154 protein-coding genes, 5 tRNA genes and 1 pseudogene are annotated in these 169,326 nt (G+C 59.4%); 51 read left to right on the top strand and 109 right to left on the bottom strand.

Annotated features, from left to right (window positions below; all coding sequences use genetic code 11):
* Positions 1-209: 209 nt before the first annotated feature.
* The 21 genes from ACTQXM_RS01725 to ACTQXM_RS01625 all read left to right on the top strand — a co-directional run bounded on the left by ACTQXM_RS01725 (position 210) and on the right by ACTQXM_RS01625 (position 17,952).
* Positions 210-285 (top strand) — tRNA-Ile (locus ACTQXM_RS01725).
* A gap of 291 nt (positions 286-576) precedes the next feature.
* Positions 577-649 (top strand) — tRNA-Ala (locus tag ACTQXM_RS01720).
* A 75-nt stretch (positions 650-724) separates the two neighbouring features.
* Complete coding sequence (locus tag ACTQXM_RS01715) at positions 725-2,758, top strand: ABC-F family ATP-binding cassette domain-containing protein (RefSeq protein WP_441537365.1); 2,034 nt, start codon at positions 725-727, stop codon at positions 2,756-2,758.
* Positions 2,745-3,041, top strand: a complete 297-nt coding sequence (locus ACTQXM_RS01710; protein WP_441537366.1) for a hypothetical protein — start codon at positions 2,745-2,747, stop codon at positions 3,039-3,041. The genes ACTQXM_RS01715 and ACTQXM_RS01710 overlap by 14 nt, the downstream gene beginning before the upstream one ends.
* Positions 3,042-3,050: 9 nt before the next feature.
* Positions 3,051-3,725, top strand: coding sequence for a site-2 protease family protein (locus tag ACTQXM_RS01705; protein WP_441537367.1), 675 nt, complete (start codon positions 3,051-3,053; stop codon positions 3,723-3,725).
* An 84-nt stretch (positions 3,726-3,809) separates the two neighbouring features.
* A complete protein-coding gene (locus ACTQXM_RS01700; RefSeq protein ID WP_441537368.1) occupies positions 3,810-4,619 on the top strand; it encodes a segregation and condensation protein A in 810 nt (269 codons plus the stop codon).
* An 11-nt stretch (positions 4,620-4,630) separates the two neighbouring features.
* Entirely contained in the window at positions 4,631-5,359 is a 729-nt protein-coding gene (gene scpB, locus ACTQXM_RS01695; protein WP_441055625.1) for an SMC-Scp complex subunit ScpB, read from the top strand.
* A complete protein-coding gene (locus tag ACTQXM_RS01690) occupies positions 5,346-6,311 on the top strand; it encodes a pseudouridine synthase (RefSeq protein WP_441537369.1) in 966 nt (321 codons plus the stop codon). Before scpB ends, ACTQXM_RS01690 begins: the two co-directional genes overlap by 14 nt.
* Before the next feature lie 66 nt (positions 6,312-6,377).
* Entirely contained in the window at positions 6,378-7,064 is a 687-nt protein-coding gene (gene cmk / locus ACTQXM_RS01685; protein WP_441537370.1) for a (d)CMP kinase, read from the top strand.
* A 3-nt stretch (positions 7,065-7,067) separates the two neighbouring features.
* Positions 7,068-7,796: a lysophospholipid acyltransferase family protein gene (locus ACTQXM_RS01680; protein WP_441537371.1), complete on the top strand. Its 729-nt coding sequence runs from the start codon at positions 7,068-7,070 to the stop codon at positions 7,794-7,796.
* Positions 7,797-7,798: 2 nt separating this feature from the next.
* Positions 7,799-8,698, top strand: coding sequence for a 4-hydroxy-3-methylbut-2-enyl diphosphate reductase (locus ACTQXM_RS01675; protein ID WP_441537372.1), 900 nt, complete (start codon positions 7,799-7,801; stop codon positions 8,696-8,698).
* A gap of 2 nt (positions 8,699-8,700) precedes the next feature.
* Positions 8,701-10,143: a DUF512 domain-containing protein gene (locus tag ACTQXM_RS01670; RefSeq protein WP_441537373.1), complete on the top strand. Its 1,443-nt coding sequence runs from the start codon at positions 8,701-8,703 to the stop codon at positions 10,141-10,143.
* A 10-nt stretch (positions 10,144-10,153) separates the two neighbouring features.
* The gene (gene der / locus ACTQXM_RS01665) at positions 10,154-11,488 is read left to right on the top strand and encodes a ribosome biogenesis GTPase Der (RefSeq protein WP_441537374.1); all 1,335 of its coding nucleotides are present in this window, start codon (positions 10,154-10,156) and stop codon (positions 11,486-11,488) included.
* Positions 11,481-12,164, top strand: a complete 684-nt coding sequence (plsY, locus tag ACTQXM_RS01660; RefSeq protein WP_427748049.1) for a glycerol-3-phosphate 1-O-acyltransferase PlsY — start codon at positions 11,481-11,483, stop codon at positions 12,162-12,164. Before der ends, plsY begins: the two co-directional genes overlap by 8 nt.
* A gap of 9 nt (positions 12,165-12,173) precedes the next feature.
* A complete protein-coding gene (locus tag ACTQXM_RS01655; protein ID WP_441537375.1) occupies positions 12,174-13,181 on the top strand; it encodes an NAD(P)H-dependent glycerol-3-phosphate dehydrogenase in 1,008 nt (335 codons plus the stop codon).
* An 18-nt stretch (positions 13,182-13,199) separates the two neighbouring features.
* Positions 13,200-13,871 (top strand): ribulose-phosphate 3-epimerase, encoded by a 672-nt coding sequence (rpe, locus tag ACTQXM_RS01650; protein ID WP_441048417.1) that lies wholly within the window; start codon positions 13,200-13,202, stop codon positions 13,869-13,871.
* 6 nt (positions 13,872-13,877) lie between these two features.
* On the top strand, positions 13,878-15,056 hold the full coding sequence (locus ACTQXM_RS01645; RefSeq protein ID WP_441537376.1) for a cysteine desulfurase family protein: 1,179 nt from the start codon (positions 13,878-13,880) through the stop codon (positions 15,054-15,056).
* Positions 15,053-15,862, top strand: coding sequence for a Nif3-like dinuclear metal center hexameric protein (locus tag ACTQXM_RS01640; protein ID WP_441537377.1), 810 nt, complete (start codon positions 15,053-15,055; stop codon positions 15,860-15,862). The genes ACTQXM_RS01645 and ACTQXM_RS01640 overlap by 4 nt, the downstream gene beginning before the upstream one ends.
* On the top strand, positions 15,859-16,578 hold the full coding sequence (locus ACTQXM_RS01635; RefSeq protein ID WP_441537378.1) for a zinc ribbon domain-containing protein: 720 nt from the start codon (positions 15,859-15,861) through the stop codon (positions 16,576-16,578). Before ACTQXM_RS01640 ends, ACTQXM_RS01635 begins: the two co-directional genes overlap by 4 nt.
* 2 nt (positions 16,579-16,580) lie before the next feature.
* Positions 16,581-17,795 (top strand): bifunctional phosphopantothenoylcysteine decarboxylase/phosphopantothenate--cysteine ligase CoaBC, encoded by a 1,215-nt coding sequence (gene coaBC / locus ACTQXM_RS01630; protein ID WP_441537379.1) that lies wholly within the window; start codon positions 16,581-16,583, stop codon positions 17,793-17,795.
* An 80-nt stretch (positions 17,796-17,875) separates the two neighbouring features.
* A tRNA-Pro gene (locus tag ACTQXM_RS01625) sits at positions 17,876-17,952 on the top strand.
* A gap of 862 nt (positions 17,953-18,814) precedes the next feature.
* Here ACTQXM_RS01625 and ACTQXM_RS01620 read toward each other — a convergent pair.
* From ACTQXM_RS01620 to ACTQXM_RS01610, 3 genes are all read right to left on the bottom strand, one after another.
* A complete protein-coding gene (locus ACTQXM_RS01620; RefSeq protein WP_441537380.1) occupies positions 18,815-20,836 on the bottom strand; it encodes a gamma-glutamylcyclotransferase family protein in 2,022 nt (673 codons plus the stop codon).
* Between the two features lie 349 nt (positions 20,837-21,185).
* Positions 21,186-22,151: a helix-turn-helix domain-containing protein gene (locus ACTQXM_RS01615; RefSeq protein ID WP_441537381.1), complete on the bottom strand. Its 966-nt coding sequence runs from the start codon at positions 22,149-22,151 to the stop codon at positions 21,186-21,188.
* A 685-nt stretch (positions 22,152-22,836) separates the two neighbouring features.
* Positions 22,837-23,628: a 7beta-hydroxysteroid dehydrogenase gene (locus ACTQXM_RS01610; RefSeq protein WP_154516391.1), complete on the bottom strand. Its 792-nt coding sequence runs from the start codon at positions 23,626-23,628 to the stop codon at positions 22,837-22,839.
* Between the two features lie 664 nt (positions 23,629-24,292).
* Here ACTQXM_RS01610 and ACTQXM_RS01605 point away from each other — a divergent pair.
* The 6 genes from ACTQXM_RS01605 (at position 24,293) to ACTQXM_RS01580 (ending at position 29,153) form a co-directional block, all read left to right on the top strand.
* A complete protein-coding gene (locus ACTQXM_RS01605; protein ID WP_427726787.1) occupies positions 24,293-24,997 on the top strand; it encodes a CDP-alcohol phosphatidyltransferase family protein in 705 nt (234 codons plus the stop codon).
* A gap of 66 nt (positions 24,998-25,063) precedes the next feature.
* Entirely contained in the window at positions 25,064-25,498 is a 435-nt protein-coding gene (locus tag ACTQXM_RS01600; RefSeq protein WP_195838557.1) for an FHA domain-containing protein, read from the top strand.
* 3 nt (positions 25,499-25,501) lie between these two features.
* Positions 25,502-26,386, top strand: coding sequence for a transcriptional regulator FtsR (ftsR, locus tag ACTQXM_RS01595; RefSeq protein ID WP_154516382.1), 885 nt, complete (start codon positions 25,502-25,504; stop codon positions 26,384-26,386).
* A gap of 38 nt (positions 26,387-26,424) precedes the next feature.
* Positions 26,425-26,955 carry an adenine phosphoribosyltransferase gene (locus ACTQXM_RS01590; protein WP_195838556.1) on the top strand — a complete coding sequence of 177 codons (531 nt, stop codon included), beginning with the start codon at positions 26,425-26,427 and terminating at the stop codon, positions 26,953-26,955.
* Positions 26,956-27,014: 59 nt separating this feature from the next.
* Positions 27,015-28,109 (top strand): coiled-coil domain-containing protein, encoded by a 1,095-nt coding sequence (locus ACTQXM_RS01585; RefSeq protein ID WP_441547586.1) that lies wholly within the window; start codon positions 27,015-27,017, stop codon positions 28,107-28,109.
* 177 nt (positions 28,110-28,286) lie between these two features.
* On the top strand, positions 28,287-29,153 hold the full coding sequence (locus ACTQXM_RS01580; protein ID WP_441069232.1) for a DegV family protein: 867 nt from the start codon (positions 28,287-28,289) through the stop codon (positions 29,151-29,153).
* Between the two features lie 73 nt (positions 29,154-29,226).
* On the opposite strand, the gene ACTQXM_RS01575 is transcribed toward ACTQXM_RS01580, so the two are convergent.
* Together ACTQXM_RS01575 and ACTQXM_RS01570 are read right to left on the bottom strand one after the other, a co-directional pair.
* Positions 29,227-29,838 carry a DUF1836 domain-containing protein gene (locus ACTQXM_RS01575; protein ID WP_427726793.1) on the bottom strand — a complete coding sequence of 204 codons (612 nt, stop codon included), beginning with the start codon at positions 29,836-29,838 and terminating at the stop codon, positions 29,227-29,229.
* A gap of 153 nt (positions 29,839-29,991) precedes the next feature.
* Positions 29,992-30,930: an NAD(P)/FAD-dependent oxidoreductase gene (locus tag ACTQXM_RS01570; protein ID WP_441537382.1), complete on the bottom strand. Its 939-nt coding sequence runs from the start codon at positions 30,928-30,930 to the stop codon at positions 29,992-29,994.
* 186 nt (positions 30,931-31,116) lie between these two features.
* On the opposite strand from ACTQXM_RS01570, the gene ACTQXM_RS01565 reads away from it, so the two are divergent.
* A complete protein-coding gene (locus tag ACTQXM_RS01565; RefSeq protein WP_441537383.1) occupies positions 31,117-32,349 on the top strand; it encodes an MGDG synthase family glycosyltransferase in 1,233 nt (410 codons plus the stop codon).
* A gap of 451 nt (positions 32,350-32,800) precedes the next feature.
* On the opposite strand, the gene dut is transcribed toward ACTQXM_RS01565, so the two are convergent.
* The 3 genes from dut to ACTQXM_RS01550 are packed head-to-tail and all read right to left on the bottom strand — an operon-like array spanning position 32,801 to position 34,193.
* Positions 32,801-33,244 (bottom strand): dUTP diphosphatase, encoded by a 444-nt coding sequence (gene dut / locus ACTQXM_RS01560; protein WP_154516364.1) that lies wholly within the window; start codon positions 33,242-33,244, stop codon positions 32,801-32,803.
* 4 nt (positions 33,245-33,248) lie between these two features.
* Positions 33,249-33,692, bottom strand: coding sequence for a transcriptional regulator NrdR (gene nrdR / locus ACTQXM_RS01555; RefSeq protein WP_427717459.1), 444 nt, complete (start codon positions 33,690-33,692; stop codon positions 33,249-33,251).
* Positions 33,693-33,743: 51 nt separating this feature from the next.
* On the bottom strand, positions 33,744-34,193 hold the full coding sequence (locus tag ACTQXM_RS01550) for a LysM peptidoglycan-binding domain-containing protein (RefSeq protein ID WP_441537384.1): 450 nt from the start codon (positions 34,191-34,193) through the stop codon (positions 33,744-33,746).
* 163 nt (positions 34,194-34,356) lie between these two features.
* Here ACTQXM_RS01550 and lexA point away from each other — a divergent pair, with 163 nt between their 5' ends.
* Positions 34,357-35,001 (top strand): transcriptional repressor LexA, encoded by a 645-nt coding sequence (gene lexA, locus ACTQXM_RS01545; RefSeq protein ID WP_427717464.1) that lies wholly within the window; start codon positions 34,357-34,359, stop codon positions 34,999-35,001.
* Entirely contained in the window at positions 35,001-35,705 is a 705-nt protein-coding gene (locus tag ACTQXM_RS01540) for a heparan-alpha-glucosaminide N-acetyltransferase (RefSeq protein WP_441537385.1), read from the top strand. The genes lexA and ACTQXM_RS01540 overlap by 1 nt, the downstream gene beginning before the upstream one ends.
* Here ACTQXM_RS01540 and hflX read toward each other — a convergent pair.
* From hflX to pyrR, 42 genes are all read right to left on the bottom strand, one after another.
* Positions 35,690-36,979 carry a GTPase HflX gene (gene hflX, locus ACTQXM_RS01535; protein WP_427748031.1) on the bottom strand — a complete coding sequence of 430 codons (1,290 nt, stop codon included), beginning with the start codon at positions 36,977-36,979 and terminating at the stop codon, positions 35,690-35,692. The genes ACTQXM_RS01540 and hflX overlap by 16 nt on opposite strands.
* Complete coding sequence (gene miaA / locus ACTQXM_RS01530) at positions 36,979-37,917, bottom strand: tRNA (adenosine(37)-N6)-dimethylallyltransferase MiaA (protein ID WP_441537386.1); 939 nt, start codon at positions 37,915-37,917, stop codon at positions 36,979-36,981. Before miaA ends, hflX begins: the two co-directional genes overlap by 1 nt.
* Positions 37,917-39,287 (bottom strand): tRNA (N6-isopentenyl adenosine(37)-C2)-methylthiotransferase MiaB, encoded by a 1,371-nt coding sequence (miaB, locus tag ACTQXM_RS01525; protein ID WP_441067716.1) that lies wholly within the window; start codon positions 39,285-39,287, stop codon positions 37,917-37,919. The genes miaA and miaB overlap by 1 nt, the downstream gene beginning before the upstream one ends.
* Before the next feature lie 64 nt (positions 39,288-39,351).
* Positions 39,352-39,669, bottom strand: a complete 318-nt coding sequence (locus ACTQXM_RS01520; protein ID WP_118079896.1) for a stage V sporulation protein S — start codon at positions 39,667-39,669, stop codon at positions 39,352-39,354.
* Positions 39,670-39,743: 74 nt separating this feature from the next.
* Positions 39,744-40,829: an ATP-binding protein gene (locus ACTQXM_RS01515; RefSeq protein WP_441535806.1), complete on the bottom strand. Its 1,086-nt coding sequence runs from the start codon at positions 40,827-40,829 to the stop codon at positions 39,744-39,746.
* Between the two features lies 1 nt (position 40,830).
* Positions 40,831-42,384 carry a ribonuclease Y gene (rny, locus tag ACTQXM_RS01510; protein WP_154516337.1) on the bottom strand — a complete coding sequence of 518 codons (1,554 nt, stop codon included), beginning with the start codon at positions 42,382-42,384 and terminating at the stop codon, positions 40,831-40,833.
* Between the two features lie 257 nt (positions 42,385-42,641).
* A complete protein-coding gene (locus ACTQXM_RS01505) occupies positions 42,642-43,334 on the bottom strand; it encodes a regulatory protein RecX (RefSeq protein WP_427793484.1) in 693 nt (230 codons plus the stop codon).
* An 11-nt stretch (positions 43,335-43,345) separates the two neighbouring features.
* Positions 43,346-44,494, bottom strand: coding sequence for a recombinase RecA (gene recA / locus ACTQXM_RS01500; protein WP_154516331.1), 1,149 nt, complete (start codon positions 44,492-44,494; stop codon positions 43,346-43,348).
* Positions 44,495-44,751: 257 nt separating this feature from the next.
* A complete protein-coding gene (locus tag ACTQXM_RS01495; RefSeq protein WP_441547585.1) occupies positions 44,752-45,282 on the bottom strand; it encodes a CinA family protein in 531 nt (176 codons plus the stop codon).
* A 12-nt stretch (positions 45,283-45,294) separates the two neighbouring features.
* On the bottom strand, positions 45,295-45,843 hold the full coding sequence (gene pgsA / locus ACTQXM_RS01490; RefSeq protein ID WP_427793554.1) for a CDP-diacylglycerol--glycerol-3-phosphate 3-phosphatidyltransferase: 549 nt from the start codon (positions 45,841-45,843) through the stop codon (positions 45,295-45,297).
* 99 nt (positions 45,844-45,942) lie between these two features.
* Positions 45,943-47,292, bottom strand: coding sequence for a 30S ribosomal protein S12 methylthiotransferase RimO (rimO, locus tag ACTQXM_RS01485; RefSeq protein WP_441537389.1), 1,350 nt, complete (start codon positions 47,290-47,292; stop codon positions 45,943-45,945).
* Positions 47,293-47,318: 26 nt separating this feature from the next.
* Positions 47,319-47,816, bottom strand: a complete 498-nt coding sequence (locus ACTQXM_RS01480; RefSeq protein ID WP_118079877.1) for a YajQ family cyclic di-GMP-binding protein — start codon at positions 47,814-47,816, stop codon at positions 47,319-47,321.
* 26 nt (positions 47,817-47,842) lie between these two features.
* The gene (locus ACTQXM_RS01475; RefSeq protein ID WP_441537390.1) at positions 47,843-49,333 is read right to left on the bottom strand and encodes a RodZ domain-containing protein; all 1,491 of its coding nucleotides are present in this window, start codon (positions 49,331-49,333) and stop codon (positions 47,843-47,845) included.
* A complete protein-coding gene (locus ACTQXM_RS01470; protein ID WP_441537391.1) occupies positions 49,333-52,113 on the bottom strand; it encodes a DNA translocase FtsK 4TM domain-containing protein in 2,781 nt (926 codons plus the stop codon). The genes ACTQXM_RS01475 and ACTQXM_RS01470 overlap by 1 nt, the downstream gene beginning before the upstream one ends.
* 1 nt (position 52,114) lies before the next feature.
* Positions 52,115-53,785, bottom strand: coding sequence for a ribonuclease J (locus tag ACTQXM_RS01465; protein WP_117654800.1), 1,671 nt, complete (start codon positions 53,783-53,785; stop codon positions 52,115-52,117).
* Between the two features lie 652 nt (positions 53,786-54,437).
* Positions 54,438-56,684 (bottom strand): polyribonucleotide nucleotidyltransferase, encoded by a 2,247-nt coding sequence (locus ACTQXM_RS01460; protein WP_427794772.1) that lies wholly within the window; start codon positions 56,682-56,684, stop codon positions 54,438-54,440.
* 151 nt (positions 56,685-56,835) lie between these two features.
* Complete coding sequence (gene rpsO / locus ACTQXM_RS01455) at positions 56,836-57,114, bottom strand: 30S ribosomal protein S15 (protein WP_154516313.1); 279 nt, start codon at positions 57,112-57,114, stop codon at positions 56,836-56,838.
* A gap of 138 nt (positions 57,115-57,252) precedes the next feature.
* Positions 57,253-58,002 (bottom strand): DNA repair protein RecO, encoded by a 750-nt coding sequence (gene recO, locus ACTQXM_RS01450; RefSeq protein ID WP_154516310.1) that lies wholly within the window; start codon positions 58,000-58,002, stop codon positions 57,253-57,255.
* 15 nt (positions 58,003-58,017) lie between these two features.
* Positions 58,018-59,091, bottom strand: coding sequence for a GTPase Era (gene era, locus ACTQXM_RS01445; protein ID WP_441048393.1), 1,074 nt, complete (start codon positions 59,089-59,091; stop codon positions 58,018-58,020).
* Between the two features lie 12 nt (positions 59,092-59,103).
* On the bottom strand, positions 59,104-59,481 hold the full coding sequence (locus ACTQXM_RS01440; protein WP_427726826.1) for a diacylglycerol kinase family protein: 378 nt from the start codon (positions 59,479-59,481) through the stop codon (positions 59,104-59,106).
* Between the two features lie 9 nt (positions 59,482-59,490).
* Positions 59,491-60,000, bottom strand: a complete 510-nt coding sequence (ybeY, locus tag ACTQXM_RS01435) for an rRNA maturation RNase YbeY (protein ID WP_441537022.1) — start codon at positions 59,998-60,000, stop codon at positions 59,491-59,493.
* A complete protein-coding gene (locus ACTQXM_RS01430) occupies positions 59,997-60,983 on the bottom strand; it encodes a PhoH family protein (protein WP_441537021.1) in 987 nt (328 codons plus the stop codon). The genes ybeY and ACTQXM_RS01430 overlap by 4 nt, the downstream gene beginning before the upstream one ends.
* Positions 60,964-62,256 (bottom strand): MiaB/RimO family radical SAM methylthiotransferase, encoded by a 1,293-nt coding sequence (locus ACTQXM_RS01425; protein WP_441537020.1) that lies wholly within the window; start codon positions 62,254-62,256, stop codon positions 60,964-60,966. The genes ACTQXM_RS01430 and ACTQXM_RS01425 overlap by 20 nt, the downstream gene beginning before the upstream one ends.
* Positions 62,257-62,265: 9 nt before the next feature.
* Complete coding sequence (gene dnaJ, locus ACTQXM_RS01420) at positions 62,266-63,414, bottom strand: molecular chaperone DnaJ (RefSeq protein WP_441041560.1); 1,149 nt, start codon at positions 63,412-63,414, stop codon at positions 62,266-62,268.
* An 81-nt stretch (positions 63,415-63,495) separates the two neighbouring features.
* Positions 63,496-64,599: a DnaJ domain-containing protein gene (locus ACTQXM_RS01415; RefSeq protein ID WP_441048389.1), complete on the bottom strand. Its 1,104-nt coding sequence runs from the start codon at positions 64,597-64,599 to the stop codon at positions 63,496-63,498.
* 58 nt (positions 64,600-64,657) lie between these two features.
* Positions 64,658-65,890, bottom strand: coding sequence for a radical SAM family heme chaperone HemW (gene hemW, locus ACTQXM_RS01410; RefSeq protein ID WP_441537019.1), 1,233 nt, complete (start codon positions 65,888-65,890; stop codon positions 64,658-64,660).
* Between the two features lie 2 nt (positions 65,891-65,892).
* Positions 65,893-66,936: a tRNA dihydrouridine synthase DusB gene (gene dusB / locus ACTQXM_RS01405; RefSeq protein WP_441537018.1), complete on the bottom strand. Its 1,044-nt coding sequence runs from the start codon at positions 66,934-66,936 to the stop codon at positions 65,893-65,895.
* 4 nt (positions 66,937-66,940) lie between these two features.
* Positions 66,941-68,752 carry a translation elongation factor 4 gene (lepA, locus tag ACTQXM_RS01400; protein WP_441537017.1) on the bottom strand — a complete coding sequence of 604 codons (1,812 nt, stop codon included), beginning with the start codon at positions 68,750-68,752 and terminating at the stop codon, positions 66,941-66,943.
* Positions 68,753-68,848: 96 nt separating this feature from the next.
* Entirely contained in the window at positions 68,849-69,115 is a 267-nt protein-coding gene (rpsT, locus tag ACTQXM_RS01395; RefSeq protein WP_022094714.1) for a 30S ribosomal protein S20, read from the bottom strand.
* Positions 69,116-69,248: 133 nt separating this feature from the next.
* Entirely contained in the window at positions 69,249-70,211 is a 963-nt protein-coding gene (gene holA / locus ACTQXM_RS01390; protein WP_441537016.1) for a DNA polymerase III subunit delta, read from the bottom strand.
* A 78-nt stretch (positions 70,212-70,289) separates the two neighbouring features.
* On the bottom strand, positions 70,290-71,987 hold the full coding sequence (locus ACTQXM_RS01385; protein WP_441537015.1) for a DNA internalization-related competence protein ComEC/Rec2: 1,698 nt from the start codon (positions 71,985-71,987) through the stop codon (positions 70,290-70,292).
* Positions 71,988-72,589: 602 nt separating this feature from the next.
* Complete coding sequence (locus ACTQXM_RS01380; RefSeq protein WP_441015498.1) at positions 72,590-73,300, bottom strand: helix-hairpin-helix domain-containing protein; 711 nt, start codon at positions 73,298-73,300, stop codon at positions 72,590-72,592.
* Positions 73,301-73,514: 214 nt separating this feature from the next.
* Positions 73,515-74,759, bottom strand: a complete 1,245-nt coding sequence (gene thiI / locus ACTQXM_RS01375) for a tRNA uracil 4-sulfurtransferase ThiI (protein WP_427794782.1) — start codon at positions 74,757-74,759, stop codon at positions 73,515-73,517.
* Positions 74,760-75,041, bottom strand: coding sequence for a DNA-directed RNA polymerase subunit omega (locus tag ACTQXM_RS01370; RefSeq protein ID WP_370450597.1), 282 nt, complete (start codon positions 75,039-75,041; stop codon positions 74,760-74,762).
* A gap of 5 nt (positions 75,042-75,046) precedes the next feature.
* Positions 75,047-75,616 carry a guanylate kinase gene (gene gmk / locus ACTQXM_RS01365; protein WP_370450596.1) on the bottom strand — a complete coding sequence of 190 codons (570 nt, stop codon included), beginning with the start codon at positions 75,614-75,616 and terminating at the stop codon, positions 75,047-75,049.
* Positions 75,617-75,925, bottom strand: coding sequence for an integration host factor, actinobacterial type (gene mihF, locus ACTQXM_RS01360; RefSeq protein WP_006236130.1), 309 nt, complete (start codon positions 75,923-75,925; stop codon positions 75,617-75,619).
* Positions 75,926-76,165: 240 nt separating this feature from the next.
* Positions 76,166-76,882 carry an orotidine-5'-phosphate decarboxylase gene (pyrF, locus tag ACTQXM_RS01355; RefSeq protein WP_441537014.1) on the bottom strand — a complete coding sequence of 239 codons (717 nt, stop codon included), beginning with the start codon at positions 76,880-76,882 and terminating at the stop codon, positions 76,166-76,168.
* Complete coding sequence (locus ACTQXM_RS01350; RefSeq protein WP_441537027.1) at positions 76,876-77,784, bottom strand: dihydroorotate dehydrogenase; 909 nt, start codon at positions 77,782-77,784, stop codon at positions 76,876-76,878. Before ACTQXM_RS01350 ends, pyrF begins: the two co-directional genes overlap by 7 nt.
* A gap of 14 nt (positions 77,785-77,798) precedes the next feature.
* Positions 77,799-78,566, bottom strand: coding sequence for a dihydroorotate dehydrogenase electron transfer subunit (locus ACTQXM_RS01345; protein ID WP_154516544.1), 768 nt, complete (start codon positions 78,564-78,566; stop codon positions 77,799-77,801).
* 116 nt (positions 78,567-78,682) lie between these two features.
* Positions 78,683-79,972, bottom strand: coding sequence for a dihydroorotase (locus ACTQXM_RS01340; RefSeq protein ID WP_427717534.1), 1,290 nt, complete (start codon positions 79,970-79,972; stop codon positions 78,683-78,685).
* Entirely contained in the window at positions 79,956-80,900 is a 945-nt protein-coding gene (locus ACTQXM_RS01335; protein ID WP_035138537.1) for an aspartate carbamoyltransferase catalytic subunit, read from the bottom strand. Before ACTQXM_RS01335 ends, ACTQXM_RS01340 begins: the two co-directional genes overlap by 17 nt.
* Before the next feature lie 4 nt (positions 80,901-80,904).
* Positions 80,905-81,489: a bifunctional pyr operon transcriptional regulator/uracil phosphoribosyltransferase PyrR gene (pyrR, locus tag ACTQXM_RS01330; RefSeq protein WP_138374176.1), complete on the bottom strand. Its 585-nt coding sequence runs from the start codon at positions 81,487-81,489 to the stop codon at positions 80,905-80,907.
* Positions 81,490-81,939: 450 nt separating this feature from the next.
* Between pyrR and rpmB the strand changes: the two genes are divergently transcribed.
* Positions 81,940-82,128: a 50S ribosomal protein L28 gene (rpmB, locus tag ACTQXM_RS01325; RefSeq protein WP_022094725.1), complete on the top strand. Its 189-nt coding sequence runs from the start codon at positions 81,940-81,942 to the stop codon at positions 82,126-82,128.
* A 229-nt stretch (positions 82,129-82,357) separates the two neighbouring features.
* Here the strand turns inward: rpmB and ACTQXM_RS01320 are convergent, their stop codons facing one another.
* On the bottom strand, positions 82,358-82,801 hold the full coding sequence (locus ACTQXM_RS01320; RefSeq protein WP_441537013.1) for a hypothetical protein: 444 nt from the start codon (positions 82,799-82,801) through the stop codon (positions 82,358-82,360).
* Positions 82,802-83,034: 233 nt separating this feature from the next.
* On the opposite strand from ACTQXM_RS01320, the gene adhE reads away from it, so the two are divergent.
* Both adhE and ACTQXM_RS01310 read left to right on the top strand, forming a co-directional pair.
* Positions 83,035-85,683, top strand: coding sequence for a bifunctional acetaldehyde-CoA/alcohol dehydrogenase (adhE, locus tag ACTQXM_RS01315; protein WP_441537012.1), 2,649 nt, complete (start codon positions 83,035-83,037; stop codon positions 85,681-85,683).
* A gap of 87 nt (positions 85,684-85,770) precedes the next feature.
* Positions 85,771-86,535, top strand: coding sequence for an aminoglycoside phosphotransferase family protein (locus ACTQXM_RS01310; RefSeq protein WP_154516259.1), 765 nt, complete (start codon positions 85,771-85,773; stop codon positions 86,533-86,535).
* A 173-nt stretch (positions 86,536-86,708) separates the two neighbouring features.
* Here ACTQXM_RS01310 and ACTQXM_RS01305 read toward each other — a convergent pair whose 3' ends face one another.
* The 26 genes from ACTQXM_RS01305 to rpsP form a co-directional block, all read right to left on the bottom strand.
* Entirely contained in the window at positions 86,709-88,418 is a 1,710-nt protein-coding gene (locus ACTQXM_RS01305) for a proline--tRNA ligase (RefSeq protein ID WP_441547587.1), read from the bottom strand.
* Positions 88,419-88,430: 12 nt separating this feature from the next.
* Positions 88,431-89,495 (bottom strand): flavodoxin-dependent (E)-4-hydroxy-3-methylbut-2-enyl-diphosphate synthase, encoded by a 1,065-nt coding sequence (gene ispG / locus ACTQXM_RS01300; protein WP_441547584.1) that lies wholly within the window; start codon positions 89,493-89,495, stop codon positions 88,431-88,433.
* A gap of 31 nt (positions 89,496-89,526) precedes the next feature.
* Positions 89,527-90,888 (bottom strand): M50 family metallopeptidase, encoded by a 1,362-nt coding sequence (locus ACTQXM_RS01295; RefSeq protein WP_441031074.1) that lies wholly within the window; start codon positions 90,886-90,888, stop codon positions 89,527-89,529.
* Positions 90,889-90,913: 25 nt separating this feature from the next.
* Entirely contained in the window at positions 90,914-92,101 is a 1,188-nt protein-coding gene (gene dxr / locus ACTQXM_RS01290; protein WP_441537009.1) for a 1-deoxy-D-xylulose-5-phosphate reductoisomerase, read from the bottom strand.
* A complete protein-coding gene (locus tag ACTQXM_RS01285; RefSeq protein WP_441537008.1) occupies positions 92,101-93,000 on the bottom strand; it encodes a phosphatidate cytidylyltransferase in 900 nt (299 codons plus the stop codon). The genes dxr and ACTQXM_RS01285 overlap by 1 nt, the downstream gene beginning before the upstream one ends.
* Positions 93,001-93,002: 2 nt before the next feature.
* Positions 93,003-93,797: an isoprenyl transferase gene (locus ACTQXM_RS01280; RefSeq protein WP_441537007.1), complete on the bottom strand. Its 795-nt coding sequence runs from the start codon at positions 93,795-93,797 to the stop codon at positions 93,003-93,005.
* A gap of 1 nt (position 93,798) precedes the next feature.
* A complete protein-coding gene (gene frr / locus ACTQXM_RS01275; RefSeq protein ID WP_006236112.1) occupies positions 93,799-94,335 on the bottom strand; it encodes a ribosome recycling factor in 537 nt (178 codons plus the stop codon).
* A gap of 2 nt (positions 94,336-94,337) precedes the next feature.
* Positions 94,338-95,060 (bottom strand): UMP kinase, encoded by a 723-nt coding sequence (gene pyrH / locus ACTQXM_RS01270; RefSeq protein ID WP_427717558.1) that lies wholly within the window; start codon positions 95,058-95,060, stop codon positions 94,338-94,340.
* 117 nt (positions 95,061-95,177) lie between these two features.
* On the bottom strand, positions 95,178-96,047 hold the full coding sequence (tsf, locus tag ACTQXM_RS01265; protein WP_409064982.1) for a translation elongation factor Ts: 870 nt from the start codon (positions 96,045-96,047) through the stop codon (positions 95,178-95,180).
* 45 nt (positions 96,048-96,092) lie between these two features.
* Complete coding sequence (gene rpsB / locus ACTQXM_RS01260) at positions 96,093-96,821, bottom strand: 30S ribosomal protein S2 (RefSeq protein WP_055285135.1); 729 nt, start codon at positions 96,819-96,821, stop codon at positions 96,093-96,095.
* Between the two features lie 230 nt (positions 96,822-97,051).
* Positions 97,052-97,960, bottom strand: a complete 909-nt coding sequence (locus ACTQXM_RS01255; RefSeq protein ID WP_441537026.1) for a tyrosine recombinase — start codon at positions 97,958-97,960, stop codon at positions 97,052-97,054.
* Between the two features lie 8 nt (positions 97,961-97,968).
* The gene (gene trmFO / locus ACTQXM_RS01250; protein ID WP_441537006.1) at positions 97,969-99,306 is read right to left on the bottom strand and encodes a methylenetetrahydrofolate--tRNA-(uracil(54)-C(5))-methyltransferase (FADH(2)-oxidizing) TrmFO; all 1,338 of its coding nucleotides are present in this window, start codon (positions 99,304-99,306) and stop codon (positions 97,969-97,971) included.
* Between the two features lie 14 nt (positions 99,307-99,320).
* Positions 99,321-100,253, bottom strand: a complete 933-nt coding sequence (locus tag ACTQXM_RS01245) for a DNA-processing protein DprA (RefSeq protein WP_441041584.1) — start codon at positions 100,251-100,253, stop codon at positions 99,321-99,323.
* On the bottom strand, positions 100,253-101,776 hold the full coding sequence (locus tag ACTQXM_RS01240; RefSeq protein WP_441537005.1) for a YifB family Mg chelatase-like AAA ATPase: 1,524 nt from the start codon (positions 101,774-101,776) through the stop codon (positions 100,253-100,255). Before ACTQXM_RS01240 ends, ACTQXM_RS01245 begins: the two co-directional genes overlap by 1 nt.
* Positions 101,776-102,261: a YraN family protein gene (locus ACTQXM_RS01235; protein ID WP_441537004.1), complete on the bottom strand. Its 486-nt coding sequence runs from the start codon at positions 102,259-102,261 to the stop codon at positions 101,776-101,778. Before ACTQXM_RS01235 ends, ACTQXM_RS01240 begins: the two co-directional genes overlap by 1 nt.
* Before the next feature lie 188 nt (positions 102,262-102,449).
* Positions 102,450-103,238: a ribonuclease HII gene (locus ACTQXM_RS01230; RefSeq protein ID WP_441537003.1), complete on the bottom strand. Its 789-nt coding sequence runs from the start codon at positions 103,236-103,238 to the stop codon at positions 102,450-102,452.
* Between the two features lie 93 nt (positions 103,239-103,331).
* Positions 103,332-103,673, bottom strand: coding sequence for a 50S ribosomal protein L19 (gene rplS / locus ACTQXM_RS01225; RefSeq protein WP_117583231.1), 342 nt, complete (start codon positions 103,671-103,673; stop codon positions 103,332-103,334).
* A gap of 209 nt (positions 103,674-103,882) precedes the next feature.
* Positions 103,883-106,633, bottom strand: a complete 2,751-nt coding sequence (gene ppdK / locus ACTQXM_RS01220; protein WP_441537002.1) for a pyruvate, phosphate dikinase — start codon at positions 106,631-106,633, stop codon at positions 103,883-103,885.
* A gap of 341 nt (positions 106,634-106,974) precedes the next feature.
* A complete protein-coding gene (locus ACTQXM_RS01215) occupies positions 106,975-107,850 on the bottom strand; it encodes a pyruvate, water dikinase regulatory protein (RefSeq protein WP_154516238.1) in 876 nt (291 codons plus the stop codon).
* 34 nt (positions 107,851-107,884) lie between these two features.
* Positions 107,885-109,981: a glycine--tRNA ligase subunit beta gene (glyS, locus tag ACTQXM_RS01210; RefSeq protein ID WP_441537001.1), complete on the bottom strand. Its 2,097-nt coding sequence runs from the start codon at positions 109,979-109,981 to the stop codon at positions 107,885-107,887.
* Between the two features lie 3 nt (positions 109,982-109,984).
* Positions 109,985-110,896, bottom strand: a complete 912-nt coding sequence (locus ACTQXM_RS01205) for a glycine--tRNA ligase subunit alpha (protein WP_441015527.1) — start codon at positions 110,894-110,896, stop codon at positions 109,985-109,987.
* 59 nt (positions 110,897-110,955) lie between these two features.
* On the bottom strand, positions 110,956-111,519 hold the full coding sequence (gene lepB, locus ACTQXM_RS01200) for a signal peptidase I (RefSeq protein ID WP_441537000.1): 564 nt from the start codon (positions 111,517-111,519) through the stop codon (positions 110,956-110,958).
* A gap of 2 nt (positions 111,520-111,521) precedes the next feature.
* Positions 111,522-112,280 (bottom strand): tRNA (guanosine(37)-N1)-methyltransferase TrmD, encoded by a 759-nt coding sequence (gene trmD, locus ACTQXM_RS01195; protein ID WP_441536999.1) that lies wholly within the window; start codon positions 112,278-112,280, stop codon positions 111,522-111,524.
* Positions 112,281-112,290: 10 nt separating this feature from the next.
* On the bottom strand, positions 112,291-112,782 hold the full coding sequence (gene rimM, locus ACTQXM_RS01190) for a ribosome maturation factor RimM (RefSeq protein ID WP_441537025.1): 492 nt from the start codon (positions 112,780-112,782) through the stop codon (positions 112,291-112,293).
* A gap of 34 nt (positions 112,783-112,816) precedes the next feature.
* The gene (locus ACTQXM_RS01185) at positions 112,817-113,062 is read right to left on the bottom strand and encodes a KH domain-containing protein (protein ID WP_441537024.1); all 246 of its coding nucleotides are present in this window, start codon (positions 113,060-113,062) and stop codon (positions 112,817-112,819) included.
* Positions 113,063-113,104: 42 nt separating this feature from the next.
* Positions 113,105-113,455, bottom strand: a complete 351-nt coding sequence (gene rpsP, locus ACTQXM_RS01180) for a 30S ribosomal protein S16 (RefSeq protein WP_154516223.1) — start codon at positions 113,453-113,455, stop codon at positions 113,105-113,107.
* Between the two features lie 201 nt (positions 113,456-113,656).
* On the opposite strand from rpsP, the gene dinB reads away from it, so the two are divergent.
* Positions 113,657-114,913 (top strand): DNA polymerase IV, encoded by a 1,257-nt coding sequence (dinB, locus tag ACTQXM_RS01175; protein WP_441536998.1) that lies wholly within the window; start codon positions 113,657-113,659, stop codon positions 114,911-114,913.
* Positions 114,914-115,165: 252 nt separating this feature from the next.
* On the opposite strand, the gene ACTQXM_RS01170 is transcribed toward dinB, so the two are convergent.
* The 20 genes from ACTQXM_RS01170 to ACTQXM_RS01075 form a co-directional block, all read right to left on the bottom strand.
* Positions 115,166-115,915 carry a transposase gene (locus ACTQXM_RS01170; protein ID WP_441536997.1) on the bottom strand — a complete coding sequence of 250 codons (750 nt, stop codon included), beginning with the start codon at positions 115,913-115,915 and terminating at the stop codon, positions 115,166-115,168.
* A gap of 230 nt (positions 115,916-116,145) precedes the next feature.
* Complete coding sequence (gene rsfS / locus ACTQXM_RS01165) at positions 116,146-116,601, bottom strand: ribosome silencing factor (protein WP_441041596.1); 456 nt, start codon at positions 116,599-116,601, stop codon at positions 116,146-116,148.
* Positions 116,602-116,628: 27 nt separating this feature from the next.
* Complete coding sequence (gene yqeK, locus ACTQXM_RS01160) at positions 116,629-117,162, bottom strand: bis(5'-nucleosyl)-tetraphosphatase (symmetrical) YqeK (protein WP_427718844.1); 534 nt, start codon at positions 117,160-117,162, stop codon at positions 116,629-116,631.
* A gap of 87 nt (positions 117,163-117,249) precedes the next feature.
* Entirely contained in the window at positions 117,250-117,927 is a 678-nt protein-coding gene (gene nadD, locus ACTQXM_RS01155; protein ID WP_154516208.1) for a nicotinate-nucleotide adenylyltransferase, read from the bottom strand.
* A gap of 3 nt (positions 117,928-117,930) precedes the next feature.
* Positions 117,931-119,397 carry a GTPase ObgE gene (gene obgE / locus ACTQXM_RS01150; protein WP_441536996.1) on the bottom strand — a complete coding sequence of 489 codons (1,467 nt, stop codon included), beginning with the start codon at positions 119,395-119,397 and terminating at the stop codon, positions 117,931-117,933.
* Positions 119,398-119,482: 85 nt separating this feature from the next.
* The gene (gene rpmA / locus ACTQXM_RS01145; RefSeq protein WP_154516202.1) at positions 119,483-119,740 is read right to left on the bottom strand and encodes a 50S ribosomal protein L27; all 258 of its coding nucleotides are present in this window, start codon (positions 119,738-119,740) and stop codon (positions 119,483-119,485) included.
* A 33-nt stretch (positions 119,741-119,773) separates the two neighbouring features.
* A complete protein-coding gene (gene rplU, locus ACTQXM_RS01140) occupies positions 119,774-120,148 on the bottom strand; it encodes a 50S ribosomal protein L21 (protein WP_035138585.1) in 375 nt (124 codons plus the stop codon).
* 67 nt (positions 120,149-120,215) lie between these two features.
* A complete protein-coding gene (locus ACTQXM_RS01135; protein WP_441048365.1) occupies positions 120,216-121,028 on the bottom strand; it encodes a TIGR03936 family radical SAM-associated protein in 813 nt (270 codons plus the stop codon).
* Positions 121,025-122,902, bottom strand: a complete 1,878-nt coding sequence (locus ACTQXM_RS01130; RefSeq protein ID WP_441536995.1) for a TIGR03960 family B12-binding radical SAM protein — start codon at positions 122,900-122,902, stop codon at positions 121,025-121,027. The genes ACTQXM_RS01135 and ACTQXM_RS01130 overlap by 4 nt, the downstream gene beginning before the upstream one ends.
* 9 nt (positions 122,903-122,911) lie before the next feature.
* Positions 122,912-123,841 (bottom strand): YcjF family protein, encoded by a 930-nt coding sequence (locus ACTQXM_RS01125; protein ID WP_441536994.1) that lies wholly within the window; start codon positions 123,839-123,841, stop codon positions 122,912-122,914.
* Positions 123,842-123,859: 18 nt separating this feature from the next.
* Positions 123,860-125,086: an FtsW/RodA/SpoVE family cell cycle protein gene (locus tag ACTQXM_RS01120; protein WP_154516190.1), complete on the bottom strand. Its 1,227-nt coding sequence runs from the start codon at positions 125,084-125,086 to the stop codon at positions 123,860-123,862.
* 9 nt (positions 125,087-125,095) lie between these two features.
* Positions 125,096-127,165, bottom strand: coding sequence for a penicillin-binding protein 2 (gene mrdA / locus ACTQXM_RS01115; RefSeq protein ID WP_154516187.1), 2,070 nt, complete (start codon positions 127,163-127,165; stop codon positions 125,096-125,098).
* A gap of 13 nt (positions 127,166-127,178) precedes the next feature.
* Complete coding sequence (locus tag ACTQXM_RS01110) at positions 127,179-127,745, bottom strand: hypothetical protein (RefSeq protein ID WP_154516184.1); 567 nt, start codon at positions 127,743-127,745, stop codon at positions 127,179-127,181.
* 12 nt (positions 127,746-127,757) lie between these two features.
* Positions 127,758-128,699: a rod shape-determining protein MreC gene (gene mreC, locus ACTQXM_RS01105; RefSeq protein WP_441536993.1), complete on the bottom strand. Its 942-nt coding sequence runs from the start codon at positions 128,697-128,699 to the stop codon at positions 127,758-127,760.
* A 78-nt stretch (positions 128,700-128,777) separates the two neighbouring features.
* Positions 128,778-129,809 carry a rod shape-determining protein gene (locus ACTQXM_RS01100; protein ID WP_006236061.1) on the bottom strand — a complete coding sequence of 344 codons (1,032 nt, stop codon included), beginning with the start codon at positions 129,807-129,809 and terminating at the stop codon, positions 128,778-128,780.
* Between the two features lie 127 nt (positions 129,810-129,936).
* Positions 129,937-131,241: a tetratricopeptide repeat protein gene (locus ACTQXM_RS01095; protein WP_441536992.1), complete on the bottom strand. Its 1,305-nt coding sequence runs from the start codon at positions 131,239-131,241 to the stop codon at positions 129,937-129,939.
* 12 nt (positions 131,242-131,253) lie between these two features.
* The gene (locus ACTQXM_RS01090; protein WP_154516178.1) at positions 131,254-131,796 is read right to left on the bottom strand and encodes a peptidylprolyl isomerase; all 543 of its coding nucleotides are present in this window, start codon (positions 131,794-131,796) and stop codon (positions 131,254-131,256) included.
* Positions 131,797-131,901: 105 nt separating this feature from the next.
* The gene (locus tag ACTQXM_RS01085; RefSeq protein ID WP_441536991.1) at positions 131,902-133,056 is read right to left on the bottom strand and encodes a zinc ribbon domain-containing protein; all 1,155 of its coding nucleotides are present in this window, start codon (positions 133,054-133,056) and stop codon (positions 131,902-131,904) included.
* A 215-nt stretch (positions 133,057-133,271) separates the two neighbouring features.
* Entirely contained in the window at positions 133,272-135,992 is a 2,721-nt protein-coding gene (locus ACTQXM_RS01080) for an HAD-IC family P-type ATPase (RefSeq protein ID WP_441536990.1), read from the bottom strand.
* Positions 135,993-136,068: 76 nt separating this feature from the next.
* Positions 136,069-136,145: transfer RNA gene (locus tag ACTQXM_RS01075), tRNA-Arg, on the bottom strand.
* A gap of 203 nt (positions 136,146-136,348) precedes the next feature.
* Here ACTQXM_RS01075 and aroF point away from each other — a divergent pair.
* From aroF to ACTQXM_RS01025, 10 genes are all read left to right on the top strand, one after another.
* Positions 136,349-137,371 (top strand): 3-deoxy-7-phosphoheptulonate synthase, encoded by a 1,023-nt coding sequence (gene aroF, locus ACTQXM_RS01070; protein ID WP_441536989.1) that lies wholly within the window; start codon positions 136,349-136,351, stop codon positions 137,369-137,371.
* Positions 137,372-137,374: 3 nt separating this feature from the next.
* Positions 137,375-138,289 carry a prephenate dehydrogenase gene (locus tag ACTQXM_RS01065; RefSeq protein ID WP_441536988.1) on the top strand — a complete coding sequence of 305 codons (915 nt, stop codon included), beginning with the start codon at positions 137,375-137,377 and terminating at the stop codon, positions 138,287-138,289.
* Between the two features lie 36 nt (positions 138,290-138,325).
* Positions 138,326-139,432: a 3-dehydroquinate synthase gene (aroB, locus tag ACTQXM_RS01060; RefSeq protein ID WP_441536987.1), complete on the top strand. Its 1,107-nt coding sequence runs from the start codon at positions 138,326-138,328 to the stop codon at positions 139,430-139,432.
* Positions 139,426-140,745 carry a 3-phosphoshikimate 1-carboxyvinyltransferase gene (gene aroA, locus ACTQXM_RS01055; RefSeq protein WP_441536986.1) on the top strand — a complete coding sequence of 440 codons (1,320 nt, stop codon included), beginning with the start codon at positions 139,426-139,428 and terminating at the stop codon, positions 140,743-140,745. Before aroB ends, aroA begins: the two co-directional genes overlap by 7 nt.
* A 1-nt stretch (position 140,746) precedes the next feature.
* The gene (gene aroC / locus ACTQXM_RS01050; protein ID WP_441536985.1) at positions 140,747-141,844 is read left to right on the top strand and encodes a chorismate synthase; all 1,098 of its coding nucleotides are present in this window, start codon (positions 140,747-140,749) and stop codon (positions 141,842-141,844) included.
* Between the two features lie 169 nt (positions 141,845-142,013).
* Positions 142,014-143,159: a prephenate dehydratase gene (gene pheA, locus ACTQXM_RS01045; RefSeq protein WP_441536984.1), complete on the top strand. Its 1,146-nt coding sequence runs from the start codon at positions 142,014-142,016 to the stop codon at positions 143,157-143,159.
* A complete protein-coding gene (locus tag ACTQXM_RS01040) occupies positions 143,160-144,398 on the top strand; it encodes a shikimate kinase (RefSeq protein WP_441536983.1) in 1,239 nt (412 codons plus the stop codon).
* Positions 144,399-144,498: 100 nt separating this feature from the next.
* Positions 144,499-144,936 (top strand): type II 3-dehydroquinate dehydratase, encoded by a 438-nt coding sequence (gene aroQ / locus ACTQXM_RS01035; RefSeq protein WP_055309849.1) that lies wholly within the window; start codon positions 144,499-144,501, stop codon positions 144,934-144,936.
* Between the two features lie 129 nt (positions 144,937-145,065).
* Positions 145,066-145,515, top strand: coding sequence for a DUF4869 domain-containing protein (locus ACTQXM_RS01030; protein ID WP_427748113.1), 450 nt, complete (start codon positions 145,066-145,068; stop codon positions 145,513-145,515).
* Positions 145,515-146,516, top strand: a complete 1,002-nt coding sequence (locus ACTQXM_RS01025; protein WP_441536982.1) for a hypothetical protein — start codon at positions 145,515-145,517, stop codon at positions 146,514-146,516. Before ACTQXM_RS01030 ends, ACTQXM_RS01025 begins: the two co-directional genes overlap by 1 nt.
* 311 nt (positions 146,517-146,827) lie before the next feature.
* Here ACTQXM_RS01025 and ACTQXM_RS01020 read toward each other — a convergent pair.
* From ACTQXM_RS01020 to ACTQXM_RS01010, 3 genes are all read right to left on the bottom strand, one after another.
* A tRNA-Arg gene (locus tag ACTQXM_RS01020) sits at positions 146,828-146,904 on the bottom strand.
* A gap of 52 nt (positions 146,905-146,956) precedes the next feature.
* The gene (locus tag ACTQXM_RS01015; RefSeq protein ID WP_441536981.1) at positions 146,957-147,724 is read right to left on the bottom strand and encodes an ABC transporter ATP-binding protein; all 768 of its coding nucleotides are present in this window, start codon (positions 147,722-147,724) and stop codon (positions 146,957-146,959) included.
* Between the two features lie 11 nt (positions 147,725-147,735).
* Positions 147,736-148,581, bottom strand: a complete 846-nt coding sequence (locus tag ACTQXM_RS01010) for an ABC transporter permease (RefSeq protein ID WP_441536980.1) — start codon at positions 148,579-148,581, stop codon at positions 147,736-147,738.
* A gap of 160 nt (positions 148,582-148,741) precedes the next feature.
* Between ACTQXM_RS01010 and ACTQXM_RS01005 the strand changes: the two genes are divergently transcribed.
* From ACTQXM_RS01005 to ACTQXM_RS00995, 3 genes are read left to right on the top strand one after another with little or no spacing between them, the layout of a single operon-like run.
* Complete coding sequence (locus tag ACTQXM_RS01005; RefSeq protein ID WP_441536979.1) at positions 148,742-149,713, top strand: glycosyltransferase family 2 protein; 972 nt, start codon at positions 148,742-148,744, stop codon at positions 149,711-149,713.
* 6 nt (positions 149,714-149,719) lie between these two features.
* Positions 149,720-150,688 (top strand): glycosyltransferase family 2 protein, encoded by a 969-nt coding sequence (locus ACTQXM_RS01000; RefSeq protein ID WP_441041625.1) that lies wholly within the window; start codon positions 149,720-149,722, stop codon positions 150,686-150,688.
* Complete coding sequence (locus tag ACTQXM_RS00995) at positions 150,672-153,083, top strand: YfhO family protein (RefSeq protein ID WP_441536978.1); 2,412 nt, start codon at positions 150,672-150,674, stop codon at positions 153,081-153,083. Before ACTQXM_RS01000 ends, ACTQXM_RS00995 begins: the two co-directional genes overlap by 17 nt.
* A gap of 37 nt (positions 153,084-153,120) precedes the next feature.
* Here the strand turns inward: ACTQXM_RS00995 and ACTQXM_RS00990 are convergent, their stop codons facing one another.
* The 4 genes from ACTQXM_RS00990 to rfbA form a co-directional block, all read right to left on the bottom strand.
* A complete protein-coding gene (locus tag ACTQXM_RS00990) occupies positions 153,121-154,575 on the bottom strand; it encodes a sugar nucleotide-binding protein (RefSeq protein ID WP_441536977.1) in 1,455 nt (484 codons plus the stop codon).
* 114 nt (positions 154,576-154,689) lie between these two features.
* The gene (rfbB, locus tag ACTQXM_RS00985) at positions 154,690-155,712 is read right to left on the bottom strand and encodes a dTDP-glucose 4,6-dehydratase (RefSeq protein WP_441536976.1); all 1,023 of its coding nucleotides are present in this window, start codon (positions 155,710-155,712) and stop codon (positions 154,690-154,692) included.
* A gap of 36 nt (positions 155,713-155,748) precedes the next feature.
* Entirely contained in the window at positions 155,749-156,288 is a 540-nt protein-coding gene (locus ACTQXM_RS00980) for a serine acetyltransferase (RefSeq protein WP_441536975.1), read from the bottom strand.
* Between the two features lie 13 nt (positions 156,289-156,301).
* Positions 156,302-157,198, bottom strand: a complete 897-nt coding sequence (gene rfbA, locus ACTQXM_RS00975) for a glucose-1-phosphate thymidylyltransferase RfbA (protein WP_441537023.1) — start codon at positions 157,196-157,198, stop codon at positions 156,302-156,304.
* Between the two features lie 201 nt (positions 157,199-157,399).
* Here rfbA and ACTQXM_RS00970 point away from each other — a divergent pair, with 201 nt between their 5' ends.
* Both ACTQXM_RS00970 and ACTQXM_RS00965 read left to right on the top strand, forming a co-directional pair.
* Positions 157,400-159,826: a glycosyltransferase family 2 protein gene (locus ACTQXM_RS00970; RefSeq protein ID WP_441536974.1), complete on the top strand. Its 2,427-nt coding sequence runs from the start codon at positions 157,400-157,402 to the stop codon at positions 159,824-159,826.
* A gap of 775 nt (positions 159,827-160,601) precedes the next feature.
* Positions 160,602-161,280, top strand: a pseudogene (locus ACTQXM_RS00965) (IS256 family transposase); the annotation flags it as partial.
* Between the two features lie 511 nt (positions 161,281-161,791).
* Here ACTQXM_RS00965 and ACTQXM_RS00960 read toward each other — a convergent pair.
* The 5 genes from ACTQXM_RS00960 to ACTQXM_RS00940 all read right to left on the bottom strand — a co-directional run bounded on the left by ACTQXM_RS00960 (position 161,792) and on the right by ACTQXM_RS00940 (position 166,261).
* Positions 161,792-163,849: a DUF2142 domain-containing protein gene (locus ACTQXM_RS00960; RefSeq protein WP_441536973.1), complete on the bottom strand. Its 2,058-nt coding sequence runs from the start codon at positions 163,847-163,849 to the stop codon at positions 161,792-161,794.
* A 141-nt stretch (positions 163,850-163,990) separates the two neighbouring features.
* Positions 163,991-164,278: a DUF2304 domain-containing protein gene (locus tag ACTQXM_RS00955; RefSeq protein WP_373118413.1), complete on the bottom strand. Its 288-nt coding sequence runs from the start codon at positions 164,276-164,278 to the stop codon at positions 163,991-163,993.
* An 86-nt stretch (positions 164,279-164,364) separates the two neighbouring features.
* A complete protein-coding gene (locus tag ACTQXM_RS00950) occupies positions 164,365-164,685 on the bottom strand; it encodes a DUF2304 domain-containing protein (RefSeq protein ID WP_117770621.1) in 321 nt (106 codons plus the stop codon).
* Between the two features lie 7 nt (positions 164,686-164,692).
* Positions 164,693-165,400, bottom strand: coding sequence for a glycosyltransferase family 2 protein (locus ACTQXM_RS00945; RefSeq protein WP_117770622.1), 708 nt, complete (start codon positions 165,398-165,400; stop codon positions 164,693-164,695).
* Between the two features lie 24 nt (positions 165,401-165,424).
* Positions 165,425-166,261 (bottom strand): glycosyltransferase family 2 protein, encoded by an 837-nt coding sequence (locus ACTQXM_RS00940; protein WP_349111022.1) that lies wholly within the window; start codon positions 166,259-166,261, stop codon positions 165,425-165,427.
* An 86-nt stretch (positions 166,262-166,347) separates the two neighbouring features.
* Between ACTQXM_RS00940 and ACTQXM_RS00935 the strand changes: the two genes are divergently transcribed.
* Positions 166,348-167,574 (top strand): lipopolysaccharide biosynthesis protein, encoded by a 1,227-nt coding sequence (locus ACTQXM_RS00935; protein WP_441536972.1) that lies wholly within the window; start codon positions 166,348-166,350, stop codon positions 167,572-167,574.
* Positions 167,575-167,864: 290 nt separating this feature from the next.
* Positions 167,865-168,854 carry a glycosyltransferase family 8 protein gene (locus ACTQXM_RS00930; RefSeq protein WP_161160851.1) on the top strand — a complete coding sequence of 330 codons (990 nt, stop codon included), beginning with the start codon at positions 167,865-167,867 and terminating at the stop codon, positions 168,852-168,854.
* Positions 168,855-169,326: the final 472 nt, after the last annotated feature.

Genomic DNA, 169,326 nt, shown 5'->3' with positions numbered 1-169,326 from the left:
CCTCGTCTCCACCCGAGCATTGAATGAGGCTCCAACGCAAGTTGGGGCCTTTTTTCATATAGGCACACAAGGTCAAAGGCGGCACCATGATCCTCCTGGTCGACAAGATCGTGCGTTGAACGGGTGCCGCGTGCATGGTAGTATTTCACGTCGTAGTTCAAAACGTTGGAAGTTGTTCTTCAACCCTAACCGCGACAGCTACTTTATAAGGGCTCTTGGCGCAACGGTTAGCGCAGGGGACTCATAATCCCTGGGTTCTGGGTTCGAATCCCGGAGGGCCCACCACTATCTACCAGCGGTTTCTCTGATATTCAGTTAATCAGGGGAACCGCTTTCGTTTTAGCTTTCCCTTCTAGAATCCTCGTGTTTCTTCTGGCTATCCGCAACTATCCGCAACAGCCAAATGTATAAACACTGGCCGGTTTCTGCTCGATGACAACATTACCTGCCCGCAATTCAGTTTGTTTGTCCACCTCCATGCATCCGGGCCGGCTGCCCTCGACGCTGCCGCCGAAAGATTTTTCCGAAATTGTCCTTGCATCGGCGGGGGAGTTCCCGTATAGTATTTCTTCGCACGGGGGCGTAGCTCAGCTGGGAGAGCGCTTGACTGGCAGTCAAGAGGTCAGGGGTTCGATCCCCCTCGTCTCCACCCGAGCATTGAATGAGGCTCCAACGCAAGTTGGGGCCTTTTTTCATATAGGCACACAAGGTCAAAGGCGGCACCATGATCCTCCTGGTCGACAAGATCGAAAAAAGCTTCGGCGCGCGCGTCCTCTTTAGCGGCGCGTCCTTTCAGATCAACCCCGGCGAACGCTTTGCGCTCGTGGGACCCAACGGCGCCGGCAAAACCACCATGCTCAAAATCATCATGGGTATCGACAGCCCCGACGCCGGCCAGGTCCAGTACTCCAAGGACTGTCAGGTGGGCTACCTCGAGCAGGAAACCAACCTGGAGCACAAGGATACGACCATCCTCGCCGAGGTCATGGCCGCCGCCAAGGAAATCCGCCGCATGGGTGAGCGCGCCAACGAGCTGCAGGCCCAGATCACCGAGCTCTCTGAGCAGGGCAAGGACGTCGACGCGCTCCTTAACGAGTACGGCCAGGTCCAGGACCGCTTTGAGCACTTGGGCGGCTACGAGCTCGAAAGCAATGCCCGTAAGATCCTGTCCGGTCTGGGCTTTAAGGTCACCGACTTTGAGCGCCCGTGTTCCGAGTTCTCGGGCGGCTGGCAGATGCGCATCGCGCTGGCCAAGCTCTTCCTGCGTCATCCCGACCTGCTGCTTCTGGACGAGCCCACCAACCACCTGGACCTCGAAAGCGTCCAGTGGTTGCGCGGCTTTATCGCCAACTACGACGGCGCCGTGCTCATCGTCAGCCACGACCGCGCCTTTATGGACGCCTGCGTCGACCACGTCGCCGCGCTCGAGAACCGCCGCGTGACCACCTACACCGGCAATTACAGCAGCTACCTCAAGCAGCGCGAGGACAACCTGGAGCAGATGCGCGCCAAGCGTGCCGCCCAGGAGCGCGACATCGCCCACATGCAGGTCTTCGTCGACAAGTTCCGCTACAAGCCCACCAAGGCCGCCCAGGCGCAGGAGCGCATCCGCAAGATCGAGCAGATCAAAAAGGAGCTCGTCATCCTGCCCGAGGGCCACAAGCACATCGACTTTAAGTTCCCCGACCCGCCGCGCTCGGGCGACATGGTCGTGGGCCTGGAGGGCGTGTCCAAGTCCTACGGCAACAAGCACATCTATAGCGATATCGACCTCAAGCTCTATCGCGGCGAGCACGTGGCGCTCGTCGGCCCCAACGGCGCCGGCAAGTCCACCCTCATGAAGATCATCGCCGGCCTGGAGCCGCCCACTACCGGCACGCGCGACCTCGGTACCAACGTGGGCGTGGCCTATTACGCCCAGCACGCGCTCGAAGGCATGACCGAGTCCAACACCGTCCTGCAAGAAATCGACACCGTTACGCCCAAGTGGACCGTGCCGCAGCAGCGCAGCCTGCTGGGCGCCTTCCTGTTTAGCGACAACGATTCTATCGAAAAGCAGGTCCGCGTTCTTTCCGGCGGCGAAAAGGCGCGTCTGGCCCTGGCTAAGATGCTCGTGGCCCCCGAGGCACTTCTGTGCCTGGACGAGCCCACCAACCACTTGGACATCGACTCGGTGGACATGCTCGAGAACGCCCTGCAAAACTTCCCCGGCACCATTGTTCTGATCAGTCACGACGAGCACCTGGTGCGAGCCGTGGCCAACCGCGTAATCGATATCCGCGATGGCAAGGTCACGGTCTATGACGGCGACTACGACTACTACCTCTACAAGCGCGAGGACCTCGCAGCCCGCGCCGCCGCCGAGGCGGCAGGGGAGAGCACGCCTTCCGCGACCAAGCCCACCAAAGCCAGCGCCGCCCAGGCCGATACCCCCGCAGCAGCGCCTAAGCCGGCCGAGGGCAAAAAGACCAAGGAGCAAAAGCGTGCCGAGGCCCAGGCCCGCGCCGCGCTCAACAAAAAGCTCAAGGGCGTGCGCAACCAGCTCAAGAAGATCGAGGCCGAGCTGGACAAAAAGCGCGCCCGCTATGACGAGCTTATGGAATTGATGGCGAGCGAAGAGCTTTATGCCGATCAGGATAAGTTCAACGCCGCGCTGGGGGAATATAACGGGCTTAAGCAAGAGCTGCCCAAGCTCGAGGACGAATGGCTGGAGCTTTCCACCCAAATCGAAGAGGAGACCGCGCGTGAACTCTCGTAAGGCCGCTGCCGTGGCGATGAGCATCATCGCCATCGCGTGCCGCATCTGCGGCATCTTTATGAGCGTGATGACCGTGCTGCTGTGCTTTAGCGGCCTTACCGCCAAGCTGCAGATTGTGGGCTTTGTCGTTGAGCTTTCGCGCGCGCTGCCGAGCGCCATCGCCGGCTACGGCGTCATCACATCGCCCTTTGGCGGTGTGTTCCGCCTGGATTACGCCATCGTGGCCGTCATCCTGTTTGTGGCCGACTACCTGCTCACGCGCGCCTCGCGCCGCGTCCGCTAGGGGAGTGCCATGTCCAGTAGCTACCTCATGAACCTGCTCGCGAGCGCCGTCGCCGTCATCGTGGGCATCGTGATCCACGAGAGCGCGCACGCCGCCGCGGCCTGGGCGCTCGGCGACAAAACGGCCCGTTCGCGCGGCCGCGTCTCGCTCAACCCGCTCAACCATATCGACCCGTTTGGCACCATCATCCTACCGCTGCTCATGCTCGCCGCCGGCGGCCCGGTGTTCGCCTTCGCCAAGCCCGTGCCGGTCTACCTCAAGCACCCCAAGCGCGACGAGGTCTTGGTGAGCGCGGCAGGCCCCGCATCGAACATCGCACTGGCGTGCCTTGCGGCCGCCATCATGCACGCAGCATACGGCAACCTCTACACCAGTATGTCCTTTGCCGTAGCGTCCCAAATCATGAACTTCGGCGCCACCTTTATCGTGGTCAACCTGTCGCTTGCGTTCTTTAACCTCATCCCGATTCCGCCGCTTGACGGCTCGTCTATCATCGTGCCGTTTCTCAAAGGCAAGGCGCTCACCAATTACTACCAACTGCAGCAATACGCCATGCCGATTCTTATCATCGTGCTGTATCTGCTGCCCATGTGGACCGGCATCGATGTGATCGGCCGCTATTTCGACGTTACCGTGTATCCGCTCGCTGGGCAGCTGCTTAACTTCGCAATCGCCGGCATCTAAGGTAAACTTACAGGTCGACCGTGCAAAACGGTCGCAACATGCACCCAAACCGCGCCGCGAAGGCGCCGTCAAAGGAGGTCGAAGATGTCGTATCGCGTGTCGACGCAGGTCTACAGCGGACCGTTCGACCTGCTGCTGCAGCTGGTAACCCGCCAAAAAGTTGATATCGGCGCCATCTCTATCAGCGAGGTGGCCGAGCAGTACCTGGCCGAGGTCGAGCGTATTGAGGCGCTGGACCTGGACGTGGCGAGCGACTTTTTGCTGGTTGCGGCAACCCTTTTGGACATCAAGGCCGCCTCGCTGGTGCCCCAGGAGGCCCCGCACAAAGCCGACGACGATGACGAGATTGACGAAGACCTCGAAGAGCTCAGCGCACTCGACGGCGACGCCCTGCGCGAGGTCCTGATCCAGCGCCTGATCGCCTACAAGCAGTTTAAGGGCGCGGCGGCGGCCCTTGGCGCGCGCATGCAGGCCGAAAGCCGCATGCATCCGCGTGTGGCCGGCCCCGATCCCGAGTTTTTGGGCCTTATGCCCGACTACCTGGCCGGCATTACCCTGCGCGGCCTCGCCGTCATCTGCGCCGACCTGGACGGCAAGCGCCAGACCTTCCTGCTGGAGGCCGAGCACGTGGCTCCGCATCGCGTGCCGCTCGACCTGACGGTGGCCTCGGTCGACCGCTTTACCATGGCACACCAAACTTGCACCTTCCGCGAGCTGCTGGACGGCGACGCCACCACCGAGCAGCTCGTCGTCACCTTCCTGGCCATGCTGGAGCTCGCCAAGCGAGGCTCGCTCACCCTGAGCCAGGACGAGATCTTTGGAACCATCCGCATCAACCGCGTCGAGGGCGCCGAGGCCTACGTGCCCGGCGAGGGCCCCGAGCTCACCGAATAGGAGCGGCAACTATGTCAACCCTTTCTACGCTAGAGGCAAACAGCCTCAAGGGCGCCCTCGAGGCGCTGTTGCTGGTTTCGAGCGATCCCGTCAGTGCGCCCGCGCTGGCAGATGCGCTGGATATCGCCCCGGGCGAGTGTGCGTCACTTTTGGCCGAGCTCAAAGTTGAGTACGAGGAGGCCAATCGCGGCTTTCAGCTGCGCGAGGTCGCCGGCGGCTGGCGCCTGTTTACGCATCCTGCCTACCACGATGTGGTCGAGTCCTATGTGCTGAGCTGGGATACGCAAAAGCTGTCGCAGGCGGCACTCGAGACTCTTGCTGTGATCGCCTACCACCAGCCCGTTACGCGCGAGGTGGTCAAGGGCATCCGCGGCGTCAACTCCGACGGCGTCATCGCGTCGCTCGTTGACAAGGGTCTGGTGCGCGAGCTCGGTCGCGACCCCCAGCGCGGTCAGGCCATCATTTACGGCACGACCAACGCCTTTTTGGAGAAGTTCGGTCTGCGGTCCACCCGCGACCTTCCCGATCTGGAGCAGTTTGCCCCCGACGAGCAGTCGCGCCAATTTATCCGCGAGCGCCTGAGCGGCCGCAGCATTCAGTCTACGCTCGAGGAGCAGGTCGAGGACCTAGACGAAGAGCGCGAGCTGCTGGATACCGATGTTGAGGATGTCGAGGCAGTCGGTGGCGAGGAAACACTTGCCACCGACGATGCTGCGGAGGATACGCATGACGAGGACTAACGAGGCAGGGGAGACGCGTACCGCTGGCGCCACGGGCGCGCCCGCGATCGACCCCCAGCCCGTCTACCCGCACACCATGCGCCTGCAGCGCTTTTTGGCGCGCGCGGGCGTGGCGAGCCGCCGCGGCTCGGAGGACCTGATGACCGCCGGCCGCGTGACTGTCAACGGCCAGGTCGCGACCGAACTGGGCACCAAGGTCGATGTGGACCGCGACCATATCGAGGTTGACGGCATGCCCGTCAAGCTCAACCAGGGCGCCGTGTACCTGATGCTCTACAAGCCGACCGGCTATCTCACCACCATGAGCGATCCGCAGGAGCGCCCCTGCGTGGCCGACCTTGTCCCGCGCGACCGTTTTCCGGGGCTCTTCCCGGTGGGCCGCCTGGACCGCGACACCACGGGCCTTTTGCTCTTTACCACCGACGGTGACCTGTCGCAGGACCTGCTGCACCCCAGCAAGCACGTCTACAAGACCTATCAGGCGCTCGTGGACGGCCACCTGACCGATCGCGACTTGGAACCGCTGCGCCGCGGCATCGAGCTCGACGACGGCCTGTGCCAGCCGGCGATCTGCCGCGTCATTACCGCGCGCGAGGCCGAGGCGGTGGCTCCGCAGGGTGTGAAGCCCGGCACAACCGCCGTGGAGGTCATCATCCGCGAGGGGCGCAAGAACCAGGTCAAGCGCATGCTGAGCAAGATCCACCACCCGGTGATCCGCCTGCACCGCTGCAACTTTGCCGGCCTGGAGCTCAAGGACGTAGCCAAGGGCTCGTGGCGCGAGCTCACCGACCGCGAGGTGCAGATCCTCAAGGCCGGCGGCATCCCGCCCAAGCAGGCCAGCTCCAAGCGCGGCGCTGCGCCGGCGACCAACACCGCGACCCGCACGCGCCATCACGGCAGCCACGGCTCCGCGCCCAAGCGCAACACCTACCGCGAGCGCTACACGGGCTAGCCAGTCCGCCAAGCCGCAGCGCCCGCGTCCCATACCAGCACGTCAACCACCGAAAGGAAGCATTGCATGATCGTCGCCATCGACGGCCCCGCCGGTTCCGGCAAGTCCACCATCGCCAAGGAGATCGCCCGCCAGCTGGGCTTTAACAAGCTCGACACGGGCGCCATGTATCGCGCCGTCACCTTCGCCGCGCTCGACCGCGGCATCGATCTGGACGACGAGGCGGCCATCGACGCCCTCGCCGAACAGATCGAGATCCGCTTTACCAACGGCACCGGCGAGGACACGCGCCTGACCATCGACGGCGCGGACGCCTCGGCTGCCATTCGCACCCCGCAGGTCGACGCTACCGTGTCCAAGGTCTCGGCCTACCCGGGCGTACGCGCGGCCATGCTCATCCATCAGCGTCGCGCCGCCGAGGACCGCGATATCGTGGCCGAGGGTCGCGACATCGGCACCGTCGTGTTCCCCAACGCGCAGGTCAAGGTCTTTCTGACCGCCGACCCGCGCGAGCGCGCCCGTCGCCGCGTGCTGCAGCGCCACCAAAACGACGCCCAGCCGCTCACCGAAGAGCAGCTCGAGGCCGAGGTCGACGAGACGCTCGACGCCCTCAAGCAGCGCGACAAGCTCGACAGCAGCCGTGAGGTCGCGCCGCTCGTGCCCGCCGAGGACGCGGTGCACGTCGACTCCACCGCACATACCATCGACGAGGTCGTCTCGATAATCGAGGACCTCATCAACCAAAGGAGGTAGCTCATGCGCCTGTTTAAGCAGACGCCCGAGGATTACTACAACGCGCCTTATGCCGAGTTCCCCGTGCTCATCCGCGGCACCGTCTTCGTGGTCATGGCAATCCTGTGGGTCTTCTCCAAGCTCATGTGGCGCTGGAAGGTAGAGGACAGCGACCTGCTGTTTGAGCGCCAGGAAGGCCGCGGCAGCGTGGTCATCTGCAACCACACCTCGATGGCCGAGCTCCTGGCTGTAGAGACGGCGCTGTTTTTTGGCGGCCGCCGCATTCGCCCCATTTTTAAGTCCGAGTTTGCCAAGAGCAGGATCGTGCGCTGGACCTTTAGCCGCGTGGGCGGCATTCCCGTCGAGCGCGGCACCGCCGACATGAAGTGCCTGCGTGCCGCCCAGCATGCGCTGCAGCGCGGCGAGGACGTCCTGATCTTCCCCGAGGGCACGCGCATCCGCTCGCGCGAGATTAAGCCCGAGGTCCACGGCGGCTTTGCGCTCATTGCCCAGATGGGCAAGGCACCCGTCAACCCGCTTGCCATCTGCGGCTGGTCCGATATCACGCCTGCGGGCAAAAAGCTCATGCGCCCCAAAAAGTGCTGGATCCGTGCCGGCAAGGCCATCTCGCTATCCGATGCACCGGCCGAGCTCAAGCGCAAGGAGCGCCTGGCATGGTTTGAGTCCGAGGCCATGAGCCGCGTCTACGCCATGCGCGACGACCTGTGCGCCGAGCACCCTGGCAGGTTCTAGCCATGGGCGAGGAAGTCATGAATACCGCCGCGACCGCGTCCGACCAGGCCGCCGCCCCCACCATCGAAATCGCAGCGCATGCCGGCACCTGCTACGGCGTGCAGCGTGCACTCGATATGGCACTGGCCGCCGCGCCGCAGGCAGGGGAGAGCGCTCAGGTCCACACCCTGGGCCCGCTCATCCATAACCCCATCGTGGTGCGCGAGCTCGCCGAGGCAGGCGTTGGTCTGGCAGACACCCTGGACGACGCCGCATCGGGCACCGTGGTTATTCGCGCCCACGGCGTGGTGCCGCAGGTCATCGACGCCGCTCGCGAGCGCGGCCTTACCGTGGTCGATGCCACCTGCCCCTACGTGAAGAAGGTTCATTTGGCGGCTGAGCGCCTGGTGCGCGAGGGCTATTGTGTGATTGTCGTGGGCGAGCCGGGCCACCCCGAGGTTGAGGGCATCCTGGGCCACGCCGGCGATGACGCGCAGGTCGTGAGTTGCGCCGCCGATGCAGACGCGCTGCCGCTCAAGGGCAAGGTGGGCCTGGTTGTGCAGACCACCCAAACCGCGCAGAACCTGGCCGAGGTAGTGGCCTCCATCACCCCGCGCGTGCAGGAGCTGCGTGTGATCAACACCATCTGCGCTGCCACGAGCGAGCGCCAGCAGGCGGCCGCTGCACTTGCCAACCGCTGTGATTGCATGGTCGTCGTGGGCGGCAAAAATTCGGGCAATACGCGCCGCCTGGCACAGATTTGTGCCAATGTCTGCGAGCACACCCATCACATCGAGGAAGCCTCCGAGCTTGAGGCCGCATGGTTTGCCAACGCGCGCCGCATCGGCATCACCGCCGGAGCCTCAACTCCGCAAGAACACATCGAACGCGCCGTTGCGCGCATCAAGGAGCTTTGTCGCTAATCATGGACCAGACCGTACCCGCATACGCCGCCGAGGTGGCCGATTACGGGCGCAGCCGCGACCCCGAGCCGGGTGAGGGTGCGCTCGTAAAGAACGTGCGTCCGGAATCGCCCGCATGGGATGTGGGTATCGAGCCGGGCATGCGCGTGCTCACGGTCAACGGCGAGCAGCTGACCGACATGATCGTGTGGCTCTGGGAGGCCGACGAGGACACCGTCGACCTAGAGGTTCTCGACCCGCGCGACAACACCGTCACCCCCGTTGAACTCGACCGTTTTCCCGGCGAGGACTGGGGCTTGGAGTTCGATGGCCCTATCTTTGACGGCATGCGTACCTGTGTGAACGCCTGCGTGTTCTGCTTTATGACCATGCTGCCCAAGGGCGGCCGCTCCACGCTCTACATTCGTGACGATGATTACCGCTTGAGCTTTTTACAGGGCAACTTTGTCACGCTCACGAACCTTTCCGACGAGGACGTGCAAAACGTCATCGACCGCAACATGAGCCCCATGAACGTGTCGGTCCATGCCGTGAGCCCCGATGTCCGCCGCCGCATGATGGGCCGCAACGCCCAGCGCGGCATGGACGTGCTCGAGGCCATCATGGCCGCCGGCATCGAGATCCACGCGCAGATTGTGCTGTGTCCCGGCATGAACGACGGCGAGGAGCTGCAAAAGACCCTACGCTTTTGCGAGGAGCACGAACAGATCACGAGCCTGGGCATTGTGCCACTGGGCTTTACCAAGCACCAGAGGCGCTTTACCTGGTCATACAGCGACAAACCTGAGCTCGCGCGCGAAACCATTGCCATGATCCGTCCCTTCCAGGATCGTGCCTACAAGCGCTTTGGCCGCCACACCTTCCAGATGAGCGACGAGTTCTATCTGGACGCCGGCATCGAGCCACCCCAGGCCGATTTTTACGACGGCTACCCGCAGTATTACGACGGCATCGGTATGATCCGCTCGTATCTGGACGAGACCGACGACGTGCTTGCCGCCGACGCCGAGCGTCTGGCCCGCGTCCGCGAGGCAATCGCCGGGCGCAACCAGCGCCTCCTGTGCCTCTCCGGCGCCAGCGCGCGCGACACCGTGGCGCGCTTTGTGGAGTCGCCACGGGGCCTTGCCGGCACCGTCACCGCTATCGAAAACCGTTACTTTGGCGGCAACGTGGACGTGACCGGCCTCATCGTCGCCTGCGACATTCTGGAGCAGCTGCCGCAGGACCTCTCGGGGGTTATGCTCTTTGTGCCTAAGGTCATGTTCAACGCTGACGGCATGACGCTTGACGAGTATCATCGTGACGATTTACTCGCAAGCCTTGAAGCTCGCGGCGCCGAGGTTCATGTGGTGTCGACCATGCCGCATGAGCTGCTCGATACCCTGGAGCATATCCTTGGCATTGTGCTCGCAGGCTCTACTAATTCCGCTGACCCTACCCATTAAAGGAGTGCAGATGAAACCTATCGTCGCCGTCGTCGGACGCCCCAACGTGGGCAAGTCCACGCTCGTTAACCGCCTGGCCCAGACCTCGGACGCCATCGTCCATGAGTCCCGCGGCGTAACGCGCGACCGCTCCTACCACACGGCCGATTGGAACGGCCGCGAGTTCACCATCGTCGACACGGGTGGCATCGAGCCGCTCAAGAGCGATGACGTCTTTGCCACGTCCATCCGCGACCAGGCCCTCGCCGCCGCCGAGGAAGCCGCCGTCATTCTGTTTGTGGTCGACGGTCGCACCGGCGTCACCGAGGAGGATGAGTCGGTCGCCCGCATGCTCAAGCGCTGCGACAAGCCGGTCTTTCTGCTGGTGAACAAGCTCGACAACCCCGATCGCGAAAACGACAGCATCTGGGAGTTTTATTCGCTCGGCATCGGCGAGCCAACGCCACTCTCGGCCCTGCACGGCCACGGCACGGGCGACCTGCTCGACGACATCGTTGCCCTGTTGCCCGAGGAGGAGGACGAGTTCGCCGACGAGTTCCCCGACGCGCTGAACGTCGCCATCATCGGCCGCCCCAATGCCGGTAAGTCCTCATTGTTCAACCGCATCCTGGGTGCCGACCGCTCTATCGTGTCCAACATCGCCGGCACCACGCGCGACGCCATCGACACCGTCGTTGAGCGCAACGGCAAGCACTACCGCATGGTCGACACCGCGGGTATTCGCAAGAAGAGCACCGTGTACGAGAACATCGAGTACTACTCCATGGTCCGCGGCCTGCGCGCCATCGACCGTGCTGACGTGGCACTGCTCGTCGTCGACGCCTCCGTGGGCGTTACCGAGCAGGACCAGAAGGTCATGGGCTTGGCCATCGAACGCGGCTGCGCCATCGTCGTACTGCTCAACAAGTGGGACCTGCTCGACGACGACCGCAAGCGCGAGGCCTGCATGGAGACCGTCGACCGCCGTCTGGGCGTCATGGCTCCCTGGGCCCAGTACCTGCGCATCTCGGCCCTGACCGGCCGTAGCGTCGAGAAGATCTGGGCGATGATCGACGCCGCCGAGAAGACGCGCTCGCAAAAGATCACCACCTCGCGCCTCAACACCTTCCTCACCGACCTGCGCGAGTTTGGCCACACCGTAGTGGACGGCAAGCGCCGCCTGCGCATGCACTACGTGACCCAGACGGGCGTCAACCCGCCGACGTTTACGTTCTTCGTCAACCACAGCGACCTGGTCAACGACACCTACCAGCGCTACGTGGAGAACCGTATGCGCTCGACCTTCGATTTTTCCGGCACGCCCATTCGACTCTTCTTTAGGAAGAAGGAGCAAAAGGATGCATAATCCGATTCTGCTGACCGCCATCTGCGCCGTGGTCTCGTTCTTTATCGGAGCGATTCCGTTTGGCCTGATCCTGGGCCGCGTGTTCAACCACACGGATATTCGCAAAGCGGGCTCCGGCAACATCGGCACCACCAACGCCCTGCGCGTAGCCGGCCCCAAGGTCGCCGCGCTCACGCTGCTGCTCGACTGCTTGAAGGGCGCCATCTGCGTCCTTATCGCGCGTCCGCTCATCGCGAGCGTGGGCTATGGCTTCCCGGTGAGCATCATGGCTCCCGGTGCCGCCGGCGACTGGATGCTCGGCGTCATTTGTCTGGCAGCGGTGTGGGGCCACATCTTCTCGCCCTACCTCAACTTCCGTGGCGGCAAGGGCATTGCCGTGGGGCTGGGCGTCATACTCGCCTGGTACTGGCCCATCGGACTTTCGCTGCTGGGCATGTTTATCGTGGCCGTCGCCATCACCAAGTATGTGTCGGTGGGCTCGCTTGCCGCGGCCATCGGTCTTCCCATCGCCGCCTGCGCGGTCTTTCCGTACAGCAGCCTGGGCCTCAAGTTTTGCATGGCGATGATCGGCATCACCGTGGTGTGGGCCCATCGCGCGAACATCAAAAAGCTCATGACGGGTAAGGAATCCAAGCTCTCGTTTACCAAGCGCGTCACCGAGCCCGACGATAAGTAGGAGAGAGTCATGAATGTTGCGCTGATTGGCTCCGGCTCCTGGGGAACCGCCGTCGCCGGCCTTGCCGCCGCACGAGCCGAGCGCGTGACCATGTGGGCCCATAGCGAGCAGACGGCCGCCGGCATTAACGGCGAGCACCGCAACCCGCGCTATCTGGTGGACTACGTGCTGCCGGAAAACGTTGTCGCCACCACGGACCTGGCCCAGGCGCTCGACGGTGCCGATGCGATCGTCTTTGCCGTGCCCTCCATGCACCTGCGCGACGTGTGCCATCGGGCGGCGCCCTTTATCGCCGCCGACACCCCGGTGCTCTGCCTCACCAAGGGCATCGAGCCCGAGTCCGGCATGCTCATGAGCGAAGTCATCGCCAGCGAGATCGGCAACGAGGCGCGTGTGGCGGCGCTCTCGGGCCCCAACCATGCCGAGGAGATATGCCGCGGCGGACTTTCCGCCGCCGTCATCGCCAGCAAAGACTCGCAGGTAGGGGAGACCTTTAAGGACCTGCTCCTATCCACGGCCTTCCGCATCTACCTGTCGCAGGACATGACCGGCGTCGAGGTTTGCGGCGCCATGAAAAACGTCATCGCCATCGTGTGCGGCATCTCCGCCGGTACCGGCGCGGGCGACAACACGCTCGCCCTTATCATGACGCGCGGCCTGGCCGAGATCAGCCGTCTGGTACACGCCCGCGGCGGCCAGGCCATGACCTGTATGGGTCTTGCCGGCATGGGTGACCTTATTGCCACCTGCACCTCCGAGCATTCGCGCAACCGCACCTTCGGCTACGAGTTTGCCCGCGGCGTATCGCTCAACGAGTACCAGGAGCGCACGCATATGGTGGTCGAGGGCGCCGTCGCCGCCCGCAGCGTGAGCGAGCTCGCCCGTTCGCTGGGCGTAGACATTCCGCTCACCTTTGCCGTGGAGCAAACGCTCTACAACGGTGTTACTTTGGATAGGGCGCTCGAGATCCTTACCGACCGCGTCCCCTCTCAAGAGTTCTACGGACTCACCGACTAGCGCAGAAAGGCTACTACCATGGGTTCCATTAAAATCGCTCCGTCCGTCCTTTCGGCTGACATGGCCAACCTCAAGGGCGAGCTCGACAAGATCGCCGGCGCCGACTATGTGCACTTCGACGTCATGGACGGACACTTTACCGGCAATCTCACCTTTGGCGTCGATATCCTCAAGGCCGTCAAGCGCTCCACCAAGGTGCCGGTCGATGCGCACCTGATGGTGTCGAACCCCGACGAGACGGTCGATTGGTATGCCGATGCCGGCGCCGATATGATCACCGTGCACTATGAGGCCTCCACGCACCTGCACCGCACGCTCACGCATCTGCAGCAGCGCGGCGTCAAGGCCGGCGTGGTGCTCAACCCCGCCACGCCCGTCTGCGTGCTCGAGAGCATCATCGAGGTCGTCGACATGGTGCTGCTCATGAGCGTGAACCCCGGCTTTGGCGGCCAGAGCTTTATCCCGGGCACGCTGCATAAGCTCCACGAGCTCAAGGCCATGTGCGAGCGCCACGGTGTGTCGCCCATGATCGAGGTCGACGGCGGCATCTCTTCCAAAAACATTGCCGAGGTCGTCAAGGCCGGTGCCGATGTCCTGGTGGCCGGCTCCGCCGTATTTAAGTCCGAAGATCCCGCCGCCGAGGTTGCGCTGCTGCAGAAGCTGGGCAACGAGGCCGCACAGGAGGCATAAACCCTTATGACCGCAGGTCAAAACCGCATACCCGTGAATCTTGACTATGCCGCCTCGACGCCCATGCGCGCCGAGGCGCTCCTTGCGCAGCGCGAGTACGACGAAAGCGAGCTTGCAGGCGTCAACCCCAACTCGCTGCACTCGCTCGGCCGCAAGGCTGCCGCACGTCTGGAGGTTGCACGCCGCGAGATCGCCCGCAGCTTTGGCGCGCGCGTTCGCCCGTCCGAGATTGTCCTAACCAACGGCGGTACCGAGGCCAACCAGCTGGCACTCCTCGGACTTGCCGAGGGTGCTCGTCAGCGCGATCGTAAGCGCGAGCGCGTGATCGTGTCTGCGATCGAGCACGATTCGATCCTGGACAACCTATCGCTGCTGCGAGCCGCGGGCTTTACCGTCGACCTGGTGCAGCCCTGCCGTGCGGGCTACATCGAGCCTGCCGCGCTGAGCGACTTGTTGGGCGACGGCGTCGCGCTCGTGAGCATCATGGCCGCCAACAACGAGACCGGTGTGGTACAGCCTATCCGCGAGCTTGCCGCGGCTGCGCACACCGCGGGTGCCCTGTTCCACACCGATGCCATCCAGGGCTATCTGCATATTCCGCTCGATGTCAACGAGCTGGGCGTCGATGCCATGACCGTTGCAGCACACAAGATTGGCGGCCCCGTAGCCTCCGGCGCGTTATACCTAAAAAGCCGCACGCCGCTGCGCCCCCGCATCTTTGGCGGAGGACAGGAAGCCGGACGTCGTGCCGGCACGCAGGACCTGCGCACGCAGCTGGCCTTTGCGGCTGCCGCCTCGTCTCTGGCGCCCCATGTGGCTCAGGAGCGCGAGAAGCTGCAAGCCCTTTCCGACAAGCTCTACGCCACGCTTACGGCCCATCCGCGCATTCACGCCACCATGGGCGACTACACGCAGGCCGACCGTCTGCCCGGCATGGTATCGATCTATATTGACGGCATGGACTCCGAGGAGCTCATCATCAAGCTTGACGCCGCCGGTTTTGAGGTGTCGGCCGGATCGGCTTGCTCGAGCGGCAGCATGGACCCGAGCCACGTGCTCAGCGCCATGGGCATTGGTCGCGAGCAGGCGCTGGGCGCACTGCGCATCTCCTTCGATGACCGCGTGAATCCGAGCGATCTGGACGACTTTGCCCAGACGCTGCTCTCGATCGTAGGTGCCGCATGATCGTCGCCGAGCTCGAGCGCGCCCTGCTGGCACGCTATCCCAAGACGAACGCCGAGCCCTGGGACCACGTAGGCTTATCCGTTGGCGACCCCGACGACGAGATCCGCGGCGTTGCCTGCGCGCTTGACGCTACCAGGGACAACGTGCAGCGCGCCTTGGAAGCCGGAGCCAACGTGTTGCTCACGCATCATCCCGTCTACATCAAGGCGCCCGAGTCGTTTTGCCCGCCCAGCGCAACGCGCCCCCAATGCAGCGCGGCGCTCTACGAGGCGGCCCGCTGCGGGGTGAGCATTATCTCGCTCCACACCAACCTGGACCGCTCGCACGAGGTACGCATCTGCCTAAGTAAGCTGTTGGACGCCGTGCCCGATAGCTCGCTGGAGCACGTGGACGACCCCGAGTCGACCGGCCTGGGCGCGCTTGCAACACTCAACGACCCGTACACGCTGCGCGATCTTGCCGCCCGTGCTGCCACGGCCTTTGGCAGCGACCCACGCGTATGGGGCGATGCCGAGCGCCCGTGCCGCACCGTCGCCATTCTGGGCGGCTCCCTCGGCGACTTTGGCGAGCTTGCCATCGCCGCCGGTGCGGATGTCATCGTGACGGGCGAGGCGGGCTATCACGTGGCGCAAGATCTTGCCTTGCGCGGGCTGAGCGTGATCTTGCTCGGCCACGACCGCTCCGAGGAGCCGTTCGTGGATATCTTGATGAACTCTGCGGTTGACGCCGGGGTCGACCCCCGTCATGCGATTAAAATACTGAACCCTTGCCAATGGTGGACTGTGACAAAAGGAGAGAACTTATGAGCGCCGGCGCTACGCTACTCAAGCTGCAACAGATCGATTTGGAGCTCGCCCGCAACAAGAGCGAACTTGCCAATATGCCGGAGCTCAAGGAGCTCGCCTCAAAGCGCAAAACCTATGTAAAGCTTAAGTCCGAAATGACCAAGCTCTATGCTCAGCGCAAGGACCTCGACATTGAGCTGGACGATCTCAACACCACCGAGATCCAGACCAACAACGCCATCGAGGCCGCCAAGAAACGCCACGTCGACGGCTCTGACTACCGCGAGGTCCAGGATCTGGAAAACGAGCTCGCCACCCTGGCCAAGCGCCTGGACAAGATTGAGCACACCCGCAAGGATGTCGTTGTCGCCCACAAGGAGGCGCTCGACCGCGAGGCTCGCGCGCAGGCCATCATCGCCAAATTCGAGGAGGGCGTAAAGGCCGACACCAAGGCCGCCCGTGCCAAGGCCGCCGACCTGCAGGCCCAGATTGATGCCGCCAACAAGGAGCGCACCGCGCTTGCCGCCACGCTGCCGACCGACGTGCTCACCGACTACGAGCGTCTACTCAAGCAGTTCCGTGGCCTGGCCGTCGAGACCATCAAGGGCAACATCCCCACGGTCTGCCACACCGCGCTGCAGGCGTCGTCCATGAGCGACCTCAACCACGACGGTAGTGAGATCACGCACTGCCCGTACTGCCACCGCCTGCTCGTGCTCTCCAACAAGGAAGCCTAACAATGACGACGGCACCCGACAATTCAATGCAACTTGAGGGAAAAACGATCCTGCTGGGCATTACCGGCGGGATCGCCGCCTATAAGTCGTGCAATATCGTGCGCCTGCTGCAAAAGCGCGGCGCACGCGTCAAGGTCGTTATGAGCGAGCATGCCACGGAGTTTGTGGGCCCGCTCACTTTTCGCGCGCTCACGGGCGAGCCGGTCGCCGTGGGTCTGTTCGACGACCCCTCCGACCCCATCCACCATATCTCGCTGGCGCAGGAGCCCGACTTGGTGGTCGTGGCGCCCGCGACGGCCAATATCATCGCCAAGATGGCCAACGGCATCGCCGATGACCTCATCTCCACCACGCTGCTTGCCACGCCGCGTCCTATCGTGGTCGCGCCGGCCATGAACAATGGCATGTGGAAGGCGCCGGCCACGCAGGCCAACATGACCACGCTGCGCGAGCGCGGTGTCCACGTTGTGGGTCCGGGTAGCGGCTACCTTGCCTGCGGCGATGTGGACACGGGACGCATGAGCGAGCCCGAGGACATCGTCGAGGCCGTCTGCAAGCTGCTCGACCCCGCTCCTCAGGACCTTGTGGGCAAGCGCATCGTAATCACCGCCGGCCCCACGCACGAGCCGATCGACCCCGTACGCTTCATTGGCAACCGGTCATCGGGCAAGATGGGCATCGCCCTGGCGGGGGAGGCCGCGCGCCGCGGTGCCACCGTCACGCTCTTGCTGGGACCGACATCGCTCGACGTTCCCCGCGGTGTAGCGTGCGTGCGCGTACAAACCGCAGCGGAAATGCTCCAGGCTGCGCTGAGCGCCTTCCAGACGGCCGACGCGGCCATTTGTGCCGCCGCCGTCGCCGACTACACGCCTGCGGCCCCGGCGGACCATAAACTCAAAAAGGCCAACGAGCGCCTGGATCGAATTGAGCTCGTCGAGACCGTTGACATCCTGGCCGAACTCTCACGCCAAAAGGGCGATCGCCGTGTGATCGGCTTTGCGGCCGAGACCGATAACGTCGTGGAGTACGCGCAGCGCAAACTCGTGCGCAAGGGTTGCGATGCCATTATCGCCAACGATGTCTCGCGCGCCGATTCGGGCTTTGGGACCGATACCAACAAGGCCTGGATTGTGAGTACAGCGGGCACGCAAGAACTTCCCGTTCTAACAAAACCCCAGCTCGCAGATACAATTTTAGACTTGCTTCAAAATTTGTAAAAAAGTTCTTGCACAAGGACAAAGTTTCGGGTTACTATACTCCCTGTTGCGAGCGAGAGCAGAGCAACAAACAAAAGCTTCGGGACGTGGCGCAGCTTGGTAGCGCACTTGACTGGGGGTCAAGGGGTCGCTGGTTCGAATCCAGTCGTCCCGACCAGAAGTTTGCAGGTCAGGCACCTAGTGCCTGACCTTTTTTTATCAGGAATCATCAGGGAATCACCGGAGAATCACCGGCTGTTTTTTAGCCAATAAAGACACGCCCTTCTACCTGCACTTTTGTAGAATCTCGGTTTTAATGGATCCCCCCTTCACTTTCTTTCCATATTTGTTGAATTCACTGATTCGTTTTGATTCCACATTTGTAGTCTATCTAGCCTAAATTTTTCTACATACGCGAAAATCACCTACCTGTGCCTAGCTACTGCGGCTACGACATCCAAGCCAACTGTCCCGCCCTGCTTCACTAATTCCCCGCACGTTCGCACGGAACCCCGACACCGCCCAAGGGCCGCGATACTTTTACGATTGCTTTCGGCAGCGAGAGGAAGGCTTCCGTGCCTGCCGAAACAAGGCACTGCGCTCCAAAAAGCTAACGCCGCGGGTATTAAGCCGACACCGCTACGGTGCCACCGGCCATCGCTGCGGGCACCTGCGGCGTAATCGCCCCAGAGTCCGCCATCTGGGCCGCCATGCCGGCGAAGTCCTAGGCGACGGCGTGAGCGTGCGGCTCAGGGCGGCGTTCGCGCCGTCATTCTCGTGCGACCTCAAGAGAGTGCGTCGGCGCGGGCTCGACTAGGGCGAGCTCGCCACCGTCATCGACTTCATCGTCGAGAACGCCCCGAAGCGCTGGAGGAACTTCATAGACGCCGCATGCGCACGCTCAAGGGCGCATTGAGGGGCAGGGCTGAGGGCTTTAGGATCGGGGCTTGGGACTAGAAGGGGGCTCGGAAGTCGCGGGTCAGGATTCGAACATCGACCCACGCGCTTGGCGATTCTTATCAGTTCAGACGGCTTGCAGGCTATTCGCGCTGCGGGAGAGACTCGCACCACTGCAGCAATGCGCTCAACATAGCGGGCTTGTCTTGCACGAACTGTTCACGCCTCACACCGCGGCGCGGCTCAAAGCGAATGACGTAACCCCTGTTGTCCAGGTACACGTCATAGCTTTCGGGGGCGCCGGGCAGGTTCAGCGCTACATGGCGCGTGCTGCGAATGCGTTGCGGCGCCTCCGTAAGAGACTCGTTGGGCAGCTGACCGCCGCATATCTCTTCTAGTGCGCGGAAGCGGCGTCCGAAGCTCAGGTAACCGTGGCAACCGCTGTCTGCATGCCCGGCACAGCAGAACTGCGTTTTATAACCCTTATCGTTCAGTATGCGCACATGGGGCTGCAGCTCGTGGTCGATCGCTACCAGGTGATCAGGGCGCTTGCCGCATTCGCATTCGCCCAAGGGCTTAAAGCACTTCGGGCACACGAACAGCATGCACTTCATGGTTTGCTCGGGCGTGAGCTCCCTGATTCCCAGGGCTGCGATTTCTGCCGCAGGGGCTTCGGGCTGCACGCAGGGGCAGCCGCTTGCGCGCAGAATTGCGTCGATGCGAGCCACGGTGGTGCGCTCCATTTTCAGGGCGATGGCTTCGTCGCGCATCGCGCCAAACGCTTCGATGTCTTTCGTAACTGCAGAAAGCGGGGTTCGCCGAGAGATGTACACGAATGCGTTCTTTTCCCTCGCAGCGGGTTCGCCCTCAATCTTCACCGTAACGCCGGCTTTTGCATAGGTGCCGTACTGCACGCCATTCGCTTTGTCCAGCGTCTGGACCTCGCCCCGAGTGAGACCATGCCACAGCACGCCTTCCACAAACGATCCTTCCATGCGCATGATGGTGGGACGGCCCTTCGCGTCGCACGCCAGCGTGTAGCCATAGAGCTTCGCCTTGGTTGCATAAACATGGTGACCGCCCTCGAGCTTTTTGGCAATGCGGTCATGGCTGATGTCAAAGCCATATGCGAAGTACGGGGTTTCCGCATACTCGCGGGTGTCGGCGGAGTGTTCGCGCGCGCTGAACACCGGGACAGAGGGACGATTAAAGTTGTGTACGTCAAACTCAGGCAGGCTGTTGCACCAGCCGAGCAGGGTGCGCAGCAGGGCCTTGCGCTGCTTTTCGAACTCATCCAGCGTAAGGGAGTAACTAAGGTCTGCCTGCAGCGCAGGGTCGCTGCTGCGCACTGCGCGGAACCCTTCGGGGACGTCAATCTTGTAACCGAACTCGCCTGGAATCTTGATTGCCAAGTAGATGCGGTGAGACCCGCAGAAGGTGGCCTCACTCGCTTCCATCACCTGGTAGCGCTTAGAGCGCAGGATGCGTCCATGCTGCTGAAGGCCACGGGGGAAACGGCGTGCGTAGTAACCGGTGTAACGGCATGTGCAATCGGCGATCTGGTGACCTTCACCGCACACGAAGTCGGCGTATTCGCGTGCAGCGGGGAGGTCGATCTTGGCTGCGCCATACGCCGCCGACTCTTCTTGCGCGCGCAAGCGGTCCAGGCTGTCGGCGCGCATGTCGGACATCTGCGCCAAGGTTGCCTCATCAAGCTGCATCACGCGGCCGGCTTCGACCACGCGGTCGATGTAATCGTACTTTTCGGTGTACCTGCGCAGCGGGGTGCGCTCAGAGATGTAGACCATCGCCTCAAGGGTTGCGGGAACCACATCGCCTTCGCGCCCAACGGTCACCGTTTCCTTGCGGTAACAACCAGATGCAATGCCTTCGTAGCGGTCGAGAGACGCCACGTGAGAGCTATCGAGCGCCCACAGCGCGCCTTGCACATGCGACCCCTCGCGCTTGGTGATGGTGAGGTATCCGGCGGTATCGAACGCCAGTTCATAGCCGTTCAGGGTCGCTTTGCCCAGCAGCACCGCGCCGGGGCAGCGGGTTTCAACTTGATGGATATCAAGGTTGCTACCGTACGCGAAGTTGATGATCGAGGGTGCAGTCTCGGGGTGACGGGCTGAGGCGTTGTTGCGCTTCTCGTTGTACTTCATGGTTCACGCCTTTCGGTGTTGTGATGGGCTTCGGTCGCTCGAGCTGATTGCAGCATACAGTCTGAAGCCGAAAAGGCGTGAAAACCTGAGATTGTCATTTTAAGAAATAGAACGAAAAGGACGGCCATGCACGAAATCGCGCAGGCAGAAAGCGCTGTTCGAGGCGCATCCTGCGAAAGGATACCCGTTCAGAAGGGTTGTTGCCAGTTTTTATCGATTCGATTTTTTACGAGCGCACGAAGAGGTTGCGTTTAGAAAAACGCAAGGGCGGCTGTTTCGCCTGTAAGCAAACATGAAATCGGCCGCAGCGGTACCGCCTGGGAGGGCGGACGAGGGACTTGGCCGCAACCTAATCCCCGGGTGCGGCTGCTACGCTCACTACTTGAGAATCGTAGACCGCCCAGTATCTGCCATCCAAAAGTTTAAACACGATATAGCTGCCGTCTTTGCTTATTTCGGCGGCGTTTACGCATTTCTGAAGATCGGCGTGGTGCGCGAAGCAGCCTTCGAGCACATCTCCATTTACAAGCCCGACTTTAAGATTGAGACCCATCTTCTCATACATAACGATACGATCCGAATCGTCCACGCCCTTGCTTGAGTCGAAGTCGGGCCTTAGCCCAGCGAGGCGAACCCTCCGCTTATCCAACGCTTTGTCGATTCCGCCCTTGGCGTAGTCGCTCAGCTGGTAATAGATTCTGCGCGCGAGATCATCTGCCACGACGCGCTCTGGGTCCCCGCCTGACCGTTCCGCTCGAAACTCGCCTAATGCCGACAGCATCAGGTACACCTCATGCAATCGCAGCGGCAGAAAGATCGGGTGGGCCGTCGACTTCAGGCCGCCGCGGCTTGTCGGCTCGGCCTTGATGTAGGAGTCGCCAAAACGCACGCCGTCTGCCAGGGCGCTCAGGCGCTTTTGCACCGCCGTGCGCGAGCAGCCCAGGTACGCGGCGATCGCTTGCTGGGTCATTCCCTTATGCGCCGCTTTGAGCAGCATGAGATTTGCCTCGTCCGTGCCTATGAACGACTTGTCCAGGTTGTAGTGGCGCTTTTTTGGGGCGCCGCCGATCTCGTTGCCCTTTTCGAACAGCTCGTGCACGCTCAGGAACAATTCATGGCGGCCGTTGCTTTGGGGGCCTTCCTCTGAGTTGGCATAATCTGCCAGCGCCTTGCAAAACAAGCGATAGTTTTCGTCAGTGACGAAAGTGGGCCACTGCATGTTGTGAAAGCGTGTGCCTTCACGTGTGTCGGCGAATTTCGAATACGCAGACTCAGGATCGCAACCGACCCTTTCCGCAATTTCCGCAACTCTCATGCCAATCCCTTCCGCAACCCAATCACACGCACGAAAAACCTATCAAGCCAGAAGATTGATGTGGCAAAAAAGAAGAAGAGGCATTACACCCCTCCTTCTGGACAGCCTGCACCCCGGTTCCCTGCCTGCCAGTTCGCCCCCCGAAACCCTCGGGGCGCTATGGGGTCGAGCCCCTCCGCATGGAAAATTCTATCGCGGCCATGCCCGCTATGCGTGTCACGCACACCACGCCAAACGTCAGGTTTACCAGCCGGGACTGAGCCCTCTTTCGAGAGCAGGGTTATATTAGCATCTATAAACTCGAAAACCCTGCCGCATTTGAGGAGTACCAAGAAAAAGGTCTACACCTTGAATATCAACCTCATCCGAACACCTCCCGCATTCATCCGAACAAGTACGGATGAATGCGGGAATCCGATACCCTGAGGGCCGGATCGGCCGAGCCACTGGGCACAAGCGGGACACGGTCCAGAGGATGCCGGGGCGCGGGGTCCCGTGCGGGGAGATCGCGAGGGAGCCGGGCAGGTCGCCCTCGACGATGAGCGCAGAGATACCGTCGCGCCCACCCACGAAAAGAGGGTTCCCTCGCAGGCGCCGCATCCGCACGCCCCCGCAAAGAAACCCTCGCACTCGCATCTCTACCTGCGAACCCGCACGCGCCCTCGCGCACGCGCCGCGGCAGCTGCTAGTCGCGGTAGAACGAGCCCATGTAGCGGATGTACTCGTCCTCGGTGTGGTTGGCCTTCCAGTCGTGGACGGAGTCCTTGTTGCGCTGGCCGGCGATGACGGAGAGCTCCTTACCCAGCTTCTCAAAGGCCTCGTCGACGCACTCCTCGGGGGTGAGGGCGATCTTCATGACGGCCTCGCCCTGCGGGCCGCCGGGGAGGTTGGACAGCAGGCTGGGGGTTAGGGTGGTGCCGAGGGTGATGACCTCGACGTCGACACCGGTGCCCTCGCACTCGCAGGCCACGGCCTCGGTCATCTTGAGGATGAAGGCCTTGCCCGCGCCGTACTGGCCGTTCCAGGGGCTGGAGCTGATGCCGGTCATCGACGAGACGTTGATCACGGCGCCGCGGTCCTGGGCGGCAAAGATCCGCATGTAGTGGTGGAAGCACTTGAGGAAGGTCACGACGTTGACGTTGATCATGGCCTCGTGCTTCTCCCAGGGAGTGTCCTGGATCTTGCCGAAGCTGTGCAGGCAGGCCACATAGCTCATGAAGCCCATGTCCAGGCCCTCGGTCGCGGCGAAGACGGTCTCGGCAGCGTCGGGCTGGCTAAAGTCGGCGCGCACGACCTTGGTCTCCACGCCGTAGGTCTCACGGATCTCGCCGGCGAGCACGTTCAGCTTCTCCTCGCGACGGCCGACCATGACGACATTCATGCCGCCGGCGGCGATCTTCTCGCAGAACGCCTTGCCGACGCCCTCGGTCGCGCCCAGGATCAGGCCCCACTCACCGTACTTTTCCCTCAGGTTCATACTGCATCCTCTCTCTCGATGCCCATGCGGGCACCTCTCCTTTAGCGTGCGGCCGCTCAGCCGCATACGGTGCGCCATTATGCGCTGAACAAGAGGGGAGTGCGTTCACGACTTTGCGAACGAACCCGAAACAACGATGAACGGTGTCGGTCTATCACCACAATGAAACCCTTGCAGTATCAAGAGGGGAGGTGCTGGCGGGTGGAACCAAAAGGTGAACGCCGCCATCTCTAGCTCCACCTTATCGGGTTTCCCGTCGCAAGCGATGCTTCAAAGAGCTTGCGCAGCGAAACGTTGGCGAAGGTCCAGGACCACGCTTTGCTGCTGCCCACTGTGACTCGGCCCTCGGCTCTGCGTAGAACCCGAAGCCGCTTTTGCAGTCGATGCGATTGACCCCGTCGAGGTCGGTGAGGGTGTAGCTTTCGCCCTCTCCATCCTGGCTCGAGCGTCCCTTGCGCTCGAAAGCAAAGTGACTTGACGCGAAGAGCACCTCACCAGCGCCGTTATTTTTGGCATCTTTGGAGGCTGATGTACACAAATGCGACTCCACGTGCCGACCAGCAACGTCCTCCACATGTCTGGACTCTCTATGCTCGCGCTGGATAGACATCGCCAGAACGGGTATAGTATCGAGAGTTTTGTCGTTTACCAGCGGGGGAGTCCTGTGGGCATCAAAAAGAAGATCAAAAAGGAGCTTATCGGCACCTCCGATTACCCGTCGAATAAGATTTTCACGATCTCCAATTTCATTACCTTCACGCGCCTGATCCTCACGCTGGTCTTCCTGTACCTGTTTGTGACGGACAACAACCGTGTCGTCGCCATTGTCATCTATGCCATCGCGGCTTCCACCGACTGGATGGACGGTCAGATTGCCCGCATGACCAAAACGGTCTCGTGGCTTGGCAAGGTTATGGATCCCATCTGCGACCGTGCGCTGCTATTTACAGGCGTTTTAGGCCTCGTGGTTCGCGGCGAGCTTCCCATCTGGGTCTGCGTGCTCATCATCGGTCGCGATATCTACCTGGGCATCGGCACGCTCATCGTGCGCCACTACCACCGCCGCCCCATCGACGTAGTGTTTCCCGGCAAGATTGCCACGGCGCTGCTCATGACCGGCTTCTCGCTCATGCTGCTGGGCTTTCCCACCGTGGATGGCTGGCATCTGCTGCCCGCCACGTTCACGGCCTTCCCGGGCCTCAACGGCAGCTCGGTACCGCTCGGCATCTTCTTTGTGTATGGCGGCGTCATCTTCTCCATGCTCACCGCTGTCATCTACTCCATTAAGGGTGGAGCGGCCATTAAACAGGCTGTTGCGCATCCAGAGGACGAAGACGTCGACTTTCTTAACCCCGAAATCGAAGACTAAGCCATTGGGGTATTATTACGTACAGTTCATTCTTTGCGGCATGTCCGCGTTAAGTTAGGGGTTGTCATGGACAACATGGTTAACAATATGCCTCAAAACGATAAGACTGCCGACGCAACCTGCGTCTTCCGTGTGCCTTCGAGCGACGTTACCGTTCCCGATCTTATGGCGAACGTTCGCATCACTGCCCCCGTTCTATCTATTGTCAAGGGGCCGCAGACCGGTGCTGCCTTTGAACTCGAGGATGATGTGACCACCATTGGCCGCGATCCGGCAAACGGCATTTTCCTCAATGACATGACCGTATCGCGTAGCCACGCACGCATTATTCGCGAGGGTCTGGCTGCTCGCATCGAGGACTTAGGCTCGCTCAACGGCACGTGGGTTGACGGCGCTATCGTCAATGCCGCCCCGCTGCACGACGGATCTTCCGTCCAGATCGGTACGTTTACGCTCATCTACCACGAGAGCACGCCGGAGCGCATCGAAACCGGTGAGTAGGGCATGGCCGAACGCAACTATCTGAGTATCGGCCAGGTCGTCAATTTACTTCGAGGCGCATACCCCGATCTTTCGAACTCAAAAATTAGATTTCTAGAAGATGAGGGGCTCATCACCCCTCATCGTACGCCTAAGGGGTATCGCCAATACTCCAAGGAGGACGTTGACCGTCTAGAGGTCATTCTGCACCTGCAGAAGACTCGCTACATGCCGCTCAACGTGATCAAGCAACGTCTGGAAAACGCTACAGATCTCTCCACGCTTGCCTACGAGGTGGGTCTGCTGTCCGATGTTCCGCTCAAGACGGAACCAAAGGAAACCAAGCAGAAACTGCACCCCATCGAGACCATTCCGGATATGTTGGGCGTCGAGATCTCGTTTATTCGCTCCTTGGCCGAAAACGACCTTATTCGCATTATCAAGAGTCCGCAGAACCGCGAGCTCGTCGACGGGCGCGATTTTCCGATTATCCGCTACTGTTCTGAACTGTCACGCTTTCATATCGAGCCGCGAAACCTTCGTCAGTACGTATCATCCGCCAACCGCGAGTCTTCGATGTTCGAGCAAGTGCTCGTGAGTATGCTTGGCATGGACACCTCCGATGACGAACGCGATGCCAAGCTCGAACGCGCGTTTAAGAAGTTACATGACCTCACCGAGGGCGTGCATACCGCGCTGCTCAAGAACCGCGTGTTTGAGTCACTCAACGCTGTAGTCGAGGACGCCGATATCGATGCCCTCGATGAGGAGATCGCACGCTCCGAATCAACCAAGGCCAAAAGCGAAGAGGCATCTGCCTCCGCGGTCCCCGTGCGCGAGGAATCCCTCGTGCAGCCGCTTAAGGTTGTCGCCCCCTCGCACACCGGCACCGCCAGCGCGGACAAATAAACGCTTCTACAAACCAGCCTCCCATGAAAGGTCACACCATGTACGACTTCGAATCTCACATCGTCGACATCCCCGACTATCCCGAGCCCGGAGTCGTCTTTAAGGACATCACGCCGCTCTTTAGCAATCCCGAAGCACTTAAAGCCATGGTCGACGCGCTAGCGGAGCATTTCTCCGGCATGGGCATCACTAAGGTTGTAGGACCCGAGGCTCGCGGCTTTATGGTAGGCGTGCCTGTTGCCGTGGCACTCGGCGCCGGCTTTGTTCCCGCACGTAAACCGGGAAAACTGCCACGTAAGACCGTTAGCCAGGAATACGAGCTCGAATATGGAACCGATTCGATTGAGATTCACGTCGATGCCATCAGCTCTAAAGATACCGTGTTGATTCTGGACGACTTGGTCGCGACAGGCGGAACCGTTGAGGCAACAGGTAAACTAGTGCGAGATATGGGCGCAAAGCTCGTAGGTTATGGTTGTATCCTTGAGCTTGCGTTTCTTAATCCGCGCAAGAAGCTCACGCCTTCTAACGAGGACGTTGAGCTCTTTAGCCTGGTAACGGTGGACTAGCCGCTACCCTTAGATACCGGAAAGGAAGCTCCATGCGCACAGCAAATACGCACAAAAACATGGCACGCTGCGCTGCTACGGCAACCCTCGCTTGTGTTTTGGGCTTGGGCCTCGCGGCTCCTGCCTATGCCGATACCGCGTCCGATCTTGCCGCCGCTCGTACCAAACTCGAGCAGATCGGTACGCAAACCCAGCAAATTCATGAAGAACTCTCCGCTCAGACGCAGGAGCTTGATCAGACTGCAGGCGAGATCACGCAAAAGCAGCAAGAGATTGCCGAGGGCCAGGCAAAGCTTTCGAGCTACGTTGCCGGTGAGTACAAGACCGGCGGTCTGAGTCTCCTTCAGGTTCTGACGGGCGTCGACGATCTGGGCGATATGCTCAACCGCTTGTTCTACTACGGCAAGGTTTCCGACAAGCAGGCCCAGACCATTCAGGAGGTCAAGGACCTTAAGCAGCAGCTCACCGATAAGCAGGCCGAGCAGGAGAAGAACGTCGCTGCGACGCAGAAGAAGGTCGACGAACTCAACGCCCAGCAGGCTGAGGCCCAGAGTGTCGTGAACTCCCTGGATTCACAGCTGCAGGCCGAGCTTGCTGCCGAGGCCGAGGCCAACGCCGCGCTGCAGGCTGGCATAAATGCCAGCACTGCCGAAAAGGCCACGGTGAGCAACGACACCGCCGGTACGACCGAGAACACCAACAATGGTGGCGGTACGACCAACAACGGCGGCGGCAACACGCCTGCGCCCGCGCCCGCTCCTGCTCCCACGCCGCAGCCCTCGACGCCCGCCCCGGCACCGGCCCCTTCCGCGCCGAGCCAGTCCGTTGACGGCGGCAGCGTTGTCTCTCGCGCTTATAGCAAGCTTGGTTGCGCTTATTCCTGGGGCGGCATTGGCCCGAACAGCTTTGACTGCTCCGGCTTTGTAAGCTACTGCCTCACCGGTCGCTACTGCCGCCTGGGCACTACCGGCACCTTCATGGGTTGGCCCCGTGTTTCTGATCCTCAGCCGGGCGACGTCGTGGTTAACTCTTACCACACCGGCATCTACATTGGTAACGGCCAGATGATCCATGCTTCCGACTACAGCACGGGCGTTATCATCAGCTCCGTTGCCGCTGGCATGAACAACAATTATATTTTCGTTCGCTATTAAGTTTTTTTACTCAGCTAACGAAAGTGGACCTCGTATCCTTTGGGAGCGAGGTCCATTGTTTTATCTCGACCGCCCATTTTGTGTGTAAACTACAATCTAGTTTTGAATACTAGATATGCGCAGCATCTATCCAAAAGATAGCTATAATTGTTGAGGAACAACTAGAAAGGACCCTCAATGAGCTGGGCACTCATCTCAGATTCGAGCTGCAATCTTCGCGATTGGCAACCAACCGCACCTCATACCACCTTTGCATTTGCACCCCTTAAGATCCGAGTGGGGGAGCGTGAATTTGTCGACGATCTCTCGCTCGATGTTCACGAGCTTAATGTTGCCATTCAATCGGAATCCAGCGCATCATCGAGCTCCTGCCCAAGCGTAGGGGAGTGGGCTGAGCTCTTTAAGCTCGCCGACAAGACGATCTGCATGCCCATCTCCGAGGGCGTCTCGGGAAGCTACAATGCCGCGGCCACTGCGCGTGACATGGTGCTTGCCGAAGAGCCCAATCGTAAGATTCACCTGGTTAATTCGCGCGCAGCAGGCGGCAAGATGGACCTGATCTTCTTACTGTTTGATCGCTATCTTGCAAGTAAACCGGATGCCTCCTTTGAGGAAGCCTGCGCCTACTTCGATAGCTTGGAGCAGAACAGCAAGATCCTCTTTAGTTTATGCAATTACGAAAACCTTGCGAAGGCCGGACGTATCCCCAAGGCGGCCGGTGTTATTGCCAACAAGCTCAACATCCGCATTTTGGGCACGGCGAGCGAAGCGGGCGAAATTGAACTCGTTGGGCATACGCGTGGCGAAAAGAAGATGCTCACCAAGATTGTCGACACCATGGAGGCCGAGGGTTTCACGGGCGGCGAGGTCATCATCGATCACGTTGAGAACGAAGCTGGAGCCCAGGCGCTTGCCGACCGCATTGTGGAGCACTGGCCGGGCTCCAAGACTATCATCATGCCCTGCAACGGCCTAGATTCCTATTACGCCGAGATGCATGGTCTCATCATCGGCTACGGCATGGGCGTGGCTTCGGGCCAATAAAGCTCAACCAAGCAAAAACGCGGGCGGGACAAAGTGACTGATGGCTCTTTATCCCGCCCGCGTTATACGTCGCCTAGCTATTAAACCCATTGAACTTGAGGTAGCTCATCAGGTACGCCTTCGATACAAAGGACGAAACCGCACTGCGTACGAGCAATGACTCGCGCGTAACCTGATGTGCGGTATCGGGCACGGGAGTCTGCTCAAGGGAAAAAGCCGCACGAATCGATGCCTCAAGTTGATCGACTACATAATCGAAAGCCGTCGGAGCGTCGTAGCTCAAGCGCTGAATATTAAAGAGCGCCTGAACCGCAGCGATGGGCAGCACCTGCTTAAAGATACAAATGGCGATGAGACGCGCAATCTGCTCACGGCCATACTGCTTTTTAACCGGAGCAGGAACGAGGCCGACCTTTACGTAGTTATTGATCATCGAAGGCGTGATAACGGGCTGCTCTACGCAAATCGAAAGCGGCTCCATCCACAGCGCAACATATTCAATAACCTGATCGCGATAGAGTGTTACGTTGGGCAGCTGGTCATAGCGTGGCAGGCTCAACGCATTGAGTTTACCCACCATATCGGACTGAATAAATGCATCCGGCAGCACCGTCGGCTGAATATCCTCCGGCTTAATGCTGACCGATGTATCGGACATCGGGATAACATGTTTGACGTGGTTCATAAGAGACCTCCGTTCGTTTTTATATTGTATTCTAGATTATCTAGTTTTGCATACCATATAGCCGCTAAGTAAAAGTGGTTGGACAGCACATTAACGCACCGTCCAACCACTTTGTATAAAGATAGCAACCTTACATAAGATATATTATCGTACTTATCCTCGTAAGAAGGCGTATGCGCTGGTAGCCGCTATGGCTCCGTCCGAAACGGCGGTCACAACCTGGCGTAAACGCTTGGAACGGATATCGCCGGCAGCAAACAAGCCCGGCGTGCGCGTGGCCATCGAGTCGTCGGTAACGATACCGCCGTCAGGCGCCAGATCCACCAGATGCTGTACAAGTTCGGTATGGGGCTGTGTTCCGGCAAAGACAAAGATGCCAAACGAACCTGGATCGAAGGACTCGGAATAGGTATCACCAGTGGCATTGTCCTTAAACGTGATAGTTGTAGGCATGGCTTCTCCCGATAGCTCCACAATACTAGTTTGGTACCTAACCGAAATATTATCTTTAGCGAGCACCTTTTGAACCACGCCATCGGGAGCACGGAACTGATCGCGGCGCAAGACGATGGTCACGCTGCTGGCAATTTCTGATAAGAACAGGGCTTCCTCGCAGGCAGCATTACCGCCGCCAATGACAAAGACCTGTTTGCCACGAAAGAACATGCCGTCGCACGTCGCACAATACGAAACGCCGCGACCGCGATACGTATCCTCGCCAACAAAACCAGCAGAGCGCGGCGTGGCGCCCATGCAAGCGATAACACTCGAGGCCACCGTGTCGCCCGTATCGTGATGCACCGTAAACAGCGCCGCATCCGCATCGTAATCGATACCCGTCACCATGCTCCATACGACCTGCGCACCCAGGCCCTCTGCATGTTGCTGAAAACGCTCGCCGAGTTCGGCGCCGCTCAAGAGCGGAATGCCCGGATAGTTTTCGACCTCATTGGTTGTGGCGATCTGTCCTCCCGACATGCCTTGCTCAATCACGGTCGTCGTTAGATTGGAGCGCGACGCATAAATGGCTGCAGCATAGCCCGCTGGGCCGCCGCCGATAATCGCAACATCGATCGGCTGATTGGTAGTCATGAAGAGACCTCCTGTCGAAACATTGGCGTTCTTTGCGCTCATACCCAAATTTAGGAGAACATGACAGTCATGCACTACAATGATTCTTTGCGAAACAACGATGAAGGGGAGTTAACGATGGATCAAACACAGATGGGCAATGACGCTCCCCTGCCCACGCAAAGCGCCCCCCAATCGGAACAATTGATGCCGTCACCTGGACAAAAGCCCTTAGTGACCATTGTCCACGCATCGGTTGGTTCGGGACACAAAGCGGCAGCAAACGCTATCGCACAAGCATTCGAGCTTATACGCGGCACCAAGGGCATACCGCAGGATGTCGAGATTGAGGTCTTGGATATCCTCGATTTTGGACGCATAAAATTCGACGGCAACAAAACGGCCGCATCGTTTACCGGCGCCACGCGCCCAATTTATGACTTGACCTGGCGATATACCCTTACCGGACACCTGCTTTGGGGCGGCGGCACAGCATGGTCGCGCATTATGTTTCCCGCATTTAACGAATACGTTCGCACTCGTAGGCCTATTGCCGTGGTCGCCACACATATCACGGCAGCCAACGTTGCGGTTGGTGCGCGCGTCATTACGGGCATCGACTATCCCGTCATTTGCGTGCCGACCGATTACGAAGTCGAGGGCTGGTGGCCCCATAAGGATACTGACTTATTCTGCGTGGCAAACGAGTTTATGGCCGAGACGCTCCGCCCACGCAAGGTACCTGAGGCAAAGATACGCATTACGGGCATCCCTATTCGCGCTGGATTTGACACGGATTACAATCGTGAGGAAGAACTCGAGAAGTTCAATCTCCCTACCGACAAGACCATTGTGCTGGTAATGGCCGGCGCCAGTTTGCCTCAACCGTACGTTCGCTTTCGCGCGGCGATGGACCAAACCCTCCCCTTCCTCCGTAGCTTCGAGGACATGCACTTTGTCTTTTTGCCGGGCAAGGACACGGAATACGCCACGCGCCTGAAAACGCTCTTCGAAGCCATGAAACTCGAAAACGTCACGGTTCTTGACTATGTCGATGACATGGCAGCGCTCATGCACGGCTGCGATCTGGCAATTCTCAAATCGGGCGGACTCACTGTTACCGAATGCCTGTGTGCACACCTGCCGATGATTCTGCTGGGCAAGTCATATGGCCAGGAAAAGGCCAACACCACCATGCTCACCGACTTGGGCGCCAGCATGCATGTCACCACCGCACGCGAGCTCATTGTGACGCTGCGCCATCTCCACGATCATCCCGAGTCGCTCAAGGCGCTGCTCATCAATGGCGAAGTGCTACGCCGTCCACACGCGGCCGAGGACATCGCCATCGCAACTATGGAACTTGTAGGCAAGCCCCAAAAGCGCAAACGAGCCTTCTGCCGCTTCTACTGGGGCGGAAAACCCGCGCATATCCGCTAGCATTGGACTATCCGCTTGCCTGCGGGAGGCCCCTATATATCATCCCGTGCTCAAACATTCTCGCTTCGCTGCGAAACTGCGCGCGGGACGATATATAGGGGCCACCCGCAGACAAGCTGCGTTTACGTATTAGCAGCTATACCAGATTCCCCACCATTAGAATCTGCAAAGGCAAAACCGGAAAATTCAAATGCAGTAAGCCAATGTGACAAAGGGACTGTTCCTTTGTCGCATTGGCTTACTAGAATGAAAATATTTTTCAAGCGAGTAGCTGCCCGCCCGCCTCTCACACATATCGTTCCACGCGCAGTTTCGCAGCGAGCGAAGCGATGCGAGAATGTTTGAGCATGGAATGATATGTGTGAGAGGCGGGCGGGAGGGATACGAGCGCCCCCGCGAGAATGTTTGAGCATGGAATGATATATAGGGGCCACCCACGGGTGAGCGGACATTACAATACGCCGCTAGAACCGAAACCGCCGGCTCCTCGGTCGGTTTCGTCTAGTTCGTCTACCTCCACGAGATTGACCGTGGGAACTTCTTGGATGACGAGTTGAGCGATTCGGTCACCCTTGTTGATCTGGATTTCATTGGATGGATCCAGGTTGATAAGGATGACTTTGAGTTCTCCTCGGTAGTGGGCGTCTATAAGACCGGGCGTGTTGACTATAGACAGACCCTGCTTAATAGCCAGGCCACTGCGAGGCTGAACGAAGCCAGCGTATCCATCGGGCAGCGCGATCGCAAGGCCGGTAGAGACCAAGCGTCGCTCGAAGGGCTTAAGGGTACAGTCCTCATTGGCACGGAGGTCCAAACCGGCATCTGTGGGATGGGCGTATTTGGGAAGCTCGATCGTAGGGTCGAGACGCTTAATGTTGACTGTAATGTTGGACATAAAATCACCTTAGCTTGTCGAGCTCTTGTAAAAACTCATCGATGTCTTTGAAATCGCGATAGACCGAGGCAAAGCGAATGTAGGCCACCTTGTCGATCTTGGCCAGGCGCTTAAGCACCATGTCGCCCAGGTCGTGGGACGTAACAGCCGTCAGCGTACGGGAACGCAGCTCCACCTCGATGTCATCGATGAGCTCATTGAGCTTTTTCGTGTCGATGTCGCGCTTAATCGTAGCGCGCATTAGGCCGACCAGCAGCTTATTGCGATCGAACCGCTGCCTTGACCCGTCAGATTTGATGACCTCGATGGGGTCTTCGCATCGCTCGAATGTTGTGAAGCGATAGTTGCACGAACAACATTCACGACGGCGTTTAATGGTGTTATTAGATTCCTGCATACGGGAATCGACAACACGGGTATGTGCATTGCCGCATCTGGGACAGCGCATGGTACCTCCTCCAAAACGATAACAAGGGTACCATGTGCCGGAGTTTAAATCTTACGAACGCGCAGGAACTTTAAGAACGTCACCCGCATCGAGTGACCCATGCTCCAGATGATTGACACTGCGAATTATGTCAGAAGTCTCCTGCGTAGAAAGACCGTCAACGGAATGCTCCTGAGCAAGCGACCACAAGGAATCGCCAGACTGAACACGGACGGTCTCATAGGTAACGTTAGATGCCGACTCGGCATATGCGGCGTGACGAGCGCTGAAGATCGAGGTAGCAAGTACAAAGAAGAGCGTGAGCGCAACGGCCAGGGCGACAATCGTCGAGGCCTTCAGAGCAACGGGGGCCGAAGTCGTGGCGACGCACTGGCTGCGGACGGGCTTGCCAGGCAGTGTTTCAAAACCAGATCGGCCGCCTTTGACAACCGTGAAAGCCGGCGCCGCAGGCGTCTCGAGCTTAAGGGCGAGGTTTCCCTGGACCATATCCGTTGCATTCATCATGTTCTCCTCTCGCGTTTTTTGACGAGAACTGTTTTATCAAGCCGCGAGGACAAAAAAGTCTAGCGCGGGAACGAGTGTTCGGTTATTATTATCTTCGAACAGTTGTTCCTGTCAAGCAAACATAGAACATTTGTTTGGGTTAGGTAGAGAGGAATCCCTGATGGCTCGCAAAATTACCAAGCGACAGCAGCAGATTTACGACTTCATCAAGGAATATCAGCAGGAAAAGGGCTATCCGCCCAGCGTGCGTGAGATGGCTTCGGCTGTGGGTCTTTCCTCCCCCAGCACCGTACATGCACATCTCTCCGCACTGGAAGCACGCGGCCTGCTCAAACGTGACGCCACCAAGCCTCGCGCCCTAGAGCTCTTTGACGAGGACGGAGCCTCCGTCTCCATCTCAAAGTCCGATGAGCCCACGGCACCCCGCGGAACCGTATCGCTACCCCTCGTGGGCCGTGTCGCCGCGGGGATCCCCATCCTTGCCGAGCAGAATATCGAGGACACCTTTACCATCCCGACCGAGATCGCAACGGACCAGGGGTCTTTTATCCTCGAGGTCCACGGCAATTCGATGATTAACGTCGGTATCCTTAACGGCGACTATATCATCGTTCGCGAACAGAAGAGTGCCATGAATGGCGAAATCGTTGTGGCCATGATCGATGGCTCCGCAACGGTCAAAACGTTCTACAAGGAGCAGGGACGAGTTCGCTTGCAGCCCGAAAACGACACCATGGAGCCCATCTATGCGACAAATCCGACGATCCTGGGCAAGGTCGTTGGATTGATGCGCCGGTTCTCGTAATGCAAAACCGCATCACGGTCTTTGATACCATTCGCGGATTTACCATGCTGTCGATGGCAGGATTTCATGCTTGCTACGATCTTGCCTATCTTTATGGTTGGGATATGCCCTGGTTTACTCAGACCATCTTCCAAGACATCTGGCGTGCCAGCATCAGTTGGGTATTTTTGTTTATTGCCGGCTGGATGTGCACCCTCTCGCGCAACAACATCAAGCGTGCCGTCAAATATGCCGCTGCCGCTTTTGTCGTATGGGTCGCGACGACGCTCGTCTCAGTCGATGACTCGGTGAACTTCGGCATCATGTTCTGCATGGCGGCCTGCACCGCCATTGTCGCGCTCGTGCGTCCAGTGATCGTTAAAGTGCCGTCGGTATGGGGTATAGCAATTTGCCTCACACTTTTTGCCCTTACCTGGAGCATTCCTAAAACGGTTTATCCTATCCCCTATTTAGCTTGGCTGGGTTTCCCAGGTCCAGATTTTGTCTCTGGTGATTACTATCCAGTCATACCATTCTTATTTATGTACCTTGCAGGCTTCTTTGCCGCCCACACGACTCAGGAAGCAAACTATGAGGCGCCGGGATGGGCCTATGCGAATCCCATCCCGGCGCTCGCAAGTCTCGGGCGCCATGCGCTGCCGTTCTACCTGCTTCATCAACCGGTTATCTTGGGTGTACTGGAGCTGATTTACTCTGTTCGATAACGCTCGAGACGCGGTGCGATACGGGCTGGAAGCTTTGCCACAATACGAACGCCGTCCTCGAGGTATTCCTCGTGCAGAAGGGTTCCCTGTTCGTGCACAAGCGTGATTAACGCGCCCTCTCGATACGGGATATCGGCCGAGAGCAACACGTCCGTAGCGGCCGCTTCACGAGCGATGCGATCGACTAAGTCATCAAGGCCCTCACCCGTCTGAGCCGAGAACAATACCGCCTCGGGATAGCGCCGGCGAAAGCTCAAGCGGTCGACGCTATCGAGCAGATCGATTTTATTGAACACGGTAAGCGTCAGGCGCTCACCGGCACCAATCTCGTCAAGAACACGATCAACCGCCTCAAGCTGACGCTCGTAATCCTCATCGGAAGCATCCACAACTTTAAGAACCAAATCGGCGCCGAGTACCTCGGAAAGCGTAGATTTAAACGCGTCGACCAGGCCATGGGGCAGCTTTTGAATAAAGCCAACGGTATCAGTGATCGTCATGCCACGGCCACCGGGTAAACGGTACGAACGCGTCGTAGGATCGAGCGTGGCAAACAGCTTATCCTGCGAAAGTACCGTGGATCCCGTCAATCGATTAAGCAACGTCGACTTACCGGCATTGGTGTAGCCAGCCAACGCTACGCGAAACGCCGGCGATTCAATACGGCTTTTCGATTGCACATCACGACGTTGTTCAACCTGTTTCAATTCGCGTCGAAGAGCTGCGATCTTATCGCGAATCAGGCGACGGTCGACCTCGAGCTGGCTTTCGCCCTGGCCAAAACGCGATCCAATGCCGCCACGCGTCTGTTCCTTAGCAAGGTGGCTCCACATACCTCGCAGACGGGGCAGCAGATACTGCAACTGAGCCAGCTGCACCTGTAAGCGACCCTCACGCGTCTGAGCATGCAGGCCAAAGATATCCAAAATCAACGCCGTGCGGTCAATAATCTTGACCGGTTCGCCCACGGCTTTCTCAAGATAGGACTGCTGTGAAGGAGTCAAGTCGTCGTCGAAGATTACAACATCCGCATCCATACGATGCACCAAACCGCATAGCTCCTCGACCTTACCGGAGCCGATAAACGATTTGGGATAAGGTTTGACCAGACGCTGAGACAAGCGTGCCACGCATTGGGCTCCAGCAGTGTGAGCCAAGCGCTCGAGCTCGTCGAGCGAACGGTCGAGCGGCCAGGCGTTATCACGCCACTCAACACCAACCAAGACGGCACGCTCAGGTTCAGGTGCCGTGGGAACCAAGGGAAAACGTGCCATTAGGCAGCCTCGATACGACGGTAGATATCATCGACGACCTCATCGATCGTAAACTCATCCATATCGAACCACACGATGCGGTCGTCACGCTTAAACCAGGAAAGTTGGCGCTTGGCATAGCGACGTGAGCGCATCTTGATAAGCTCGCGGGCCTCATCCATGGTAATAGCGCCTCGCAAGGCATCAATAATCTCTTTGTAACCGATTGCCTGCATCGACGTGAGTGCATCACCCAGGCCCTGGTCCATAAGGCCACGGACCTCATCAACCAGCCCCTGCTCAAACATAAGGTCGACACGCAGGTTAATGCGCTCATACAGCACTTCACGGCTACGCGTCAGACCAAACCACATGGCATGATAGCGCTCATGCGGAACGCTGAATTTCGACTTCTGCTGGGCATACGACACACCGTCATCGTGCATCTCGAGCGCACGGATCACGCGGCGCACGTTATGGGGATGAATCACGGCAGCCGATTCCGGATCACGCTCGGCAAGCAGGGCATGCATAGCTTTCTCGCCAATACGCTCGGCAAGCTCCTGATAACCCGTGCGACGTTCGTCCTCGAGCTCTCCCGAAGGAAAATCCATTTCATCGAGTGCAGCCTTAAGATACAAGCCCGTGCCACCGCAAAAGACCGGAAGCCGTTGCTCACCAAGCAAACGCTCGATATGCGCCCGGGCATCAGACTGATAGAGCGCAGCAGAATACGCGACGCCCGGGTCCACGATATCGACAAGGCGCAGGGGCACCGAGCACTCCTCGGGCATCATCTTGGCCGTACCGATATCCATACCGCGATAGATTTGCATCGCGTCACACGATAACACTTCAGACGACAGACGAGAGGCCAGGCGGTCGGCAACATCACTTTTGCCGACCGCCGTCGGACCGACGATCGCTACGGCAGAAAGGTTTGTGCCGGGGGAAACCATTAGCGAGGCTCACCCACAACGGATCCAGACAGATACCACGTCTTGGCGACATCCACATCGACGTCGACGATTTTGCCGATAAGCTGATCGATGCTATAGCCAGCGGGAATCGGCGCATGCACTGTCTGGTTCTTAGGACTTTTACCAAGAAGGACAGCGTCGTTTTTCTTGCTCGTGCCCTCAATAAGCGCAGGCACCACGGTGTGAAGCTCGCCCTGGTTATACTCGTATGCCGTCGTCTCGATAACCTTGACCAGACGGTTAAAGCGCTCAAGGATAACCTCATGCGGGGTGGGATCATAAATCTCAGCTGCCGGGGTACCGGCGCGCTTGGAGTAAATAAACGTGTAGGCCTGGGCATAGCGCACCGTCTCGGCAAGCGAGAGCGTCTGCTCAAAGTCTTGCTCGGTCTCGCCTGGGAAGCCCACGATGATATCGGTCGAAAGCGCAATTTCGGGCATACGGTTACGAATGCGATCGACCAGGCCCAGATAATCCTCGCGCGTGTACCGACGATTCATCTCTTTAAGGATGCGCGTGGAACCCGACTGGACGGCTAGGTGAAGCTGCGGCATAACGGCAGGTGTCTCGGCCATAGCATCGATGGTCTCGGGAAGCAAATCCTTGGGGTGCGAAGAAGTAAAGAAGATACGCTCGACGCCCGTATCACCCACGGCGCGCAGCAGGTCGGCAAAGCGCGGCTTGCCAAAGAGATCGCGACCGTAGGAGTTTACGTTTTGTCCCAGCAGCGTAATCTCGCGCACACCCTGACGCACCAGACCCGTCACCTCGTCGACAATCTCCTCGAAGGGGCGGCTCTTCTCGCGACCACGGACGTACGGCACGATGCAGTACGTGCAGAAGTTGTTGCAGCCCGTCATGATGGGCACCCATGCATGATACTGCGTCTCGCGATGCCACGGCATACTCATGGCGTCCGTATCTTCATGCTCATTCGTGCGGATATGGCGCTTGCCATCCATAAACGCCTCGGCGATAAGCTCCGCCACGTGCGCAATCGAATGCGTACCAAAAATAACGTTGACGTTATCGACGTTGGTGAGCAGGCCCTCGCCATCGCGCTGAGCGATGCATCCACCCACGGCGACCACACGCTTGCCCGAAGGAGAAGGAGGAAGACTCTTGCAGGAATTGCACTGACCGTACAGGCGCGTATCGGCAGCCTCGCGCACACAGCACGTCATGAATACGACAATATCGGCATGCTCCGGATCGAGCGCCATAAGACAGCCATAGGAATCGAGCAAACCGCTCACGCGCTCGGAGTCGTGCTGATTCATCTGGCAGCCGAATGTGCGGATAAAATAGGTTTTACCGGCAAGAATATCGCGTACGAAACGCTGGTCCATGAGCTTACATCCTAACGATGATATCGACGGGGCACAAAGGTGCTACAAACGTGCGAAAACTCGCTTACGCAACAGGCTTAACGTCGTCCATGACGACATTGTCCATAGCAGCCCGATTAATCTGGTGAACGTAGATAGAGAGACGGATTGCCGTGCGAGACTCCCCGTTAATGAGGATGTCAGAGAACACCGGCGCACAAGAGACATCAAAGCCAGTCGGAATCAGAAAACCTCGCGCAATGGCAACGGCCTTTATGGCCTGGTTGACGGCGCCGGCACCGACGCACTGAATGTTGACGGGAACGCCATCTTTGACCATACCGGCAATGGCGCCGGCAACGGACGCGGGCGATGATTTGCTTGATACCTTCAGGCAATCCATGAAGAAACTCCTGCGTTTAAAAGTACGTTTTAACTGCAATAACTGTATCGTACCGAGCGGACTCGGTAAAGATGCTACTCCTCTTTGGCAAGATCGAACGTCACGGTGATGCGATCACGTGAAACGCGAATCTTAGGGTCGCCGCACAGATTGAGGTAATACCGGGCGGCGAGGTCATTGAAGTCGCGCTCAACAGCACGCGAAAACTGCGCCATGTCATCCTTGGCAATGCGAAGGCCTCGACGGTCCTTGGCAAGATCGACTGGAGCCGGCAAATGCGAGGTGGAATCCCGCTCGCGCAGCAGACGCGCACACACACCGCGAACGGGCTTAATCTGTCCCGAAAGAATACGGTGGGCAGTACGCTCGGACATCTCGAGACCCAGCCCGGAGCAAATCCGGATAAAGTCCTCGGCATCCGAGGCAAGACCTAAACGATCGATAACCGGAAGCTCACACTCGTCATCGATAAAGAGCAGGCGTGACGTATCGAGACGACTGGAAGCCTGGGCGTACAGGGTCGCAGCGATCTCGGACGGAGAGCCCAGATACACGTCGCAGTCGCGCAGCTCCTCAAGGGCAAACTCGCAGGCTGCGCGAATGATGTTGTGAGGACCGCGAGCGCATACATAGCGGCCGTCTTCGTCTTTAACCGCCTGAGGCCAGCTCGACTGGTCGGCGCGCTCGCCTAAGCGATCGGTGTCAACGCAAACCTTAAACGCTGAGCCCAAATCGACGCCCGATGTAACAACGCGTGCCTCATCGGTGTTCTGCTTGATAGAGAACAGCGCCATACCACGACCGTGAACACCCCAACGGTCCATCTTCATGCTCTCGAGCTTGGAGGTGACACGGGCATCGAAGATACGCTCCTGCATATCCTGCGGCACACCCGAACCGTTATCCAGGAAGAGGAGGGTACGAACACCCTCCTCCTTGGTCGTGGCTAGATAGACCTTATCGGCTCCGGCATCGCGAGCATTACGCAGCATCTCGATGACAATGTCCTCTACATGCTGAATGTCATGCTTGGCCTGACGGCGCTCGGCCTCCGAAACGCGGAGGCGGACATACCCCTCGCCAAGGTTTTCCTCGACGCGAAGGTTGCCCTCCCCCGACATCGACGCGATAAATGAGATGAGCTCGTTCGCGTCGTTCATGTTATTTAGCGATATCGACGGCACGGCTCTCGCGAATCACGACAACGCGCACCTGACCGGGATACTCCATCTCTTCCTCGATCTGATGGGCGATATCGTGCGCAAGCACCGTGGACTGGGCATCGGAAATCTTGTCCGGCTGAACCATGACATGGACCTCGCGACCGGCCTGCATAGCATAGGTACGCTCGACGCCGTCATGAGAGTTGGCAATCTCCTCGAGCTTCTCAAGGCGCTTGATGTAGCTCTCGGCCGACTCGCGACGGGCGCCGGGACGAGATGCGGAAACAGCATCGGCAGCCTGGACCAGAACGTCGAGCACCGTGTTGGGGTCGACATCGGCATGATGGGCCTCGATTGCGTGGACGATAACGGGCTTCTCGCCATAACGGCGGGCAAGCTCGGCGCCAATCACAGCATGCGGACCCTCAACGTCGTGATCGATGGCCTTGCCCAGGTCATGCAGAAGACCCGCGCGCTTGGCGGTCACAACATCCAGACCAAGCTCGGAGGCCATGATGCCGCACAGGTCGGAGACCTCAAGCGAGTGCTGTAGCACGTTCTGACCAAACGAGGTGCGGTAGCGCAGAGCGCCCAGGGTTTTGACGATCTCGGGATGCAGGTCGTGGATACCGGTATCGAAGGCAGCCTGCTCGCCGGCTTCGAGCACACGCTGCTGAACCAAGTCAGCGGCCTTGTGGTACATCTCCTCGATGCGGGCGGGGTGAATACGACCGTCGGCAATGAGGTTCTCGAGCGCCACGCGGGCGGTCTCACGACGGACCGGATCAAAGCTCGAAAGCACGACAGTCTCGGGGGTGTCGTCGATCACAAGGTTGACGCCGGAAACCTGCTCGAAAGTACGGATGTTACGACCCTCGCGACCGATGATGCGTCCCTTAAGGTCATCGGAGGGAATATGAACGGACGTGACGGTGACCTCGGCGGTATGGTCGGCGGCACAGCGCTGGATCGCCAGGGAGAGAATCTCCTGAGCGGTCTTGTGGCACTCGGCGCGGACCTGTTGCTCGGACTCACGGATGATGGTGGCCGCCTCATGGGTAACCTCGCCGCGGACCTTGTCGAGCAGCTCCTTGTGAGCATCCTCGCGCGTAAGGTCGGCAATACGCTCGAGCTCTGAGGTCTGCTTGGCGCAAAGCTCCTCAAGTTCGCGAGAGCGCTTCTCGACCTGACCGGCCTGGCTGGACAGCTGATGCTCGCGCTTATCGAGCGCATCGTTGCGTCGGTCGAGCGATTCCTCGCGCTGCATCACGCGATTTTCGAGCGCGCGAATCTCGCTCTTACGCTGCTTGTCCTCGGCCTCGGCGGCCTGTTTGTTCTTGATGATCTCTTCCTTAGCCTCGAGCAGAGCCTCTTTTTTGAGGGTCTCGGCCTGACGCTTAGCATCACCGATCAGGGACTCTGCCTGCGCGTGTGCCGACTGAATCTTTTCTTCGGCCTCGTGAAGACTACCCTGCTTGGCGGTGCGCATGTAGGCAATGGCGACGATGGCACCCAAAACAATGCCAACGAGCGCTGCAATGATAGGCGGCATGCTCACTCCTTTTTATGGATTCGTTACACAACAAAGCGAACCGTCCATACGAACGGCTCGCGACATTTGAGTAATATGGGCGCAGCTTATGCGGGTCGGATACAGATAAACATATAAACAAACTCATCGCAGATGAGCACATATCACAATGCAAATGACAATAATTATCCTACGTTGAACCGCAACAACTGTCAAATTAACGCACCCAGCACGGCGCCTATCGAGCGGTGAACGGCAGGGGCGTAACGCGCGCAGGCTTAAACGTCGCATTTCTCGCTTAAGGCATCGAGGCGCGCCTTAACGGCATCGGCGGCAATGTGATAGGAAAAGCCCTTGCCCATCAAAAATCTGACGAGCTTTTCGAATGCACGTGCCTCGGGAACGCGACGCTTAGCGAGCAAAGCCGATGCGCGAGCCAAGTCGTCATCCTCGGCAAAATAAGCCTCGGGATACCCTGGAATCTCATCAAGTGCAACATGGCGACGCTTGAGTTCAGTCTCGATTTTGCGCTGTCCCCAACCACGACGCTTACGCTCCTCGATAAAGTACGAGCAAAAGCGGTTCTCATCTAAAAAACGATACTCGATGGCACGATTGACGGCAAAGTCGATCGCGGGCTGTCGAAAGCCATAGCGCGCCAACTTATCGCGCACCTCGCCCGTAGCATGATCGCGACGCGAAAGCATCTCGGTCACCATGGTGAGCGCACATTTGCATTCGATAAGCTTCACAGCCTCGCGAAAGTCATCCCAGTCGCAGGGAAGATCGAGGCGGTTCTGAACGTACACACGTGCCACACGCACGGGAATCCAAATGGACCGTTCAAAACCGCCCTCCAGATCGCAATCGATATGTGCACAGGGCTTTTTAGACGCATAACCGCTCGAGAACGAGGAGGCCGTCTTCTTATCCGGAAAAACGACCCGAGCCTCGGTCACCGTATACGACATGTCGGCATCCGTTACTCGTCGTCATCGTCGAGCATCGCGGAGCCATCGATGGCATACAGCTCGTCAAACTCCTCGGGGGCGGGCTGATCGGTCAACTCAACCTCGGAGGGGGCATCATCGTCATACTCAAGACCGCAGGCAAGGCGAACCTTGTGCTCGATCTCGTCGGCGCAATCGGGATGCTCGCGCAGGAACGTCTTAGCGGCCTCGCGACCGTTGCCGAGTTTGTCCTCACCATAGGCAAACCAAGACCCCATCTTTTTGCATATGCCGCACTCGACAGCCATATCCAGAATCGAGCCCTCTTTAGAAATGCCGGTGCCATACATGATGTCAAATTCGGCCGAGCGGAACGGAGCAGCCACCTTGTTCTTAACGACCTTGGCACGTACGCGATTGCCGATAACCTCATCCTTGAGCTTTATGGTATCGATTTTGCGAATATCGATACGCACGGAAGAGAAGAACTTGAGTGCGCGGCCGCCTGTGGTGGTCTCGGGGTTGCCGAACATGACGCCGATCTTCTCGCGCAATTGGTTAATGAAGATGCAGGTTGTGTTGGACTTGGCAAGCGAGCCGGCGAGCTTGCGGAGCGCCTGACTCATCAAGCGAGCCTGCAGACCCACCGTCGTGTCACCGATCTCGCCCTCGATTTCGGCACGTGGAGTCAAAGCGGCAACAGAGTCGACGACGATGGCGTCGATGGCACCGGAACGCACAAGCATGTCAACGATCTCGAGCGCCTGTTCACCCGTATCGGGCTGGGAAATCAGCACCTCGTCGATATCGACGCCGATGCGCGCGGCGTAGGTGGGATCAAGCGCATGCTCAGCGTCGATAAAAGCCACGACACCGCCCATGGCCTGCGCCTCTGCAAGAATCTCGAGCGAAAGCGTTGTCTTACCGGAGGACTCGGGGCCATAAATCTCAACGATACGGCCGCGCGGCACGCCGCCGATACCCAAGGCGGCATCGAGCGCCAGAGAGCCCGTCGGAATAGCCTCGACCTCGAGCTCGGGACCGCCGTCGCCATACCTCATAATAGAACCCTGGCCGAACTTCTTCTCGATCTCGGCCTTGGTAGTGGCGATCATCTCGTCGCGCTCTTTACCCGTCGTGCGCGTATGAACGGTACGTACGGGACCTGAATTCTTGGCCATGAATAGCCCTCCTCTTAACAACCTGAATCGATGATAAACGAACGGCTGTTCGTGGTCAACCGTTCAGGTTCATCATATGCACCCGTCCATTCCAAAACCCGACCAAACGCCGACCAATCACCGACCAAACGCTTGACCATGCCAATCGCAAATACGAGTGCTCGTACAAATTAAAGACATGTGCCAGCGCAAGCGCATTCCTTGCCAAAGGTCCCTATCCCCACAATTAAGGGGCCCTAAGGCCCCTTAAAACACGTCTATTCCATGGAATTGAGCACGCGGACAATGCGTTCCAAAGCCTCAGCGACCGCATAGGCACGGACGCACGACCGATCACCCTCGTAGTGACAGCGCGCAGACTCAACGACCGTCGCTCCCCCATCGGCCGCGCGATACGCCCAGCCGATATAGAACGTGCCGGCGGGGTCTTGCTCGGTACCGCCGCCGGGCCCAGCGTAGCCCGTTGCGCTCACGGCGACATCGCTCTGATAGAGGTCCAGCGAGCCCGCGGCCATCTCACGCGCCGTCTGATGCGACACGGCGCTAAACCGATCGAGTGTTTCCTGCTCGACGCCGAGCACGCGATGTTTGATCTCATCGCAGTAGGTCACCGCACCGCCACGAAGCACCGCCGAGGCACCCGGGATATCGGCAATCGTCGAGGCGATCATGCCCGCCGTCAGCGACTCCGCCGTCGACACCGTCACGCCACGGGCACTCGCGCGCTCGACAATCTCGCGCGCCAGCTCCTCGTTGTTTGCGGCGATCTGCAAATAAGACTCCGTCATACCCACCAGGACCTAGACCGAAAAGACGATCTTACGGCAGTTCCAGAAGTACTGGGCACCCGAGATAATGGTCAAAATGACGGCGATGACGTACAGGAAGCGCGACACCGAATAGACACCGAGCAGCAGCGACGCCGGCCCCAGCTGAAGACCGGCCATCGCAAAGACGCACAGATAGCCACAGATGGAGACCATCGTGGTCGCCGTCTTGTACTTGCCGAGCTTATCGGCGGCAACGACCACACCGGCAGCACTCGCGACCATGCGAAGTGCGCTCACCAACAGCTCGCGAAACAGGATAATGAACACGGACCACACGGTCACCGCGCCAAAATCCAAGAACAGCAGCAAGGCCGAGAACACCAGCAACTTGTCGGCGATGGGGTCCAAGAACTTGCCGAAATCGGTGATCTCGTTGCGTGAGCGCGCCAGATAGCCGTCGACCTTATCGGTGCACGACAGGATCACATACAGAATGAAGGCAGCGGCGGCGAGCGGGCCGTCGAAGGTGCTCCAGTCCGTACCGGCAACGCCCCCGTGAGACAGGGCCGAGACGATCATGAACACCGGAATAAAGACGATGCGAACGCACGTCACGATGTTGGCGGGCGTCCAAACGCTCGTCAGTTCCTTATTGCTCTCGTTTGCCACGACGCTCTCCTACTCCACAACATGGCCGATAAGCTCATAGCAGAAGCTATCGGTAAACTCGACGGTCAAAATATCGCCCACGGACGCCTCGCTGGCGTCCAGATGCACCGCGCCATCGGAATCGGGCGCCTGGAACCAGGCATGACCGATCAGCTCGGCGCTGTCCTCGGTCTCCTCGATACCGTCGACGATTACCTGGGCACGCTCGCCCACATGGGCTGCCGTGGCGGCAAAACCCAGCGACTCGGCCAGATCCATGGCCTCCTGGGCGCGCTCGAGCTTGACCTCCTCATCGACCTGGCCCTCCATATTGGCGGCCAGGCTGCCCTCCTCCCGCGAGTAGGCAAAGACGCTCGTATAGTCAAAGCCGACGGTGTCCATAAAGTCGATAAGATCACGGAACTCGTCGTCGGTCTCGGTCGGAAAGCCGACCATGGCCGTGGAGCGAATCACGATGCCGGGAATACGATCACGAAGATCGCGGAACAGTTCCTCGAGCTCCTGACGCGAACCGGAGCGACGCATGGCCTTGAGGATGCGCGCGTCGCAGTGCTGCACGGGGATATCGATATAGGGCAACACCTCGGGCGTATCGCGAATCGTCTCGATAAGCTCGTCGGTCATACCCTCGGGCTGCAGATAGAGCACGCGAACCCAGACGTTGTGCGGGCGCACAGCCTCGGCGACGGCGCGCAGCAGCTGCGCCAGATTGCGCGGTGAGGCCTCAGCGGCGTCCTCATCGACAAAGTCGGTGCCCCAAATGCCCGTGTCCTGGCCGATCAGCACGATCTCGCGCACACCGCCGGCAACCAGGTCGCGCACCTCGGAGATAATGCTTTCGGCATTGCGCGAATGATAGCGACCGCGAATGTAGGGAATCATGCAGAAGCTGCAAAAACGATTGCAGCCATCGGAGATCTTGACGTAGGCGACAGCGCCCTCGACGGTACGCTTGACCTGCGGGATATAGGCAGCAATTTTACGCTCCACACCAAGAACGCCATCGATGACAGAGACGATACCGTCTTCCTCATCGGCCTTCACAAATGCCGCGACCTCGGGCAGCTCGTCGGGCAGGTCGTCGCCGTAACGAGACGGCACGCAACCGCACATGACAATGGGGCAGGAGCGAACGCCGCCCTGCACCTCGTTAGCGAGCTCGAGCGTGGTCTCGATGCTCTCAGACGTCGCCGAGGTAAGAAACGAGCACGTATTGACAATGGCGATATCGGCATCCTGAGGATCGAATGCCTCCTCGTAGCCCGCAGCGGTCAGCAGCGAACGCATGCGGTCGGTATCGACCTCGTTCTTGGCGCAGCCAAGCGTGATATAGAGTACGGAACCCAACGGAGTATCCATGTTGGAGAGCGGTCCTTTCGAGTAAATTAGCGGTAGTTGGTAAACTGCAGCGGCTGTCCGTAGTCCTGGTCGCGCAGGAACTGAATCACCGTCTGTAAAGCGTCCTTAGAAGCCGAGGAAACGCGCAGCTTATCGGCCTCGATGGTCACCTTGACCTTAAGCTTTTGATCCTTGATGTCTTTATTGATCTTCTTTGCGGTCGCCTGGTCGATGCCCTCGACGATATGACCGAGCACGCGCACGGTACCGCCCGAAGCCGCCTGCGGGGCGTCCCAAGAGACAGCCTTGAGGTCGATACCGCGCTTGATGAGCTTGGAGCTCAAAACATCGATGATCTGCTTGGAGACAAAATCGGCCGGAGCGTTAATCGTAAAGAGCTTGTCGCCCTTCGAAAGCTCGATGGTGGCGCCGGAGTCTTTAAGGTCATAGCGCTGGGAAATCTCGCGGGCGGTCTGCTGGAAGGCGTTATCGACCTCCTGCATGTTAACCTCGGACACAACGTCAAAGCTGGAATCTTTAGCCATGGTTCTTCCTTTCGGTACGGGGAGCCTTAGTAGCTGTCGTACGAATAGTCATCTGTATCGTTCACTGTCTGGCCGTCGGATGCCGTGTCGGTGCCGACGGTAGACTGGGCATCGGTGCCGTCGGCATTATCGGTACCGCCGGCATTATCGCCGTTCGCGGAGTCAGCGGTCTCCTTCTTAGGAACGGTAATGGTCACGCGCGCCACACCCGATGTCTTGGTGTCATAGCGAACCTTTTCACCATTCTTGGTGACCGTGACATCGGAGGGCTTGGACGTGGTGATCTCAATCGAGGACTCGGGCGTGTACTCCTGCTCAAAAGGACCGGTCGCTTGAGCGCCATAGACCGATTTACCGTCGACCTTGACCTCGATCCAGGCGGTCTTGCCCTTGGCAACAGAGACCTTGACCTTGGTGACCTCGTCCTCTTCCTTTTCCACCGTCGCCTTGGCAGCATCGGAACCGACCGTATCCGTCGCCTCGTCGGCGTCTTTGTCCTCGTCAGTGGATTCGGTCTTCTTGGAAGATTTCTTAGTCGTCGTCTTGGTAGCCACAGGTGTCTCGGGCGTCGACTCGGGTGCAGCAGAGCCGCAACCACGCAGGAGTACCACGATGAGCAAAATCAACAGCAGCACCACGGCACCGATGCCGACGTAAATAATGCGCGGATCGATCGTGTTGTATTGAGAGGCGCGCCCAACGCCGCGTCCGCGATTGGAGCTACCACGACCATTACCCTGCGGTATGCGGCCGCGACCGCTATCGGGACGACCACGATAGCTACTCTGGCGCTGCGAACCCCGCCGGCCCGGACGCGGCGCAAGCTCGCCACGGCCCTGATAGCCGCGCTGGCCAGAACGAGGCGCCGAAGAGCGCTGCCCATAGGGCTGGGATTGCGAACGGAGGCGCGGCGTCACCTGCGTGGTATCGGCGTCGGAATAGCCATCGCGGGAACGCCCGGCGGGTACTCCGCGATAGCTACGACCGGAGTATCCACCGTCGCCGTAACCGGCGCGAGGATCGCGACTCAACCCGCGAGCGGCGGGAAGCGCACGGTCATCTGGCAGGGGCGTACTGCGAAAACGATCTCGCTGAGAACGAATTTCCTCGCTGGAGCCCGTCTCGGTGATATAGCCCGCTTGCGGAGGGCGCTGGCCGTACCGTGTCGTACGACCACCCTGAACCATCAAAAAACGACCGTTATCGACCGAAGAACGCGAGTTAACGTAGCCGGCAGCATCCTGAAAACGACCGCCCTGCTGCGAGGTATCGCGTTCATATGCCATGAGGTCGTCAAAATAAGCGTTGACGACCTCGCGCGGGTTAAGCCCCAAAAAGCGAGCGTAGCTCGATATCATGCCCTGCGCATAGCCACGCGGAGGCATCGATGCAAAGTTACCAGTCTCGAAAAACTCGATGATCTGCGGCCTGATTTTGATGGTGTTGGCGACCTGCTGGATGGAAAGGCCCATCCGGCGACGCTGCTCGAGCAGCATGTCACCAAAGCGTGCAGCCATCAGAATCCTCCAAACTCACGATCTTCACGTACCATCTCGGCGTCGACAGACTCCAGCGCGGCAAGCCCTTCGTCATCCAGCAGGACCTCGCGCGGCTTGGAACCGTCGGGCGGGCCGACGACGCCCTTTTCTTCCAGCATGTCCATAATACGCCCGGCGCGCGCATAGCCAACCTTGAGGCGGCGTTGCAGGCCAGATGTGGAGCCCAGCTGCGATTCCACCACAATATGGGCGGCCTCCCAGATAAGCGGGTCGTCATCCTGCGGTTCGGCAACGCCCGTGCGAACAATGCCGCCACCAGCCATGGACATGGAAGCAGGCGCCACGGCAGACAGAATCTCCTCGTGGTAGTCGGGCTCGCTTTGCGACTTAACGAACTCGACGATCTCGTTGATCTCGTCATCCGAGACAAAACAGCCCTGGATACGGCGGGGCTTGCCCCAGTCGACCTTGGAGAACAGCATGTCGCCCAAACCGGTGAGCTTTTCGGCGCCCATCTGGTCGATAATGACGCGGGAATCGATGCCCGTGGCCACGTTAAAGGCGATACGATTGGTGATGTTGGCCTTAATGAGGCCCGTCACCACGTTGGAGCTGGGGCGCTGCGTAGCCACGATAAGGTGAATACCGGCGGCACGGCCCAGCTGGGCGATACGAACGATCGAGGCCTCGACATCCTTGCCGGCAACCATCATCAGGTCCGATAGCTCGTCGATGATAATGACCAGATAGGGCATCTTTTGCGGCGGGTTATCGTAGTGTTCGAACTCGCCGGCGGCCTGCTTTTCGTTATACGTCGAGATCTTGCGAACGTTGAGGCGCTCGAAGACCTTCAGGCGACGCTCCATCTCGGACACAGCCCATTGCAAGGCACTCGCAGCCTGCTTGGGTTCGGTCACCACGGGCACATAGAGATGGGGCAGGCCGTTATAGCCGGCAAGCTCAACGCGCTTGGGATCGACCATGATCAAGCGAACGTCCTCGGGAAGCGCGCGCATGAGCAGGGTCGTGATGATGGAGTTGATCATGACCGACTTACCGGAACCGGTGGTACCGGCAATAAGCAGGTGGGGCATCTTGGCGAGGTCGGCGACAACCGGCGTACCCTCGGCATCGCGGCCGATGGCCAGCTCGAGCGGACCGCCCTTCACATAGGGAAGCACGTCGCCCAGGTTAACGTTCTGGCGCTTGCGATTGGGAATCTCGATACCCACAAGCGAGGTACCGGGAATCGGCGCAAAGATACGCACCGACTGGGCGGCAAGCGAAAGCGCGATATCGTCCTCGAGGCTCGAAATCTTGCTCACGCGCTCGCCCTCGCCGGGCTGCAGCTTAAAGGTCGTCACCGTGGGACCGGCAATCCAGCCGACGACGCGAGCGCTACGGCCAAACTCCAACAAAGTGGACTGCAGCGACTCGGCAGTCTGCTCCAACTCCTTGTCAGAAGACGCGGCGGACGCCGACTGCGGATTGGCGTGCAGGATTTCGAGCGGCGGGAGTTTGAGGCCATCCTCTTGCTCGCCCTCGACATCGGCAGCAGTGCCGTCAGCTCCCCCATCGCCGGCTGCAACAGGAGCAGCGGAAGCCGTTGGGGTGGAGGCGTCGGCAACCTTGGGGTGCTTCAGGAAATCGGGGATCTGCGGGGCAGCAGACACGGGGTTCACGGCAAACGGCGGCTCGGACTCGTCGACCTTGTCCGGGTCGTCTTCCATCGAAAGCTGTCCGGTGACCTGTCCTCGCCTGTCTTGGCGACGCGGAAGCAAAGTTGTCTTGGCGGTCTCGAGCGGACACTCGTCATCCTCGTCATCGCCCGCGGTGAGTTCGATTTCGCTATCGGACCAAGACGGGTCGGGCTCACTCGTGTTGAGCTTGGGCGCGGACTTGCCCTTGTTGGCATGGCGGCGTGGCAGCAGCGTGGTCTTGGCGCGCTCGGCCTCCACAGCCTCGGACACGTCGACAAACGGATCATCGTCCTTGTCGTCATCGTCCCGAACAGGGTCCGCATCATTGCCCATGACCGTGGTCACGGCCATATCGGAGCCCTTCTGACGAAGAATGCTCAGGTGCGGACGGGCGACGCCGGGAACCGACAGGGCCTCTTCGTCGCCCCACGGGCTCGCATTGACATCGGCACGACGACGCTCGGCGAAATCGGCAGCGCGATCGCGCGCAGAGCGCAAAACGCCACCCACCGAAAAGCCGATGATGACAAAGCCAACGACGGCCAAACCCAACAGGACCACCATCGCGATAGGTTTACCCAGGGCATTCTGCAGCGCACTCGCAATAAACGCACCGATGTAGCCGCCCGAGGCGGACAGGTTTTGCGGCACAAACATGAGGTCGCACGAATCGCTCGTGCCCGGCACCATCAACGAAAGAATGGAGACGACGGCGATAAAGACAACGGCGCCGCCCGCGACCGAACGAATGTTGAGCGGCGAGTCCTCACCCAAAAAGAGCGTGGCGGCAAACAGCAAAATGACGATCGGCAGCACGTAGGCGCCCAGGCCAAAGCCAAGATGGTAGAAACCGGCAACCACTGCCGTCACGGGTGCCGTTGCCGGAGAAATCACGGCAATGAAAGACGCAATCGCCAAAACGGCAATAACCACGCCGGCGATATCGCGGTTGGCCGAAGGCTCGACCAGGGGCTCAACATCGTCGAACTCGGCCTCGTGGCCCTTATTGGCACGAAGATGGGAACCGGCACCCTTAGCAGATGCCGGTTGGTTGTTGGCTTTATTGCCTTTGGCGTTTTGTGCAGATCCGCGCGCCAAACTAAACCTCCATGACGACCGGGATGATCATCGGACGGGTGCGCGTACGGCTCCAAATGAAGTTGGAGAGCGAATCGCGCACGGCCTTGCGAATGGCATCGGAGCCGCTGCTCGTAAAGCTAAACTTGCCCTTCTCGATCGTCTTCATGATGGATGCGGAGGCATCCTCGGAGAACTGGTCATCGATGGCAAATGAGACGCCGCGGCCCGAGAACTCGATGGCCTCGATCTTCTTATGCTTGAGCGAAACGATGGCGACGGCTGTGACCATACCGTCATTAGCGAGCTTCTGACGATCGCGCAGGACGATGGGGTCGGTATCACCGATGCGCAGGCCGTCGACGTAGACGACGCCGGATTCGACGGGCGTGCCGCGCTTGACAATACCACCGCGCATCTCGAGCGTGTCACCGTTATCGAGGATAAAGATGTGATCATCCTTAATACCCATCTTGCGGGCAAGCTGGGCATGGGCTCGCAGGTGCACGGCCTCGCCGTGAACCGGCATAAAGTAGGTGGGCTTGGCCATGGCCATCAGAAGCTTGAGCTCCTCCTGGCTGCCGTGACCCGAGACATGGACGAGGGCGCGATTCTTATCCCACACGTCGCAGCCAAGCTTGGCCAGGCTGTTGACGACCTGCTGGACGGCCTTCTCGTTGCCGGGAACAGGGGTCGCCGAGAGGATGACGGTATCGCCCTCGTGGATGGAGAGCGTCTTGTGCTCGCCGTTGGCCATGCGGGACAGCGCCGACAGCGGCTCGCCCTGAGAGCCGGTGCACATGACGACGATCTTGTCGTCAGGCAGGTTATCGATATCGAAGGCATCGATGATATCGGCATCGTCGATGTTGAGGTAGCCCAGCTCGCGCGCCACGCGGGTGTTGGTGAGCATGGAACGTCCGGTCACGACGACCTTGCGGCCGCACTTGCGGGCGGCGTCGCAAATCTGCTGCAGGCGATGGATATGGCTCGAGAACGACGCGACGAACACGCGGCCCGGGGCATTCTTGATGGCGTGCAGCAAGTTGGGACCGACCTCGGCCTCGGACTTGGTAAAGCCCGGAACCGTGGCGTTGGTGGAGTCGGAAAGCAACAGGTCGATGCCCTGCTTGGCAAAGCGACTGATGGCGGCATAATCGGGCGTGACGCCATCGATGGGCGTCTGGTCGAGCTTAAAGTCGCCCGTGTGCATAACGGTGCCCTGGTTAGTGCGAATGAATACGCCCAAAGCGCCCGGAATCGAGTGCGTCATAGAGAAGAAGTCGAGCGAAATGCCACCAAGATTGACATGGCTACCGCCCTTGACCTCGCGGAACTTGGGCGCGCGGATGCGGAACTCGGAAAGCTTGCCCTCGATGAAACCAAGCGTCAGCTTACTCGAGAAGATGGGCACCTTGTTGTTGAGGTCCTGCAGCAGGTACGGAAGCGAACCGGTATGGTCCTCGTGGCCGTGGGTGACGATGATGCCGCGGAGCTTCTCCTCGTTCTCCAGAACATAGGTGTAGTCGGGAAGCACCAAATCGATACCGGGCTGGGAGTCGTCGGGGAACATAAGGCCGGCGTCGACGAGCACCATGTCGTCGCCGCACTCGAAGACCGTCATATTCTTGCCGATGCCGTCAAGGCCTCCGAGCGGAATGATCTTCAAGGGAGATGATTTTTTAGCTGCCATAGGTTCGTGCGGTTTCCTTTCTTCGAAACGGGTCTGGAACAACCGACGGGGCGCTTCTGGCAAACCGACCGCCGGGAACGTACAAACATGCATCACGGAGTCGATGCAGTAACCGCATTATGATACCCATTTGCCCACCAACAGACCACCCATGCATCAAAGCCCCATCCAAACCGGTCCATCCCGCCGGTCTGGGGCCATCGGGGGCCGGGGCGGGTTAAGTTTGCTGCTCTACAGTCCTGCGCAAGACGGAAAGCACATTAAGTGCTTTCCTTTGCGTGCGGAACTCGCGACAAACTTAACCCGCCCCGGCCCCCGATGGCCCCAGACCTGCCAAAAAGGGACAGGTTTATTTTGGTCGGTTTTATCTGGGGTAATGCCGCACATGCGATTATCTAAAAATCTGAATTCAGATAACTGAATAGACTATCTGACAAAATCGAAACCCGCACCAACCAGCCCTTTTGCTATTCCCGGCGGGGGCCGCGGGTAAAGTTTATCGCGAGTTCCGCACGAGCCGGAGAGCACTTAATGTGCTCTCCGTGCGAGCAGGACTGTAGAGCAGGAAACTTTACCCGCGGATCCCGCCGGGAATAGCAAAAGGGCGACCCCTGTCCGGAGTCGCCCTTGTTGAGCCGCTTATGTACGGCTGTTACTCGGCGTCGTGGTGACGGCGGGGCTTGCGGCCTCCGTTGTCACCGGGACGGCGCGGACGGTCGCTGCGCTCGGAGCGCTCGCGACGCGGACGCTCACGGCGCTGGAAGTGCTCACCGTCGCCCTCGGAGGCACCCTCGGCACGAGCCGGAGCCTCGGGCTTATCCAGACGATCGAGCGAGATCTTGCCGCGATCGTCGACCTCGATGACGACGACCTTAACCTCGTCGCCCACGTTGAGGACGTCCTCGACCTTCTCCACGCGGCCCTTGGCGACGCGGGAGATGTGCAGCAGGCCGTCCTTACCGGGCAGCAGGTTGACAAAGGCGCCGAAGGGCTGGATGGAGACCACGCGACCGGTGTACTCCTCGCCCGGCTCGGGAACCTTGATGATGAGCTTGATGCGCTCGACGGCCTGGTCGACGGACTCGCCGGTGCCGCCGACAAAGACAGTGCCGTCCTCCTGGATGTCGACCAAAGCACCGGTCTCGTCTTGGATGCCGCGGATGACCTTACCGCCGGAACCGATGACGTCGCGGATCTTGTCGGTCGGAACCTGGATGGAGACGATGCGCGGAGCGGTGCTGCGCGTGGTGTGGCGCGGCTCGGGGATCACATCGAGCATCTTCTGCAGGATGAAGGCGCGACCCTCCTTGGCCTGCTGCAGGGCGCGGGCCAGGATGTCAAAGGTAAGGCCGGTGGCCTTGTTGTCCATCTGCAGAGCGGTAATGCCCTCGGTGGTGCCGGTGACCTTAAAGTCCATATCGCCCAGGAAGTCCTCAAGACCCTGGATGTCAGACAGGACCACGGTCTTGCCCTCCTCCTGGATCAGGCCCATGGCGATACCGGAGACCGGGCGCTTAATGGGAACGCCGCCGTCCATAAGGGCGAGCGTGGAGCCGCAGGTCGAAGCCATCGAAGAGGAGCCGTTGGACTCCATGACCTCGGAGACCACGCGGATGGCGTAGGGGAACTCGTTCTCGTCGGGGAGCACCGGAAGCAGGGCGCGCTCAGCCAGGTTGCCGTGGCCGATCTCGCGGCGCTTGGGGCTACCCATGCGGCCGGTCTCGCCGGTGCAGAACGGCGGGAAGTTGTAGTGGTGCATGTAGCGCTTGCCCTCGGTGGGCTCGATGGTATCCAGACGCTGGCCCTCGTTGAGCATACCGAGCGACAGGACGGAGAGCACCTGGGTCTGGCCGCGCTGGAACAGGCCGGAGCCATGAACGAGCGGCAGGTAGTTGTCCTTCACCATAATGGGGCGGATCTCATCGGCGGCACGGCCGTCGACGCGCTCACCGGTCTCGACGACCATGGTGCGCATGGCCTTCTTCTCGAGCTTCTTGAGTGCCACGGGGATCTCGCGCTCCCAAGCGGCCTGCTCCTCCTCGGTGAACTCGGCACGGATGGACTCCTTCAGAGCCTCGACCTTGCCGATACGGGATAGCTTGTCGGCGTCGCGAAGGGCGGCTGCCATCTCGTCGTAGTGGGCGAAGATGCGCTCCTGGACCTCCTCGACGGGCTGGTCGAGCGGGTACTCCTTCTTGACGATAGCGCCGTTGACCTGCTCCCACTCGGCAACGAACTCGTCCTGAGCCTGGCAGAAGGCAGCGAGGGCCTCCTGGCCAAACTTCATAGCGGCGAGCATATCGTCCTCGGAGATCTCATCGGCGCCGGCCTCGACCATCGAGATGAAGTCGGCAGAGCCGCCCAGCTCCAGGTCCAGATCGGAGTTCTCGCGCTCCTCATAGGTGGGGTTGACGATAAACTCGCCGGTCTCCACGTTGCGGCCGATGCGCACGCACGCAAGCGGGCCCTCGAAGGGCACGCCGCCGAGCGTCATGGCCAGGGAGGCACCCATGACGTTGATGACGTCGAAGGGGTTGACCTGGTCGGCGACGAGCGAGGTGGCGACGATGTGCACCTCGTTGCGGAAGCCGTCCGGGAAGCTCGGGCGAATAGGACGGTCGATCATGCGGGCCGTGAGCGTGGCCTTCTCGCTGGGACGGCCCTCACGCTTGAGGTAGCCACCCGGGATGCGGCCGGCAGCGTACATCTTCTCGTTGAAGTCGACGGTCAGCGGAAAGAAGTCGTAGTTCTTGCGCTCCTTGGAGACGACCACGGTGTCGAGCATCGTGGTGTCGCCCTGCTTGACCAGACAGGCGCCGGTGGCCTGCTTGGCAAGTTCGCCCGACTCAAAGGTGTAGGTCTTGCCGTACAGCTCAAAGGTCTTGGATACGAGTGTCATTGTTCTCCTTTACCCCGCAGGCCCCTTGCCAGCGGGCTTCTCATGTGACGCGGGCCCCCTGCCCCCGCCACGCTTCAGAGCGTGATTGTTCACGCCCTTACACAAAAAGAGCGCCCCGCTGCGCAGGACGCTCTTAAGCATGTACAAATCCTTACTGGATGTTGTCGCGGATGCCCAGAGCCTTGATGAGCTCACGATACTCGACGACGTCGTTCTTCTTGATGTAGGAGAGGAGACGACGACGGCGACCGACGAGCATGAGCAGACCACGACGGGTGTGGAAGTCCTTCTGGTGGGACTTCATGTGCTCGGTCAGCTCCTTGATGCGCTCGGTCAGGATGGCGACCTGAACCTTGGGGTTGCCGGTGTCGACCGGGGTGTTACCGAACTGGGCAGTCAGCTCCGCCTTGCGCTCTTTGGAAACAGTCATTGTTTCACCTTTCGTTTCGCGTCGCCCGCGGGCGACTCTATTCGCCTCGGACTGGGAAGCCGCCGGTGGAGCGAGCATCCAAGGTCGAGGTACCAACAGGTCGGTATGTTACCACAAGCGGACCGCGTATGCCCATCATCACCGACCCAACATGAATTCCATCGCGCGAAGACGCTGATCGGTGTGCGTCGCAGCCCAAACATGCGAAAGCCCCAGCAAAAAGGCGGCAGTATGAGGATCGACCCTCTCGGCCATGAGCGCATCGAAGGTCATGGACATGAGGGCGCGCAGCCATGCGACCTCGCCGGTCGACACCAGCTCGGCACCCGGAACGCTCGACGCGCACGACCCGCACATGAGCCCGCCCGCCTGGGGCGAAAAATACGACAGCATGGGGTCTCCGCACAGTACGCAGGCCGAAAAATCGGGTCGATAGCCAACGTGCGACAACAGCTTAAAGACATATGCCGCCACAAGCAGGTCCATATGTGCCGTGTCGAGCCTGCTGCCCACCAGGGCAAGTGCTCGCTGCGTAATGGCAAAGGTAAACGGGTCCTCGGCGTCCTCGAACGAGCACACGCGCGCGACCTCGGCGATCGCGCTTGCGGCGCAGGTCGTCTCGTAATCGGGCGCGGCGCCGAGCGGCGCCTCCATAAGCTCGGCCTGGGAAACCACGTCGAGCGACCGTCCGTGCGCGAGCAGCATATCGACGGTACAGAACAGCTCGCAGCGCGCCGCCAGGCGCCCGCCGGGTTTGCGCGCGCCCTTTGCCACGGCACGGACCTGCCGACCCCGCTCATCGAGCATCGTCAAGATCAGATCGGTCTCCTTGAGCTTGGTCTTATCGAGGACGAGTACCTTTGTGCGATATGTCCGTGAGCCTGCCATGAGCGCCGCGCGCCCTTAGTCCTCGGCGTTGTAGCCAAAACGGCGAATCTGGGCCTCGTCGTCACGCCAGCCGGCCTTTACCTTCACATCCAGCTCCAAAAAGACCTGCGTGCCAAAGATGCGCTCAAGATCGCGACGGGCGTCGATGCCGATATGCTTGATCATCTCGCCGCCCTTACCGATGATGATGCCCTTTTGGCCCTCGCGCTCGACGTAAATGGTGGCATGCACGCGCAGCACCTTCTTGGTCTGCTCGAGCGCATCGCAGATTACGCCAACGGAGTGCGGAATCTCATCACGGGTGCGGCGCAAGACCTTCTCGCGCACAAACTCGGCAACGAGCGTCTCGTCGGAAGCGTCGGTACCCATGTCCTCGGGGAACCAACGCGGGCCCTCGGGCAAAAAGTGCGCAACGGTCTCGATGAAGGCATCGACGTTAAAGTTCTTGACCGACGACGTCACGATCTCATCGTCATATTCCATGAGCTCGTGGGCGGCCTTAAGCTGCTCCATGACCTGTGCGGGATCGGCCTCATCGGCCTTGGTGAGCACCAGGACCTTCTTGGAACGGGCGCATCTGACGCGCTCGGCAACCCAGGCGTCTCCCCTGCCGATCGGTTTGGTGGCATCAATCAAAAACGCGACGACATCGACATCGTTCAGCTCGAACAGCGCGCTCTTGTTGAGCTCGGACCCCAGGCCGTCCTTGGGTTTGTGAATACCCGGGGTATCGACAAAAACCAGCTGGTAACCGGGGCGATTGACGACGGCGCGCATGCGACGGCGGGTCGTCTGGGCCACCGGCGAGGTGATGGCGACCTTTTTGCCATAGCAGGCGTTGAGCAGCGTGGACTTACCGGCGTTGGGGCGACCGACCAGGGCCACGAAGCCGCTGCGGAAACCGGGCTCAACGTCGCCAAAGCCCGCGAGGCTGTCGCCCTCGTCGCACAGGGCGTCGAGCTCCTCGTCACTCATGCCCTCAAACGGGTCGAACTCCTCGACCTCGCAAGCCTCAGTCGCTTCGGCATCCACAGCATCCAGGGGCTCGTCGTCCAGCGTTTCATCGATAGGCTGCATATTGTCGGACATGAAGATCCCTTTCTAAATAAAGCCGAGCGCGTGGGCAAATACCAACAAGCCCACAATCGCGGCGGTGATGGAAAGAACGTATACGGAGGCGGCGGCGATATCCTTTGCACGCTTTGCCAGCGGATGGAACTCCTGGGTCGCCAAATCGACAATCGCCTCCATGGCGGTGTTGCACAGCTCGCCGTGAATCACCAGGCCGCAGCAAATGATAATCGTAGCCCACTCGGCAATGTCGAGCCCCACGATGCAGCCGGCAATGACAGTGCACACACCCGCCACGAGCATGACCTTAATGTTACGCTCGGTCTTGACGGCGGTAACGAAGCCCTCCATGGCGTAGGAGAACGACTTTAAAAAGGACGGATGGTCCTTGTTCGATCCGGGAATCATAGACGGCTCCTAGTCGTGGGCATGGTTGGTGATGGGGCCGACGTGAACCAGCTTGGGGTCCTCGCCGCGCTCGAGCGCCAAATCGCGCAGGATGGCGTCCTCGCGGGCCTCCATGACCTCGGCCTCGTCGTCGTCGATATGATCGTAGCCCAGTAAATGCAACATGCCATGCACGAGCATCAGGCGGCACTCATCGGCAGAGCTATTGCCAAAGCCGGGGGCCTGACGGGCAATGACCTGCGGGGCCAAGATGATATCGCCGAGCTCGAGCGTCTCGTCGGCTGGGATATCCTCGTCAAAGGCCGAGTCGCATTCAAACGAGAGGACATCGGTGGCACGGTCGATACCGCGCCACTCGTGGTTGAGCTCGTGCATCTCATCCTCATCGACATACGAAAGGGAAATCTCGACTTTTCGCTCAACGCCCTCGGCAGCAAGCACGACCTCGCAGATGTGCTCTACCTCCTGCGCGTCAAGCAGCGTATCGAGCTCGGCATCGTTGCTGATCAATACACTCAACGGGACTCCTTTCGGTCGCGCACGCGTTTCTCGCGCACGTCATCATAAGCATCATATGCCTCGACGATTCGCCCCACCAAGGCGTGACGCACCACGTCGGCACGCTCGAGGTGCGAAAACGCGACATCGTCGACACGACCCAAAATCTGCTCAACGTCGGCAAGACCGCCGCGACGACCTACCAAGTCACGCTGGCTCAGGTCACCGGTAATCACAAACTTGGAGTTAAAGCCCAAGCGCGTCAGGAACATCTTCATCTGCTCGGGGGTGGTATTTTGAGCCTCGTCGAGCACCACGAAGGCATCGCTCAGCGTACGACCGCGCATGTAGGCAAGCGGGGCGATCTCGATCACGCCACGCTCCATAAGCTCATCGGTGCGCTCGCGATCCATCATGTCAAAAAGGGCGTCGTAGAGCGGACGCATGTAGGGATCGATCTTTTCCTCGAGGGTACCGGGCAAAAAGCCCAAGTTCTCCCCCGCCTCGACAACCGGACGCGTCAAGATCAGACGGCCCACCTCGTGACGCTTGAGCGCGGCAACGGCGAGTGCCATGGCCAGATAGGTCTTACCGGTACCGGCAGGACCCAAGCCAAACGTGATGGTATGCGAGCGGATGGCATCCACATAGCGCTTTTGACCGAGCGTCTTGGGGCGAATGGCACGACCGTGATACGAAAGCAGCACATCATCGCGAAGCGACGTAGCCCCGTACTCACCGTCGCGCAAGACGGCCAGGCAGCGAGAGACATCGTCGACAGACAGCGTCCGTCCGGCGGCAACCTCGCGAAAAGCATGCTCGAAAAAGCGCGCCACGAGCTCGACCTCGTCCGGGTCACCGCACACGGCGATACTGTCGCCACGGGCGACCACGTGGGCGCGAACCAAGCTCTCGAGCGCACGAAGGACGCCGTCGCCGGCACCCAAAACGCGCGAGGGATCAATTCCATCGGGAACGGTAAGTCTAATCTTCGAGGCTTCCATGAACCTCCCTGCGTGCATGGACCAAGCCGGAATCATCGACTCCGATGATAGCAACATCGAGCAGGCACGGGGCTGTGAGTCCGCAGGTATCGTCAAGACGGGCATGATGGAACGAACCGAGCGTCAGGTTGTCGCCACACTCGAGCACGGCACGCTCGACGGTGCCCACGCGACGGCGGGCGTCGGCAATGGCGAGTTCCTGCGCCGCGGCTCGCATACGACGGCTGCGCTCAGCCATAACCTCGGGCGGCACCTGGTCGGGCATATCGGCAGCAAGGGTACCGGGACGCTTGCTATAGCGGAAGACATGCATGCGCGAAAAGCCCACGCGACGGCACAACGCCAGCGACTCCTCAAATTCCGCGTCCGTCTCGCCGGGAAAACCGACGATGACGTCGCACGAAAGGGACGCCTGAGGCAAGTTGGCGCGGATCATACGCACCGTCTCCTCAAATGCCTCGGCGCTATAGGGACGGCCCATGCGATGCAGGGTCGCCGTGCAGCCAGACTGCACGGGCAGGTGCAAAAACGGGGCGATGCGCTGCGGATAGCGCGCCATGACCTTAAGTAGGGGCTCGGAGATATCCATGGGCTCGACCGAGGAAATGCGCACATGAGGAATAGACGTACGCTCCATGATTGCCTCGAGCAGCTCATCGATCTCGACGTGTTCGTCGGTCGCACTCTTGCCATCGTAGGCGCCCAGGTTCACGCCCGTCAGCACCACCTCGGGCACGCCGGCCTCCTGAGCCTCACGAACTTGTTCGAGCACAGACTCGACCGGCACGGAGCGCTCGGGGCCGCGGGCCTTCCACACAATGCAATAGGTGCAACGATGGTTGCAGCCGTCCTGGATCTTCACACCCAGACGCGAGCGACCGAGCGCGTCGACCACATCGCCGTCGCTACAGGCAGCCACGCTATCGGACTCAACGCCCAGCACCTCGCAGACGCGTTCGGCGACATCGATCTTAGACGGCTCCGCGATCACGCGGTCCGAAAGCTCCAGAAGCTCCTCGGGGTGCAAATTGACAACGCACCCGGTCACGACCACATAGGGCTCTTTTGGATGAGCCAGCGCATGGCGGACGGCCTTACGGGTCTTGGCCTCGGCCTCGCCCGTAACGGCACAGGTGTTAATGACGATCAGCTCCGCATCCTGAGGCTCCACCATTGCAAAACCCAGGCGCATAAGATCGGCAGTGATACGGTCGGACTCAACCCGGTTGACACGGCAGCCGAGGTTGACAACAGAGATATGAGGTGCGAGCACGCGGGCTCCTTAATCGAGGATGTCGTCGAGAGCGCTCTTAATGCGATCGGTCACCGATTTCTTGCCGGAAGCGACATCGTCGCCCGACTCGGCGGCGAAAGCCTCGAGCAGCTCGCGCTGCTTGGCGGAAAGGTTCGTGGGGACGAGCACGCGCAGCTGAACAATCAAGCGTCCACGCGAGCCGCCACCGCCGATACGGGGCATACCGTAGTTGTTGACACTCACGGTGTCGCCGTACTGCGTACCGGCGGGGACGCACACCTTGACGACCTCGTCGGGCAAAATGCCCTCAACCTTAATCTCGCAGCCGAGTGCAGCCTGCGCAATCGAGATATCGCTCACGAGGTACAGGTCGTCGCCGTTGCGTTTAAAACGCTCGTGATCGGCGACGCGCACGTTGACGATCAGGTCGCCCGAGGGCTCACCACGAAGGCCTGCCTCGCCAAAGCCGCTCACGCGCAGCTGGCGACCGGTCGAGACGCCGGCGGGGATATCGATGTCGATCTTTTCATGCGAAGGCGTGCGGCCCTGACCGTCGCAGGTCTCGCAGGGATGGTCGATGACCGTGCCTTCGCCATGACAGTCGGGGCAGGGCGAAGAGGACTGAACCTGACCCAGGAACGAGCGCTGGACCGTCGTGACATAGCCCGTGCCGTGGCAACGGCTGCACTGCTTTTCGGCCGCACCCTCCGCCCTACCGGTGCCATTGCAATCCTCGCAGGGGGCAAGGCGGTCATAGCTGATCGTCTTTTTGCAACCGAGCGCCGCCTCCTCAAGGGTCACCGAAAGGGAGATGGCCATATCGCGGCCGCGACGACGCTCGCGGCGATTTCGGGCGCCACCGCCGGCACCGCCGCCAAAGAACGACGAAAAGAGGTCGTCCATGCCCATGCCGCCAAAGATATCGTTAATGTCGACATAGCCAGAGCCACCGGGGCCGTCGGGCGAACCGTAGCGATCGTAGTTTGCACGCTTCTGCTCGTCGGAAAGAACGGAATATGCCTCGTTGAGCTCTTTGAACTTGGCCTCGGCATCGGGGTCGTCCGAAACGTCCGGGTGTACGATACGGGCCTTCTTTAGAAACGCGCGCTTAATCGTCCGCGCGTCGGCATCCTTGTCGACGCCAAGTACCTCGTAGTAATCCCTATTTTCCGACACGACCGAATCCTTCCGACTTTCATTATTGTCACAGTGCGTCCTATACCCAAGCTGGGCCGACCGCAAACAAAGGGTTTGATGTTATTGCATTGCGTAGGGCGAAAGCATGGCACGTTGCGAGCAGCTCGCAAACCAAACCGACACGAGAGCAAACATAAATCCGTTGGCAAAACCGTTGGCAAACTGCATCGCGCCGCGCTTCCACCACAGCAGGCTGCGGTGAAGCACGCCGTCCGAGAGCACCATGAACAAGCCCATGGCAAACGGAACAAAGCACATCATGGCAAAGGCCGAGAACACGCCCGAGATGGCCGACAGCACCAAAAAAGGCGCCACGATGCCCATCAGGTAAAAACCGGTACGAGCCTTGCCCTCCAGGCGTTCGGCCTCGACATGGGCGCGCCCGACCAAATCGCCGCCCGAGGCACCGTTGGTGCCGGCGTGACCCATGCCGTCAATATGGACCTCGTCGCCATCATGCGTGCCGGCGGGAAACTCAATCGTCTGCTCGGAGGTCACACGGGTCCGTCCGCTGCCACCGCAATCGGGGCAGGGGTCGGCGACGACCTTACCGGAACCGCCGCACTCGGGGCAGACCGACTGGAACGTGCCGGCACCAAACAGGAAGGACAGGTCGACGTCGATGTGGCCGCGACCGCCGCAGCTCGGACAGGTATGTGCATGCTCGGACGAGATAGAGCCCGAGCCTCCGCAATGACCACAGGTATCGAAGCGCGTATAGCGGACGGTCTTGCGGGCACCGCCCTTGGCCTCCTTGGCGTCGAGCTTAATATCGACGACCACGTTGGCGCCGTTCTCGGGATTATAGGCAGCCTGGCTGCGACGCTGCTGGCCCCAGGCGCCACCAAAGGGAAAGCCGCCCTCAAAGGGATTGCCATAGCCCGCGCTGCCGGCGTAGCCGCCGCCATAGGGCGAAGCAGAAGGAGCGCCGGCGAAGGGATTGCCCGAGCGCATGGCATCATAGCGCGCACGCTTCTGCTCGTCCGAAAGCACGGCATAGGCCTCGGAAACCTCTTTAAACTTTTCCTCGGCATCCGGCTCTTTGTTGACGTCCGGATGGAGCTTGCGGGCCTTTTGCTGAAAGGCCTTCTGGATATCACGCGAGGTGGCGTCCTTGGAGACACCCAGGATCTCGTAGTAATCTTTTTCGTTCATCGTCGCCATGCGCGGCAACCTCCTGCTCACAGCAGCGTATATATTGCGGTAATTCTACCCGAGCGGCCTAAGCTAGACCCCAAAACAGCTCGAACAGCATATTTCCATCGAGCCAGCCCAAGTGGGTGGGCGCTAAACGGGCGCGGGCGCGACCTGCTACAACATCTTTTGAGGTGATGCGCCCCGCATGCCCCCCGACATCATCGGGTACCCAGGTGGCAAGGCCCAACTCGAGCGCACGGTCACAGGACGCCGCCAGCTCGTCTGCAGGAATCACGCTTGCCGAGCGAACCAACAGGTCGGGCCCAATGCCACGCGTCATGCGGCAGGCAAGCATCAAATCCTCCGCCGCCGCCTCGCGCCGCGACAGATACTCGGCATCAAACGTCGTCGCGGCATCGTCGCGTTGCACCAGACGCACGCGATACGCATCGCCGCGACCGGGCACGTCGGGATAAAGCCCGGCCAAGCGATCGAAATCCTCGGCGTCGAGCATACCGGCGGCAGAGCGACCCAGGCCCAGATAGCCCCGTCCGGTCCAATAGGCGATGTTATGCGAGCACTCATGTCCGTCGAGAGCATAGCTTGCCACCTCATACGGGTGATAGCCGGCCGCGCCCAGACGCTCGCGCGCCGCTTCCATGCACGCAGCCTGAAAATCCTCGTCGGGCTCGAGCGACTCGTCGTAACACGCCATGCGGTAGAGCGGCGTGCCTTGCTCGAGCGTGAGCGGGTACACCGACACATGATGCGGCAGCGCTGCCAACACGCCATCGAGCGTGCGCTTCCAACTCGCTGCGGTCTGCCCGGGAAGGCCGCACATAAGGTCGCACGACACATCGAGCCCAGCGTCCTTAACCGTCGTGATGGCAGCGAGCGCCCGATCGGCATCGTGAATACGGCCGATGGCGGTAAGTTCGGCATTATCGAGCGTTTGCACGCCCAGAGAGACGCGTGTGACACCAACCTTGGCAAGCGCAGCGGCAAGCTCGGCGGTCAGCGACTCAGGATTAGCCTCGCAGGTAAACTCAACGGGCTTGCACCACATGCAAATACGCCGGGCAAGCGCCACCAGACGCTCTCCCGCCAGCGACGGTGTGCCGCCGCCAACATAGACGGTGCGGACCTGTGCAAGCGCCCCGGTGTCTCCAAAGGCATCAAGGCGCGCATACAGCTGCACAAAATAGGCATCGAGCGCAGCGCTCAGGTCGCACGGAGCAAAACTGCGTGAGTCAAAGTCGCAGTACCGACACTTTTGAGCGCAAAACGGCACATGCACGTACAGCGCGCTAACGGCCACCGTTAGGCCTCCAGCGGATGGGCGGGCACCGACTCGCCAGCGGCAAGTGCGGCCTCGCAGGCCACCACATCGCGCTCGATATCATCGACCAATGCCATGAACTCCTCATATGTGGAGCAACGCACCACCTGGGCGCGCCAGGCGGCGGCATGGGGCATGCCCTTTAGATACCAGCTTGCATACGTACGGGCACGCGACATGAGCGGCAGAAGCTCATGCGTCAGCGTGAGATGCTCGCGCAGGGCGTCCAGGCGCTCGACAGAGCTGCGCACCGGCACCGGTACGCCATTGAGCGCAAGGGCGCGAGCATCACCAAAGACCCAGGGATTACCGTAGATACCGCGTGCGATAAACACCGCGCTGGCACCCGAGTTGCGCAGATGCTCCGCGGCATCCTCGGCCGAGAACACGTCGCCCGAACCGATGACGGGAATCTCGACGGCATCGGCCACCTCATCGACGACCGACCAATCGGCCTGACCCGTATAGAGCTGCGTGGCACAGCGACCATGCACCGCCACAGCAGCGGCGCCCGCCCCCTCGAGCATCTGGGCAAACGTCGCGGCATTGCGATCTTCGGCGTAAAAGCCTTTGCGGATCTTAACGGTCACGGGCACGTGCGCCGCGCCCACCGCCGCCTCGACGATCTTTTCGGCCAGCTCGGGCGTGCGCATGAGCGCCGAGCCCTCGCCTTTGGCGACGACCTTGCGAGCCGGGCAGGCCATGTTGATATCGATCAGCGACAGGCGATTGCCCACACGCTCCTCGACGGCAGCGACGGCGCTCGCAAATTGATCGGGCTTGGAGCCAAAGAGCTGCACGCAGATCTGCCGCTCCTCGTCGGCCGGCAGCACCAGGCGCCACGTCTTATTGCTGGCATAGGCAAGGCCCGCCACGCTCACCATCTCGCTATAGGCAAGATTGGCGCCGCGGCGGCGGCACATGATGCGATAGGCGGGATCGGTCACGCCGGCCATGGGAGCCATAAGGAACGGCTGCTCGGCATAGGCACCCAGCAGCCGCGTACTGTATTCGGAAAGCGCCATGGAACTACTCGTCCACCTTGAGGATCGCCATAAAGGCCTCTTGCGGGACCTCGACCGAACCGATGGCCTTCATGCGCTTCTTGCCCTCTTTCTGCTTCTCGAGCAGCTTGCGCTTACGCGAGATATCGCCGCCATAGCACTTGGCCAAAACGTCCTTGCGGCGCGCCTTGACGGTCGAGCGGGCAATGATCTTGTTGCCGATGGCACCCTGAATGGGCACCTCGAACAGCTGGCGCGGAATTATTTCCTTAAGCTTGTCGCACAACCCGCGGGCCAGGCCATAGGCCTTGTCCTTGTGCACGATAAACGAAAGCGCGTCCACCTCGTCGCCCGAAAGCAGGATATCGAGCTTGACGAGCTCGGAGGGACGATACTCGTTGAACTCATAGTCGAGCGACGCATAGCCCTTGGTGCGGCTCTTGAGCTGGTCAAAGAAGTCCAGGATGAGTTCGGCAAGCGGCATGTCGAAGCGCATCTCGACCGATTTGCTCGTGAGGTGGATCATGTCGGTCGTAATGCCGCGGTGCTCGATAGCGAGCTGCATGACGGCTCCCGTATACTCGGGCGGGCAGATAATCTTGGCCTTGAGGTAGGGCTCCTCAATGCGCTCGATGCGCGTAGCCTCGGGCAGATCCTGCGGGCTGCGGACATCAAGCATCTCGCCGTCGGTCTTGTAGACGTGGTAGTCCACCGAAGGGCTCGTGGCGATGAGGTCCAGGTTGAACTCGCGCTCCAGGCGCTCCTTGACGACCTCCATATGCAGCAGGCCCAAGAAGCCAACGCGGAAGCCAAAGCCGAGCGCCACCGAGGTCTCGGGCTCCCACACCAACGACGGGTCGTTGACATGCAGCTTATCGAGAGCGTCACGCAGGTTCTCGTAATCCTTGTTGTCGATCGGGAACAAGCCCGTGTAGACCATGGGCTTGGCCTCACGGTAACCGGGAAGCGGCTCAGGGCAGGGATTCGACGCCCACGTGAGGGTATCGCCCACGCGAACGGCCTCAGGGTCCTTCAGGCCCGTGACCACGTAGCCCACCTCACCGACCGTCAGCGCGTCGACCGGAGTCTCGGCGGGGCGCTTGACGCCCACGCCATCGACCAAAAAGTCGCCCTCGGCCTGCATCATGCGCAGGGTATCGCCCTTCTTGATGGAGCCGTCAAAGACGCGGACCGTGGCGACGACGCCGCGGTACTCGTCAAAATACGAATCCAGGATGAGCGCCTTGAGCGGAGCCGTCGCATCGCCCTTGGGCGGTGAGATCAAAAAGACGATGGACTCCAGCAGATCATGGATGCCCTCGCCGGTCTTGCCCGATACGCATACGGCATCGTCGGCAGGAATCGCAAGGTCATCCTCGATCTCGGTCTTAACCTCGTCGGGGTGTGCCGACGGCAGGTCGATCTTGTTGATAGCGGGCACGATATCCAGGTTGGCGTTCATGGCGAGCGTCGCGTTGGAGACGGTCTGCGCCTCGACGCCCTGCGTGGCGTCGACGACGAGCACCGCACCCTCGCAAGCGGCAAGCGAACGCGAGACCTCGTAGGTAAAGTCCACGTGGCCCGGCGTATCGATCAGGTTGAACTGATACGTCTCGCCATCGTCGGCGTCATAGGAAACGCGAACGGCATTGGACTTGATCGTGATGCCGCGCTCGCGCTCGATATCCATGGTGTCGAGCAGCTGCGATTCCATGTCGCGCTCGTCGACGGTATGGGTGAGCTCGAGGATGCGGTCACTGATCGTGGACTTGCCATGGTCGATGTGCGCAACGATCGAGAAGTTGCGGATGTGGGAAATGTCAATTGAAGTATTCATGCGGACTATCTTACCCGAGCGATACAAAAAATGGAGCCTGTTCCATAAAACAGGCTCCATTTATGCGCGTAATCTGTGTGGTGTGAAATTTACAACTTAGGCGTTGATGCTGTTCACGAGCTTGGCAAGACCGGACTTGCGGTTGGAAGCCTGGTTCTTGTGGATAACATGCTTGGCGGCAGCCATGTCGAGACGCTTGGTGACGGTCTTGAGGGCAGCCTGGGCCTTCTCGGCGTCGCCCTCGGCGACGGCGGACTGGACATGCTTGGTCAGCGTCTTGAGCTCGGACTTGACAGCCTTGTTACGCATGCGAGCTGCCTCATTGGTGCGGATACGCTTCTTCTGAGACTTGATGTTTGCCACTTCTGGAGTTCCTTTCGAGTTCCTTGCAAAAAATGTATGACACCTCTGAGACACGGTGAGGTCATGCAAGCGCCTACTATAGCACGCTCCCCCTCAAAGGGATAGAACGAATTTGTCAAATAGACAGCTATCATCACGATTTTCTCAAGATGTTCGTAATCCAGAGCAAAAGCGCGTTCTGAGAATCGGCCGAACCCTTAAGAGCGAGCTCAACATCGACCGCGCCCTCGAGCGCCGCGACGAGCTCCGCCATCGAAAAGCGGCGTGCCCAGGTCAGGTGATTCTTAACCTGCCAGGGTTGAAGCTTGAGCGTCGCGGCAAGCTCGCGACCCTGCCCACGCGCATCGAGCGCCTTGGCGACGATAAGCTCGCGAATGCGTCCGCACAGCAGCGTGTAGGTCCACACATAGCTCTTGGCGGGTAGCAGCCCAAAGAGCTCAAGCGAGCGGCGCATATCACGAGCCGAGACCGCGTTGAGAAAATCCCAGGGCTGAACTTCGGCCGTGCGCACGATCCAGCGTTCCACATCGGCAAGCTCAATTTGCGGCGCATCGACCATCTGGGCAAGCTTGACCAAGTCGTTATCGAGCATGCGAGTGTTTTCACCCGAACGCGAGACGAGTTCCTCGGCGGCCGCCGTCGAGATCGACTTGCCGTGCTGCGTCGCCATCTGCTGCACGCGGCGCGGTAGCTCCCAGCGCTTGGTGCCGGAGCAATCGATCACGGCCTTCTTGTCGATCTTGGCGATCGCCTTATACAGGCGCGTGTTCTTGGCAAGCGAGTCGGCGATGATGAAACAGACCGTTGTGGGGCTTGGACTCGCTAAATACTCGACAAGCGGCTCCGAGACCGCCTTGGCGAGCTTTGAGCAGCCGTCAAGGATTACCAAGCGAAACTCGCTGCCCATGGGAAAAGTGTTGAGCGATCCGATAATGGACTCGATATCGGGGTCCTTGGTCATGTCGCGCTCGTCGAGGTTGAACTCGACCATACCCGACTTTTCCAGACGTGCTTTCATACGCGAGACGGCGTGGTCGCGCTTGACTCCGTCGGTACCGACGATCAGATATGCCGGCAGCAGACCGGTTTCAGACATCGCGCTCCCCTCCCGCAGGCTCTCCTGTTCGTACCGTGCCATTCTATCCCACGGGTTGGTCCCGCGCCAACGGCAGCATCACGGTCGCTGACATCGCATGGCGAAACCGGCCGCAGTCGGCGAGACGGTAATGTCGCCTCTCTCGATAGTGCATGCGAACGCGCCGCCCGCATCGCTAACGGCATCGATGCAGGCATCGGATGGATGGCCGTAGCGGTTGCCCTCGCCCGCGCTCGCAATAGAGAGCTCGGGCTTAAGGGTTTCCAGCAGGTCTGTATCGACAGAATCTTTTGAGCCGTGATGCCCCAGCTTGAGCACATCGATATCACCCACCTCCTGTACAAACTCGCGCTCCTGATCGAGCTCGGCATCACCAGTGAGGAGCATACGCAGGCTTTTGCCTTCCTGAGCATAGGAGAGCAGCAAGACAAGCGAGTCCTCATTGCCCTCACCGTCAACCGTATCAAACGGCCACATCACACGAGCCCGAAATGCGCCGATATCGACTGTGTCTCCGCGAGCCACCTGCCGATACGTGACGCTTGGGCGATTCAGAACCTCAGCAGGCGCGCTGCCCAGCGCATCCGCCGCAACCGCAATGCTTCCAACCGAAAACCGATCGAGTACGTCGGGAAGACCGCCCCAATGGTCTTCATCCCAATGCGTCACGAAGACGGCGTCGATATGGTGGACGTTATTGCGAACCAACGCCGACACCACGCGCGCGTCGAGCCCACAGTCGACGAGCGCCACGGCGCCACCCTGACGAACCAGAATCGCATCGGCCTGGCCAACATCAAGGACTGTCACCGAAGGCGGCGCACATCGATCCCAATAGACATACGGAACGCCCGCTGCAAGCATCAAACACAGGAGCCCCACCGCCATGGGCCGCGCGCTGGGGCGTGGCCACAAGACCAAGAGGACCACCAGCGAAAAAGGCACCACGTATACCAAGGGCGTATCGGGCGGCACGCTTACGGATGCGCCCGGAACGGCAGCAAAGAGCTGCTCAAAGAACAGGGCACAGCGAGCGATAGCCATGGGCACCACAAGCGCCCCGTGGCGCAAGAGCGGCACAAGCGAGCAAGGCACCAGCACAACCGAAGATGCGAGCAGAACGCTTATCACCGGACCGATCACGGCATTTGCAAGCGGGGCAATGAGCGAAAAGATCCCAAATGCGGGAATGGTTACGGGAAGTGTCGCGAGCTGCGAGCACAGCGTGACGGACAAAATACTGGCAACCCCCGATGGCACGCTCAGCTCGCCCAAGGCGTAGGTAGCGTAGGGGCAAAAACAAAGGATGGCAAAAACACTGGCACACGATAGCTGAAAACCCATCTCGAACAATACTGTCGGCCGCAGCAACATAAAGATTGTCATGGTCAAAAATAGAGCCGAAAGGCCATGCCGACGACGTCCGGCGCCGTTGACGACAAGCGTCACCGCCACCATACAGCACGCGCGCACGGCCGAGGGCGAAGCGCCCGTAAAGACGGCATAGGCAGCGAGGGCCAGCACCAACAGCCCTCTCTGCAGCCCACGAGAGAGGCGAGTCTTTTGCAGGGCGCTCTCAATCACAAACCCAACGATGGCAAGATGGCTGCCCGAGACGGCGATAAGATGTGCGGTGCCCGTTACCGAAAACAAATCGCCCGCCGGCTGAGCACGCAGCTCGGAGGAGCGTCCGCAGACAACGCCGGCAATGAGCGAGCGCGCCGGATCGGTCTCGGGAGCGATAACGGCAAGGAGCTCGTTTCGCAGCCAAGGCAACGGCCCCGGAAAGCCCTCGTCAACCGATACCAACCGGATGACCTTAACTTTTCGAAGCTCGCCCCGAAGCACGCGTGAGCGCCCATACGCATCATTCTCAAACCGCGAAATTCGACCGATAGCATGCACATGCGAACCGGCGCCGAGCTCACGATCACACGACAGCCGTATCTCGCCCAAGCGCTTTCCACCCGCATATGAATCACAGGTATAGGAGTATGCCCCGTCATTGATGGATGGGTCACCCTGTACAACAAACTCGAGACTGCTCGCAGCTCGATTATCCAGTGCCGTCGAAGCACGCAGCGCCCCTATCGCCCAACCCGCGGACACGACCGCTCCCGCCAGGAGGCCGAGGGCCGCGGCATACAGCCATCGCCTCCACCGCACAAGACGCATACAAAACCGAGCCAATACGATGCACGCGGCAGCCGCAACGGGAATGGCCATAAGCAATGTGACGGGCGCTGCCCGCTCTCCCAGCAGCAAATCGGCTGCCACGTTAAGTACCAGGCCGCAGCTCGCACACAAACCAGAACAAAGGGCCATCGTCCACGGCATCAGGGGCCGCGGTGGCATCACATGCTCACACTCGGACACACTCATACGCAGATGCAATCTTTAATTTTGGCGAGCTTTTTCTCACCGATCCCCGATACGCGCATGAGGTCATCGACCGAGGCAAAGGCCCCGTTTTGAGTCCGCTCATCGATAATCGACTGGGCCGTAGAAGGCCCGATGCCCGAAAGCGTCTGCAGTTCCGCCGCACTTGCCGTATTGATATTCACAAGCCCCGACGAAGACCCCGCACCAGCAGTCATGGCAGCACCGCTTTCGACCCCGCCGACCGCCGCAGCCGCTTGTTGCTCCCCCACCATCGGAACATAGATCTTTTGGCCATCTGTGATCTTGGACGCACGATTAAGCCCTGTCACATCCGCCTCAGCCGTAAGCCCTCCGGCGGCATCGATCGCTTGGGACACCCGCGCTCCGTCTTTGAGCCGGTACACGCCAGGCCTCGCAACGGCGCCATCGACATCGACGTACACCTCAGCAGCAGAAGAACTCTTGGCAGACGACTCATCGGCATCATCAGGTAACCCATCCCCGGCCCCGCGCACATCCGAGGCGCCCGCCTCATCACTACGCTCAAACGACACGCCGCTGGAGCGGCTACCAAAACTTGCCATCGCCAAGCCGCTCGCGGCGGCAATGACAATCAGAATCGCCACGACCATCGCCTTATGGCCGAGCAGCTTTTCTGCCCAGCGGTCCATCCGTTTAACCCGTTCGTGTTGCTCGCGTTGCGCCATAGCAAACACCTCCCAACACCATCGTGTCAGGAAACGAGCGCCGTAGCCTCCGCACGCCCACACCGGTTATCGAAGTCAAACCAAAAGCTGACCAAAACCTTGCAGGATAGTGTCCATTTATTCAGATACACGTCGACAAATGAACCGTTTATCGCCTAATGCCCAGGTAGATTAAGACCGACGATGCAAATGCACCGCCGGTCTATACACAACATTATTCGTGATCTTGGTAAATCTCACGTGGAGCAAGCTGAGGATGTTTACGTTTTAAGGTCTTAGGGGCCTTGTACGTGTTGCTCTCGAAGTCGATGTACTCGGTCTGTTTGAGCAAGCGCTCAATCATCTCCTCGTGATCGAACAGCTCCCACGCCTCATGCACGGCATCGAGTTTTGCGTGCGTCTCGGGGCGGCGCGGCATAAAGAGCGTGCAGCAATCGGGAGCAGCCTCGGTCGAGATATCGAAGGTACCGATTTCCTCGGCACGCGCGATGATCTCCTGCTTGTCCGAACCGATCAGCGGGCGGAACACGGGGATCTTGACGGCCTCGTTAACGGCCATAATGTTCTCGAGCGTCTGGGAGGCAACCTGACCGAGCGATTCACCGGTCACGATAGCCTTGGCGCCCTCGATATGCGCAATGCGCTCGGCAACCGAATACATAATGCGGCGATACATGATCACGCGCAGGTTGCTGGGGCAGGTGACGGAAATCTCACGCTGGCAATCGCCAAACGGCACTACGTACAGGCGGCCGATCTGGACGCCCGGCGCAAGCGCACGGATAATGTCCTGCACCAAATACTCGCTCGTATCGGGTGTCTGCGGACGACCGGAGAAATGTACCGGCACGCACACCGCGCCGCGACGCGCGAGCATCCAGGTCGCCACCGGAGAATCGATGCCCGACGACAGGAGCGTCACAACCTTGCCGGCGGAACCCACCGGCAGACCGCCCACGCCGCGCTCGGAGCGCGCATACACGTAAACGCTACCCTGGACCACCAGTACGTGCACCATCGCGTCGGGATCGTGCATTTGGACCTTTTTATCGGGGAAGGCCTCGCACAGTACCTCGCCAACCTGACGATTGATATCAATCGAGGTGAGCTCGTAGTCGGTGTTAGAGCGTTTGGCATGCACCTTAAACGAATCGAAGGGACCAAACTCGCGCAGCGCCTTCACGGCGGCGGCGCAGTACTCCTGCGGGTCGCGGTTGGTGTGATATGCCAGGGACACGCGGGCAACGCCGGGGACGGTGCGAATGACACGCGCCGCCTCGTCGGCCTGATGCTCGTTAAAGGTCACGAGGATATAACCGGAAATTCGAGACACGGCATTCACGGAAAAGGCGGCCAAGGCCGCCTTGATGTTATCCATGAGGATATGCTCAAAATGTGCGCGGTTCTTGCCCTTCAGTCCAACCTCGTGATAGTGGACCAGGCAGACGCGAGCTGCCATTTAGGCTTCAGCAACCTTGTGGCCGAGCGCCTTCTTGTAACGAGCCTCGTCGTAGGAGATATCGCCGTCGACAATCTCGTCCATAGCCATCGAGATGGTATCGGCGCCGGAGAGGCCAATGGTAATGTCATCGACATCCTGAACGGCAAGCACGCGGTTGTGCTGGCCGCGCAGCATGCTGTTAATGTCGCAGGCGCGCTTGGAGGCAAGCGAGGCGAGCAGGAAGCGGTTGTGATCGGTCTTCTCCAGAAGATCGTCAATACAAGGCTTTACAACGGACACGGACCTCAGATCCTTTCATGCATATCGAGAACGCGAACGAGCTCATCGGTCGCGCGGTCGAGATCGTCATTCACCACGACGTCGTCGTAGCGGTCGGCAAGGGCAAGTTCATCGGCGGCGTTTGCCATGCGCAGCTCGATCGTCTCGGGCGTCTCGGTACCGCGACCGACCAGGCGATCGCGTAACACCTCAAGCGAAGGCGGCTTGATAAAAATCAACACGGCCTCGGGGAAACGCTCCTTGACCTGCAGGGCACCCTGGACGTCAATCTCCAAGATCAGAGACGAGCCAGAGGCGAGCTTGGATGCGACCTCACTCACCAACGTACCGTAGCAGTTACCGTGGACCTCGGCCCACTCAACAAACTCACCGTTTGCCACGCGGCGGTCGAACTCCTCGCGCGTCAGGAAAAAGTAGTTGACGCCGTCGACCTCACCTTTACGTGGCGCTCGCGTGGTAGCCGAAACCGTCAGGCCCAGGTTCGAGCGGCGCTCGCGCACACGAGTGACGAGCGTGCCCTTGCCTGCACCTGACGGTCCAGAAATCACAAAGAGCTTTGAATCCTGAGCGCTCACTTATTTGGTCAGCTGCTCGAGGAGCTGCTCGCGCTGACGGACGCCGAGGCCCTGGACGCGACGGGTAGCGGAGATGCCGAGCTCCTCCATGATCTTGGCGGCCTTGGCCTTGCCATAACCGGGCAGAGACTCAATGAGGGTGGAAACCTTCATGCGGGAAGCGATGGGGTCATCGGAGTTGAGCACGGACTCGAGAGACTTCTCGCCCTTCTTGATCTGCTCGCGAAGCTCAGCGCGGGCGTGACGTGCGGCGGCAGCCTTCTCAAGAGCCTGCTTACGCTGCTCGTCGGTAAGCTGAGGGAGTGCCATTCGAACCTCCAAATAGTTGGGTTATATCTGATGCAATAATTGGCATTTTAGCACGTCAAACGCACTAAATGCCCAATCGACGGCTCCATAGGTTAGACGATACCTGCGAAAAGTGCAATATACGGAGGTCAAAGTTGAGCCCCTGACCTGTGATTCCACACAAAGGATGGGAAAGTTTTCGCAGGCACAAGGGCTAATTTGTGCTAATAAGACCCAAAAGTGGTGACTTGAGGGAATCTTTTACGCGACGTTTTCGATCAGCTCGGCGACGATGGCGTCAAAGGCCGCAACCGGATCGTCGGAGCCGGTAATAGGACGGCCCACCACGATGTGGCTCGCACCGCGCTCGATAGCCTGGGAAGGTGTCGCCACACGGGATTGATCGCCCAGGGCGGCACCCACCGGACGCACACCCGGAGTCACGATCAGCGCGTCGGGGCCGAGCAGCTCACGCATGTCGTGAGCCTCCATCGGCGAGCACACGATACCGTCGATGCCGTTGGCCTGAGCGAGCTTTGCCAGGCGAGCGGCCTCCTCGGCCACGGGCGACTCGACGCCGATCTCCGCCAGCGCGTCCTGATTCATGCTCGTAAGTACGGTGATGGCGACGAGCTTGGCGCGGTCCTCGCGCGCCTCCTCGGCACCCTCGCGGCAGGCAGCGAGCATGGCGCCCGAACCCAAGCCGTGGACCGAGAGCAGGTCGGCACCGGCAAGCGAGGCCGAGCGAGCGGCACCGCGCACCTGATGCGGAATGTCATGGAACTTGAGGTCGAGGAAGACCTTAAAGCCCAAATCCTTGAACGTCTTGACGATCTCGGGACCCTCGGCGTAATAGAGCGTCATGCCCACCTTGAGCCAGGCGGCATGGCCCGAAAGCTCATGGGCGAGCTCGAGTGCGCGCTCACGGTCGCAGTCGAGGGCGACGATAACACGGTCGCGGGCATCGGTCTCTAGCATTCGAACGCACCTACCAGCTCGTTGATGTCCTTTACGCCCTGGGACTCCGCCCAGGCCTCTAGCTCGTGCGCGATCTTAAGCGAAGCACACGGGTCGACGAAGTTGGCCATGCCGACCGACACGCAGGTGGCGCCGGCCAGGATAAACTCGGCCGCATCCTCGCCGGTCATGACACCGCCGACACCGTTGATGGGGATATCGACGGCCTGGGCGACCTCCCAGACCATGCGCACGGCGATGTGGTGGCACAGCGGGCCCGAAAGGCCGCCCTTGGGCTTGGCCACACGGGACTTGCGGGTGTGCACGTCAATGGCCATGCCCTGGATGGAGTTGATGACCGAAAGGCCGTCGGCGCCGGCAGCCTCGAGGGCGCGGGCGATCTCGGCGACGTTGACCGGAGCCATCTTAACGAACAGCGGCTTATCGGTCACCTTGCGGCAGGCAGCCATAACGGAAGAGGCGCCCTCGGGCGTGGAGCCCATGGCGGCACCGCCGGCGGCAATGTTGGGGCAGCTCACGTTGATCTCATATCCGGCAGCCCAGGGGCACAGCTCGACATACATCTCGAGCGCGCGCACGAACTCACCAACGGAGTGACCGGCAACCTGGCAGATGACCTGGCAACCGTCCTTGGAGAGCTGCTCGAGCCACGGACCGGACTCGCGGGCGAAAGCGGCCACACCGGGGTTCTGCAGGCCCACGGAATTGATCATGCCGCCGGGGATCTCGGCCATGCGGGGTGCAGGATTGCCGGGCCAGGGCTCGGCAGCGCAACCCTTGGTGGTGATGGCACCCAGCTGGGAGACATCAAAGAAGTTCTGGAACTGCCAACCGTAGCCAAAGGTACCGGCTGCGGTGTTGATGGGGTTCTGCATCTTGACGCCGCCGAAATCGACGGACATGTTCACGGTACCCACTAGAAGACCACCACCTTGGAAGCATCAAACACGGGGCCGCACATGCAGGCGCCCTTCATACCGTCGACCGTCTCGACATTGCAGGTGTTGCAGGCGCCAAAGCCGCAGCTCATCATGCGCTCGAGCGACACCTCGCAGTACGCGCCGGCCTCGGCGGCAGCGGCGGCGACTTTTTTCATCATAACGGCGGGACCACAGCTGGCGACGTAGTCGTAACCGCCCTTGCCGAGCAGCTCGGCGGCAGGATCGGTGCATAAGCCGTGCGTACCCAACGAGCCGTCGTCGGTGCACACGTTGACCGTGGCTCCCAGCGCGCGGAACTCATCGACGCCCACGACCTTGGACGCGGTGCCAAAACCCAAGCACACGTCAACGGCCACGCCCTGCTCGGCAAGCATGCCAGCGAGGCACAGCACGGGCGGAACACCGATGCCGCCCGCCACGAGCAGCGCCTTCCTGGTGCCCTCGGGTACCAGCCAGCCGCGGCCGCCAGGGCCCAACAGGTTGGACTTGGAGCCGGGGCCCATCTGCGACAGACGACGGGTGTCGTCGCCCACGACGGCGTACCACAGCTCGACGGTACCGGCCTCGGCGTCAGAGCGATAGAAGCTCAAGGGCACGCGAAGCAGCGAAGAGGCATCGCCGGGCACGGCGATGTTCACAAACTGACCGGGCTTGAGCGCACTTGCAAGCTTGGGGGCCGAAATAACGAGCGAGAAGATGCCGTCGGCGATCTCCTGGTTCGAGACGACCTCGAAGTCGTGCATGCGTGCAGTGGAAGGTGTGGGCATAGACGCTCCAATCCCCCATGCAGTTGCATGGACCAAACGAACAGAAAGCGCGGCACCGCAAGGGCACCGCGCACAAAAGCGATAAGGCTATGCTAGCAGATGCAGCCGTCGGCAAGCGTCTGTTTACCGCCGACAAACACATCGGTGGCACGACCGGTGAGCGTGCGGCCGGCAAAACCGGAGTTCTCGGCGCGCGACTCGTAACCGTCCTCGCCGACCGTCCAGGTGACAGACGCGTCGAAGACGGTCAGGTCGGCAACAGAGCCCGCCTTGACCTGAACCTGATCAAGGCCCAGGATCTCACGCGGCTTAATAGCCATGAGCTCGACCATGCGGCCCATACCCATCTTGCCCGTGTTGACCAGCTCGGTGAGCACGAGCGACAGCGAGGTCTCGAGACCGATCATGCCAAAGGGCGCGAGCTCGAACTCACGGGCTTTCTCCCACGGCGTGTGGGGAGCGTGATCGGTGACGATGACGTCGACGGTGCCGTCGATGACACCCTGGCGGATGGCCTCGGCATCCTCGTCGGTACGCAGCGGCGGGTTAACCTTGAGCGAGGTGTTGTAGGTCTCGTCCAGGTCGTTCTCGGTCAGGAACATGTGATGCGGAGTGGCCTCGCAGGTAACCTGAACGCCAGCGGCCTTGCCGGCACGCACGAGCTCCAGGCCATGGGCGGTGGAGATGTGCTGGATGTGCAGCTTGGCACCGGTCAGTTTGGCGATCTCGATGTCGCGGGCGATCTGGAGCTCCTCGCCGGCAGCCGGCCAGCCCTCGAGGGCCAGACGAGTCGAAACCTTGCCCTCGTTGATTTGGCCGTGGCCGACCAGGTCCTCGTCCTGGCAATGGCTCATGAAGACCTTGCCGAACATCTTGCCGTAGTCCATGCAGCGACGGAGCATGCCTGCACCCTGCACGCCGCGACCGTCGTCGGTGAAGGCGACGGCGCCGTGGGCGACCATATCGCCCATCTCGGACATAGCCTCGCCCTTAAGACCGCGGGTCATGGCGCCGGAAGGATAGACGCGGCAGTGGCCGACCTCGGCAGCGCGGGACTTGATGAACTCAACAACGGTACCGTTATCGGTAACGGGGTCGGTGTTGGGCATGGCGCACACGCCAGTGAAGCCACCCTTGGCAGCTGCGCGGGTGCCGCTCTCGATGTCCTCTTTGACCTCGTAGCCGGGCTCGCGCAGGTGGACGTGCATGTCCACCAGGCCAGGGACAAGATACTTACCGGAAAGGTCGCGGACCTCGGCTCCCTCGGCGGCGAGGTTCTCGCCGACCTCGGCGATCTTGTCGCCGTCGATCAGGACGTCAACGACCCCGTCAAGCTCGACGGACGGATCGACGACGTGGGCATTCTTAAGAAGCAAGGCCATTATCGGCACCTCCAAGCAGCAGATACAGGATAGCCATACGCACGCAGATACCGGCGTAGACCTGCTCCAGGATGACGGAGCGTTGCGGGTGGTCGGCCATATAGGAGTCGAACTCGACGCCGCGGTTGATGGGGCCCGGGTGGCAAATGATCGCGTCGGGCTTCATGAGCTTCTCACGGTCCTTGGTCAGGCCGAAGAGCTTGTGGTACTCGCGAATGGTCGGGAACGGGGCACCCTCGAGGCGCTCCTGCTGTACGCGCAGCATGTAGACGACGTCCAGCTCGGGCAGGACAGAATCGAGGTCGCTCGTCACGTGGTCGCAGCCCAGAACCTCGGGCGCCGGCGGCAGCAGCGTGCCGGGGGCGACGGCGTAGGTCTCGCAGCCCATGATCTTCAACGCGGGGATCAGCGAGCCGCAGACGCGGGAGTGGGCGATGTCGCCGACGACGGCGACTTTCAGACCGTGGAAGTCACCCTTGTGCTCCCAGATGGTGTACAGGTCGAGCAGAGCCTGCGTGGGGTGGTTGTGCTTACCGTCACCGGCGCAGATAACACTCGCGGGCGAATTCTGCGTGACGATGTAGGGAGCACCGGCATGTTTGTCGCGCACGACGATGCAGTCGATCTTGTAGGCGTTGAGCGTCTCGACGGTATCGACGAGGCTCTCGCCCTTGACCGTGGAGGTCGAGGAGCCGCCAAAGTTGAGGCTGTCGGCCGAAAGACGCTTCTCGGCGAGCTCGAAGGAGCTGCGGGTACGCGTCGAGGGCTCGTTGAACATATTGACGATGGTCTTGCCCTTGAGCGTGGGGACCTTCTTGATGGCACGCTCGTTGACCTCGGAGAACGCCTTGGCGGTCTCGAGGATGAGCTTGATGTCCTCTTCGGAGTACTCGGTAATGTCGATCAGGTGCTTATGATTGAACGCCACGGTACTACTCACCTCCCAGCGGCGCGGAGCCCACGTGGGAACCCGGCGCGACGTCGTTGATCTCGACAGCGGTACGGCCGTCGACTTCCTTCATATATAGGTGCACGTTCTCCTCGTGCGACGAAGGAACGTTCTTGCCGACAAAGTCCGGCGAGATAGGGAGCTCGCGGTGACCGCGGTCAACGAGAACTGCCAGCTCGATGCGGCTCGGACGGCCCAGGTCCATAACGGCGTCCAGAGCGGCGCGGATGGTGCGGCCCGTGTACAGGATGTCGTCCACCAAAACGACGCGCTTGCCGTCGACGCTGAAGGGAATGTTGGTAGCGTGGATCGCGGGAGCGAAGTTAGTCGCATAGTCATCGCGATAGAAGCTGATGTCCAGGCTGCCGAGCGGAACGTCAACACCCTCGATCTCCTTGATCGCCTCGGCGAGCTTCTTTGCCAGAAGGTCGCCGCGCGTGACGATGCCGACCAGAGCGAGGTCTTCACAGCCCTCGTTGCGCTCGAGAATCTCGTGCGCGATGCGGGTCATCGCTCGGTTGACGGCGGTCTCGTCCATGATGACCGCCTTGGGGGAAGTCGTGCCCATCGATCTCCTTCCTCACATGTCTTGACTGCTGATACAGTCAAAAAAATAGATGCCCGACCGCTCAAAGCGGACCAGACACCCACAGGAAGGACTGCTCTATGGCAGCAATATAAATCCATGTGGGTATCTCGTACCCCTTTAATGGTCAAGGGATAGTGTAGCCAACCCCGAGCTTAATTGCGAGCATTAATACGGAGCAATCCGCAAACGGACTCAACGCTCCATAAACCTATATATATTTGCGGGACAAGCTTGAAAACGTCGATGCGAGCTGGCATAATCCCCTCTGCTACACGCAAATCGGATCTACGTCCAGGGCCGTAGCGTGGGCACTATCGCCATAAGAGAAATATCTCTGTGTAGATTACGCACAGGGAGCTGCTTCTGTGCTATAGTTCAGGCTTGTTTGTTAACGCGACATGTTCGTTTGTCGCCCAAGGAGGGTCAGTTATGTCCAAAGTTTGCGAAGTTTGCGGTAAGCACCCCGTTGCCGGTCGCTCCATCAGCCACTCTCACCGCGTCACCAACCGTAAGTTCCGCCCCAACATCCAGCGCGTCTACGTCGTCGTCGATGGTCACCGTCGCAAGATGAACGTTTGCTCCACCTGCCTTAAGTCTGGCAAGGTTGCGCGCTCCTAAATAAGGTCTTACCAACAAGTACCTCGGACTCTCCGGGTCAAAGACCTCGCGTTCACATAGAACTTACCAAAGGCGTCCTCTCTTGTGGAGGGCGCCTTTTTGCACTCATTGGGGACAGACTTACATGGGTGTTTTCGCTCATTGGGGACAGACTTACATGGGTGTTTTCACTCATTGGGGACAGACATGATGCATGTCTGCGGCGCCCCGACTAGCTCCGGCCCCTGCCTCACGCAGCTTCCTTCCAGCCCGCAGTGGCCTTGGTCACACTTGTAGCGCCGATACCGGTGATACGGGCAATTTGCTTGACCGTGAGATGTGCCTGCCGGAGCCTCAGCAGGCAGTCATCGCGTTCGGGGCGTGGCAGGGCCTTAAGCAGCGTAGGATCTATGCTCGGCAGGACTTCGCGCGCAACGGAAAGGGCCTCCTCATCGGGGATCCGACGACGTGGAAGAACCTCCACCGACCAGATGCGCCCGGCAGCTTCCTTGAGATGCTCGCAATAGCAACGGGAGCCTCCGACAATATCGAGCATAGGGGCCGCATCACAAATGTCAAAGGGATCGTAGCCCAGCTGATAGGCCTTGAAGCTTGACCATCGGTACGCCTCGAGTGAGCCGAGCGCACCTTTCACAGGATTGAGATGGATATAATCGAGCAGCTGCACCGCCATAACAGGTCCAGAACAGCGAAATGGCAAAACGATGTCTGTCCCAAATGAGTGAAAGCACTCATATAAGTCTGTCCCCAATGAGCGGGCCGATGCCAGGCTGATATTTTTAATTAAAACGCTTCAGTAGATTGAAGCGTTTTAGTGTGCCTTTTACGGGAATCTTACCGTTCGCCGAATAATTTCTTGCTATCATGCAACACGTAGGGTAAATCTCCGATCGCAAGGAGACACAAATGGTGAAAAAGTCACCGGAAAACACTACTCCCGCAATTGTGGACAACGTAGAGGCGCTTGAGGCTAAGCTCGCTCAGATGCGAGAGGCCCAGGCGCTTTTTGCTACGTACACGCAGGAGCAGGTCGACAAGATCTTCTACGAGGCCGCCATGGCCGCCAACAAGGCTCGTATCCCGCTGGCGAAGATGGCCATCGAGGAGACCGGTCGCGGCGTTCTTGAGGACAAGGTCATCAAGAACCACTACGCCGCAGAGTACATCTACAACGCTTACAAGAACACCAAGACCTGTGGTGTCATTGAGCGCGATGAGGCCTACGGCATCACCAAGATCGCTGAGCCCATCGGCATCGTGGGCGCCGTCATCCCGACGACCAACCCCACCTCCACCGCGATCTTCAAGACGCTGATCAGCCTGAAGACCCGCAACGCCATCATCATCTCCCCGCACCCGGCTGCCGCCAAGTGCACCATCGCCGCCGCCAAGCTCGTGCTTGACGCCGCCGTCAAGGCCGGCGCCCCCGAGGGCATCATCGGCTGGGTCGATGTCCCCTCCATCGAGCTGACCAACATGGTCATGCGCGATGTCGACATCATCCTCGCCACCGGTGGCCCGGGCATGGTCAAGGCCGCCTACTCCTCGGGCAAGCCCGCCCTGGGCGTTGGCGCCGGTAACACCCCGGTCATCATCGACGACACCGCCGACGTGCTGCTCGCCGTCAACTCCATCATCCACTCCAAGACCTTCGACAACGGCATGATCTGCGCCTCCGAGCAGTCCGTGACCGTCATCGACACCATCTATGACCAGGTTAAGGCCGAGTTCCAGAAGCGCGGCTGCTACTTCGTCAAGCAGGGTGCCGAGATGGAGGCCCTGCGCGGCGCCATGTTCAAGAACGGCGCTCTCGATCACCGCATCCCCGGCATGGCTGCCGCCAAGATCGCCGAGCTCGCCGGTATCGAGGTTCCCGCCAAGACCAAGATCCTGATCGCCGAGGTCACCTCCACCGACCCCGCCAAGGAGGAGTTCTCCCACGAGAAGCTCTCCCCTGTCCTGGCCATGTATCACGCCAAGGACTTCCAGGAGGCCGTCGACAAGGCCGAGCACCTGGTACTCGCCGGTGGCCCGGGCCACACCGCCTCTCTGTACGTGCATCCCGCCCAGGCCGATAAGATCAGCCTGTTCGAGCATGTCATGAAGGCCTGCCGTATCGTCATCAACACCCCGTCCTCGCACGGCGGCATCGGTGACCTGTACAACTTTGGCATGAAGCCGTCTCTAACCCTGGGCTGCGGCTCCTGGGGCGGCAACTCCGTCTCCGAGAACGTTGGGGTGAAGCACTTGATCAACGTTAAGACTGTGGCCGAGCGCCGTGAGAACATGCTGTGGTTCCGCGCTCCCGAGAAGGTCTACTTCAAGAAGGGTTCCACGCCCGTCGCTCTCGACGAGCTGGGCAGCGTCATGGGCAAGAAGCGCGCCTTTATCGTCACCGACCAGTTCCTCTTCAAGAATGGCAACACCCGCGCCATCGAGGCCAAGCTCGACGAGATGGGCATCGCCCACGACTGCTTCTACGACGTCGAGCCCGATCCGTCGCTGCAGTGCGCACGTCGCGGCGCCAAGCAGATGGCTCTCTTTGAGCCGGACGTCATCATCGCCGTCGGCGGTGGCTCCGCTATGGACGCCGGCAAGATCATGTGGATGATGTACGAGCACCCCGAGTGCAAGTTTGAGGACATGGCCATGGACTTCATGGACATCCGCAAGCGTATCTTCACCTTCCCCGAGATGGGCAAGAAGGCCTACTTCGTCGCCGTCCCGACCTCTTCGGGCACCGGTTCCGAGTGCACGCCGTTCGCCATCATCACCGACAAGGAGACCGGCATCAAGTGGCCGCTCGCCGACTACGCGCTGCTCCCCAACATGGCTATCGTTGACGCCGACAACTGCATGACCGCCCCGCGCGGCCTGACCGCCGCCTCCGGCATCGACGTCATGACCCACGCCATCGAGTCCTATGTCTCCATCATGGCCTCCGACTACACCAAGGGCCTCTCCGAGCGCGCTGCCAAGCTCGTCTTCGAGAACCTGCCCTCCAGCTTCGAAAACGGCGCCAAGGACCCGCATGCCCGCGAGGAGATGCACAACGCCTCCTGCATGGCCGGTATGGCCTTCGCCAACGCCTTCCTGGGCCTCAACCACTCCATGGCCCACAAGCTCGGTGCCTTCCATCACCTGCCCCACGGCATCGCCAACGCCATCATCCTGACTCGCGTCATGCGCTACAACGCCGCCGAGGCCCCCGTCAAGATGGGCACGTTCTCCCAGTATCCTTACCCCAACGCGCTGCACAACTACGCCGAGATGGCCAAGTACTGCGGCATCGAGGGCAAGGACGACAAGGAGGTCTTCGAGAACTTCATCACGAAACTCGAGGAGCTCAAGGACTTCATCGGTGTCAAGAAGACCATCGCCGACTACGGTGTTGACGAGCAGTACTTCCTCGACACCCTCGACGAGATGACCGAGCAGGCATTCAACGACCAGTGCACCGGCGCTAACCCGCGCTACCCGCTCATGAGCGAGATCAAGGAGCTCTACCTGGACGCCTACTATGGCCGCGAGCCCCAGGACTACGCCGTCTGCTAGTTTTTAGCACGGTTATTTCGGCGGGGGTGAACGGGCGCACGCACGCCCCCGCCGCTGCTTCTATCGCATCGTTGAAAGGATGCAATCATGCTGCTCCCCGAATCCAAGACCGAGCTCGTCCGTCGCGGCAACAAAGTCGTTTACGACCTGGGCGACAAGATCGTCAAGGTCTTTAACGAGACCAAGCCCGTCTCCGACGTGTTCAACGAGGCTTTGAATCTTGCCCGCATCAATGAGTGCGGCATCCGCAGCCCCAAGGCTCTCGAGGTTTCTCAGCTCGAGAACGCCAACGGCTGGGCGCTCGTGACCGAGAAGGTTCCGGGCACCACCCTTGCCGAGAAGATGACTGCCGAGCCCCAGCGCTTTGGTGAGTACCTCGAGATGTTCGTCGACCTCCAGATTGAGATCCACGGCTACACCTCCCCGCTGCTCAACCGTCAGCGCGACAAGTTCGCCCGCATGATCGACAGCCTCGATCAGCTCAATGCCACCACGCGCTATAACCTTCAGGAGCGTCTGGACGGCATGACCAAGGAGTTCAAGGTCTGCCACGGCGACTTCAACCCCTCCAACGTCATCGTTGGCGACGACGGCCAGCTGTACGTCTGCGACTGGGCACACGCCACCCAGGGCTCCCCTGCTGCCGACGTTGCCACCACCTACCTGCTCTTTGCCCTCAACAGCAAGGACCAGGCCGAGGCCTACCTGGAGCTCTACTGCGATCGCGCCGACATGCCCATGCAGGTCGTGCGTCAGTGGACGAGCATCGTCGCCGCTTCCGAGCTCGCTCGTAAGCGCAACGTGAACGATGAGTTCCTTAAGAACTGGATCGACGTCGTCGATTATCAGTAATATCTGAGCGATTTATTTCGCATCGGAGGCACAAAGGAAAACCCCGCAGCTCGCATGGGCTGCGGGGTTTTCCTTTTAGCAACAAATGTCCCTTAGACGCAAAAGCGGCCCTGCATCTCTACCTCGAGAGACGCAGGGCCCCTTAACAAGTGCACTAAACGCAGCGGGCTCGATTAACGGCGTGCTGCTTTCACAAGCTCAGCGACCTTGGCGACAACCTCATCGATCGCCACATCCTCGCGCTCGCCCGTGGCACGATCCTTGAGCTCGACGGTACCGTTCTTAAGGCCGCGCTTGCCGAGCACCACCTGATAAGGGAAGCCCATAAGGTCGTTGTCGGCAAACTTAAAGCCGGGACGCTCGTCACGGTCGTCAACGACAACCTCGATACCCTCGGCGCACAGACCCTCGACGATTTGATCGCAAACAGAAGCGCACTCCTCCTTCTTGGGGTCGAGCGGAATCACCGCAACCTCGTACGGGGCAACGGAGACCGGCCAAACGATACCGTGCTCGTCGTTGTGCTGCTCCACGACGGCAGCGAGCGAGCGGGACACGCCCACGCCGTAGCAGCCCATGATAAGCGGCTTCTCCTTGCCGTCCTCGTCCATAAAGGTGGCACCCATGGCCTCGGAGTACTTGGTGCCCAGCTGGAAGACCTGGGAAACCTCGATGCCGCGAGCAGCGGAGAGCGGCTTGCCGCAGTGCGGGCAAGGGTCGCCGGCAACGACGGTAACCAGGTCGGCCCACTCGTCGACGGTAAAGTCGCGCTCGGGGCAGGCACCGGTAAAGTGATAGTCGACTTCGTTGGCGCCGCAGGCCCACTGCTTGGACTCGCGCAGGCTCTCGTCGCAGACCAGACGAATGCCCTCGGGCAGGTTAACCGGTCCGATAAAGCCCTTATGCAGACCGTAGGTCTGGAGCTCCTCGTCGGTCATCATGCGATAGCCCTTGCCAAAGACATGCTCGGCCTTGCAGTCGTTGAGCTCATGATCGCCCGGAACGATGGCCACAACCGGCTTGCCCTCGGCGTCGATGAGAGCCAGTGACTTGCGCGTACCGTTCTCGGGGAAGCCGAAGAACTTGGCGACGGCCTCGATGGTGCCCATACCCGGAGTCTCGACCTTGACGAGTGTGCCGTCGCCGGGGCCCTCGGTCACAACGACCTTGGTGCTTGCCGCCTCGTCATCGGCAGCAAAGCCACAATCGTCGCAGTAGACCAGCGAAGCCTCGCCGGCATCTGCCAGCGCCATGAACTCGACGGAGGTGTCGCCACCGATCTCGCCGGAATCGGCGACGACGGGCAGGGCCTTGATGTAGCAGCGCTCGCAGATATTGGCGTACGCCTGCTTCATCTTGTCGTACTCCTCCTGCAGGCTCTCCTGCGTGGCAGAAAAGCTGTAGGCGTCTTTCATGATGAACTCGCGACCGCGCATCAGGCCAAAGCGGGGACGGAACTCGTCGCGGAACTTGTCCTGGATGTGATAGAGATTCACCGGCAGTTGCTTGTATGAACGCAGCTCGTTGCGCACCAGGGCAGTCACGGTCTCCTCGTGCGTGGGGCCGAGCACGAACTCGCGGCCGTGGCGGTCATCAAAGCGCACGAGCTCCTTGCCATAGGCATCGATACGGCCGGACTCACGCCACAGCTCGGCATCGACCATGATGGGCATCATGAGCTCCTGGGCGCCGGCGGCGTCCATCTCGTCGCGCACGATGTTCTCAATCTTGCGAATCGAGCGCCACGCGAGCGGCAGATAGGAATAGAGACCGGCGGCCTCCTTGCGGATCATACCGGCACGGAGCAGCAGGCGATGGCTCGCAAGCTCAGCGTCGGCCGGATCCTCTTTGAGCGTCGGAGCATACAGCTTAGACATATACATTGCTCGGGTCATTTATTTCTCCTCAATAAGCTTGTCGACCTCGGCCATAAGCGCGTCGACAATTTGGTCCTCCGCTACTTTACCAATGATCTGGCCATGCGAAAAGAGCAGGCCCTGACCACGTCCGCAAGCAACGCCCAGGTCGGCATCAGAAGCCTCACCGGGGCCATTGACGGCACATCCCATGACGGCAATCGAAAGCGGCGCGGCATAGTTCTTAAGCCGCTCGGTTACTTCCTCGGCGATTGCGATCAGATTAACCTGACAGCGGGCGCACGTGGGGCACGAGACAATCTCGGGGCCGCGGCGACGCAGGCCCAGCGACTGCAAAATTCCCCAGGCGACCGGCGGCTCCTCAACCGGATCGGCCGTGAGCGAAACGCGCATGGTGTCACCGATTCCCTCGGACAGCAGGATTCCAAGGCCCACCGAGCTCTTGATGGTGCCCTGCAGCTTGGTGCCCGCCTCGGTAACGCCCAGGTGGAGCGGAACGTGGGGAATCTCACGCGACAGGGCACGATAGGTGTCGAGCGTCGTTTGCACGCTATGGGCCTTGGCCGATAGCACAATGTTCGTAAAGCCGCGGTCTTCAAAATGCTTGACAAAACGTTCGCTCGACATCACGAGCTTTTCGGGCTGCGTGAGGTCGTCGCGCTCAGCGATATCCTGCTCAAGCGAACCAGCATTGACGCCGATACGAATCGCACAGCCCGCGGCACCCGCAGCATCGATTACCGCGTCAACCTTGGCCCAATCGCCGATATTGCCGGGATTGATGCGCAGCTTGGCAGCACCGGCCTCAACGGCACCAATGGCGAGCTTATGGTTAAAGTGGATGTCGGCAACGATCGGCACCGGAGACTCGGCACAGATGGTGCGGAAACCCTCAAGTGCGGCCTCGGTGGGCACGCTCACGCGCACGATATCGCAGCCAGCCTGCGCCAACGCGCACACTTGCGCAAGCGTTGCCTGGGCATCAGCGGTATCGGTGCAGGTCATGGATTGGACCACCACCGGCGCGCCTCCACCGATCTGCACGCCGCCCACATGCACGGGGCGCGTCAACTCGTGAGGCAAAGGATGGGATAAAGACAATCCAAACACTCCCCTACAGAATAAATCGAAGGATGTCGGAACGAAGCATATAGACAAACAGCAGCGCAAAGAGCGCGATGCCCACATAGCTCACAATCGTCTGGACCTTGAGCGGAAGCTCGCGGCCCGCAATCTTTTGAATGATCTCGATGACCAACTTGCCGCCATCGAGTGGCGGGATGGGCAGCAGGTTCATAAAGCCAAGCGAGAACGAAATGAGGGCGGCAAACGAAAGGAACGTGGCAGGGCCGGCAGCAGCAGCTTGTGAGGACATAACGCTAATACCCACGATCGAAGAGGACTGATCGAGAATCTCCATCGTATGCTGAGGCTGGAGCAGGCGCATCACGCCCTGCGCTGTCTGCACGACATAGGAGAACGACAGGCGAGCCGACGTGATAGGGTCTAAACGGACCACCTGCGTAGAGACATACACACCTAGGCGTTCGTCCTCTTTGAGCGCAACCGTGGTCGAATGCTTCTTGCCGTCACGCTCGTACTCAATGGCGATATCGTCCTTACCGGCAGCCTTGCCAATGGCATCGTAAACGTCCATCCAGGTAGAGCACGATACTCCGTCGACCGAAAGAATCGCGTCGCCATCCTCGATTCCCGCCGCGGAGGCAATCGAGCCTTCGTCAACCTGGCCGATCACATTGGTGTCCACCGGCACCGTGACACCCGCGATGGAATAGATGCTCATAAGGAGCAAAAAGCCCGTCAGGATATTGACGATAATGCCCGCAAGCAGCATAAAGGCACGCTTGACAAAGACCTGACCCAAATAGGTGTGCGAGCGCTCGCGTGCAAGAAATTCGGCCTCGCCGCACGGCAGTTCCCATACATCGCCCTCGGCAGTCGCGTGCTCGCGATCGAACCGACGGCCGTCAAAGGTGGTATAACCCGCCGCATCACGCGGCAGGGTCTGGTACTTGGTGGGATAGTAACCAGGCGAAGGCTTTTCTCCTTCTTCATACCAAGGAGCTATGGAGCCCCAACCCAGCAGCAAAGCACAGGCCTCGAGCACATCCTCCTCGGACAGCTCAAGCTCGACGGCAAGATCAGCCACCGTCACACGGCCGTGGCGATAGATGGCGGCAAGCACGCGATCGGCATACGAGACATCGGTCGGATCCATGCCACAGATGGCAGCATACCCACCCAGCAACAGCGGGGTCACGCCAAACTTGGTGCCGATCCGACGAGACGTATGGTGAATATCAAAGCGACACGGCAGGCCCAAAAAGAACTCAGTCACCCGGACGCCGCAGGCACGCGCCGCCAAAAAGTGGCCGCCCTCGTGCAAAAACACGAGGACGGAAAGCATCAGCAGGCCCCAAAAGACCGATGAGAGAACGCTCAGAACAGTTTCCATAAAACGAAAAAGCAATCCTTATGGGTTAAAAACGGGTTGCGGCGAGCACTTGCGCGGCCTTTTCACGCGCCCACGCATCGATACCGCGAAGCTGTTCAAACGAATCGACCGTCTGCGCATCATGCGCATCCATACAGGATTCCACAATGCGATCGATATCGGTAAAACTGCAGCCATCATGCAGGAAGGCATCGACGGCGACCTCGTTGGCGGCATTGAGCACGCACGGCATGGTGCCGCCCGTCTTGCCCGCACGCTCGGCCAGCGCCAGGCAGCGGAACGTATCCATGTCGGCCGCATCAAAGGTAAGCTGACCCAACTCGCGGAAATCGATGCGCGGAGCCGGAGTATCCCAGCGCTCGGGATACGAGAAGGCAAACTGGATGGGAATGCGCATGTCAGATACCCCGAGATGCGCCATCACGGAGCCGTCGGCAAACTCGACCATCGAATGAATCTTTGACTGGCGCTGCACGACCACGTTGATAAAGTCGAGGTCGCAACCGAACAAGTGCATCGCCTCGATACGCTCCAGGCCCTTGTTCATGAGGGTAGCGGAGTCAATCGTGATCTTGGCACCCATAGCCCACGTAGGGTGCGCCAGGGCATCGGCGCGCGTCACACGGTCGAGTTCCTCGCGCGAACGGCCAAAGAACGGACCGCCCGAACAGGTAAGCCAAATACAGTGGGCCTCGCGCGGATTCTCACCCAGATAGCATTGGTAAATTGCAGAGTGCTCGGAATCGACCGGGATAAGCTGACCGGGCTGAGCCAACGGCATCAGCAGGTCACCGCCAACAACGAGCGACTCCTTATTGGCAAGGGCAAGGCGCTTATTCGAGATCAAGGCAGCATGGCTTGCCTCGAGACCGGCGGCGCCAACAATGGCAACGAGCACGCAATCGACATCATCACGGCACGCGAGATCACAGACCGCCTGCGCACCAACGCCGACGTTCGTGCCCTGAGGCAGCTCCTGCAGTACGGCATCAGACCCGTGAGCGGTATCTGCGATGGCAACAGCCGGAACCGAAAACTCACGGGCAAACGCAACGAGCTCAGTGGTACTGGAATTAACGGAAAGAGCCGTCACCTGCAGACGATCGGCATGCTGACGGCAAACATCGAGCGCCTGAGTGCCGATAGAGCCCGTACAGCCCAGGATGGCAACACGAAGACGTCCATCGGAGCCATAGGTCGTCTGGAAGGACATTACAGCACGCCTCCGATCATCAGCATCAGCTGCGCGGTGATGCAGCCGAAGATAAGCGAATCGCTTCGATCGAGCATGCCGCCGTGGCCCGGGATAAGGTTACCGGAATCCTTGACGCCCACACCGCGCTTGATGCGCGACTCGATAAGGTCGCCGATAACGCCCAGGATGGACACAACCACGCCGCAAAGCAGCGCATAGGGCAAGCTCAGCTTATAGAAATGCGTCACCCACAAAATGAGCCAGATGAGAACCGAGCCCAGAATGCCGCCGACAAACCCCTCCCAGCTCTTTTTGGGAGAGATCTTGGGAACCATCTTGTGTTTGCCGATACGGCTGCCCACGATGTAGGCAAACGAATCGGAGACCCAAAGGGACGCACAAACACCCACTGAAAGCAGGGCGCCGGCAAAACCGGGCACGGCATCGCGCAGCAGCACAATAGCCGACAGCATAAAGCCTGTGTAGAGGGGACCCATGAGCGTCACGGCCACATCAGAGATGCGGGTACGCGGCGACCAAACATACCAAATGCCCACCGCGAGCATCAGTGCAAAAAGCAGGGCGTTCAGCAAAAGCGAATCGCCAAGCGCCGATAACGGAAAGAGCACGGCGGCAATAATGCCCAGGTGCTCGTTGGCGACCTTGCCATCGAGCCTCGTCATACGGAAAAACTCAAAGCAGCAAAGCCCGCTCATGACAGAGACAAAAATGGCGGTGGGCACGATACCCAAAACCAGGCACAGGATAAAGACGACAGCGTAGACGATACCGGCGGCGGCACGGGTAATAAAGCCCGCAAGCCACGAACCGGTGCCGCTCTTCGCTGCAGGCGCTCCCGCAGTGGCAGCTTTGCGCGCAGGCGTCTTGGGAGCAGATGCCTTGGGACGATCGGACACGATTAAGCCTCCTCGGTCTTGCTCAGTCCACCAAACCTACGGTCACGGCCCTGATAGGCCAAAATGGCGTCAACAAGGCCCCAACGATCAAAGTCAGGCCAATAGGTATCGGTGACATAGAACTCGGAATAAGCCACCTGCCACAGCAGATAGTTCGAAAGGCGAAGCTCACCAGAGGTGCGAATGACCAGCTCGGGATCGGGAAGACCGGCGGTGTACAGGTGCGAAGCAACCATATCATCGTCGATAGCAGCAGGGTCGATCTTGCCGGCGGCAGCATCGAGCGCAAGCTGACGGGCGGCACGGGTAATCTCGGCACGCGCGCCGTAGTTGACGGCAAGCGCCAGCGTCATACCGGTGTGATCAGCGCACTCGGCAAGACCGCATTCAAAAACGTCGCGGGTCTTCTTGGGCAGCGCGGAAATATCACCCAAAAAGACAACACGGACGTTTTCGCGCTTCAGAAGCGGCAGCTCATCGATAAACGTCTTGGCAAACAGATGCATCAAGACGTTAACCTCATGCTGCGGGCGGTTCCAGTTTTCGGTTGAAAACGCATAGGCGGAAAGCACGTCGACACCCAGACGCACGCAGGCGGTAATGATCTCACGAAGGGAGACGATACCCGCCTTGTGACCCTCGGTACGGGCAAGACCTCGCGCCGTAGCCCAGCGACCGTTACCGTCCATGATGCACGAGATATGGCGCGGAATGTTATTGAGGTCAAGGTCGGAAAAACCGACGCCCGCAGGGGCGTCGGCAAAGTACTCGACCAGTTTGTTCTCGTCGTAATGCACCTTAGATCTCCATGACCTCGGCTTCTTTTTCCTTCAGAAGCTCCTCGACCTTGGCGACATACTCGTCGGTATGCTTCTGCACCTTGGCCTGCTCACGGCGGACATCGTCCTCGGTAAGCTCCTCATCGCGCTCGAGCTTGTTGTTAAAGTCGCGACGGATGTTACGGATAGACACCTTGGCCTGCTCGGCGTACTCGCGGCACTCCTTGACGAGCTCGCGACGGCGCTCCTCGGTGGGAGCCGGGAACGGAAGACGAACAACGGTGCCATCGGAGTTGGGGGTAATACCCAGATCGGAAGCGCCGATGGCCTTGACGATGGCGTTGATAAGCGCCTTATCCCACGGCTCGATGAGCAGCATGTGGGCCTCGGGGGTCTTTACGGCGGCAACCTGCGTGACCGGCGTGGGAACACCGTAATAATCGACGGTGATGTCGGACAGAATGTTAGCGTTGGCTCGGCCGGTACGGACCTTGGAGAAGTTATGCTTGAGGGACTCGAGCGACTTGTCCATGTGGGCGGTGATGTTCTCTGCCATGCTTAATCCTCCTGATAGACGAGCGTGCCGACGGGCTCACCCGAAAGCGCGCGCTTGACGTTGTCCTCGCCATCGATGTTGAGGACCAAAATGGGCATACGGTTATCCTGGCACAGGGCCGTAGCCGTGGAATCCATAACCTGCAGGCCGCGGACGAGCACCTCGTGATAGGTGATCTTGTCAAAGCGGACGGCATCGGCGCACTTGACGGGATCCTTGTCGTAGATACCGTCGACCTTGGTGGCCTTAATCAGAATCTCCGCACCGATCTCGCAGGCGCGAAGGGCCGCGGCGGTGTCAGTCGTAAAGTACGGATTGCCCGAGCCGGCTGCGAAGATAACGACATTGCCCTTGGAGAGGTGATTGATGGCGCGACGACGAATATAGGGCTCGCAAATCTCGTTCATCTGGATGGCACTCATAACGCGGCAAGGAACATCGTTATGCTCGAAGGCATCCTGCAGGGCGAGCGCGTTCATAACGGTCGCAAGCATGCCCATGTAATCGGCCTGAGCACGCTCCATACCGCCGGCAGCTCCAGCCATGCCGCGGAAAATATTGCCGCCGCCGACAACGATGCCGACCTCATGGCCAACGGCGAGCAGCTCCTTGACCTGCTTGGCAAGATGGTCGGTAACCTTGGGGTCGATGCCATAGTGGCCATCGCCCATCAGTGCTTCGCCGGAAAGCTTCAGAAGCACGCGTTTATATCGGATGTCGGACAAAGCGATCCTCCTTTAATTAGACTCTCAATATGATATCAAAGGCTCTGCTTAGAGGCATGAAAAAGCAGGCTGTGAGTAAAACCCACAGCCTGCTCATTACCAGCTACAAGAGCTTATTTACTCGCCACGGACCAGACGGTCGAAGGCAACGACGGTAATGGTATCGCCGAGCTCCTTGGAGACCTGCTCAGCGTACTTCTTGATGGTGAGGGAGCTGTCCTTGATGAACTCCTGCTCGGTGAGCACGGACTGCTTGTAGAACTTCTCCAGACGGCCAACAGCCATCTTCTCCTGGATGGCCTCGGGCTTGCCGGACTCGGCAGCCTGAGCCATGTAGATCTGCTTCTCATGCTCGACGGTCTCGGCCGGAACCTGATCGCGGGTAGCGCAGATCGGAGCGACAGCGGCAACCTGAAGGGCAACGTCGTGGGCAAAGGTCTTGAAGGACTCAGCCTGAGCGGTCTCAGCCTTCTCGAAAGCAAACTCGACGAGGACGCCGATCTTACCACCCATGTGGATGTAAGAAGCGAGAGCGCCGTTCTCGACCTTGCGGGCGGCGAAGCGAGAGATCTTCATGTTCTCGCCCATGATGTGAATCATCTCGGTGAGCTCGGAGGAAACGGTCTCCTCACCCATCGGCTTCTCGAGCAGAGCGTCGACATCGGCCGGCTCGGTGGTGGCGACAACCTCGGCGACCTTGGAAGCAAAGCCGGTGAACTTGGCGTTGGAGCCGACGAAGTCGGTCTCGCAGGAGAGCTCGAGCAGAGCGCCGGTCTTGCCATCCTCGGAGACGAACGCGGCGACAGCGCCCTCGTTGGTCTCGCGGCCAGCCTTCTTGGCAGCCTTAGCGAGGCCGTTCTTACGCAGAACGTCAACAGCGGCGTCCATGTCACCGTCAGCCTCGACGAGAGCCTTCTTGCACTCCATCATCGGGGAGTCGGTCATCTCGCGGAGCTGCTTGACCATAGCGGCGGTAATCTGGGCCATTGTGGTTCCTTTCAAAGAGATGAAAAAGACTTAATTAGGACTGATTTACTCGGCCTTGGGCTCAGCGGCCATCTCGGCCTCGGAGACCTGCTCCTTGCCGGAGCCGGCGAGGCAAGCGTCGGCCATGAGCTCGCACATAAGGGTGACAGCGGAGATGGCGTCATCGTTGCAAGGGATGCCGTACTCGACCTCGTCGGGATCGGAGTTGGTATCGATCAGAGCGACGACGGGGATGTTCAGGCGCTGGGCCTCCTTGATGGCGTTCTCCTCGCGCTTGGTGTCGATGACGAAGAGAGCCTGGGGCAGACCCTTCATGTCGCGGGCGCCACCGAGGTTGGTCTGGAGCTTAGCGAGCTCCTTACCCAGAACAGCCTGCTCCTTCTTGGGAAGAACAGCCATGCGGCCGTCCTCGACCATGGCCTCGAGCTCCTCCATGCGGTTGATGCGGGAGCGGATGGTGACGAAGTTGGTCAGCATGCCGCCGAGCCAACGCTGGTTGATGTAAGGCATGTTGGCGCGCTCAGCGGCGTTCTTGACGGCCTCCTGAGCCTGCTTCTTGGTGCCGACGAACAGCACGTTGCCACCCTTGGCAACGTTCTTGACGAAGGTGTAAGCCTGGTCGGCGTCAAGAATGGTCTGCTTGAGGTCGAGGATGTAGATGCCGTTGCGCTCACCGAAGATGAACGGCTTCATCTTGGGGTTCCAGCGACGGGTCTGGTGACCGAAGTGGCAGCCGGCCTCGAGCAGGGTGCGGATATTAATCTTGGTAGCCATGTTAAACCTCCTGTGGTTTGCCTCCGCGCGGGGTCATCCTCCAAAACCAACCCGGACATGTGCTACCAAAGCCCGGGCACCACGGTATGAAGTAGCCGCGCGTGCGTGATAAAAACCTGTTGCCGTGAAGCAACCCGATGAATGATAGCAGGATTACATCTTTCTGCCAACCCGAAATCAAAACCACACACACGGACGCGCGACCGATTGGATAGAACCCATCTCCTGCCTTATTCGCCGCGCGGAAGGGCTTGGGTAACGGCGCGTTTGAGCCGATCGGGCGTGAGATGCGTATAAATCTGCGTGGTGGACAAGCTTGCATGCCCCAGCAACTCCTGGACAGAGCGCAAGTCCGCTCCGCCCTCGAGCAAATCGGTCGCAAAAGTATGGCGCATCGCATGCGGGGCGATATCGGAAGGGATACCCGCAAGCGTCGCCAACATATGAAACCGTCGCCTAAGCATGGCGGCGCTCATACGGCTGCCGCGTGCCGAGATAAACAGCGGATGCACACCGTTCGTACCGTCGCCACGCTTTGCCTGAGCAAGAAGCTCCGGTCTTCCTTCCTCAATATAGCGGCGGGTCGCATCGAGAGCACGCCGATACAGGGGCACGATACGCTCCTTGCTCCCCTTACCCCAAAGCCGCAGCGTTCGCTCGGACCAAGCAATGGACTCAACATTGAGTGCCGCAAGCTCAGAGATGCGAGCCCCAGATGCATAGAGCAATTCGAGCATCGCCGCATCGCGCAGTCCCGCAGGCGTTGAAACGTCTGGCGATGCAAGCAGTGCCTTAACCTGCTGGGTGGTCAGCACTCCGGGCAAATCGCGTGGAAGCTTGGGCGAGGCAATCGCAGAGACAGCGTCTCCATCGATAAGACCCTCGGCAGCCATCCATCGATAGAACGAACGAATGGCAGACAGGTGCGCCGCAATCGTCCTGGGCGCCACCTGCTCGCGCGACAGCTCCGCCAGATACATACGAACGGTACGTACGTCCGCCGTGCGTGCATCGATATCCCCACGCTCGCACCAAGCGGCAAAACGCTCCAGACGAGAGCCGTAAGCGATAACAGTGTTAGAAGAAAGCCCCTCGACGCGTGCAATATAGGCTATGAACGAGTCGACGGCACCGTACAGGTCAAAGGCTATGACCGGTCGCCTCCAAACAAGTCGGAGCGCGATTCCAGATAGGAATCCAGGGCCTTAAGGGCGCGATCCGCATAGGCCTGATAGCGCTCACGTTTGCTGCGGCGTTTACCGTCCTCGAGGGGAGGCACCAGGCCAAAATTAACATGCATGGGCTGATATCCGACCGTAGCAGGATCGGTCGCATAGCCCACGAGCGCGCCGAGAGCGCCCACGCGCGGCAGCTCGACAGGAGCAACCTCGATAGCCTCGGCATAGGTATTGAGCGCAGCGAGGAGACCCGTCGCGACCGCTTCCATGTAACCCTCCGTACCGGTAATCTGTCCGGCAAGGCGCACGCCCGTGCCGGGCACGGCGAAGGTCCCATCGAGCACATGGGGAGCATCGACAAAGGTATTGCGATGCATGACGCCATAGCGGAAAAACTCGGAATTCTCCAGACCGGGAACCATATGAAAAACGCGCTTCTGCTCGCCGAAGGTCAGGTTGGTCTGAAAACCAACCAGGTTATAGGCGGTCTTTTCCTTGTTCTCGGCGCGCAGCTGAATCGCCGCCCAGGGACGGCGACCGGTGCGCGGGTCGGTGAGCCCGACGGGCTTCATAGCGCCAAAGCGGATGGCATCCTTGCCCGTGCGCGCAACCTCCTCGGCAGGCTGACAGGCCTGGAAGAGGTCCCCGCCCTCAAAGTCCTTGAGCACCACGCGATCGGCCGTGGTAAGTGCCTCGATAAAGGCCTCGTACTCCTCCTTGTTGAGCGGGGCATTGAGATAGTCGCCACTCCCCTGCTCCTCGTAGCGCGACTGCGAGAACAGCACATCCATATCGAGCGTCGAGGCATCGACAATCGGGGCCGCGGCGTCAAAGAACGCCAGGGAATCACCACCGACGAGCTTCATGACCTCCCCGCTCAACGCCGGCGAGCACAAGGGACCCGCGGCGATAACCACATGGCCCTCGGGAATCTGGGTGACCTCGCCGTGAACGACCTCGATATTGGGACGGGCGGCAACCTCGGCCTCGACGAGCTCGGAGAATTTAACACGGTCGACCGCCAAGGCGCCACCAGCGGGAACGGCAGCGCGATGAGCGCAGTCGAGCAGCACCGAACCCATACGCTCGAGTTCGGCCTTCAACAGGCCGGCGGCGGAATCGGGTCGGGTCGACTTAAACGAATTGGAGCAGACGAGCTCCGCCAAGTGATCGGTATGGTGGGCAGGAGAGGTCACCAGCGGCCGCATCTCGCACAGCTTTACGGCAAACCCGCGATCTGCCAGCTGAATCGCGCATTCCGATCCCGCCAGACCGCCACCGATAACCGTCACTTGATCAAACAGCATCTGCAAACACCTTTCTAATTGACACGCTTTCCATTGTGACCGAAGGGCGTCTGAGCGTGAAGCGCAAACTTTGAGGGCGCATACCTTCCATCCATCATGCGCTCGATGAGTCCCTCGAGCTCGAGTGAGCCCAGGAGTTTGAGCACGCCGACGGCATCGAGGGAGACGAGCGCGGCAATGTCATCGACCTTGAGCGGCGAGGCAATGAGCGCGTGCATCACGGCCTGCTGCGTGGGGTCCAGATCGGCGATACCGGGCGCATCGGGACGCGAATAGCGCAGGGTGCCGTATATTCGCGAGATGGCCATCTCAATAGACTCCTCGTCAACAATGCAGCATGCCCCGTTGGCGATGAGGTAGTTGGTCCCACGCGACTCTGGTGACAAAATGGAGCCCGGTACCGCGAGCAGTTCGCGCCCCAGGTCCATGGCGGCCTCCGCTGTCGAGAACGTGCCCGAGGGCATGCCGGCCTCCGACACGAAGAGCGCCTGCGAAAGCGCGGCAATCACCCGGTTACGCCGCGGAAAGGCAAACTTGCGTGGCCCCATACCCCAAGGCGAGATGGACACGACCGCGCCGCCCGTATCGATCGTGCGCGCGATGAGCCCTGCACTCGAACGCGGGTAAACCACGTCGGCGCCCGTACCCAACACCACGACGTGCCTGCCACCAGCGTTGACCGCGGCCCAACCCGAGGCCTGGTCGCAGCCGACCGCACCGCCCGAGACCACCGTCACCCCCGCCTCGACCGCAACTTTCGCGGCCAGCTCTGCCACGGCAAGGCCGTACGGCGAGGCCTTGCGAGCGCCGATGATGGAGAGCGAGGGCGTCGACAGTGCGGCGGGGTCGCCACGCACATAAAGCGTCTGGGGTACATCGGAGAGCTCCAAAACGGTAGCTGGATACAACGCATCACCGGGATGCAGCTCAAAAGTCTCCTCGGGCATTACTGGTCCCTCCTCCCCTGGTACATCGCCGCCTCGAGCACGTGGTCTTGGGTTACCCGCTCACTTTCGGCAACATCGGCAATCGTGCGCGCGATACGCACCAAGCGCACGATGCCGCGCCCTGTGAGATGTGTGCGCCTCGACAGGCCGAGCACGCACTTTTCCGCTGCCCCATCGAGCGCAAAGGTCGAAACGACGCCGTCGATGGAACGTGACTCATCGTCCTCGGCCTCGGCATCTGCATCGTCCATACGGGACTCACGCCAGGCACGAAATGCCCGACCCCGCACAACATAGTCACGTAGTTCAGCTGACGACATACCCTCGGCACCCTCGATAATTACCTGCGGGTCGGGTCGGGTCACGTCAATCATAAGGTCAATACGATCGGCCAAGGGACCACGTAGCTTAGACCGATAGCGCTCAACCATCGAAGCCGAGCAGCGGCACGGTACCTCGCGATCGCCCAAAAATCCGCAGGGACAGGGATTGCTCGCGGCAAGCAGCTGGAACCTCGAGGGAAACGTGAAAGCCCCATCGACGCGTACGATCTTGACGTAGCCGCGCTCTATGGGCTGACGGAGTGTCTGCAGCACGCTGTTGGGAAACTCGGCAAGCTCGTCTAAAAAGAGCACGCCGCCGTGTGCTAGGCTAATCTCGCCCGGGTGCACCGGCCGTCCGCCGCCAATAAGGCCCGCAGTCGAAATGCTGTGGTGGGGGCTACGGAACGGCCGGTGTCCCGCCAGCAAACCATCGATGCTCTCGCCCAAGACCGAATGGATGCACAGCGCCTCTTGCTGATCCTCGAGAGAAAGCTCGGGCAAGATACCCGTCATGCGGCGTGCGAGCATGGTCTTGCCCGAACCCGGCGAGCCAATCATAAGCAGGCCGAGCTCCCCCGCCGCCGCGAGCGCAATGCCGCGCTTGGCAACCTCCTGCCCCAGCACATCGGCATAATCAAGTTCTGGCTCAAACGACGCCTCGACACCCTCGGAATCCAGATAATGCCGAGCCGCCTCGCCCATACCGCGGGCGAGCTGAGACAGATGGTCGATAAAGCCACAGTCCACACCGGCAAGCGGTACATGTTGATCCGACCTTCCTGCGATAAAGGACAGGCCCATATCACGCGCCAACAACTGAAACGCAACCTCGCCTTTTACGGGCAGCACGCTACCATCCAGCCCGAGCTCACCGGCAATAAGGCAATGGTCTAGATGGTCGCGGGGAATCTGCCCATCGGCCGCCAGTACCGCGATGGCAATCGGCAGGTCAAAACCACTGCCCGTTTTACGGATGTCGCCCGGAGCCAAGTTGACGGTAATGCCCGCTCGTGGAATCTCAAATCCCGCCGAGCGCATTGCGCAGCGTATGCGGCCACGCGACTCCATCACCTCCATACTTGGAATGCCAAGCATTTGGATACCCGGAATACCGCCGGCAAGCGAGACCTCGACCGTGACGGGAATCGCCTCGACGCCACGAATACATGCAGCGTGGACGGCAAAGGTGTCAAACGCCATCACGATACCTGCCAATCGAATGCGTTGTATTGATGCTCAATCTCCGCAATATGACCGCCGCGGATAGTAACGCCCACCGCGTCGAAGCGAATCGCCCTAAGGGGATAGTGATCCATAAGGTAACAACTCGCGATACGGCGGTAGCGACGCTGCTTTTGGGCGTCCACCGCCTCCTCGGGAAAGACCCGCGTGTTGCAATCTAGGGCGACGCGCCTTGTCTTGATCTCAGCCATCACCACGACATCATCAAGTTCATCAAGCAGTACCAGATCGGCCTCGCCCTCGGGACACCGGTAGCCCTGTTCCAAGAGGGCATAACCGCGCTCGCGAAAGTAATCGATTGCAATAAGCTCGCCCAGCATGCCCAGTTCTCGAGGACTGAGGCCCTTAATGAACCCAGGCGTAATCGACGCGCAATCAATCTCCCCGTTCTCCCAAAGCTCTTTGAGCTGTTGCGTCTTGCTCTTTGCACTTGCGGCGCACATGGGGTCTCCTTTCCCGCGCACGATATTGACCCGATCATGAGGCCGCCTTTCTTGCGGGTAAGTACCAAAAGAAAACCAAAGTCCAACCAAAAACAAACAAAAAAGGGACCGCATGCAACAATTGCGTTGCATGCGGTCCCCACCAGCTGGTTTATAAAATCCCAGAAGTCCCTGTCTCCATATTTGCCTTAAAAAAGACGCTCCGTCTGCAAAAAATTTCCGCAGAAGCTCACACGATGCAACGGAGAAAGGCCATGTTTACGAATAGCCTCAATGTGCTCGGGGCTCGCATAGCCCTTTGACTCAGCAAGATGATATTCGGGATACTCGGCATCGTACTCGACCATCATCTCGTCACGCGTGACCTTGGCCATAATGGAAGCAGCGGCGATGCAGGCGATTTTGGCATCGCCCTTGACCACATCGCGCTCGTTAGGAACGGCGCCCAAAGGGTTGCCGTCCATAAGCACGCAATCGGGCTCGAGCCCCGTATCCGCCACCGCGCCCGCGACGGCAGTGCGGATGGCGCGGGCCATGCCCATCTCATCGATGTCCGCAGGCGCGATATGGCAAAAACCAATGGCCGTAGCCACCTCGGCAATCTGCACCGAGAGCAGCTCACGACGGGCAGGCGTGAGCTTTTTGGAATCGTTAATGCCCCAAACGCGCGGCTCCATGGGAAGGCAGACAGCGCAGAGCGTCAACGGGCCGGCGACAGAGCCGCGCCCCACCTCGTCAACACCAACGACCACGCCATCGCCGCCGAGCTCATGCATAAGCTCGTACATGCCGTTGACGCGCTCGCGCTCGGAAAGTTCCTTGGCATGGCGCTTAAGTGCGCGTTCGCAAGCCTTGATCACCTGCTGGCGCGGATCCTCGCGATAGTGCTCCACGAGGGCGGGAATCTCCTCGAACGTGGCACTCGCCAGCTCGCCGGCAACCTGCGATGCCGAAATCGAGCTCGTCATATTGGCCATACCAGGCCCTCCTTGCATGGAAATCAGATAAAAAGAAGGGCCACCCGAAGGTGACCCTTGTGTCCAAACGAGTGGACAGACGCTGCGATCTTCTTAGCGCTTCTCGGGGATGCGAGCAGCCTTGCCCACCTTGTCGCGGAGGTAGTACAGCTTGGCGCGACGGACGCGACCATGACGGACGACCTCGAGCTTGGCGATCTTGGGGCTGTGAAGCGGGAAGGTACGCTCAACACCGACACCGAAGGAAATCTTGCGGACGGTGAAGGTCTCACGGGCACCGGCGCCGGCCATGCGGATAACGTCACCCTGGAAAACCTGGATGCGCTCGCGGTCGCCTTCCTTAATGCGGTAGTGAACCTTGACGTTGTCGGCAACGCGGACCTGCGGGATGTCCTCGCGGATCTGCTGACGCTCGATTGCGCGGATGTAATCCATGTGCAATTCCTTACTCTTCTAGAGGTGCCGTACCACCTTGGCCGGCACGTAGTTGAACAAACGTATTCGAGTATACACGCGCGGGTTTCTGCTGCAAGAACAATTTTTTTCGCAGACAAAAAGACAAAACCCGCACATGATAACCGCCCGCCTCACAAATGAGACGGGCGGCATGAAGGGGGCTACGCTAGGGGTCTATACACTAAACGCTAGGCGGAACGCTTGGCATCGAGCTTGGCCTGGGCGGCAGCCAGTCGTGCGAGGGGCACGCGATAGGGCGAGCAGGACACGTAGTCCACATCGGCCACGTTGAACAGGCCCTTGATGGACTTGGGGTCGCCGCCGTGCTCGCCGCACACGCCAAAGTGCATGTCGGGGTTGGCGGCGCGACCCTTCTCGACTGCCATACGCACCAGCTCGAGCACCGCCGCGTCGATGGTCTCGAAGGGATTATCCTTCAGGATCTTCTTGTGCATGTACAGCGGGATGAACTTGGCCTCGGCGTCGTCGCGCGAGAAGCCGAAGGTTGTCTGGGTGAGGTCGTTGGTGCCAAAGCAGAAGAAGTCGGCATGGTGGGCGATCTCGTCGGCGACCATGCAGGCGCGCGGCAGCTCGAGCATCGTGCCCACGGGAATATTGAGCTCGACGCCCTCCTCGGCGGATACCTCGGCGATCACGCGCTCGATGACCTCGCGGGTCTGGACGTGCTCGGCTGTGATGGAAACGAGCGGGACCATGATCTCGGGGCGCGGGTCGACGCCCTCCTTGATAAGGCGGGCAGCAGCCGTGGCGACGGCGCGAACCTGCATGAGCGGCAGATCGCCAAAGACAACGGACAGGCGCACACCGCGCAAGCCGAGCATCGGGTTGGACTCAACCATGCCGTCGATTCGACGCAGGCGGGCACGCAGGGTGGCAAGCTCTTCCTCGCTGGCGCCGGCGGCTTCCTTCTTGGTGATGGCGACCTCGAGCTCGCGAGGATTATCCAGGAACTCATGCAGCGGCGGATCGAGCAGGCGAACGACCACATCGCGACCGGACATGGTCTTAAACATCACCAGAAAGTCCTCGGTCTGAACCTTGAGCAGGTCGGCCAGGGCCTGCTGCCTTACGGCCTCGTCGTCGGACAGGATAAAGCTCTGGATGATGTTCTTGCGGTCGCCCAGGAACATGTGCTCGGTGCGGCACAGGCCGATGGCCTCGGCGCCAAACTCGAGTGCGAGCGCGGCATCCTCGGGGTTGTCGGCGTTGACGCGCACGTGGTTGGCGTGACCGTCGGTCTCGTCCAGACGGATCTCGTCGGCCCAGGACAGGATGGTGTCCAGGTCGCCGGTGAGCTCGGCGGAGACCAGATCGACGGCGCCATCGACGACAATACCCTGGGTGCCGTCGATGGAGATGATGTCGCCCTCGTGAAGCACACGGTCGCTGCCCTCGATGCGCACGACCTTCTCGGCGGCGTCAATATGGAAGCGCTCAACGCCGCAGACACAGGGCGTACCCATACCGCGGGCGATAACGGCGGCATGGCTCGTCTTGCCGCCGTGGCTGGTAAGGATGCCCTCGGCAGCGACCATGCCCTTCAAGTCATCGGGGTTGGTCTCCCAGCGAACCAGAATGACCTTGTGGCCCTCGTTGGCGCGCGCGACGGCATCGTCGCTCGAGAACACGACCTCGCCTACGGCGGCGCCGGGGCTGGCGTTAAGGCCGCAGGCCAGGGCCTCGTACTTCTTGGAGGAGTCGAACTGCGGATGCAGAAGCTGGTCGAGCTGCGCCGGATCGATGCGACTCACGGCCTCCTCGCGGGTGATGAGGCCCTCCTCGACCATCTCGATAGCGATGCGCAGCGCGGCGGTAGCGGTGCGCTTGCCCACGCGGGTCTGAAGCATCCAAAGTTTACCCTGCTCGATGGTGAATTCGATATCGCACATATCGCGGTAATGATCCTCGAGCGTCAGGAAAACGCGCTCGAGCTCCTCGCCAGCGGACTCGAGGCCCGGGGTGGTCTTGAGGTCGGCGATGGGCTCAGTGTTGCGGATGCCGGCGACGACGTCCTCACCCTGGGCGTTAACCAAAAAGTCACCGTAGAACTCCTTGGTGCCATCGGCCGGATTGCGCGTAAAGGCGACGCCGGTCGCAGAGGTCTCGCCTTTGTTGCCAAAAGCCATGGCCTGGACGTTGACGGCGGTACCGAGCTCGTCGGAAATGCCATGCTGTTTGCGGTAGATGCAGGCGCGCTCGTTCATCCAGCTGCCAAAGACGGCCTGGATGGCAAGGCGCAGCTGGAGCTCCGGATCGTGCGGGAAGACGGGCTTGCCGTCGACAACCTCGAGCTCGGGATACAGGGCAGCCTCGACGTTCTCGGAGAAGATGCCCTTGAAGGTCTCGACGAGCTCCTGCAGGTCCTCGGCCGAAAGCTCGGAATCGACGCGAACGCCGGCGACCAAGCGAGCCTGGGTCAGGGCGTTCTCAAACAAGTCGGCATCGACACCCATAACGACGTTGGAGAACATCTGGATAAAGCGGCGGTAGCTATCCCAGGCAAAACGCGGGTTTTGCGTCTGGGTAATGAGGCCCAGAACGGAGTCGTCGTTAAGGCCCAAGTTGAGGACCGTGTCCATCATGCCGGGCATGGAGAACGGAGCACCCGAGCGAACCGACACGAGCAGCGGGTCGGATGCGTCACCAAGCTTCTTGCCGCAGCGGGCCTCGAGATCGGCCTCGGCGGCAACGATCTCATCGAGTGCGCCTTCGGGCCACACGTTGCCGGCACCGGAGTACTCGACACAGGTTTGGCAGGTAATGGTAAAGCCACCGGGAACCGGCAGGCCGATGCGGCTCATCTCGGCAAGATTTGCACCCTTGCCGCCAAGCACGAAGTTCATGGACTTGTCGCCCTCAGTGACACAGGTGCCCTGGGCGTCGGTTCCAAAACGGTAAACCCTCTTGCAATCGCTCACGATACTCCCCTTCCATGCGCTGTCGCGCACGACCGTGGTAACGAATCGACCCGCCGGATGCGAGCCGTGAGGGTACTATACGGCGGGTATTGGAAGTGCTTGCGTAGAGGGTGCGAGGTTTGGTAAACGTGGTAAAACTGACGGTAAACGGTAGATAAAGGTGGTTACCTTATGAAGATACCAGTGTACGAGACTTGCAGGTTAACTGAAAGAACTTTGCTAAATCGCTTTACCATAAGTAGCTAATTTGGGACGGGGCTTTTTTAGCTACCCCGTCGGCAATCGGCCAAAAAGCTCGCGGCCTCAGCCGGGGTAGCTAAAAAAGCCCCGTCCCAAATTAGCTACTTTTGTTGGGCTCGGCGAGCGGCACGACGGGCTCGAGCTTCTTGGATTTCCTCCAAATGACCGATGATCTCGGATGCACTCTCCTCAATCGCCTTACCGTCGGTACGCACCACAAAGCAGCCTAGGCGCTTCATAAGGGCACGGGCTTCCTCAAGCTCGCTGCGCACACTCTCGGGCTCGGCATAGGAACCGGCGACGGCGCGGGCGTAGTCATCGCCCAAGCGGCTGTCGCGAATCTCAGAAATTACGTCAACGGTCGAAATCAGGCCGAACAGGCGCATCGGGTCGACCTCGTAAATCGACTTCGGCGGCTCCATGCCGTGCGCCAGCGGAACGTTTGCGACCTTGTAACCCTGATAGGCCAAATACATCGACAGCGGCGTTTTGGACGTACGCGACACGCCCAGCAGCACGATATCGGCCCCCGAAAGGTCGTCGCAACCGCGCCCGTCATCGTGCTCAACGAAATACTCCATAGCCTCAATGCGGTGGAAATAGCGGTCATCCGTTTTGTGAATAACGCCCGCAACGCCCTTGGGCGGCACACCGATGAGCGACGACAGCACGGCAAGGGTCGGACCGATCAGGTCGACAGAGCGGATATGCAGCATACCCAGGTAATCGAGCACGCGGGCGCGAAGCGCCGGATCGACGATAGTGTGGAACACGGCGATATCACGATGGTCCGCATCGACGCGCGGGCCCACAAACGACTTGACCTGCTCCACCGAGTTCACTTTGGGCAAGCGCAAGAGACGAAAAGCCCCTTCATCAAATTGCCCGGACGCCGCAAGCACCACCTCACAAGCGGTATCACCGAGCGAGTCGGAGATAACGATAACGGTGGGACGTGCGGTGACCGGGCAATCCATGCGGGGCTCCTTTTGCGCTTATGCGCAGGCTGGCTTACTTTTTGCGGGCAAGCTCACCGATGTTGGCGATGCCAGAGAAAACGGCCTCGAAGCGGTTGAGCAGCTTAAGGCGATTATCGCGGAGCTGCTCGTCCTTGTCCATGACCATAACCTCGTCGAAGAAGCGGTCGATGGGGGCACGCAGGGCGGCAAGGGCGGCAAATGCGGCCGGGTAATCCTCGGCAGCAAGGGCGCCATCGACAGCGATCTGAGCAGCCTCGGAGGCATCGGCAAGCGCGAGCTCGGCCTCACCCATCAGGCTGCGATCGTACTCCATACCCAGCTCGGGCTTGGAGATGTGCGCGGCGCGGGCATAGGCAGTAGCCAGGTTGTCGAAGGTCTCGGCATCGTTCTTGCGGGCCTCGTCGAGCGCGGCGCAGCGGGCGAAGAAGACGGACGGAGCGATGATGTGCACCGCGGAGACGGCGGCGACGGTATCCGCCGGAATCTTCTCGTCGCGGGCCATGCTCACCAGACGGCCGTGGAAGAAGTCACGGACCTGCTGGGCGACCTCGGCGGCGTCGAACTCGATGCCCTGCTCGCTATAGAGCTCAAGGGCAAAGTCGATGAGCGTCGTGGGGTCGATCGGCAGACGATCGCGCAGGATGTTGATAATGCCGATAGCGGCGCGACGCAGCGCGTACGGGTCGGAAGAGCCGGTCGGGGGCTCGCCGATGGCAAAGATGCCGGCAATGGTATCGAGCTTGTCGGCACAGGCCACGATGCAGCCAGCGGTGCCCTCGGGCAGCTCATCGCCGGCAAAGCGGGGACGATAGTGATCGCGAATGGCGTGGGCGACCTCGTCGTTCTCCCCCATCGCAGTTGCGTAATAGCCACCCATCACGCCCTGCTGGCTCGTAAACTCGACGACGGCGTTGGAAACCAGGTCGGCCTTGCACAGGTGCGCGGCGCGAGCGGCATCGGCAGCGAGGTGGGCGCCCAGATGGGCCTCGCGGGCAATAGCGAGCGCGAGCTGCTCAATGCGCTCGGACTTGGCGAGCACGCTGCCGAGCTTTTCCTGGAAGGCAACCTTGGCCAGACGCTCACGGAACTCGTCGAGGGAGATCTTCAGGTCCTCCTCGTAGAAGAACTTGGCATCGTCCAGACGGGCGCGCACGACGCGCTCGTTGCCGTCGATCACACGATCGGCATTCTCGGGCTTGCTGTTGGAGACGACCACGAACTCACGCGTGAGCTTGCCCTCGCCGTCATAGATCGGGAAGTAGCGCTGGTTGGTGAGCATGGACTCGCAGATGATCTCGTGCGGGACCTTGAGGAACTCCTCGTCGAAGGTGCCGACGAGCACCGTCGGCCACTCGCAGAGGTTAATGACCTCCTCGAAGACCTTCTTGGGCGTGTCGACATGGCAGCCAGGGCGAGCGGCCTCGACCTCGGCAATACCGGCAAGGATGGCCTCGCGACGACGCTCGGCAGAAAGCACGCCGGCGTCCTCGAGCACCTGCTCGTAGACGGCGGGGCTGGCGACAACATGGTCACCGGCGCCCAGCACGCGATGTCCGCGCGTGGTATTGCCGCTCGTCACATCGGCAAACGTCACGGGCACAACGTCCTCGCCCAGAAGGCAGCAGATCCAACGGACCGGACGCACAAACGTAGCGTGCTCGTGGCCCCAGCGCTGGCTGCGATAGTTGGGCCACTGCAGGCCTGCGATCGTCTTCTCGCACAGGGCCGTCAGAATAGGGGTAGCCGGCACGGAGGGAATGTTCTTCTCGGCGAACACGTACTCGCGGCCGTCGGTGTCCTCACGACGGATCAGGTCCTCGGCAGCCACACCGCACTTGCGGGCGAAGCCCTGAGCGGCCTTGGTGGCGTTGCCGTCGGCATCGAAGGCAATGTTTGCCGCAGGGCCGCGCTTGACCTCGTGGACCTCATCGGTAGCGGTGGCGACGTTGGTCACGAGCGCAGCCAGACGACGCGGGCTCGAGATCACGCGGACCTCGCCATGGGCCAGGCCGGCCTCGTCGAGGCCCTTGGCGATCATATCGCCAAGCTGCTTGACGGCATTGTTCAGCGGTGCGGAGGGCATTTCCTCCGTACCGATCTCAAACAGGAAATCCTTAGCGTCTGCCATGGCTTACGCCACCTCGCCTTCCTGGTCGGCATTCTCGTTAACTCCGGCGACCTCGGCCATATAGGCCTCGCAGCACGCCTTGGCGACGGCGCGGACGCGCAGGATGTAGTTGGCGCGCTCGACTGCGGACAGGGCGCCGCGGGCATCGAGCAGGTTGAAGGCATGGCTGCACTTCATGACGCAGTCGTATGCGGGCAGCGGCAGCTTGCGCTCCAGACAGGAGTGGCACTCGGACTCGTAGTCGTCAAACTTCTGACGCATCATCTCGACGTTAGCGACCTCAAAATTGTAGGCGCTAAACTCGCGCTCGTTCTCCAGGAACACGTCACCGTAGGTCATGGGCGTGCCGTCGGGCAGATAGCTCCACACCAGGTCGTAGACGGAGTTGACACCCTGGGCGTACATTGCGATGCGCTCCAGGCCGTAGGTGATCTCGACGGGCACGGGGTCGACCTCGATGCCGCCCACCTGCTGGAAGTACGTAAACTGTGTGACCTCCATGCCGTTGAGCCAGACCTCCCAGCCAAGGCCCCAGGCACCGAGCGTCGGGCTCTCCCAGTCGTCCTCGACAAAGCGGACGTCATGGTCGTTGGGGTCCAGGCCAATGGCGGCAAGAGACCCCAGGTAAAGCTCCTGAGCGTTGACCGGCGAGGGCTTGATGAGCACCTGGAACTGATAGTAGTGCTGCATGCGGTTGGGGTTCTCGCCGTAGCGGCCGTCGGCGGGACGGCGGCAGGGCTGCGCATAGCAGGTGCGCCACTCGGCAGGACCGAGCGAGCGCAGCGTGGTCGCGGTATGGAAGGTACCGGCACCGACCTCGGAGTCATAGGGCTGCATAATGACGCAGCCCTGCTCGCCCCAGTACTGCTGGAGGCGCAGGATGATGTCTTGGAAGGAAAGCGATGAAGCGTTCATGCCTCTAATATCCCCTCGTCGAAACGATTACACGGTTAGGTACTGTACTATAGCGGTTTTTAGTCGATAGCGCCGATGCGGTTGAGCGGCCAGTAGCGCACAAGCGCCACAGCGATCAAATCAGAGCGATCGACGGGACCAAAGTAGCGTGAGTCGGCTGAGTTCTCGCGGTTGTCGCCCATCACCCACACGCACCCGTCGGGGACGATGTAGGGATAGCTCACCTGAGCACCAGGCGCCTGGACCGACAGTGGCCAGCTCATGCCCGTCGCATAGTCCTCGTCGAGCGCTTGGCCGTCAACGACCACCTTGCCGTCCTGCAGGTTGACCGTCTGGCCGGCCGTAGCGATGACCCGCTTGACGAGCACATCGTGCTCAGAGGTGCCATCGGGGTTGTGGAACACCACAATATCGCCCTGTTTGACAGGCTGGCCGAGCTCAAGCGTCACCTTTTGCGCCAGGATCTGGTCGCCAATCTCGATAGTGGACTCCATGGAACCGGTGGGCACCACAAAGGGCTCGACCACAAAGGTGCGAATCAAGAAGGTGGCCACGAGTGCGATCGCGACGACCACGACCCACTCAAACGCGCCCTTTAGCATGGAATGCTGCGACGGAACCATTCTCACTCCTCGCTCTGCGAATACGAAGCGTCCAAAATCTCCTGCGCGTACGCACGCTCCTGGGGCGTAAGCCGCGCCGTCTCAATTAAGTCGGGACGCCAGCGACAGGTGCGCTCGATGGCGTTCTTGCGGCGCCAAGCGTCAACCTTGGCGTGGTCACCACTTACAAGCACGGGAGGCACGCCCTCGCCGTTAAACTCGGCAGGACGGGTGTACTGCGCGTACTCGAGCAGCCCACCGTCCTCGGCGGTCGAGAATGATTCGTCAACGTTGCTCATCTCGTCACCAAGCGCGCCGGGAATCAGACGCACGACGGCGTCAGCAACAACCATAGCAGGCAGCTCGCCGCCCGTGAGCACATAGTCGCCGATCGACAGGCGCTCATCGGCATACGCATATGCGCGCTCGTCGACACCCTCGTAACGGCTGCACACAAACAGCAGGCGCTCGCTTTGGAGCAGGCGCTCGGCTACATGCTGCGTAAAAGGCTCACCGCAGGGCGTAAAGAACACCACGGTAGGCTTGGGACCCTCAGAGCTGATGGCCTCGATGGCCTCAGCGATGGGCTCGACCTTCATGAGCATGCCCTGACCGCCGCCGTACGGCTCGTCATCGACGGTACGGCGGCGATCGTGCGTCCAGTCGCGCAGGTTATACGCCTTAAAATCAAAAAGGCCGGCCTTGCGGGCACGGCCCAAGATCGATGTGGACATAACGGGCTCAAACATCTCGGGAAAGACCGAAAGGGTCTCGATCAGCATGTTGTCCTCCCTACTTGTCCATATCGATCAAGCCGTCCATAACGTGGACGGATATTGCTCCCCGATCGGGAAGATCGAGCACAACTTGCTCGATCGCGGGAATCAGCACCTCGCCATACCGATCACCCTCGACAACCCAAACGTCGTTGGCGGGCGTCGACATAATCTCAACGATCGTTCCGAGCGACCCAAAACGCTCGTCAACCACCTCGCGACCCATAAGGTCGGTATAGGCGGCATCGAGTGAATCGAGCTCAAAGTCATCACGGTTCGCCAGAACGAAACAACCCGTGATGCCCTCGGCGGCCGTCAAGTCGTCAATGCCCTCAAACAAAACCAGATCGCCATCGCCCGTATCGGTAACGGATATAACCGTGCAAAAGCGGTCACGCTTGAGCGCCGGTGGCGTCAGGGCGACGCGCATACCCGGCTCCAATACAGAAGGAAGCCCCCGCAGCGGCTGCGCGAGGACCTCCCCCTTCCTTCCGTGCGGCTTAACCACACGGGCGATGTTTTTGTACTGGGACCTCAAGGTCCTAGCCCAGAACCTCTACCTCGACGGAAGTGTCGAGGCGAGCGGCCAGTGCACGGGCGAGCGTGCGAATGGCCTTGATGGTACGGCCGCGACGGCCGATGACCTTAGCGACGTCATCCTCGGCGATCGAAACCTCAATAGTTGAGGCGTCGTCACCATCGATAACTTCCAGGCTCACGGAATCCGGGTCGTCGACGATCTGAACAACGAGATATTCGACGAGATCGGCGATGCGATCTGAGAGCATTGCCTCACCCTCGAGCTGTGCAGCGTCAACCTCAGGCACGATTTACTCCTCGGCGCCCTCAGCGGCCTCAGCGGCCTCAGCGGCAGCCTTAGCGGCCTCGGCCTCTTTGGCGAGCTGCTTCTTGGACTTCTTGACGACGGTCTCGGTCTTCTCGCCCTCGTTGGCGGCCTTGACCAGGGCGGCGACAGCGTCGGTGAGCTGAGCGCCCTTGGACTGCCAGTCAGCGATCTTCTCGAGATCGAGGTTGATGGTCTTGGGGGTGGTCATCGGATTGTAGCGGCCAACCTCCTCGATGATACGACCGTCACGCGGGGCGCGGGAATCGGCGACGACGACACGGTAGTACGGACGCTTCTTAGCGCCGTGACGAGCAAGGCGAATCTTGACTGCCAAAGGAAACTCCTCCAACCAAGCAGCTTTAGGCTGCAACTACAAACAAACAGTTGAACATAATACGCCATCGACGCGGGCAGGTGAAGTCCGTGAGACCAACTTCTTCGGTGTAGTCGAAGGCAAATCCATATCTTAGACAAGAATTCGCGATTTGCAAGCACATCCACGCACCCCACATGAGCTGCGCGGTATACTCATGCCATGAAAAGATGCGAACATACATACGGTTATGAGGATACTGCGGGCGTCATGCCGCCGCCCTGGACGGGTCCGGCGGTGGGTCTGATGGATCTCGATGCGTTTTTTGCGAGCGTGGAGATGCTCGATCATCCCGAGTGGCGCGGCAAGCCGCTTATCGTGGGCGGAGACGCCGAATCGCGCGGCGTCGTCTCCACCTGCTCATACGAGGCACGCCGCTTTGGCGTGCACTCCGCCATGCCCTCGGCCGAGGCACGCCGCCTATGTCCGCAGGCCATTTGGACACACGGGCATTTCGATCGCTACCACGAGGTCAGCGCACAGGTCATGAATATTCTTGCCGACGAGACACCACGCGTTGAGCGCGTGTCCATTGACGAGGCCTTTATCGACATCACGCCGGGCCGCTTTGCGCCCGAGGACCCACTGCTCGTCGTACGACGCATCAGCGATCGCGTGGCGGCACTGGGGGTGACCTGCTCCATCGGCGTCGGTTGCAACAAAACGGTGGCCAAGATTGCAAGCGAGCGAGACAAGCCGTTTGGGCTTACGGTCGTACGCCCGGGAACTGAGCAGCGTTTTCTGGCACCGTTACCTGTTTCTGCCATGAGCGGTATAGGGCGCTCGGCCGAGGAGCGGCTGCGCCGCATGCGGATTTACACGCTGGGCGAGCTGTCGCGCGCACCGGAATCCACACTGTCTGCGATTTTTGGCGTTAACGGCGAACGTATGCGCCAACGCGCGTTGGGACTCGAGGTTTCCGAAGTCACGAGCCTCGATGAAAAGCGTGAGGTCAAGTCGGTAAGCAATGAGCGCACCTTTGCGAAAGATTTGACCGAGCGCGGGGACATCGAAGCGGCGATTGCACTATTGGGCGAATCCGTCGGACGTCGCCTGCGCCGCCAGGGGCTTACCGGCACCACGGTGACGCTCAAACTTAAGTACTCGTACGGCAGCGGTCGCTCGGCACAGCGACGACTCCCCCATCCCACCGACGACGAGAACATCTTTGTGGCGGTAGCGATCGAGTTGCTCGACAACATCTGGCAGGAAGGAATGCATGTACGCCTTGCCGGCATAGGTATGAGTGACTTCAATCATCAAGGCGGCATACAGACCGACCTGTTTTGCGAAGTCGACGACCGCGGAGCCCAATCCAGCGACCGCCGTGACCTCTCCGTCGCCATCGACGCGGTCCGAGACAAGTTCGGCGACACCGCCCTATCCTTCGGCCGCCAATCACGCTTCTCCTCCCACTAAGTAGTCAATTTGGGACGGGGCTTTTTAGTCAATTTGGGACGGGGCTTTTTTAGCTACTTTAGATTGTCAGGGTAGTACGGGGTAGCTAATTTAGGACGGGGCTTTTTTAGCTACCCTTCAGCTGGCAGTGAATTACCCGGGGCCGAAATAAAACTCAACCGATTTGTAGGGTTAGCTAAAATAGCCCCGTCCCAAATTAGCTACCCAACCCATACCTGACGCGGTCGCAACACAGACCTCGTCCAAAATGAGCTATTTTTTGACTTTGACCTTTTGTATGGTGCAGTGTCCAATGCCCGTAAGGCGAACGATCTGTTTAATCGAAAAGCCCTCGCTCTTCAAAGTACGAATGCAGGCATCGCGCGCCCCCTTTGGCAAAGCCTTAAGGTGATGAGGCTCGTACGGCTTAAGAAGAGCCTGCGCAAACTCCAGCGCATCTGTGTCGCTCACATGAGCGCCGTCACGGAAGCAATAGCGATTGGGCTCACCCGAGGTGCTGAAGGCAAAAAAACTCTGAGAGTCACCAAGCAACCCGAGAACGCAATCCGTTTTGCAGATACCCGGATATCCCATATACTCGCGAAAGCTGCTCCATCGATACAGCGAAGCGGTCCCAATCCTCGCCTTCGCGGGATTGTCGTGAATGTATCTCACGCAGTTGAGCAGCTGATCATCATCGAGGATCGGCACACTCTTAAATCGATCCTGGAAAACAGGCCCCTTCCTGCCTGTCTTTGAGTTGAAATACATGGCATACGCCGTCGTAATCGAATGCATGCAATCGCTCAGATGAACATGCTCGTCGTCAAGCAGAAGATGAATATGGTTATCCATAAGGCACCACGCGATGACATCCACTTTAAACTTCTGGCATTTCGAAGCAATCAGCCGAATCAGATAGAGCCGATCTTCGTCATCCTCAAATATGAGTTGGTCGGCACATCCCTTTTGGACGACATGGTAAAAACCATATACAGAGATTTCTCGCGCAGTCCGAGTCATACGCATCCCCTCCTCTACAGATGACAATTACGTTACCCGAGCCAGAGTAGAAAAAAACGTACTGGGAGCTATAAATCGCGATGTTCGGCGAACGGTAGGTAGTAGCTAAAAAAGCCCCGTCCCAAATTAGCTACTTTTGGGCAAAAAGAAAGCCGGGCGGCCGCGGAAAAACGCGACTGCCCGGCGAAACACTTGAGGGTAGCTAAAAAAGCCCCGTCCCAAATGAGCTACTAGAGGAGGTCCAGGGAGAGCTGGGGAGCGTCGCCCCAGAGCTTTTCGAGGCGGTAGAACTCACGTGCCTCGGGAGTGAAGACGTGGACGACAACCGAACCGTAGTCCATGAGCATCCAGGTCTTCTGCTCGCGGCCCTCAATGGAAAACGGGTGCTCGCCGCAAGCCTCGGCGACCTTCTCCTCAATCTCGTCGACGATGGAATCAACCTGGCGGTTGTTGGTGCCGGTAACAAGGACAAAGTAGTCGCAAACATCGGAAAGCTCAGTCAGGTCGAGCACCTGAACGTCCTCGCCTTTCTTGTCGTAGGCGGCCTGCGCGGCGGCGCGGGCGACATCCTCGGCGGCGACACCGCTAGCGGAGAGCGTCGCGGCGGTGCGGTCGGACGTGGCCACGAAACTCTTGTGCTCCGCACCTTCAAGAATCTGCTCGTCAGTCATGGTCTCATCGGCCATGGAATACCTCTTTCTAGACAGCCCGAACTAGCGCAGCTGGGCGTAATGGTTGTAAATCGTAATAGCCGTGGGATAAAGATAGCGCCCGGACTGGATCACATAGACCAGACCCTGCGCAAAACAGGAGAAGAACAACTCGTCGAGCGAGGACTTCCCCACCATCTTGCGCAGCGCATGGGCATAATCGCCGTGGCGGTTGGGTTCGATGGCATCGGCCACAAAGACCACCATATCGAGTGGCGTCATGTCGCAAGCGCCCACGGTGTGACGGTCGACAGCCTGAAAGACCGCCGGCGACAGCTCGGGAAAAAGCTGCGGAAGCTCATAGGCGGCAACCGGGCCATGCAAAAGCGGCGTCGCGGCAGACGGAGAGCCGGCAATCTTAATGCCATAATGCAGAGCGCGCGTGACCAGCTCGTCGTCGGAGAGCACTTTGTCCCAGTCATGGATCAGGCCGGCGGCAGCGGCATCAAAGCGGTCGACACCGTATACCTCGGCTAGGTGCAGCGCCGTCTCGGCAACCCCGAGCGAATGCACGTAGCGCTTACGCTTATCCTTCATGCGCACATCGAGCAACTCGTGGATACGCGTCAAGAGCGCGCGCTCGTCGCCCTCAAACTGATCTTCTACCGACAACGTTTCCCCCCGTCAATCAAAATCGTCTTGCCCAAGATCGGCATACAGGCCGCGTTTACGGATATAGCCGAGCACGGACTCGCTCGTAAGATAGCGCACGCTCATGCCGCGGGCAACCCGCTTGCGAATGTTGGTCGAGCTAATCGCCAGCGCCGGAATCTGAATATAGCGCACATCAAATGGCAGCCCCGATTCCTTAATCCTCGACCGGGCCGTATCGATGTCAAAGCCGGGGCGTGTCGCAGCGATAAAGGTTGCCAGTTCGGCAATCTCATCAGCATTGTGCCAGGTCACAATATCGATAATCGCATCGGCACCCGTAATAAAGTAAAGCTTCACCTGTGGCGGGTAAAACTCGCGAAGGGCACGCAGCGTATCGGCTGTATAGGTGACACCGGCACGATCGATCTCGAAGCGGCTTGCCAAAAAGGCCGGGTTCGCGGCAGTCGCGAGGACCGTCATGGCATAACGGTCCTCGGCAGGCGTCACCGGTTTGTCGAGCTTAAAGGCAGGAGAGCCGGCCGGCATAAAAAGCACGGCGTCCAAGTCGAGCGACTCGCGAGCCTGCTCGGCGGTAACCAAGTGCCCGTAATGAATCGGGTCAAAGGTGCCGCCCATAATGCCAAGCCGAAACTCGTGCCCATCCTTGATGGGCAGCTCTGGCAATCCGATTCCACCGCGCAGCGACATGGCTTACTCGCCCTCCGGGGTCTCAATAACGTCGACTTCGGTAGCGCCTTCGGAGCCCTCGGCGACATGAGCCACGTCCGCATCCTCGGCCGCTACGTCAATAACCTCAACGCCAGCATCCTCGAGCTCGTCCTCGTATTCCGAGAAGTCCTCGGCGCCCTCAAAGTCAAAGGCGCGCTGGCAAATGCGAACCTCATCGCCCGCTCGGCAGCCGGCCTTCTCGAGCGCATCGTCGACACCCATGCGCGCAAACTTATGCTGCAGGTAGATGACAGCTTCCTCGTTTTCCCAGTCGGTTTGGATAACCATGCGCTCGATCGCGCGACCAACCACGCGGAAAGCACCGGGCTCTTCCTCAACAATGCGGAAGCGCTTCTCGCGCTGCAGACGGCGACGCTCCCACTCCTCATCGCGCAAATCGACAGGCTCATCGGAAACCGCAAGCTCCGCGCGGAGCTTAGCCACCTGCTCGCCCACGGCAAGCATCAGCGTGTTGAGGCCGGCACCCGTAACGGCGGAAACGGCAAAAAACATGTGGCCGTCGTCGAGCGCCGCACGCTTAAGGTCGGCAATCTTGTCGGCCGTACCCGGCGCATCGCACTTGTTGGCGACAACGATCTGCGGGCGCTCCGAGAGCTCGGCACCATACTGCTCGAGCTCACGGTTAATGATGCGATAGTCCTCAACCGGATCGCGATCCTCAAAACCGCCCGTCATATCAACGACATGCATGATCAAAGCAGTGCGCTCAATATGGCGCAGGAACTGGTGACCCAGGCCCTTGCCTTCACTCGCACCCTCGATGAGACCAGGGACGTCGGCAACGACGTAAGAATATTCGCCGGCACGCACCATGCCCAGATTGGGCACGAGCGTGGTAAACGGGTAGTCGGCGATCTTAGGACGGGCGGCACTCATACGCGCGATGAGCGAGGACTTGCCCACCGAGGGAAAGCCCACGAGCGCGGCATCGGCCATAAGTTTCATCTCGAGCTCGATCCAGTGCTCCTCGGCAGGCTCACCCAGCTGGGCAAACGCGGGCGCGCGGCGCACCGACGTCACAAAGTGGGTGTTGCCCAGACCGCCGGCCCCACCGGGCGCCACGACAACGCGCTCGCCATCGTGCACCAGGTCGGCAATCTCGAACATCGGGGTCTGCGTCTCGGGATCGAGCTCGCGGACTACGGTGCCCATGGGAACTTTCAAAATCAGGTCCTCGCCGCTCTTGCCATTGCGACGGGCGCCCTGGCCGTGCGTGCCGCGCTCGGCACGGAAGTGATGCTTAAAGCGGTAATCGATCAGCGAAGACAGCTGAGCATCGGCCTGGATGACGACATTGCCGCCACGACCGCCGTCGCCGCCATCAGGGCCGCCCTTGGGAACAAATGCCTCGCGCCTAAACGACATGCATCCGGCTCCGCCGTCGCCGCCGCAAACGTTAATGCGGCTGATATCGGTGAACTGTGACAACAGAATCGCCTCCTACAAAAAAGAGGGAGACCCTTGAATCCTAAAACTCAAGTGCCTCCCACATATGTGCTCTATGAAGGGTGAATTACGCGTTCGCGAGCGGGCGTACGCTGACCCTGTGCTTGATACCCTTGTGGAACTCAACGGTACCGTCGACCAGCGCGAACAGCGTGTCGTCCTTGCCACGGCCAACGTTCGCACCCGGGTGGATGTGCGTGCCATGCTGACGGACGAGAATCGTGCCCGTGGTTACCGTCTGGCCGGCGAAGCGCTTCGTGCCAAGGCGCTGACCGCGGGAGTCACGGCCATTACGGGAGGAACCGAGTCCTTTTTTGTGTGCCATTGTGTATACCTACTCTTTCGTTACGAGTGTAATCTACTCGGCGACGGGAGCCTCGGCAACAGCCTCAGCCTCTGCCTTGACAGCCTTCTTGGCGCGGGAGGTAGCCTGAACCTTCACGATCTTCAGCTTGGTGAGCTGCTGACGGTGACCCTTCAGACGACGATAGCGCTTACGCTTGTGGAACTTGAAGACCAGCTGCTTCTCGCCCTTGAACTGCTCAACGATCTGAGCGGTAACCTTGGCCTTGGCCAGCTTGTCGGGATCGGTGACGATCTTCTTACCATCGTTGAGGAAGATGACCGGCAGGGTGACCTTGTCGCCCTCATTGCCCTCGATCTTCTCGACGGTGATGACATCGTCGGTGGCGACCTTGTACTGCTTGCCGCCCGTGTTAACGATTGCGTACATGTTTACTTGCCCTTCATGCATCAGTTAGTGCAACAGCCGAATATAGTAGCAGGCGATAATACCCCCGTCAACGAGTATGTGGAGCAAATCCACAAGTTCGCACAGGTATGGGGCTGACGAGTCGGCCCTCGTCGTCTTCGCATGCTTGATTCTGACGCTCGACATCGTAGGAGCAGATGGTCACGAGGTCTTGCATACCGGTGGAAACAATAGGTGCATCGACGCCCGGGGTCAAGCCCTGCAACAAAACATCAGCAGCAGAAAGCAAAATCTCCGGACGCATGGAGCCCTCGTTGTCGGCATGGGTGTCGAGTATGAGCACCAGATGGTCCGGGCACTCCCCCGCCTTAAGCTCGTAGCCCACGAGCGTATGGTCCAAGTCCAGGCGCTTGCTCTTTTTGCCGCGCGCATAGTCGATGCCGTGGGCCGCACGCAACGTGTCAATCGCGGCGCGCACCTCATCGGCGCTCACGGGTGACTCAGGGTCCAGGTGCAGGTCGATGCGGTACGACAGGCGCGTGAGCTGCGCCGTCAGCGCCGGCGTGCGCACGTCGATGTAGGCGGCCTCGATGGGCGCCAAATCGGCCGGAGATGCCGCGGCCAGGCGCCCAAAGGCCTCGTCGAGCGCGACGAACTCGGTCATAAACAGGTCATACCACTCGCAGGTCGACGACGTGCCCACGGGCAGCGCCGACGAAAAACCCACACGCATATGCGGCGAGAAACCCTGCGTCACAGCATAGGGCAGCCCCGCGCGACGCACGATACGCTCAATGGTATGGATTAGTTCCAGGTGGCCCAGGTACTTGAGACGATCGCGCTTGCCGTAGCGAACGCGAAGCCTAAAGAGCGTGGGGTTGTCGGTCAAGCGCTCACTCATGCGCGATCACCCACCAATACGTTCTTGGCGTGGAGCGTGGGGCAGATTCCGCAGCCGGTGCACGACGTGCGGGTGCAGTCGGGGGTCGTGACACCCTCCAGCGAGCGACGGTACTCGCGCTCGAGGAAGCCACGCGAGCAGCCGGGGCTCACGTGCTCCCAGGGCAGGTGCCAGTCCAGCTCGTAGGGCAGGTGCACGAGCTCGTTGAGGTCGATGCCGTTTTTGGCCGCGGCCTCCTTCCAGTTATCGAGCGAAAAATGCTCCACCCAGGCGTCAAAACGCGAACCGGCACGCCAGGCATCGATGATGACAGGCGTCATGTCGCGGCCTGCACGAGACAGCGCCGCCTCGATAAGCGAGGTCTCGGCATCGTGGTAGTGCACGCGGACCGCACGGTTGCGAACGCTCGTAATGAGGAGCTTCTGACGGCGTTTGACGTCGTCGTAATCGAGCTGCGGGCACCATTGGAAAGGCGTGGCGGCCTTGGGAATAAACACCGACACCGAGATGGACACCGAGATGGAGCCGCGGCGCGCCTTGGGTACCACGGAGCGGCCGAGCTCCAGCACGTGGTCGGCCAGGTTGGCGATGGCCACGATATCCTCATCGCGCTCACCGGGAAGACCCATCATAAAGTAGAGCTTCATGCGGTTCCAGCCGGCCTCGAAGGCCGCCTTGGCCGCGCGGTCCACGTCCTCCTCGGTCACGTTCTTGTTGATGATGTCGCGCATACGCTGACTGCCGGCCTCGGGGGCAAACGTCAGGCCGCCCTTCTTTTCGCCGGCGACCGACTCGGCCATATCCACGCCAAACGAATCCAGGCGCTGCGAGGGAATGGACACGCGAATGCCCGTATCTTCCAGGCGGCGGTTGAGCCTGCCAAGCACGTCGCGGATGCAGGAGTGGTCGGTGGTCGAAAGCGACGTGAGCGACACCTCGTCATAGCCGGTCTTTTCCAGGCCCTGGATCACCGAGGACACGATCTGGTCTGCCGAACGCTCGCGCACCGGGCGATACGTCATGCCGGCCTGGCAAAAACGGCAACCGCGAGCGCAGCCGCGCAGGATCTCGATAGACAGGCGATCGTGAACGAGCTGCGCATAGGGCACGCACGACTGCGACAATGGATTGGTAGCGCCAAAGTCCTCGACGACGCGCTTGTAGACCACCGGCGGCACGTCCTTACCCTCACGCGGCACGGTGTAGCCGTGCGGTGAGCAGGGTTCGTCATAGCGCACCTCGTACAGCGACGGCACGTAGGTACCGGAGACGGTCGCGAGCCGCTCGACAATCTGGGCGCGCGGGACGCCCTCGTCACGCAAGCGGCGATGCAACTGGCAGATCTCGAGCAGCGACTCCTCACCCTCGCCAATCAGGATGGCATCGAAGAAGGCCGCATACGGCTCGGGGTTATAAACCGAAGGTCCGCCGGCGACGATGATGGGATCGCCCTCGGTGCGGTCAGCAGCCAGCAGCGGAATGCCGGCGAGGTCGAGCGCCTCGAGAAAGTTTGTCACGGCCATCTCGTGCGGCACGTGCATACCGACGATATCAAACGAGGCCACGGGCGCTGCGCCCTCGAGCGACAGCAGCGGGATACCGGCCTCGCGCATGGCATCGCCCATATCGGGCCACGGCACATAACCGCGCTCACAGGAGATGCCCTCGGCCTGGTTAAGGATATTGTACAGGATGGCGATACCCTGGTTGGGCAGGCCGACCTCGTACACGTCCGGATAAATCATGCAGCAACGATAGTCGGCATCGGCCTTGGAGAGCGTACCCCACTCGTGGTCGATATAGCGACTCGGCTTTTCGACCTTCGCGAGCAGCGGCTCAATCAAATGAAAACAGTCTTGGTATGGAACGCGCAAAAGAAACCCCTAAGCAGCGAGATCGGATGCATCCTCAAAAGGATTCATGGGACGGGTAGCGCCGGCAACCGTGGTCACCAGGTCGCGGACGCGCGAGAACGTGGCGGCAACCACCTCGTTGGCACGGCTGTAGTCGATATCGCGCTCGTAGAGAGACACGAGCGCACGACCCATGCCATAGGTGCCGAGGGCGGCGGAGAGTGCCTTGACGGCAAAGCCGATATGCGGCGTCTGCTTTACCAGGGCGCGAGTGACGGCGCGCATTACCAAGCCGCCGGCAAGCACGCCCGCGACCTCGTAGCCGCGCTCGGGCTTAATGCCGCGTCCAAAGATGGCCGCAAGCTCAAAGAGCATGCCAACCTGCGCCAGCGCCATAACGGGATAATCGGCCCCCGGCAAAAACGCCAGCGCGCCCGTCGCCATATTGGTAAGCGCGCACGAGGTGATGATGCGGTTGGCGGCGGCGATGCGCATAAAGGCAAAGTTCGCCGCAAAGGCCGTCTCCTTTTCCGTACGGTCCAGGATCCAGCGGGCGAGTGTCTCGAGCAGATACGTCTTATCGGTGGCCGCTACCACGCCAAGCATGGGCGTGGACTCCTGGATAAAAGGCACCTCGACAGCGGACTCGGCCAGCACGCACACGGGAGCACCGGCAATTACGAGCTCCTGCACGGCGCTCTCAAGGCGGTCGGAACCGCACGAAAGCACCAGCACCACGTCGGTATCGGTCTTGGGGACGATACGCTCCTCACCCAGGCGCTCAACGCGCACAATACCCGACGTCGTCTGCGGCACAAAGGCATCGCGCACCGTCTCGACCAAAAAACGCGAGGCGGTCGAATCCAGGTAGACCGAAACGCGCACCGGCGTATCGGAATCCCTCTTGGTGGTCGCGCCCATTTTAAAAGCGCGAGTCAGCTTTTCCACGGGAATCTTCATGGCAAACCCCTCCAGCGGTTACGCGGCGCCCGAACGATGCCGCCATATGGATTGTACGATACCCACCGTCAACAACTGGATCATCATCGACGACGAACCGAAGCTAATAAACGGCAGCGGAATACCGGTAATCGGCATCATGCCAATGCACATGCCGATGTTCTCGAACGTCTGAAATGCCCACATGCCGACAATACCCACGCATGACAAGCGTAGAAACAGAGACTCGCACTTAAAGGCGACGCGGATCGTCGAGAAGATGAGCAGTACGTACAGGCACAGCAACAAAAAGGAACCGCAGAAGCCGAACGTCTCTGACAAAAAGGCGAAGACGAAGTCGGTATGGAACTCGGGCAGGAAGCCACCGGCCGACTGCGTCGCATGCCCCAGGCCCTTACCAAAGAAACCGCCCGAGCCGACCGCGATCAACGACTGCTGCAGGTTGTACGCATCGTCCGAATCGGCGTTGTCGGGGTCGATAAAGACCGTCAGACGATTCATCTGGTACTGCTTAATGAGCACATCATGACCGAGCAGCGAATCGAAGACCGAATCGAGCGCCAGGACGAGCGCCACCAAACCCACGAGCAGAGCCAAAGTCGACAGCACCCATTCGCGGCGCGCACCGCTCATGCAGATGACGATGGCGCCCGACACCAGCACGACCAGACCCGAGCCCAAATCGCCCATGGCGACGACGGCCAAAAACGGAACGGACAGCATGCCGCAGAGCTTAATGTAGTCGCGAGCGGTATCGATGCGCCCGTTGTACTGCGAGCCAAGCGTGGCCATAAAGAAAATGGTGATGAGCTTGGCAAGCTCAACGGGCTGGAATGTTAAACCGATACCGGGAATCTTGATCCAACCCGTCATTCCCAAGCCGCCCGTGTAGGACAGGCCCGGAATCTTAGGCGAGAAGATCACGATGAGGTCGATGACGAGCAGGGCCGTCGAAAAATTGGAAATGCCGCGCAGGTCGGTGCGCCAGACGAGCACCGCCAGCACCGCGCCAATACCGATACCCAGCAGGTGACGCGAGAACGAGGCGTCGGCTTTAAACTGCGAGGCGGACCAGATAATAATGGCGCCATAGGTGACGAGCGCCACAGTCGCCAACAGCACGCCGACGTGCACCTTTTGGCGAAACGTTCCGCGCGATGCGGAAATCTGCTTGTTGACGCGGTCCAGGCTGCTGCGAGAGCCGGTTTTGGTTGAGCGGAACAGGTCCGCCGGCGAAAAGTCCATCGCAACCTCCTATCGAACCGAGGAATCGCCCGTGGCCGTCGACGTGTCGGGCTCGTCATAAATCGCACCGAGGACATCGCGCACAACGTGCAGCGCGGTATCGGAGCCGCCACCGCCCTGTTCCAAGACAGTGGCAATCACGTACTTGGGGTCATCGGCCGGCGCGTAGGCGCAAAACCACGCGTAATCGTCCTCGCCGCTCTTCTCGCCCGTGCCGGACTTGCCGTAGACCGTAGGGGTCAGGGAGTTAAAGTGCGCGGCGGTCGAAGTCGACGCCGAGTAAATCACATCGTGCATGCCGTTGCGGACCAGCGCAAGATCGGCATCGTTGTTAATTTGAGCCTCAAGGCGCTTCTTTTTGCCCTTGCCGTTGTACTTGTAGGCATCGCCGTCGCCATCACGCGAGACAGCAGACAAGAACACATGCGGCACATACTGTTTGCCGCCGTTGGCAATACCCATGTAGGCGCAGGCCATCTGCAGCGGTGTCACCAGAATGTCGCCCTGACCGATGGCGATGTTGGTCATATCGCCGGCATTCCACTTGCGGTCCTCGGCCGAGGCGTCGGTAAAGTACGACTCTTTCCACTCGGCATCGGGAATGCGGCCCGCACCCTCACTCGGCAGGTCGATGCCGCAGGTCTTGCCCAGGCCCCAACGACGAAAGACCTCTTGCAGGCCTTCGGGATGCTGGTCGTTGTAGAAAAAGGCCTTGCCCATATCGTAGAACACGGGGTCGCAGGAGTTGGCGATACCGGACTGCAGCGTCATCGTGCCGTGGCCGGAGTGCAGCCAGCAGTACTTTCCCCAAGATTTGCCCAAGCCGGTCCAATATCCCGTGCAGTTGGTCGTTTGACTCGAAGTGTACGTTCCAAATTCGAGGCCAGCCAACGCCGAGAGGGGTTTGATGGTCGAGGCGGACATGTACTGGCCGCTAATGGCGCGGTTGAGCAGCGGATGCGAGCCCTCGTCATCGTTAAGCTCGGTCCACACGTCATTGGAAACACCGCCGATAAAGACAGAAGGATCAAACTTGGGTTCGCTTGCCATGCCCAAGATCTCGCCGTTGTTGGGGTCAAGGCACACCACGGCACCGTTGCCGGCATTGCTATGGCCCGTAGTCTTGGCAAGCTCAATGGCATTCGCCAGAGCCGTCTCGCAGGCCTGTTGAATCTTAAGATCGAGCGTAAGCTTAATGTCAGAACCGGCCTTGGCGGGAACGGCGCCGGCTTGACCGGTAACGTTACCCGAGGCGTCAACTTTCACGGTCTGCTCACCGCGAATGCCCTGCAGCAGATTTTCGTAGTAAATCTCTACGCCCGCCTGACCCACAATATCGCCCGATTGATACGAAATCTGGCCAGCCGCGCTTTCGTTGCCGTCCGACGACTTCTTGTTCTGCGCCTCGAGCTGCTCGGAGGTAATGGTGCCGGTATAGCCCAAAATATGGCAGGCGGTCTCGCCATACGGGTACTGGCGCTCGGTGCGCTCGGCGATCTTCACGCCGGGAAACTCACCGGCGTGCTCCTGAATGTAGGCGACAGTAGAGCGGCGCACGTCAGTCGCGATCGTATGCAGGCTCTGCGCGCCCTCGGAATTGTCCTGGATGTTGCGCAGCACCGCGACATACGGCATGCCGAGCACGTTGGCAAGATGACGCACCAGCACCTTGTCGTCGGCAAGATCGCGATAGGCGACGACGGCGAGCGAGGGGCGGTTTTGCACCAGTGCGACGCCGTTGCGGTCCAAGATGCGGCCACGCACGGCCGGCGTGGTAACGGTACGGGTCTGATTGCTCTTGGCCTGCTTGTCGTAGTAGTCCGACGAGACCATCTGCATGCCCCACAGCTTAACGGCAAGCGCGGCAAACATGGCACCCACGCCCGTGGTGAGGATGGAAAAACGGCCCTTGAAGGCCGTGGCGGCCGTATTGCCCTCGCCCTCGGTGGCGCGCGGGGCCGTTCCGTGCTGTGTGTCGTAGGTAAAGCGGGAGTCGCCGCGGCGCATGATGACCAGCGCGACCACAATGGCCACGACCAGCGCGATACCGGCGACAACAACCGTCAACTGGGAAGACATCTTGAGGCCTCCCCTATTTGAGCTTACGGGTCTTGGGCTTAAAGCGCATGCCCGTCTGACGCCCACCGCGCGCGGAGAACCCATAGCCAGACTGCGGAGCGGCGCCGGACATCAAAAACGGAATGGCAATCAAGCCCGTCAGGATCGAGGACGGCAGAGCGTGCCCAAAGATGGCCACCACAAAGCTCGTCTCCAGACCCATAAACAGCAAGATGATGCTGTAGACCACGTTGATGGCAAGCGCAAAGGCGCCCACGGTAATGCCGCGCGCGCTCGGCGAGCCGCCCGTCTGACCAGCCGCGCTGTGCACCAAAGCAAAACTGCCCACGGTCAGCAGCAGCGACATAACGCCCACCGGCACGGCGGCGGAAAGGTCGTAAAACAGACCGCTGCAAAAGCCGCACACGACGGCACGCGTAGGGTCGCCCGAAAACACGCTCAGACACACCAAGATGATCATAAAGTTGACGCGACCGCCCGCGATGGAGATTTGCGGTGCCAGTCCCGCCTGCAGCAGCACGCAGACGATAGCGGCGATTGCAAAGGCGCGGGAGCCAGTCCCCTGCTCGTGTAGATCCATGGACATGCCTCCCTATTCGCTCGATCCAGAATCGGACGCTTCGGCCGTGTCGGAATCATCATCCGATTTCTCGTCCTTAGAATGAGCCGCGGCATCGCGCGACGTGCCCTGCGGGGTACTATTGGCCGAGCTCACATCATCGTCCGAAGCCGACTGCTCGTCGGTGAGCGAGGTGATGACGAGCACTTCCTCGTTATTTTCGGCCGTGGTCTGCGCACGCACCACAATGGTGTAGTACACGTCGTTAGCCGACTTCTCGACCGAAGACACGGTGCCGAGCGGCAGTCCCTTGGGGAACACGCCACCGATGCCCGAGGTCACGATGATATCGCCAACCTTAACATCGGAGTCGACGCTCACGTACTCAAGACGCAGCGTGCCATCGGGCTGGCCCTGTAGCATGCCTTGTGCGCGCGTGTCCTGCACCATGGCGGACACACCAGAGTTCTCGTCGCCAATCAGGCGCACGGTCGATGTCTTGGCCGAAACCTCGATAATCTGGCCGATGACGCCGGCCGAACTCGTCACGGGCATGTTGATGGTAAGCCCGTCGGCAGAACCCTTATCGATGGTGACGGTCGACGTCCAGGCGTCACCCGAGGCTCCGACAATACGAGCCGCAGTGGACTTGAGGTTATAGGTCGACTGCAGGCCCACAAGACCCTCAAGGCGCTCAGCGGTCTTTTGGGCCTCGGAAAGCTCCGCGACCTTGGAAGTGAGAACCTCGTTTTGCTTCTTAAGGTCGTCGAGCGACTCCTGCGAAGCGGTGAGGTTGGAGAACACGTTGCCGATGGCATTGAATGGCGCCGCCACCGCCGAGCCAACAAAACGCACCGGAGAGGTGATTGTCGTGACGCCCGAACGAACGGCATGTATCGGCCCGGCCTCGCCCTCTCGAATGTAAAACGTGAGCAGCAACACAGAAATCAGGCTGAAAACAATCAACGGGCGCATACCCGTTGATTGTCGTTTGGTATTCAGATTTGAAGAGAAACCCGAAGATCGTGCCAAATGGAATCCACCTTTTGGAAATTAAGCGTTGGTCTGGACGAAACCGCCGTCAAACGCGTTGGCCTCGAGCACGCGGGCGCAACCGTTTACGACGTTGTCGAGCGCCGTGGGGCTCACGTTGACCGAAACGCCCGTCTCATCGCGCAAGCGGACGTCGAGGCCGCGCAGCAGCGCTCCGCCGCCGGTCAGCAGAATGCCGTAGTACATAAGGTCCGAGGCAAGATCGGGCGGTGTGGCGTCGAGTGCGTCCTTGACGGCCTTGGCCATCTCGTCGAGCGGCTTATTGAGCGCACGACGAATCTCCTCGCTCTCGATGCGCACGGTCTTGGGCAGGCCCGTGATCACGTCGCGGCCATTGACCTCGACGTCAAGCTCGTCCTTGAGCGGCACGGCAGAGCCGACCTTAATCTTAATGTCCTCGGCCGTGCGCTCGCCGATGGCCAAATTGTAGGCATCGCGAACATGCGTGAGGATAGCCTGATCGAACTCGTCGCCGGCAATGCGGATGGACTGCGACACGACGATACCGCCCATGGCGATAACGGCAACCTCGGTGGTGCCGCCGCCGATATCGATGACCATGGAGCCGGTCGGCTCCTCTACAGGCAAGTCAGCACCGATAGCCGCGGCCATAGGCTCCTCGATCAGATAGGCCTGGCGGGCACCTGCCTGGATCGTGGCCTCAAAAACGGCACGCTTCTCGACCGACGTGACACCGGAGGGAACGCATACGACGACGCGCGGACGAGGGGTCCACGGATAGCGCTTCTCGGAAGCCTTATCGATAAAGTAGCGAAGCATGGCCTCGGTGACATCGAAGTCGGCGATGACGCCATCCTTAAGAGGACGCACGGCCACAATGTTGCCGGGCGTACGGCCAAGCATACGCTTGGCCTCGATACCGACTGCAAGAATGCGCTCATCGTTTTTGTCGATAGCGACGACGGAAGGCTCGCGAATGACGATGCCCTTGCCGCGCACGGAGACAAGCGTATTGGCGGTGCCGAGGTCGATGGCTAGATCGCCCGCATAGCTACCGAAAAACATGTCCATCAAAGAAAACAACGCAACTCCTGATGTGTTGGATGATTGCTGGAAAACTACTAGCCCATCATACTAGCGCAAGCCCGGCACCTCACTTGCGGTGAAGCACCGGGCAGCGCCAAATCTCATAAGGTCACTACTGGTTGTCAGCGGCCGAGAAATCGATGTCGAGCGAAGATACCGCCCAGCCGATATGGTTATCGGAGCGCACGAATTTGACGGTATATTCCTGCTCGCCGCCCTTGGACAGGGAAGCCTTCACCTTCGCGGTGGTCTCGGTCATGGACTGATCCATGCCCTCGATGGAGACGGTGGCGCCCTGCGGGATCGAGGAGATAATCATCGCCTTGGCGTCCTCGGACAGGCTGGAGGCCAGGCAGGACTCGGCCTTGGCGGTATCACCGTCGCCGGCAGCCTGGAACAGATCGGTGATGACGGACTCCTGCGAGGGGATACCCATGCCGCGCGTGTAGGCAAAGCCCAAACCGCCCGCGGCAAGAACAATCAGCAGAAGCAAAACCAGGAAGACCTTGAGGCCCGTATGGCGATGGCGACGACGGACCTTGGCCTGCTTGCGGTCCTGACGATCCTGCTGGACCATCTCGGACTCGGACAGCGTAAAGAAGCCCGTGTCGGACGGATCGGGCATAAACTGGCCAGTGGCACCCGTGGGATCGAGCGGATCGACAGCAGTCGTATCCATGGCGGGCGCCGGGGCCGTGGCCATGGCGGTCTGGGCCGAAAGCGCAGCGAGCGAATCGTGCACGCGCGCGAGCTCATCGGCCTGCTCGGGTGTGAGCTGATAGATGCCGTCGGCGGTGGCGGCATTAAAGGCATCGAGCGCCTCGGAAGGACGACCCGCGGCAGAAAGCGCCTCGCCCATACCCGCGTTAAGCGCACGCGTGTCATCGCGCGGACCGGCAAAGTCGATGGCCGTGCGATAGGTCTCCACGGCGTCCGCCGGTCGGCCAAGTTTGATGAAGCAGCGGCCGAGCTCGCCAAGGGCGGCCGCGGGGGCTGGATTGGCGCCATCGATGGCGGCCTGGCGGAAGGCAGTGCCTGCATTGGCGAAATCGCCCGACTGGAACAGCGCGTTGCCAAGACCCAGATAGGCCTTAAACGGCGTGGCATAGGAAGCATCCTGCGTTGCGGCGGAGAACGCCTGGGCTGCGGTCACATAGTCACCCACGGCAGCGAGCGCCTTGCCGCGGTTGGTGAGCAGCGCGCCGCGCTTTCCATAGGTGCCGTCGTTGAGGGCAGCCGCGTACGCCTCGGCAGCCTCGGCGTACATACCCAGGTGCATCAGAGCGTTGCCACGCAGATGGTCGGCCTCGCCCATGATCTCGCTGGGGGTCTTTGCCGCACCGAGCATCTGAGCGGCTGCAGAAAAGTCGCCCGCACGATAAGCGGCTCGACCCTGTTGAATCAGCTGGCTATTCAAGGAAGTCCCCTTTTACTCGTGAACGATCTCGACATGGACGATCTCGTCGCCGGCACGCAGCTGCGAAATCACGTCGAGGCCCTCGACCGTGGTGCCAAAGACGGTGTAACCGGAATCCAGATTGTGCTGGGCTCCCAGGCAGAAGTAGAACTGGGAGCCCGCGGAATCGGGATCCATGGAACGTGCCATGGCAAGCGCACCGTCCACATGGCTGTTGCGCGGGTTGGTGGCAAACTCTCCCTTGATGCAGTAGCCGGGGCCACCGGTGCCGGGCATACCGTCGGGGCCCTCAAGGCCGGCGGCGACGTCAGCGCCGGACATATCGCGGGTATTGGGGTCGCCGCCCTGGATCACAAAGCCGGGCACATAGCGGTGAAACTTAAGGCCATCATAAAAGCCCATGGTGGAAAGCTCGCAGAAGTTCGCCACATGGATGGGAGCGCCCTCGCCGTCAAATTTGACCTTGATCGTACCCTTCGACGTCTCGATGATCGCACACTCATCACCAGCGAGCTGGTACTCGGGCGTATAAAGCTCTTTCTTAAAACCAAACATGCGGTTCCTTCCTCGTGCGTTTAAAGCATATTTGTACGAATTGTAGCAATAAGCACGGGCTTCCATCAATTGCGCACGCAGGTTATGCCGTCGGAGGGCAACAAATTACGAACGCGGCTGCGGCTTCCAGGCGCTCACATTGGCATCGTACTGGTTAAGGGCGCTGTTGCCGCCCTGTGCGATGGGCGCCAAGATTTCACTCTGGCGTGCGCTCAGCGACTCGCCATCGGGAATGGACAGCGAGATATCCCAGCTCTGGCAGATCATGTCGACGCGCTCGTACATCCACTCGGCAAGCTGCTTGAGGTGCTCGATATCCTCCGCGTAGACGGTATCATCTTGCACCTTAAGGTTGTTGAGCTCGTCTTGGGTATTTTTGATCTGGTCGCGCAGGGCATAAGCGCTCTGCGACAGCTCCTGACGCGTGGAGAGCGGCGTGCGCAGGTACCCGCTGTTAAACGAGTCGACAACCTCGCCGATCTGATCATCGTCGCCATACGACACGATGGTCTGATACAGACCGTCGAGCTTGGCATAGAGCTGGTCGTCGGAAAGGACGGTCTCCTCCTGGACCACCTCGGCGGTATCGTCGGACTTGGTCTCTTCCTCGGTAGCCTCGCCCTTCTGGCGCGAGGGGAACGTCGTCTTGGCGGCCTGGCCAAACTGGTCGTAAAAGCCCGGCATAACGCCCATGGGGTCCGACGTCACAAACCAATAGGCACTGCCGCACACGGCAGCGAGCAACGCGATGACGATGAGCGGCTTGGGAATACGGCGCTTGTGCTTGTGGTAGGCATCCTCGTCCGGATGCACCTTGCGCTTGGGTTTTTGATTTTTGGACTGAGCGTCGTCACGAAGGGACACCGGCAGCGGGATATCGACCTTGGGAATGCCAAAATCCCTGTCGAAAGCCGGCAGCACGCAGGTCTCATTGGGATCGGCGGCATCGGAAAGTACCGCGGCGGCAGAGGCCGGCGCATGGGGCACCTCGGTATCGATCTGCTCCTGCGTCAGGCGGGGAAAACCAGCCGTGCGCCCAGCAGCCAGGTCGGATGCGGCCGCATCCTCGGATAGAATGCCCGGGGCAGGGCGCCCGCACTTGGAACAGGTACGGTCATGAGGCGACAGACGGGCACCGCAGCCTTCGCAGAACACAAACTCGGTGTGCTCGGGGCCATCGCCCGGGCCAACATAGGTATTGCAATAGGGGCAGAACGAGGAGCCGTCCTCTATGGTCTTGAGACAATGCGGGCAAATCACGGCATCCTCTTTTCGGAATCATTCGAACAATCGAGGTTAGAGCATAACATCGCTACGCCCCTAAAGGCACAGGGCACCAATTCAACATCGCAGGGTAGCTAATTTGGGACGGGGCTTTTTTAGCTGCCCTGGCCGCCAATCGGCCAAATAGATCGCGTCATCAGCCGGGTAGCTAAAAAAGCCCCGTCCCAAATTAGCTACCCTGTGAGGTGCGGTTACTTCTTCTTCTTTTTGCTCGGCATCGAGACCTTAATGCCCTGGGCGGACTTGGTCACACGCGAGCGCTTGGCGCCCGCGCCCTTCTTTTTCTTGGGCTGGGTCTTTTCCACGCCCTCGAGCGCGCGGGCCTCGGCCTCGCGTGTCGTACGCTCCTCGCGGCGCTGCGCCATGTCGGCGGCGACGCGCTTGGCAAAACGCTCGGCCGTCGAGCCCGTCGAGCTCACCTTGCCGCCACCGCGGCCCAAGCGAACGCGCACGCCGCGGCCAAAGCCAGTGGCGGCATGGCGGCGACGCGGCTTAAGCGAATCCATCATCGTGGCGAGTTTAAAGAACACGCTGCAAGTAAAGACCACAATCACCAGAAGGATAATTGCCTCGCCCATCGACAAGTTGGCGATAGACAGCAGCTCGGGGAATCCAATAACGCCCACCAAGATGCCGACGACGACAAATACAAAGAGCACCACGCGCAAGGGTGTGAGCGGTTGCGAGATACGCCAGATCAGGCTCACGCTTGCTGCGCACGACGTAAGCAGGCACATCGTCGACAGCGTGAGCTGGCTAAAGCCAAACACGCGCGCCACAAAGATGTCGAGCGCCGCGGCCAAAATGACTGCAACCGACGCCGGCAGCGCGCGCTTGAGCACGTTGGTCAAGAATGACCCCTTCACGCGGGCATTGTTGGGCTCAAGGCCCAGCACAAAGCCCGGCGCGCCGATGCAGAAGAAGTTAATGAGCGTCATCTGGATAGGCTCAAAGGGATACGGCGGCAGCGCGATGCACAGTGCCGCCAGGCCCATCGAGAACAGCGTCTTGGTCAGGAACAGCGAGGCCGAACGCTGCAGGTTGTTGATGGAGCGACGGCCCTCGGCCACCACGGCGGGCATCGAGGCAAAGTCGTTATCGACCAGCACGATCTCGGCCACGTTGCGTGCGGCGTCGGAACCGGCGGCCATGGCCACGGAGCAGTCCGCCTCTTTGAGTGCCAGCACATCGTTGACGCCGTCGCCCGTCATGGCAACGGTATGGCCACGACGCTTGAGCGCCTGCACGAGCTCGCGCTTCTGCTGCGGGGTCACGCGGCCAAAGACATGGTAGCGGTCCACCGCCGCATCAATCTTGGACGGCGTATCGAGCGTCGTGGCGTCCACATAAGCGTCCGCCCCCGGCACGCCCACCACGCGCGCGATCGACGACACCGTACGAGGGTCGTCGCCACTGATCACGTTGAGGGTCACGCCCTGCTCGTTAAAGTAGCCGATGGTCTCGGCGGCCGAAGTGCGAATCTCATCGCGAATGGTCACAAAGCCCACGGGCTCGGCCTCGCCCACCATATCGCCATCGGGCGTAAAGCCGTCCACACGGGCCACCACGAGCACGCGGCAGGTGTCGGCAAGCTCGGCCACACGATTTTCGACCTGCGCAAAGATACGCTCCGAAAGCACAAATTGCGCCGCGCCCATCACATAGGAGCCCTGCGCAAACGAGGCGCCGCTCCACTTTTTGGAGGACGAAAACGGAATGACCGACAGCGGCTCGGACACCTCGACCGGGCGGTCGGCGTAGTAGTTGAGCAGCGCCTGACAGGTCTCATTGGCATCAGCCGAGGTCGCGCGCGCGACATTGGCAAGCGCAAAATCGAGCACGGTAGTATCGACGGGGACAGGTGCCTCGTCCCGGGCCAAGCCCACGCCCTCAACGGGCAACGGATAGGTGCCCGCGACCTCCATGCGACCCGACGTGATGGTGCCCGTCTTGTCCAGGCACAGCACGTCGACGCGCGCGAGCGTCTCGATGCAATAGAGCTGTTGCGCGAGTACCTTGCGGCGCGCCAGGCGCACCGTGGCGATGGCAAGCACCGACGAGGTCAGCAGCACCAGGCCCTGCGGAATCATGCCCAAAAGAGCGCCCACCGTGGACAGCAGCGCCGACGAAGGCACGCGACCGGCCAGCAGCTCGGAAAAGCACCACGAAAGCGCGCTATCGCCCGGCGTACCGGCGGCATCCCATAGCCCGCTCACACTCGCGGCAAACAAGGCCAGACCGAGCGGAATCATAATGATGCTCGCAAAACGCACGATGGCGTTGAGCGCGTTCATGATCTCGGAATTGACCTTTTTGACGTACTTGGCCTCGTTATTGATCTTGGCCACATAGTTATCCGCACCAACATGGACCACGCGGGCACGCAACAGGCCCGAGTCGATAAAGCTGCCGCTCATGAGCTCGGAACCAGGTTGCTTCTTAATAAGGTCGCTCTCGCCCGTCAGCAGACTTTCGTTAACGAGCGCCTCGCCCGATACCACCACGGCGTCGGCAGGTATCTGGTCCCCGCGCCCCAGACGAATGATGTCGTCGAGCACGATCTGGTCCAAGTCGAGCTCCACCTCGGCGCCGTCGCGCACCGCGATGGCCTTCTTAGAGGTCAGCAGTGTGAGCTTATCGACCATCTTCTTGGAGCGCATGGACTGGATGACGCCAATGGCGGTATTGAGGAACACCACGAACAGGAACGTCAGGTTCTTAAACGATCCGGTCATAATGACCAAAATCGCTAAAATCACGTTGATCAGATTGAACAGCGTGCAGAGATTTTCGATGATAAGCTCACGAACCGATTTGGTCTTGAGCTCCATGTTGCGATTGATCTTGCCGGCGGCAATGCGCTCCTCGACCTCGGCGGTCGAAAGTCCGCGCTCGATATCCGTCGTTGCCATACCACGTCCTATCACGTCGCGTCGGTATAAGAAAAACCGCCCGGACCATGCGAGGTTCGGACGGTCTTACGTTCGATGGTGCCCCATGTTGGATTCGAACCAACGGCCTTCTGCTCCGGAGGCAGACGCTCTAATCCCCTGAGCTAATAGGGCCAACGGTTGGCATTATACCCAAGTGCGCCACGAGCTAACAACATAATAGAAAAAGCTCTGCAATTACGTGGGAGACGAAGCGCAACGGCTCACTTTAGGACGCAAAAGTGAAATAATTAGTATAAACTCTCATGCACCATATGATACGGCTCGCACTGCGGGCCGTTTTTGCAAGGGTTATCCATCGAGGTGAGAGGCACACCATGATTGCAATTTTAAAGCAGAGCGCAAGCGATGAGGCCATCGGCCACATCGTCAGCTGGATTGAGAAGAAGGGTCTCAAAACCGACGTGTCGCGCGGCGAGAACGAGACCATCATCGGCCTGGTGGGCGATACGACCAAGATCGACCCGTTCCTCCTCGAGTCCATGGACGTCGTCGAGCGTGTGCAGCGCGTCTCCGAACCGTTCAAGCGTGCCAACCGCAAGTTTCACCCCGAGGACTCTGTCATCGACTGCGGCCACGGCATCAAGATCGGCGGCGACCAGTTCCAGGTCATCGCCGGACCCTGCTCCGTCGAGGGCGAAAACCTCATTCGCATCGCACGCCGCGTAAAGGCCGCCGGCGCCACCATGCTGCGCGGCGGCGCCTACAAGCCCCGCACCTCCCCTTACGCCTACCAGGGCATGGGCCCCGCCGGCCTGGACCTGCTATGCGAGGCCTCGGCCGAGCTCGACATGCCGATCGTCACCGAGATCATGGACCCGCGCGACGTGCAGGTCTTCTTGGATAAGAAGATTGACGTCATGCAGATTGGCGCCCGCAACGCGCAGAACTTCCCCCTGCTCAAGGAGGTCGGCAAGACCAAGACCCCGGTCCTGCTCAAGCGCGGCATGTCCGGCACGATCGACGAGCTGCTCATGGCTGCCGAGTACATCATGAGCGAGGGCAACGACAACGTTATCCTGTGCGAGCGCGGCATTCGCACCTTCGAGACCCGTACCCGTAACACCTTCGACCTCAACGCCGTGCCGGTGCTGCACCACCTGTCGCACCTGCCCGTCGTGGCCGACCCCAGCCATGCGACCGGCTACACCCGCTACGTTGAACCCATGGCGCTCGCCGCGACCGCCTGCGGCGCCAACGGTCTGGAGATCGAGGTCCACGACGAGCCCAGCCGCGCGTGGTCCGACGGCGCCCAGGCCCTCACCCCCGACCAGTTTGACGACACCATGCGCCGTATCCGCGCCATCCGCGGGGTCGTCTGCCAAGAGACCATGGAGTAGCCCATGGGTACGGTAAGAAACGCACGCGTTAACCAGGGCGGCCCCAAATGCGCCGGCGTTGTGGGCCTGGGCCTCATCGGCGGCAGCTTTGCCCGCGGCTATGCGCAGGCGGGCGTCCGCGTGCTGGCCTGGGACCCCGACGATGACGTCATGACGGCCGCCAGCATGGGCACCGTCGCCGGCGAGCTCAACGACGAGACGCTCGGCGAGTGCGACATCATCGTGCTGGCCTGTTACCCCGAGGCCTGCATCGAATGGCTCGAGGCGCACGCCCAGGCACTCGCCGACGCCACCGATACCGAGGCCATCATGGGGCCCGTGGTGATTGACACCGTGGGCGTGAAGGGCATCGTGTGCGAGCGTGCCTTTGAGCTTGCCCACGAGTACGGGTTTTACTTTGTGGGCGCGCACCCCATGGCGGGCACCCAGTACTCGGGCTACGCTCACTCCCGTGCCGACCTGTTCCAGGGCGCGCCACTCGTGCTCGTGCCGCCTGCAGTGGACGATGCGCTCAAGCTTGAGCTTTTAGGCCAGGTGCGCGAGATGGTGCGCCCCTTAGGGTTTGGCAAGTTCAGCGTGACCACCGCCGCCGAACACGACCGCGTGATCGCCTTTACGAGCCAGCTCGCGCACGTCGTCTCAAACGCCTACGTCAAAAGCCCGACCGCCCAGGTTCACCACGGTTTTTCGGCCGGTAGCTACCGCGACCTTACCCGCGTGGCGCACCTCAACCCGCAAATGTGGTCCGAGCTCATGATCGACGACGCCGACGCACTTGCCTTTGAGATCGACCACCTGATCGAGTCGCTTGGCGCCTACAGCCGTGCGCTCAAGGACCGCGACCAACGTTATCTTGAGAATCTCCTTGCCGAGGGCGACCGCATCAAGCGCGCGCTCGACGACGAGGCCGCCCACTAGACCACTTATCACGCCAGGTCGAAAGGACCAAAGCTTATGGCGATTACCATCAATATCGACACCGCACGCCCCTACCAGGTGCACGTCGGCACGTTTTTGCTGGAGCAGGCGGGCCCGCTCGTCCGCGCCACCGCCGGCGGATCGCGCGCCGTCATTGTGACAGACACCAACGTGGGCCCGCTCTACCAGATGCCCGTTAAGCAGAGCCTGGAGGCTGCGGGCTATACGGTGAGTGTCTGCACCTTCGAGGCCGGCGAGGCCCACAAGCGCGCCGAGACCTACATCAACATCTTGGAGTTTGTGGCCGAGCACGAGCTCTCGCGCTCCGACGTGATCGTGGCACTCGGCGGCGGCGTCGTGGGCGACGTGGCTGGCTTTGTGGCCGCCACCTACATGCGCGGCTGTAAATTTGTGCAGATCCCCACGAGCCTGCTCGCTATGGTTGATTCGTCGGTGGGCGGCAAGACGGCCATCGACCTAGCAGCCGGCAAAAACCTGGCCGGCGCCTTTTGGCAGCCGAGTGTTGTTATTGCCGACGTGGGGTGTCTCGCCACCCTCACGCCCGAGCAGTTCGCCGACGGCTGCGGAGAGGTCGTCAAACACGCCGTGATCGCCGACCCCGAGCTTTTCACCGAGTTGGAGAAGACCCCGCTCACGCTGGAGCTCCTCAACCGGGACGTGGCCCGCGTGGCGCTCATCATCGCCCGCAATATCGACATTAAACGCGCCGTGGTTGTCGCCGATGAGCGCGAGACCAACCAGCGCAAGCTGCTCAACTTTGGACACAGCGCTGGACACGCTGTCGAGGCCTGCGAGCACTTTGAGCTGGGACATGGCAACTGCGTGTCGATCGGCATGGGCATCATCACGCGCGCCGCAGCGCTTCATGGCATCTGCGACGCCGCGCTGCCCGCACGTATTGAGGAGCTCTGCGCCCGCCACGGTCTCAAGACCCGCTGCGAGCTTTCCGCCGACGCCATCTTTGCCGAGGCGCTGCACGACAAAAAACGCGCCGGTGACACCATCGACTTGGTAATTCCGCACGGCATTGGCCGCTGCAGCATCGACCGCACGCCGCTTTCCGCCTTTCATGATTTAATTGCCGAGGGCCTCGGCCAGAAGGGAGACGCCTCCGCATGCTAGCCCGCATCACTCCGTCCCCACTCAAGGGCACCGTCCCCGCCATCGCATCCAAGTCGATGGCGCACCGCCTCATCATCTGCGCCGCCCTTGCCAACGGAGAGACGCATGTGACCTGCAACACCACCTGCGCCGATATCGAGGCCACGGTGCGCTGCCTCACGGCGCTCGGCGCCCGCATCGAGACCGTCGAGGATGGCTTCCAAGTCCATCCCACTATGAAGAGTATTGAGTTCGGCCTGCTCAAAGCACTTGCCGGCGGCACGCTCGACTGCGGCGAGAGCGGCTCCACGCTCCGCTTTATGCTGCCCGTCGCCTGCGCGCTGGGAGCAGAGGCCACGTTTGTGGGCCAGGGCCGTCTGGGCGCCCGCCCGCTCTCCCCGCTCTCGGACGAGATCATCGCCGCCGGCTGCGACCTGCAGGGCCTGGGCGGCTTTCCGCTCAAGACGAGCGGCCGCATGCGCCCGGGCACATTTATCCTGCCGGGCAACGTGAGCTCGCAGTACATTTCCGGCTTGCTGCTGGCGGCCCCGCTGCTGGCCCAGCCCTCCTGCGTACAGGTGACCGGCCTTATCGAGAGCCGCCCCTACATCAACCTGACCATCCAGGCCATGAAGGCCTTCGGCATCGAGGTCAACGTCGAGCGCATCCCCGCCAAGAATGGCAAGCCCGAGGTCACGAACTTCCGCGTGAGCAGCGGCTCGTACCGCACGCCTGGCAACGTGGCTGTCGAGGGCGACTGGTCCAACGCCGCCTTTTGGCTGTGTGCCGGCGCCATCGGCTCCGACCCCATCACCGTGGAAGGCGTGTCGCTGAGCTCCGCGCAGGGCGACCGCAACGTGCTTGCCGCGCTCTCGCGCTTTGGCGCCCGCATCGTGCGCTCCACCAACGCCGCCACCGTGCAGTCCGACAAGCTCGCCGGCTTTGAGATGAGCGCGCACGACATCCCCGACCTGGTGCCCGTTATCTCGGCCGTGGCATCGCTGGCACAAGGCCGCACGTTCATCCGCGATTGTGCCCGCCTGCGCATTAAGGAATCCGATCGCTTGGCTACCACCACCCGTGAGCTCACCGCGCTGGGCGCGCAGGTGCGCATTGCCGGCGACGACCTCATCATCAAGGGTGTCGATGCCTTTACCGGCGGCGAGGTCGATTCGCACAACGACCATCGTATCGCCATGATGGCCGCCATCGCCGCGAGCCGTGCCACCGGCGAAGTTGTGATCCACGGCGCCGAGGCCGTCAATAAGTCCTATCCCGATTTCTTTGACCACTACCGCCTGCTGGGCGGCAAGGTCACGCTCGAGGAGGAATAGCATGTCCTCGACCTTTGGCAACGTTTTGCACTTAAGCATCTTCGGCCAGTCGCACTCCCCCGCCATCGGCTGCTCACTCGACGGCATTCCGGCAGGTATTGCCGTTGACCAGGAGGCGTTGCAGGCCTTTTTGGACCGTCGCGCCCCCGGTCGCGACGAAACCGCGACCAAGCGCCGCGAGGCCGACGCCGCGCGCATCATCGCCGGTGTGGTCGATGGGCACACCACCGGCGCGCCCATCGCTGCGATCATTGAGAACACCAACACGCGCTCCAAGGACTATTCCGAGCTGCGCCGCAAGCCCCGTCCGGGCCATGCGGACTACCCCGCGCGCGTGAAATACCACAACATGCACGATGTCGCCGGCGGCGGGCATTTCTCTGGACGTCTTACGGCCCCCTTATGCATCGCCGGCGGCATTGCGCTGCAGGCACTCGAGGCGCGCGGTATTCGGGTGATGGCGCACGTCGCGCAGATCGGCGGCATCTCCGACCTGCCCATGGACGACATGGTCTATCGCGAGGCCGACCGCAAGGCGATCCTTACGAACGACCTGCCCTGCATTGACGCTGCTGCTGCCGGTCGCATGCGCGAGGAGATTCTCGCCGCACGCGACGAGCTTGATAGCATCGGTGGCATCGTGGAGTGCGGCATCTACGGCCTTCCCGCGGGCATCGGCGACCCCATGTTCGACGGCATCGAGAACCGCATCGCGCACATCGCCTTTGGCATTCCCGCCGTAAAGGGCGTGGAGTTTGGTATGGGCTTTGCCGTGGCCGCCATGCGCGGCAGCGAGAACAACGATCCGTATCGCGTTGATGCCGAGACCGGCGAGATTGCGGTCGAGTCCAACAACGCCGGCGGCATCCTGGGCGGCATCTCCACCGGCGCACCCGTCATGTGGCGGATGGCCGTAAAGCCGACGCCCTCCATCGGTCGCGAGCAGCAGACCGTGGACATGGACGCCATGGAAAATGCGGAGCTCTCGGTCCACGGCCGCCACGACCCCTGCATCGTCCCGCGCGCCGTCCCCGTAGCCGAGGCAGCCGCAGCGCTCGCCATCTGGGACGCCCTCCTAGAAGACGCCGCCCAGCTTTAGCCCACCCACCCCGAGGGTAGCTAATTTGGGACGGGGCTTTTTTAGCTACCCCCATATGCCAGTGAGTATTTGCCTCGGCACCCATTGATTCGCCACCAGTCAAAGGGTAGCTAAAAAAGCCCCGTCCCAAATTAGCTACCCCAGGCAACGATTCACGAAAGGGGTCTCCATGGACCTTGCCGATATTCGCCAGGCCATCGATGGCATCGACACCACGCTCCTCAACAGCTTTGTCGAGCGCATGGACATTGCCACCGAGGTCGCCAAGTCAAAAGTCGAGATGGGCAAGGCCGTCTTCGACCCCGCCCGCGAGCGCTCCAAACTCAACAACCTCGCCAGCCGAGCACCCGAGCGCTACGAAGCTCAAACCATCACACTGTTCCGCCTTCTCATGAGCATGAGCAAGGCCGAGCAGCAGCGCTACATCAACGAGCTCAAGGGCATCACCGTGTCGCAAAAGGCCCATGCCACGGCCACGGCCTTTGACACGCCCTTCCCCCAGACGGCCACCGTCGCCTGCCAGGGCGTCGAAGGCGCCTACAGCCAGATCGCCGCGTGCAAGCTCTTCAACGTGCCCGATATTGCGTTCTTTGAGACCTTTGAGGGCGTTATGCGCGCCGTACGCGACGGCTTCTGCGAGTTTGGCGTGCTGCCCATCGAAAACTCAACCGCCGGCTCGGTCAACGCCGTCTACGATCTTCTCGCACAGTTCGACTTCTATATCGTGCGCTCGCTGCGCCTCAAGATCGATCACAACCTGCTCGTCAAGCCCGGCACCAAGCTCGCCGACGTGCGCGAGGTCTACAGCCATGGCCAGGCCATCGCCCAGTGCGCCGGCTTTATCGAGGCCCACGGCCTGCACGCCACCAAGTACCCCAACACGGCCATGTCGGCCGAGATGGTCGCCAACTCCGATCGCACCGACGTCGCCGCCATCGCCTCGCGCAGCTGCGCCGCGCTCTACGGTCTGGAGGTGCTGGAGCCCAACATCCAGGACTCGGACAATAACTACACGCGCTTTGTCGTCATCAGCCGTGAGCCGCGCGTCTATTCCGGTGCCAACCGTACCTCGCTCATGATCACCACGGCCAATGAGCCGGGTGCCCTCTACCGCGTGCTCGAGCGCTTCTACGCGCTCAACATCAACCTCATCAAGCTTGAGAGCCGCCCCATCCCCGGGCACGACTTTGAGTTTATGTTCTACTTTGACCTGGACTGCCCCTTTGGCAGCAAGGCCCTCGACGACCTGCTCGACTCGATTGACGACGTGTGCGAGAGTTTCACCTACTTTGGCAGCTACACGGAGGTGCTCTAGATGACCGATACCGCTGCGACCCGCCCCTACGGCGTGCTGGGCCGCGTGCTGGGGCACAGCTACACCCCGACCATCTACAAGGAGCTCGCGGGGCTGGAATACGTGCGCTTTGAGCGCGAGCCCGAGGAGATTGAAGCCTTTATGACGGGCGACGAGTGGGAGGGCACCAACGTGACCATCCCCTACAAGCGCGCCGTCATGGACTACCTGGACGAGCTGAGTCCGCTGGCCAAGCGCATGGGCAATGTCAACACCATCACGCGCCTACCCGACGGCCGCCTGCGCGGCGACAACACCGACTACTTTGGTTTTCAGTGTCTAGTCGAGGAGTTGGGCGTAGAGGTTGCCGGCAAGAAGGTCCTCGTGCTCGGTGCCACCGGCGGTGCCGGCACCACGGCCAGCATGGTGCTCGGTGACCTGGGCGCCATCGTGGTACCTGTCGGCCGCACGAGTGAAGTCAACTACGATAACATCGCACAGCAGTCCGACGCGGCGCTGCTCGTCAACTGCACGCCCGCCGGCATGTTCCCTCACTGCCCCGACGCGCCCTGCACGCTCGAAGGGCTCGATGCGCTCGAGGGTGTCATCGACATTGTCTACAACCCCGCCCGCACGGGCCTGATGCTCGAGGCCGAGCGCCGTGGCATCCCCTGCATCGGCGGCCTGCTGATGCTCGTGGCCCAAGCGGCACAGGCTGTTGAGCGCTATACCGGCCAAGCCACCCCGCGCGAGCGCATCCTGGATGTGACGGAGCGCCTGTCCCGCCACGAGCAGAACATCGCGCTCATCGGCATGCCGGGCTCGGGCAAGACCCGCGTGGGCGAGCAGATCGCCCAGCTCACGGGCCGCGAGCACATCGACTTGGACCGCGCGCTTGAGGAGCGCCTCGGCATGCCCTGTGCCGACTTTATCGTCGAGCGCGGCGAGGCGGCCTTCCGCGAGCAGGAGACGGCGGCGCTGGCCGACATCTCCAAGCGAAGCGGCCTGGTGCTCTCCACGGGCGGCGGCGTGGTCACGCGCGACGAGAACTACCCGCTGCTGCACCAGAATAGCCAGATCGTAATGCTCAACCGCAAGCTCGAAGAGCTCGCCCACAAGGGTCGCCCCATCACTACCCGCGACGGCATCGATAAGCTCGCCGAGCAGCGCATGCCGCGTTATCGCGCCTGGGCCGACTACATCATCGACTCACGCGACTGCGCCGCCAACACCGCACGCGCCGTCCTCGACGCCCTCTAAAACCTGCCAAAAAGGGACAGGTTTATTTTGGAAGGTTTTATCTGGGCAAACGCCGCAGACAGCAAGCCCTGCCAACAACCAGACCACAAAGGAAGCAACCATGAAAGCACTCGTCATCAACGGCCCCAACCTCAACATGCTCGGCATTCGCGAGCCGGGCATCTACGGCAGCGACAACTACGACCGCCTGGTCCAGATCTGCCAGGAGGCGGGAGCCGCACAGGGTTTTGACGAGGTCGAGGTCTTCCAGTCCAACCACGAGGGCAGCATCGTCGACAAGATCCAGGAGGCCTACGGCAAGGTCGACGGCATCGTCATCAACCCGGCGGCCTACACGCACACCAGCGTAGCCATCCTGGACGCCCTCAAAGCCGTCGCCATCCCCGCCGTGGAGGTACACATCAGCGCCGTAGAGACGCGCGAGGACTTCCGCCAGGTGAGCTATGCACGCCTGGCTTGCTTTGCCACCATCACCGGCGAGGGCCTGCAGGGGTACGCTCACGCGCTGGAGCTGCTGAGGGAGCGTCTCGAAAAGTAGCGTCGCGAGCAAATCCATCAACACGACTACGCGATAATAAAGCCAGCGCCGGCAGTAGCGACCTCGCTGCTGCCGGCATTTTTTTACTGGCATATAATCGTTGCAGTCACACTACGTCTGGAGACCCACATGCTGAGCATTCACCTGGGGGATTACCCCGGTTCCATCTACGATACCGAAACCTATTTTAGAAACTCATACTTGGACTCATGGTTCGAAGACCCCATGGCCGCACAGATTATTAAACGCGTGGACGGATCAGAGCTCATCGGTCCCCACAACATCGTAAGCAAGCAGCTGGGCTCAATCACTCCACTCGAACTGTCCGGCGGCGTTAAGACGCTGCTGCTGGTGCGCAATCTCCCAAATATGGTGTTTAACGCATCCACCTGCGGAGACAACTGTGCCCGCTGGCTACTCAAGATCGGCAAAGAACAGGATGTGCTGGTGACCCTTTACCACATCATGAAATTCCCCTGGAAGAACTTTGAAATCCGCATTGAAAACGATGGCCGCATCGTCAGGAACATGCAGGAGTTTGTCGGTGCCACGAATGACTTTTTGGATGTTGATGAGTAATGAAGGGAACGCACACCGTTGTCGTAGAGCGTGCAAAGGTCAAATACACGCTCACGTTTAAACGAAATATTTCCTTCATACGCGGCAACAGCGGCACGGGCAAAACGACGCTCATCTCGATGATTCGCGACTACAACGACCGAGGACCGGAAAGCGGCGTTGCACTCAGCTGCGACGTACCTTGCGAAACGCTTTCTGGCAGACGCTGGGAGCGCGAGCTATCGATCATCGAAGATTCAATCGTCTTTCTAGATGAGGGTAACGAGTTTATCTACTCAAAGGACTTCGCCAAAGCCGTCAACGGCTCGTCCAACTATTTTGTTCTGATATCTCGTCGCGATGCCAACGAGCTCCCCTACAGCGTTGATGAGATCCTGAAGCTAGTCAACACGACAAGTAAAACAATCAATGGCCGCAAGAGCGACAGGCGCTTCTACTCGGTGACCAAGCCGCTATATGACCACACGGCAAGTATGCTGTATCAGGATCTAAATGTTGGATTCGAGGTACCCGACGCCGTAGTTGTCGAGGATAGCAAATCTGGCTATCAATTCTACGACGCTCTTTGCAACCGGCTCAGGATCCCCTGCTACACCGCTACCGGCGTAGCAAACCTAAAACGAACGATTCACGAATGCCCCGAGCAAAACGTTCTTGCCATTGGAGACGGCGCAGCGTTTGGTCCCTACATCGAAAAGGTGCTCGGACAGCGCGTTTACAAGAACGTTCGCTTGTTCCTCCCTGAATCATTTGAATGGGCGCTTTTGCGATCTGGCCTCATCCCCAACAACGACATTCCAAAAATCCTCGAGGACCCCTCGAGCTACATCGAAAGCCGCGACTACCTGAGCTGGGAGCGATTCTTCACCGACGTATTGATCAAATACTCGGCAGACACTCGCTATGCCTACAAAAAGGCAAAGCTCAATGAGCAGTACCTGAGGCCGCAGGCAATGGATGCAGTAGCAAACGTCTTGCCCGAGTGTTTGAAAGCAGAATAGATACGGCGGGGAGGACCAAGTTGGTTCTCCCCACTGTCGTTACGCCTTCTTGATCACGTAAGCCAATCCAATATCGCAGGCGCAGCGCACGATTGATGCGAAGAGCCACGATGCCGGCAGTGATATAAGCAACGGCATCGTCTGCCAAGGGATAAAACAATCGACCGCATGGATCGCAAAGATTGCCAGACTGGCTTGTCCGCAGAACGCTCGCACCACGGCTTCGGCCTAAACGTATACCCGGAAAGAATAAAGAACACCGGCATGTGAAAAAAGCCCAGACCACCAAGCGGCCCGGGCTCAATAAACGATGGTGCTCCATGGCGGATTCGAACCGTCGACCTTGGGATTAGAAGTCCCCTGCTCTATCCAACTGAGCTAATGGAGCAAATAACCGCACGCCCAACCAAATAAATCAGCCAAGCGGCTGTAATTATAACCTAGTTGAACTGCTCGCGATACGCCTTGCAGACCTCATCAACCGGGCCGTCCATGCGAAGGTCACCCTTCTCAATCCAAACGGCACGCTGGCAGATGCGCTCAACCTGCTCCATGGAGTGCGAAACGAACAGAACTGTCACGTCGCCGCTCTGGATAAAGTGCTGAATGCGGTCCTCGCACTTCTGCTGGAAGAACACATCACCGACGGACAGCGTCTCGTCAACGATCAGGATATCGGGCTCGGTGATCGTCGCGATTGCAAAGGCGATACGCGCCACCATGCCCGAGGAGAAGTTCTTAAGCGGCATATCGACAAAGTTCTGCAGCTCAGCGAACTCGATAATGCCGTCAAAGTTTGCGTCGATGAACTCCTTAGTATAGCCGAGCAAGGCGCCGTTCAGATATATGTTCTCACGGGCGGTCAGCTCGGGATCAAAGCCGGCACCAAGCTCAATCAGCGGCGCGATGTTACCGTGCACCTTAACGCTGCCCTCACTGGACTCGAGCACGCCGGCGATAATCTTGAGCATCGTGGATTTGCCGGAGCCGTTGGTGCCGACCAGACCCACAACCTCGCCACGATGAATATCAAACGAGATATGCTTAAGCGCCCTAAACTCCTCAAAGAACAGCTCGTGCTTTGCAAGCTTGATAAAGTACTCCTTGAGGTTGGTCAGCGACTCGGACGCCATGTTAAAGATCATGGTGACGTCGTCGACCTCGACAGCCAGAGGCTGCTCGCTGTAATCAACAACAGATTCAGTCATCACAGCACTCCTTAGATGTAGAGGATAAATTTGCGCTCGGACTTATGGAACACGGTGTAGCCAATAACAAGCGCAAGGACCGCCCAAGCGACGCACATACCAAACGTCATAAGCGAGGGCATAGTCTGGAACAGGAAGATATCACGCATAAACTGCAGATAGTTGTACATGGGGTTCGCGTAAACCAAAATACGAACAAGATGAGGCATCTGGACGATAAAGTCGGTAGTCCAGAAGATGGGCGTGATATAGGTCCAAGCCGTGATGACAACACTCCACAGATGCATAACGTCGCGGAAAAAGACCGTGAGGGCAGAGAGCATCATGCCCAGACCCATGCAGAAGCACATAAGCAGCAGCAGGCAGACGGGCAGCAAAATGAGATGCCAAGAAGGCATAACGTGGAACCACAGCATGACGATGGCGACAGCGACCAGGGAGAAGGCAAAGTTCACCAGCGAGAAAAGCACCTTCTGCACCGGAAAGACCCAGCGGTGCACTTTAACCTTCTTGAGCAGCGGAGCCGCACCTACGATGGACGTCAGTGCCTGGTTCGTGGACTCGGACATCACGGCAAAGGTAACGTTACCCACAATCAAGTACAGCGGGTACATCTCGGGCGTAATCGAGCCATTGCGGCCCTGGGCAAAAATCGTCGAGAACACGATGGCCATGACGATCATCATCAGCAACGGGTTGAGCACCGACCATGCGACGCCCAGAACGCTACGGCGATACTTGATCTTAAAATCCTTGGTAACCAGCTGACGAAGGATAAACGCGTCCTTCTCAAATTCGTTCTTAGCAAACGTCGCAGGCAGACTGCGAGTTTCTTGTTGCTTTGTCTGATCCGACACGGATGCAACTCCCTTACTCGTAATCGTTGACAAATGAACAGTATAGACCCGACGGCCATGCAAAAGATTCGCGCAGCAAAACTGGAGAACTAACCCACATCTAAGGATGTCAGACGCAAAGGGCTATACTTTCTGGGATTGAATGTATAAGGAGCATTGAGTGAATTCTGAATCCATCGCCGTCATCATCCCTTGCTACAACGAAGCGCTCACGATCGGTAAGGTCATCGACGACTTTCACCGCGAGCTTCCGCAGGCGACGGTCTATGTTTATGACAACAATTCGTCGGACGATACCTCACGCATCGCCACCGAGCACGGCGCCACGGTCCGCTTTGAGCCCCGTCAGGGAAAAGGCAACGTCTGCCGTCAGATGTTTCGCGATATCGATGCCGATTGTTACCTGATGGTCGACGGGGACGACACCTACCCCGCCGAGGCGGCTAAGGCCCTCTGCGAGCCCATCCTTAACGGCACGGCCGACATGACCGTAGGCGACCGCCTTTCCAACGGCACCTATGCCGAGGAAAACAAGCGCGCCTTCCATGGTTTTGGCAACAACCTAGTTCGCGCCATGATCAAGTGGATCTATGGTTACAGCTTCGATGACGTCATGACGGGCTATCGCGCAATGAGCCGCCCGTTCGTTAAAACCTTCCCTGTGCTTTCCGAGGGCTTCCAAATCGAAACCGAACTCTCGATCCACGCTGTCGACCACCGCTGGCGCATCAAAGATGTGCCCATCGAGTACCGCGACCGTCCAGAAGGCTCCGAGTCCAAGCTCAATACCGTGAGCGACGGCATTAAAGTCGTTGCGATGATCGGTACGCTGTTCAAGGATTACCGCCCGCTGAAGTTCTTCAGCCTCGTCGCGCTTCTTTTCGCGATTATCGGCCTGGCTTTGGGCATTCCTATCTTTGTTGAGTACTTTCAGACCGGTCTGGTCCCGCGCTTCCCCACTGCCATGCTTGCTGCATCGTTTATGTTCCTCTGTGGTCTGAGCCTTGCAACCGGATTCATCCTGGATTCTGTAGCAAAGGTTGAAAAAAAGCAGTGGGAGGTCAACGTGTACAGCAAGTACGCCTACGACGACCAGCCCGGCCACCCTACTTCCAAGTCAAGCGAGAGGTAAACCACCATGCCGCTCATCTCCATCGTCGTGCCGTGCTACAACGAGCAGGAATCACTTCCGATCTTTCTTAAAGAGCTCGATGGCGTCGTTCGCATCATGACCCAGCAAGACCCCGGCATCTCCTTTGAAGCCGTCCTCATCGACGATGGCTCGGCAGACAAAACGCTCGCCGTCATGAAAGCAGAAGCCGCGGCGGCGCATCCATACGCCATCCGCTGGCACTCTTTCTCACGCAACTTTGGCAAGGAGGCGGCACTACTCGCCGGACTCCAGCACGCAAAGGGCGACTATGTCGCCACCATGGATGCCGACATGCAGGACCCGCCCTCGCTTCTGCCGCAGATGTACGAGATCCTGCAGACCGAAAACTACGATAACGTCGCCACACGCAGGACCACCCGCGAAGGCGAGCCTCCCATCAGGTCGTTCTGCGCCCGTATGTTCTACAAGATCATCAACCGCATTTCCAAGGCCGACATCGTCGACGGAGCACGCGATTTTAGGCTCATGAAGCGACCTATGGTCAACGCCATCATCTCCATGGGCGAATACAACCGATTCTCCAAGGGCATTTACGGCTGGGTCGGCTTCAAGACCAAATGGCTCCCCTACGTAAACGTCAACCGCGTGGCCGGCGAGACCAAATGGAGCTTTTGGTCGCTGCTCCTCTATTCCATCGACGGCATCGTCGCGTTTTCCACGGCGCCGCTCTCCCTCGCCGCCCTCACGGGTATCGTCTTCTGTCTCATCGCCATCCTGGGATTTATCGTCATCCTCGTCAAAACGCTTGTTTGGGGCGACCCCGTAGGCGGATGGCCCTCCCTTGCCTGCCTCATTACGCTGTTTGGCGGCATGCAGCTCCTATGCCTAGGAATCATCGGTGAATACTTGGCAAAAGCCTACTTGGAAACCAAGCGACGTCCCATCTATATCATTCGAGAGTCCAACGAGGAATCTGATGACACGGCCCAATAACAGCACGCTCAAGAATGTGGCGTTCTACGCCGCCTGCTTCACGTTTTCCGTCGCACTCTTTGTCGCACTTGCAGCGGCGGGGCATGTCTACCCCTTTGGCGACAACTCGTTTCTCACCAACGATCTCAAATACCAATACATCGACTTCTTCGCGTGGTTTCGCCGCGTCCTTTTAGGCGAGGCAAACCTTCGCTATTCCTTCTCACAGGGACTCGGCATGAACACATGGGGGCTCTATAGCTACTACCTCGCCAGCCCCTTCAACCTGTTCTGCGTGCTGTTTCCCGCAGACAAGCTGACGCTCTTTGTGTTTATCATCAGCGCGCTAAAGCTTGGCTGCATTCACATCAGCAGCGCTTGGTATGTGCAAAAGCGCTTTGACCTGTCCAAGCCCGCAGCATTCCTGCTTTCCCTCTCATTTACGTTTTGCAGTTGGACCATAAGTAATTTGTGTAATCCGCTCTGGATTGATTGCCTTATCCTGCTACCCATCTGCGCCTTCGGATGCTACGAGCTCATTCGCGAACAAAAAATGATACGCCTCGTTATTGCGATTGCTCTCAATGTCATGTTCTGTTGGTATACGGCCTATATCAACATCCTATTCCTCTGCATCTTCGTATTGGTTGAGTTTGTCGATTACGTCGCCGCAGAAGGATTTAGCTGGATGCTCACGCTCGACCGGGCCCTACGATTTGCAGGGGCTATGATGCTTGGGCTGCTCCTGTCCGCCTGGACCTTTTTGCCGACCATCCTTGCCATGGCAAAAGGCGGCCCCGTGCTGGCACTTGGCCCTTTGCTTAAAACAGGCCTCAAATCGCTCATCAGGGGCTTCATCCCCGGCATGTGGGTGAATAACGGGAATACGCCGCAGTTCTATTGCGGCGTCATCATGATGTTACTTGCAATAAGCCTACTGTTTAACCGCAAGGTTTCGGCCAAGATACGCATCGCAACGTTCATCGTCACAGCCGTCCTGATCGCTAGCTCCGTTTTGAGCCCGCTCGAGTACATCTGGTGCGGCATGCGCGTTCCCAACGGGTTCTATTCGCGCACAGCCTTTTTGCTGGGCTTCTTTACGATGTGGGCCGCAGGTTATTCGTTGCAGGCGCTCAAAGAACGGCCAGCATTACGTCGAGCCCATCGGCCGGCCATCGTCATGCCACTCCTGGCACTCACGGCAATTGAACTATTTGCAAACGCCCATGTCATGTGGAATCAGCTGTACACAGGCTATTCCGAAGAAACCAACAGTGCCTATGTCGCCACCGCATCCGACACGATCACAACCATTCAAGCCCAGGATCCTGCGCCATTCTACCGTATCGATCGAACGACCACGCGCGCCGATAGCGCTGCCCTCAACGAGGGCTTAGCGCTTGGGTACAACCAGCTGTCGTCCTACTCATCCGCAAATAACCCGCAGGCCATCGCACTGCTCAACTCCCTTGGATACAGCAGCGTCGGCGAATTCTCGACCCGTTATGCCGAGCCCATTCTCGCCGTCGATGCCCTACTGGGAGTCAAGTATGCCATTCCTGAAAACGCGCCTGCGGAATACGTTTTAGCCAAGACGAATCAGGCCGACTCCACAAGCGCGGTGTACGAGAACCCCTATGCGCTCAGCATTGGCATCGCAGCCTCAAGCGATATCAAAAACAGCACGCTGAAGAGCGAAAACCCTTTCGAAAAGCAGAACGACCTCTACAACAAAATCCTAGGCCGCGAGGTCGAGCTCTATACCAAGATCGAGGCCACGAGCACGGAGAATAGCGATAGCTTAAAGCAATGGAGCGTCACTGTACCGGCAAGCTCCATCGGGTATCTCTACATCAACAAAGATGCGACCGCCGGCAGTTATTGGCCCGTCACCCTTACCATCGACCAGCGAACGATCGAAAACGAGGCCTGGAGATTCGACAATAATATCCGCCAGATTGCAGATGCATCGGACGCCCCGAGCCAGCATACGGTGTCAATCGGAGTCTCAGAGGGCTATACAGACATGCCCCAAGACAATGAGCCGGTCTTTTACGCCCTCAATCTGGACGTTTTTGAGCAGATTATTAACGAGCTTAGGACGAGCGAGTTTATTCCGACGGTTTTTGAAGACGGAAGGATCGAAGGCGAGTATACCGCCAAGGACGACGGTAACCTGCTGCTGAGCATTCCGTACGATGAGGGATGGGACGTAACGGTAAACGGAACTGCCGCAGAACTAACGCCCGCCGCCGATAAGGGCTTGTCGTCCCTGAACATGCAGAAAGGCGCAAATAGGATCGTGATGACCTATAAGACTCCTGGCGCCCTTGCGGGGCTTGCAGTGAGTCTGGCGACCGCAGCCGCCCTTATTGCAGCGGGACTATACGCCAGGCATAAGAAAAGCCGCCGTTAACAAGCGGCGGCTTTTTCTCTCGAAAAGTTGATATCGGCTAGAGCGTCTTGAGATACTCCCCCAGCTCCTCCTCCCAGTCGGGCATGTGGAAGCCGACCGACTCGAGCTTGGACAGGTCGAGCGCGGAGTGGACCGGGCGCGGGGCTACGGGGCCCTCAGCGCCGGCGTAGTAGTCGTCGGTCGAAACCGGCACGACCCTGTCGCCGTTGCCGTTGGCGGCCTCGAAGACGGCGCGGGCGATGTCGGCCCAGGACTTGACGGTGCCGGAGCCGGTGCAGTTATAGGTGCCGTAGGGGGCGTGCGAGCCCAGCACGTGGAAGATGGCCTCGGCCATGTCGCGCGTGAAGGTCAGGCGTCCCAGCTGGTCGTCCACGACGGTGACCTGCTCCAACTTATCCTCGGGGTCGGCGACGCGGTCGGAGAGCACCTTCATGGTCTTGACGAAGTTGTGGCCCTCGCCGATGACCCAGCTGGAGCGCATGATGTAGTGGCGCGGGCAGCCGGCCACGGCGATGTCGCCGGCGGCCTTGGTCTGGCCGTAGACGGACAGCGGGCTGAGGGGCTCCCCCTCGGTGTGGACCTCGGCGGTGCCGTCGAAGACGTAGTCGGAGGACACGTGGACGAGGGTGATCCCGTGCTCGGCGCAGGTGCGGGCGAGCAACGCCGGCCCCGTCGCGTTCGCCTTCCAGGCGGTCGCGCGGCCCTCGGGAGTCTCGGCCCTGTCGACCGCCGTGTAGGCGCCGCAGTTGATCACGGTGCCGTAAAGCGACCAGTCGTATTGTGAATAGGCGTCCGGGGCGGACATATCGAAGGTGTCGATGTCGCAGAAGTCGAAGTCCTTGGCGACGCCGCGCTCCTCGGCCAGCGCGCGGACCGCACGGCCCAGCTGACCGTTGCAGCCGGTGACGAGGGTGCGCTTCGGAGCCATGGGGACGACGTCGGCGAGCATCGGGTGGTTGAGGTCGGCCTCGGATACGGTGGCCTGGTCCAGCGGGATCGGCCACTCGATGGCGAGCTCGGGGTCGGCGAGGTTCACGAAGGTGTAGGTCTTCTTAAGCTCCAGCGACCAGTGGGCGTCCACCAGGTAGGTGTAGGCGGTGCCGTCCTCGAGCGCCTGGAAGGAGTTGCCAACGCCGCGCGGGACGTAGATGGCCTTGCTTGGGTCCAGTACGGTCGTGTAGACCTTCCCGTAGGTGGCGCTGCCCTCACGAAGGTCCACCCACGCGCCGAATACGCTGCCGCGGGCCACGGAGATGAACTTGTCCCAGGGCTCGGCGTGGATGCCGCGGGTGACGCCGCGGCTGTCGTTGTAGGAGATGTTGTTCTGGACGACCTTGAGGTCGGGGATGCCCAGGGCGGTCATCTTGGCGCGCTGCCAGTTCTCCTTGAACCAGCCGCGCGAGTCGCCGTGTACGGCGAGGTCGACGACCATCAGGCCCCCGATGCCGGTCTCGGCGACGGCGAGGTCCTTCTCGAATGCGATGTCTGCCATGTGGGAAAAGCTCCTATCGACGATACGATGGTTGCGGGCGCCCCGGGCGGGCCGCAGGATCATCCCCATGCCCTGCGGTCCGCACGGGACGCCCCGTAAGGGCGCCCGGGCGGCCTACTGACCCTGCGCCCTGTAGCGGGCCTCGGTGGCCTCCTTGGCCGGGCGCCACCAGGACTCGTTCTCGACGTACCAGTCGATGGTGGCCTTGAGGCCCCCGGCGAAGTCGGTGTGGGCCGGCCTCCAGCCGAGCTCGCGCTGGAGCTTGGTTGAGTCGATGGCGTAGCGGCGGTCGTGGCCGGGGCGGTCGGCGACCCAGTCGAAGTCCTCGGGGTCGCGGCCCATGGCCTCGAGGATCATGCGCAGGACGGTGATGTTGTTCTTCTCGCCGTCGGCGCCGATGAGGTAGGTCTCCCCCATGCGGCCCTTCGTGAGGATGTCCCAGACGGCGCTGGAGTGGTCCTCGGTGTGGATCCAGTCGCGGACGTTCTCGCCGCGGCCGTAGAGCTTGGGGCGCACGCCGTCGATGATGTTCGTGATCTGCCTGGGGATGAACTTCTCCACGTGCTGGTAGGGACCGTAGTTGTTGGAGCAGTTGGAGATGGTCGTGCGCAGGCCGTAGGTGCGGGTCCAGGCGCGCACGAGCATGTCGGAGGACGCCTTGGTGCTCGAGTACGGAGAACTCGGCCTGTACGGCGTCTCCTCGGTGAACTTCGCCGGGTCGTCGAGCGCCAGGTCGCCGTAGACCTCGTCGGTGGACACGTGGTGGTAGCGGATGCCGTACTTGCGGACGGCCTCCAGCAGGCGGAAGGTGCCCTCGACGTTGGTGCGCAGGAACGGCTCGGGGTCGGCGATGGAGTTGTCGTTGTGGCTCTCGGCGGCGTAGTGCACGATAGCGTCGTGGCCCGGCACCAAGTCATCGAGCAGCGCGGCGTCGCAGATGTCGCCGACGACGAGCTCCACGCGGTCGGAGGGCAGCCCGGCGATGTTCTCGGGGTTGCCGGCGTAGGTCAGCTTGTCCAGGACGGTCACGTGGACGCCGGGGTGGTTCTTCACCACGTAGTGGACGAAGTTGCTGCCGATGAAGCCGCAGCCGCCCGTGACGATGATGTTGTGGGGCTCGAAGAGCGAGTTATTCATTGAATACCTTCTCCTAAAAAAGACGACTGGATATATTTAGTCCAAAGATTTTTCTATCCACCGATGTGTGACAAACCTTCCAGGGTTGTCAAAATTAAGCACCTTAGCGTAATTCCCCGCAGCCGTCGCATTTTCAGGAATATCCTTCGTAACAACGCTGCCGGCGCCAATTGTGACGTTCGAACCAATCGTCACATCCTCAACTATACAAACCCCGGGACCGATATAAACGTTGTTACCAATTGACGCAGCCTTACCTTCATTGGAACCGATAGTAGTAAATTGTGAAAGGTTGACATTGTTTCCGATCTTTGCTGTGGAATTGATAACAACGGGTCCGTCGTGCCCGATGTAAAGTCCATAACCGATCTTCGTCGAACGTCCAATCTTAAAATCTCTCCGGTCGCGAAACAACCAGAGCACCCCCCCCAGGAGCCTAGTGGCACCTCGGGAGTTGACGAGTCGAAACGCAACCTGCCAACGGAATGCTTTGTTTCTTGCATATTGGTTTAGGAAGCCCTGAAAAGAGGGCTCGAATCCATATCTAACCAAGTCACTTTTGATGAATTCATTCATTGTCGCATCATCCCTACTCGCGCGGGCTGTTGACGATCTCGCCGGCGGCGACCTTCTTGAGGTGCCGCCCGTAGACCGACTTGCCGTAGGCCTCGGCGGCCCCCTTGAGCCCCTCGGTCGTGATCCAGCCGTTCTCCCAGGCGATCTCCTCGGGCACGGACACGGGCAGGTCCTGGGAGTGCTCGACGGCGCGGACGAACTCCGCGGCCTCGTGCAGGCTCTCCATGGTGCCGGTGTCCAGCCACGCGTAGCCTCGGCCCAGGGTGACGACGGAGAGCGTCCCCTCCTCCAGGTACATCTGGTTGAGCGTGGTGATCTCGAGCTCGCCGCGCGCGGAGGGCCTCACCTCGTGGGCCTTGGCGGCCACGTCGCCCGGGTAGAAGTACAGGCCGGTGACGGCGTAGGAGCTCTTGGGGCGCTCGGGCTTCTCCTCGATGGAGACGGCCCTGCCCTCGCCGTCGAACTCCACGACGCCGAAGCGCTCGGGGTCGTCCACGTGGTAGCCGAAGACCGTGGCGCGGCCCGACTCGGCGTTCTGGACGGCGCGCGTCAGGTGGCGCGACAGGCCGTTGCCGTAGAAGATGTTGTCGCCGAGCACGAGGGCGCACGGCTCGCCGGCGATGAACTCCTCGCCGATGGTGAAGGCCTGCGCCAGGCCGTCCGGCGAGGGCTGCTCGGCGTAGGACAGGTTGACGCCGTAGCGCGAGCCGTCCCCGAGCAGGCGCTCGAAGTTGGGGAGGTCCGTCGGCGTGGAGATGACCAGGATGTCCCGGATGCCCGCCAGCATGAGGGTGGACAGCGGGTAGTAGATCATGGGCTTGTCGTAGACCGGCAGCAGCTGCTTGGAGGTCACGAGCGTGAGCGGGTACAGGCGGGTGCCGGACCCGCCGGCGAGGATGATGCCTTTCATAATAATCCTCTCGATTGACAATCGTTGAGCAAAAGCCGCCGATTACTGAAGCACAGTTAATTAAATTATACGCACCGGCAGCAACCTCCCCGTCATCTTATTTAAATCGGACAGCAGAAACACGCAACTCTTTCTGCATTTCTAGCGAGGCAACAAATGAATAAGTACAATGAGCAGTGTCCAACAAACGAAAGGTAAACAATGCGAGTCGAAACAACCGGAGTATGCAGAGGAAACTGGAAAATCTACCAGCAGCTTAAGATTGAAGGCATCCATAAAGGCTCCAGCGTAACAGCCCAGGCGGCTACAGAAGATAACCGCTGTTTACCTTTATCCCTCCTAAAATTCCGAGACAATAGCTGTAACTCGGACTCATACGTCCTCGTAATCCCCGACCCCGATGCTCGCACCATCAAAATTGAGTTTAGCGAAATCGGCCAAGACGGTCGCACCCTGAGCAGCGACTCCCTTTCGCTCAATTGCAAGAACATCAAATGGGAGTCTCGCCTTAATTACAAAATTAAACCAGACATGTGCAGCAAACTCCGAAACTACGATGACGTTTCAGAGTTTGACATGGCAACGATTGATTTCTGGCAGTGCATCGAAGATTCAAGCGACTATATCCTTAGGTGCACGGTGAGAACACCTTATCGTAGCGACTCCCAAATCAAACTTCGCTGTCTCGATCGAGCCCTTAATGAAGTTAATTTGAACATGGTCGATTTCGGATCGAACGTAACAAGCGTTGGATTTACGTCTGAGAAAAAGCAACTTGAAACGCAGCTTTCGATTCGCATGCCAAAAGCGTTCGATCGTTACTACTTTATTATTGACGATCAAAATCATCCATCATTCAGTGCATTTGACTGCTTAACGCCCGAAAAATTAGGCTTGCTTCTTGAGGAGACCAACTTCCTCTTTACCCATGCTCAGTTTGACCCTGAATACCCCGAATGGTTTACGGAGCATAAGGCAACCATCGGCGCTCTGGAAAAGCAGAGAAAAATCGTCTTCAACAGCGCTCCGAAATTCAGCATTATTGTCCCTCTTTACAACACACCCATTCCGTTTTTTAACGATATGACCGAATCCGTAAAAAACCAGTCTTATGCAAACTGGGAGCTCATCCTAGTTAACGCAAGTCCCGACAATCAGGAACTAAAGGCTCGCGTTGAGCAGGAGACGGCCCACGACAGCAGAATTAAATCAATTAACCTTACCGAGAATAGGGGCATTTCCGAAAATACAAACGCCGGCGTTGCCATCGCTTCGGGTGATTTCGTTAGCTTTTTTGACCATGACGACATTCTTGAACCGGACTTGTTGTTCTCATATGCCGAGGCAATTGAAAACAACGGTGACGTCGATCTCCTCTATTGCGACGAAGACAAACTCATGCCCAATGGGAAGTTGGCACAGCCATTCTTTAAACCGGATTTCAATATCGATCTGCTCAGAAATAATAACTATATCTGCCACATGCTTACCATCCGTAAGTCCCTACTTGACACTCTAGAACCGAATACGAAAGAGTTCGATGGGGCTCAGGATCACAACCTGACCCTCCGTGCTGTGGAAAAGGCGAGGGAGGTCCACCACGTTGCAAAGGTTCTATATCACTGGCGCTTAAGTGAGACTTCCACCGCAGCAAATGCCGATAGCAAACCGTATGCCACTATCGCAGGCATCAAGGCAGTCCAGAATCATTTGGACAGACTCGGGCTCAATGCCAAGGTCGAACAGGCACGTCGCCCCTTTACATATAAAGTAACCTACGCCGTGCCAGATTCACATCCGCTCGTATCGATTATCATTCCCACTAAAGACCACGCGGACATTCTGGATAACTGCATCACGTCAATTGTTGAAAAAACAACATATGACAATTATGAGCTTGTCATAATCGAAAACAACAGCACGGAAAAGGCAACATTCGATTACTACGATAATTTGCAAGCAAAATATCCTGATATCGTTCGTCTTGTAACTTGGGAACAGGAATTCAATTTCTCCAAGCTCATGAACTTTGGCGTGGCTCACGCCAAAGGAAACTATCTCTTACTGTTGAATAACGATACTGAGGTAATTACCCCCAATTGGATTGAAACCATGCTTGGCATCTGCGCACGTGAGGATGTTGGCGCAGTTGGTGCAAAACTCTACTATCCCGACAACACCATTCAGCACGCTGGCTTATGTGTCACTGGTGGCGTGGCAGGACATCTTTGTCAAAGCATGCCAAAGGATAACTGGGGCTACTTTGCACTCAACGATGCACAACAAGACTTCAGCGCCGTCACTGCAGCTTGCATAATGACCAAGCGTAGCGAATATGAGAAAGTTGGAGGTTTCACCGAAGAGCTTCAAGTTGCATTTAATGATGTTGACTTTTGCTTAAAGCTACGCGAGATCAACGACCTGATCGTATACACACCCGAAGTCGAGCTCTATCACTACGAGTCGATTTCTAGAGGCGTCGAAAACAATACGGAGAAGCAGATTCGCTTCCACAAAGAGGTCGCATACATGAATTATCGCTGGGCAAACTACTATGTCGAAGGCGATCCATACATGAACCCAAATTTCACCGTGGGAGAACCTGGAAATCGCTATTACCACTTGTGAGATCTAAATGCAGGGGAACAAATATGAGACTCTTTTCCGAGCTGGCTGAACGCAATCTCTTTTCGACATATGCGGCTGCTTTGGATTGGATTCTGAGTGACCATAAATTTAGCGTGAATCTATGGGATAACAAGAACAAAGTTCAGGCCTTCACCAAAGCCTTTCATAGGATGGAAGGAGTCTCTCAGGGTAGAGTCCACTACGAGCCGAAAAGGGGGACCACATTCCCACGACTCGGTGAATATCGACAGCATAATAAGTTGTTTACGTTCTATATCGCTAGGGGCAATTCCGAAGCGAGAGATCTAATTCGTCACATTCGAAATGGAATAGCTCATGGACATATTCATGTTCATGAGCTTGATGGCGAATTGATTGTCGAACTGCTCGATTTCGGGAAAGAGTCCAACCAGCCCGATCGCCAAACGGCATATATGGTTTTTCCTCTGAGGTTCCTGAATGACATTTTCGAGTTGTACCACCAAAAAGAACAGCAGTGGGTCCGAAATGTAAATCGCAAATAGCTTGCTTAGCTAAACAATCATTTAAGCGATTATTTCGGATAATCTTGTTTTCCAGACCGTCTAGTAAGGTGATTATTACGCGGTGTGAGCACCGATTGCGTGCCGAATGTTGGTGTAAGGGGCCGCTTCCCTGACCGTAAATAGCAGGAAGTGGCTATCGCCTAGAATTTGAATTGCTTAGGTTCAGATTCACGGAAAGGCGATAACCGCATATTGACAAGATACACGAGATTGCCGGCGACGGCGCCCTCATGCCGAGATTCGATGACGGCATTGTCAACATGTCCGAGCTCATCAGGGCGATGGCCGAGTCGCTGGTCAACGAGATCATGGACGCCCTAGGCCGACGACGCCTGCGAGGCCGGCAACCGGCGAAACGGCTACCGCGAGCGCAAGCTCGCCACAAGCGTGGGCACTATCAGCCTCAGGATACCGAAGCTGCGCTCGGGAACGTACTTCTCCGAGGACCTGATCAGCCGATACTCGCGCGTGGACCGCGCGGTGAGATCGGCGGTTTCCGAGATGGTCGCCAACGGAGTGTCGACCAGGAAGGTGAAGCGCGTGGCGCAGTCCATGGGCATAGACCGCATGAGCGCCAGTCAGGTGTCGAGGATGTGCTCGTCGCTGGACGAGTCGGTCGCCGACCTACAGGAACGGGATTTGTCGGACGTCAGCTACCCCTACATCTGGCTCGACGCCACCTACATCAAGCGCAGGGACGCAGGACGCGTGCAGTCGACCGCGCTCGTGACCGCCATCGACACGGAGACCTATGACGGCTGGAAGTCGTTCCTGCTTTCGCTGCGCGCACGCGGGATCGACGGCGTCATCTGCGTCACCAGCGACGCCCATGAGGGGCTCAAGCGCGCCATCCAGGAGGTCTTCCCCGGCGCCGCGCGGCAGCGCTGCATCGTGCACCTGATGCGCAACGCCGCCGGCAACGACCAGGCAGAAGAGGGGCGCCGTGCTGGGCATCCGGAAGGCCGTGTTCGCCGAGCGCGACACCAAGCTCGTGCACGGGCTGTACCAGCTGGCCACCGAGCAGATAGAGGGCTTCTGCCCCAAGGCAGCCGAAGTTCTGGTCATGTCTGCGGTCGATCAGCTCGAGCATGAACCGGCGCTGTTCCTTGCTGAGCGGGTCGAGGAGCCATTCGGCTATCACTTCGGGCTCTGTGCCGCGTGCATTGAGGATCTCGAAGATGGTGGAGGAATCTTCATCGCTCGTAGATGTGATTTCTCGTAAGAAGCGTTAATGACTGCGTTCCGAAACGCCAACAGTTCTTCGTCGTCCAAGGTCTCGCTCAGCTGGAAGAGCTCGAACCAATGTAGGAAGTCACTGAGCCTGGAAGCCTAGCGCTTCCAAGATTCCTGCCTCACCCCGATTGCTTGACCCCATCGTTTTTAGGCACTGAAAAATGAACTGCAATAAGAAACGGTATCGCTACCAACCAATCACACAACACAGGGACGCAAAGAAAGACATCAGAATCATAGCTACAGGAGGAATGACGGGAGAAAAATTAAAACGCTGCGACACACAATCAATTCGGGCCCGAGGTGCACACAAAGAAATGAACGCCGGAACAAGCACCGGTATCAAATATCTCGGTTGCACACCTGCGACCGAAGTGTCGCCAACGGGCGTGTAACCGACATAAAGCGCCGTGCACACCAAAGAGACACTTGCGACAACAAGCGCAAGGGTCCACATACGAAGGACAGGTGTTACAGGGTTTTTAGAGGAATCACCTTCGACATTAAAGGCGCTCGTATAAATACAGAGAAAGGGCAGAGTGGAAAGAAATGGAAGCGATACTGCAACATTGCCCATATAAGCATATGAAAGAGAGTAGTCATTCGATGAAGCGGGCGCGAGCAGATTGACCATAAAACTGAATAACGTACCGAGGAAGTTTATCGGATTATTCAGAATGTAGCGTATTTGTCCTATTCCACTGACCCCCTCGCCTCCCCTCACATCTCCCGCCTGCACAGCGGGGGAAAACAGCATCGGTAAGGTAAAGCTACACACCATTAGGGTGCCGAACAAAATCACCAAAGCCACATATAACTTCCGATGCTTCGAATTTTTAAATTTCGAAGCAGGCATGAACAGCATCATTCCAATTAACGGAAAATAAACAGCTTTTGCAGACAAGCCCAAAAAGAAACACGCTGTAATTGCGAAAACGCTTAATGGCGTCAACCTCTCATCCGGCTTCGACAACTCCCTTAGAACCAAAGCAACTGCAAGCAATAAGAAGCAAGTCACCCACGGATCATAAGAATAGTTCGAAGCAAGATAGACAGCATAAGGAAGTAGGGCAACCGTCGCAATCAAAGATTTCCATTTCGGAATATAGAGGATTGCAATGGCAGTCACGACAACATAAGCGAAAAGGTTGAACAGCCTTCCCAAGGCAAAACACGTAAGCAATGGAAGGGACAACAACCTCCCCAACCAAAGACCGAGAGCACAGGGAATATAAGCAATGGTCGAAATGTTCCTCAATGATTCACCGGTCACCGCAGCCACAAAACCAGAGGAACTATAAACTTCCCCTGAAGCTATCTGGGACAAATGGAGGTCATTCAGATCCATCTCCGCGTCATGCACCTCATCAAACTGAAGACTGTTATTTTCCACCCATGGAACCGCAACTAATTCAATTTCAGACTCGGTGAAGACGGGATCCCCCATATAGGACAGGCCCAGAGAACGAGCGTAATGAATCTGATCGTCCGGAGAAACAGCAGTGAGGTTCGGTAAGGCTGAAATCAAAAAACAGCCTAGCGAAAGCGCGGCGATGGAGAAGGAGGCTACGGTCTTGTATAGACCCGGTTTCACAATAAACCAAGGAGCGACACCTAGAATAATCACAATGCAGAGGTGAACAGTATGCACAAAGTATGCTCCAAGAAACGGCATCAGTACAGTGGACGCAACCGCCAACAGACCATTTACGGATAGAACGACTATGCACAAAACAACGATGCCCAGAACAGGGTTTGCAGCAAAAAATGCACGCACTCTTCCCTTGTTGGCCAAAGCGGGCTTTTTCACGGCGAGCAAGATAAAGGAGCTGCTGATAAATACAGCAAAGAAAAGAAGTACTAATTCTTTTTTACTCCAATCCATTATAGATAGCACGGACCTCCCTGGCGTACCCAGCACGGTTCCAGCTTCAAGTAAAATAGACAAAAGAGCCGAAAATGCGCAGACACTCAAGGCAAGACGAGGAGAAGCCTTTCCGAACAGTGTGCTTCGCTCGGAGGCAAGATAAAACCAAGCAAGAACCGCTAAACAAGCAAATAACGCAAGCTCCATGCACCAATAAAAGATTGCCGCCGCGACGTCATAGAGAACAAACAGTACTGCACCCGAGATAGCAAGCAGCACAAAGCACACAAGCGGAAGCGCGCTCAACCGATGCCCATCGGAACGTCTCCGTATTTGCGTCTTAACCATTTGAGCATGGCCGTGAACATTCGGAATCATCAAATCGTCTCCTGTCTGAATCTAAACTATGACCGTACGATGAGCATCAAAGAACACGACGGCAGAACCGATAGCGATACCCATTTTCAACAAGGCGGCCATCCCTCCCGCAACCAGAGCCGAACACCGTCTGCTGTCTGCTCAGCAGTCTCTTACTATTTCCTTCTCGATAATCGCAAGCCGCTGAGTCAGATTCTTTATGTTTGCTGCTTGTTTTGTCGCGATTACGCTAAGCATCGGCAAAAACGCAAGGAGAAGAAACAGGCCAAGGAAGAACACAAAATTCGTGGTCAACACGGAACCGAACAAATCGCCAATTGCACCAATGAAACCGGAGGAAATCGCAGCAATGAGGATTACCACCGACAAAGAAAGCCAGAAAAAGGAATAGCGTAAGGACAACTTGCCCTTGGATACGAGACGGATCACGCAGACGAAGAACACAATCGCAACAATGCGAGGAAGAGACACGGTCTCTCCTTTCAAGGGGCGAACGAATAATTGATATGACAAATTTAACGAAGCGCCTGCTCCTCAACAAGCTGGTTAATCCTCCGACGCAGCTTCGAGATGCTCACCGTGTTACTGAACTCTCGATACAGGAGCAATACAATCACGTAGAGGAACACGAAGTTTGCCGGGCTCTCAAATCCCAAAAGTGAAGACAGCCAAAAGGCAACTTGAGGGAAAGCGGCCAGCACAACGAAACTGAAGGCGAAGAAAAGCCAGAACACAGAATCCAGCACCTCAATCTGCGCTTTTCTCAGCTTCCTGATGACAAAATACAAAACCAAAAGCGCCCCGAGCAGGAGGACGGCCCTAAGCACAATAGACACTGTTCAATCACCTAAACCACTGAACGAAGAGAATGGAGATGCAAGCGCGAGCCATATAGGCAATCGATTTAGGGATGTTCAAATAGCTCTCCCCTGCCTGCCTCTCACGCATCTCAACCTGAACTTCACGAACCTTAGCACCCTTCTTAATCAGGTACGAAATAGACTCGGGCTCTGGGTTCAAAGAGTCGTCGTTTGCAAAACGCTCAATCATCTTCCTGTTAAACATGCGCATGCCAGAAGTCGGATCTGCGACTCGCTTGCCGGTAGTGAGCTTGATCGCAACCGTAATGATGCGCGAGCCGAGCATGCGTGCAGAAACCTCTTTGCACTTGTTTACAAAGCGCGAGCCGATAACAATGTCGGCGTCCTCGGCGATCGCAAGGTCGAGCATCTTGGACATATACTCCGGGCAATGTTGGCCGTCTGCATCAAACTGCAAGGCATAGTCATACCCATTGCGCAGCGCGTACTTCATCCCCGTCTGGAATCCAACTGTAAGACCAGAATTGACCGGAAGAGTGACATGATTGTAGCCACGGTCGAGACAGATTTGCTCAGTTGCATCCTTGGAACCGTCGTTTACCACGAGATAATCGATATCGGGCACAACAGAAACAAGCTCGTCAACTGTTCTCTCTAGAGATTCTTCCTCGTTATACGCTGGCACAATTACCAACACTTTTTTACTATTCAACATCCGCCAATCTCTCATAGACAACTCAACAAGAACTCGCCGCTACAATTGGTTGCTCTCCTGTCCTCGGCGATAGAATTTAAACAACAGCCTCGCAATAAAAGAAGGCCAAAACCGCTCGAGCATCGCGAGGTCCTCCTTTTCTCGCGTGTCATCCTTAATTAAGGCAGATGTCTCAGATTCTTGATGAATACGGTGGTGCATCAACACCTTGGAATCATAGTAAAAAGCACCAGGCAGCTTTGAAAAGCGCTCCCATGCCGCCCAATCGAGATTCGAGCGGAATTCTGCAATAAACGGAGGCATAGGCAACTTGCTCATATTCAACGTTACGGACGGGCAACAAATTGCAGATCCACAAGACAGAATTCTCCTACGCATCCATCTGGAGGTAGCAAATCTTCCGTCCCTAACGGGAGTAAGCATCAGGCGTTTGATTCGAAGTAGCTGGTTATCGTCAACCTTGGCACCATTCCTCAACTCACCATAGTTGGTAAAGAAGATGAGCAGATTGTCCATCTTATTCGCAGCAGTTAGAAGATGAGCCGCGTACTCAGGCTCATAGGTATCGTCCTGGTGCGCAACGGTGACAAGAGAAGTGTCAGCGCAACTTACTGCGTAATTCCAATCATCAGCGATCCCAGGATTTCCGTCCCGAACGTACAACTTAACGGAGTATCGCTTAGCAAGCTCACGCGTTGCATCGCACGGAGTCGAAGTGGCAATCAACACGTTGGTCTTTACAGTCTGCGCAAGCAAGGATTGAAGGCACTCTTCAAGAAAGGGGCTCTCTTTGTACGCGCAGAGCGCAAAGGTATGGTCAGAGGGACCAAATGTCATGAATCGCTCCCATTTAATCGTATAGGCATGCCTGTTCATTATACGTTCACCTTTGCACTCGTTGAAAAGGGCACTAAAATTACTAAGGTCTTTCGAACGAACGCTTCGCACGAGAAGGGAGCTGCATGCCCAACGTCCCCGCACCCTTGAGCACGAAAAAGAACGCGCTCTGGAACGCCGCTGGTTGCATTTTTTACCTTGGATGCCAGTGGCTTACAACCGTCCTGGTCGTTGTTCTGTCGACCGACTACAACAATTCCGGAGCGCTTGCATTTGCCATGTCCGTTGGCAGCATGTTTGCCTCCATCAGCCTATATAAAATGAGGACCTACCAGGTTTCCGACATTTCCTGCGAGCATTCCGCAAAAGACTATATTGGCTTTCGCTTCGTATCGATCTTATTCAGCTTGATCATGAGCTGCATCTACGTCGCTGCGATCAGCGACAACGTTTCCTTCCTGATCGCCACTTTTGTATTCCTCGTTTTTAAAATCGATGAGACCTTTGTCGACGTGCTCTACGGAGTCGACCAAAAGGGACAGCGCATGGACTACATCGGCAAATCCCAGTTCATGCGCGGAGTGCTATCCCTCGTCGGCTTCGTCGCCCCACTTGTAACGATCCACTCGCTGCCCGCCGCGATCATCGGCATGGCGTTTTGCTGCATGCTCGTGACCCTCTTCTACGATCTCCCCCACGCAAGACGATTTGGGGATATCAAGCCCAGCTTCGCTCACGAACATCTTGTCGAACTCGGAAAAGCATGTCTTATGCCGACAATCGCCAATTTCTTAGCAACGTCCATCGTTTCCATTGTACGTCAACGCTACGGCGTTCTTGCCGGACAAGAACTCCTAGGAATTTACGCCAGCATCGCGACTCCCGCAGTTCTTATACAGGCAGGCGCGACGTATCTCTACAGTCCACTTATTGGCACCCTAGCACACTCTTTGCAAAATGGGGGCGCAACAGCTTTCAAGAAGAGCTTCTTCAAGGTATTCGGCTTGCTCTTTGCATGCATGGCAATAGTTACGATCGGATTCTCATTCGTTGGTGGTCCCCTGCTCGAACTCGTTTACGGAAACAAAATCGAGTCCTATATGTGGATATTCCCATATGTTCTTGGAGCCACAACGTCAATCGCCATCCTGCTCTACGTAAACGACTCCCTCCTCATTATGCGCGACGGAGTCACCCAGATTGTCATCAACGCTCTTGCATTTGTCGTCATCGTCCTTACGGCGGACCACCTTATCACCGCCTTCGACATGAACGGCATCAACGTTGCCATTATTGCCGCATGCGTTCCCGCAGCGGTTACGGGTGCCATCAGAATTGCCACGAGCAAATAGGCTTCGTCGTCCGCCCCTCCCAACATACCGCCGCAAGCCGCTCCCTTAGCCACACGGGCACTTCGCTCGAAACACACCTAAATGCTGGCAGCATTTGATTGCACTGGAGACACACACGTATGGCTTCAGGAGTGGTTGTGTGAAGGGCGCGAGAGGGTGGACGTTGGTCTAACCGTGACGACGCAGGTTTGTTGTGTTCGGAGTTTGGTGGATGGTCCTCCGAGTCCATGGTGACTATATTCCCTTTCTTTGTTAGAATCATAGCTTGTTAATAATGCTTTGGAGAACAGATGAATATTCTATATACGGTCAATGAGGCATTTGTACCGCAGCTTGCAGCTTCAGTTGCTTCTGTTTGTGAGAACTCGTCTCCCGATGACGCAATCCACTTTTTCGTGTTCTGCGACAAGGTGTCACAGACGTCGAAAGAGACGCTGCGTTCTTTTTTGAATAAGTATTGTGTCGAGATTGATTTTATTGATATCGATGGTTTCATGGATGCTGGCTGCATTGACTTTGATACGCAGGGTTGGAATGAAATCGTACTCTCTAGGCTGCTGTTGGCAAGGTTTTTGGGCAGCGATATTCAACGCGTTCTGTATCTTGACGCAGACACAATGGTCAGGGGGAGCCTCAAGGAGCTCTGGGACGCTCCGCTGAATGAGCGCGGCTGCATAATTGGTGCATGTCCCGAGCCAACTGTATCGCCGAAACGCATGAAGGCCCTTGGACATGGAGGTAAGCCGTACTTTAATGCCGGAGTCCTTTTGATTGACCTTGAGTCCTGGCGTAGTAATGAGATTGAAAAGCAGCTTCTAGAGTGTCTGAAAGAGCGGGGAGCCGAGCTTTTTGCGAACGATCAGGATGCGATAAATCTTGTCCTTGATGACCGAATCATGCCTCTTCCAGTAAAGTATAATTATTGCAACTCCTTCTATTATTATCCGCTTTCGATGTTGAAACGGGTCTCCCCTTGGTTCGATCCCGACCCACGCCTGTATTCCGAGTGGATAAGCAACCCCGTTATCGTGCATTTCCTTGGCGAGGACCGTCCTTGGAGATTGGGCAACACGCATAGGTATTCAAATGAGTATCTCCAGAACCTCTCTTTGACTCCATGGAAGGGGCAAGGCATGGAAGATGGATGGCATTTCTACTATGCCGCTTGGTCTCTTTTCAATATGCTGACCGGTCCTTTCCCAATGTTTAGATACCGCCTTATTACAAATATGATTCCCTCTGTTATGAGGCTGCGCGCAAGAGGTAGGAGGAATCGCTGATGGCGGGACATTTAGACCGCACTTCTGAGGCTACTCCTGTTACGGAAGAGCTATCAGTTAAACAGAATATGGTTTGATATTCAAGGTTGCAGATTCGTGGGTTGATTTCCGATCTCAACCGAACACATTTAGCTGATGGCTCGCTCCCGCAGTTAACCGAACGCCCCCGAGGTCCTATCCGGGACCCGGGGGCGGCATTTTCCCAGTTGAAGGAATGGTGGAGATGTGTTTCGATGGGTCCGGTGGCCATGCCCCGCCCGCCGCCCGGCACCTCTTCCCAGACTCAGCCGGACGGTCGGTCCGTCTATTCCGTTTTTTCTCCTAGGCTAGGCCAGCGGGGCATCGCCCCTCTCTGCGCGCGTGTTAATGCCAATATAAAAAGGGCCAGTTACACCAACGTAAAAATCCAATAGCACCAAGATAGATGTGCCAACAGCGCCAACGCATTTTGCCCAACCGCGCCAACGAAGGT

The organism is Collinsella sp. LCP19S3_D3 (genome assembly GCF_052121455.1).
In the GTDB taxonomy this organism is placed as follows: Bacteria; Actinomycetota; Coriobacteriia; order Coriobacteriales; family Coriobacteriaceae; genus Collinsella.
This window is presented reverse-complemented; position numbering and strand designations above follow the sequence as displayed.

Coding starts and splice junctions, on each gene's coding strand:
- ACTQXM_RS01715 (WP_441537365.1), top strand. CDS start 725: ATGATCCTCCTGGTCGACAAGATCGAAAAAAGCTTCGGCGCGCGCGTC.
- ACTQXM_RS01705 (WP_441537367.1), top strand. CDS start 3,051: ATGTCCAGTAGCTACCTCATGAACCTGCTCGCGAGCGCCGTCGCCGTC.
- ACTQXM_RS01700 (WP_441537368.1), top strand. CDS start 3,810: ATGTCGTATCGCGTGTCGACGCAGGTCTACAGCGGACCGTTCGACCTG.
- scpB (WP_441055625.1), top strand. CDS start 4,631: ATGTCAACCCTTTCTACGCTAGAGGCAAACAGCCTCAAGGGCGCCCTC.
- ACTQXM_RS01690 (WP_441537369.1), top strand. CDS start 5,346: ATGACGAGGACTAACGAGGCAGGGGAGACGCGTACCGCTGGCGCCACG.
- cmk (WP_441537370.1), top strand. CDS start 6,378: ATGATCGTCGCCATCGACGGCCCCGCCGGTTCCGGCAAGTCCACCATC.
- ACTQXM_RS01680 (WP_441537371.1), top strand. CDS start 7,068: ATGCGCCTGTTTAAGCAGACGCCCGAGGATTACTACAACGCGCCTTAT.
- ACTQXM_RS01675 (WP_441537372.1), top strand. CDS start 7,799: ATGGGCGAGGAAGTCATGAATACCGCCGCGACCGCGTCCGACCAGGCC.
- ACTQXM_RS01670 (WP_441537373.1), top strand. CDS start 8,701: ATGGACCAGACCGTACCCGCATACGCCGCCGAGGTGGCCGATTACGGG.
- der (WP_441537374.1), top strand. CDS start 10,154: ATGAAACCTATCGTCGCCGTCGTCGGACGCCCCAACGTGGGCAAGTCC.
- plsY (WP_427748049.1), top strand. CDS start 11,481: ATGCATAATCCGATTCTGCTGACCGCCATCTGCGCCGTGGTCTCGTTC.
- ACTQXM_RS01655 (WP_441537375.1), top strand. CDS start 12,174: ATGAATGTTGCGCTGATTGGCTCCGGCTCCTGGGGAACCGCCGTCGCC.
- rpe (WP_441048417.1), top strand. CDS start 13,200: ATGGGTTCCATTAAAATCGCTCCGTCCGTCCTTTCGGCTGACATGGCC.
- ACTQXM_RS01645 (WP_441537376.1), top strand. CDS start 13,878: ATGACCGCAGGTCAAAACCGCATACCCGTGAATCTTGACTATGCCGCC.
- ACTQXM_RS01640 (WP_441537377.1), top strand. CDS start 15,053: ATGATCGTCGCCGAGCTCGAGCGCGCCCTGCTGGCACGCTATCCCAAG.
- ACTQXM_RS01635 (WP_441537378.1), top strand. CDS start 15,859: ATGAGCGCCGGCGCTACGCTACTCAAGCTGCAACAGATCGATTTGGAG.
- coaBC (WP_441537379.1), top strand. CDS start 16,581: ATGACGACGGCACCCGACAATTCAATGCAACTTGAGGGAAAAACGATC.
- ACTQXM_RS01620 (WP_441537380.1), bottom strand. CDS start 20,836: ATGAAGTACAACGAGAAGCGCAACAACGCCTCAGCCCGTCACCCCGAG.
- ACTQXM_RS01615 (WP_441537381.1), bottom strand. CDS start 22,151: ATGAGAGTTGCGGAAATTGCGGAAAGGGTCGGTTGCGATCCTGAGTCT.
- ACTQXM_RS01610 (WP_154516391.1), bottom strand. CDS start 23,628: ATGAACCTGAGGGAAAAGTACGGTGAGTGGGGCCTGATCCTGGGCGCG.
- ACTQXM_RS01600 (WP_195838557.1), top strand. CDS start 25,064: ATGGACAACATGGTTAACAATATGCCTCAAAACGATAAGACTGCCGAC.
- ftsR (WP_154516382.1), top strand. CDS start 25,502: ATGGCCGAACGCAACTATCTGAGTATCGGCCAGGTCGTCAATTTACTT.
- ACTQXM_RS01590 (WP_195838556.1), top strand. CDS start 26,425: ATGTACGACTTCGAATCTCACATCGTCGACATCCCCGACTATCCCGAG.
- ACTQXM_RS01585 (WP_441547586.1), top strand. CDS start 27,015: ATGGCACGCTGCGCTGCTACGGCAACCCTCGCTTGTGTTTTGGGCTTG.
- ACTQXM_RS01580 (WP_441069232.1), top strand. CDS start 28,287: ATGAGCTGGGCACTCATCTCAGATTCGAGCTGCAATCTTCGCGATTGG.
- ACTQXM_RS01575 (WP_427726793.1), bottom strand. CDS start 29,838: ATGAACCACGTCAAACATGTTATCCCGATGTCCGATACATCGGTCAGC.
- ACTQXM_RS01570 (WP_441537382.1), bottom strand. CDS start 30,930: ATGACTACCAATCAGCCGATCGATGTTGCGATTATCGGCGGCGGCCCA.
- ACTQXM_RS01565 (WP_441537383.1), top strand. CDS start 31,117: ATGCCGTCACCTGGACAAAAGCCCTTAGTGACCATTGTCCACGCATCG.
- dut (WP_154516364.1), bottom strand. CDS start 33,244: ATGTCCAACATTACAGTCAACATTAAGCGTCTCGACCCTACGATCGAG.
- nrdR (WP_427717459.1), bottom strand. CDS start 33,692: ATGCGCTGTCCCAGATGCGGCAATGCACATACCCGTGTTGTCGATTCC.
- ACTQXM_RS01550 (WP_441537384.1), bottom strand. CDS start 34,193: ATGAATGCAACGGATATGGTCCAGGGAAACCTCGCCCTTAAGCTCGAG.
- lexA (WP_427717464.1), top strand. CDS start 34,357: ATGGCTCGCAAAATTACCAAGCGACAGCAGCAGATTTACGACTTCATC.
- ACTQXM_RS01540 (WP_441537385.1), top strand. CDS start 35,001: ATGCAAAACCGCATCACGGTCTTTGATACCATTCGCGGATTTACCATG.
- hflX (WP_427748031.1), bottom strand. CDS start 36,979: ATGGCACGTTTTCCCTTGGTTCCCACGGCACCTGAACCTGAGCGTGCC.
- miaA (WP_441537386.1), bottom strand. CDS start 37,917: ATGGTTTCCCCCGGCACAAACCTTTCTGCCGTAGCGATCGTCGGTCCG.
- miaB (WP_441067716.1), bottom strand. CDS start 39,287: ATGGACCAGCGTTTCGTACGCGATATTCTTGCCGGTAAAACCTATTTT.
- ACTQXM_RS01520 (WP_118079896.1), bottom strand. CDS start 39,669: ATGGATTGCCTGAAGGTATCAAGCAAATCATCGCCCGCGTCCGTTGCC.
- ACTQXM_RS01515 (WP_441535806.1), bottom strand. CDS start 40,829: ATGAACGACGCGAACGAGCTCATCTCATTTATCGCGTCGATGTCGGGG.
- rny (WP_154516337.1), bottom strand. CDS start 42,384: ATGCCGCCTATCATTGCAGCGCTCGTTGGCATTGTTTTGGGTGCCATC.
- ACTQXM_RS01505 (WP_427793484.1), bottom strand. CDS start 43,334: ATGTCGTATACGGTGACCGAGGCTCGGGTCGTTTTTCCGGATAAGAAG.
- recA (WP_154516331.1), bottom strand. CDS start 44,494: ATGGCCAAGAATTCAGGTCCCGTACGTACCGTTCATACGCGCACGACG.
- ACTQXM_RS01495 (WP_441547585.1), bottom strand. CDS start 45,282: ATGACGGAGTCTTATTTGCAGATCGCCGCAAACAACGAGGAGCTGGCG.
- pgsA (WP_427793554.1), bottom strand. CDS start 45,843: ATGATCGTCTCGGCCCTGTCTCACGGGGGCGTTGCCGGTACGGACTGG.
- rimO (WP_441537389.1), bottom strand. CDS start 47,292: ATGGATACTCCGTTGGGTTCCGTACTCTATATCACGCTTGGCTGCGCC.
- ACTQXM_RS01480 (WP_118079877.1), bottom strand. CDS start 47,816: ATGGCTAAAGATTCCAGCTTTGACGTTGTGTCCGAGGTTAACATGCAG.
- ACTQXM_RS01475 (WP_441537390.1), bottom strand. CDS start 49,333: ATGGCTGCACGCTTTGGTGACATGCTGCTCGAGCAGCGTCGCCGGATG.
- ACTQXM_RS01465 (WP_117654800.1), bottom strand. CDS start 53,785: ATGGCAGCTAAAAAATCATCTCCCTTGAAGATCATTCCGCTCGGAGGC.
- ACTQXM_RS01460 (WP_427794772.1), bottom strand. CDS start 56,684: ATGACACTCGTATCCAAGACCTTTGAGCTGTACGGCAAGACCTACACC.
- rpsO (WP_154516313.1), bottom strand. CDS start 57,114: ATGACTGTTTCCAAAGAGCGCAAGGCGGAGCTGACTGCCCAGTTCGGT.
- recO (WP_154516310.1), bottom strand. CDS start 58,002: ATGGCAGGCTCACGGACATATCGCACAAAGGTACTCGTCCTCGATAAG.
- era (WP_441048393.1), bottom strand. CDS start 59,091: ATGTCCGACAATATGCAGCCTATCGATGAAACGCTGGACGACGAGCCC.
- ACTQXM_RS01440 (WP_427726826.1), bottom strand. CDS start 59,481: ATGATTCCCGGATCGAACAAGGACCATCCGTCCTTTTTAAAGTCGTTC.
- ACTQXM_RS01430 (WP_441537021.1), bottom strand. CDS start 60,983: ATGGAAGCCTCGAAGATTAGACTTACCGTTCCCGATGGAATTGATCCC.
- ACTQXM_RS01415 (WP_441048389.1), bottom strand. CDS start 64,599: ATGGCGACGATGAACGAAAAAGATTACTACGAGATCCTGGGTGTCTCC.
- dusB (WP_441537018.1), bottom strand. CDS start 66,936: ATGGCGCTTTCCGAATACAGTACGCGGCTGCTGGGTGCCTATGCCGAG.
- lepA (WP_441537017.1), bottom strand. CDS start 68,752: ATGAATACTTCAATTGACATTTCCCACATCCGCAACTTCTCGATCGTT.
- holA (WP_441537016.1), bottom strand. CDS start 70,211: ATGTCTGAAACCGGTCTGCTGCCGGCATATCTGATCGTCGGTACCGAC.
- ACTQXM_RS01380 (WP_441015498.1), bottom strand. CDS start 73,300: ATGGCGCAACGCGAGCAACACGAACGGGTTAAACGGATGGACCGCTGG.
- thiI (WP_427794782.1), bottom strand. CDS start 74,759: ATGGCAGCTCGCGTCTGCCTGGTCCACTATCACGAGGTTGGACTGAAG.
- mihF (WP_006236130.1), bottom strand. CDS start 75,925: ATGGCACTCCCTCAGCTTACCGACGAGCAGCGTAAGCAGGCTCTTGAG.
- pyrF (WP_441537014.1), bottom strand. CDS start 76,882: ATGCTAGAGACCGATGCCCGCGACCGTGTTATCGTCGCCCTCGACTGC.
- ACTQXM_RS01350 (WP_441537027.1), bottom strand. CDS start 77,784: ATGTCCGTCGATTTCGGCGGCGTCAAGATGCAGAACCCCATCAACACC.
- ACTQXM_RS01345 (WP_154516544.1), bottom strand. CDS start 78,566: ATGCACGACTTCGAGGTCGTCTCGAACCAGGAGATCGCCGACGGCATC.
- ACTQXM_RS01340 (WP_427717534.1), bottom strand. CDS start 79,972: ATGGCCTTGCTTCTTAAGAATGCCCACGTCGTCGATCCGTCCGTCGAG.
- pyrR (WP_138374176.1), bottom strand. CDS start 81,489: ATGGGCACGACTTCCCCCAAGGCGGTCATCATGGACGAGACCGCCGTC.
- rpmB (WP_022094725.1), top strand. CDS start 81,940: ATGTCCAAAGTTTGCGAAGTTTGCGGTAAGCACCCCGTTGCCGGTCGC.
- ACTQXM_RS01320 (WP_441537013.1), bottom strand. CDS start 82,801: ATGGCGGTGCAGCTGCTCGATTATATCCATCTCAATCCTGTGAAAGGT.
- adhE (WP_441537012.1), top strand. CDS start 83,035: ATGGTGAAAAAGTCACCGGAAAACACTACTCCCGCAATTGTGGACAAC.
- ACTQXM_RS01310 (WP_154516259.1), top strand. CDS start 85,771: ATGCTGCTCCCCGAATCCAAGACCGAGCTCGTCCGTCGCGGCAACAAA.
- ACTQXM_RS01305 (WP_441547587.1), bottom strand. CDS start 88,418: ATGTATATGTCTAAGCTGTATGCTCCGACGCTCAAAGAGGATCCGGCC.
- ACTQXM_RS01295 (WP_441031074.1), bottom strand. CDS start 90,888: ATGGAAACTGTTCTGAGCGTTCTCTCATCGGTCTTTTGGGGCCTGCTG.
- dxr (WP_441537009.1), bottom strand. CDS start 92,101: ATGTCCTTCCAGACGACCTATGGCTCCGATGGACGTCTTCGTGTTGCC.
- frr (WP_006236112.1), bottom strand. CDS start 94,335: ATGGCAGAGAACATCACCGCCCACATGGACAAGTCGCTCGAGTCCCTC.
- tsf (WP_409064982.1), bottom strand. CDS start 96,047: ATGGCCCAGATTACCGCCGCTATGGTCAAGCAGCTCCGCGAGATGACC.
- rpsB (WP_055285135.1), bottom strand. CDS start 96,821: ATGGCTACCAAGATTAATATCCGCACCCTGCTCGAGGCCGGCTGCCAC.
- trmFO (WP_441537006.1), bottom strand. CDS start 99,306: ATGCTGTTTGATCAAGTGACGGTTATCGGTGGCGGTCTGGCGGGATCG.
- ACTQXM_RS01245 (WP_441041584.1), bottom strand. CDS start 100,253: ATGCCCGAGGAGACTTTTGAGCTGCATCCCGGTGATGCGTTGTATCCA.
- ACTQXM_RS01240 (WP_441537005.1), bottom strand. CDS start 101,776: ATGGCGTTTGACACCTTTGCCGTCCACGCTGCATGTATTCGTGGCGTC.
- ACTQXM_RS01235 (WP_441537004.1), bottom strand. CDS start 102,261: ATGTGCGCCGCAAGTGCAAAGAGCAAGACGCAACAGCTCAAAGAGCTT.
- ACTQXM_RS01230 (WP_441537003.1), bottom strand. CDS start 103,238: ATGGCCAATATGACGAGCTCGATTTCGGCATCGCAGGTTGCCGGCGAG.
- rplS (WP_117583231.1), bottom strand. CDS start 103,673: ATGGATTACATCCGCGCAATCGAGCGTCAGCAGATCCGCGAGGACATC.
- ACTQXM_RS01215 (WP_154516238.1), bottom strand. CDS start 107,850: ATGGATTGCCCGGTCACCGCACGTCCCACCGTTATCGTTATCTCCGAC.
- glyS (WP_441537001.1), bottom strand. CDS start 109,981: ATGGCAGACGCTAAGGATTTCCTGTTTGAGATCGGTACGGAGGAAATG.
- ACTQXM_RS01205 (WP_441015527.1), bottom strand. CDS start 110,896: ATGAACGCTTCATCGCTTTCCTTCCAAGACATCATCCTGCGCCTCCAG.
- lepB (WP_441537000.1), bottom strand. CDS start 111,519: ATGGTTCCGTCGCAGCATTCCATGCTAAAGGGCGCGTTTGAGTGGGTC.
- trmD (WP_441536999.1), bottom strand. CDS start 112,280: ATGCTGATCGAGACCCTTTCGGTCTTTCCCGAGATGTTTGAGCCCGTT.
- ACTQXM_RS01185 (WP_441537024.1), bottom strand. CDS start 113,062: ATGCTCTCAGATCGCATCGCCGATCTCGTCGAATATCTCGTTGTTCAG.
- dinB (WP_441536998.1), top strand. CDS start 113,657: ATGAAAAGATGCGAACATACATACGGTTATGAGGATACTGCGGGCGTC.
- ACTQXM_RS01170 (WP_441536997.1), bottom strand. CDS start 115,915: ATGACTCGGACTGCGCGAGAAATCTCTGTATATGGTTTTTACCATGTC.
- rsfS (WP_441041596.1), bottom strand. CDS start 116,601: ATGGCCGATGAGACCATGACTGACGAGCAGATTCTTGAAGGTGCGGAG.
- yqeK (WP_427718844.1), bottom strand. CDS start 117,162: ATGAAGGATAAGCGTAAGCGCTACGTGCATTCGCTCGGGGTTGCCGAG.
- nadD (WP_154516208.1), bottom strand. CDS start 117,927: ATGTCGCTGCGCGGTGGAATCGGATTGCCAGAGCTGCCCATCAAGGAT.
- rpmA (WP_154516202.1), bottom strand. CDS start 119,740: ATGGCACACAAAAAAGGACTCGGTTCCTCCCGTAATGGCCGTGACTCC.
- rplU (WP_035138585.1), bottom strand. CDS start 120,148: ATGTACGCAATCGTTAACACGGGCGGCAAGCAGTACAAGGTCGCCACC.
- ACTQXM_RS01135 (WP_441048365.1), bottom strand. CDS start 121,028: ATGAGTGAGCGCTTGACCGACAACCCCACGCTCTTTAGGCTTCGCGTT.
- ACTQXM_RS01125 (WP_441536994.1), bottom strand. CDS start 123,841: ATGAAGATTCCCGTGGAAAAGCTGACTCGCGCTTTTAAAATGGGCGCG.
- ACTQXM_RS01120 (WP_154516190.1), bottom strand. CDS start 125,086: ATGGACTTTTCGCCGGCGGACCTGTTCCGCTCAACCAAAACCGGCTCT.
- mrdA (WP_154516187.1), bottom strand. CDS start 127,165: ATGTCTTCCCAGTTGACGGTTGTTGTCGCCGGTATCGCGCTGGTCGTG.
- ACTQXM_RS01110 (WP_154516184.1), bottom strand. CDS start 127,745: ATGGATCTACACGAGCAGGGGACTGGCTCCCGCGCCTTTGCAATCGCC.
- mreC (WP_441536993.1), bottom strand. CDS start 128,699: ATGCGCCCGTTGATTGTTTTCAGCCTGATTTCTGTGTTGCTGCTCACG.
- ACTQXM_RS01100 (WP_006236061.1), bottom strand. CDS start 129,809: ATGGACATGTTTTTCGGTAGCTATGCGGGCGATCTAGCCATCGACCTC.
- ACTQXM_RS01090 (WP_154516178.1), bottom strand. CDS start 131,796: ATGTTTGGTTTTAAGAAAGAGCTTTATACGCCCGAGTACCAGCTCGCT.
- ACTQXM_RS01080 (WP_441536990.1), bottom strand. CDS start 135,992: ATGGCAACGACGGATATCGAGCGCGGACTTTCGACCGCCGAGGTCGAG.
- aroF (WP_441536989.1), top strand. CDS start 136,349: ATGATTGCAATTTTAAAGCAGAGCGCAAGCGATGAGGCCATCGGCCAC.
- ACTQXM_RS01065 (WP_441536988.1), top strand. CDS start 137,375: ATGGGTACGGTAAGAAACGCACGCGTTAACCAGGGCGGCCCCAAATGC.
- aroB (WP_441536987.1), top strand. CDS start 138,326: ATGGCGATTACCATCAATATCGACACCGCACGCCCCTACCAGGTGCAC.
- aroA (WP_441536986.1), top strand. CDS start 139,426: ATGCTAGCCCGCATCACTCCGTCCCCACTCAAGGGCACCGTCCCCGCC.
- aroC (WP_441536985.1), top strand. CDS start 140,747: ATGTCCTCGACCTTTGGCAACGTTTTGCACTTAAGCATCTTCGGCCAG.
- pheA (WP_441536984.1), top strand. CDS start 142,014: ATGGACCTTGCCGATATTCGCCAGGCCATCGATGGCATCGACACCACG.
- ACTQXM_RS01040 (WP_441536983.1), top strand. CDS start 143,160: ATGACCGATACCGCTGCGACCCGCCCCTACGGCGTGCTGGGCCGCGTG.
- aroQ (WP_055309849.1), top strand. CDS start 144,499: ATGAAAGCACTCGTCATCAACGGCCCCAACCTCAACATGCTCGGCATT.
- ACTQXM_RS01030 (WP_427748113.1), top strand. CDS start 145,066: ATGCTGAGCATTCACCTGGGGGATTACCCCGGTTCCATCTACGATACC.
- ACTQXM_RS01025 (WP_441536982.1), top strand. CDS start 145,515: ATGAAGGGAACGCACACCGTTGTCGTAGAGCGTGCAAAGGTCAAATAC.
- ACTQXM_RS01015 (WP_441536981.1), bottom strand. CDS start 147,724: ATGACTGAATCTGTTGTTGATTACAGCGAGCAGCCTCTGGCTGTCGAG.
- ACTQXM_RS01000 (WP_441041625.1), top strand. CDS start 149,720: ATGCCGCTCATCTCCATCGTCGTGCCGTGCTACAACGAGCAGGAATCA.
- ACTQXM_RS00995 (WP_441536978.1), top strand. CDS start 150,672: ATGACACGGCCCAATAACAGCACGCTCAAGAATGTGGCGTTCTACGCC.
- ACTQXM_RS00990 (WP_441536977.1), bottom strand. CDS start 154,575: ATGGCAGACATCGCATTCGAGAAGGACCTCGCCGTCGCCGAGACCGGC.
- rfbB (WP_441536976.1), bottom strand. CDS start 155,712: ATGAATAACTCGCTCTTCGAGCCCCACAACATCATCGTCACGGGCGGC.
- ACTQXM_RS00980 (WP_441536975.1), bottom strand. CDS start 156,288: ATGAATGAATTCATCAAAAGTGACTTGGTTAGATATGGATTCGAGCCC.
- rfbA (WP_441537023.1), bottom strand. CDS start 157,198: ATGAAAGGCATCATCCTCGCCGGCGGGTCCGGCACCCGCCTGTACCCG.
- ACTQXM_RS00970 (WP_441536974.1), top strand. CDS start 157,400: ATGCGAGTCGAAACAACCGGAGTATGCAGAGGAAACTGGAAAATCTAC.
- ACTQXM_RS00960 (WP_441536973.1), bottom strand. CDS start 163,849: ATGATTCCGAATGTTCACGGCCATGCTCAAATGGTTAAGACGCAAATA.
- ACTQXM_RS00945 (WP_117770622.1), bottom strand. CDS start 165,400: ATGAGAGATTGGCGGATGTTGAATAGTAAAAAAGTGTTGGTAATTGTG.
- ACTQXM_RS00940 (WP_349111022.1), bottom strand. CDS start 166,261: ATGAACAGGCATGCCTATACGATTAAATGGGAGCGATTCATGACATTT.
- ACTQXM_RS00935 (WP_441536972.1), top strand. CDS start 166,348: ATGCCCAACGTCCCCGCACCCTTGAGCACGAAAAAGAACGCGCTCTGG.
- ACTQXM_RS00930 (WP_161160851.1), top strand. CDS start 167,865: ATGAATATTCTATATACGGTCAATGAGGCATTTGTACCGCAGCTTGCA.